Genomic DNA, 221,176 nt, shown 5'->3' with positions numbered 1-221,176 from the left:
CGTTGATACACCGATCCCGGTCCGGCACTATCGATCGGAGCGGTCCCGTCAAAGCGTCGCAGCACGCTTGTGTTGGCAGGGCAAGGGTCTCGTTCTATTGGAAGAGCCATGCTGTTCTGGGTCATAGCCGCAATCCTGACGCTGGGCGCAAGCCTGGCGGTGCTGCTGCCGTTGGCGGGCGAAACAAAGAACACGTCCGCTGCCGGCGATCACGACCTTGAAGTCTATCGCGACCAATTGGCCGAGCTTGACCGCGACGTGGCGCGTGGCCTGATCCGGCCAATGGAGGCCGAAGAGGCGCGCGCCGAGATCGCCCGCCGCATCCTTCGCCTGAGCAATGCCGGCCCGGCCGGCACGACGGCGACACAGCGGTCGACAAGGCTGGTGGCGACCGCTGCCGTGCTGGTGGTTCCGCTGGTTAGCTGGGGCCTTTACGGCCAGCTCGGCTCACCCGACCTGCCGTCGCAGCCGCTCAGCGAACGCCTGGCCAAGAACCCCGCCGACAGCTCGGTGGACGAGCTGGTGGCACGCGCCGAAGCGCACCTTGCGGCCAACCCGTCCGATGGCCGCGGCTGGGACGTGCTGGCGCCGGTCTATCTGCGCATGCAGCGATACGCCGATGCGGTAACCGCCTACCGCAATGCCATTCGCCTTGACGGCGACAGTGCCGCCCGTCAAGCCGGCCTCGGCGAGGCGATCGCCAATGCGGCCGGCGGCATCGTTTCAGCCGACGCCCAGGCTGCTTTCGAGGCGGCGCTGAAGCTCGATCCGGCAAACCCGAAGGCCTCGTTCTATCTCGCCATGGGCTTAGCGCAGGAAGGCCGCACAGCTGAAGCGACGGCGGCTTGGCAAAAGATGCTTGCCGCCTTGCCGCAGGGCTCGCCGTGGCGCGGTGCCGTCGAGCAGGCGCTCGCTGAATCCGCCGCCCGCAACGTCGCTTCGGAGGCGCCCGCGAAAGGGCCGAGCGCCGACGATATCGATGCTGCCTCCTCGATGTCGCCGCAGGACCGGCAAGCCATGATCAGCACCATGGTTGCCGGTCTCGACGAAAAGCTTCGGCAAAATCCGCGCGACGAGGAAGGGTGGATGCAGCTCGTTCGTTCCTATGCCGTGCTGGGCAAGACAGATCAGGCGCGTGACGCACTCAATCGCGGTATCGCCGTCTTTGGCGCGGACAGCGACCAGGCCAGGAAATTCACCGCCTTTGCCGCCTCGCTCGGCGTGACGGCGACGGAGTAGACGATGACGCGCAAGCAGAAACGACTGTCGGTGATCGCTGCGGGGCTGGCCTTCCTCGGGGTTGCCACCGGGCTGACCTTCTATGCGCTCGGCCAGAAGGCCTCCTACTTCTACATGCCGGCCGATCTGGCCACCGCCAGCCTTCAGCCGGGCCAGCGTATCAGGCTCGGCGGCCTCGTCGAAAAAGGCACAGTAGAGCGTAGCCAGGGCGCCACCGTCGCCTTTTCGGTGACCGACAACCAGAAGGACGTCAAGGTTACCTATACCGGCATTCTTCCCGACCTTTTCCGGGAAGGGCAGGGCGTGATCACCGAAGGCTCGTTCGGCCCTGACGGAATCTTTGTCGCCGACAGCGTGCTCGCCAAGCATGATGAGACCTATATGCCCAAGGAAGTGGCCGACGGCCTCAAGGCCAAGGGCGTCTGGCAGGAGAGCAAGAGTGACTAGAGAGGTTCCGCAAAAGTGTTCCACGGTTTTGCGGCAAGAACCTGCGGCAAAACCTGGCGAGCGCGGCGACAATGGTTGAAACCGGACATTTCGCCCTGGTCCTGGCGTTTGCGCTGGCCCTGGTGCAGACGGTGGTGCCGCTGTTCGGTGCGCGCACCGGCAACCACAAGATGATGGCCGTCGGCGCACCCGCCGCGCTGACCGGCTTTGCCTTGACAGCGCTGTCCTTCGTGGCGCTGGCGACCGCGTATGCAGGCTCCGACTTTTCGGTGGAGAGCGTCTGGGAGAACTCGCATTCGCTGCAGCCGCTGATCTACAAGATCACCGGCACTTGGGGCAATCACGAAGGTTCGATGCTGCTCTGGGTGCTGATCCTGACCTTCTTCGGCGCGCTTGTCGCCGTCTTCGGCGGCAATCTTCCGGCGACGCTCCGGGCCAATGTGCTTGCGGTGCAGGGAGCGATCGGCGCTACTTTCTTGCTGTTCATCCTGACGACGTCGAACCCGTTCGTCAGGCTCAATCCGGCGCCCATCGAGGGCCGCGATCTCAATCCGATCCTGCAGGATCTCGGCCTCGCCATCCATCCGCCGCTGCTCTATCTCGGCTATGTCGGCTTTTCGATATGCTTTTCCTTCTCGGTCGCCGCCCTCATCGAGGGCCGCATCGACGCATCGTGGGCGCGCTGGGTGCGGCCGTGGACGCTGGTCGCCTGGATGTTCCTCACCGGCGGCATCGCCATGGGCTCCTACTGGGCCTACTACGAGCTCGGCTGGGGCGGCTTCTGGTTCTGGGATCCGGTCGAGAACGCGTCCTTCATGCCGTGGCTGGCGGGCACGGCGCTGCTGCATTCGGCGATTGTCATGGAAAAGCGCTCGGCGCTGAAGATCTGGACGCTGCTGCTGGCGATCCTGACCTTCTCGCTGTCGCTGCTCGGCACCTTCCTGGTGCGCTCCGGCGTGCTGACCTCAGTCCACGCCTTCGCCACCGATCCGACGCGCGGCGTTTTCATCCTCTGCATCCTGACGCTGTTCATTGGCGGCTCGCTGGCGCTGTTTGCCTTGCGCGCCTCCCGGCTGACGGCCGGCGGCCTGTTTCACCCGATCTCGCGCGAAGGCGCGCTGGTCCTCAACAATCTGTTCCTGACCACCGCCACCGCCACCGTGCTGGTCGGCACGCTCTACCCGCTCGTAGTCGAAGCGCTTTCGGCCGACAAGATTTCTGTCGGCGCGCCGTTCTTCAACCTGACATTCGGCCCGCTGATGGTGCCGCTGCTGGTCGTCGTGCCGTTCGGGCCACTGCTCGCCTGGAAGCGCGGCGACATTTTCGCGGTCGCCCAACGCCTGATGGCGGCTTTCGCGGCGGCGCTGCTCGCCGTGCTGGTGACCGCCCTGTTCATCGATGGCGCTTCGGTGTTGGCGGCACTCGGTGTCGGCCTTGCCTTCTGGCTGATCTGCGGCGCGTTCACCGATCTCGCCGTCAAATCCGGCTTCGGCACCGTCGCGCCCGCCACCGTGCTCAGGCGCTTCGCCGGCCTGCCGCGCTCGGTCTTCGGCACAGCGCTTGCGCATCTCGGCCTCGGCCTGACGACGCTCGGCATTGTCGGCACGCTTTGCTTCGGCACCGAAAAAATCCTGTCGATGCATGCCGGCGATACAGTCGAACTGTCCGGCCACACCCTGCGCTTCGAGGGGCTCTACCCGGCCCAGGGGCCTAACTACAGCGAGGATCGCGGCCGCTTCGCCCTGCTTGGCGCTGACGGCAGCATCGCTGGCGAGATCACCTCAGCCAAGCGCTCATACCCGGTGCGCCAGATGACAACGACCGAATCCGGCATCAGCACGATCGCCTTCAGCCAGCTCTATCTCTCGCTTGGCGACGAGGCCAGCGACGGCTCTGTAGTCGTTCGTCTGTGGTGGAAGCCGCTGGTGACGCTGATCTGGGGTGGCGGCCTGGTGATGATGGCGGGTGCGGCGATGTCGCTGCTCGACCGCCGCCTGCGTGTCGGCGCGCCGTCGTCCCGCAAGCCGGCGGGCGCCGTGCCATCGGCGAGCCCGCCATGAGCCAAAGGGTCACGCTGGCCTCGCTGGTCCTCTTGCTGGCGCTGTTGTTCGCCGGCGCCGCGCAGGCGGTCAAGCCCGACGAGGTGCTCGCCGACCCGGCGCTCGAGGCGAGGGCGCGCGTTTTGTCGGAAGGCTTGCGCTGCATGGTCTGCCAGAATCAGTCGATCGACGAGTCCGATGCCGACCTTGCCCGTGACCTGCGCATCCTTGTGCGCCAGCGCCTGGTCGCCGGCGATACCGATCAGCAGGTGATGGACTATGTCGTTTCGCGCTACGGCGAATTTGTGCTGCTGAAGCCGCGCTTCAATCTGCGCAATGCCTTGCTCTGGGGCACGCCAGTTCTTCTGCTGCTCGTTGGCGGGACGTTCATCCTGCTGGCCGCTCGCTCGCGCCGCTCGACAGCGACCGCTGCCCTGACCTCGGACGAGAAGGCGGCGTTGGACGCGATACTCCGCCGCGATTGATCCTAACATTACGAAAGTTTCATGTACCGGAAATGGCGCCGTAATGTGCGGCTCTCTATTTCCTTTGTCGAGGATGCCAATCAAGGGGCGTCCCTTGAAAAGAGGATACGAGAACCATGAATGTTGCCCCCAATTCATATCTTCGCACCCGCAAACGCCTGCTGGCCGCAGCCGCATCCCTAGCCATTGCCGGCGCGATCGGCTTTGGTGCTGTTGCCACCGGGACAGCCCCGGTTCTGGCCGATGCCGTGCGTGTCGAGGCACCGCAGGTCCCGAGCTTCGCCGATGTGGTCGAGCGCGTTTCGCCGGCGGTCGTCAGCGTGCGCGTCAAGGCCAAGATCCAGTCGACGGCCGATGACGGTTCCGGCCAGATGGACGACGAGGACGGCCTAGGCAATCTTCCCGACAATCCGCAGCTGCGCCGGTTCTTCCGCGAATTCCGCGGCTTTGGCGACCAAGGCGGCGACCAGGGTCCGAACGGAATGCGCCGTTTTGGGCACCGTGACGGCAACAACGACCAGCCGCGGCCGGTGGCGCAAGGGTCGGGCTTCTTCATCTCCGATGACGGCTATCTCGTCACCAACAACCATGTCGTCGAGGAAGGCACCGCCTTCACCGTGGTGACCAATGACGGCAAGGAACTCGACGCCAAGCTGATCGGCACCGATCCGCGCACCGACCTTGCCGTGCTCAAGGTCAATGATGGCAGCAAGTTCACCTATGTCGACTTCGCCGATGATTCCAAGGTTCGCGTCGGCGACTGGGTGGTGGCGGTAGGCAATCCGTTCGGCCTCGGCGGCACGGTTACCGCAGGCATAGTTTCGGCCCGCGGCCGCGATATCGGCGCCGGTCCCTATGACGACTTCATCCAGATCGACGCCTCGGTGAACCGCGGCAATTCGGGCGGCCCGACCTTCAATCTCAACGGCCAGGTCGTCGGCATCAACACCGCGATTTTCTCGCCGTCAGGCGGCAGCGTCGGCATTGCCTTCGATATTCCCGCTTCGACCGCCAAGCAGGTCGTGCAGGATCTGATGAAGAACGGCACAGTCCAGCGCGGCTGGCTCGGCGTCGAAATCCAGCCGGTCACGCCCGAAATCGCCGAGTCGCTTGGCCTTGGGTCCGGCAAGGGCGCGCTCGTTGCCAGCGCGCAGGACAACAGTCCCGGCAAGAAGGCCGGCATCACTGCCGGTGACGTGATCACTCAGGTGGACGGCAAGGACGTTGCTTCGCCGAAGGAACTCGCCCGTCTGATCGGCGCTTACCCGCCCGGCAAATCGGTCGATGTCACGGTGTGGCGCAACGGTAAGAGCGAGGCGGTCAAGGTCGATCTCGGCAAGCTGCCGTCGAGCGACAAGCAGGCCTCGGCCGACCAGCAGCCTGCACCCGCGCCGAAGACCGACACGCTGGCCGATCTCGGCCTGACCGTCACCAAGTCCGACAATGGCAAGGGTCTTGTGGTGACCGATGTCGACCCCGACAGCGATGCCGCCGATCGCGGCATCCAGCCCGGTGACGTCATCACCTCCGTCAATTCGACGGAAGTGACCGGCACCGGCGACATCGACAAGGCGATGGCCGACGCGGTGAAGTCCGGACGCAAGGCGGTGCTGATGCAGATCACCCGCGACGACAGCAACCGCTTCGTCGCGCTGCCTGTCGCCAAGGGCTGACGACCGGCTCGACTTTTCCGATGCGGCGGTTTTCACACCCCCGAGCCGCCGCACGGGAAAGCACGGGGCCTGAATACGTTAGTCAGTCATCGTGTTCCGCCCCAGCGGCAGCGGGCTTCCGATCGCCCGCTGCCGCTCGAACATGCCGCTCAAAGCGTGAAGCGGTTTAGGCTACGGCATGCTAAAACAAAGACTTACCGCGTATCCCTGAATCACCTTGTTCGCGATACGCCATGGAGACGGCCACGATGCATATGCCGGCCACTCAATCTTCCAGCGAAATCGCGTATAACGGTTCTATGAAGATTCTCGTCATAGAAGACGATCGCGAGGCGGCCGACTACCTGCAGAAGGCGTTCGCCGAGGCCGGCCATACCGCCCATGTCGCCGGAGACGGCGAAACCGGCTTCGCACTCGCTGATTCCGGCGACTATGACGTCATGGTCGTCGACCGCATGATGCCGCGCCGCGACGGCCTGTCCGTCATTGCCGGGCTCAGGTCCAGAGGCAATACGACGCCCGTGCTGATCCTGTCGGCGCTCGGCGAAGTCGACGACCGGGTCACCGGTCTGCGTGCCGGCGGCGACGACTATCTGACCAAGCCCTACGCCTTTTCCGAACTGCTCGCCCGCGTCGAGGTGCTGAACCGCCGCGCCAGCGCCAGGGAGGCAGAAACCGTCTACCGGGTCGGTGATCTCGAACTCGACCGGCTGTCGCATTCGGTGCGGCGCGCCGGGCGCGAGATAACGCTACAGCCGCGCGAGTTCCGCCTGCTCGAATATTTGATGCGCCATGCCGGCCAGGTAGTGACGCGCACCATGCTGCTCGAGAACGTCTGGGACTACCATTTCGATCCGCAGACCAACGTCATCGACGTTCATATCTCGCGGCTGCGCGGCAAGATTGAGAAGGGCTTCGACAAGCCGATCCTGCACACGGTTCGCGGCGCCGGCTATATGCTGAAAAGCGGCTAGAACCCCATGGCCCTTTCCGTGCCGGCCATCATGAGGACGACGGCAGCGCGGCTTTCAGCGCTTTATCTTCTGCTTTTTGCGCTGTGCGCTGTGCTGCTGGTCTTGTACATGACCTCGCTCTCGGCGCGCATGCTGACTGCCCAGACGCAGGAGACGATCAACGACGAGGTACTCGGCCTTGCCCGCGCCTATCAGCGCGGCGGCCTGCCGGTGCTGGTCCGCGTCGTCGAGCAGCGCTCCCGCCAGCCCGGCGCCAATCTCTATCTGATCGCCGATGCCAACGGCCAGATCCTGACCGGCAACGTGCAGAGCCTGGAGCCGGGCGTGATCGAGGCCGAGGGCTGGACCACCGAACCGTTCTCCTACCGCCGCTTCGGCGAGGGCGAGCTCGAGCGGCAGCGCAACCCGGTCTCCGACCCGAACGAGCCCGCCCAGAGCGAAGTACAGGCCGAAGGCGAGAAGGGCCATAATGCCATCGCCCTGGTGCTGCGCCTGCCCAACCAGATGATCATGCTGGTTGGCCGCGACCTCGGCGAGCCGGAGCGCTTCCGCGCCGTCATTCGCCGCGCCTTGATGCTGGCGCTCGGCATGATGGGCGTCGGCGGGCTGCTGATCTGGTTCTTCGTCGGGCGCGCGGCGCTGAAGCGCATCGACAGCGTGTCGGAGGCGAGCCGCCGCATCATGGGCGGCGATCTTTCCGGCCGGCTGCCGGTCACCGGCGCCGGCGACGAGTTCGACCGGCTGTCGGAAAACCTCAATTCCATGCTGGCCAGGATCGCCACGTTGAACGAGGGGCTGAAGCAGGTCTCCGACAACATCGCCCACGACCTGAAAACGCCGCTGACCAGGCTGCGCAATCGCGCCGAAGCGACGCTTTCCGGCAAGCACAACACCAGCGACTACCGACAGGCGCTGGAAGGAACGATCGCCGAATCCGATCAGCTGATAAAGACCTTCAACGCCATCCTGATGATCTCACGGCTGGAGGCCGGCTATTCCTCCGAAAGCACCACCAGGGTCGACCTGGCCGCTGCCGTGCACGACGTCGTCGAACTCTACGAGCCTGTGGCGGAAGAGGCGGGTGTGACGCTCGAAACCTCGGTACAGGGTGCCTTCGCCGTCAACGGCAATCGCGAGCTGATCGGCCAGGCGCTGTCCAATATCGTCGACAACGCGATCAAATATTCGACCGACTCGACCTCCAGGCCTACGGTTCGCGTGACGCTGGAGCGTATCGATGGCGAGATCAGGCTTGCTGTTTCCGACAACGGCCAGGGCATTCCCGACGATGTCGACCGCGCCAGGGTGACCGAGCGTTTCGTGCGGCTGGAAAAGAGCCGCTCGCAGCCGGGTTCCGGCCTTGGCTTGAGCCTCGCCAAGGCGATCATGACGTTCCACAATGGACGGCTTGAGCTTCTGCCCGGCAATCCCGGATTGTCCGTCGTCATGAGTTTTCCCGGGCGGGAGGATCGCTGATGGTGGCGAGGATGGCAGCGCGACGCCGCGAGACGGACTGGCTTTTGAAGCCGGCGGTAAAGCTCGTTCCGCTGGATGCAAGCCGCGCCAGGCAGGAATTGGCGGAGATCGCCGACGCCGCGCGGCAGGAAGAACTGCCGCGACTGGCGAAATTTCTCGCCGGCAAGGGGGTCGTCCAGGATTTCCTCGCCGCCGTTTTCGACCTGTCGCCGTTCCTGCGCGATACCGCGCGCCGCCGGCCGCGAATCCTCGATGCGCTTTTTGACGAGACCATCGAGGCGCGGCTGTCATCGATCGGCGCCGCGGTCGACAAGGCAGCGCGCGCAGAGGCCGTCTCCGAAGGCAGCCTGATGATGGAGCTGCGCCGATGCAAGGCGGAGGCGCATTTCCTGATCGCCTTGGCCGATCTCGCCGGCGAGGCCGAGACTTCGCTGACGGTGCGGCGACTGAGCGACCTTGCCGACGCCTGCACGCGTGCAGCCGTCGATTTCCTGCTCCGCGACGCGCATGAGCAAGGCAAGCTCAGTTTGCCGGATCCGAAAAATCCGGCGCAACGCTCGGGCTGGATCCTGCTCGGCATGGGCAAGCTCGGTGCGCATGAGCTGAACTTCTCCTCCGACATCGACCTCGTCGTCTTCTTCGACCCCGATGCGCCTGCCGTCGTCGATCCGCTCGATGCCACCGAGCTGTTTTCGCGCCTGACCCGCCGGCTGGTCCGCATTCTCCAGGACCGCACCGAGCACGGTTACGTCTTCCGCACCGATCTCAGGCTTCGTCCCGACCCCGGCTCGACGCCGCTGGCGATCCCGGTCGAGGCGGCGCTGCGCTACTATGAGGCGCGCGGCCAGAACTGGGAGCGCGCCGCCATGATCAAGGCGCGCCCGGTGGCTGGCGATCTTGCCGCCGGCGCCGCGTTCCTGAAGGAACTGCAGCCCTATATCTGGCGCAAATACATGGACTATGCGGCGATCGCCGACGTCCATTCGATCAAGCGCCAGATCCACGCCCACAAGGGCCATGGCGAGGTCGCGGTCAAGGGCCACAACGTCAAGCTCGGCCGCGGCGGCATCCGCGAGATCGAGTTCTTCGTCCAGACCCAGCAGCTCATCGCCGGCGGTCGCTTTCCCGAACTGCGCGGCCGCGAGACCGTGCCGATGCTTGGCGAACTCTCCGCGCGTGGCTGGATCACTGCGGATGCGCGCGAGGCGCTCACCAGGCAATACTGGTTCCTGCGCCGCGTCGAGCACGCCATCCAGATGGTTGCCGACCAGCAGACGCACATCCTGCCGGAGGACGAAGAGGGGCTGGAGCGCGTCGCCCGCATGCTGGGCTTTGCCGATGCGGCAGGCTTTGCCGAAGCGTTTCGCGCGGCGCTGCACCAGGTCGAGCGCCACTATGCAGCGCTGTTTGAAACCGCGCCGGAGCTTTCGGCAGGCATCGGCAATCTGGTCTTTACCGGCGACGTCGACGATCCCGACACCTTGCAGACCCTGAAGCGGCTCGGCTTCCAGCGGCCGAGCGACATCTGCCGGGTTATCCGCGGCTGGCACTTCGGCCGGTATCGCGTCACCCGGTCGGCGGAAGCGCGCGAGCGGCTGACCGAACTGACGCCGGCGCTGCTGCAAGCCTTCGGCCAGACGCGGCGGGCGGACGAGGCAGTGATCCGCTTCGACGAATTCCTTGCCGGCCTGCCTGCCGGCATCCAGCTGTTTTCGCTGCTGCATTCGAACCCGGCTTTGCTGAAGCTGATGGCGACGATCATGGGCGCGGCACCGCGGCTGGCCGCCATCATCACGCGCCGGCCACATGTCTTCGACGGCCTGCTCGATCCGGCGCTGCTGAGCGAATTGCCCAACCGCGCCTATCTGTCGGCGCGTCTTGCCGCCTTCCTCGAAGGCGACAGGGCCTATGAGGATGTGCTCGACCGACTGCGCATATTTGCTTCGGAGCAAAAGTTCCTGATCGGCGTAAGGCTGCTTGCCGGGTCAATCGATCCGCCGCGCGCCGGCCGCGCTTTTTCCGACCTCGCCGATCTGACCATCGAGGCGGCATTGCAGACGGTGACGGCGGAATTTGTGCTGCGTCATGGCCGTACTGCCGGCGGCAGGGTCGCACTGCTCGGCATGGGCAAGCTCGGCAGCCGCGAACTGACGGCAGGTTCCGACGTCGACCTCATCCTGCTCTACGATCACGACGCCGATGCCGAGGAGTCCGACGGCGACAAGCCGCTTGCCCCGTCGCATTACTACAGCCGGCTGACGCAGCGGCTGATCGCCGCCGTTTCCGCGCCGACCGCCGAGGGCGTGCTCTACGAGCTCGACCTTCGCCTTCGGCCGTCCGGCAATAAGGGGCCGGTGGCCACGCATGTCGACGCCTTCAAGAAGTATCAGCGCCAGGACGCCTGGACATGGGAGCACATGGCGCTGGCGCGAGCCCGCGCGATCGGCGGCGATGCCGAGCTCTGCCGCGAGGTCGAAGGGGAAGTTGCCGCAGTGCTCGCTCTGCCGCGCGATCCAGTCAAGGTGATGGCCGAGGCATCCGAGATGCGCGCCATGGTCGACAAGGAGAAGCCGCCGCGCGATACCTGGGACATCAAGCTGATCCCGGGCGGCCTCATCGATCTCGAATTCATCGCCCAGGTTGCGGTGATTACCGGAAAGATCGAGGCAGGCCGCAGGGCCACCGGCACGGCTGACATCCTGTCGCGCCTGGCGCCGGATTTCGCCAGCGCCCAGGTCAGGCAGGAACTGGTGGATGCCTATTCGCTCTATCTGGCGCTGACCCAGATAATACGGCTTTGCCTTACCGGCGCGTTCGAACGCGACGACGTTCCGCCAGGGCTTTCGGATCTGCTTCTGGCGGTCACCGACCTGCCGGATTTCGGTGTGCTTGAAGCGCACCTCAAGGAGACGTCGCAGAAGGTCAGAAAGGATTTTGACCTTTTGCTTCGTGCGAAACAACCGTGACGGCAATCGGCCGAACGGGCGAGAGCATCGGAGCCAAAAGTGGCGACCTGCTTTGGGAGCTTCCGATGCTCAAACAAGGAGATAGAGCGGGGATTGAAGATCTGCCGCTCTAGCATCGGGGGTGACGATGCAACAGGAGAAGACCATGAGAAAGACGACCAGACTTGCACTCGTTTTCGCAGCCCTGGCCGGCGCCGTCGGCACCGCTGCCTATGCAGACGAGCACTCCGGCGCCGGGCCGCGCGAGGGCATGATGATGCGCCTCGGTAAGGTCATGAAGGACAATGACGGCACCATCACCTTCGACCAGTTCTCCGACGCCATGAACGCGCGGCTGAAGAAGATGGTCGCCGACAATGGCGGCAAGCTGACCGTGGCACAGCTCGCCGACGCGCTGGAGAAGGCACGCTTCGAGCAGATGGCCAGGCGCATCATCGCCCGCTACGACACCAAGGGCGACGGCACGCTGACCGCCGACGACATCACCAGCCGCCAGAAGAAGGTGTTCGCCATGCTCGACCGCGACAATGACGGCAAGATCGAGAAGAACGAACTGCCGAAGGGTCCCGGCCGTCACCACCAATGGGGCGGCGACGGCAATGACGGCATGCAGTGAGAATTAATAACCTCTCCGGCGGCGCGAGCCGCCGGAGACTTATTTTGTCGTTTCAGGCAGCGGCCTTGACCGCCTGCGTGGCTTTCTTGATCGGGATGCGTACCGAGACGATCGTGCCGACGCTTTCGGTCGAGCGGATCTTCAACGCGCCACCCTGAAGCTCGGCCAGCGAGCGCGAGATGGCGAGGCCGAGGCCGGAGCCGGCATGGCTCTTGGAGAACTGGTTTTGCACCTGTTCGAACGGCCGCCCGAGCTTGCTCAGCGCCGCCTTCGGGATGCCGCAGCCATTGTCCTCGATCGTCAGGATCAGCGCGCTGGAAATGCTGCGGGCCCTGACCGAGATGTGGCCGCCTTGCCCGGTGAACTTCACGGCATTCGATAACAAATTGATGAGGATCTGCTTGATCGCCCTGCGGTCGGCGAACAGCGTCAGCGAATCGGCGATGCGGGTTTCGACGGTGATCGATTTTTCCGCCGCCTGCAGCGAAACGACGCGAACCGTTTCCCTGATCAGCGGGCAGAGATCGATTTGTTCCTGATCCAGCGCGAACTGGCCGGCCTCGATCTTCGACATGTCGAGGATATCGTTGATGACGCCGAGAAGATATTTGCCGCTGCCGTTGATGTCGGTGGCATACTCTTCGTAGCGCGGCGAACCCAGCGGCCCGAACAGGCCCCGTTCCATCAGTTCCGAAAAGCCGATGATCGCGTTGAGCGGCGTGCGCAACTCGTGCGACATATTGGCCAGGAATTCAGATTTGGCCCGGTTCGCCGCTTCCGCCCGCTCGGTTTCCTTCATGTATTTGCGATTGAGCTCGACGAGTTCGCGGGCCCGTTCTTCTTCCGCCCGACGGGCAAGGCTGAGGTCGTGGATCGTTGCCATCAAACGGCGCTCGCTGTCGACCAGCTTCTCCTGGTGCAGCTTGATCTGGGTGATGTCGGAGCCGACCGAGACGGTGCCGCCGTCCCTTGTCCGCAATTCGTTCACCTGAAGCCAGCGGCCGTCGGCAAGCTGGCGCTCGAAGGTCACGCCCCCCTGCGGTCCGTTGGTATTGGCAAGCCGCCGCTCCGAGGCGAACGCCAACATGCGTTCATCCAGCACGGCGCGCGGGGCGCCCGGCATCACGTCGCGATCCGACAGGCCGTTATCCTGCTGGTATTTGGAATTGCACATGATCAGGCGCTCGGACGAATCCCACAGCACGAAGGATTCGTTGATGTTTTCGATGGCTGTCCTCAGGCGCAGGTCCGCGGCTTCGGAGCGCAGCGCCAGGTGCCGCTGCTCGGTGACGTCGACGGCGATGCCGATCAGCTGGATCTCCGGGGCTTCCGGGTCGATAACCTGTGCTCTTGCCCGCATCCAGACCCATTGCCCGTCGGCATGACGCATCCGGAACACCTGGTCGATGTGGTCGATCTCGCGCCCGACGATCCTGTTGGCGAGTTCAAACAAATCGCCGTCCTCGGGATGGATGATTTCGTCGACTTCGCCGAACGACAGCATCGTGTCGCAAGGCTCGTAGCCCAGCATGTCGTACATCGAGCGCGACCAGTACATCTTGCCGCGCACCATGTCCCAGTCCCACAGGCCGCAGCGGCCGCGCACCAGCGCCATGTCGATGCGCTGGTGGGCTTCGAGATAGATGCGGTCGGCGGCCTGGGCGCGCGCCGCCTGGCCGAAATAGGCGTAGAGGATGATGATCAGCACGCCGGCCGTCAGCACAAACAGCGTGACGTTGAGCGAGACCGTCTTGCGCCAGGTGTCAAAAACTGCCTCCTGCGGCACAAAGGCTGCCGCGGCACCCCTTCGGCCATTCGCCAGGCTCACCGCCGCGTACCAGTCCTGTCCGCCGATGCTGACCTCCATCACCCCGGCGCGGTCGCCGAACATGAACAGCGGCTGCCCGCCCTGCACGACGCCATCGAGCGATCGCCCCTCCCAGTGCGTCGACTGCGGCGATACGGCAATGATCTTGAAGGCGCTGTCGGTGATCGCCAGTACGTGGCTTCGGCCCATCGCGCCCTGACGGCCGGTTCCCTCCAGCAGGTCCTGGATCGCGCCGGGCGTCGAAACCATGGTCGCGTCGGCAGCGATCGAACTGGCCAGTTGGCCCGCGGCCAGCGCAAGGATCGCCTTGGCGTCGCGCTCGATCTCGTCGCGCTCGTTCATCAGCGACAGAAAGCGCAATACTGCAATGATCAACAGAAAGATGATGATGAGGGCCGGTATCGATCGCCGCAACAGCGGCTCGGCTGCCAGCAGCCGTCGGTAGGCAGGTTCGGCGATGAGCCGCGTATTGCCGGCGAGACCGTCGCTTCGCGCCTCGCGTCGCTCAAAAGCCGTCCCACCGGGCGCGCCCCACGCGTCCGCCTTCGCCATAAATGGCACTCCCCGATTTTCAATCTGCTTGACGATCCGGCAACGCCGCACTTCCGAATCGTCTGTAAAGAATCAAAGGTGATTCGCCTTGTCCAGAGGCGCGGCGAAAAAAGATTAAAAATCGACTAAAATAATGCGGTTTTCGGGCGAGACGCCATTGTGGTGGTGAGCCGGCGCGTTGTCAGGCCAGCGTGCGCTCGACGATGTCTCGCAAATCGGCCGACAGCTTCTCTGCATTGGCGATCGAAAGCAGCGCCTCCCTTGCCTTGGCCTGCCGCACCGGTTCGAGCGACCGCCAAGACCTGAGCGCCGTCGCCAGCCTGGCGGCCACCTGCGGGTTGCGCTTTTCCACCTGCAGCACCGTTTCGACGAAAAGCCGGTAGCCCTCGCCGTCGGCGCTATGGAAGCCGGTCTGGTTGGCGCTGGAAAACGTACCGATGAGTGAGCGCACCCGGTTCGGGTTGGCCATCGAGAACGTCGGGTGGCCGGTCAAAGCGCGCACCGCATCGACGGTTTGCGGGCCGGGCACACTGGCCTGGATCTGGAACCATTTGTCCATGACCAGCGCATCGGTTGCATATCTCGCCTCGAAATCGGCCAGCGCCTTGGTCGCCTCCGGTGAGCCGTGGTGACGGTGCGCAAGCACGGTCAACGCCGCGGCCCGGTCGGTCATGTTGGTCGCCGACTGGAAGTGCCGGGCAGCGAGTTCCGCGCCTCCCGGCAGCAAGCAGAGATAATCCAGCAGGACATTGCGCAGTGCACGCCGCCCGGCACTGGTCGCATCCGGGCTGAACGGACCATTGTCGGCGAGCCGATCGTAAAGTTTGGAGAATATCTCGCTGTTGGTCTCGGCGATCGCAACCACTAGCGCCTCGCGCGCCGCGAAAATGGCGTCGGGGTCGATGTTCTTGCCAATGTCGCGGGCGATATCGGCCTCGCCGGGCAGCGCCAGCGCCAATGCCCGATAGGCGGGTTCGAGTGCTTCGTCGCCGGCTATCTTGCCCGCAAGCTCGGTCAGCCGGGCGCTGAACTCGGGTTGCCTGTGGTCCAGGATCTGACGGAAGGCTGCAATCAGGGCATCGGTCAAAAGCGTGTTGAACGCCTGCCAGCGCGAGAAGGCGTCGCTGTCATGGCCAGCCAGAAAAAACTGGTCGTCGGGCCGTTGCTCGACCGAAAGCGTCACCGGCGCCGAAAAGCCACGGTTGAGCGACATGGCCGGACGCTCGGCAATCCCGGAAAACCTGACGACATGGCGACGTTTGCGGATATGGATGACACTGTCCTCGACGTTCGCCCCTTCGACGCCGCTATGCGCTATCGCCTCGCCACCGGCGCCAACCAGGCCGAAGGCAAGCGGAATGTGCATCAGCCGCTTGCGGCTTTCCGCCGGTGTTGGCGGCACCGACTGCTCGATTTCGAGCGTGAATTCTCGCGCCGCCGGATTATATGCTGAACTGACGGTCAGGTTCGGCGTACCGGCCTGATGGTACCACAGCGAAAACTGCGACAGGTCGCGACCGGAGACGTCTTCGAACACCTTGATGAAGTCTTCGATCGTCGCCGCCTGGCCGTCGTGACGTTCGAAGTACAGGTCCATGCCGGCGCGGAACGTCTCGGCGCCGAGGATGGTATGGATCATGCGCACGACTTCCGAGCCCTTTTCGTAGACCGTCGCCGTGTAGAAATTGTTGATCTCGCGGTAGCGGCGCGGCCGCACGGGATGCGCCAGCGGCCCCTGGTCCTCGGGAAACTGATGGGCGCGCAGCGTACGCACCTCGGCGATGCGCTTGACGGCGCGCGAGCGCTGATCGGCGGAGAATTCGTGGTCGCGGAAAACGGTCAGGCCTTCCTTCAGGCAAAGCTGGAACCAGTCGCGGCAAGTGATTCTGTTACCTGTCCAATTGTGGAAATACTCATGGGCAATGATGGCTTCGATGTTGGCGAAATCGGCGTCCGTCGCGGTTTCCTGGTCGGCCAGCACATACTTGTCGTTGAAGATGTTGAGACCCTTGTTCTCCATCGCGCCCATATTGAAGTCGGATACGGCGACGATGTTGAAGACATCGAGGTCGTATTCGCGGCCGAACGCCTCCTCGTCCCATTTCATCGAGCGTTTCAAGGCATCCATGGCGTAGCCGGCGAGCCTCTCCTTGCCCGGTTCGACATAGATTCCGAGCTCGACGTTGCGGCCAGACAGGGTAACGAAACTGTCCGAGATCTTGCCGAGGTCGCCCGCCACCAGCGCAAACAAATAGGACGGCTTGGGGAACGGGTCGTGCCAGACCGCATAGTGCCTGCCGCCGGCAAGTTCGCCGCTGCCGGCCGGGTTGCCGTTGGACAAAAGCAGCGGCGCCTCACGGCGCTGAGCTTCGATGCGCACCGTATAGACCGACAGGATGTCGGGGCGGTCGAGGAAATAAGTGATGCGGCGAAAGCCTTCGGCCTCGCACTGCGTGCAATAGACGTCGCTGGAGCGATAGAGGCCCATAAGCGCTTCGTTCCGCGCCGGCGCCAGCACGGTTTCGATTCTCAGTTGGAAGCGCCTTGCCGCAGGGGGGCTGACGATTGTCAGTTGATCGGGCGTGGCGAGAAAATCCGCAGGGCTCGTTTCCTGGCCGTCGATGGCGATGCTGCTGAGCGTCAGCCCGTCGCCATCGAGCACCAGCGGCACTGATGCCGCAATCCCGTCGCGGCGTTCGACCGCCAGCACGGCGGTGACATGCGTTGCTTCAGGTGAAAGGCGGAAAGTCAGGCTGGTTTCCGGAATGAGATAATCGCTGGGGCGATAGTCTTCGAGCTTGAAGACCTGGCCGGTATCGGTGCGCATTCCTTGATTTTTCCTGTCGATCCGGGAGTGGCGGGCGGGTCCGCTGGTCCAAATAAATTGAAGTCTGCGCTCTTTACACGAAACACTCCCTCGACAAAACTGCAGCGACGTCTATTTCAGGCGATCATTTCCCAAGCATCATCGCGAGGCTTCCATGACCGTCGTCACGCCGAAATTCGGGATGGGCGCCTCGGTGCTGCGTCGCGAGGCCTTCAAGGGCGCCGGGGAGGCGAGTACGATCGGGTCGACGCGTGCCGCGCTCAATGAGGTGACCGACGCTCTCTATAGCGCCTACGGCATCAGACATATCGACATGCCCGCAACGCCGGCGCGCATCTTGGCGGCGATCCAGGAAGCAAAAGGGGCGTGACAGCCGAACGGGACTTGCCAGTGCTTGCTGCCGGCGACCACGCCGGCGAACACAGCACGCTGACCGGGATCGTGCTCAAGATCGTATCGGTGGCGGTCTTCGTCGGCATGTCGTCCTGCATCAAGGCGGCAGGCACGGTGCCGGCGGGCCAGATCGTCTTTTTCCGCTCCTTCTTTGCCATCTTTCCGATCATCGCCTTCCTCGCCTTCCAGGGGAAACTCGGCACCGCCTTTTCGACAAAGCGCCCGCTCAACCACATTGCGCGCGGTGTTGTCGGGGTTTGCGCCATGGGGCTCGGCTTCTTCGCGCTGACGCGGCTGCCGCTGCCCGAGGCGATTACGCTGAACTACGCGCAGCCGCTGCTGGTCGTGGTGTTCAGTTCGATCTTCCTCGGCGAAGCCATCCGCATCTATCGCTGGAGCGCGGTTGCCGTCGGCCTGGTCGGGGTGCTGATCATCTCGTGGCCGGAACTGACGCTGCTGGGCTCGGGCGCTGCCCTTGGCGACCAGGAGGTGCTCGGCGTCATCGCCGCCCTCATGGCCGCGGCGATCTCGGCCATCGCCATGCTCCTGGTGCGCAACCTCATCCAGAGCGAGCGGACGGCGACCATCGTGCTGTGGTTCTCTGTGACGGCGAGCGTCATGGCGCTGCTTTCGCTGCCATTCGGCTGGCAGGCGCTGACGCCAGTGCAGGCGGGGCTTCTGATTGCCGCGGGTTTTTGCGGCGGGCTCGGCCAGATCCTGATGACCTCGGCCTATCGCCATGCCGAAGCTTCGGTCGTCGCACCGTTCGAATACACCTCGATGATCCTCGGCGTCGTGGTCGGCTATCTGGTCTTTGGCGACGTCGCCACGATCAACATGCTGGTCGGCGGCATTATCGTCGTCGCAGCGGGCATTTTCATCATCTGGCGTGAGCGCCAGCTCGGCCTCGAACGCACCCGCACGCGCAAGGCGATCGCGCCACAGGGGTGATCAGCCTTTCGCCGCGTCGGCCCGCCCTTTCGCCAGCCGCACCAGCACCGCCCGCGTCTGCTCGTCGGCCGGGAAAAAGGATTCGATCGCCAGCTCCGACAACGTCACGTCGAGCGGCGTGCCGAATACGGTGATGGTGCTGATGAACGACAGCATCGCGTCGCCATGGGCAAGCTTGAGCGGATGGACAATCGCATCCGGTTCGACCGGCGCCGGCCGGCTGCCTTTGAGGCCGGACGGATAGGCCCGAAGCTCGCGCTCGAGCTCGACCAGCACCGGATCGGCGGTAGCATCGTTCTGCTGCTTCAGCCGCTCCAGAAGATGCGTCCGCCATTCCGCAAGGTTGACGATGCGCGGCGCGATGCCGCCGGGATGCAGGCTGAGGCGCAGCACGTTGACCGGCGGCGTCAGCAATGAGGCATCGGCGACATTGGCGAGGAACGGGCCTATGGCGGCGTTCGCCGACACCAGGTTCCAGTGCCGGTCGACGGCAAGCGCCGGGAACGGCTCGTGCGCCTTGAGCACGGTCTCGACCGCCGCCATCGCCGGCGCCATCGAGGCATCGTCAAGCGGCCGCTCACTGAAGCTCGGGGCAAAGCCGGCGGCCAGCAGCAGCTGGTTGCGCTGCCTGAGCGGGATCGAAAGCTGCTCGGCCAGATGCAGCACCATATCGCGCGAGGGTGCGGCGCGGCCGCTTTCGACGAAGCTCAGATGCCGCTGCGAGATCTCGGCCTCCATGGCGAGGTCGAGCTGGCTCATGCGCCGGCGTGTACGCCATTCGCGAATGAGACTGCCGGCGGAAATCTGGACTGCTGTCATGACGAGATGACTAGGCCGGTGGGAGAGGGATTTCAATTACCTGGGAAGTCATCGGCACTGCCTTTCCCTTCTCCACCACAGAGAGAAGGAAGAGGCGCGCGAACCTCAACTCAGCGCCCGCAACTTCGCCTTCACTTCGAGGAAATCCCGCCACGCCAGCTTCTTGTGCGCCGGCGTCCTCAGGAGATAGGCCGGATGCAGGGTCGGCATGGCGGAAATTGCGACGCCGGATGGGGTCGTGTGGACGCGCCAGTTGCCGCGCAGCCGCAATATGCCTTCGGAGGTGTTGAGCAGGGTCTTTGCCGACGGGCCGCCGAGATTGACCAGCACTTTCGGAGCAACCAACTCGATCTGCCGTTCGATGAACGGCCGGCATATCTCGGTCTCGTGTGGCGTCGGCGTGCGATTGCCCGGTGGCCGCCAGGGAATGACATTGGCGATGTAGACTGAATTTCGATCAAGACCGATCGCGGCCAGGATGTGGTCGAGCAGCCGGCCAGAGCGGCCGACGAACGGCAGGCCCTCTATGTCCTCGTCGCGGCCCGGCGCTTCGCCGACCAGCATCACCTCGGCAGTCGGATTGCCGTCGGCGAACACCAGGTTCTTGGCCGTGAATTTGAGATTGCAGCCGTCGAATGCCGCCACGTGTTGGCGAAGCTCGTCGAGGTTTGCCGCCGACCTCGCCAGTTGGCGCGCCAACGCCGCCTGCGCCTCGTCGGGCACCGTTGCGGTGGCCGGAGGCGTTCGCACTACCGGTGCCGTGTTCGGTCTCTCGCCCATTTCGGCGCGCGACACGCTCGTCGAGCGTTGCGGCGCCGCATTTTCACCGGCCGGCAGAGCGGCCGCCGCGGGTACCCGCTCCGGCGGCCTGGCTTCTGCAAACCTGTTTACCGGCTGTTCTTCAAGTGCCTCATCGACGCCAGCGCTGGCGTAGAAGGCCAGCAGTTCGGCGAGATCGGCTCGGTTATTGTGGGGGGCGGCAGTCATGGTTTCACATTCGGCCGCGGAGCTTGAATTTGCAAGTTCAGCTCGACGGTATACGCGGATCCTGCACCAGATAGAACGTCCAGCGCGGCGTGTAGTCGGTGATCAGGAAATAGAAGCTGGCGGTCTTCAGCGGGTCGATCTTGCCGTTCTTGAACAGCAGGCGGTCATACGGTTCGAAATTGCGGTCGAAATCGGCGTAGCTGCTCGACCAGATATTTTCGGGCGTTTTGTTGCGCTGGTCGAACGACAGGCCGTCGCCGAACACGCTCGGCTGGTCGAGGATCTCCTGGAGTTCGAACTGGAACTCGACCCAGGCCTGGCCGCTATTGTTGAGCACGTCGATGCGCATGTACATCAGCCCATTGGCGAAGTCTCCAGCCTTGCCGAACGGCTGGATCGGCTTCGTCGTGCGAATGGCCAGCGTTACCGGCGTCGCTGAATTCAGCTCTTCGGTGATGACGAGCGGATCCTCCTTCGTGCCGACGCCCGAAGCCCCGGTGATGCGGAAGCCGCCGCGCTCGTCGGAAAAGGAGTAGGCGCCGGTCGCCCAGACCAGTCGTGGGTCGGCGCGGGCATCGACGGCCGCCAGCGGCAGAAGCGCCAAGAACGCCGCACGGCAAATCCGGCCGGGCGTGAAAAAAAAGCGCGTCGATGAAAAGCCAGCCGGCCCGAATATGCGCATGGCGGGAAGTATGGCCGATAAGTAAGCCGTCGAACAATTAAAAACATCAGTGCGACATATCCTTACAAACGGAATAGGATTGAAGATTGGTGCTCGCCACCGCGAATCTGTGCGGCAGGACGCGACTTTTGACGAAATCGGTATTGTCACGTCCGCGCCGGTTTCCCGTCGCTATTTGATGCGCTATGCAGCGCGTGAGCCAGCAAGATGCTGGGAATAGCGAGCCAGTGAGGGGTCGATGAGCGATATCGAACGCGAAAGCATGGAATTCGACGTGGTCATCGTCGGCGCCGGCCCGGCCGGCCTCGCCGCCGCGATCCGTCTCAAGCAGGTCAATCCCGAGCTTTCCGTCGTCGTGCTGGAAAAGGGCGGCGAAGTCGGCGCGCACATCCTGTCCGGCGCCGTCGTCGATCCGATCGGCATCGACCGGCTGTTGCCCGGCTGGCGCGAAGAGGAGGGTCATCCCTTCAGGACACCGGTCACCGACGACCATTTCTTGGTTCTCGGCGCCGCCGGTTCGTTCCGTCTGCCCAATATCCTGATGCCGCCGCTGATGAACAATCACGGCAACTATGTCGTCTCGCTCGGCAATGTCTGCCGCTGGCTGGCGACAAAGGCCGAGGCGCTGGGCGTCGAGATCTATCCGGGCTTTGCCGCGGTCGGCCTGCTCTACAACGAGGCCGGTGCGGTCACCGGCGTCGTCACCGGCGACATGGGCGTCGAGAAGGACGGCACGCACGGCCCGGGCTTTGCGCCGGGCATGGCGCTGATGGGCAAATATGTCTTGATCGGCGAGGGCGCGCGCGGCTCGCTGGCCAAGCAACTGATCGCCAAATATCAGCTTTCCGACGGTCGTGAGCCCGGAAAATACGGCATCGGCCTCAAGGAACTCTGGCAGGTCAAACCGGAAAACCACCGGCCGGGCCTTGTCCAGCATTCCTTCGGCTGGCCGCTCGATATGAAGACCGGCGGCGGCTCCTTTCTCTACCATCTCGAGGACAATCAGGTGGCAGTCGGCTTCGTCGTTCACCTGAACTACAAGAACCCCTATCTGTCGCCCTTTGACGAGTTCCAACGCTTCAAGACCCATCCGGCGATCCGCGGCACCTTCGAGGGCGCCAAGCGGCTGGGCTATGGTGCCCGCGCCATCACCGAAGGTGGCTGGCAGTCGGTGCCGAAACTGTCCTTCCCCGGCGGTGCGCTGATCGGCTGCGCGGCCGGCTTCGTCAACGTGCCGCGCATCAAGGGCTCGCACAATGCCGTGCTCTCCGGAATGCTGGCCGCCGAGCATGTCTGTGATGCGATAGCCGCCGGCCGCGCCAATGACGAGCTGGCCTCCTACGAGGCCGCCTGGCGCGCCACCGACATCGGCAAGGACCTGAAGAAAGTGCGCAACGTCAAGCCGCTATGGACGCGCTTCGGCACCATTGTCGGCGTCGGCCTTGGCGGGCTCGACATGTGGCTGAACACGCTGTTCGGCTTCTCGCCCTTCGGCACGATGAAGCACGGCAAGGCTGACTACGCCACGCTGGAACCGGCCGCCGCGCACCAGAAGATCGCCTACCCGAAGCCGGACGGGGTGCTGACCTTCGACCGGCTGTCGTCGGTGTTCCTGTCCAACACCAACCACGAGGAAAACGAGCCGGTGCATCTGCTCGTCGCCGACATGGACCTGCAGAAGCGCTCCGAACATGACGTCTATGCCGGGCCCTCGACGCGTTACTGCCCGGCTAGCGTCTACGAATGGGTCGACAAGGACGGCAATGCCGCCGCCGATCCTGCGGCCAAGGATGTGCGCTTCGTCATCAACGCGCAGAACTGTGTGCACTGCAAGACTTGCGATATCAAGGACCCGAACCAGAACATAAATTGGGTGCCGCCACAGGGCGGCGAGGGCCCGGTCTACCAGAACATGTAAGTCACAAGGTTTGCTCCGGACCAAACAAGATGAGGAGCAGCGCAACCATAGGATTGTTGAATAGACCGCCTGCCTGTGTTTCCTTTCTGTGACGACAGGGAGGAAGGAAAATGCGTCTGGCAGTTCTGACGAGCGCTGTGGCGATCGGGGCGTTGTGCACCCCTTTAGCCTTGGCCGACACTAAAGTATTGGTCAAGACACGAACTTATAACATTGCCGGAACCACCGGCGCGGCCCTGATCGAGGCCATGGATCGCAGTGGGCCGAAGCACGGCTTCATGACCCACGCCATCGCGCAGACCGGCTACAGCGTCGATGATTGGACCTTCGACGCCTATACGGAAAACGGCGTCTGCCGCCTGCGCCAGGCCAACGGGACGCTCAATCTCTTCTATACCTATCCCAAACTGGCCTCAGCCACGTCGCCGGCACTGCAGAAGCGGTGGAAGCGGTTCCTCGCTGGCGTCCGCGCCCATGAAGAGACCCATGGCCGCATCGCCAGACAGATGATGCGGGCCACCGAAAAGTCGGTTCGAGGGCTGACAGTCGATGATGACCCGCACTGTTTCGAGGCACGTCGCGAGGCAAAGCGCCGGATCAATGCCATCTATGCCGAATATGAAGCAAAGCAGAAGGCCTTCGATGCGCGCGAGCATCGCGACGGCGGCCCCGTCGAGCACCTCATCCGCGCTTTTGTGGGCCAATAATAAGCCAGGGTAGAGATTGGACTGCGGATTTTTCAGCTTCGGGCCCCGCCAGGCAGCGCCGCAAATGCGGTCGCCGTCTGGTGCTCGTCGAGCGGCTCTTGTCCACCCGAGCGCAGCGAAAATTCCACCAGCACCGGCAGATGGTCTGAGCCGGTGTCCCCAAGGGTCGACGCCGAACGGATGGCGATAGCGCCCTTGCTGAAAACCTGGTCGATCGGCAGTCCGGCGAAGCGCAGGAAATCCGGCAGCTTTCTGTAGAGCCAGGTCGGCCCGACCGATGGCATTACAGTCAGCTTGCCAAGCGATGCGACGCGCCGCACAGCGGCGCTCCATGGCGCTGCGTTGCAGTCGCCCGCCAGGATCGACGTCTCGCCAAGCGAGACGATTTCGTTCGACAGTCCGTCAATCTGCCGTGATTGGTTGTGCGGCCATGGCCAGGTGAGGTGGATGGCGGCGACATCGACGTCGGTTCCGCCGAAATCGACCGTAGCGATTGCCATCGCGCCGCGGCTGTCGCAGTGCGGCTCTGTGCCCGCGGCAAACGGTCGTCTGGACAGCAGCGCAACGCCGAACACGCCATTGGGATACGGGCAGAGGATCCGGTAGGGATAAGCGCCGGACAGCAGCCCAAGCTTTGCCTTCCACATTTCGGACACCTCATCGAGGGTGATCACATCAGGCTGGGTCCGGCCGATCAGCGACAGCACCTTCTCAGGCGTTGGATTGTTGAACCTGAGGTTCATCTGCAGCAGGCGGTAGACCGCCTCGCCGCCGGGCCTGGCGTCGTAGGCGGCCTGCACCTGCCATAGCCGCGAAAGCGGCAAGGCATTCGACGTGGTGGCAAAGGCGGCCACCGCAAACAGCAATCCGGCGGCGGCCTGCAGGCGAAACGAGGTGGCGAGCAGCGGCAGCGCGCAAAGCGCCATCAAGAAGGCAAAATGAACGCGGAAATGAGCAAAAGAATCGAAGGCCGGATGCAGCGATCCGAAGAACCCGGCCACCAGCGCGACCGAGAGTGCAAGCATTGCGACGAACGCCAGCGCAACCGTCATGTCTCGAACACGTGCCATCGCTTTGTCTATCGGCAGAAATGCGGCTCAATCAAGATGACGAAACGTCCTGCCGTGGACCGACACATGCGATCGGCAGCTACTGGAAGGCAGTTTCCGAAAAGCTCCTGAGCTTGCGCGAATGCAGCCGCTCCATCGGCATTTCGGCCAGCTTCTCCATCGCCCTGATGCCGATGGTCAAATGCTGCGCCACTTGCCGCTTGTAGAATTCGGTCGCCATGCCAGGCAGCTTCAATTCGCCATGCAGGGGCTTGTCGGAGACGCAAAGCAGCGTGCCATAGGGCACCCGGAAGCGAAAGCCGTTGGCGGCGATCGTCGCCGATTCCATATCGAGCGCGATCGCCCGCGACTGCGACAGCCGCTGCACCGGCCCGCGCTGGTCGCGCAACTCCCAATTGCGGTTGTCGATGGTGGCGACGGTGCCGGTGCGCATGATGCGCTTGAGGTCGTAGCCGGAAAGCCCGGTGACCTCGGCGACCGCTTCCTGCAGCGCCACCTGGATTTCAGCCAACGGCGGAATCGGCACCCAGACCGGAAGGTCGTCGTCGAGGACATGGTCTTCCCGTACATACGCATGCGCCAGCACATAATCCCCCAGCGCCTGCGTGTTGCGCAGACCGGCGCAATGGCCGAGCATCACCCAGGCATGCGGCCGGAGCACCGCGATATGGTCGGTGATCGTCTTGGCGTTGGAAGGGCCAACGCCAATATTGACCATGGTGATGCCGCCATGGTTCGGCTTCTTCAGATGATAGGCCGGCATCTGCGGCAGGCGAGGCGGCGCGGCACCCTCACCGGGCGCGCTGTCCCCGACTTTGGTCACAATATTGCCCGGCTCGACGAACTCGACGTATCCGTCACCGCCATTGGCCATCAAATCGCGTGCACGGGCGACGAATTCGTCGATATAGAACTGGTAATTGGTGAACAGCACGAAGTTCTGGAAATGCTGGGGACTGGTCGCGGTGTAATGCGACATCCGATGCAGCGAATAGTCGATCCGTTGCGCGGTGAACGGTGCCAGCGGCCGTGCCTCGCCCAATGCCACTTCGAACGTGCCGTTGGCGATCTGGTCGTCGGTGCCGTCGAGATCCGGCACGTCGAACAGGTCACGGATCGGCCGTTTAATGCGCTCGGCAGCAGTGCCGTCGACATGCGTGCCTTCGAGAAAGGCGAAATGCAGCGGGATGGGAGTGGTCGATTCCGAAACCGTGACCGGAACGCCGTGGTTGCGCATGATCAGCCGAAGCTGTTCGGTGAGATAGCTTTCGAAAAGGGCAGGCTGGGTGACGGTGGTCGAGAAATGCCCCGGCGTCGGCATGTGGCCATAGGCCTGCCGCGAGTCGATCTGGGTGAACGAACTCGTGGTGACGCCGATCTCCGGATAGAAGGCCCGGTAGCGTTTGTTGTTGTCGCCGCCCGCGGCGAGCGCGGCAAATGAATCGCGCAGGAACTTGGTATTGCGGTCGTAAAGCACCTGCAGGGCGGCGACCGCCTTCTTGGCGTCGTTGAAGCTCTGTCGGCCAAACGGCTCCGGCGTGACGACCGATTCAATGGCTTGGGGATAGATTCGCTTTTCCATGACCCAATATAGAGAGTTGGGCGCGCGGTTGGGAGGGGGTAAGGCGGTCTCAGAACGCTGTTGGGCGTTTTCTTTCCTGCGATTCAACCGCGCCGCAGGCTGACCAGCAGCACAAAGCCGAGACCGGACTTCCTCAGCGCAGGCGCCTCGATGGTCGAACCGGCATCGGCGCGCATCGTCGGTACGGCCAGAACCGGGGCCGCCAGAAGCATTAGGATGAGCGCCGTCCGCGGCAGAAGCCGAAGGGTCTTGAGGACGTTGGCGGTGAGGTGGGTCATGGCGTGGTTTTCTAGATTCTCGCTGTCGGGTTCAGTGGCGAAGCTGGTTCGGGCAACCGAGCCGGCAGGAAATGGCGACGTCCCAGGCGCGGGCCGGACGGCCGGCTTCGGCGACAAGGACAGCGAACAACATGCCGAACAGGCTCATCAGCAGGCAGACGATGGTGAAGCGGCGGGCAAGCATTGCGCGGTGTCTCCTTCAACACGCATGACAATGCCTTGCCCCGGCTGAACCAGCTCTGATGCCGGCGTTCATCTGGGGTTCAAAATGGTTGATGATCTCTGGACGGGCCGCCTTGAAAGCAGCGACCGGTGGCGACGCCGTGGCTGCGAGACCGATAACATGAAAACGGGGCCAACTGGCCCGCTCATCCCGGCAGGAAGGGCTCGATCAGAGCTTATGCCAGGTCTGGCTCTTGCAGATCAGCCCGCCGAGCACGCAGCCGCTCATCTTGAGCGAACTGCCGGAAAGCGACGCCTTGCCCGAATAGGTCTTGTCGGTTTCCGGGTCGGTTATCGTGCCGGCATATTTGTTGTCGCCGGCCACCTTCAGTGAACCGATGTTCTTGCCGGCAAATTTGCCGGATTTGAGCGTAATCGAAAATGCCCCGCCGCCACCCGAAATGGCGGCAGTCGATCCGGCTTGCGTTTTCCAATTGCCTTCGATCGGATCGGCCCATGCCGCGCCGGTCATCGTTATTGCGGCCGCGAGGGCCAGGCTCACTTGTCGAAACATGTCTCTCCTCCCTCAGGCAAGTCAATCGGGCTCCGCCCCGGCCGTCTGCCCCTTACGCAAACGTAAGCTAGTCCAGCTCTCGGAAAAACAAAAGCGGTGCCGCGACGGAAGGGTTGCGGGTTTTTGCCCGCTCCCGAACGGCCGCGCCGGCGAAAAATGAAACGGGCCGCACACGTCTTTGTGTTCCGTGGTTAGCGGAGTCTTGATCCGCGCCTCGCAAGTTTTCTTCAAATTTTGTGCAAACCGGCGCGATTGCTGGCTTTGTATCCTTAACGAATTTTCGCGTTTACCTCTTGTTTTAGCTTTGTTTTCCTCAAATTAAGCACGCCATTTAACGACGGATTCAAGCCTCCGCGGCATTCTCGAAAGCATCGAAAGAGAGCCGCCCCGAAGGTAGTCAAGGACACCGAGGGACAGACGGAGACACCTCTCGGGAGCCAGAACAGGGGATTTGAAATGGCACGTTTTGAAATGCTTGAAGCCGGCTTCGGCGCCATGGGGGCAACTGCCCAGGCCGATATTCTTTTCGAGTTGGGCATGATGTATGCGACCGGCCGCGATTGCGAGACCGATGTCGTCGCCGCCCACAAATGGTTCAATATCGCCGCGATCAAGGGTTCGGCCCGCGCCGCGGAACTGCGCTCTGAATTGTCGGCCGCCATGTCGAAGGTCGAGATCGCCAAGGCGCTCCGCGAAGCCCGCGAATGGATGACGATGCACTGAATTCGTCAACGTCGACTTCACGGGGGTACTGAGTTCACGACAGGGACGCTTCGGGTCAAAGCCGCGCAGACGGTTAGGCCCGAAAAATCAAGGCCGCGCAAGACGGCAGGGCCAAGAAGATCAAGAACACGGCAGCCGCTGAGCAATAGACAGGGAAGGCGAGCGGGTCCTGGCGCGGCTGCGTTGGGAAGCTCATGACAAAAGCCGCGACCGGCCGGAACAAGGCTGGCGCGGCTTTGTCTTTGGGACCGCGTGTTGCAGGCCCAATCGAGTGCCGACGATGCGCCTAGACAGCTCCGGTGAAGGATGAAATTCTCCCGCCACTCTGGAAGAGGCGCGGCCGGGACGGTCGCGCGAGAGTGGAGGAGTTGTGTCACCATGAAGAAATTCAGTATTTTGAGCGCCGCCATATTTGGCCTGATGATGACCGCGCCGGTCGCCTTCGCCGACGACATCACCTTTTCGGTGGTCGGACCGATGACCGGTCAGCTTGCCACCATCGGCGATCAGTTCAAGCAGGGCGCGCAAGCCGCCGCTGACGCGATCAACGCGGCTGGCGGTGTCGATGGCCGTCAGATCAAGCTCGACATCGAGGATGACCAGTGCGATCCGAAGCAGGCGGTTTCGGTCGCCAACCGCATCATCGCCAATGGTGTCAAGTTCATCGACGGCCACGCCTGCTCGGGCTCCAGCATCCCGGCCTCCGCTGTCTACGCCGAAGCCGGCGCGCTGATGATGAGTCCGGCTTCCTCGAACCCGGTGCTAACCGACGCAGCGGCGAAGGCTGGCTGGCCGACGATCATGCGCCTCTATACGCGCGACGATGCGCAGGGCGCTTTCATCGGTCCATGGATCGCCAAGAAATATGCCGGCAAGAACGTCGTCATCATGCACGACAAGAGCGCCTATGGGCAGGGTGTGGCCGATGCCGTCAAGGCAACGATGAACCAGAACGGTCTCAAGGAGATCCTCTACGAGGGCATCAACGCCGGCGAGAAGGACTACTCCGCGCTTGTTACCAAGCTCAAGGAGCTGAAAGCTGATGTCGTCTATTTCGGCGGCTATCATCCCGAAGCGGGCCTCATCCTGCGCCAGTCGGCGGAGCAGAACCTCAAGTTCCAGCTGATCATGCCGGACTCGATCGCTTCGCCGGAATTCTGGCAGGTTGCCGGTCCGGCCGGTGAAGGCACCATGTTCGTCTTCCCATCGGATCCGCAGGCGAAGCCCGAAGCCAGGGAAGCCATCGCCAAGATCAAGGCCGGCGGCTTCGTGCCGGAGGGCTTCACGCTGTTTTCCTATGCGGTGATCCAGGCCTTCGCCGAAGGCATCAAGCGCGCCGGCAGCGACGACCCGGCCAAGGTCGCTGAAGCGTTGAAGAACGGCCAGCCGATCAGCACGGTTGTCGGTCCGGTCACCTTCGACGAGAAAGGCGACCTCAAGAACGCCAGCTACGACATCAACCAGTGGCACGACGGCAAATACGCCCCGATCCAGCCGTAATGGCCGCGGCGCCGCAAGCTGCGCTGGTGTAATCGAACATGGCCGGGGTCAAACCCGGCCATGTTGTTCTTGGCGATGCCTTTGTGACGCGTTCGAGATCACTTCGTGGATAGGGAAACAGCAGTCAGCTGTGGTTCCTCGGCAAAGCGAACCAGCACGGTTCCGTCGGTGACCTGCGCGCCTTCGGCAGCGATTTCGGCGATTACCCCGTCATGGGGGGCGGCAATGGTGTGCTCCATCTTCATCGCCTCCAGGATCAGCAGCGGCTGCCCCTTGATCACGGCCTCGCCTTTGCCAGCACGAACCAATTTGACCAGTCCCGGCATTGGCGCGCGCAGGCTGCCGGAAGCGGCTGCGGCTTCGTCGGCCCGCGCCAGCGGATCCGGCACGGCAAAACCGTAGCCGATGGCGCCTTCGAAGACCGTGACGTGGCCCGGCCAGCGGGCGAGGCGAGGCGCGGCGCGGAGATCATGCGAATTGGCGCTGTCATAGGGGGCATCCAGCGCCACCTCGAACCGCCCGTCCGGCCGCACCGATACGCGCGCGACGATCCCCTGCTCGCCAAATCTCAGCAGCGTGCGCCGCGCCACCGCGTGGAAATGCGCATAGCCGGCCAGTGACGACCAGGGATCGTCGGAGGACGGCAAGTCGCCCGCACCAGACGCGGCAAGTGCCGCAGCGGCAATCGTCTCACCGCTCGGCGGCGGAACCGCCGTCAGCGCCTGCTGATGCCTGGCGATCAGGTCGGTATCGACATCGCCCGCCGCAAAATCCGCATCAGCGGCCAGCGCGGCAAGAAAGGCGGTGTTGACCGTCGAGCCGGCGATTTCGGTCTGCGACAGCGCCGCGCCGAGTGCCGTGAGCGCCGTCCGCCTGTCCTTGCCATGGATGACCAGCTTGGCGATCATCGGATCGTAAGACGGCGAGATCGCATCGCCGGCGCGCACACCGGTTTCGATGCGCATGCTCGCACCTTCGGGCGCCGGTTGCGGAAATTTTAAATGGTGCAAGGTGCCGGTCGCCGGCAAAAACCCTCTTGCTGCGTCCTCGGCATAGATGCGCGCCTCGAAGGCGTGGCCGGAGAGCGCGACCTCGCTCTGCGTCTTCGGCAGTTTTTCGCCGGAGGCCACCCGCAACTGCCACTCGACCAGGTCGATGCCGGTGACCATTTCGGTGACCGGGTGCTCGACCTGCAGGCGGGTGTTCATTTCCATGAACCAGAAACGGTCGGCCTTCAGACCTTGCGAGGCATCGACGATGAACTCGATGGTGCCGGCGCCGGAATAGTGGATTGCCTTGGCGGCCTTCACCGCCGCCTCGGTCATCGCCTTGCGCAACGCCGGCGTCATGCCGGGGGCAGGCGCCTCCTCGATCACCTTCTGGTGGCGGCGTTGCGCCGAGCAGTCGCGCTCGTAGAGGTGCACGACATTGCCGAAACTGTCGCCGAATATCTGCACTTCGATGTGGCGCGGCTTGTCGACATATTTTTCCACCAAAACGCGGTCGTCACCGAAGGCGGCCTTCGCCTCGCGCCGCGCGCCAGACAGTGCTTCCGAAAAATCATCGGGATGCTCGACGCGCCGCATGCCCTTGCCGCCGCCACCGGCGCGCGCCTTGATCAATACGGGGTAGCCGATCTCGCGCGCCTTGGAGGCGAGCAACACGATCTCCTGCGCCTCGCCATGATAGCCCGGCACCACCGGCACGCCGGCCTTTTCCATCAGCCGCTTAGCCGCGTCCTTCAATCCCATGGCGCGGATCGAGGCCGCCGACGGCCCGATGAAGATCAGCCCCGCCGCGACCACCTGGTCGACGAAGTCGGGATTTTCCGAGAGAAAGCCGTAGCCCGGATGAATGGCCTCGGCACCCGTGGCCAAGGCCGCCGCGATGATCTTGTTACCCCGCAGATAGCTTTCGCCGGCAGGCGAGGGACCGATATGCACCGCCTCGTCCGCCGTCTCGACATGCAAGGCGCGAGCGTCGGCGTCAGAATAGACGGCGACGCTGCGCACACCCATCCTGCGTGCCGTGCGGACCACCCGGCAGGCGATCTCGCCACGGTTGGCGATCAGGATCTTGGCGAACATCGGGCCTCCACAGGCAGAGCTCGCCGCCAACGGCGCGAATTCTCTTCACGCGAGCTGCGGCAATACCCCGCTTTGTAATCTGGCCGTCAAAGGATAGGCAAGCGAGGCCTGCCTACTTGGAGGCCGCGATTTCGCAAGCTCCACCGGTCGTGACCTTGTAATGGCTGCGGGTGGTCTGGCAGGATTTCATAGCCATATCCTCGGCAGCCTTTTGCGAGGGCGCATTCAAGCGCGAGCCGCACATGATGTACAACGAACGCACTCTGGAATACGGAGTGGTCGCATAGGCTGAATGGCCGCTGGCCGCCACATACGCCTTATATGCCTTGGTACACGGCCGATCCGCGGTTGCCGGCAAATACGGGTAGAAACGGACGTCGCCCTTGCTTCCAGCTAGCGATTCGGCGGCGCCAATATTCGGTGCAGAGGCCACGAACAGTGCAAGTACCAATATGGTTGCTCGCCTGATGGATAAAGATTTCATTGCCCAACCCATTTGAAAAACCCAAGACTGGCAGATATTCAGCTATTTGGAGGCGGCTATTTCGCAGCCTCCGCCTGTCGTAACCTTATAACTGTTGCGGGTGGCCTGACAGGATTTTAACGCCAACTCTTCGGCAGCTTGCTGTGATGGTGCATTCAAGCGCGAGCCGCATATGATGTACAGCGAACGCACCCGGGAATACGGAGTGCTTGCATAGGCCGAATGGCCACCGGCCGCTACATAGGCCTTGTAAGCCATGGTGCATGGATCCTTCGGATTCTTCGGCAAATAGGGGTAGAAACGGGTCTCGCCCTTGCTTCCCGCCAGCGATTCCGCCGTTCCTATGCCAGGTGCCGTGAATACAAGAAAGCCGGCAAGTATCGAAGCGATTGTACTTTTGACGTGTCTCGGTGTCATTTTTCCCCCTGGAAGAGCGAACGCCAACAGCATCTCCTACTTGGAGGCAGCGATGCTGCAAGCTCCCGCGGTTGTGACCTTGTAGCTCCTCTTGGCTGACTGGCAGGATTTCAGCGCCTGCGCCTCTGCAGCCTTTTGCGACGTTGCATTTGCACGCGCGCAAATCATGAACTCGGTCGCCCAATTGAATGGAGTCGACGCATAAGCGGAATGGCTGCCGGTCGCCACATAGGCCCTGTATGCCTTCTGACAGCCTCCCGTCGAGCCAGGTGCGAAATAGACGGGATAGCGGCTGTCGCCCTTGCTTCCCGCCAGCGACTCCGCTGCTCCGGTACCGGGCGCCCCCAACACGAGCAACCCTGCAAATATGGATACAGTTGTTTTCTGAAAAAGCTGAAGTCTCATCTTCGCCCTATCCCCCATTGCTATCTGGCGCTTTGATGCCGAAAGCTACTTGGAAGCGACTACGCCGCAGCCGCCGACCATGTCCACTTTGAACTTCTTGCGACCGGATTCGCATGACTTAAGCGCGAGCGCTTCGGCAGCCTTCTGGGACGGTGCGTTAATGTGCACGCCGCAGACGAAATACAGGACCCTTGCTCCGGTGATGGTCGATGCGTAGGCGGAATGACCGGCCGCAGCCACATAGGCGTTGTAGGCCTGCCTGCAATTGCCTTCCGAGCCTTGCTGAGGGAGATACACGAAGGAACGCTTGTCGCCGACTTTCCCAGCCAGCGACGCCGCTGCACTGGCGCCAGGCGTCGCTAATATAAGCAACCCCGCAAGTATAGACGCAGTTGTTTCCTTGAAAAGCCGCCGTTTCATCTTCGCCCAATCCCCATTGGTATTTGAGATGACCAATAGCCGTGATTCTTTCGGCTGGCCAGATGAAGAAGCAAAAAAATTGGTCTGGAGGTGTGGACGGGTTCGTCGCCCGCGCAGGGTCACACCCTGCCGAGTGCAGCAACGACCCGCTGATACAGTTCGGCCGTCGGCTCGTCGAAGCAGCAGAAAATGACAGTTTCCGGAACGATATTCTGGCCGATGAAGGCACTCACGGTACCGACAGCAATTTGCGTCGCCTGATCCTTAGGATAGCGGTAGACACCGGTCGAGATCGCTGGAAACGCCACCGTCCGGCAGTCCTTTGCGGCGGCGATTTCGAGTGACCGGCGATAGCAGGAGGCGAGCAGCTCGGCTTCTCCTTTACCGCCGCCTTACCAGACCGGTCCGACCGTGTGGATGATGTAGCGTGCCGGCAGCCTGTAGCCCTTGGTGAGCTTTGCCTCGCCAACCTTGCAGCCATTCAGCATCCGGCATTCGAACTCAAGCTCGGGGCCGGCCGCGCGGTGAATGGCGCCGTCCACGCCACCGCCGCCGAGAAGCGAGGTGTTGGCGGCATTGACGATGGCATCGACCGCCAGCTTCGTGATGTCGCCGGTGTGAACGCGAATCCTCTGGCCGACTGCGCTCATCTCACATCCTGAACACGCCGAACCGGGTCTCCTCGATTCCGGCGTTCAGCGCGGCCGACAGGCTAAGCGCCAGCACCTCGCGGGTCTTCGCCGGATCGATGATGCCGTCGTCCCAGAGCCTTGCCGACGAATAGAGCGGGTGCCCTTCATGCTCGTACTTCATCAGGATCGGCTTCTTGAATTTGGCTTCCTCTTCGACGCTCCACTCGCCACCCTTGCGCTCGATGCCTTCGCGCTTGACGACGGCCAGCACCGTTGCTGCCTGTTCGCCGCCCATCACCGAGATGCGGGCATTCGGCCACATCCACAGGAAGCGTGGCGAATAGGCGCGTCCGCACATACCGTAATTGCCGGCGCCGAACGAGCCGCCGATGATCACGGTCACCTTCGGCACCTTGGCCGTTGCGACCGCCATGACCAGCTTGGCGCCATCCTTGGCGATGCCGCCGGCCTCGTATTTTCGCCCGACCATGAAACCGGTGATGTTTTGCAGGAAGACCAGCGGGATCTTGCGCTGGCAGCACAGCTCGATGAAGTGCGCGCCCTTCAGCGCGCTTTCCGAAAACAGCACGCCATTGTTGGCGACGATGCCGACCGGCATGCCGCTGAGGTGGGCGAAGCCGGTGATCAGCGTGGTGCCGTAATTCTGCTTGAACTCATCGAACTCGGAGCCGTCGACGATGCGGGCGATCACCTCGCGCACGTCGTAAGGCTGGCGCAAATCCGTCGGTACGATGCCGTAGAGTTCATGTGGATCGTGAAGCGGCGGAATCGATTTCTTCAGGGCCAGGCTTACAGTCTTGTTCCGATTCAGGTTTTTGACGATACGCCGGCATATTGCCAGCGCATGTTCGTCGTCGAGCGCATAGTGATCGGCAACGCCGGAAAGCCTTGTGTGCACGTCGGCACCACCGAGGTCCTCGGCGGTGACGTCCTCGCCGGTGGCCGCCTTCACCAGCGGCGGCCCGCCGAGAAAGATGGTCGCCTGGTTGCGCACCATGATTGTCTCGTCCGACATCGCGGGCACATAGGCGCCGCCGGCCGTGCATGAACCCATGACGCAGGCGATCTGCGGAATGCCGGCGGCCGACATGTTGGCCTGGTTGTAGAAGATGCGGCCGAAATGATCGCGGTCGGGAAACACCTCGTCCTGATTGGGCAGATTGGCGCCGCCGCTGTCGACCAGATAGACGCAAGGCAGATTGTTCTGCAATGCGATCTCCTGTGCACGCAGATGCTTCTTCACCGTCAGTGGATAATAGGTGCCGCCCTTCACCGTGGCGTCATTGACGACGACCATGACTTCGGTGCCTTCGACGCGGCCGACGCCGGCGATGAGGCCGGCCGAGGAGATGTCCTCGCCATACATCGACCACGCCGCGAACTGGCCGATCTCGAGGAAGGGCGAGCCGGTATCGAGCAATTGGGCAAGACGTTGCCGCGGCAGGAGCTTGCCGCGCGAAACATGCCGCTCACGCGCTTCCTCCGAGCCGCCGTGTTCGACCGTAGCAGCCTTTTCCGCAATATCGGCGACCAGCGCCCGCATGCGCTCGGCATTGGCGCGGAAAATATCGGAGACGGGCGAGATCTGCGAGGTGAGGGGGGCCATGGCGCTACCGGATCAGCTCGATCTTGCAGCCGACATCCAGGTCGCCCCAGTCGCGATCGGCGGTGACGGCAATGGCGTTCTCGCGAATCGCCAGCGCCAGGCAGGCCCGATCGCCCAGCGACAAGCCGCGATGCCGCGTCAGTTGGCGAAGCTGGCCGGCGGCGATGCCCATCGCTTGGTCGAAAACGGCGATCGGCATGCCGAGACTTCCGAGGTCGTCGGCAGCCTGTTCCAAGCTGCGTCCCTTGTCGATCAGCTTGGCAATGATCTCGGCCGCATTGACCGAACTGCATTGTGCATCCGGCGCGAACCCCAAAGCATTCTCGGTGCCTTGCTCGTTGAGCAGGATTGCGAGCGCCGCCGAACTGTCCATGACGTAGGGCTTCATTTCACCCGCTTTCCTGTCGTCCCTTCGGCGTGAAGCCGGTCGAGACGCTTGTCGCTTCGACGCTGCTCTTCCCGCCGCTCCTTCAGAAATTCGTCGACGACGCTTTCACCGGGCTGTTTCAGCGCCGACAATTCGGCCTGAACGCGTCGCAGATTCTGCAGCCACGATCTTACCCGCAACTCGCCGTTTTCGACATGAAGGATCATGTCCTCGCCAGGCTTCACGCCCATCTCCTCGCGCATCGCAGCAGGGATGACGAAGCGCCCGCCCTCGCCAAGCTTGACGCGCTCGCGTTTCGCCGGAACCCGAAGCCGCGTTTTGCGGGCGCCAGCATCGAACTGTGCTTGCGGATCTTCATCAAATCCGGACTTTCCCGTTCTGCCCGCCATGGTCCGTCTCGCTTGTATTTATGGCATATGTCCAGAAGTATGCCATATCGTGCGGCTTCTGGCAAATCTCAAAAGAATGCCATTAGGCGCCCTCCGCCATGATTTCCCGCCCGATCAGCCAGCGACGGATTTCGCTGGTGCCGGCGCCGATCTCGTAGAGCTTGGCGTCGCGCAGCAGCCGGCCGGTAGGGTAATCGTTGATGTAGCCGTTGCCGCCCAAAAGCTGGATGGCGTCGAGCGCCATCAGCGTCGCCTTTTCGGCGGCGAACAGCACGCACCCGGCGGCGTCCTTGCGCGTCGTCTCACCGCGATCGCAGGCGGCGGCTACGGCATAGACGTAAGCACGCGCCGCATTCATCGTCGCATACATGTCGGCGAGCTTGCCTTGCACCAGCTGGAACTCGCCGATCGGCTGGCCGAACTGCTTGCGTTCGTGCACGTAAGGGATCGCCACGTCGAGGCACGCAGCCATCAGGCCGATCGGGCCGCCGGCAAGCACGGCGCGTTCGTAGTCGAGGCCTGACATCAGCACCTCGACGCCGCGCCCTTCCTCGTGCAGCACATTGTCGAACGGCACTTCGACATTGTCGAACACCAGCTCGCCGGTGTTCGAGCCGCGCATGCCGAGCTTGTCGAGCTTTTGCGCCACCGAAAAACCGGCAAAGGCCTTTTCGACGATGAAAGCGGTGATGCCGCGCGAATTGAGTTCCGGATCGGTCTTGGCGTAGACGACCAGCGTCTCGGCATCCGGCCCGTTGGTGATCCACATTTTGGTGCCGTTGAGCACGTAGCGATCATTGCGCTTTTCGGCGCGCAGGCGCAGCGACACGACATCTGAGCCGGCACCCGATTCCGACATCGCCAGTGCCCCGACCTTTTCGCCGCTGCAGAGCGAAGGCAGATATTTTTCTTTCTGTGCCTGCGTCGCCCAGCGGTTGATCTGATTGACGCACAGGTTGGAATGGGCGCCGTAAGAGAGGCCGACCGAGGCCGAGGCGCGCGAAATTTCCTCCATCGCCACGACATGGGCGAGGTAGCCCATGCCGCTGCCGCCGAAATCGGGATCGGCGGTGATGCCGAGCAGGCCGAGCCCGCCGAGTTCCACCCACAGATGTGCCGGGAATTCGTTCGAGCGGTCGATCTCGGCGGCTATCGGCGCGATTTTCTCCTGGGCGAAGCGCCGCACCAGATCGCGCAGCGCCTCGATGTCTTCGTCAAGCCCGAAGTTGAGCGTCTGCGTGTACATGCCGTTCCTCCCGGCGCACGACCGCGAAAATCGGGATCATGCGCGAAATCAAAGTGCTACAGCGTCCTTTGCGCGCTCGAATGGACGCACGGTGCCGTGGCTCGTCCTCGCGCCATCGCTCTTTGCTCCAACAAGGCGCATTGTCATTGCTAGATATGTAGCGGTGACTTCGGCGATCGACAGCCGTTCGCCCGGCCGGAACCAGACGATGACGCCGGTCATCATCTGGATCAGCGCCATGGCGGTGAGCCCGGTGTCCTCGACGCTGAACAAGCCCGCTTCGACGCCGTCGCGCAGAATGGCGCGCAGCTCCTTCTCGTAAGCGGTGCGCATGCGCAGGATCTGCGTGAGACTTTCGTGCGACAGGCTGCGCAGCTCCATGTTCGAGACATGGGTGGAATGGCGGCGTTCGACGTGGAAAGCGATGTGGTTTTCAACATAGGCGGCGAGCCGCGCTGCCGGATCGGCGCCGACAGGGCGTGTTGTGCGCCACGCCTCGATCAGGCCTTCCATATGCTCGCGCATCAGCGTGAACAGAAGGTCCTGCTTGGTCGGGAAATAGCGGTAAAGCGCCGCTGCCTGGACGCCGACCTCGGCCGCCAGCTGGCGCATCGACATCGCCTCGTAGCCGAGACGCGCAATCAGGCTGACCGCCGCCTCCCGGACCGCAGCTTCGGTCTTCTCTCCGTCGGAACCGGTCGTACGCGCCATGACAAGCCGCCTTTTCAGAACAATAAAACAAACGTTCAATTAATTCAAGGAGTGTGTTCGGGTAAGGCAATGGCTTCAGGTTTGCTCTATCTGCACCCTGGAGATTTTGTGCGATGGAAGCGAATGAGCAGGATCATGCCTTGCTAGGCAACGATCGTGAAACCCGCGGACATGTTGCGTGCCTCGATCTCCTCGACATCGACCTTCGAAACTGCTGCCCCTGGCGGCCCTTGCCAGAGACGTTCGATCATTGTCGAGACCGCCGCATCGGCACCTGCAATCGAGGCTGTCACCGAGCCGTCAACTTCGTTGCGCACCCAACCGGCAAGGCCAAGTCCAGACGCCTCGCGCCGCGCCCAGACCCGGTAGCTGACGCCTTGCACCTTGCCGTATATGCGTACCTGCACCGTCCGGTCGGCCATCGCGCTCTCCATCTTCTGAGTCGAGTCTGGCGCATCGCTGTGCAAATTCAACCAGGCAACGTGCATCGAAGGTCTCTCTGCCGATCGCTATCCGCCAGCTTCACGTGCGAGATAGGCGGCGTCTCCATCGAATGATTGACTAAGTCAAATAGTAGATCATCATGGTCCTTAGGAGCGATCAGCCCGAAGGAGGTCCACATGCCGGCCGATCGGAATGCCCTTGTCGCGGAGATACGTTGCTTCAATCGCTTCTACACGCGCCTGATCGGGCTGCTCGACCTGACCTTGACGCACAGCGCCTATACGCTGGGCGAGGCGCGGCTGCTGTTCGAATTGGGCGACCGATTCCGCGCTGCCGCCAATAGCGGCGGTGAGGCTGGGTTTCTGGCACGGGCGTTCCACCTCGGTCTCGGACCGGCAGCCTCCGAAATCGCCGCCGAACTCCGGCTCGATCCGGCCTATGTCACACGCATACTGAGGAGATTCGCCGCCGCTGGCCTGACCGAGATACGCACTGACCCAGCCGATCGGCGCAGACGCATCCTGTCGCTAACCGCTCGCGGAAGTGCGGAACTCGCCAGGCTTCAGGCTGCGACGGATCGCGATCTCGCCCGGCTGACGGCCAGCCTCGCCGATGACGCGGCTGCCGAATTATCGGACGCCTTGAAACGGGTCACGCGCCTGCTTGGTGGTGGGGAGAAGTAGCGGCGGTACTGGAGGTCGTGGTGCTCCGTCGCCCCTTTTGGCGCCTCAATTCCCCCGCGCTGCGGCCAGTGCGCCCGGCAGTTCCTCGGCAAAAATGTCGAGCTCGTGATCGAGGCCGACGCTGACCCGGATGCAGCGGTCGAGCACTGGCACCATCGGCTTGCGGATGAACACGTCGCGCGACAACAGCGCCTGCAGCACCTTCAGCGCGAAAGCGCCGTCGCGGCCGCACTCGATGGTGACGAAATTGGTCGCCGAAGCCAGCGGCTTCAGCCCGTTCGCCTCGGCTATTCCGGCGATGCGCCGGCGGCCGGCGGCGACCCGCGCCACCACGCTCTCCAGCCATGCCTGATCGGCAAGCGCCTCGACGCCGGCGATCTGCGCCATGCGGCTGACGCCGTAATGGTTGCGTATCTTCTCAAAGTCGCGAATCACCTGGGCTTCGGCCACCGCGTAGCCGCAGCGTATGCCGGCTAGCCCATAGGCCTTGGAGAAGGTGCGCATGCGGATGACGTTCGGCCGCGCCACATCGATCGGCGGCATCGCTGAGGCTGGCCCTAATTCGCCATACGCCTCGTCGAGCACCAGCATTGTGGTCTCCGGCAAGGCCTCGAGGAAGCGGCTGAGCTCGGCCGCTTCCCACCAACTGCCCATCGGATTGTCCGGGTTGGACAGATAGACCAGCGGCGCCTTGTCCCTGGCCACTGCCGCCAGCAGGCCGTCGAGGTTTTCTCGGTCGTTCTCGTAGGGCACTGCGACCAGCCGGCCGCCGACGCCGGCGACGTGAAAGTTGAAGGTCGGGTAGGCGCCGAGCGAGGTCACCACCGCGTCGCCGGGCGCCACATACATGCGCGCCACCAGGCTGAGCAGCCCGTCTATGCCTTCGCCGACGACGACGTTTTCGGCGCCGACACCGAGATGTCGGGCCACGGCTACCTTCAAATCGTGATTGTCGGGGTCGCAATACATCCACATGTCGCCGGCAATCTCGGCCATGCGGGCAACGACCCGCGGCGAGGGGCCAAAGCTGCTCTCATTGGCGCCGATACGGGCGCGAAAGGCGCGGCCGCGATCACGCTCCTGCGCCTCCGGACCGACAAATGGCACCGTCGAGGGAAGCGCGCTGATGATTGGCGTCAGGGGAGGGCGCATGGCAAAGGCTCGTTCAAAAAGGGCCTTCTTGCTAGCCTGCCGGCTGGGCCTGCGCAAGTTCCACGAACGGCGGCGACGGTCAGGCTGGATTCTCGCGGATCATTTTGCTAGCGAGACATGATGAGCAACCGACTGCCGCCCGCCTGGTCCAAGCATATAAAGTCCCACCCGGCGCCGAAAGTGGAACCGCCGAAGGCGAAACCATTGACGCGCGTGCAGGCCGACGACGCGCTGCTGAAACAGGCGTATGACTTGCAGCAGGCCAAGCGGTTGGCCGAGGCTCAGGAACTGTGCCGCCGCGTGCTGGAGCGCACGCCCAACCATCCCTTGGCATTGTATATCATGGGCACGCTGTTCATCGGGCTCGACGATGAAATGGCCTTGCGCTATTTGGCGCGAGCCGTCGGCGTGGAGCCCCGAAACCCCTATTATCACCTTAGTCTGGGTGAAGCTTATCTGAGGGTAAGCGAATATTTGCCCGCAATCACGCACATCCAGCACGCTCTGGAGTTGAAGCCCGATTTGGTGGAGGCGCTTTGCGCATTGGGGCGCGCCTACGTCGAATTCGACAAGGCTGACATGGCTGTGCCGGTTTACGAGAGAGCGCTCAAGATCAACCGCGATCATCCCCGCGTTCGGACGGGGCTGGCCAGCGCACTCACCGGTCTTGGTCGCATGGATGAAGCCAAAATCTATCTGAAGGAGGCGATCGAACGTCGCATCGCTATGCCCGCCGCCTATAATGAGCTTGTGCGTACGCGCAAATTCACCGAAGAGCCGGCCGAACTTAGGTCCATCCTGCGCGAGCTTGGTGAGCCAAAGCTTGACCCGGACAGTGCGACGACACTTCATCACGCTGCCGGCAAAGTGCTGAACGACCTTGGGCGCTACGAAGACGCGATAGATCATTTCAAGAAAGGCAAGCGGGCCGCCGGCTATAAGTTCGATCTGGAGACCTATCGCCGCTGGATCGACTCCACGATTGAGTTCTTCAACCCGGACATGTTGGCCGCCAAGGCGGGTTATGGAAGCCCGTCGGAAGTGCCCGTGTTTGTATTGGGCATGCCCCGATCGGGCACCACCCTGACCGAGCAGATTTGCGCGAGCCACCCGAATGTTCATGGCGCCGGAGAGCTGAAAAAGATAAGGCGAGCCGCAAATGCTATCGGCCTCACGAAGGTTTCAGCACGGACCTTGGACCAATCGATCGTTCCGATCACCCCCGACCTATCCAAAATGCTGGCCGAGGAGCACCTGTCCTATCTTCGTGAGCGTGCGCCGACCGCGCTTCGCATCGTCGACAAGATGCCCCGGAATTTCGAACTGATCGGTCTCATAGGGCTTCTCTTCCCCAATGTACGGATTATTCACTGTCGTCGCGACGCCATCGACAATTGCCTCTCGTGTTTTTTCCAGAATTTCTCCAAGGGACACAGCTACATCGCCGACCTGCAGACACTCGGGCTGTACTACCGTGAATATGATCGCCTGATGCGACATTGGGACAAGGTTTTTCCCGGACGCATCTTCGAAAGTCGCTACGAGACGCTGGTTGCGGATCAGGAGGCACAATCGCGCCGTCTGATCGATCATCTTGGATTGCCCTGGGACGATACCTGCCTGCGCTTCTTCGACAAGGAGGGATCGGTCAACACGGCCAGTCGCTGGCAGGTTCGGCAACCGATCTACAGTTCATCTGTCAAGCGCTGGAAAAACTATGAGAGCGCAATCCAGCCGCTGATCCAGTCGCTCGGTGATCTCGCCGAGATTTGACTCGGGAATTGCAGTCGGCAATTTGCATTTGTGTGGGCCACGAGATCTGAATCGCCAGGTTTGTGGGCTGGGGCTGCAATTGCGGCGGGGCACCGGTTGCTAGACTAAGCTCCCGGCCTGGCTGCCAAGTTCTGCGGCGGGCGGGCACGTCAGGCTGGATTCTCCCAGATCATTTTGCTAGCGAGACATGATGAGCAACCGACTGCCGCCCGCTTGGTCCAAACACATAAAGTCCCGCCCGGCGCCGAAAGTGCAGCCGCCGAAAGCGAAACCGCCGTCGCGCGCGCAAGCTGACGACATGCTGTTGCGACAGGCGCTCGAACTCCAGCAAGCCAAGCGGCTTCCAGAGGCCGAGGAGTTATGCCATCGCGTTCTCGCCCGCACGCCAAACCACCCGCTTTCGCTGTACATCCTCGGCACGCTGGGGCTCGGTATCGACGATGAGTTGGCTCTCAAATATTTTGCACGAGCAGTAAGCCAGACGCCTCAAAATCCGTATTTCCACCTTAGCCTGGGAGAGGCCGGTCTGAAGCTTGGCGACAGCTTGCTTGCTATCAGGCACCTGCAGCGCGCCTGCGAATTGAAGCCCGATCTGGTGGAAGCGCTTTGCGGACTGGCGCGTGCCTACGTCAACTTCGACAAGGCCGAGATGGCTTTGCCCCTTTACGAGAAGGCACTGAAGATCAACGGCGACCATCCCATGGTCCGAATTGGTCTGGCTGGTGCGCTCGCCAGCCTCGGTCGCATGGACGAAGCCAGAGCCTATCTCAATCAGGCAATAGAACGTCGCGTCGATGTTGGGGCAGCCTACAACTACCTGGTCGACACGCAAAAGTTCACCGAAAAACCTGCCGAGCTCGACTCTATCCTGCGCGAACTCTCCAATCCCAGGCTCGAACCGGTTGCTGCATCCCAGCTCCATCACGCCGCAGGCAAAGTGCTGAACGATCTCGAGCGCTACGATGAGGCGATGGATCACTTCCAGAAGGCAAAAAAGGCCGCTGGTCACGATTTCGACCTGGAGTACTACCGCCGAAGTGTCGATTCCATGATCGAGATATTCAGCCCGTCACTATTGGAAGCCAAGGCTGGCCACGGCAGTCCATCCGAAGTGCCTGTGTTTGTGCTGGGCATGCCCCGGTCGGGGACGACGCTGACCGAGCAGATCTGCGCAAGCCATCCGGATGTCCATGGCGCCGGGGAGCTTACGAAGCTGCGCCGAATCGCGAACTCGATGGGCTTTAGAACACAATCGGATGAGGACCTGCGCAGTTCGATCATGTCGATGACGAGGGATCAGTCGAGGGCGCTGGCCGAAGAATACCTGTCTTATCTGCGCCAGCACGCGCCTGCCGCGCTCCGCATAGTCGACAAGATGCCGCACAACTTCGAGTTTATCGGAGTGATTGGAATTCTTTTTCCCCACGCGCGCATCATTCATTGCCGGCGCGATGCCATCGACAATTGCGTGTCCTGCTTCGTCTTGCATTTCACCAAGGACCACGGCTACAACGCCGACCTTGAGACACTCGGCCTATACTACCGTGAATATGATCGCTTGATGCGGCATTGGAATAAGGTCTTTCCCGGACGTATTTTCGAAAGCCGCTACGAGACGCTGATTGCGGATCAGGAGGCGCAGTCGCGCCGTCTCATCGATCATCTCGGCTTGCCTTGGGACGATTCCTGCCTGCGCTTTTTCGAGAAGGACAGGTCGGTCAATACCCCCAGCCGCTGGCAGGTGCGGCAGCCGATCTATACATCATCGGTCAAGCGCTGGAAAAAATATGAGAGCACAATTCAGCCGCTGATTCACGCCTTGGGAGATCTAGCCGAACTTTGAACGAGTGGGTGGCGTTCGGCAGGCCGAGGTCGACGGTGACTTGCTGTCGAGATCCGTTGATCCTGTAGGCCAGCCCTTCAGATCGTGCCAAGATCTTCATTTTTTGCACGTTCGGACAAGCGGGCGCGGCGAGCATTACAATTGACCAGCTCAGCCCTGCGATAGGTATTCAGTGGCAGCCTGTATTCATGCACCGAGAGTTGTTAGCTGCGTCGCCCGATACGAAAAACCCGGCGGTTGGCCCGCCGGGTTCGATCTCAATCAGGTTCGGATTGTTAGAATGAGCGCTGGAAGCGCAGCATCCCGCCGACGCTGTCCTTGTCGTCGGCATTGGTCCAGTTGCGATCGTAGGCTTTATCAAACTGACCGTCGCGAGCCCAATCGACTTCGGCAGTGATCGTGAAGCCGGGAACGATATCGTAGGCGATGTTCGCGGCGACGCCGTAGTTCTTGTCGTCGTCAACCGATGCTTGGAGGTTGAACGAGGTCTTCTCGTTGATGGTGTAGGTGCCACCACCCCAAACTGCCCAGTTGCCGCCCCACTGCTTATAGAAGTTGCGGTCGATGTTGTCGTCCGAACCGTAACCGGCCATGACGAACAGTGTCAGGTTCTGTATCGGCGTAACGTCGACGCGAACCTTGCCGGCCCACTCTTCCCAAGTGCTGTCATAGGCGGCAACACCGGTGATCGAGCCCCAACCCTGCGTGTATTTAATACCGCCGACCACATACGGAACATAGCTGTCGATCGAATCATTGCCGCTGTTGCTGTCTTGGAAAATGCCAGGATCCGCATCGGCACTGCCCGAACCGGTTTCCAACGAAGCCACGGCCGAGAAGCCGTTGCCGGCGTCGAAGTAGTACTGGACGACATTGGTGTCGAAGCCGCCATAGGGGACTAGCGTATCCTGGATGACGTTGCCGGCGTAGCCGATGAACGTGTCGAAGGCCGATTCGTCTTTGCCGACGCGCAAACCACCGAGTTGGACCCAGGCAAAGTTCAGCGAAACACTCGTACCGCCGTTAAAGTTGTCATCAAGATAATCGTTGTGGTTACCCCAGTTGAAACGGGTCTCGGTGTAGGTCTTCAAGGTGCCGAGCTCGGTTTCCTGGCCGGTCCAGGTCTTCAACGTGAATCGGGCGTGCTTGTAGTAGGTATCCTGCGAGCCGCCGTCCATCTGGTCCGTGGTCTTCGCACCGTCGAAGGAGCCGACGTCGCCGATGCCGATGTCATAGCGGACATAGCCACCGATGCGCAGGCAGGTTTCGGTGCCTGGGATGTAGAAGTAGCCAGCGCCGTAGACGTCGCAAATCTTGACGTATTCAGCGGGTTCCGGCTCGGCGACGACGACGGCGTCGGCGGCGCGCGCACCGGAAACTGCGATCAGTGCCGCAGCGGAGCCGAGAAGAAGGCTCTTGATGTTCATTTTCTGACCTCCAGTCAAAAGTTAAAAAACGGGTCTGGGTATTCTTTGCTGAAGGACAGCGTTCCCTGCCCCATCCCCACTACCGAAAAAGATGCGCACCGCGCCGCTCCTTCAAACCCGACATTACCCATGAGACGGCGGCGTTCAACCACGATCGTACCGGCAAAAGGTTTGTGTTGGCGCTATACCCCGGCGTTGTTGCACAAATGACACGATTTGGCCTCACTCCGAAAGCTCCCGTTAACCAACAGCCCTTCGCAAGCCGTTGCAAACGGCGGATTCCGGCGATGGTCGGCCCGAAATGTGACCATGGCGCGAGTCGCGAACCAGGGAATCGCCGCAGAATCGCCACATCGCTGGGCGGCGCTTTGGCGAAGGGTCGATTTTTCAAGGATAATAGCGCCAGCTTGTTGATTGTGCCGGCGCTTTTCTTTATCCACCGGCGCAACGGAGAGGTGGCCGAGTGGTCGAAGGCGCTCCCCTGCTAAGGGAGTAGAGGTCAAAAGCTTCTCGTGGGTTCGAATCCCATCCTCTCCGCCACCCTACGCCCTGCGGGCTTCGGGTGGCAGGCCACCCGGAACCGCATTTTGGGCGTAGGGTGTCGCCCGAAGCTACGAAGTAGCGTAGGGGGACTATGTGGTACGTCTATTTCCTGCAACTTCGTAACGGCGATGTCTACGTCGGGTCGACCAACGACCTTCGGCGCCGCTTCGAATCGCATCGATCAGGCTATGTGACTTCGACCAAGGCCTATCTGCCTGTAACTTTGAAGTCCTACATCGGGGTTGAAACCGAGGCCAACGCACGGCAACTCGAGCGATATTTCAAGACCGGTTCAGGCAAGGCCTTCGCCAGTAAGCGTTTTTGGCGGACAGGGCCTCACTGACGGCCTTAGGACTTATCTATTTGAAAATATAAATAAAAACAGCCGAACGAGCTGCTTTTTGCCGACCTCCGCCCTCGATTCTGACTGGAGGTCAGAAAATGAACATCAAGAGCCTTCTTCTCGGCTCCGCTGCGGCACTGATCGCAGTTTCCGGTGCGCGCGCCGCCGACGCCGTCGTCGTCGCCGAGCCGGAACCCGCTGAATACGTCAAGATTTGCGACGTCTACGGCGCTGGCTACTTCTACATCCCCGGCACCGAAATCTGCATGCGCATCGGCGGCTACGTCCGCTATGACATCTCCGCCGGCGATGCGGGCGCGTTCACTGGTGCCCGTTACCAAGACCTTTCGGAAGCCTTGGAAGGCAGGGACGATGTCAACGACGGCTATTTCAAGCAGGCTCGCTTCACGCTGAGGACCTATACCGGCCAGGAAACCGAGATGGGCACCTTGAAGACCTACACCGAGACCCGCTTCAACTGGGGAACCGGTTATCACGGGGTCGATCTCGACGGCAACCCGGCCACCCCTGATGCACAATTCTCCAGCTTTGGCAGCAGAGGCGTTTCGCTGAACTTCGCCTGGATCCAGCTCGGTGGTCTCCGCGTCGGTAAGGACGAAACGGCCTTCAATACGTTCACCGGTTACGCCGGCAACGTCATCAACGATACGCTGGTTCCCTACGGCGGCTTCGACACCAACGTCATCCAGTACTACTTCGATGCCGGCAACGGCTTCTCGGCCGTGGCGTCGTTGGAAACCGGTGAAGGCTTTATCCTCAACGACGACAACACCGCGCTCCACCTGGGTCACGATTCGATCGACAGCTATGTTCCATATGTCGTCGGCGGCGTGAAATACACGCAGGGCTGGGGTTCGATCTCGGGCGTCATTGCCTATGACAGCGCAGTGGAAGAATGGACAGGCAAGGCTCGCCTGGACGTGACGCCGATGCAGAACCTGACGCTGTTCCTGATGGCCGGCTACGGTTCGGACGACAATATCCCACGCAACTTCTACAAGCAGTGGAGCGGCAACTGGGCAGTTTGGGGTGGTGGCACTTACACCATCAACGAGAAGACCTCGTTCAACCTTCAGGCGGCGTATGACGAAGGCGAGAACGTCGGCATCGCGGCGAACATTGCCTACGACATCGTTCCCGGCTTCACGATCACGGCCGAAGTCGACTACCTGCACTTCGGTGACAACAATTTCGACAATTGGACCGGTGCTACCGACGAAAACAGCATCGGCGGTGTCCTCCGCTTCCAGCGCTCGTTCTAAGGGCTGGACTTAAGCAACTGAAATCCAGCCCGGGCGCTTCAACGCCCGGGCTGTTTTATTTTCGCGACTGGTAGCAAACAGAAGGAAAAGGGGGTTCGGTAGCTGAACAGGGTTGTGGAACGATGTCGTTGGGATCCACCACTGGTGGATGAAATCGGCCGCAACGCTTAAAACTCTTGAAAGGGCACCGCCAAGCAGGTAGGTCTAGGCCTATCCACTCGGGGGTGTGGCGAATAATGACGAACGATGCGATTCAAGAGGGAGGGACCTCTGATCATTTTTCGATGTTTTCTTCTCAAACTGCAAAGATAAAATACAGTTACAACAAGATACGAGAAGTAAAGTCGCACAGGATCGGAGAACTTTTTTCAGCATACCGGGATATACTTTGGGATGATGGGCGGCATAAGTACAATGTCAGCTCGTTCATCGGCGAAATAGACGAGATTCTCCTTGGGGAGCGTTTCAGCGCCTTTGACCAAAGCACCCTCGACAACCTTATCGGCACCTTGCGCCAGCGCGGCAACAGCAACGCAACCATCAACCGGAAGATGGCTGCCCTCAGCAAACTGCTGCGCAAGGCTCACAAGATGGGGGATATCCACAGCCTGCCCGAGTTCCGCCGCCAGAAAGAGCGGGCGGGACGGATTCGTTTCCTCGAAAGGGACGAGGAGGCTCGGCTGTTTGCCGCCATCAAAAGCCGCAGCGAGGACGCCTATCGGCTTTCCGTCTTTCTCGTCGACACCGGTTGCCGCCTCGGCGAAGCGCTGGGCTTGATCTGGAACGATATCCAGGAGCACCGCGTCAGTTTCTGGATCACCAAGTCCGGCCGCAGCCGCACCATCCCGATGACCGAGCGGGTAAAAGAGGTGATCAAGCTGCCGGCCACCGAGGGCCGCCGGCCTAAAGGCCCGTTCACCAAGCTTAGCCAGGCGCAGTTTCGTGCCATCTGGAACGATGCCAAGGCCGAAGTCGGGCTTGGCGCCGACGATCAGGTCGTGCCGCACATATTGCGCCATACATGCGCCTCGCGTCTCGTCCAGGGCGGCATCGATATCAGGCGTGTGCAGATGTGGCTCGGCCACCAGACGCTGTCCATGACCATGCGCTACGCCCATCTGGCCACCAACGATCTCGACGGTTGCGTCACCGTGCTTGAGACGCCGCGGTACAGTGGTTCGGACGACGGCGGGGCAAGTCCGTTGTCCTCTCCACCTTCGGCAAGGCGGGAACCAAAAGGTGAGCCGGCCGCAAGCAAGGCACCAAAGCCCGCGAAGAGAAGCGCCAAATCCTGACGGTTTGGGTGGATCTGGCGTAAGTCGGTCGATCTGACAACGGATTGCAGGCCAATACATCAAGTCGGCGCTGCCCCTCACCCTTACCCTCTCCCCGTGAAAAAACGGGGAGAGGGGAGTTCGTCAGCGTTGCGGCCGTCTGTCCTTCTCCCGTCACTACACGGGGAGAAGGTGCCAGCAGGCGGATGAGGGGCGGCGCCGACATCCAACAATTATTCTCCGGGACGCCAGCAGAGCTGTTAATCGCTGCCAGAATGCTTCACAGGTACAAGATAAGGCAGAGAGTTACTTAAACTTACCGTGGTTTTACTTCCAACCGCTCCGCCGCTCCACCCGATCGAAAAAACCAGCGATCCTGCCCGGCAGGATCCCGGACTCCAAAAACGGTGCATGCCCCTGGCCGTCAGCGGTGATCGTCTCGATATCGGTATGGCGCGTCCGCATCTGCTCGAGCGTTTCGGCGGACAGCAGCTTCGAGTTGGCGCCGCGTATGACGAGCATTGGGATGGCCGCCAGCGCGTCGAACTGTGGCCAAAGATCGGGCATCGGCCGGCTGGGATCGAGGCCCGCCAGCGTATCGACCAGTTTCGGATCGAAATCGGGCAGAAATCCCTCCTCGGTCTCGCGGTAGAGGGCTGACGCCATCCGCTCCCAATCCGCATCGGTCAGCGCCGCAAAATCGGCGCCATGGGTGCTGCGCAGGCCGCGGACCACCTCTGCGTACGCCTTCGGCCTGGGCGCGGGGTCGAGATAGGAGCGGATATGGGCGAGCCCTTGCGTCTCGATCACCGGGCCGATGTCGTTGAGGACGACGGCCTTCAGCACGGCCGGCCGCATCGCCCCGAGCACATGGATGATCAGTCCGCCGCGCGACGTGCCGATGAAGGCAGCCTCCTCGATGCTCAGCGCCGCCAGCCCGGCGAGAATATCGCCAGCTTCGATGCCGATATTGTAATGGCCGATATCGGCATCGTAGGCGGACTGCCCGCGCCCGCGATAGTCGAAAGCGACGACCTTGCGCTTCGCCTGCGTCGACAGATAAAGCGCCAGCTCGTGAAAATCACGGCAATTGCGGGTCAGGCCGGGCAGGCAAACGACTGGCCAGCGGCCGGAATTCGCTTCGCCGTAGATGCGGGCGTGCAGGGACAGCCCGTCCGGCGCGGCGTAGAAGAAATCGGAGAAACCCTGCTCGGTTGCCATGTGGACTCCGTTCCTCTCGCTGCTGGCTTGTTTCAACTGCTACAGGCGAGGGGCCGGTAGGGTCAAATAGGGGAGGCGCCGAAGTTGCAGGGTCCCTCAAGGGGGAGATTGGCTGTCATCGTCGCTTTCGCCAAGTTTCGTCGGATGCAGAAAGGCACTGTCCACGAAGCTGGGACCCTTGGGGAGATGTCCGGCAGGACAGGGCGGGCCGCTGTCCGCCAACTCGACGTCCGGAACTTTCAAAGCCTGAAACAAAAACCCGCCTCGTTGGGCGGGTCGTCGGTGCGAATCAGCACTATGGTTAAATTAGTAGCATAGCTGCCGGCACAAAGCAAGAACAAAATACGCTGTGACCGGCAAACTTGGCTTGAAGCCCGGTCGTCACCCCCGGCCGTTCACCAGATCCCCGACAATGTCGTACTTGCCGGAGATACGCATCTTGTAGACCTCGTAATTCTCCATCACGCGCTGGACGTAACTTCTTGTTTCCGTATAGGGAATCCGCTCGATCCAGTCGACGACGGCATCGACGTCCTTGCCGCGCGGATCGCCGTATTTCGCCACCCACTGGGCGGCGCGGGCGGGGCCGGCATTGTAGCCGGCGAAGGTCAGCACGTAGGAGCCGTCGAAACGGCCGAGCTGCTCGCCGAGAAAGGCAGCGCCCAGCGTTGCATTGTAGCCGGCATCGGTGGTCAGCCGGGCCTGAGAAAATGTCATGCCGGCCTTCTTCGCCAATTGCTTGGCGGTGCCTGGCATTAGTTGCAGCAGTCCGCGCGCGCCGGCGCTGGAGATTGCGCCGATGTTGAACTCGCTTTCCTGGCGGGCAATCGCATAGGCCAGCGCCTTGCCCGAGCCGGAGATGTTGGCGGTGTCGGGAATGACGCCGAGCGGATGCGACAGCGCGCCGACATCGATGCCGCGGGCGCCGGCGATCTTGCCGATCTTCAGCGCCATGAAATGGTTGCCTTGTCTTTCCGCCAACACCGCAAGCAGCGCCAGTTCGCCGGGGTTGTTCAGCTGCCCGGCGAGGTCGCGGTAGAGCGTCTCGGCATAGCGGTCATAGCCGGCCTCCTGCAGCCGCTTGATGGCGCTGACCGCCTCGCGGGTGGCGAAATTCTGGCGGTCGGCGGCACTTGGCTGGGGGTAGACGATGTTGAGGGTCTGCCGGCCGACGCGCTCGCCGGCGAGCTGGCCGTAAAAGGTCGTGCCGTAGCTTGCGGCGCGGCTGAAATAATCCTTGGCATTGCCGGGGCCGCCGACTTCGGCGGCGCGGCCGAGCCAATAATAGGCGCGCGACAGCGACATTGGCCCTTGGGCGAGCTCCGCGATTCGCGCAAAATGCTTGGCGGCGATGCTCGGGTCCTTGAGGCCGCGCAGCGCGTACCAGCCGGCATGGAATTCCGCCTCGGCAGCATTGGCGGGACTTTCGGCGGCATGCGCGGCGACTATTCTGTAGGCGGTCTTCATGTCGCTCTGGTCGACCAGCTCGCGCGACAGCACCCGGCGCTCGACCCACCAGGCGTCCGGATCGACCAGAGCGTCGCGGTCGCCCGGCGCCTTCATCACCAGCGCGGCGGCGTCGGAAAATTTCTGCTGCTTGCGCAGATATTCGGCTTCGGCAAAGAGATAGCCGGCCGCCCGCTGCGCTGCCGGCACCGCCTTCAGCAGCTTGGCCGCGTTCTTGTCGCCTTTGGTGACCGCCGCCCAGGCATCGGCCAATTGCTGGGCGCCGGCGAGACCGGCGACGCGCAGCGCCGAAGCGACCCGGTCGGCATAAAACATGCGCTCCATGCGGAAGCGATGGTCGGCGGCCGGGATCAGCGCACCGAACTCGCGAATGACCGCCGCCTCGTCCCTGGCTTCGAGCTTTTCGGTGCGCCAGAATGGCGACAGCACCGAGCGCGCCGCCTTGGTATCGCCCAGCGCTACATAGGAGCGGGCCAGGATCAGCACGCCCTCGAAGGTCAGCGGCTGGCTGCCGTCGAACGCCCGCACCACGATCTGCGGCGTGGGGTTCTCGCGATAGAGCGCGCGCTCGCTGTTCCTGCGCAAGGCGATCGTACCCGGCCAGTTCGGCAGCATCTTTGCCGCATCGGCGATGTCGCCGCTCGGCACCTGGTCGCCGCCATAGAGCGCGATCGCCCAGGCAAGGATGTGCCGGTCGAGCGATTTGGCCGGCAGCGCTTCGCGCACCTGGCGCGCGCGCGCAATGTCGTTTGCCGCCAGCGCATCGAGACCGCTCTTCAGCACCGCGACGCTCGCGGACGGGGACTGCTGCACCGCATCGTTCTGCGGCTCGGTCATCGGAATCGCCGACGTAACCTGCACATCGACGCTGCTGCCGATCGCCGCGCCGGGAATCAGGGCGACGATCGCGCCGATAAGCGCGAAAAGATGAGGCCGCCTGATCGGCATGGATTTGGTCATCCCCGTTCTTCGACGCTACAACAGACACAGATGAATTGAAGCTTACTCGTCTGTGATGAAGGGCCCGTAAAGAAAACCTTCTCGAGGTCATTCGAATTGCAATTGCTGGCGCAATGCTTGCCGCGCAACAATGTCGAGACTATGGTGCGCCGCTTCGCTTTCGGCTAGAAGGCGCGCACGACAAACCCGAAAGTCCCCAAGGAGTTGGACGACATGCTGAGAGGCTCGCTGACCGCGCTCGTCACACCGTTCGAAAAGAGCGGCCGTTTCGACGAGAAAGCCTTTCGCGCCTTCATCGCCTGGCAGATCGCCGAAGGCACGACGGGCGTGGTCCCTGTCGGCACCACAGGCGAGTCGCCGACGCTGTCGCATGACGAGCACCGCCAAGTCGTCAAGGTCTGCATCGAGGTCGCCAAGGGCCGGGTTCCTATCGTTGCCGGCGCCGGCTCCAACAACACCGAAGAGGCGGTTGGCCTGGTCCAGTATGCCGAGAAGGCGGGCGCCGACGCGGCCCTTGTCGTCACGCCCTATTACAACAGGCCGACGCAGCGCGGCCTCTACGCGCATTTCGCCGCCGTCGCCAAGGCTACCAGCCTGCCGATCATCATCTACAACATTCCGCCCCGCTCGGTGGTCGACATGAGCCCGGAGACGATGGGGCAATTGGTGCACGACTTCAAGAACATCGTCGGCGTCAAGGATGCCACCGGCAAGGTCGAGCGGGTTTCGGAGCAGCGCGCCACCTGCGGCAAGGATTTCATCCAGCTCTCCGGCGAGGACGCCTCGGCCCTCGGCTTCAACGCGCATGGCGGCGTCGGCTGCATCTCGGTGACGGCAAATGTCGCGCCCAGACTCTGCGCCGAATTCCAGGAGGCGACGCTTTCCGGCGACAGCGCCAAGGCGCTCGACCTGCAGGACCGTCTGTTGCCACTGCACAAGGCGATTTTCCTGGAACCCGGCGTTTCCGGCGCGAAATATGCGCTGTCGAAGCTGGGCAAGGTCGAGAACGTGCTGCGCTCGCCGCTAATGACGGTCGAGCCGTCGACCGCCGAGAAGATCGACGCGGCGATGAAGCACGCCGGCTTGATAAATTAGGGATGAGGCGCCACCTCTCCGCATCATGAATCAAGTCAGAAAAGCCGATCCCAACAACAAGACCGTTGCGGAAAACCGCAAGGCGCGGTTTTCCTATGAGGTGCTCGACACGATCGAGGCCGGCCTGGTGCTGACCGGTACCGAAGTGAAGTCGCTGCGTCAGGGCCAGGCCAACATCCAGGACAGCTATGCCTCGGTCGAGGGCGGCGAGATCTGGCTGATCAACTCCTATTTGCCGGAATATCTGCAGGCCAACCGCTTCAACCACGAGCCGCGCCGACGCCGCAAACTCCTGCTCAACAAGCGCGAGATGGCCAAGCTGTCGCAGAGCGTCGACCGCGAAGGCATGACGCTGGTGCCGCTGAAGATCTATTTCAACGACCAAGGGCGGGCGAAGGTGCTGCTCGCCGTCGGCCGTGGCAAGAAGCTGCACGACAAGCGTGAGACCGAAAAGCAGCGCGACTGGTCGCGCGAGAAGGGCCGGCTGCTGAAAGAGCGAGGGTGAGCAGAGGTCCGCGAAGCGGACGAAAAGCCAGTGATTTGGCTTTTCGAGCGACGAACGCCCGGAGCCATGGCGGAGGGCAGGGCGGACCAATAGGGATAGGTCTCGTTTGAAAAACCGGATCGTCTTGTGGGGCGCGGCCGGTCTGCTCCTGGCGGGCCTCGTCCTGGCCGGCGGCTATGCCTACTTCCAGACGTTTTCTCCGGACCGCGGCAAATATCCGGTCAGGGGCATCGACGTTTCCCATCATCAGCGGCAGATCGACTGGCGGCGTGTTGCCGCCGACGATGTCGCCTTCGCCGTTATCAAGGCAACTGAAGGCGGCGACCATGTCGACGATGCCTTCGCCGCCAATTTGCGTGCGGCCCGCGCCGCCGGCCTTGCCGTCGGCGCCTATCACTTCTTCACCTTCTGCAGGCCGGGTGCCGATCAGGCACGCAACTTCATCTCGGTGGTGCCGCGCGATCAGCCTTTGCTGCCGCCGGTGGTAGACATCGAGTTCGGCGGCAATTGCCCGCAGCGGCCAACTCCCGAACAGTTGAGCGCCGAACTCTCAGCCTTCCTCGGCCCGGTCGAAGCAGCGTTCGGCAAGACGGCGATCCTCTATGTGACCGACGAGGCCGCGCAAGCCTATGCCGGGCAGATAGCCGGCCGCCCGCGTTGGCTGCGTTCGCTGGCGCTGCGGCCAGGCCATAACGACTGGATTTACTGGCAGTACCACAACCGGGGCCGCGTCGACGGCATCAGCGGCGACGTCGACCTGAATGTTCTCCAAGGCGGGCCGGCGACGCTGGCCGCGTTGTTTGCCGCAGCGCCTGAAGCGACGGCGTCGGATTGACGCTATTCCTGTCCAGCGAGAGCACCCTCAGTGGGCGATGACGGGAACGACGAAGCCTTCGCCAAGGTGGCTATTCATATCGCAGGCGGCGCCGTGCTAAGTACATTTGATGCCGGAGCGCCCTTCATCAGCCAATGACAGCAACGCCCCGCCTGCTGCGACGGACGGTGGGGATCCCCGCCTGGCGTTTGTCTATGCGGAGGCGGTGCGTGGCCTCCAACACCAGCAGGGCGTGGTTGAAAGTCTCAATACGCGCGCTGGAAATCTGATTTTTGCAACTGCGTTCGCGAGTTCTCTCCTTGGAGGCAGGGCGCTCCTGGATGGCATAGGACCTTGGGACTGGCTGGCGCTGACATTGCTTTTTCTTATCGGACTGCTGGTCGCGATTATGGTGTGGCCATATTATAACTATACGTTCCGTTTCGATCCCGAGAAGCTGCTCCAGGATTTCGTCGATCAGCATCCTCCCGCAACCATGGATGGGATGCACCGAGCGCTTGCGCTGCGCATCAAATCCGACATGGCCAGCAATTGGCGGATCATCCAACGCCTGCGCGTCGCGCTGCAGCTTGCACTGTTACTATGGTTGCTGGATCTCTTGGCCTGGTTGTTCGCGATCACCCGAATCTAGGGCTTGTGCGCCGGCGGGCGTCGTCCGGCTCTCAGTCTTCAGAAAAGCTTCTATCTGACTGAAAACGTTGACGAACATGGCTTGCGTCAGTACGCCCGTATTGGTGTTGTAGCGCGAGCAATGATAGCTGGAAAACAGCGCGATGCCATTGGCGTGCTGCTGCCCACCATGCTGGAACGGATAGGCGGCGACGCGCTGGCCGAGCGCCCGCACGGTCGACTGGTGCGCGATCGAGCCCAGCGCCAGCACGGCGCGCAGGTTTGGAAATCGGGCGATCGTCGGTACCAGGAACGTCCGGCAGGTGGCTATCTCGGCACCAACCGGCTTGTTCTCCGGCGGCACGCAGCGCACCGCATTGGTAATCGCCGTACCGACAAGCTCCAGCCCGTCATCTGGTCGCGCTTTGAATTCGCCGCGCGCAAAGCCGTGCGCGATCAGCGTATTGTAGAGCAGATCACCGGCAAAATCGCCGGTGAAGGGGCGCCCCGTCCGGTTCGCGCCGCGGAGGCCAGGCGCCAGCCCGACGATCAGCAAGCGCACCGCATCCTCGCCTTCCGGCGGCAAAAAGGTCGGCACTGGCGCGTTGAACCAGGACGGCTCGCGCTGCCGCCACTCGGCGATGAAGTCGTGCAGCCGCGGACAAAGCGGGCAGTCGCGATCGGGTTCGGGAGAGGCGGCCAGGGGCGCGGTCAAGGCAACGACCGTCAATAGTCTTCCTCGTCGACTTCGGCCGGCTCGGACCGGCGTACCGGCCGCTCCGACGGATCGCGGCCGACTTCATTCTTGAGCGCCATCAAGTCGATGAAATGGTCGGCCTGGCGGCGCAGATCGTCGGAGATCATCGGCGGCTGCGATGCCATGGTCGAAACGATCGAGACCTTGCGCCCGCGCCGCTGCAGCGCCTCGACCAGCGTGCGGAAATCGCCGTCACCTGAGAAGATGACATAATGGTCGACGACATCGGCGAGCTCGAGCGCATCGACGGTCAGCTCGATATCCATATTGCCCTTGATCTTGCGGCGGCCGGTCGAGTCGGTGAATTCCTTGGCTGGCTTGGTCACCACCTTGAAGCCGTTATAATCGAGCCAGTCGATCAGCGGCCGAATCGAGGAGTATTCCTGATCCTCGACCAGCGCGGTGTAGTAATAAGCGCGCAGCAGATAGCCGCGTTTCTGGAAGCTCGACAGAAGTTTGCGGTAGTCGATGTCAAAGCCCAGCGCGCGCGAGGTGGCGTAGAGATTGGCACCGTCGATAAAGAGAGCGATTTTTTCACGAGGATCGAACATGGAAAAATGTCCTTTTTCGAAATAAGCGGTCGTCTAAATGCGTGGCGACTATCGGCCGGTCTGATAATAGACCTGTTGGCCTTCATCGTTCGAGATAACGCCAGTTTTACGGCAATCCAAGGCACCATCCGGCACCGCAAGCAATTGTGATCGGCGCTGCGTCGTCGCAGGCGGCCCGCGTCAGAGCTGCGCACCGCCATAAAAGCTTGTATTTTGGCGGCGTTCGGGTTATGGACCGCGCCTGTTTTCCATCAAATCCAGGCATGAAAGGGGCAACTCATGGCCCGCGTAACCGTTGAAGATTGCATCGACAAGGTCGACAACCGCTTCGAGCTGGTGCTCCTGGCCGGCCACCGCGCCCGTCAAATCAGCCAGGGCGCGCAGATTACCGTACCTCGCGACAACGACAAGAATCCGGTCGTTGCGCTCCGCGAAATCGCCGACGAGACGCTATCGCCGGACGACCTCAAGGAAGATCTCATCCATTCGCTGCAGAAGCATGTCGAGGTCGACGAGCCGGAAGCCGATGGCGAGGCGATTGCCGACCAGACCGGCAGCACTGTTGCGGCCACCGATGCCGACGACGCCGAGGACAACGTCACCTTCGATCGCATGACCGAAGAAGACCTGTTGGCCGGCATCGAAGGGCTGGTACCGCCGGAAAAAAGCGACGATTATTGATCTTAGCAACAACTGCCGACACTTTCGCGTCGGCAGTTTCGTGGCTATCTATGACATGCGCCGTACGCCAGTGCGGCGCATGATTCATTTCAGCATTGCGAGATCCCGCCATGATGCGTCAGTATGAGCTTGTCGAGCGCGTCCAGCGCTACAAGCCTGACGTCAACGAGGCGCTGCTCAACAAGGCCTATGTCTACGCCATGCAGAAGCATGGCCACCAGAAGCGCGCCTCCGGCGATCCCTATTTCTCGCATCCGCTCGAAGTCGCCGCCATCCTCACCGAAATGCACATGGACGAGGCGACGATTGCCGTTGCCTTGCTGCACGACACGATCGAGGACACCACGGCGACCAGGGCCGAGATCGACGAATTGTTCGGTCCGGAAATGGGCAAGCTGGTCGAAGGCCTGACCAAGCTGAAGAAGCTCGACCTCGTCTCGAAGAAGGCCGAGCAGGCGGAGAACCTGCGCAAGCTGTTGCTGGCGATCTCGGAAGATGTGCGTGTGCTTCTGGTCAAGCTCGCCGACCGCCTGCACAATATGCGCACCCTCGACCATGTGCCGGAAGCCAAGCGCCTGCGCATTGCCGAAGAGACGATGGACATCTACGCGCCGCTGGCCGGCCGCATGGGCATGCAAGGCATGCGCGAGGAGCTGGAGGAGATCGCCTTCCGCTTCATCAATCCCGAAGCCTACCGCGCCGTCACCGCACGGCTCGCCGAAATCTTCGAGCGCAACAAGGGCGTGCTGTCCGAGATCGAGAAGGCGCTGTCCACGCTGTTCGACAAATATTCGATCAAGGCCGAGGTCAAGAGCCGGCAGAAGAAGCCGTGGTCGGTATTCCGCAAGATGGAAGCCAAGGCGCTGTCGTTCGAACAGCTGTCCGACATTTTCGGCTTCCGCGTCGTTGTCGAGACGGTCGAGGACTGCTACCGCGCGCTCGGCGCCATCCACACCACCTGGTCGATGGTGCCCGGACGCTTCAAGGACTATATCTCGACACCGAAGCAGAACGACTACCGCTCGATCCACACCACCATCGTCGGCCCGTCGCGCCAGCGCGTCGAATTGCAGATCCGCACCTACCAGATGAACAAGATCGCCGAATACGGCGTCGCCGCTCATTCGATCTATAAAGATACCGGCGGCAAGATGAATGGTGCCGCCCATGCGATCTCGAAGGAGACCAATGCCTATGCCTGGCTGCGGCGCACCATCGAGCAGCTTGCCGAAGGCGACAATCCCGAGGACTTTCTCGAAAACACCAAGCTGGAACTGTTCCAGGACCAGGTGTTCTGCTTTACGCCGAAAGGCATGCTGATCGCGCTGCCGCGCGGCGCCACGCCGATCGACTTTGCCTATGCCGTCCACACCGACGTTGGCGACACTTGCGTCGGCGCCAAGGTCAATGGCCGCATCATGCCGCTGATGACGGAGCTGAAGAACGGCGACGAGGTCGAGATCATCCGCTCGAAGGCGCAGGTGCCGCCGGCGGCATGGGAATCGGTGGTCGTTACCGGCAAGGCGCGCTCGGCCATCCGCCGTGCCACCAAGAACGCTATCCGCAAGCAATATTCGGGTCTCGGTATCCGCATTCTGGAGCGCGCCTTCGAACGGTCCGGCAAGACCTTCACCAAGGAAAACCTGAAGCCGGTGCTGCACCGGCTGGCGCGCAAGGACATCGAGGATGTGCTGGCCTCGGTCGGCCGTGGCGAACTCGCCTCCAGCGACGTCATGAAGGCGGTATTTCCTGACTACAAGGACGAGCGCGTCACGCTGGTCGCGCCCAAGCAGCGCGAGGAGGGCTGGTCGAAGATCCGCAACGCCGCCGGCATGCTGTTCCAGATTCCGGGCCGCGCCGCACGCAAGGACAAGAACCAGCCGCGTGACGATGCGGTGCCGATCCGCGGCGTGCGCGGCGATCTGCCGGTGCGCTTCGCGCCGGAGGGGGCAGTGCCCGGCGACCGCATCGTCGGCATCGTGCAGCCGGGAACCGGCATCACCATCTATCCGATCCAGTCGCCGGCGTTGCAGGCCTTTGACGACCAGCCTGAGCGCTGGATCGACGTGCGCTGGGATATTGACGAGCGCACCAAGGAGCGGTTCCCGGCGCGTGTCTCGGTCACCGCCATCAACGCACCGGGTTCGCTGGCCGACATTGCGCAGGTCGTCGCATCCAACGACGCCAACATCCACACCTTGTCGATGGTGCGCACCGCGCCCGATTTCACCGAAATGCTGATTGATCTCGAAGTGTGGGATCTAAAGCACTTGAACCGGCTGCTGTCGCAGCTAAAGGACAATTCGAGCGTCAGCGACGCGCGACGCGTGAATGGGTGAATAGTGAATAGTGAATAGTGAATCGTGAAAGAGGGTGCTCTCACTACTCACTACTCACTACTCACTACTCACTACCATTCACCATTCACCATTCACCATTCACCATGGGCATGGAGCGAACGATGAACACCGATGAAGTGCTGGGCATTTTCCGCGAGGCCGGCGCCGTTCTCGAAGGGCATTTCATCCTGACGTCCGGCCTGCGCAGCCCGGTCTTTTTGCAAAAGGCGCGCGTTTTCATGCATGCCGACAAGACCGAGCGCTTGTGCAAGGCGCTGGCCGAAAAGATCCGCGCTGGCGTTCCCGGCAGGATCGACTATGTCGTCGGCCCAGCGATCGGCGGGCTGATCCCGGCCTATGAGACCTCGCGCCATCTTGGTGCGCCGGCGATCTGGGTCGAGCGGGAAGGGGGCGAATTCAGGCTCCGTCGTTTCGAAATCGCCAAGGGGTCGCGCGTTGTCATTGTCGAGGACATCGTCACCACCGGCCTGTCGATCCGCGAGACCATCGACTGCCTGCGCGGCCTTGGCGCCGAAGTCGTTGCCGCTGCATGCATTATCGACCGCTCGGCCGGCAAGACCGATGTCGGCGTGCCGCTGATCGCGCTCGCCGAATACGAGGTTCCGGCCTATCCGGCCGACAGGCTGCCGCCCGAGCTTGCCGCCATACCGGCGATCAAGCCGGGCAGCCGCAATTTATAACGGAGCCGCCGCCGTGATCACCGGCATCGATCATTTCGTGCTGACAGTTCGTTCGGTAGACGATAGCTGCGCCTTCTATCAGCGCGTGCTTGGCTTCAAGCGCCTCGACGAGCCGGACCGACCAACGGCGCTGCTGTTTGGAACGCAAAAGATCAATGTGCATGAGGTCGGGCGCACCTTCGAGCCGAAGGCCAAGGCGCCGACTCCCGGCTCTGGGGATTTCTGTCTCGTTGCCGCCCGGCCGCTCACCGAGATATGCGCCAGCCTCGCGGCCAACGGCGTAGCCATAGAGGTCGGCCCGGTCGAGCGTATCGGCGCCCGTGGCCCGATGATGTCGGTCTATTTCCGTGACCCGGACGGCAACCTCGTCGAGGTCAGCGAGTATCGTTCCTGAGTGGCGCTCCTCAAATTCGCCGCGATCATGCCCTGTTCAGAATGGCGATACCCAAGGCTGCCGCAAGTGGCGACCGAGCGGATGCCGTCGGCCTCGTTGTTCTTCGGCTAGCACATCGCTATATCAAAGTCGTAGTTGCCTTTCGGTGACCGCAAAGCGCAGCATAGGGCTGTCGCGCCCCGGCTGGGAAAAGCCGGCGCGAAGCCATTGATGGAACTAGGAACAGGAACAGAGTGCTTTTTCGACGGCGCAAGCCTGATGGTTTTTTCGAGCGGGTGCGTACTTATTTGTGGCCGCGCCGCTCGTTCTCGCGCTCGCTGCGGTATTTTTCCAAGCGCATCCTGCGGCTTAGGGCCACGCCGCATGCCGTGGCCGCCGGTGTTGCGGCGGGCGTATTCGCGTCGTTTTTCCCGCTTGGCTTCCACTTCATCATTGCCGCCATGCTGTGCTGGCTGATCGCCGGCAATCTGGTGGCGGCAGCACTCGGCACGGTCTTCGGCAATCCCCTGACCTTTCCGCTGCTATGGGCCGCCTCCTGGGAGGTCGGCAAGCTGATCCTGCATGAACACCTGCCGGCGCATGGCCCACCCGCGCATCTCGGCGACATGCTGCATAATCTTTCCTTTGCGCAGTTGTGGGGACCGGTGCTTAAGCCGATGACCATTGGCGCAATACCGCTTGGCTTGGTTTTCGGCCTGCTGTTTTACGGCATTACCCGCTGGGGTATGGTCACTTTCCACGAGCAGCGCCGCAAGCGTCTGGCCGAAAGAGCCGCAAAGACCGGAAAAACCGGGCCGGAAGTTCCCGCCGAATGATTATCGGTATCGGCAGCGACCTCATCGACATCAGACGCATTGAGAAGTCGCTGGAACGTCATGGCGAGCGCTTCATCCAACGCATCTACACCGAGATCGAACAGGCGCGCTCCGAAAACCGCGCGGCGCGTGCGGCCTCCTATGCCAAGCGTTTCGCTGCCAAGGAGGCCTGCGCCAAGGCATTGGGCACCGGTCTGGCGCAGGGTGTGTTCTGGCGCGACATGGGCGTCGTCAACCTGGCCAGCGGCAAGCCGACCATGGCGCTGACCAACGGGGCGGCAGCGCGGCTGGACGAAATCCTGCCTGAAGGGCACCGCGCCGTGATCCACCTCACCATCACCGATGATTTTCCGCTCGCTCAAGCCTTTGTGATCATTGAAGCGTTGCCGGTCGAAGAAGCGCCACATTGATTGCATCTGACGACCGGCATGACGTTGCCCAGCGCGCGCCGAGACTCTATACCATCCAACGCACAATCGAGGACGACATGAGCGTGGCTGAAAAAACCCAGAAGAAATCCGGCGGACTTGGCGAAACCGTCAGCGTCATCGTCCAGGCCCTGCTGCTTGCGCTGGTCATCCGCACGCTCCTGTTCCAGCCGTTCTCGATCCCGTCCGGTTCGATGCGGCCGACTTTGCTCGAAGGCGACTATCTCTTCGTCACCAAATGGTCTTACGGCTTCTCCCGCTACTCGCTGCCGTTCGGGCCGAACATCTTTTCGGGCCGCATCTGGGGCTCCGAGCCGAAGCGCGGCGACGTGGTGGTGTTCAAGTTTCCGCCGGACCCTTCCGTCGACTACATCAAGCGCGTCGTCGGCCTGCCGGGCGACAAGATCCAGGTCAAGGATGGCCAGCTCTTCATCAACGACGTCGCTGTGCCACGCGTCAAGGTCGGGCAGATCGACAACCACGACATCACCGAGGAGAACGGGCCGGTCGATGTCTATCGCGAGACGCTGCCGAACGGCGTCACCTACGACACGCTCGACCTGACACAGGCTTCGATCGGCGACAACACCAAAGAGTTCAAGGTGCCGCCCGGTCACTATTTCATGATGGGCGACAATCGCGACAACTCGTCCGACAGCCGCTTCACCGTCGGCTTCGTGCCGGAAGAGAATTTGGTCGGCCGCGCCAACCTCATCTTCTTCTCGATCGGCGGCAGCGCCAGCCCGCTCGAAATCTGGAAATGGCCGTCGCAGATGCGCGCCTCGCGCCTGTTCCATTTCGTCAATTAGGACCATGGCGGCGACAAAACGGCTGACCGCTGATGCGCTCGCCGAGGCGCTCAAGGAGCGCACCGGCCACAGTTTTGGCGACCACCAACGCCTGCAGCGGGCGCTGACCCATGCCAGCGCTCGCGGCAGTCATGCCGGCATCGACTACGAACGCTTCGAATTCCTGGGCGACCGCGTTCTCGGCCTTGTCGTTGCCGATATGCTGCTGGCGGCATTTCCCGACGCTGCCGAGGGTGAGCTGTCGCTCAGATTGAACGCCCTGGTCAACGCCGAGGCCCTGGCGGAAATCGCCGAGGAGATCGGCCTGCCGGAACTCATTCGCGCCGGTTCGGACGTACGCGGCCTCGATGGGCGCAAGCGCGTCAATCTGCGCGCCGACGCACTGGAATCGCTCATCGCCGTGCTCTATCTCGACGGCGGGTTGGAAGCGGCCCGTGCCTTCATCCACAGGTACTGGCAACCGCGCTCACAAGCCATCGACGCCGCCCGCCGCGATGCGAAGACCGAACTTCAGGAATGGGCGCATCAGGCGGCAGGCGCGGTGCCGGTTTACATAATCGACAGCCGCGAGGGACCGGACCACGATCCGCTGTTCACCGTCAGCGTCAAGGTCGGCGCCTATCCGCCAGCGACCGGCAGCGGGCGCTCCAAGCGCGAGGCAGAGCAGGCGGCAGCCGCGGCACTTCTGCAGCGGGAAGGCGTCTGGCTCAATCAAGGGAGTGCCGCATGACCGCCACCGAAGCTCCGGCAACAGAAGCTCCCGCTACCCGCTCCGGCTTCGTCGCGCTGATCGGCGCGCCCAATGCCGGGAAATCGACGCTGGTCAACCAATTGGTCGGCGCCAAGGTATCGATCGTGACGCACAAGGTGCAGACCACGCGCGCCATCGTGCGCGGCATTGCCACCCACAACAACGCGCAGATCGTCTTCGTCGACACGCCGGGCATATTCAAGCCGAAGCGCCGGCTGGACACCGCGATGGTGACCACAGCCTGGGGCGGTGCCAAGGACGCCGATATCGTGCTGCTCTTGATCGATGCCGAGCGCGGCATCCGGGGCGATGCCGACGCCATCCTCGAGCGGCTGAAGGATGTCCGGCAGCCGATGGTGTTGATCCTCAACAAGGTCGATCGGGTCAAGCACGAGACGTTGCTGGCATTGTCGGCGGCAGCCAACGAAAGGGTGCCGTTCAAGCGCACCTTCATGGTTTCGGCGCTGACCGGGTCCGGCTGCAAGGACCTGCTCGACTATCTCGCCGAGACCTTGCCGGCCGGACCTTGGTACTACCCGGAAGACCAGATCTCTGACCTGCCGATGCGCCAACTCGCGGCCGAGATCACCCGCGAAAAGCTCTATCTCAGGCTGCATCAGGAACTGCCCTATTCCTCCCACATCGAGACCGAGAAATGGGAAGAGAAGAAGGACGGCTCGGTGCGCATCGACCAGACCATCTATGTCGAGCGCGACAGCCAGAAGAAGATCGTGCTCGGTCATAAGGGCGAGACGATCCGCGCCATCGGCCAGGCCGCGCGCATGGAAATATCAGGCATACTCGAGCAGAAGGTGCACCTCTTCCTGTTCGTCAAAGTGCGCGAGAACTGGGGCGACGATCCCGAGCGCTACCGTGAAATGGGGCTCGAATTTCCGCACTGAGCCTGTTTGGGCGATCCGCCGAGCGGCCTGTTGGCCGCCGCCTCAGGATTACCCAAGTGCCAGCGACACGCCGTCGGCAAGATGTTCGGCATCGGAGGCGTTTTCGAAGGGGATGCCCGTTCTTGCATAGTCGAGCGGCGAGAGATTGGAGCCGTCGGCGCTGATCAGCGCAGCCTGGCGCCTTGCCGCCTGCATCTCGCCCAGCTGAGCGTAACAGGCGGCAAGCCGGGTGCGGATCCATGGCCTCGGTCGCGTCGCCAGCTCCAGCGCCTCGGCAGCCGTGCGGTATTCGCCCAGCATGTATAGCGCGAGCGCGCGATCGTACTGATACCAATGAGGGTCCAGCGGGTTGATGCGGATGGCGCGTGCCAGCCAGGCGAGCGCGTCGAGCGGCCGGCAGCGCATCGTCAACAGATGCCCCCTCTGCTCGATACAGTCCGCGTCGCCCGGATTGAGCTCGAGCGCGATGCGCAAATGTAGCTCGGCCGCCTCGTGCTCACGCATATTGAGCCGTACCAGCGACTGGATGCGGTGTGCCGTTGCCTGGTCCGGCGACAATGCGATGCCCCGGTCGGCCAGGTCGCGGGCCTTCGTCAGAACGGCGTCGCTGGTGGGTCCGAATTCGCTGTTAAGCACATGCGACAGCGCCAGATAGGTGTAAGCGAGGCCATAGGCCGGGTCTCTGACGATCGCCGCTTCGAAAAACGCTGCCGCTTCTTTCAGTTCGCTTTGCGCCGGATCGCGCAGCAAAGCGACGCCGCGCAGCACCAGTTCATGGGCGGCGAGGCTGGCTACCGGCTGCCGCGAGGCACGTTGCAGGCCGGCATTGTTCACCCGAACCACCAGCCGGCCGACGATCTTTTCGACGATCTCCTGCTGGATGGCGGACAGCCCGGCGTAATCGGCCTGGTAGCGATCCCCCCAGAGCTGGGAAGCGCTGGCTGCGTCAACGAGATTGACCGCACAGACGATGCTGTCTGCGTGCCGGCGCACCGAACCCTCGATGAGATAATCGGCGCCGATGCGCGAACGCACGACAGGCCATTCACTGGGCGAATATGAGGCAAACGAGAAGCTCGAATTGCGCGCCAGGACCGTCAGCGTGTCGAAGCGGGCGAGGCCGTTGATAATGTCTTCGGCAATACCGTCGACGATCGCTTCGTCGGCCGGATCGGCGCTGTCATTGCGGAACCTGAGCACCGCCACGATCGGCTGTGCGCCGGGTTCGGGCACCGGTTCGATTTCAGGGATCAGCATGTAGCCGCGCTTCGATATGGTCCGTATCGTTTCCTCGCCGAGCACCTTGCGGATCTCGCGAATCGACTGCGTCAGCGAATCCTCGGTGACGAAAACACCCGGCCAGACCGCGTCCATCAATTCCGACTTCGGCACCACACGGCCGATATGGCGGGCGAGATGCGTCAGCAATGCGTAGGCTTTCGGCCGCAGGAAGGCCGGCTGTTCGGCCCGGCCGAGCGTACCTTTGCCCAGATCGAGGGTGAAACCGCCAAACTGAAAAACCTGGTCAGTGGCCGAACCCGGCATCGAAACGGCCCGCTCCCTGAAGCCGTGCCTGTATTGGCCTACGGCTGGAGGGCTGGGTCAAGGTCTGTCGCCGCCGAAAGCGGCGCTTTGGATTTGCGCGCCGCAAATTAGACGGTGCCAGCGAGGGCGGGCTGCGTTGCCGACCTGCGGACGAAGCTCTCGGTGCCGTAGAGGGCAACGATGGCGATCGCAGCCACCGCCCAGATCGCAACACCGATCCATTGCTGCTGGACATAGTCGGCGTCGATGAACACCTTGCCCAGGAAGCGTACGCTGTTCTGATGAGTGACATGCATGAGAATGGCGAGAAGCACACTGCCGGTGTTCTGATAGAGCCAGGTGAACACCACTGCCGCCAGCACGACGTTGATCGTGCCGTAGACGCTGAGATCGCCGACCAGGCCGAGCGGAAAATGCCAGATTGCCCAGATCGCGCCGAGGATCAGGCTTCCGGCCAGCGCCGAATGGCTGGCTAGCAGACGCGGTGTCGCAAAGCCGCGCCATCCCGGCTCTTCGCCAAGCGGGCCGCTGAAGACCGCATACAGCGCGATGATCGGCAGTATCTCAGTGACAGCAGGAATGTTGCTCCAGACCGGCGTCGCCGAGCCGAACAGCGGATTGACCAGGATCGAGGCAAGCTGCGTGCCGAATGGCAGGCCGAATGCCACCAGATACCACAGCGGAGATACCCGCCACTTCACCACGGAAGCGAGAATGGCCTTGACCGAAGCCCAGCCTCCGGAAAGGGCTGCGACAACGAATCCGGAGACCATCGGGCCGAAGGTAAACCAGGGAATGGTATCGCCATTCGACAGGTAGAACGGGATGAAGGCAAACCAGCTCAGGGCAAGCGCCAACGAAAAGAAGGCAGCCAACTGATGCTGTCGCACCAGGTGCAGGAAAGAAGTCATGTCGGTCCTCTCACGGGCAGATGACAATGAGAGGTCGCCGGGCTGCCCAATCGGTCGACTTGCATCTTGAACAGCCGGCCGAATCATTCCGGGAAGGCTATGCGTGGACCACGTCGGTCGACCCGTTTCTTATTGGCACCGGCGCGACCCGAAATCCTGAGCGGGTTCTGAGAAATTTCCGATATTTCATGCAAAATCGGTCAGTTAGATCGGCTGGAGCACCTGCCGACACTGCGATCGTGCGTGGTTCCCGTTTGTCGTCTCTCCGTCATACACCCTGCCTATAGGCTGTGCGAAAGACCCGCTTCCGAGCAAACCGGAACAGGCGGGCAAACAGCCAGATTAGGACATGACCGGGACTTGGAATCGCATCGACCCCATCCGTCAGATCGAGTTTGCAAACGCCGTCGCTGTTGAGATCGAGCGCGTGCTGGCGCGGCAAGGCAAGGTGACGAACAGCGATGCGGTCGTCGCAGCGGGCAGGGTCGCCGGGGCCGTTGCCGCCGCCGTCGCCCTGCTTGCGCCGACCGACATCAGGGCGATCGACACCATGCAGGAAAGATTGCCCGGCATGGCGTCGCGGTTCGTGCGGATATTGGCGGCCGAAGCGACGGAACGCCGTACCCGGACGCCTCTGTCGACGGCGCACGAAGGCCAAGGGGCAGACATCCAACCCCTGGCCGGAACGGGCGACCTCGACGCGATGCGGGTCGAGGACTGGGCCGGTCGGGTCGCCGGGTCGACCTTCCTGCAGGAAAATCTCGGCATATCGCGCTCGACCCTGCATCGCTGGCAGCGGAGCGGCACGGTCGTTGCGTTGCGCACCGGTGGCCGCAAACATGTATTTCCTCTGGCGCAGTTCGTCGACGGCAGGCCGGCTCCGGGTATCAACGAAGTGTTATCCGCGATGCCCGATCCGCGGCGTGCCTGGTCGTGGCTGGTCGGCCCTGCGCCCGGCCTTGCCGGACGTATTCCCATTGAAATGCTCAAACAGGATCTGGTGGCGGAAGTCGTTCTTGCCGCACAGAACGCAGCGATGGCGAAGTTGGCTTGATTTTCGCCGCCAACGTTAGAAGTCTATTCCAAAAAATAACACGTAAAAGGAATGTCAACCGGACTATGACCGGTTTGCCGGCTAATGGAACAAGTATAGTTTCGTAAAATTGTGAAAATGTCTCGTTTGTGCCGGGAGCAAACGTGAATAAAATATGAAGTGATATTTGTGCAACATGGATTTATTCTGTTATGCAAACATTGATTATTTTTGGAATCGTCATTGAGACTGGAATGCGGATGAGTATGTTCGCCGCCTGAAGAGGGGGTGCGGTGCGCGCCTTTTTCGACGTGGGTGAGGCGTTCAGCCGTTCAACCCATGAATCCAAAGCCATTTTTAACTTTGACTGGAGAGGTCAGAAAATGAATATCAAGAGCCTTCTTCTCGGCTCAGCCGCGGCATTCGTCGCGGTCTCCGGCGCGCGCGCCGCCGACGCTGTTGTGGTCGCCGAGCCGGAACCCGCTGAATACGTCAAGATCTGCGACGTCTACGGCGCCGGCTACTTCTATATCCCCGGCACCGAAACCTGCCTGCGCATCGGCGGCTATGTCCGCTATGACGCCAGCTTCGGCGACGGTGGCCGCGTTTTCGACGGCGCGACGACCCACGACCTTATGGACGGTGACGAACAGCAGACCTGGAACAAGAATGCCCGCTTCAATTTGAAGACGTGGACCGGCCAGGAAACCGAGCTCGGCACGTTGAAGACCTACACCGAGACCCGTTTCAACTTCGGCAATACCAAACACACCGTGAGCGGTGTTGATTTCAGCGTGCAGGACAACAAGGCGGTTACCCTGAACTTCGCCTGGATCCAGCTTGGAGGTTTCCGCGTCGGCAAGGATGAAACTGTCTATGATTCGTTCATCGGCTACGCCGGCAACGTCGTCCAGGACACCATCATCCCGTACGGCACCAAGGACACCAACCTGATCAGTTACTATTTCGACGGCGGTAACGGCTTTACGGCAGTCGCCTCGGTCGAAACAGGCTCCGGCGCTGACCAGTCGATCGACAGCTACGTTCCGTTTGTCGTCGGCGGCGTGAAATACAAGGGTGACTGGGGTGCGATCACCGCCGTCGGCGCCTATAACAGCACGTCGGAAGAATGGGCCGGCAAAGCTCGCCTCGACGTCAAGCCGATTACTGACCTGACCCTGTTCGTGATGGCGGGCTACGGCAGGGACGACAACGTTGCAAAGAACTTCTACAAGCCGTGGACTGGCAACTTTGCCGTCTGGGGCGGCGGCAGCTATGCCGTCAACAAGAAGACCTCTTTGAACGCCCAGGTCTCCTATACCGACGACAAAGATTTCGCCGTTGCGGCCAATGTCGCCTACACCATCGTTCCTGGTTACACGATCACCGCCGAAGTCGATTATTACGACAATTTCGATGCCGACGATGCCGACGCAATCGGCGGCATCTTCCGCTTCCAGCGCTCGTTCTGATCAAACGACGATCTCGCCAAAACGGCCCGTAGCGATACGCTACGGGCCGTTTTGGCTTGCGGCGGATAAGTCGCTCATCTTGATTTCGCCATGCAACCGGTGACAAGCTCTGGTCATGGAATGGCGCGACGAGGGAATCATTCTCGGCACCCGCAAGCATGGCGAAACCAGCGCCATTCTCGAGGTGATGACACGTGCGCATGGCCGCCATCTCGGTCTCGTGCGCGGCGGCCGTTCGCGCAAGCAGCAGCCGGTCTTGCAGCCCGGCAACCGCGTCGACCTGTTGTGGCGGGCGCGGCTCGACGAACATCTCGGCACCTTCCAGGCCGAGGCCATCGAAATGAACGCCGCCCGGCTGATGGACAGCGCCGTTGCCGTTTACGGCTTGCAGACAATGGCCGCGCATTTGCGTCTTCTGCCCGAGCGCGATGCCCATCGCGGTCTCTATGAGACGCTCGCGGTCATGATCGCCCATCTCGACGATGCCGATGCCGCCGGCGAGCTGGTGGCCCGCTTCGAGCTGCTGGTTCTCGACGAACTCGGTTTCGGCCTCGATCTCAGCCAGTGTGCGGCGACCGGCACCAGGCAGGACCTTGCCTACGTCTCGCCGAAATCCGGCCGCGCCGTGTCGCGGGCGGCGGGCGCGCCGTGGCGCGACAAGATGCTGGCGCTGCCTGCCTTCCTGCAGCGCGGTTCGGGCCTGCGCGCCAATCCGGCGGCGATCGACGACGCCTTCCGGCTGACCGGCTTCTTTTTGACCCGCCATGTCTACGAGCCGCGCGGTATCGAACCACCCGGCGCCCGCGCCGGCTTCCTCGCCGCCTTGCGCAAGCATTATGCGGGCGGCAAGGCATTTGCCGGGGAAACCGCCATCGGCGAAGCCATCAGGTGAGCGAAATGGAACTCCTATCCCGGTCGGGTTTCGCTGCTCGGCCTCGACATCATTTGACGCGGCCGATCACCCCAGGGACCGGCGAGGTGGTGTGCGAGGGCAAAGTGGTGCACAAGGGCCGCACGCTGGCGGTTTCGGAAGCGGCGCTGAAGGATGCCAACGGCAAGCTGCTGGCTTTCGGCACCGAAACGTGCTCGATCTTTCCGGCGGCCAATCTGGCGGCACGTTGAATGGACCGGCCGTCTGGCCGCCGCATTTGAATGTCACTGAACATTGAATGTCAGTGACGACTGGCCTGGTTTGGGGGAACCGCCATGTTTGAAAGCCTGATTGGCCTCGTCGCCATCATCGCGCTGTTCGTCATCATTTCACGCCAGCAGAGCCGTATCGGCCTGATCGAGCGCGAGCTTGGCGCGTTGCGCAGCCTCGTGCTTTCGGGCGCGCCTGTCCTGCCGCCGCAAGCCAAGGAACCGGCTGCAAACGACAGCAAACCGGCGGATAGCGCAATCCCGCCGGCGGCGGCAGCCGACATGGCCGCATCGCCAGGGGCCGAGACCGCAGCGGTCGCATCAGCTGCAGAGGCAGAAGCCGATACCGCGGCGCCGTCCGCACCGGAGCCGGCGCAACCGGCGGCAGCGGCGAAAGCCGCCCGCCAATCCGACGTCGAAACGGCGCTCGGTACCCGCTGGGCGGTCTGGGTCGGCGGCATCGCGCTGGCGCTGGGCGGCCTGTTCCTGATCCGCTACACGATCGAGGCCGGCATTTTCGGGCCAGGCGTGCGGCTTTTCATGGCGGCGGCACTTGGGCTGGCGCTGGTCGGCGGCGGCGAGTTCATCCGGCGCACCGGCTTCAGGGTGCCGGTGCAAGGTGCCGCCGGTGCCTATATCCCGGCGATCCTGACAGCGGCCGGCGCCTTCATCCTGTTCGGCACGGTCTACGCCGCGTACAGCATTTACGGTTTCATCGGCCCGGCGCTCGCTTTCACGCTGCTCGGCGCCATCGGCGTGGCGACGATCGCGGCAAGCCTGGTCCACGGTCAGGCGCTGGCCGGCGTCGGCCTGCTCGGCGCCATGGTGACGCCGCTACTCGTCGCCTCGCAGGCGCCCAATCCGTGGGCGCTGTTTGGCTATCTGGCGATCGTGCTCGCCGCCACCGGCGTCATTGCCCGCATCCGCGACTGGAGGCTCTTGATGGCCGCAGCCTTCGTCGCCACGGGCATCTGGACCATCTTCTACATGACCGAAGCGCCGGGGACGAACCTTTCCGTCATCCTCTTTATCGACGTGGTGACACTGGCCGTGCTCGCCTTCGTTTGGCTTGGCCGTCGCAGCGAAGCGGTCGCCGACACCGGCTTCGACTGGCCGTCGATCGCGCCGGGGTTCTTCGTCGCTCTTTCAGCGCTGGCCCTGTTCGTCGATCCGGTCTTTGCCGCCGCCGGCGATGCCTTGCAGGGAGCAGCCCTTATCGTAGCCCTGGTGGCGATAGCGCTCTACCGGCCGCGAGCGCTTGCACTGCTGCACGCCGCCGGGCTGGCGACGGTGCTGGTCTATCTCGGCATCATTCCGCCGACCACGGTCGCCGCCGATTTTTCGGGCGGCGCTCTCGGTGTCGATGGCGTGCCGGTTGTGGGGTCTGATGCCTTGATGCTCAGGATCGGCATCGCGCTGGGCCTGGTCTTCATCGGCGCCGGCTTTTGGGCAGCGCGCCGTTTTGCGGCTCCTGGCTGGCTGCGCGCCGCCACATGGGCGGCCTGGAGCGCTGTCGCGCCACTGGTCATCCTGCTGGCGCTCTGGTTCACCTTCGGCAATCTCGACCGTGACCTTGCTTATGCGGCCGCAGCGGCCGTTTTGGTCGGGATCTTCGTCGCCGGCGGCGAATGGATAGCGCGCGGCGAAGCGCCGCCGCTGACCGGCGGCGCTGCCGTCTCCTTCGCGCTCGCCGGCGCGGCGATCGCCGGCCTGCTGATGCTGCACATGGCCTTTGGCTCCGGCTGGACAACCGTCCTGCTCGGAGCAGCCGCCGTTGTGCCGGCACTGGCGACGCGCTGGCGTAGCTATCCGGTGCTTGGCTGGATTTCGGTCGGTGCGGTGATCGCAGTGCTCGGCCGTGCCGCCTTCGACCCGACCATCGTCGGTGCCGAGTTCCTGTCGAAAACACCCGTGTTCAACTGGCTGCTGCTCGGATATGGCGTGCCGGCGCTCGCCTTCGGCTTTGCCGCCTGGCAACTCGCCCGCACAACCAATGGCCGGCCGCGCCTCGCCATGGAGGCCGGCGCCGCGCTGTTTGCTCTGCTCGCCGTTGCCATGCTGGTGCGTCATGCCATGCATGGTGGCGTCATCGACAGCGGCTCGATGACACTTGCCGAACAGGCGATTTATACGCTGATTGCCATCGGCGCCGGTGCAATCCTGGTCGCCATCGACATGCGCTCGCCAAGCTCTGTGCTGCGTTACGGCTCGATGGCTGCCGGGGTGCTCTCGGTCGCCTTCATCGTCATCCGGCATTTTGTGGTGCTGAACCCGCTGCTGACGGATGAATCGACCGGCGGCATTCCGGTGTTCAACCTTCTGTTCCTGGCCTATCTGTTGCCGGCAGTCGCGACAGGCGCACTGGCGCTCTATACCCGCGACAAGCGGCCGAAATGGTATGCGGCCATGCTTGCGGTTGTGGCGGCGGTGCTCGCCTTCGTCTATGCCACGCTGTCGGTCAGGAGGCTGTTCAAGGGCGAGTTCATCGGCCTGTGGAGCGGCCTCGGTCAGCTCGAGACCTATACCTATTCGGCGCTCTGGTTGGCCATCGGCGTGGTGCTGCTCACCGCCGGTGTCTGGCTGAAGTCGCAGGTGCTGCGCATAGCGTCTGCGGCGCTGATCGCGGTCGCCGTGCTCAAGGTCTTCGTCTTCGATATGTCGGAGCTGGAAGGCGTGTTGCGGGCGCTGTCCTTCATCGGCCTCGGCGCGGTGCTCATCGGCATCGGCTTGTTTTATCAGCGGCTGCTGACAAGGGCGGCGAAAGAAAAGCTCGAGACGAGCAATAGCTGACGATTTCAATTTGGCCGGGAATAAAGCTGGCATCGGCAGCGTTATTCAGTTGCTTGGGTGACCGGGGCGGCGGACCGCTTCGCGCTGGCCGCTTGCGCCGCGCCGCAAAGGCGCGTTCAATCACCACGGACAGGGGCTCCAGAACCAGCGGTCATGGACGAAAAGAAGGCAGCAATCCTTGGTGAAATACCGCGTTTGCGCCGCTATGCACGCTCGCTGTTGCGCGACCGCGATTCCGCCGACGATCTCGTCCAGGATTGTCTCGAGCGGGCGCTTGTGCGGCTCGACAATTGGCAGACAGGAGAAAGCCCCAGGAGGTGGCTGTTTACGATCATGCATCATTTGTTCATCGACCAGATGCGCAAGGTGAACCGGCGCGGCGAGGCGGCGATGCTGCCGCTCGAGGCAAGCGAGGCGCAGGCAGCACCCGCCGAGCAGGTCGAGAGCATCGCCTCGCGCGAGATCGTCGACGCGCTGCAGGCGATCAGCCCTGACCGGCGCGCGGCACTTGTGATGGTCGCCATCGAAGGGTTTTCCTATGCCGAAGCCGCCAACATCCTTGGGGTTCCCGCCGGCACCTTGATGTCCCGCATCGCGCGCGGGCGTGAGGAACTGCGCGCGCTGCTGGATGATACCGCGCGCCGCCGCTCGATAAGGATCGTCGAGAAATGAGCCGGCGCGATTTCTCCGAACGCGACATCCACATGGCTCTCGATGGCGAGTTGCCGGGCGACGAGCGGACGGCCTATGAGGCATGGCTCGAGGCCAATGCCGAGATGAAGGCCAAGAGTGCACGCTACGCCGCCGACCGGGCAGCATTGCGCGCAGCCTTTAACGGCGTGCTGGACGAACCCGTACCGGTGCGGCTGAACAAGGTGGTGCTTGGCGAGGCGTCGGTGGTCAGAGCGGCGCCGTCGCGCTCGCGTTGGTGGCTTGCGGTCGCCGCTGCCGCCATGCTGGTGATTGGCGGTGCTGGCGGCTATCTTGCCGGCATCGGCGGCCTCGGCCTGGAAAATACGGCCGAGGACCAGCTTGCCGAAGAAGCGATCGCCGCCCACGTCATCTATGCCGCCGAAAAGCGGCATGCGGTGGAAGTGCCGGCAAGCGACAAGGATCATTTGCAGAGCTGGTTGTCGAACCAGGTGGGTTTGAAGCTCGTCGCGCCGGATCTGGCAGCGCAGGGATTCCAACTGGTCGGTGGCCGGCTGCTGCCTGCCGGCCAGGGCAAGGCCGCGATGCTGCTTTACGAGGACGACAAGGGCGCGCGCATTTCGCTCTTCGTCACCGCCGAATCGGCTGCCAAGGCCAAGGGCACCTATGGGTCGGAAGAAGATGGTCCTGCGGCTGTCTACTGGCTGGACAAGGGTTATGGCTGCGCCGTCGTCGGCTCGCTGCCGCGCGAGCGGCTGGCCGCGGTGGCCAAGAGCGCCTATGGCCAGCTTCTGGCGGCCTTGCAAAGCTGAGCAGGATCTCATTTTTCCGGAGCCGCGCCGATGCCGAAACACGGAGGTCGCTCAAAGCCTTTGCGCGACCTGCCTGCTGTCAAAACTGTCACAATTCGGCCCTAATCGAGGTGCGATAGCGCTTGCTTAATGCTGGCACTTCGGCTGGTGTGACCGATGTTTAGACTAGGGTCGTTTCCACAACCCAATCGAGGTTTTCTGAGCCCGCATGCCTGCCGAGATTCGCAAGGCCCGCGCGTCCGACGTCGATGACCTCGCCGCCATCGAAAAAGCTGTTTTCTCGAGCGACCGCATTTCTCGCCGTTCCTTTCGCCAACTGATCGAACGCGACACCGCCGAACTGCTGGTTGGCGAAAGCGATGGCCGCGTCGCCGGCTATGCAGTCGTGCTGTTTCGCAAGGGCAGCGGCGTCGCGCGGCTCTATTCGATCGCCGTCGGTCCATTTTTCGGCGGCCGTGGCGTTGGCCGCCTTCTGCTGGAAGAGGCCGAGACCGCTGCTTTCGAGCACGGCCGCATGATGCTTCGTTTGGAAGTCCGCGAGGACAACCCGCGCGCGATCCAGATCTACGAGCGGAGCGGCTACCGCAAGATCGGCCGCGAACCGGACTATTACGAGGATGGCGCCACGGCGCTGCGCTATGAAAAGACCTTGCGTGGCGACATTCCGGTCGCCACCGAAGTGCCGTTTTATCAGCAGACTTGCGAATTCACTTGCGGACCATGCTGCCTGATGATGGCGATGGCTTACTTCGGCCCCGGCTTCGTGCCGGACCCGGTGATGGAAATCCGGCTGTGGCGTGAGGCGACGACCGTTTTCATGATGTCCGGCCCCGGCGGCTGCGAGCCGTTCGGGCTGGCCGTCGCCGGCTATGAGAGCGGGCTTGCTGCTGAGATCTATGTGTCCTTCTATGGCGCGCTTTTCCTGCAATCGGTGCGCAGCGAAGACAAGCGCCGGGTGATGGAGCTGGCGCAGGTCGACTTTCGCCGCCGCGCGGAACTTTACGGCATCCCGGTGAATTACCGTTCATTCGGGCTTGACGACATTCGCACCGCGATCGCAGAGGGAAAACTGGTACTGGTCCTGATCAGCGGCTTCCTGATGTTCGGCAAAAAGGTTCCGCACTGGGTATTGGCCATCGGTGACGACGGCGATCACATCCTGATCCACGACCCTTGGGTCGAGGACGAGCGGCAGGAGACGATCCTCGATGCTGCCAACATTCCCGTGCCTTACGGCATCTTCATGAACATGGCGCAATTCGGCCGCGACGGATTGCGCGCCGCCATCACTCTCGGAAAGCGCGACAGCCAATGACCTGGGTCATCCTTACCGGCCGGCAGAACGATCTCGACCAAGTGGCGACGCCGCACAAGATCATCACCAATCGCGACTACCTTGCCCATCCGGCACTGTTTCGCGGGCAGCGGCCGAAGGTCATCAACCTGTCGAACAATTACGGCTACCAGAGCCGCGGCTATTACGCCTCGCTGCTCGCCGGTTCGCGCGGCCATAAGGTCATCCCGACGGTCGAAACGATGATCGACCTGTCGGAGCGCAAGCTCTATGAGCACGCGTTGCCGGAACTCGAACTCGCACTCAACAAGTGCCGCAAGGACCTGGGCGGCGCTTTCCCGCAGAAGGTCTGCATCTTCTTCGGCATCGGACCGTCCAGGATCTGGGACCGCTTCGCCAAACTGCTGTTCGACTGGTTCCGTGCCCCGGCGCTTGAGGTCCACATCAGGGACAGCGCCGAATGGGCCTCGATCCGCAAGATTGGCTTCCATCCCCTGGCCAGGATGACCGAGGACGAGGAAACGCACTTTCTCCAGTGCCTGGAGACCTACACCAACCGCGAGTGGCGTGACACCAAGGGCCGCACGCCGGCGCGCTACACTTTCGCCACGCTGGTCGATCCGCATGAGGAACTGCCGCCGTCGGAGATTTCGTCGCTGCGCCACTGGGCCAAGATCGCTGAAAAGATGGGCGTCGAAATCGAGCCGATCACCAAGCGGGATCTGGCCAAGCTCGCCAACTACGACGCGCTGTTCATCCGCGAGACCACCTCGATCTCCAACCACACCTACCGCTTTGCCCGCCGCGCCCAGCAGGAAGGCATGCCGGTCATCGACGATCCGCTGTCGATGATCCGCTGCACCAACAAGGTCTATCTCAACGAGCTGATGACCTACAACAAGGTACCGGTGCCGCCGACGGTGATGATAGCCGGCATCTCGGATCTGGAAGTTGCGGCGCAGACGCTGGGCTTCCCCCTGGTGCTGAAGATCCCGGACTCCTCGTTTTCGCGCGGCGTCAAGAAATGCGGCACCTTCGAAGAGTTAAAGACGCTCGCAACCGAATGGCTGGAGGATTCCGACCTCCTGATCGCGCAAAAATTCATTCCGACGGAATATGATTGGCGCGTCGGTGTCCTCGGCGGCCAACCCTTGTTTGCCGTCCATTATCTGATGGCCAAGAAGCATTGGCAGATCGTCAATCATAAGGCCAACGGCAAGCCCGACCAGGGCGGCATCAAGACCTTCACCCTGAAGGAAGCGCCGGCCCATGTCGTCGAGACGGCGGTGAGCGCGGCGCGCTGCATCGGCGACGGCCTCTACGGAGTCGACCTCAAGGAGACCAGGGACGGCGTCTTCGTCATCGAGGTCAACGATAACCCCAACCTCGACCACGGCTGGGAAGACTCCGGCGAAAAAGACGAGGTCTGGGTGCGGCTGACGCAGTGGTTCCTGGAGCGATTGGACCGGCCGGGCCGATGACATCCGAATTGAGGGGAAAAAGATGCTGTTCTTCGTAACCGAGGATTTTCGCGGCTGCGACCGTAAGGAGATCTACCGCCGTTTCCGCGACCAGGGCCGCCTGAAGCCGGACGCGCTGCTCGTGCACCACAGCTGGATCGCAGCGGATATGAGCCGCTGCTTCCTGCTGGTGGAGGCCGATGACGTCACACTCCTGCAGCGGTGGGTCATCGAATGGGCGGATCTGGTCGAATTCGAGATCGTTCCCGTGGCGACGAACAAGGATATGGTGGAGGCGTTGAGCGGACATCTCTGACCTGCGCGCGCTTCGACGAGGTATATCCAGACATTGTATTGATGGCAGATGTCCAGGCTGAGCCGATGACTGGCTCGCCCGGCTGTCGCACTTAGCCGGATTGCCTGATCGTCGCGTTCGACTTCAGCAGCCGGTTGATGTCCGACGCTTTCGATGGCACGCCGATCAAATAGCCCTGGGCCTCGACGCAGCCCTCCTTTTGCAGGAATTCAAGCTGCGCTTCGGTCTCGACACCCTCGGCGGTGACGGTGATGCCCAGCTGTGCGCCAAGCCCGATGATGGTGCGCACGATCGCCGCGGTATCGCGACTGTCGATGTCACGGGTGAAAGAGCGATCGATCTTGATCTTGTCGACGGGAAAGCGCCTGAGGTAGCCGAGCGAGGAATAGCCGGTGCCGAAATCGTCCAGCGCTATGCGGACACCCAGATCGCGCAGCTGCCTCAGTGTCTTGAGCACCAGATCGCTCTCGTCCATCAGCACCGTTTCGGTGATTTCCAGTTCAAGCCGGTTGGCCGGCACGCCCGAGAACGCCAGCGCCGAGATGACGCTGCGGGCAAAGGTGCCGCTTTTGATCTGCACGGCGGAGACATTGACTGCGATGCGCAAAGGCGCCCAGCCTGCCGCGGTCGTGCAGGCTTTCCGCAGCGCCCATTCTCCAAGCGGCACGATCAGCCCGGTCTCCTCGGCGGCCGGAATGAAGTCGTCCGGACGCACCAGGCCGCGCACTGGCGAACGCCAGCGCATCAAGGCTTCGGCACCGACGATTTCGCCGGAGGCGATGTTCATGATCGGCTGGAAATCCAGCTCGAATTCCCGGCGCGACAGCGCCGCCCTGAGATCGATTTCGAGCGCCCGGCGCGCGCGCACCATCGCATCCATGGCTGGTTCGAAGAAACGGTAGAGGTTGCGCCCTTCGCTCTTTGCCCGATAGAGCGCCATATCGGCGTTTTTCAGCAAAGTGTCGGTGTCCTTGCCGTCATTCGGAAACAGCGCGATGCCAACACTGATGCCGACGCGCATGTCGTGTCGCTTGTCGCGAAACGGCTTTCCGATGATCTCGACGATGCGTTTGGCCAGTTTTTCCGCATCGCCCGGGCTTTTGAGATTGAACTGGATTATGACGAATTCGTCGCCGCCGAAGCGAGCGACAACGTCCGTTTCATTGCGCAGGCACCGTTGCAGCCGTTCGGCCACGCATTTCAGCAGCCAGTCGCCGGAAGGGTGGCCCCAAGTATCGTTGACCGCCTTGAAGTGATCGAGGTCGAGCGAGAATATCGCCAGCGATCCGTCTTTCGTCTCGCTAAGGGCTTGGTCGAGCCGTTCGCGAAGCATCGAGCGATTGGGCAGGTTGGTCAGTGTGTCGTGATGCGCAAGGTGGGTCATGCGCTCTTCCACGCGCCTGCGCTCGGTCACGTCGTCGAATGTCGCGACCCAGCCGCCGCCGCTCATCGGCCGGCGTGCAACCAGCAGCGTTCTGCCATCGGCAAGATGGCGATGCGTTACGTGTGTTTTGCCCGCCCGCAGGCAGGCTTCGATTTGCGAAATTTCGCTGTCGGGGTCGAGCTTTGTGTAAATGCCCAGTTCCAGCAGCCGCTTAAAGGCATCACGGTGGCTCATGCCAAGCGGGAGGTCGGCCGGCCTGACATGGTAAAGTTCCAGAAAACGTTCGTTGCGCACGATCAGCTTGCCGTCCGCGTCGTACATCAAAAGTCCTTGCGACATGTTGGCAAGTGCCGCGTCGAAACGGCGGTGCTGCTCCTTCAACTCCTGCTCGGCGCGCCGTTGCTCGGTGATATCCTCGTAGATCGATACCCAACCGCCCGACGCCAGCGGCCGGTGCGAAATGTTGACGATACGCCCGTCTGCAAGCGTTTCCTCATAGGTGGAAGGTTTTGCCTGGTCGATATAGGGCTTGCGAATGGCATAGAGTTGCTCAGCGCTTTGCGAGGCGATGCCGATGTCCACGCTGTGCTGGAGGATGTCGAAAAACCGGATGCCGGGCCGTACCACTTCGGCGTCGAGGCGAAAGATACTGATGTAGTTCCTATTGCAGATGATCATCCGTTCATCGGCATCGAACATGCACAGGCCATGCGACATGTTCTCGACCGCTGCCGAAAAACGCTCGTTCTGTTCGCGCAGTTCGTCTTCAATCCGTTGCGGCAGACCAACGCCTTTGACCCGTCGTCGGCGGACGGACGAACCTGCCTTGATACCGGCAACGGGCATGTAGCGCGCCTATGGACCGTGGTTAACCACGGCACTCTTGTCCTTGCCGGTTAATTTACCGTTTTCAGCCGGCTGGAACGGCAGTCTGGCGTCGCGACTTCTCGATCGCCGCAAACCGTTTGAGAAAGGCATTCTGCGCCCAGGTCACCGAGCGCGGCGTGACATCGAAGCGCTCGGCATTGAAGCCGCGCGGCCGGCCGAAGAACTCCGTCGCCTCTGCCGTTGAAAAACCCGCAAGCAGCGTCGCTTCGAAATAAGCGGCGATCTGATCCGCTCGCTTGATCTCCTTGCGCAGTCCCGCGTCGAGTTCCGCTGGCAGCGAAAAGCGCAGATGGATGGCGCGCTGCAGCCTGATCTCGCAGTCCCTGTAGCTGCCGCCCATCACGGACTTGAACGGCGAGATCATGTCGCCGATGACATATTCCGGCGCGTCGTGCAGCAGCGCCGCCAACCGCGCATCGGCGTCGGCATCCGGCATCAGCTCGCCGACAAGCGTTTCGACGAGCAGCGAATGCTGGGCGACCGAAAAGGCGTGCTCGCCTCTGGTCTGGCCGTTCCAGCGCGCGACGCGGGCAAGGCCGTGAGCGATATCTGAGATCTCGATGTCGAGCGGCGAGGGGTCGAGGAGATCGAGCCGTCGCCCGGACAGCATGCGCTGCCAGGCGCGCGGCGGCGCCCCGGCGCGATCGGCCGCCATCAGGCCTCCTCCGCGCCGACGGCTTCCTGCGGAAAGCTGAATTTCGCCCAGGGCGGGATGGTGAGCGACACGGCGACATCGTCAGCCAGGATCGGCAGGCCGGCGTCGAACGCTGCCTTGACCCGGTCGATGCGGGCAATGGCGAGGCCTGTCGTGCCGGCGGTCGAGCCAAGCGTGCCGACCGGCCGCCCCTCCACGGTCAACTCTGCGCCCGAGGCGGGCAGGGAGCGTTCGGCCGAGACGATCAACACCCGGCGTCTGGCAGTGCCGCGATGCTGCATGCGCGAGACAACCTCCTGGCCGACATAGCAGCCCTTCTTGAAGCCGACGCCGCCGATCTCGTCGAGCAGCACGTCATGCGGAAACGCATCGCCGAGCTGATAGTCGCTGCCGCTTTCGGCAATGCCATGGGCGATGCGAAAGGCTTGCCATGCGGCAAGGTCGCCGCCTTCTGCGGTGCCATCATAGGAGCGCTTGACGATAGCATCGACGAACCGCGCATCGGCAAACGGTGCTGATTCAAATTGCGAGGCAGTTGAAGCGCTTTCCCATAGGACGGTCACAACCGGCTGATCCAGCTTGGAAATTTGGACTTTGGCGCGCAACTTGTAGAGCGTCAGCCGGCGCATGAAATCGTCGGCGGTCTCGGCACGGCACTCGAGGCGGAAAGCATTTTCGCCGGCGCGCGAGATCAGGAAGTCGAAAAGGACCTTGCCTTGCGGCGTCAGCAGGGCGCCGGGCTTTGCTTCGCTGCTGCCGAGCACGTCGAGGTCGGTAGTCAGGATGTTCTGCAAGAAGTGCTCGGCATCCGGCCCGGACACGGAAAGGAGTGCGCGATCTCTGAGCGAGGCAAAGGGCATGGTGGGAAAACGAGCCTGATCTTGCAAAACTGTCGGCCATTACGTAAGCCGCTGGCAGTTCCCCCGCAAGAGACCTGATCCGCATGGCCCCCATCTACGATCTCATCCTGACAGGTGGCACCGTGGTCAACCACGATGGCGAGGGTTTTCGCGACGTCGGCATCAATGGTGGGCGCGTCGCTGCCATCGGCGATCTCCGCCAGGCGTCGGCCGGCGAGACAATCGACTGCCGCGGACTGCATATCCTGCCGGGCGTCGTCGATAGCCAGGTGCATTTCCGCGAGCCGGGACTGGAACACAAGGAAGATTTGGGGACGGGCTCGCGGGCGGCGGTGCTTGGCGGCGTCACCGCCGTCTTCGAGATGCCGAACACCAATCCGCTGACCACCAGCGAGGCGACTCTTGCCGACAAGGTGCGGCGAGCCACCGGCCGCATGCATTGCGACTTTGCCTTCTGGGTCGGCGGGACCCGCGACAATGCAAAAGACGCCGGCGATCTCGAGCGGCTGCCGGGTGCGGCCGGCATAAAAGTGTTCATGGGCTCGTCCACCGGCGACCTGCTGGTCGAGGACGACGAAGGCGTTGCCTCGATCCTGAGGAACACACGCCGCCGCGCCGCCTTTCACTCCGAGGACGAGTTCCGGCTGCGCGAGCGGCTCGGCGAGCGCATCGAGGGCGATCCGTCCTCACATCCGGTGTGGCGCGACGAGATCGCCGCATTGCGCTGCACCGAGCGCCTGGTGCGCATCGCGCGCCAGGTCCGTGCCCGGATCCATGTGCTGCACATCTCGACCGCCGAAGAGATAGGCTTCCTCGAACAGCACAAGGATGTCGCGACTTGCGAGGCGACGCCGCATCATCTGACGCTGAGCGCAGATGACTATGCGCAGTTAGGCACGCTGATCCAGATGAACCCGCCGGTGCGCGCCGCGCGCCATCGCGAGGGGGTCTGGCAGGGCATTGCGCAAGGCGTTGTCGATGTCCTCGGCTCCGACCATGCGCCGCACACGCTGGCCGAGAAGGCAAAACCTTATCCGGCGTCGCCGTCAGGCATGACCGGCGTGCAGACTTTGGTGCCGATCATGCTGGATCATGTCAACGCCGGCCGGCTGACGTTGCAGCGCTTTGTCGACCTGACCAGCCATGGCCCACAACGCATTTTCGGCATCGCCAGGAAAGGCCGTATTGCCGCCGGCTACGATGCCGATCTGACCATCGTCGACCTGAAGCGCCGCGAGATCATCGCCAACGCCCAGCAAGGCTCCAAGGCCGGTTGGACGCCTTATGACGGCAGGCAGGTGACCGGCTGGCCGGTCGGCACTATCGTTCGGGGCCGGCGCGTGATGTGGGAAGGCGAGATCGTCACGCCAGGCCAGGGTAGGGCGGTGGAGTTTTCCGAGGCGCTGGCGGGCTAAGCTCCCTGCCTCGATAAGAGCCAGGCCAGACCACTCAATCCCCGGCGACGAAGAACGTCCATTGCCCGGTCGGCGTGATGCCGACGCGGTAGAAGATGTAGGCGCCGAACTGCTTCATGTTGTCATAGTCGCTGGCGGTGACGATCTTGAATAACTCGACCCGCTGCCTGGCATCGAGCTTGTCCAGCGGCAGGGCGAAAAAATACGGCCAGACGTAGAGATCCTGCGGCGTGCCTGCATCGACATGGACATAGCCGGCATTGAGCACCTCTTCCAGGATGGCGAGGATTTCCTGGCCCTCCGTGTCGCCCGAAAGGCCTTTCAGGAAGGCGATCGGGTCGCCGTCCATGTCGCCCAGCGACAATTGGGTCATCATGTCGCCCGTGCCGATCAGCGGCCGCAGTCTTTCGATGTCGCCGCTTTTGCACGCCTCGACGATCAGATCGTGCATGCGCCTGACCGGTTCCGGTAACTTGGCAAGGTCGTAAACGACTTCGGGCACAGGCGCGTCCGGATCGACATGCGGATTGGCCATGCCGCCATCGTCCGCTGGCCCTTTCGGTTCGGTTTGCCTTGGCTCGTCGGACGGAGTCGGCTGGCTGGCTGCAGGTGGCGTCGTGCCGAGCGGGCCGGGCATCGGCATGGTACTTCCGGGCGGCGACATGTCGCCGTCGGGCGGCGGCGTGACCGGCGAAGGCAGGTCTTCGCGCTTGATCTCGCTGAGGGCGTGAGCGGGACTGCTCGCAAGAAACAGTGCAAGGGGAATCGTGGCGCAGGAGGCGATAAGCCAAATGCTGAGGACCAGGCCGCGCGGCTTGCCTGATATCGAAAAATTCACCGCCTGCTACTCCCTGGTTCCAGGCCCACTCATGTGCCCGGACATGATGTGCCCGGACATGATGTCCGGCGACGCGCCGTCGTCAAAGAACCGGGGTCAGTGCCGCAGCCTTTCGGGCTCGAAGGCCCCGGCAATCACCTTTTCGCGCATGCGATCGAGCAGGGCAAGCGCCGAGGTCTCGCCATTGGTTCGCAGCATCTCGCCGAATGCCGTTTCGAGGGCTGCCTCGGCGATGATTTCCGGCTCGATCCCCGCCGACAATCCTTCCGCCCAGGCTTCGCTGTGGCTTTCCACGGCGGTCAGGCGCTTTTCTTCCCTGACCAGCGCGTCGATGTCGTTGACGCCATGTTCCATTGCGATGTCCACCCTTTCAAGCGGTGATCCGTTGGATAGGGATCAAGCTTGAGTTGTCCCTTTTACACGCAGGCGAAGTAAGTACTTGTAAATGCGACATTTTTTTGGTCGTTTTCTACAAAACCCGTCGCATTAAGCAAACCTGCGTCCGATCCGTTTCAAACTTAGCCGATTAGGCCGGCCAAGGGGACGGAAACCTTCAGTTTGAGTTAATTTCACATCTGCGCGCTAACGTTTCGTTAACATAGTTGCAAAAGTGCAACATCAGGTTTGCACCAAGACCTCACCCGAGGCAAGCGGAGAAGTGTCGAACGCGTCCGCCGCCAACAGCGCCGACGCTTGATTCCGCTTTGCCGGAACGGCAGCTGCCGCCGTCAGTTCCCGTAGCGCGAGGCGATGTCGCGAGACAGCGTCTCGCCTTCCTTCATGTAGCGGCTGATGGCTTCCGTCGCCGAGGCGGTGCATTGCGTATAACTGCCGCCGAAGGATCGGTAGCCGCGGTTGAAGCTGGCGATGAAGCGGGCGCGCCGCTCAGGGTTCGGATTTTCTGATGCGATCAGTTTTTCCATCTCGGCCCGCCACCGGTCGCCCTTCTCGCCGCATAGATTGCGCAGGAAATGCAACGAGCCGAGCACTTCCGCCAGCCGCAACAGCCCGGGCTCGAACGGCGCCTCGGCGGCAATGGCAGGACGCAAGCCGACAACCACACTAACGGCGAGGCAGGCGGCGAGAAACGGTGATGTGCGGTTCATGAGCCCTTGTGCTGAAACAATTTGTTGCCTGCAAGGCGATTCTCAAGCTCAGTTCGCGCCGCCCTTGCTGGTGGCCAGCAGGTCGTCGGCGATATCAAACACTGCATCGGCAAGCTGCATCGCTGTCATTTCGGCCAGTGTATAGAAGGCGGCGGTTTCGGCGTCGTCACTGGCCACCGCCTCGCCGCCGGCATAGTTGGCCCCAAACACCGTCAGCCGGTAGTCGACCGGATGCCCGTCGCCGCTGCCGTCGATGTGGATTTCCCGCAGCGGCCGGTAGTTGCGCGCCTGCAATCCGGTCTCTTCCAGCAATTCGCGCCTTGCTGCCTGTTCCAGCGTCTCGCCGGCTTCGACCTTGCCACCGGGAAAGGCATAAAGGCCCTGCGAGGGCGGTCTGGCCCGCTTGACCAGCAGCACCGTGTTCTCGCGCACGACGCAGACCGAGACTGCCGGAATGATCTTACGTGCTTCCATGGGTTCCCGATCGCTCGATTGGCATAGCCCGTTGTGGACCGGCCGTCGGCGAACAGCTTTAGCGGTTGCGAAAGGCAGGTTCCATGGTCACTTTCACATGTCACCCATTCGAGAGCTGAATTCATGTGCGGACGCTTTGCCTTGACCGCCACTCCGGACCAGACCGCCGCCCTTCTCGGTCTGGCGGAGTTGGAGGAGTTTCCGCCCCGCTACAATATCGCGCCGACGCAGCCGGTGCTGATGGCGCTCGCCGGATTGCCGCAGGCGCCGGGCTCGAACCTGCCCGACCGCCGCTCGATGCTGGTGCGCTGGGGCCTGATCCCGGCCTGGGTCAAGGATACGCGTAACTTCCCGCTGCTGTTCAACGCGCGTTCTGAGGGGGCTTCGGAAAAGCCGTCGTTTCGCGCTGCCATGCGCCATCGCCGCGCCCTGGTACCGGCTTCGGGATTCTACGAATGGCACCAAACCGCTGGCAGAAGAGGGCAGCCCTATTGGATGCGGCCAAAGCATGGAGGGCTTGTCGCCTTCGCCGGGCTGATTGAGACGTATGCCGAGCCGGGTGGCTCGGAAATGGAGACCGGCGCCATTCTGACCGCCCACGCCAATGCCGATACTGCCCATATCCACGACCGCATGCCGGTGGTGATCCATCCCGAGGATTTCGCGCGCTGGCTGGATTGCCGCACGCTCGAGCCGCGTGATGTGGCCGATCTGCTGAGACCCACCCGGCCCGATTTCTTCGAAGCGATCCCGGTTTCCGACCTCGTCAACAAGGTCGCCAATACCGGGCCGGAGATTCAGGAGAAGGGCGTCGTCGAGCCTGAGCCCGAGAAGGTCAAGCGCCAGAAGTCCGGCGCGAACGACAGTCAAATGACATTATTTTAGCGAAAGCTACTATTTCCAGGACACCGTGAGCGCCTCAATCTTCACCCGACGGCATTCTCAGGCAGCGCGTGGCGACACGATCTTCTGTGCCGGCTTCTTCTTCTTCGCGGTGTGCAGAAGAGCTGCGACGATTGCTGCCGGGCCGATCGCCCGGTAATGGCTGGCGAGCGCCGGTTGCTTGGCGCGGGTGGATTCTTGCTTAGGCATTATTCTCTTCCCTGGTAACGTCTTCGTGTCTGCGTTTGCTGGCCGAATCCGACCAAATCGTGACGCTTGCTGATCTAGCCGGCGAATGTTTCATGACAGTGCCGATCTGTTTAATAAAATGTTTCAGTGGCTCATTTCCTGTGAGCCAACGATATTTTTGGCGAAGGTAGCGACTTGACGGCAACACCGGGCAAGGCGATAAAGCCGGCCATGAAAACGTCTTTCGCCATTTGTGGCATTTGCATTATCGACTAGCCTCGCGCTGGTCCTGGACGTTTTCGCCTCATCTCCTCCCAGATTGGACAAACGCCCCGGCCAGCAGGCTGGAGCTCGATTTTGCGCCTCGGCGTGACCGACTCCATCCAGAGCACGATCCCAAAAGATCATGCTCAAACAAAGTAACGCACCGGAACGCACGTATGTCTGAAGCATCGAAGAGCCTGCGCCTCTACAACACGCTAACGCGGAGCAAGGAGGATTTCTTCCCGATCGATCCGCGCAACGTGCGCATGTATGTCTGCGGCCCGACGGTCTACGACTTCGCCCATATCGGCAATGCGCGGCCGGTGATCGTCTTCGACGTGCTGTTCCGTTTGCTGCGCCATCTCTACGGGCAAGCGCATGTCACTTACGTCCGCAACATCACCGACGTCGACGACAAGATCAACGCTCGCGCGCTGCGCGATTTCGGCGGCGAGATTGCCTTGGGCAAGCTGTCGCTGAACGAAGCGATCAGGCGGGTCACCGAAAAGACCGCCGATCAGTTCCACAAGGACGTGGCGGCGCTCGGTTGCCTGGAACCGACGGTCGAGCCGCGCGCCACCGAGTTCGTCGAGCCTAGGCCCGACGGCAAGGTCGACATGATCCTCTTGATTCAACGCTTGATCGAACGCGGCCATGCCTATGTCGCAGCTGGAGAAGTCCTGTTCGACACCGCTTCCATGCCGGACTACGGACAGTTGTCGAAGCGCAATCTCGACGAGCAGCAGGCAGGCGCCCGCGTCGCCGTCGATGCGCACAAGAAGAACCCGCAGGATTTCGTGCTGTGGAAATTGTCTTCGCCCGAGGAACCGGGCTGGGAGAGTCCGTGGGGCAGGGGTCGGCCGGGCTGGCACATCGAGTGCTCGGCGATGTCGGCCGCCTATCTCGGCGAGGTGTTCGACATCCATGGCGGTGGTCTCGACCTGATCTTTCCACACCACGAGAACGAGATCGCCCAGTCACGTTGCGCCCACGGCACCGAAACGATGGCCAAGGTGTGGATGCACAACGGTTTCCTGCAGGTCGAGGGCCAGAAGATGTCCAAGAGCCTGGGCAATTTCTATTCGATCACCGAACTGCTGGAGACGGAGACTTTTGGCGGCCGCAAATGGCCGGGCGAGGTGCTCAGGCTGGCGATGCTGATGACGCATTATCGCGAGCCGATCGACTTTTCCGTACGCAAGCTGGAAGAGGCGGAGAATACGCTGCGCAAATGGAAGCGAGCGGCCGATCTGGCGCCGCCAACGGCAAAATCGGTGCCGGCGGATGTGATCGAAGTGCTGTCGGATGACCTCGCCACCTATCCCGCATTCCAGTTGCTGACCCAGTTGGCTGGCGATGCTGTTGATTTCGACGCTGGTAGCAGCAACGCAGCCGCCGAAGACAACGATGCTGCCACTTTGCTGAAGGCATCGCTGCTGTTCCTCGGCTTCGACGTCGCAACAGCCAAGGTGGATGAAGACGCCATTGCCAAAGCGATCGCCAAACGCCTCGCGCTGATCGCCGCCAAGAACTGGGCCGAGGCCGACCGCATCCGCGACGAGTTGCTGGCGCAAGGCATCCAGTTGAAGGACGGCAAGGACCCTGTCACCGGCGAACGCATCACCACCTGGGAGGTAAAAAGATGATCGATCATCTCGGCATCACCGTTTTGGATTTCGACGTGTCGAAAGCTTTTTACGACAGGGCGATGGCGCCGCTTGGTGCCTCGCTGCTCTACATGGTGCCGCAGGAATATACCGGCGGCGCCAAGGTCGGCGGCTACGGCCGCGACCGGCCAGTGTTTTGGCTGCATGTCGGCAAGGACAAGCCGAAGGGTCATCAACACGTCGCTTTCACGGCGCGCAGCCGTGCCGAGGTCGATGCCTTTCACGCGGCGGCAATCGCCGCCGGCGGCAAGGACAATGGCGGGCCGGGCCTGCGCCCGCACTATCATCCGAACTATTATGGCGCCTTCGTCTTCGATCCCGACGGCAACAATGTCGAGGCGGTCTGCCATGCTCCGGAGTAAAATGCGATGAGCCTTGACAACAGACCGGTGTATACGGGCGGCTGCCAGTGCGGCGCAGTGCGCTTCCGCGTCGAAGGCGCGCTCGGCGATGCCTCCGTCTGCCATTGCCGCATGTGCCAGAAGGCGAGCGGCAATTTTTACCTGCCGCTGGTCTCGGTGCGCGGCGCAGGACTCGACTGGACGCGCAGCGAGCCCAAACGCTTCCGCTCGTCCAATGCGGCGTTGCGCGGTTTCTGCGCCGAATGCGGCACGCCGCTGACCTTCGAAGCGACCGACGGCGTGGCGCTCGCCATCGCCGCATTCGACCACCCCGAGGAGATCGCGCCGACGATCCAATGGGGTGTCGAAGCCAAGCTCCCCTATGTGGATCATGTCCACGAATTGCCCGGTGAGGAAACGATGGCCGACGTCTCGTCTGCCTCCTATCTCGCCGACCTCGTCTCCTACCAACATCCCGACCATGACACCGAACAATGGCCGCCGGAGGAAAGATCATGACCGAAACCGTTCGTACCGGCGGCTGCCAGTGCGGCGCCGTGCGCTTCCGCATCCACGGCGCGCTCGGCCGCCCCTCGATCTGTCATTGCCGCATGTGCCAGAAACAGTTCGGCTCGTTTTTCGGCGCGCTTGTGACAGTGCCGAGCGACGGCGTCGAATGGCTGCGCGAGGAGCCGAGTTACTTTCAGTCGTCGGTCAACATCGATCGCGGCTTCTGCGCCCGCTGCGGCACGCCGCTGACCTACCGCCAGCCCGGCGCGCTCGAGATCGCCATCGGCGCCTTCGACGACCGTTCCGATCTGGCGCCGCAGATCCAGGTCAACTACGCCGCCAGGCTGCCTTGGGTGGAGACGATCTTCGACGCGCCAATCCACGACGATCCGGATTTCTACGCGCGACAGGAGTCAATCATCTCCTTCCAGCATCCCGATCACGAGACGGCCAACTGGCCGCACCAGGGCCTGAAACTATGAGCAGCGAATTCCGCACCCTCTATCCCGAGATCGAGGCTTTCGAGTCCGGCATGCTAGACGTTGGCGATGGCCATCAGGTCTATTGGGAGCGCTCCGGCACCCGCGGTGCCAAGCCGGCGGTATTCCTGCATGGCGGACCGGGCGGCACCATTTCGCCAAAGCACCGGCGGCTGTTCGATCCGACGCTGTACGATGTCATCCTGTTCGACCAGCGTGGCTGTGGAAAATCGACGCCCAATGCCTCGCTCGAAGCCAACACCACCTGGCATCTGGTCGCCGACATAGAGCGGCTGCGCGACATGTGCGGCTTCGACAAATGGCTGGTGTTCGGCGGCTCGTGGGGTTCGACGCTGGCGCTGGCCTATGCCGAGACACACCCCGAGCGGGTCAGCGAACTGGTCGTGCGCGGCATCTACACGCTGACCCGCGCCGAACTCGAATGGTACTACCAGTTCGGCGTCTCGGAGATGTTCCCCGACAAATGGGAGCGGTTTTTGGCGCCCATTCCGGAGGCTGAGCGCGGCGACATGATGGCCGCCTACCGCAAACGGCTGGTCGGTAGCGATCCTGTGGCGCAGGTCGAGGCCGCTCGCGCCTGGAGCCTGTGGGAGGGCGAGACGATCACTTTGCTGCCGGAACCGGAAACCAGCGGTCCCTTCGGCCAGGATGATTATGCCCTGGCCTTCGCCCGCATCGAGAACCACTATTTCGTCCATGCCGGCTGGCTGGAAGAGGGACAGCTGCTGCGTGATGCATGGAAGCTTAAGGATATACCGGGTAGCATCGTTCACGGCCGCTACGACATGCCGTGCCCGGCGCGCTATGCCTGGGCGCTGCACAAGGCGTGGCCGAAAGCGGATTTCCATCTGATCGAAGGTGCCGGCCACGCCTATTCGGAGCCGGGCATCCTCGACAGGCTGATCCGCGCAACGGACGTGTTTGCCGGGAAATGACGATGGCTCGCGAGCGCCTTTATCTGTTCGACACGACGCTGCGCGATGGTCAGCAGACGCCGGGTATCGACTTTTCCGTCGAGGACAAGATCGCCATCGCCAAGCTGCTCGACGAGTTCGGCATCGACTACGTCGAGGGCGGTTACCCTGGCGCCAATCCAACCGACACCGCCTTTTTCGCCGAGCGTCGCACGGCCGATGCCAAGTTCGTCGCCTTCGGCATGACCAAGCGGGCAGGAGTGTCGGCCTCGAACGACCCCGGCCTCACCGCGCTGGTCCAGTCGAAGTCGGATGCCATCTGCTTCGTCGCCAAGAGCTGGGACTACCATGTCCGCGTCGCGCTCGGCTGCACCAATGAGGAGAACCTCGAGGCGATCAAGGCCTCGGTCGAGGCGGCGCTCAGTGCCGGCAAGGAGGCGATGGTCGACTGCGAGCATTTCTTCGATGGCTTCAAGGCCAACCCCGATTATGCGCTGGCCTGCGCCAGGACGGCCTACGATGCCGGCGCGCGCTGGGTGGTTCTATGCGACACCAATGGCGGCACGCAGCCCTCCGAGGTGCGCGCCATCGTCGAAAAGGTGATCGCGGCCGGCATACCGGGCGACCATCTCGGCATCCACGCCCATGACGACACCGGCCAGGCGGTGGCGAATTCGCTTGCCGCCGTGGAGGCCGGCGTGCGCCATATCCAGGGCACGCTGAATGGCATAGGCGAGCGCTGCGGCAACGCCAATCTGATCTCGATCGTGCCGACATTGTCGTTGAAGCCTGCCTTTGCCGGCCGCTTTGCAACAGGCATTTCAGCGGAGGCGTTGACCGGTATATCGCGCTTGTCCCGCGCCTTCGACGAGTTGCTGAACCGTGCGCCGGAAGCGCAGGCCCCCTATGTCGGCGCCTCCGCATTCGCTACCAAGGCCGGCATCCATGCCTCGGCGCTGGCCAAGGAGCCGGCGACCTACGAGCATGTGCCGCCAGAGACTGTCGGCAACCGCCGCCGCGTCATGGTTTCGGACCAAGGCGGCAAGGCGAATTTCATGGCCGAGCTGAAACGGCGCGGCATCGACATGCCCCGGGACGACCATCGCCTCGACGCGCTGATCGCCGTGGTCAAGGAGCGTGAGGCGGAGGGCTACGCTTACGAAGGCGCCGACGCCAGCTTCGAGCTTCTGGCGCGCAAGATGCTGCATGGCGTGCCGGAATTCTTCCGCGTCACTTCATTCCGCTGCATGGTCGAGCGCCGCTTCGACGCCAACGGCCAGCTGAAGACGGTCTCGGAGGCGATTGTGAAAGTGCTGGTCGAGGGCGAGGAGAAGATGTCGGTCGCCGAAGGCCATGGCCCGGTCAACGCGCTCGACATTGCGCTGCGCAAGGATCTCGGCAAATTCCAGAGCGAGATCGCCGATCTCGAGCTGGCCGACTTCAAGGTGCGTATCCTCAATGGTGGCACCGAGGCGATTACCCGCGTGCTGATCGAATCGCATGACGGCACCGGTGCGCGCTGGTGGACGGTCGGCGTCTCCGAAAACATCATCGATGCTTCGTTCCAGGCGCTGATGGATTCGATCGTCTACAAGCTGATGAAGAACCGCGACATGGCCGGGCTGATCGCGGCGGAGTGAGGAAATGGGCTTCACGATAAGCTGGGTCGCATTCAATGGTCTGCCACTCGCGAAGGCAGCGCTGGCTTTCGGTCTGGCTCAGAGCGGACAATCGGACGAGGTTTTTGATTTTGACTACAATGGCGTGACGGTTGGTCAAAATTGGTCTGTCGTCATTTTTAACGACGTGAACATGGACCTGGTGGACGAGAAGCGCCTGGCTAACCTTTCGACGGGCAGGGACATTGTCGTCGTTCACAATATCGATACGGTCATGCTGCAATGGGCCGAACAGTGGCGCGACGGGCACGAAGTCTGGAGCATACGACACACCAGCGCAGACGGTGCGCGCAACCTGGAAGCGACAGGAAACCTTCCATCCTGTTTCGAGGAGATCCGCCGCGAGCGCTTCGCAGATCAGGATCGCGAGGACGCAGGTGCTGCCGCCATAGACTTTATCGCCGATATTCCGATCGAGGTGGCAGAATGCGTGACGGGCTTTCGTCACGACACCGTTGGAGCGGAATTCATGGAATTGGTGCCTGCGCCCGGCGAGACCAAATGACTGCGGGCTTCGCGCATTTCAATGAACTGGTGAAAACTCCGGGTTCTTGAACCATCAGCGAGACTCCATTGATCCATCAGAACTTTGCGATGGTCTTGCCGGGGCCGCTGGCGCATAGCCTTGGGCCATGGCTACCCAAGTACTTCAAATCGAGGCCGATACCAAAGCTCGTCGCGGCTTCTTGCTGGCGCTCGGCGCCTACCTGCTTTGGGGGCTGCTGCCCTTCTACATGAAGGCTGTCGCGCATCTGCCGCTGGCCGAAGTCATCGCCCACCGCATCGTCTGGTCGGTGCCGATCGCGGCCGCCGTCCTGGTCTGGGCGGGCCGCACTGCCGATTTCAAAGCGGCCGTTCGTTCGCCGCGCATCATTTCGATGGCGCTGCTGACGGCGGCGCTGATCTCGGTCAACTGGGGCATCTATGTCTGGGCGATCGCGGTCGACCGCACGATCGAGACCGCGCTTGGCTATTACATCAACCCGCTGGTCAGCGTCGTTGTCGGCGCGCTGCTGCTCGGCGAACGGCTCGACCGCCTGCAGATCGCGGCGGTGGTGCTCGCGGCAATCGCCGTCGCGGTGCTAACCATCGACGCTGGCAAGCTGCCCTGGGTGTCGCTGGTGCTGGCCTTTTCCTTTGCCGCCTATGGCTTCTTCCGCAAGACGCTGCCAATTGGTCCAAGCCAGGGCTTCCTGCTCGAAGTGCTGCTACTGTCGGTGCCGGCGCTCGGCTACATCGTCTTCCTGATCGCCACAGGACAGGATCATTTCGTCTCCAGCTCCTTGAACGACACCGCCTTGCTGGTCGGCTGCGGACCGGTCACCGCCGTGCCGCTGCTGTTGTTTGCGTTCGGCGCCAGGCTGCTGCGCCTCTCCACCATCGGCATCATGCAATATATCGCGCCGACAATCGTCTTTTTGATCGCGGTGCTGATTTTCGGCGAACCCTTCGGCAGCGTTCAGGCCATCGCCTTCGGCCTGATCTGGGCGGCGCTGGCGATGTACTCCTGGTCGATGTTTTCTTCGGCGCGCAAGACCGTCGCCGCATCCGCTCGATCCGCGTAACGAAGAAAGGCGGCTGGCGGGCCTAATGCCGGCAGCCGCCTCTTTCACGGTCGCTCAGCGCTTCGGCCCGAAGCCTGGATAGGGCTGCAGCGGCACGACGGCGGCAATGTCCATCATGCCGGCCTTGACCAGCGGCAAGGTTGCGAGATGGCTGCGCACGTCGGCATCGCTGCCGGCCTCGAACATCATGCCGCTGCCGGGAATGTCGCCTCGATTCCACACCTGACGCACGGCGCCTTCGGCATAGAGCGTGCGGCGCTGCTCGGCCTCGCCGGGCAGCAGAGGCGCGAAATCGGCGTCGGTGAACTTTTCGGTGTTGCGCACAAGAAGGGCAAAGAACTGCATCGGAATCTCCTGATGTTGGCCGTTGGAATGGCGAAAATATTCGCTTCGGCTGGCCAGACAGTCCAAGACTGATTAGGCTAAAGTTGAGACCTCACGGGACTTGAGCATCGGAGCAACAATGTTCGACCTGCGCCAGCTCCGCTATTTCATCACGGTGGCCGAAACCGGCAATGTCGGGCGTGCCGCCGAATTGCTCCACATCTCGCAGTCGCCGCTCAGCCGCCAGATCATGCAGCTGGAGCAGCAACTGGGCATCACATTATTCGAGAGGGCGAGGCAGCGTGTTCATCTCAATCCCGAAGGCCGCGCCTTTCTTACCGAGGCGCGTGCGCTGCTGGCCCATGCAAGACGGCTGGAGGAGCTCGGCCGCAATCTCGCCAGCGGTACGGTCGGCCGTCTCGCCATCGGCTATGTCGAAGGTGCGGTCCATGCCGGGCTTGTCGCTCGGATGCTGCGCCAGTTTCGCCGCGACCGGCCCGAATTTCATCTTCAACTGAAGGGCCAGCGTTCAGCCGCGCAGATCGAAGCGCTGCGCGAACGATCGCTCGATCTGGGCCTCGTCTACACGCCTCCTTCTGCCGACGATCCCGACATCGCCGCCTTGCTCATCATGCGCGAGCCTCTGGTTCTGGCGATGCCGGAAAGCGATCCATTGGCCGAAATCGCGGAGATACTGCCGCAGCAACTGGACGGACGCACCTGGATCACGGTGGTGCGCCAGCCTGACGACACCAACCGCAGCCAATTTCTCGCCGCCTGTGCGAAGGCCGGTTTCCTGCCCGACATAGCCTATGAGACGACCGATCCGTTGACGTCGTTGGGCTTGGTCAGCGCCGGGCTTGGGCTGGCGACGGTGCAGGCCAGCCTGCGGAGTGCCGCGCCGCCTCAGATCGTGTTTCGCGATCTGCCGTGGTTCGAACGCACCGTCTCGATCCATCTCGCCTGGCGACGTCAGGACAAGCGGGCGGTCATCGCGGACTTAAGGAAGGCAGTAGGGAAGGAGTTAATGAAGGAGTTAATAGTGAATAGTGAATAGTAAAGTACAACACCTTCCGAACCGGCGCGCGTGTCTATCCCTACTCCCTACTCCCTACTCCCTACTCCCTACTCCCTACTCACTCTACATTTTATCAATCACCGACTGCACGCCCTCCGTCGGTGCATCGACGGAGGATCCCGCCACCATGATGGCGGCTACGATCGCTTCCGGGTCCTCGACCACCAGCGGCTTGACCCGCTGCGCGGTGTGGATGAAGCCTTCCGTTGCCATGTGGTCGAGCAGCGCCAGCATCGGATCCCAGAACCCTCCGACGTTGCCGAAGACGATCGGCTTACGATGATGTCCGAGCTGCGCCCAAGTCATGATCTCGACGATCTCCTCGACGGTGCCGATGCCGCCGGGCAACGCCACAAAGGCGTCGGATTTCTCGAACATCCTGTGTTTGCGCTCGTGCATGTTGTCGGTGATGACGAGCTCGTCGAGCCGGTCAAGCGCGGTTTCGGTCGCCTCCCGGTTGATCAGAAAACGTGGAATTATGCCCGTTACCTTGCCGCCGGCCTTTAATGCCCCTTCAGCGACGGCACCCATGATACCTTTAGTGCCGCCGCCATAAATCAGACGCAGGCCGGACTTGGCGATCGAGCGGCCAAGCAGGTGTCCGGCCTTGATATAGGTTTCATCTCGGCCCGGGGACGAGCCGCAATAGACGCAGACAGATCGAATCGTGTTCATGTTATGATTGGTGATAGGGACTATTGGCATGGTCAAGCCCCGGAGCGGGCTTTTTCTTGTCGGCTTTGGCAAAACAGGCTAGACCGAAATTAGGTGGCTAAGGGGCAGGGAAACATGGCAATTAATCCGTTGAAGGCGTTTTTGTTCGCGGCTGGCGGCTCCGTCGCTGCGGCGGGAACCGCCTATGTATCGGGCGCACTCGACCCGTATCTCAATTCTACCCCGCCTGCGGAAGTCGCGGCGCTGACGCCGCCGGTTTCGAAACCGGTCGCTCCGGCAACCGAGGGGCGGCTGCCGTCTGCGCCCGCCGCGTCCACCGATGCGGCGACGCCCGCCGCGCCGGCCGCTGCAGGTGCGATCGTGCCGACCTTCGACATCGTGCGCGTCGAAAGCAACGGCTCGATCGTCGTCGCCGGCAATGCAGCGCCCAACGCCAAGGTCGAGATTCTCAACGGTTCGACTGTGCTCGGCTCGACGGTCGCCGGTCCCGACGGCGCCTTTGCCATTATTCTCGACGATCCGCTGAAGCCCGGCGACTATACGATCACGCTTCGCTCTACGGCCGACAATGTCGTGACCGCCTCGGCGCAGACCGCCGTCGTTTCGATTCCCCAGAATTCCACCGGTCAAGTGCTGGCAATGGTCGAGGAGCCGGGAAAGCCGTCCGAACTGCTCACTGTTCCTGCCCCTGAGGCAAAATCTGACGCCTCGCCGCCAACCGGCGAACAGGCGGCCGTTCAGCCACCCGCCACCGGCACCGAATTGCCGGCTGCCGCAGCGCCGGCCGCCGCGGCGGCTGATGTTCCAGCAGCGCCTGCTTCTGCCGCGCCGGCCGCTGTTGAAGCCGCACCGGCTCCGGCAGCGCCCGCCACACCGGCAGCGCCTGCTACTTCCACGGCGGAGCCCAAGGTCGTCGTCGAAGCCGTCGAAATCGACGGCAACAAGATTTTCGTTGCCGGGGTCGCCGATCCCGGCCGCAAGGTGCGCGCCTATGCCAATGATATCCTGCTCGGCGACGCGAAGACCTCGCCCGACCGCCACTTCCTGGTCGAAGCGACACGCGACGTCCCGGTCGGCACCTACACCATCCATGTCGACGCGCTCGACGCCGACGGGGTGACGGTGGTGGCTCGTGCCGCCGTGCCGTTCGAACGCGAGCCGGGCGAGGCGGTTGCCGCCGTCGCACCCGCCGAGCCAAAGCCTGCCGAGGTAAAACCAGCCGAGCCGAACGCTCCGGCCACCGAAGCCGCACCGGCGACAGCCGCCGAAACGCCCGCAACTGCCCCCATTCCTGCCACCGAGGCCCCGGCCGAAATGGCCGTCGCGACGCCTCCGGGCGAAGCTCCCGAGACCGTGGGCCCCAAGCTCGAACATGCCAATGGCGCAGTCATCATCCGCCGCCACGACACGCTGTGGCGGATTTCGCGGCGGGTCTATGGCCAGGGCATGCGCTACTCGACCATCTATCTCGCCAACCAGGACCAGATCAGCAATCCGAACCGCATCTGGCCGGGGCAGGTGTTCAAGGTGCCGGAGAAATCGAAAGAAGGCGAGCCCGCCGATCTCAAGGCAATGGGCGACCAGATGACGACGGCGCCAGTCAAGACTGAGTAGCCGTTCTGCCCATCAGGATAGCTTGCGGCAGGGCCAGTCATCGTTTATCGCCGATGGACGATGACCGAATCCTCTCTCGTAACGGACCGACGCCGCGCGGCAGATGAACACGCGCCGGCCAACTGCACGCCGGCCAACTGTACGCCGGATAGCCGCTCCGTCGCTGTCCGGCTCGCGGCCCTTTCGCATCCGGCGCGGATCGAAATTCTCAAACACCTTTCCGCAAGCCGTTCCTGCTGCTGTCGCGAGGTCGTCGAGCATCTCGACCTGGCGCAGTCCACCGTTTCCCAGCATTTGAAGATTCTGGTCGAAGCCGGGCTTATCCGCTTCGAGCCTGACCGCCAGCGCTCGCGCTATGAGCTCGACCGTGCTGCGCTCGCCGATGTTTCCGCGTCGCTGGCCGCGCTGGTCGATTCCTGCTGCTCCGGCCGCTAAGATATAAAAAGGTAAACAAGAATGGCCGAGAAAACCGTTTCCGCCGATTCCGGCTCGACCTTCAGAACGTTGCGCAATCTCTGGCCCTATATGTGGCCGGCCGACCGCGCCGACCTGAGGGCGCGGGTGGTGTGGGCAACCGTGCTGCTGGTTGCCGCCAAGCTGACCCTGGTGGCCGGACCCTATTTCTTCAAATGGGCGACCGACGCACTGGCCGGCGACGCCAAATCTCCGCCGCCGCTGCCGGCCTTCCTGCTAGCGCCGGTCATGCTGGTCGTCGCCTACAATGCCGTGCGGCTGGTGCAGCTCGGCTTCAACCAGTTGCGCGACGCCCTGTTTGCACGGGTCGGCCAGCATGCCGTGCGCCGGCTCGCCTTCCGCACCTTCGTACACATGCATGAATTGTCACTGCGCTTCCACCTCGAACGGCGCACCGGCGGCCTGTCGCGTGTCATCGAGCGCGGCACCAAGGGCATCGAGACGATCGTCCGCTTCACCATGCTGGCGACGGCGCCGACGATTGTCGAATTCGCGCTCACCGCCGGCATCTTCGCCGTCACCTATGGCTGGCTTTACGTGCTGGTGATCGCGGTCACGGTCTGGCTCTATGTCTGGTTCACCGTCAGGGCGAGCGATTGGCGTATTTCGATCCGCCGAGAGATGAACGACAGCGATAATGAAGCCAGCACGAAGGCGATCGATTCGCTGCTTAACTACGAAACAGTCAAATATTTCAACAACGAAGCCATGGAGGCCGAGCGCTTCGACCGTTCCACGGCGCGCTATGAGGTGGCGGCGACCAGGACCTGGACCTCGCTTGGCTGGCTGAACTTCGGCCAAGGCGTGATCTTCGGCATCGGCATGACCGTCGTCATGGTGCTGTCGGCGCTCGAGGTGAAGGCAGGCACGCAGAGCGTCGGCGATTTCGTCTTCGTCAACGCCATGCTCATGCAGCTTTCGGTGCCGCTGAATTTCATCGGCATGATCTACCGCGAAATTCGCCAGGGCCTGACCGACATCGAAAACATGTTCGATCTGCTCGACGTCAAGCGCGAGATCGTCGATCGGGCGGGCGCCAAGCCACTGGTCGTCGATGCCGGTAAGGTCGAGTTTCGTGACGTGCATTTTTCCTACGACCCCAACCGCAAGATACTGAAGGGCATCAGCTTCGAGGTGCCGGCCGGCAAGACGGTGGCCATCGTCGGCCCCTCCGGAGCCGGAAAGTCGACCATTTCGCGGCTTTTGTTTCGTTTCTACGACATTCAGCGTGGCACGATTCTGATCGACGGCCAGGACATTCGCGACGTCAAGCAGGAGAGCTTGCGCGCCGCCATCGGCATGGTGCCGCAGGACACGGTGCTGTTTAACGACACCATCGCCTACAACATCCGCTACGGCCGCATCGGCGCCAGCGAGGAGGATGTGCGCAAGGCGGCAGAACTGGCCCAGATCGGACCGTTCATCGAGCGGCTGCCCGACGGCTATCGCTCAATGGTGGGCGAGCGCGGGCTGAAACTGTCCGGCGGCGAGAAGCAGCGGGTGGCGATTGCCCGCACCATCTTGAAGGCACCGCCGATCCTGATGCTCGACGAGGCGACCTCGGCGCTGGACAGCCACACCGAGCAGGAGATCCAGGCGGCACTGGACCTGGTCAGCCAGGGCCGCACCACCCTCGTCATCGCCCATCGACTGTCTACAGTGATTTCGGCCGACGAGATCATCGTCCTGCAGGACGGCCAGATCGCCGAGCGCGGCACCCATGCCGCCTTGATGGCCAAGCGCGGCCTATATGCATCGATGTGGGACCGGCAGCGCGAGGCAAGCGAGGCCGAGGAGCGGCTGCGCATTGCCCGCGAAAGCGACGAGTTCGGCGTCGTCGTCCGCCGCCGCACCTCGGAGGTGAGCTGAAATTCGTGCTTGACCTCAACTTAAGTTGAGATCGTAGGCCGTTTTGGATCGTAGCAAGATGCGTCGTTCAAAAACGGAGACAATCGATATGAATGGGATAAATCAGGCAGTTAGTGGCGGCAACGTATTCCGGGTGGACAAGTTTGTCGTTCCGGCCAACGCTCGCGAGGAGATTCTTGCCAAGGTCCGGATGACGCATGAATTGCTGCGCCAGCAGCAAGGGTTCGTCCAGGATTTCCTGCTCGAGCAATTCTCGGGGCCGGGGGAGTTCAACCTCGTGACCATTGTCGAATGGGAAGGGCAGGCCGCTGTCGATAAGGTCGTGCCGATCATCAAGGCCGCGCATGAGCGCATCGGCTTCAATCCTCAGGAGACCATTGCGCGACTTGGCGTCAGGGCCGATATCGCCAATTACCAGCGGATTCCCGCGGTGTAAGCTCTCTATGGCCAGCCTGCTCCCGGCGCGGTAGCCTCGATGCTGAGCACCTGGCCGGTACGGGCATCGCTGATCATATGTTCGAAGCCGCGCCATTCGGCGGCCACGATGAACAGCGTTTTTCCCTCGCTGCCGCCGAGCATGCAGGCAAAACAGCCGCGATCGACGTCGACGCTTTCGAGCATTGTGCCGCCCTCGCGCACCCGCACGCAATGCCTGTTCGGAACGTCGGCGTACCAGGCGGCACCTTCGGCATCGAGGCAGATGCCGTCGGGAAAACCGTTGCCAAGATTGGCCCAGACTCTCCGATTGGAAAGGTGGCCATCGGCAGCGATGTCGAAGGCGGTCAGCCGGTTGGCGTGGGATTCGGCAACGACAAGCGTCTTGTTGTCGGGCGTCACTGCCATGCCATTGGCGAAGGCGAGATTCTCAGCCACCTGCCGAGCCGAGCCGTCAGGTGCAACCAGCACGACGGTGCCGGGGCCGAAATGCTGGCCGGAAGCCGGAGCCGGCCCACCACCATTGACGTAGATGTTGCCGCGCCCGTCGACGACGATCTCGTTCCATGGGCTCTTCGACAGATGTCTCAGATCGGCATGGGTGACCAATGTCCCGTCAGCCTCCTGCCTGAGGATCAGCCCTTCGCGGCCGGACACGACAAGCAGCCGCCCGTCCGGCAGCCAGTCGATGGAGTAGGGCAGGGTGGCCGGCACGATGAGCGCGATCTCGCTGTTGCCTAGGGCGTCAACGGCGATGATCTGGCCTGTGCCCCAGTTGCAGAACCACAGCCGGCCATCGTGCCAGCGAGGCGACTCGCCAAAGGCCAGACCGTTCATCACCACTTGCGCTTGCCTGGCTGCTGATTTCTGCATGGGCCGAGAACCTCCGGGTTTGCGCAAATCGTCACGGCCGAAAGGCCGATGAGAGGCGCTGTCTTGCCAAGGACGGGCGTGGGGGCTTCGTGCCGACAATCGCAATCAACATATTTCCGGTTGACCACTTCGGCAGTCCGGATGCTGCCAAGGACGCCCCTGAGGCGGCACGACCGCCAACACCCGACCGCCTGATTGTCGCGTTGCGGCGAAGGGGTGTTTCCGCTATTGAGGCCGGACTTGGAACCAAGGTTGCCCTCATCCCATGAGCCTCGTTGACACGATCAAAAATGCGTTCGTTCCGATCCATCGCGAGGGTTATCCCTTTATCGCTGCGTTCGGCGCGGCGACGCTTTTTCTTGGCTATTTCTCCTCGACCCTGTTCTGGATCGGTCTCATTCTGACCGCGTGGTGCGCTTATTTCTTCCGCGATCCCGAGCGTGTCACGCCGATCGACGACCGGCTGGTTGTCAGCCCGGCGGACGGCATCGTCTCGGCCGTCGGCCCGGCCGTGCCGCCGCGCGAGCTTGGCCTCGGCGGCGGCGAAATGACCCGCATCTCGGTATTCATGAATGTCTTTTCCTGCCACGTGAACCGCGCCCCGGTGCGTGGCCGCATCTCCAGGATCGAGCATCGGCCAGGAAAATTCCTCAACGCCGAACTCGACAAGGCAAGCACCGAGAACGAACGCAACGGGCTGGTCATAGAGAGCCCCAACGGCACGGTGGCTGCGGTGCAGATCGCCGGCCTGGTGGCGCGGCGGATCGTCTGCTGGGCCGAGACCGGCGGCGCCATCGGCACCGGCGAGCGCTTCGGGCTGATCCGCTTTGGCTCGCGCGTGGACGTATTCCTGCCCTCGACGGCGACGCCGCGCGTTGCCGTCGGCCAGACGGCGGTAGGCGGTGAGACGGTGCTGGCGGAATTCGGCGGCGTTGCCGCAACGCCGCTCGTGCGGATATCCTGACCGGTGGCCCCGCCGTTCAAGAAATTCGAGGCGCATGGCGGCGGCGGCCCGCGCATCCGTGAAATCCCGATGCGCATGGTGCTGCCCAATCTGGTCACCGTGCTTGCCATCTGCGCCGGCCTGTCCGGCATCCGCTTCGGCTTCGAAGGCCGCTTCGAGCCGGCGGTGGTGATGGTACTGCTCGCCGCCTTCCTCGATGGTATCGACGGCCGCCTGGCGCGAATGCTGAAGGCGACCTCCAAATTCGGCGCCCAGATGGATTCGCTGGCCGATATCGTCAATTTCGGCGTGGCACCGGCGCTAGTGCTTTATGCCTTTCTGCTCGACAGGGCAGGTTCGCCGGGTTGGATCGCGGCGCTGCTGTTTACCATCGCCTGTGGGATGAGGCTTGCCCGCTTCAACGTGCTCGACGAAGAGCTCGACCGTCCGCAGTGGCAAACCGAATATTTCGTTGGCGTGCCGGCGCCGGCGGGTGCGGTGCTGGTGATGCTGCCGCTCTATCTGTTCTTCCTCAGGCTTGGCCTTGAACCCAGCCGCCTGGCGGCCTTCATTGCCACCGGCTTTACAATATTGGTGGCGTTCCTGCTGGTCAGCCGACTGCCCGTCTATTCCGGCAAGAGCGTCAGGATACCGGGCGACAGAGTGCTGCCGATCATCCTCGCAGTCGTCCTCTACGTCCTGCTTTTGATGACCTATCCCTGGTATACGCTGACGGCTTCGGTTGCCGGCTATTTGCTGTTTTTGCCATTCAGCGTGCGCGCCTATTCCAGACGCGCCAAGCGCGAAGGCGAGAAGGTACCGTCCTCGGACATCGGCTGACAGATTTGGTGCCAATTTCGCACGCGGCGCTGTGGAACGCCCTTCAAAACCACGTTTTCGGAACTTGCTGGGCGCCTGACCGTTTGTGTCGGTAGGTCCGTTTGAGCGACTGCTCGTGATCGTCAACGTCGCGCAAGCTGCCGCATCGGGCCCAGAATCATCGGAATACGAGAAATGGCTGTCATCCTCATTGGCGCATTACTGACTGTCGCCGGCCTCGTATATATGGCGGTTGCAGCCATCATGCGCGGGCGGCTCAGTGAGCCGGCCGCAGTCTCCACCGCGCCGGATAGCCCGAGGCCCAATCTCGCAACACCAGGTCCGACTCTGGAGCCGCGGCGGCGCGGGCTCCGTTTTCTCGGCTTGTCACAGAATTGGCCGGGCCTGCTGATGATGGCCGTCGGCGTCATTCTGCTGTTATCGGTAGTGGTCCTCTAGAGTTTTGGAAAGGTCTGGAAAACCTCAGGCGGCAGCGCTCAGTCCCAGCCTCTCGAGCGCCAGCTTTCTTGTCGAGACATAGTCGGTCTTGCCCGAGCCCAGCACCGGGATTTCCTCGACCTTGACGATGTCGTTCGGTACCATCAGTTCGGCCGCCCCGGCCTTCTTGCCGAATTCGCGCAATTCGTCGGGATTGGCACTGTCGGCGGTGGTGACCAGGACGAGGCGCTCGCCGCGCCGTCTGTCCGGCACCGCCACCACGGCGTGATGCTCTTCCGGCCACAGCGACTGCACCAGCATCTCGACCGCACCAAGCGATACCATCTCGCCGGCGATCTTGGCGAAGCGCTTGGCGCGGCCGCGAATGGTGATGAAGCCTTCGCGATCGACCGAGACGATATCGCCGGTGTCGTGCCAGCCTTCGAGCGGCTGTAGCTCGCCCGGCCGATCGGCGGTCATGTAGCCCATCATCAGGTTCGGCCCGTCGAGCCACAGCCGGCCGGCGTCGCTAATGCCTTCGACCGGTTCGAGTTTCATGCGCATGGCCGGCAGCAGCCGCCCGACCGTGCCGTCGCGACCGTGGATGGCGGTGTTGACGGCAACCACCGGTGCGGCCTCGGTCAAGCCAAAACCTTCGATGATCTCGGCCTGGAAGCGTTCGCGATAGACCCGGCGCGTCTCCGGCTTCACCGCCTCGGCACCGGCGACGACAAAGCGCAGGCTGGAAAAATCGCCGTCCTTGGCGGTGCGGGCATAGTTGGCGAGGAACGTGTCGGTGCCGAACATCACCGTTGGCCGGACCTTGCGCGCCACCTCCGGAATAAGCTTGTAGTGGAGCGGTGAGGGGTAGAGGAACAGTTTTACGCCGGTGACCAGCGGCAAGATGGTGCCACCGGTCAGGCCGAACGAGTGGAACACCGGCAGCACGTTGAGCAGGATGTCGACCGGCGAGATGGTGATGCGGGCTTCGGCCTGCATGGCATTGGCAAGAAGGTTCCGGTGCGACAGCACAACTGCCTTGGGTGTGCCTTCCGAGCCGGAGGTGAACAGGATCACCGCCGGCTTGGCTGCATCCTGGCGCTGCAACGGCCATCGCCACAGCAAGGCGGCAGCGAGCTTGTCCAGCACGGTCACGCTTGCGCGAACATCCTCCAGCCACAGCAGTTTCGCTCCGCCCTTTTCCACCGCCTCGACTATGTCGGCGAGGTTGGCCTTTTCGACAAAGGCGCGTGAGGAGACCACGGTGCGGATCACCGCCGTGCGGATGGCGGCGGTGACGCTCGCTGTGCCGGCGGTATAGTTGATCATTGCTGCCACTCGCCCAGCCGACAAAACACCGACGAACGCCAGCACGAGGCCATTGGCGTTGGGCAGGAGCAGCCCAACCGCTTCGCTCGGCGCTGTCATTGCCTCGAAGCGGCGGCCCAAAACCCTGGCACCGATAAACATTTTCCGGTAGCTCAGCGCACCGCCGATGATGTCTTCGATAATTAGGTGCGAAGCGCCGACACGGTCGGCGGCATCACGCATGGCAAGGAACAGCCCTCGGTCGAGATCACTGCCAAAAAGCCTGGCCTCGGCGAAGCGATCGAACAGCGCATTGGTATTGGAGGCCTGATTGGGGTTCCGCGCCACCAGCTCGGCGATGGTCATCGGCTCCAGCGCGCTGATCGACAGCTGCGGGAACCAGTGGCGCGGCGCCTTGTCTGCCGGCGTCAGCGACGCCGGCAGGCTGCGCGCGCCGGCAACGAAGATCGGCACGATGCGAGCGTCGGCCTGCATGGCGATACGGGTGATGGCGCGGAACAACCGAAACGACTTGACGTCGGGCTCGACCGCATTCGGCAGGTAAACGGCGAGCCGGCCCTTGCCCTTCAGCACGCGCACCAGTCTGCGGCTGACGAAGACATGCTCGGCGTTGAAAGCGATGGTGCGGCCAAGCTCGCGCCATGGTTCCAGCCAGGGCGATCTGGCCGAAGCCGGGTCGAGAATGTGCAGCGTGTCCTCCGGCAGCAGCGACAGCATCAGCGCCGGCTCGAGGCGCGACTGATGCCAGACGACGTAGATGATCGGGGCTGCCGACTTGCGGGCAATCTTGATGCGCTCGTCGTTGATGCGGTAGGCGAGCTTGAACGGCACGTAGAGCAGCGCCTGGCTCAAGCGCAGGCCGAGGCGGAACTTCTCCACCACGCCGATCAGCAGCCAGGCCGTGACAAGACCCGCAAGCAGCGCCAGTGTCAGGATCATCGCCGCATCTCCCAACAATCTCACGTCGCGGCTCTTCAGTGGCCGCTTCGGGTGAGAACCTAGCCGAAGTTGGATCAACGTCAATGCGGCTTCATTTTTCCGTCTCTCCTGCTATCAGTGGGCTCGGCTGCCTTCTCCACAAATCGCAGCTACGCCGCCTTCATCCTCCCGCTTATGAAGCGGAATTCCTGCGTCTTGCCGCCAAAGCCATACGCGGCCGCTGGCACTTCGTGCACGAGGGCATAGCTTTCCTCATGGATCTTGCCTAGCAGCCGGCCGAATGCGGCAAAAATTGCCTGGAGATAGGCCTCCAGTTCGAGCTTGGTGTTGGTGCCGTCGACGACCTTGATGTCGAGCCAAGCCGTGTTGGCGCCGTGCTGGGCCAGCGACTTGCCGCCGGCGAACCAGTGCTCGGGGTCGAGATAGGAAATCGCGACAGCTGTGATCGTCGCGTCCTTGCGCAGATGCGTGGCCGTCAGTTCGGTCACCTCCTTGGCAATAGCGGCGGACAAAGCGGCATCGGGCTTGCCGGTAACGCTGACATTGATGATCGGCATGTTTCTTCTCCTCGGTTTCAAGCGGCGTCTCTTCGCCGTCGAGAAAATCATGCCATCGTCCTTGCGTCAGAAAAATCGAATTGTTTTTGATAAAAACTTTGATATTGTCGAACTATGCAGGCGCTCGATCCCGACCTCCTCAAAACTTTCCTCGCTTTCGTCGATAGCGGCTCGCTGGCGCAGGCTGCGTCGATCGTCGGCCGCTCGCCGTCGGCGGTGACCGCGCAGATGCAGCGGCTGGAGGATGTAGTCGGCGAACCGCTGCTGGTGCCGCAGGGGCGAGGGCGTGGCCTGACGCCGGCGGGCGAGGATCTGGTCGGCCACGCGCGGCGCATTCTTGCTGCGCACCGCGAGGCGTGGCTGGCCCTCAAAGGGGCGCATGCCGATGGGCGCGTCGCCATCGGCACGACGCAGGATTTCGCCGACAGCGGCTTGCCGCAGCTTCTCAGGGCCTTCGCTGTCAGCCATCCGCGCGTCAGGATCGAATTGCGCGTCGGCCGCTCCGCCGAACTGGCGCAGGCTTTGCAAGCCGGCACCCTTGATCTGGCCATTGCCATGCGACAGGCGCCGACGCGGGACGAAGTCGGCGTGCTCAAAGAGCCAATGATCTGGCTTTGCTCACAAAACGGCTTGGCCACCCGCCAAGAGGAATTGCCCTTGGCGCTGCTCGATCCCCATTGCGGGTTTCGCGATGCAGCGACCAGTGCACTGGATGCGGCCGGCCGCCGCTATCGCATTGCTGCCGGCAGTGCCAGCCTTGCCGGCCTGCGTACGGCGGTACACGCTGGCATCGCTTTGACGTTGAGGACGGCGCGCTTCGCTCATTCCGGCATCGTCGAGGCGCCGCGCGATCTTGATCTGCCGCCGGTGCCGGTCGCGGAATTCGCCATCCGCTTGCGTGAGGATGCCGACCGGCCGGCGCAGGATCTGGCCGCGTTGTTCAGCGGCAACCTGGGCTTGGCCAGTTGAGTCAGCAAAGAAAAAGCCGACCTTGCGGTCGGCTTCTGAGTAGGACGGGCCGAGGGGTTTGGGGGGACTTGGGGGTGGCCCGTCGCAGCCATAATGCCTGAGCCCGATGATGGTTCCATGACGTTTCAAATTTATTTTCAGGCACGGATTTCTCGTGATCGGACCACCAACTCGCCCTCGGGCGTGGCGAGGATTTTGGTCATGCATCCGCTGCGCGCTGCCTGGCCATCAGCCAGTCGCGGCCGGCGTGAGCGAACACGGCGCAAAGCACGATTGCGCCGCCGACCATGCTGGCTGCCGGCGGGATTTCCGCCAGGAACAGGAAGGCGAACAGGATCGCGAATGGCACTTCGGCCGAACCCAGCAGTCCGGACTCGGTCGCCGGAATGAGCCGGGCGCCCTCCGTCCACAGGATCGAGGCAAGCGCGAACGAGGAGCCGAAGGTGGCTAGAAGCAATGCGTCCCTGGCCGAGACGGCCAGCGGATCGGTGACGAACCAGCCGAGCACGAACAAAAGGAATGCCGACACCGCACCCGCCCACACCACCGGCGTATCGCGGAAGGTGCGCACCATGATCATGTAGAGGGCGCTGCCGATCGTCATCAGCAGCGCCAGCCCGTCCCCGAACAGATGGCCGGTGCCGAAGCCCGACCAGACCATGATCGCCACCCCGCATAGTGACACGGCAGCGGCAGCAAGCGTCTGCAGCCGGAACGGTTCGCGGACCAACAGGAGGGCCAGCAGCGCGGTGACGAAAGGGGCGGTGGCGTAGATGATGGCGACATTGGCGACAAAGGTGAACTTGAACGCCGAGATGAAGGCGATGCTGGCGAGCGCGCCCTCAATCGCCAGCAGCCAGCCGCGCCAGCCGAGCCGCAGGCTGCCGCGACCGCCGGAGCGCTGGCGACGCCATAGCACATAGAGGCTGATCAGGATCGAGCCGACGAAGCCGCGCCAGCAGGTAATCGTCAGCGGGTCGGAATGGATCGATTTGGTCAGCACGCCGGTGAGGCCGAAGACGGCCGCCGATGCCGAAACCAGGATGATGCCGAGGGTGCGTTCGCGGGCGCTTTCCACTGTGCCTGGCATATCCAGCGATTCCGTCATCTCACCAGCTTACGCTGCCCCGTCCTGACACCATAGTGTCAGCTTGATCGAGGCGTCATGCATCGAAACAGCAGACCGGCAGCCCCGGTGAACAGGCTGCCGGCGAAGCCCTTTCGCGGATTTCCAGGATGGCGATATCGGCCATATGTCCGGCGGCCTTACGAATGTGTTGCGAGAGAGGGTGTGAAGGCGTTGGATGCTCCCCGTATCGTCAGGCTATACGGGGCGAAGCCCTGCCAAGCGCTACGCCAGCGGGGACTTGCGTTTGGGGCAGCCGACACCGCCGTTAAGCAGCGAAGCCAGGCAACTATGGGAGGGAAATGAAATGGACGCGATCGCATTGAAGGCCATGCAGGTGCCGCTGAAGGAGGCCTATCGCGACGACGCCTCGCGCGCGCTAATTACTCTCCGCGCCAAAGGCTCGATCGACGACCAATCGATCGCCTGCAAGGTCGAGACAGGCAGGGCGATCGCCATTGCCGGGCTGCATCCGGCGACCGGCGGCACCGGGCTCGAACTCTGCTCCGGCGACATGCTGCTGGAGGCGCTGGTGGCTTGCGCCGGCGTCACGCTGAAGGCGGTGGCCACGGCGCTGGAATTCAAGCTTGGGGCCGCCACGGTGGAAGCCGAAGGCGATCTCGACTTTCGCGGCACGCTTGGTGTGGCAAAGGATGCGCCGGTTGGCTTCCGCGCCATCCGGCTGACCTTCGGCCTCGACACAGACGAGCCGCAGGAGCGCGTCGATGCGCTAATCAAGCTGACCGAGCGCTACTGCGTCGTGTTGCAGACCATCAGCCAGAAGCCGGAGCTGACGGTAAGCGCACGACGCTGATGCTGCCAATCTCTCCCCTTGAGGGGGAGATGCACGGCAGGGTAGAGGGGGTTGGTCCGACGGGGCTCGGCCTGCTGCGGCAGATGGAGGCTGGCGCTCCACGCCTGTCGACCCCCTCTGGCCTGCCCTCTTTGCCAAAACTTGGCCAGATGACGCTCCTACTGCGCCGACGGCTCCTCGGCGTCGCCCTCGTCCGCGAACGGCGAGGCACTCGGCACGCACTGCACCGACCAGCCGGCCGGCGTCGGCTGCTTCTGGTATTCGGTGACGGCGGAGGTGCACTGTTCGCGGGTGTCGAAGGTGCTGGGCAGCACGACCATGCCGCCTTGCGGGCCGGCGATCACCAGATACCAGACCAACGCTACGCTCGGTGCCGCCATGAGTATTTCCTCGCTCTGCTTGTTTTGGGAGTCGGTGCGATCCTAGCAACTCCGGCCAAGCGGCGAAAGTTGGGCCGAAGCGCGGCGTTAAGCCACGGCATCACAGCCGCGTGATGTCAGGCCGCTTACTCCGGCTGCCGGTAGGCGACAAAGCGGTTGTGCTTGGCCTGGAAGATCAGCCCCGTCTCCTTGAGCGCAGGGCTGGCCAACGGCACGATACGCTTGGCGATCTCCGAAGGGTGCGGCAGAGTCTCCGGATCCTCGCCGGGTACCGCCTGCGCCCGCATGGCGGTGCGCGTTGCCCCGGGATCGGCGGCGTTGACCCTGAGCGGCAGGTTTTCGGTCTCATGCGCCCACGAACGCGTCATGGCCTCGACCGCCGCCTTCGACGCCGCATAAGGCGCCCAGAAGGCGCGTGCGGAGTGGGCCAGGCTGGAACTCAGTACGATAGCGCGGCCGGCATCGGCGAGTCTCAGCAGCGGGTCGACCGAGCGGATCAGCCGCCATGTTGCGGTGACGTTGATGGTCATCACCTTCTCGAAGGTCTTTGCCTCGACATGGCCGATCGGAGCGATGACGCCGAGCACGGCGGCGTTGGCGACCAGTATGTCGAGCTTGCCCCAGCGCTCGTGGATGGCGCCGCCCAGCCGGTCGATCCCCGTCATGTCGGCAAGATCGAGCGGTACCAGCGTCGCCTGTCCGCCGCCTGCTTTGATCTGGTCGTCGAGTTCTTCCAGCCCTCCGACGGTGCGGGCAACCGCAATCACATGTGCGCCGGCGGCGGCAAGCTCCGTGGCGATGAAATAGCCGATACCGCGCGAGGCGCCGGTGACGACCGCAACGCGGCCGGAGAGATCGAGGGTCATGCTTGAACTTCCATAAGGTCGGCGTGAGGCACCCCCCTCTGCCCTGCCGGGCATCTCCCCCTCAAGGGGGGAGATTGGCCCTCATCAGGCTCAGCGCCTGTTCTGCGACCGTCGCGATTGGCGAAAGTCGACAATTCAGCCGATCTCCCCCCTTGAGGGGGAGATGCCCGGCAGGGCAGAGGGGGTAACCTGGCGAAGACAAATGGCGATCCGGCAACCTTACGACCCGCCTGCCGCCAATAGCGACAGCGTGCGGACATTGTCGGAGCCTTCGAAATCGGCAAGCCGGGTCGGATACTGGCCGGTGAAACAGGCGTCGCAGAATTGCGGCTGTTCGTTGTCGCGGCCGGCTTCGCCAACGGCCCGGTAGAGCCCGTCGATCGAGAGGAAGCCGAGCGAATCGACGCGGATGAACTCGGCCATCTCCTCCACCGACATGCGCGAGGCCAGCAACTTCGACTTTTCCGGTGTGTCGACGCCGTAAAAGCAGGAGGCGCGCGTCGGCGGCGAGGCGATGCGCATATGCACTTCCTTGGCGCCGGCATCGCGCACCATCTGCACGATCTTCTGGCTGGTGGTGCCGCGTACGATCGAATCGTCGACCAGCACCACACGCTTGCCTTCGATCATGCGGCGATTGGCGTTGTGCTTAAGCTTGACGCCCATGTGGCGGATCGAATCGCCGGGCTGGATGAAGGTGCGGCCGACATAGTGATTGCGGATGATGCCGAGCTCGAACGGAATGCCCGCGGCCTGCGAAAAGCCGATCGCCGCCGGTGTGCCCGAATCCGGCACCGGCACGACGATGTCGGCCTCGACCGGGCTCTCCAGTGCCAGCTCGGCGCCGATGCGCTTGCGTACCTCGTAGACATTGCGGCCTTCGACCGAAGAATCCGGCCGGGCGAAGTAGACATATTCGAAAATGCAGAAGCGGGTCTTCTGCGGCTCGAACGGGAACAGGCTCTCGATTCCCTTGCTGGTGACGACGACCATTTCGCCGGGCTTCAGGTCGCGCACGAAACGCGCCCCGATAATGTCGAGCGCGCAGGTTTCGGAGGCGAGAATCCAGGCGCCGTCGAGATCGCCAAGCACCAGCGGCCGGATACCGAGCGGGTCGCGGCAGCCGATCATCTTCTTGGACGTCATTGCCACCAGCGAGAAGGCACCTTCGACCTGGCGCACCGCATCGATGAAGCGCGAATTGAGGTCGCGCTCCTTGCTGGTGGCGACCAGATGCAACAGTGTCTCGGTGTCGGAGGTGGAAGAGAAGATGGCGCCCTGCTTCTGCAGGGCGCGCTGAACGGTCATGGCGTTGGTGAGATTGCCGTTATGGGCGACGGCAAAGCCGCCATCGGCAAGTTCGGCGAAGAAAGGCTGGATGTTGCGCAAGCCAGCGCCACCGGTGGTGGCATAGCGTGTGTGGCCGATGGCACGGTTGCCTTGCAGGCTGTCGATGACACGCTGCTTGGTGAAGGTGTCGCCGATCAGGCCGACATGGCGTTCGACATGGAATTGGGTGCCGTCATAGGAAACGATACCGGCCGCTTCCTGGCCTCGATGCTGCAACGCATGCAGGCCGAGCGTGACGATGGCTGCGGCGTCCTGCCGGCCGAAAATACCGAACACGCCGCATTCGTCGTGGAAATGGTCGTCGGCTTCGGCGGAAAGCACGTCGTCTGCGTCTGCCACTGAGGCTGCCATTGGGGGCTCAAGCTCCGCTAAAGTCGCCATATAAGGTCATAGCGCATCGAAAGCAACGCACGTCGTGCGACGTTCACATGATCGACAGTCTCGAGGCGAGCAAGTCTGCCGAAATCAGTTTGCCGGCGCCGGGTTTGCAGGTGCCGGCGTCGCGGGCGCATTGTCGGCCGGCGGAGCGTCGCTGTCATCGGGTGCCGGAGCAGTGGCGTCGTCGCCGGCGGCAGGTGCTTCCGCTGCAGGCGCGTCGGGGGCCAGAGGCGTCTCGGTGGCCGGCTGATTCGGATTGAGCTTGTTGAGGATGGCGTTTTCCGGGTCCTCGGGCAGCAGGCTTTCGAGCTTGGCACCGATCGATTCGAGCAGCGGCTTTGACTTGGCGTTGGCAATCCAGCCTGGAGCTTTGGCGCCGGCCAGCCAATTGAAAAACAGCAGTGCGACCGCGACCACCAGGATGCCGCGCGCCGCGCCATAGAGGAAGCCAAGTGTGCGATCGAGCGCGCCGATCCTGGAATCGATGATCCAGTCGGCGAGCTTCATGGTGATGACCGAAACGACGATCAGCGCGACAATAAAGACGATACCGGCGGCCGCCGCCATGGCTGCCTTTTCGTTGTCGATATAGGGCTGAATGTAAGGCAGCACCGGCTTGTAGAAGAAGAAGGCCGCCGCAGCGGCAACTGCCCAGGAGATGATCGACAGGATCTCGCGCGAAAAGCCGCGAACCATGGCGAGCATCGCCGAGACCAGGGTGAAGCCGACGAGAATTCCGTCAAGCAGCGTAATCGGCATGTTTTTCGCCCCGCTCCGATCTCTTTTTCACGACTCGACGAGCCGCATCAGTCTTGCTCGTCGGCGCGGCTGCGCCGAGAGCCGGCTATGCGCGCCACGAGATCGGCAAGCTCGGTGGGCTGGAAAGCGCCGGCTCCGATCCCCCCGGCCCCATTACCACCAACAAGTTCCTCGCTGCCCAAGGGCAGAACCGCGCTTCCGAAACCCAGCTTTTCGGCTTCCTTAAGGCGCTGCTGCGCATGCGCAACCGGCCTCACCGCCCCCGAAAGGCTGATTTCGCCGAAATAGACGCAATCGGCGGGAAGGGCAAGACCGGTGAGCGAGGAAACCAGTGCCGCCGCCACAGCCAGGTCGGCCGCCGGCTCCGAAATGCGGTAACCGCCGGCAACGTTGAGATAGACGTCATGCGTGCCGAAGCGAACGCCGCAATGGGCTTCCAGAACCGCCAGGATCATCGACAGCCGGGCGCCGTCCCAGCCGACGACGGCGCGGCGTGGCGTGCCGAGCGTCGAAGGTGCTACCAGCGCCTGGATCTCGACCAGCACCGGCCGTGTGCCTTCCATGCCGGCGAAAACCGCGGCACCCGGCGATTTCGCGTGACGTTCACCGAGGAAAAGCTCGGACGGGTTGGCGACTTCCCGCAAGCCCTTGTCCGACATTTCGAAGACGCCGATCTCGTCGGTTGGCCCGAAGCGGTTCTTGACCGTTCGCAGGATGCGGTAGTGGTGGCCGCCTTCGCCCTCGAAATAGAGCACCGCGTCGACCATGTGCTCGACGACGCGTGGGCCGGCGATCTGGCCCTCCTTGGTGACATGGCCGACCAGAACGATCGCCGCCCCTGTGGATTTTGCATAGCGGATCATCGCTTGGGCGGCGGCACGCACCTGGGTCACCGTGCCGGGCGCTGAATCGGCCATGTCGGTCCATAGCGTCTGGATCGAATCGAGAATGACCAGGTCCGGCCGCTTGCCATCGGCAATGGTGGCGAGGATGTCCTCGACGTTGGTCTCGGCGGCGAGTTCGACCGGGGTGTCGGCGACGCCGAGCCGCTGGGCGCGCAGCCTGATCTGGGCGACCGCTTCTTCACCGGAGACGTAGACGATGCGGTGGCCCTTTGCCGCCAGTGCGGCTGCAGCCTGGGTGAGCAGCGTCGACTTGCCGATGCCGGGATCGCCGCCGACCAAAAGCGCCGATCCGCGCACGAAGCCGCCGCCGGTGGCGCGGTCGAGTTCGCCGATGCCGGAGACGATGCGCGGCGCGTCCTCGATGTCGCCGGAAAGGCTGGTCAGCACCACCGCGCGGCCTTTGCGGGCGTTGCGGGTGTTGGCCGGGCCGGAGCCGATGCCGCCCGACGTGCCTTCCTCGACCAGCGTGTTCCACTCGCCGCAGGCATCACATTTGCCGGCCCAACGCTGATGCACCGAACCGCAATTCTGGCAGATGAACTGGATACGGGATTTGGCCATCAGTTTATTGGTTCCAAGAGGTATTTGGGACGATCCCAGTAAACCGGCAAAGCATCTTCGATCGTATCGAAATGAGTGCGGCGCTGGCCGTTTCTCAGAGCCCAATTGTCGTATGCCGACCAACACGCATATCTGAACAGACCGACCGCGAAGTCGTTCTCTCGCCCGACTTCATCGTGCAACGTCTCCAGCAATCTCATAAGGGCAGTCGAGAGGCGACGATCATTGAGCCGGTGCATCAAAAGGAATGCGCACCCGATCGCCGCCAGAGAGGTGTCGTGCCGAGTTTCGTCCAACGAAAGGGCCAAAAAACTCAGCAGATCGTCGATGTCAGCTGTCGCTCCCAATTTCCAAACTCGATAAAGACCGGTCACTGCCGCGCTTCGCGTATAGTCTTCGACATGCTTGGCAAGGAATTTCCTCACCGATTCAACGTTCTCGGGCGTAGGTTCGCTTGAGTAGCAGAACACCAGCAAACCGGCGTGCGATTCCGTGCGAGAAATTGACCGGGCAGATCTCAAATATTCAGTGAGTTGCGCGCGTTCATCCTCGGAGATGTTATACTCTTCGAATTTTATCCTTTGGTAGATATCGCTAAAGTCCAATCGGCTGCTCCGCGACAATGCCTACTCGAACCGATCCGGCAAATGATGCTCTTCCGCAAGGTCCGAGAAGCGGGTGAATTCGCCCTGGAAGGCGAGGCTGACCGATCCCGTTGGGCCGTGGCGCTGCTTGGCGACGATTACTTCGGCCTTGCCGCGCATCTCGTTCATCTCGTGTTCCCACTTGATGTATTCGTCGGTGCCCGGCTTCGGCTCGCGGTTCTTCAGATAATATTCCTCGCGGTAGACGAACAGCACCACGTCGGCGTCCTGCTCGATGGAGCCCGATTCGCGCAGATCCGAAAGCTGCGGGCGCTTGTCGTCGCGGCTCTCGACCTGGCGCGACAGCTGCGACAGCGCGATGATCGGCACCGCCAACTCCTTGGCCAGTGCCTTGAGCCCGGTGGTGATCTCGGTGATTTCCTGGACGCGGTTTTGCGATGATTTCGCGCTCGATCCCTGCATCAGCTGGATATAGTCGATGACGATGACGTCGAGGCCGCGCTGGCGCTTCAAGCGACGCGCGCGGGCGGACAGCTGAGCGATGGAAATACCGCCGGTCTGGTCGATGAACAGCGGGATTTTCTGCATGGTCTGCGAACAGGCGACGAGCTTTTCGAAATCCATCTCGCTGATCTCGCCGCGGCGGATTTTCGACGACGGGATTTCGGTCTGTTCGGAAATAATGCGGGTGGCGAGCTGTTCGGATGACATTTCGAGCGAAAAGAAGCCGACGACGCCGCCATTGGCCGCCTTGAACGAGCCGTCGGCCTGCTGCGCCGGGACATACGCCTCCGCGATATTGAAGGCGATGTTGGTGGCGAGCGAGGTTTTACCCATGCCGGGGCGGCCGGCAATGATGATCAAGTCGGACGACTGCAGGCCGCCCATGCGACGGTCGAGGTCGCGCAAGCCGGTGGCGACGCCCGACAAATGCCCGTCGCGCATATAGGCGGCATTGGCCATGTCGACCGCCGTCTTGACAGCGTCGGTGAAGCTCTCGAAGCCGCCGTCGTAGCGGCCGGTCTCGGCCAGCTCGAACAGCCGCCGCTCGGCGTCCTCGATCTGGTCGGAGGGCGACATGTCGACCGGCGCGTCATAGGCGATGTTGACCATGTCCTCGCCGACGGTGATCAGCGCGCGGCGCGTGGCCAGATCGTAGATGGCGCGGCCATAGTCGGTGGCGTTGACGACGGTGACGGCCTCGACCGCCAGCCGCACGACATATTGCGCCACCGTCATGTCGCCGACCTTCTCGTCGGCCGGCAGGAAGGTCTTCAGCGTGATCGGCGTCGCGATCTTGCCCATGCGGATGAGCTCGGCCGCGACCTCGAAGATATTCCTGTGCAACGGCTCGTAGAAATGGCCAGGCTTCAGAAAGTCGGAGACGCGATAGAAGGCATCGTTGTTGACCAGGATGGCACCGAGCAGCGCCTGCTCGGCCTCGATGTTGTTCGGCGCCTCGCGATAGAGCGGTGTTTCCGCCACGCCGAATTTTCGTGCTGCCTCTGCCATGATGTCCCCGGTCCTGATCCCGGTCTCTCGATATCAGAACGAGACAAGTCGGTGATGACTTATCTGCATCAGTCCCCAACCAACCAACTTTGATGCCCGCGATTCACAGCCAAGATACTTCGGTGGAAAGAATCTCGATTGACTCGAATCAAGATGGCGAGCCTAACCGTTCTTGGGCGAGAACAAAACAGGAAAATAGCTGCCGATCATTCCGGCAAGGCGTCACCCCAGTCCAGTCGCCGCGCGGCCTTGAACGTCTCGCCGTCGCGCTTCGTGAACAGTCGCTCGGCGGCATGACCATCCTGTTGGCAAAGCTTCAGCAAGACCTTGCCGGAGCCCGATTTCGGTGGTGCGATCACCCGCGCGCGGGGCGGAGCGGCCGGATGACGGGAAGCGGCGACAAAGATGAACTTTTCGTCCTCCCACGGCACCTCGGCATCCTTGGCCAGACGGTGCAGGCGCGAGCGGGCGACGCGGCGGGCGAAATGGCACCAGTCGGGAGCGACAAGTGGGCAGGGCGCCTCATGCGGGCAGGGCGCGAGCACGTGCGCCCCCGCCTCGATCAGCTGCCGCCGCACGGCAAGGATGCGCTGCCAGCCGGCCGGCGTGCCTGGCTCGACGACCAGCAGCGTGTCGGCGGTCAGCTGCCAGAGCCGGTCGATTAGTTTTGCCAGCGATGCCGGCGCGATCTCATCCAGCACATAGGCCGAAGTCACCAGCTCGGCCGGCTCCAGATCGACCAGGTCGATGGTGACGTCGCCGGTCAGCCAGGCGGTCTTGGCATGGATTGTCTCGGCGGCAAGCGCCTCGCCGACCCGCCGCACCGCGGCACCGGCCTCGAGCAGCACTGCCTGTTCGAGATCGGGCCAGAGATCGATTGTGGCCCAAAGCACCGTGCCAGGGCCGGCGCCGACATCGAGCAAGGTCTTCGGAGCATAGTCGGGCCGAGACTCGCCCACCGCATCGAGGCTGGCACGGACGGCCGCATAGGTCGCCGGAAGCCGCGTTGCCAGATAGGCCTTAACCGCCATTTCTTCGGCCATGTGCAGGCGGCCATCGCGCAACTCGGCGCGGTAGCGGTCCGACAGCGTCTTGGCCGCTTGCTTGATCATCGGCAACGGCACCTGTTCGAGAAGGCGGTCGACGCCTTGTCTAAGCGGGGCGGGCAGTTCCATGGCCTACGCAGCCCGAGGTGCGAGCACGATGACCGAGGCGCCAATGATGCACATCGTGGCACCGGCAAGATCCCAACTGTCGGGGTGCACGCCTTCCGCCAACCATAGCCAGACCAGCGAGGCGGCAATGTAGATGCCGCCATAGGCGGCATAGGCCCGGCCCGCCGCACTGGTGTCGACAAGCGCCAGCAGCCACGCGAATAGCACCAGTGAGACGAGACCGGGCGCCAACCACAGCGGCGACTTATCCAGCCGCCACCACGCCCAGAACGAGAAGCAGCCGGCGATCTCGGCAAGTGCGGCGGCGACGTAGAGGAGGTAGGTCATGAAAAAAGGTCCCGCGTTGACGAGACCTTTTTCAGCGTGCCAGCCGGCAATGGCAAGCGGCAATGGCGCGATCGCCGGCAGTCTACTCCGGATCCGCCACCTTGCGGCGGCGAGTGGGCTTGGCGGCAGGAGCCTTTTCACGACGTCCAAGATCGCGCATCTCCAGCGCCTTCTCGCAACTGGCCATGTAGTCGCGCGTCACCGGCAGCGTGTCGTTCTTCTTGGCAATCTGGATCTGGAAGATCACCAGATCCTGCCATCGGAAGGCAGCTTCCGAGGCGGCAAGATAGAACTCCCACATGCGGCAGAAGCGCTCGTCATAGATCGCCTTGGCCTTGTCGCGGTTGGCGGCAAAGCGCTCGCCCCAATGCTTCAGCGTCTCGGCATAATGCAGCCGCAGAACCTCGATGTCGGTGACGACGAGCCCCGACTTTTCGATAGCCGGCATCACTTCGGAGAGCGACGGGATATAGCCGCCCGGGAAGATGTATTTGCGAATGAAGGCGCTGGTCGCCCACGGCACACCGGAACGGCCGATCGTGTGCAGCAGCATGACACCGTCCGGCTTCAGCAGCGTCGCCGACTTGTCGAAGAAGGTACGGAAATGATTGACGCCGACATGCTCGAACATGCCGACCGAGACGATGCGGTCGAAACGCTCATTGAGCTCGCGATAGTCCTTGAGGTCGAAATGCACCCGGTTTTGCAGGCCTTGCGCGTGCGCGCGGTCGGTGGCGACGCCGTGCTGCTCGGTCGACAGCGTCACGCCTTGCACGTCGACGTCGAACGCCTTGGCGAGATAGAGGCCAAGCCCGCCCCAGCCGGAGCCGATGTCGAGTACCGTCTGGCCGGCTTTCAACCTGAGCTTGGCGGCGATGTGGCGCTTCTTGGCTGCCTGGGCCTCATCGAGCGTCATGTCCGGCTGCTCGAAATAGGCGCAGGAATACTGCATGTCCTCATCGAGGAAGAGGCGATAGAGATCGCCCGACAGATCGTAGTGGCGCTGCACGTTGCGGCGCGCCCGCGACGCCGTGTTGATCTGCTGCAGGCGCCGGAAGGCGTGGCGCAGACCCTCGATCGCCTTCGACCAGGTGGCATCGATGCCGCCGCTGCCCATGTTCTGGAACGCAATGCGCATCACCCCCAGCACGCCGCCCTCGATAATGTCGAGTTCACCGTCCATGTAGGCTTCCGGCACCGCCAGCATCGGATCAAAAGTGATGGCGCGCTCGGCATGCCTTGTCTTGATGTGCATGTGCACCGGCTCGCCGCTGCCGTCACCGAAAGTCACCATCGAGCCTTGCGGCCCTGTCACCTTGAGATTGCCTGTGCGGACCAGGCGGTCGAGAACGCGCTTAAGCAGAATATTCATGACCAATTGTCCCCTCTCGGCCAGACATGCTGTCCTATTCTGCATCAAGATATAGGGGTTCGAAAAGTTCCATTTGGCATAAAAATGCCCGGGTGCGAGGCCCGGGCATTGGTCCAGATAGGTATTAGCCGACGAATGCCGGCGAACAACGATCAGCCGTTGTCTTCGCCGCCCTCGAACTCCGCGTTCGGATCGAAGAAATTTTCCGGCCGCGCATTGTCGTTGATGTCTTCGCCGTAGATGGCTTCGGCGGTGGTCAGCGTTTCGCCCTTGGCCTGGCGTTCGGCTTCGTCGGCCGTGCGGGCAATGTTGAGCGTGATGGTGACCTCGACTTCCGGGTGCAGCGCGATCGCCACGTTGGTGACGCCGATGGTTTTGATCGGCTGATTGAGAAGGATCTGGTTGCGGTTCACCGAAAAACCTTCCGCCGTCAACAGCTCGGCGATGTCGCGCGTCGAGACCGAACCATAGAGCTGGCCGGTCTCGCCGGCCGAGCGCACGGCGATGAAGCTCTTGCCGTCGAGCTTTTCAGCAATCTGCGCGGCCTCGGACTTGCGCTCCAGGTTGCGGGCCTCGAGTTGGGCGCGCTGTCCTTCGAACTTCTTCTTGTTACCTTCGTTGGCGCGCAGCGCCTTGCCCTGCGGCAGCAGGAAATTGCGGGCGAACCCGTCCTTGACCTTGACGGTGTCGCCCATCTGGCCGAGCCGGGAAACGCGTTCGAGAAGAATGACTTCCATGGTTTTGTTCCTTCGCTTGGGCACCTATCCTCAGGATCGGCGCCGAATTGTCTGGAACAGGTCAGGAAGCTGGGGCGTCGCCGCCTGTGTCGCTGTCCTGCCTGTCGCGGCAGTTAGGATCTCTTGTCGAAATCCAACCCGGGATTTGGTGTTCGATCCAGCTACGCCCGTCGTGGCCGGTGAAAAAAGCGGGCGGCGAACCGCCCGCTGGCTAGACCATGATCCCGAAAACTGGAAACCGGTTTTCGGATAAGATCATGGTCAACTAATCAGTCTTAGCGGACCACGTAGGGCAGCAGGCCGAGGAAGCGGGCGCGCTTGATCGCCTTGGCGAGTTCGCGCTGCTTCTTCTGGCTGACGGCGGTGATGCGCGACGGCACGATCTTGCCGCGCTCGGAAATGTAGCGCTGCAGAAGCCGCACGTCCTTGTAGTCGATCTTCGGCGCGTTGGCGCCGGAGAACGGGCAAGTCTTGCGGCGACGGTGGAAGGGGCGCCGGGTTGGGATCTGGTTGATGTCGACCATTATTCTGCGGCTCCTTCAAAGCCTTCGCGCGGACGGCGCGGGCCACGATCGGCACCGCCATCGCCGAAGCTGCGCGGCGGACGATCAGCACGGTCACCGCGATCGCGGTCGCCGAATGAGCGCGGGCCACGATCGCCACGGTCGCGGTCGCCGAAGCCGCCGCGTTCCGAGCGCTCTTCGCGCTTCTGCATCATTGCCGACGGGCCTTCCTCATGCGCATCGACCTTGATGGTCAGGAAACGCAGCACGTCCTCGGACAGGCCCATCTGGCGCTCCATCTCATTGAGCGCGGCCGGCGGGCAGGTGATGTCCATGAGTGTATAATATGCCTTCCGGTTCTTGTTGACCCGGTAGGTGAGGGACTTCAGTCCCCAGTTCTCGACCCGGCCGACGGACCCGCCATTCGCGGTGAGGACGCCCTTGTACTGTTCGACAAGCGCATCGACCTGCTGCTGCGAGAGGTCCTGCCGGGCAAGAAACACATGTTCGTATAGAGCCATAGTGTTCGTGCCTTTCTTCGTTTCTCTCCCGGTTCCCGGCGGCAAAAGCCTCTGCAACTTCTCTGACCCGCAATCCTTGCGAAGACGGGGAAGAAAGGAGCATGACGAGACGGTCGAGAGCGGAGACACGGGAGGCGGAAGCGCTTCTGGCTCCACGCGAAGGTTCGAAAACCTCCGGCCCTCCGTTCAGCCCCCAGCAAGGACCGGCAGATTGCGGGCGTCTATACAGGAATTTGACCGCAAAGCAAGGCCAAACGACAGGCCAAACGGCTCGACTAGCGTCCTATCTTCCAGAGCACAACGGACCTCGATGGCAAGGTTTTACGGATTTCCTGAAACCGGACCTTAACCATCATGCGAAGTTCCAGCACCGGCGGGCGTGGCGGCAACCCGCCGTTCATCATGCGAATGCAAAACGAACAGTTCGCGCGCGGCCGCCAGCAAGGCGGTTTTGGGGATAAAATGCTGTTCGACAAATTCTGCCGTTCGAAGAGCGGCAACTTTGCCCTGATGCTGGCGTTCGGGCTGCCTGCGGTTCTGACGGCCGTCGCCTTTGCCGTGGACGTGTCCACCTTGATGAGGGCCAAGGTCAGCTTGCAGAACGCGCTCGATGCCGCGAACCTTGCATCTTCGCATCTCGGCGACATCGAGGCTTCGCGCAAGGACGTCTTCGACCGCTACTTCCAGGCCAATGTCGCCGGCCACAGCGAGTTGAGGAACGCCGAAGCGACGCTTACCGTCGAAAGGGGCCTCAATTACATCCAGACAAAGGCTGTCGCCGCGGCCGATGTCAACTTGAACTTCGCCTTCCTGTTCGGCAACGACAAGCGCATCACCGTCGATGCCGGCGCCGTCGAATCGACCAATCAGCTCGAAGTCGTGCTGGTGCTCGACAATACCGGGTCGATGGCCAGCAACGACCGCATCGGCGCATTGCGGACGGCGGCGACGGGCTTGATCGATATGCTCCAAGCCGCGAAGTCGCCGACGCGCAGCGTACGTGTCGCAGTGGTGCCGTTCGTCACCGCGGTCAATGTCAAGGGCGAGGACTACGATCCGGCCTGGATCGACATGGCCGGCAAATCGCCGAACAATGGCGCCAATTTCCCCTTGGTCGGCGGCAAGCGCGTCAACCATATGGACCTGTTCAAGCAATTGGGCGTCGAATGGAGAGGCTGCGTCGAGGCGCGGCCCGGAATCAACAATGTTTCCGACATTTCGCCCGACCAAAACAAACCGGACACCCTGTTCGTACCCTATTTCGCGCCGGACGATCCAGGTAACGCCAAAAATCCGAACAGCTCCTATGGCAATTCGGCGGCCGGCTACAACAATTCCTATCTCGACGATACGGTTATCACCCTGCTTCCCGGCCTCACCGGCGATATCGCGAAGTACAGTGTTTCGACGATGAGGCTGATCAACGACAAGAAAGGCCCCCTGACCATCGGCCCAAACCGGGCCTGTCCGACGCCGATAGTGCCGCTGACCGACGATTTCGACAAATTGCGTAAGGCCGTCAGTGAGATGATCGAATGGAACGGCTCGGGGACCAATGTTTCGGAAGGGTTGTCATGGGGGATGCGGGTACTCTCGCCGGAACCGCCCTACAGTGACGGCGCGCCGTTCAGGGCGTCAGGCACGACCAAAACGGTGCTGCTGCTCACCGACGGCGAAAATGTTGTCTATGGCGCGAAGGATACGCCACAGAAGTCGGACTATGGTTCTTACGGGTTCCTGGCTTCGGGTCGGTTCGGATCCAGCGACCAGACCGCGGCCGCGCGCAATGTCGACGACTGGACAACCAATGTCTGCAACACGTTGAAGAAACAGGACGTGCAGATCTTCACAGTACTGCTGCAGGCCGACACCGCAGCCAACCGCAAGCTCTACGAGGCCTGCGCGTCGTCGCCGTCGGATTATTACCCGACCAACGACGTCAGTCAGCTCGAAAGCGTCTTCCTGAAAATCGGAAGCTCGATTTCGCAACTGCACTTGACGAACTGAACGACGTCAGTCGCCCAACGGCCGTTCCGCCGCCGTTGCTCAACTCGTGTGCGCAGCCACTTTGCCTGTGGTTTCGGGGAAGAAGTCGGGCGCCGCATGGCGCTTGCCGAACATCATGTCGTACTGCAGCAGACGGAAGTCGCGGATTGCCGGGTCGATCTCTTTCTGACGCGACCAATCGGGGGTGGCGTCGCCCGCCGGTGCCAACAGCAAATTGCGGTCGATGACGCGGTAGTGCTCCCGCAACTGGCCGAGGAAGCCGGTATAATAGGGATGACTGATGCCGGCAGTCTTCAGGATATGGTAGGGCAGGAAGGCTGGGCTGACGGCGCCGAGATCCTCGGCCGGGCCGCTGCGGTTCGACCAGACGATCAGCGGCGTCTGGTGATGCAGCAGCATCTGGTCGGCCGCCTCCTTGCGCGGCGCGACATTGTCCTTCATGAAACCGGTCTCGACGTAGACCGGCCCAAGCGGCGGCAGATGGTCGCCGAAGAAGGCGATGACCGTCGGCCGCTGGCGTTTCTTCGCCCATTCGATCAGCCGCTCGAGGCCGCGGTCCGCGTCGGAAGAGCCTTCGGCGTAGCTCAACAGCGATTCACGCGCCCATTGGCTGATCGGCGCCTGCACCTTATGGGTCGGATTGTTATAGCGATACGGCTCATACGGCCCGTGGTTCTGCAGGCTGACGGCGAAAAAGAACACCGGCTCGGCGCTGGTATCGGCCTCGTGGATGATCTCGTCGGTCATCGCCGCGTCCGACGCGAGCGGTCCGCGTTTTTGCATGGGCGGCAACGTCTCCTCGGACTTGAAGTCGTTGAAGCCGAAATCGGCATAGACGGCTCCCCGGTTCCAGAACCAGTTGGTGCCGGGGTGGATGGCGCGTGCCCGATAGCCCTGACTTTTCAGGAAGGTCGCCAGTGACGGGGTCGGTGTCCGCACATATTGCTGGTAAGGAATACTGCCCGCCGGCAGGAAGGCGTTGGAAAAGCCGGTCAGGGCCTCGAACTCGATGTTGGCCGTCATGCCGCCGAATTCGGGCGAGAACATGTAGCCCGTGCGCAGTGCCCGCACATTGGGGATAGGGTCGGGCGTGATGGTGACGCCGGGCAGCTTGGTCGGATCCCAGAAGGATTCGCTCATGACGACGATGATGTCGGGCTTCTCGGCGGGTACCGAGACCGTCACCTGCGGTTTGCCGATCGCTTCGATCGCCTTGCCGGAATAGCCGGGCGGCGCCGAGACATGGGCCATCGGGACGTTCAGCGCGAATGCGAGCGCAAAACCGTTCGAGGCATAGTTTTCCTTCTGGTCCCACATGATCGGGATGATCTGCAGCCGGTCGCGCGTCCATGAGAAAGTGGCATAGTCCATGATGGAGACGAAGAAGGCGATCAGCGGCACTGTCAGCGTCAGCCGGGCAAGGCGGCCCTTGTGGCTGAGCGCCGGAACGCGGCGGCGCCATAGCCGCCAGCCATAGACGAGAAGCGACAGCCCGCCGACGATGCCGATCGCCAGGGCAATGGCGGTTCCCGGGCGATCGCGTACCAGGAGCGGCATCAGCGCCACGATCTGCCGAGAATAGAGGAAATCGGTCGGATAGAGCGGATCGCCGAGATAGAGCGACTTCTGGTGGCCGACGAACGCCAGCGACAACGTCAGCGGCGCGAGGATCATCAGGCTCTGATGGCTGCGGCCGAGCACGGCGTCGAGCCCTATGAGGATCAACGCAAAAATGATGATTGTGGTCCAGCCGGGTTTGAAGGGCTGCAGAAAGAAGTCGATGGTGCCGGCAAAGTTGCCGCGCACGATCAATTCGATAGCGAACACCAGGATGGCCGCGGCCAACAGGCTGATGAAGCCATAGCGGATGACAGGCCATTTGCGCCCTGGCAGATAGCCGGTGGCCGGATCGCCTTCGAGAAACTGTGGCGCGGCCTCGGCTGCGCTCTTCTTGGTCTTTGCCACTGCAATAGTTCCCCGGCCCGCAACAAAAGCGTCACTCGACTGTCATCGAACTGTCACGCAAAGCTAGCGCCTGTGGCGGAAATAAGAAGAGCCAGCAAACAAATCGTGAGCGGTTTTCATCATGAGTGATCGCCAAAAAGCCTGCCGAAACAGGCACTCGGCCGACGTTGCGCGGTCAAGGTTGGACTTGACTTGGCCGCACGCCTTGCGTCACAGGCAACGAGAACCAGCAGCTGGGAGCCGCCGATGGCCATCGCATTCACCTTTCCGGGGCAGGGCAGCCAGGCTGTCGGCATGGGCAAGGACCTTGCCGATACCTTTGTTGAATCGCGGCGGATCTTCGAGGAAGTCGATGATGCGCTCGGCGAAAATCTATCGAAGCTTATCTGGGAAGGCCCGGAAGAGACGCTGACGCTGACCGCCAATGCCCAGCCGGCGCTGATGGCGGTGTCGCTTGCCGCAATCCGGGCGTTGGAGGCGCGCGGCTTCTCCCTGAAAGGCAAGGTCACCTATGTCGCCGGCCACTCGCTTGGCGAATATTCGGCACTTGCGGCCGCCGGTTTCGTTTCGGTCGCCGACGCCGCCCGGCTGTTGCGCATCCGGGGTAACGCCATGCAGGCGGCGGTACCGGCCGGCGAGGGCGCCATGGCGGCGATCATCGGGCTGGAACAAGCCGACGTCGAAGCCGCCTGCGCAGAGGCTGCCCAAGGCGCGGCCAAAGATCCCGCGCAAGCCTTGGTTTGCCAGATCGCCAATGATAATGGCGGCGGCCAGTTGGTAATCTCCGGCGCCAGGTCGGCGGTCGAACTGGCGGCGAAGCTATGCACGAAGAAGGGCGCCAAGCGGGCGCTCATGCTGCAGGTTTCGGCGCCCTTCCATTCGGCATTGATGAAGCCGGCGGCCGAGATCATGCGGGAGGCACTGGCCGCCGTGACGAAGAGTGCACCGGCCGTGCCGCTGGTCTCCAATGTTACGGTGACCCCGACGAGCGATCCCGACGAGATCGCCCGCCGCCTCGTCGAACAGGTGATCGGGCGCGTGCGCTGGCGCGAAACGGTGGAGTGGTTCGGCGCGAATGGCGTTGCGACGCTATATGAAGTAGGCGCCGGCAAGGTTCTGTCGGGGCTGGCGCGGCGCATTAACCGCGATATTGCCACCAGTGCAATCGGATCCGCGGCGGATGTCGAGGCGGCGCTGGCGGCGCTTGCATAATCAACTGGCGATTTGACCCCGCTCCGTGCGAAGGGTGTTCGCTCAGATCAGGAGACAAAAATGTTCGAATTGACCGGCCGCAAGGCGCTCGTCACCGGCGCATCGGGGGGCATCGGCGAGGCGATCGCCCGCGTGCTGCATGGCCAGGGCGCCATCGTCGGCCTGCACGGCACGCGTATCGAGAAACTGGAGGCGCTGGCCGCCGAACTGGGCGACCGGGTCAAGCTGTTTCCGGCCAATCTTTCCAATCGCGACGAGGTCAAGGCGCTTGGCCAGAAGGCGGAGGCCGATCTCGAAGGCGTCGACATCCTCGTCAACAATGCCGGCATCACGAAGGACGGGTTGTTCGTACGCATGGCTGATGCCGACTGGGATAGCGTGATCGAGGTCAACTTGACCGCCGTGTTCCGGCTGACCCGCGAGCTTACCCATCCGATGATGCGGCGCCGCCATGGCCGCATCATCAACATCACTTCAGTGGTCGGCGTCACCGGCAATCCCGGCCAGGCCAATTATTGCGCCTCCAAAGCCGGTATGATCGGCTTTTCCAAATCGCTGGCGCAGGAGATCGCCACCCGCAATATAACCGTCAACTGCGTCGCCCCGGGCTTCATCGAATCGGCGATGACCGACAAGCTCAACGACAAGCAGAAAGAGGCGATCATGGCGGCGATCCCGACGCGGCGCATGGGCACGGGCGCCGAAGTCGCCTCTGCCGTCGCCTACCTCGCTTCCAATGAGGCGGCCTACGTCACCGGCCAGACCGTTCATGTCAATGGCGGCATGGCAATGATCTAACACTTGGGAAAACGCTTCATTCCGTCTTGGATGCACGGGATTTTTCGTGTAATGCCGCCCGCAACCCGGCGGTTCGGGCAAAAATCGGTCCTGTTCCGCTGCGTTTCCGGCAGGACCATCTTTCAGCTTGATTAGCGGCATTCTGCCCGCTAACGAAGACAGACAACCAAAAGACGAGGATGCCCAAATGAGTGACACCGCAGAGCGCGTCAAGAAGATTGTCATCGAGCACCTTGGCGTCGATGCCGACAAGGTGACGGAGCAGGCGAGCTTCATCGATGATCTGGGCGCGGACAGCCTCGACACGGTCGAACTTGTCATGGCGTTCGAAGAAGAGTTCGGCGTCGAAATCCCCGACGATGCGGCCGAGACCATCCTGACTGTTGGCGATGCGGTGAAATACATCGACAAGGCCTCCGCCTGACGCTATTTGCAGTCATCACCGGGGAGGACCTGCGATGAGGCGTGTCGTCGTCACGGGCCTTGGGCTGCTTTCGCCGTTCGGCATGGGCTTCGAGCACAGCTGGAAGGAGCTTCTGACCGGCCGCAGTGCAGCCAAGCGCATCACCGAATTCGAGGTGGAAGACCTTGCCTGCAAGGTCGCCCACGTCATTCCGCGCGGTGACGGCTCCAATGCCACTTTCAATCCTGAAGCCGTTCTCGAGCCGAAGGAACTGCGCAAGATCGGCGACTTCATCCTGTACGGGATCGCGGCCGCCGACGAGGCGCTCAAGGATTCCGGCTGGCAGCCGAAGACGCATGAGGAACAGTGCGCCACCGGCGTGCTGATCGGTTCCGGCATCGGCGGCATCGAAGGCATCGCCGAGAATGCGATGATCCTCAAGGAACGCGGTCCGCGCCGCATCAGCCCGTTCTTCATCCCCGGCCAAATCATCAACCTCGTGTCCGGTCAGGTCTCGATCCGGCATGGGCTGAAAGGCCCCAACCATGCCGTCGTCACCGCTTGCTCGACCGGTGCGCACGCCATCGGCGATGCCGCCCGGCTGATCATCTGGGGCGATGCCGACGTTATGGTCGCGGGCGGCGCCGAAGCGCCGGTGACGAGGCTTTCGATCGCTGGGTTCGCGGCTTGCCGCGCGCTCTCCACCGACCGCAACGACGCGCCGCAAACGGCCTCGCGCCCCTATGATCGCGATCGCGACGGTTTCGTCATGGGCGAGGGCGCCGGTGTTGTCGTGCTCGAGGAGCTCGAACACGCCAAGGCCCGCGGCGCCAAGATCTATGCCGAGGTCACCGGCTACGGCCTGACCGGTGACGCCTATCACATCACCGCGCCTGCCGAGGACGGCGACGGCGCTTTCCGTTGCATGACGGCGGCGCTGAACCGGGCGAAGCTGACGCCCGCCGATGTCGACTACATCAACGCCCACGGCACCTCGACCATGGCCGATACGATCGAACTCGGCGCCGTCGAGCGGCTGGTCGGCAACGCCGCCTCGAAGATATCGATGTCGTCGACCAAATCGTCGATTGGCCACCTGCTGGGCGCGGCTGGTGCTGCCGAGGCGATCTTTTCGATCCTCGCCATTCGCGACAACATCGCGCCGCCGACCATCAATCTCGACAATCCGGAGCGCGAAACGGCGATTGACCTTGTGCCGCACAAGCCGCGAGCCCGGCAGATCGACGTGGCGCTGTCCAACTCCTTCGGCTTCGGTGGCACCAACGCCTCGCTCGTCTTCCAGCGCTACAATGGCTGACCGCTCCGCCGGTTTGCGTCTGCCGTCAATTTTGCCATATTCGCCCCTACTCTGCCCGAGGGGATTCGTCGCAAGATCAATTGGTAGGGCGCTATGAACACAAATCCGGCCGATAACGGGGAATTCGGGCAACGGGCAGCAACCCCCGGCCCGATCGTGCCGAAGACGGCCAGCGAGGCGTTGCGGCCCGAGGCCGGCACGCCGCCGCCGAAGCGCTCGCGTGCCTCGCGCAGCCAGTTCGTCGTGTTCATGAACTTCGTCATCTCTTCGGTGATGCTGATGGTCCTGGCGGCAGGCGTTGCGCTGTATTTCGGCAAGCAGGAATTCAACGAGCCTGGCCCGTCGGCCAATGGCGACACTTTCCTGGTCAAGCCGAATAGCGGCGTCCAGGAGATCGCCGACCAGCTTGAGCGGCGAGGGCTGATCAGCGACGCCCGCATCTTCCGCCTTGGCGTACGCGCCTTCGGCACTGATTCCGCCCTGAAGGCTGGCGAATACGAGATCAAGCCGCAGGCCTCGATGCACGATATCATGGAACTGCTGAAGAGCGGCAAGTCGGTGATGTATTCGCTGACCATCCCCGAGGGGCTGACGGTCGAGCAGGCACTGCAACGGATCGCCGAGCAGGACGCACTGACCGGCGATATGCCGTCGACCACTCCACCCGAGGGCAGCCTCGCCACCGACACGCTGCGCTTCACCCGCGGCGCAACACGCCAACAGATGGTCGACAAGCTTCTGGCCGACCAGAAAAGGCTGGTCGACGAAGTCTGGCAGCGCCGAGCGCCGGATCTGCCGATCGCCAATATTGAGGATTTTGTCACCCTGGCCTCGATCGTCGAGAAGGAGACAGGTAAGGGCGATGAACGCTCGCGGGTAGCCGCCGTTTTCCTCAACCGGCTGGCCAAGGGTATGCGGCTGCAGTCGGACCCGACCATCATCTACGGCCTGTTCGGCGGCAAGGGCAAACCCATCGACCGCCCGATCTATCAGTCGGACATCCAGAAGCCGACGCCCTACAACACCTATCTGATCAACGGCTTGCCGCCGACGCCGATCGCCAATCCCGGCCGTGCGGCACTGGAGGCAGTCGCCAATCCGTCGAAGACCAGCGATCTTTACTTCGTCGCCGACGGCAGCGGCGGCCACGTCTTTGCCGCGACGCTCGATGAGCATAACGAGAATGTCGCTCGCTACCGGGCACTGCTGAAAAAGCAGGCGCAGGACGCCGCCAAGGCCGGGGCAACCAATACCGGAGCCGACACGCCGGCGGGAGCCATCGTTGACGATGCGGGGGCTACCGCCGCCCAGTAGGGCCAGACGCCATCAGGTCGGCCCTGTGCATGTCCGGGTGGATGTGCAAGGGCTGCTATGGCATTGAAATTCACATGGTCCTGTCCGGAGCAATCGTTCCGGCTTGAGGGGCATTCGGCAAGGGGACGCACGGCAACATGAACTTGCAGAGTATGACCGGTTTTGCGCGCAGTGTCGCCGAACACGAAGGCACTTCGATTGCCTGGGAAGCCAAGTCCGTCAACGGCAAGAGCGTCGAGGTCAGGCTGCGACTGCCGCAAGGTTTCGACCGGCTGGAGCCTGCCGTCAGGCAGACGGTGCAAAAGCGTTTTGGGCGCGGTAATTTCCAGATGACGCTGACCATTGGCCGCGCCGCCGGCGCGCAAGCGCAACCCGTGGTCAACGAGGCTTTCCTGAAGGATCTGGCGGGGTTAGCCAAGCGGCTGCAGGAGCAGTTCGGAGTAGCGCCTGCGGCGGCCGACGGACTGCTTGCGCTGCGCGGCGTGCTCGACATTCCCGAAGCCATCGAAACCGAAGAGGCGCGCAGTGCGCTCGATACCGCGATATTGTCGGCGCTGGAAGCAGCACTGGACGGGCTGCAGCAGGCGCGCCAAGGCGAAGGTGCGGCGCTTCGTTCCCTGCTGTCCGGCCATATCGATGCCATCGAGGCGCTGACACTGCGGGCCGAGGCCGATCCATCACGCGAGCCGGCCACGATCCGCGAAAGGCTTGCAGAGCAGATCCGGCTGCTGATGGACGCATCAGCCAATCTGGATGCCAGCCGGCTGCATATGGAAGCGGCGTTCCTGGCCACCAAGGCCGACATACGCGAGGAGATCGACCGGCTGAAGACGCACGTGGCGTCGGGCCGGGCGCTGCTCGCCGGCGGTGGCGCCGTCGGCCGCAAGCTCGATTTCCTGGCGCAGGAATTCAACCGCGAATCGAATACGCTGTGTTCCAAGTCGAATGCTGCCGCGGTCACCGCCATCGGACTGGAACTGAAGGCGGTCGTCGACCAGTTTCGCGAACAGGTCCAGAATCTGGAATGATCCCGATGCCAAGCCACATGACTGCCAAGCCCCATGACCACTAGGGATGTGGGTTCCCGCATTCGGCGCCGCGGGCTGATGCTGGTGTTGTCGTCGCCCTCAGGCGCCGGCAAGTCGACGATCGCGCGCAACCTGCTGGAGAGCGATTCCAGCCTGGAATTGTCGGTCTCGGTCACCACGCGGCCACGCCGCGGCAGCGAGATCGAGGGTGTCCATTACCACTTCCGCACGATGCGCGAGTTCGAGCGGCTGCGCGATTCCGATGCGCTGCTCGAATGGGCGGAGGTGCACGGCAATTGCTACGCGACGCCGCGCGAGCCGGCCGAACAGGCGCTGGCAGAAGGCCGCGACATGCTGTTCGACATCGATTGGCAAGGCGCTCAGCAGCTCAAGGAGAAGATGCGCGCCGACATCGTCTCGATCTTCATCCTGCCGCCGTCGATGAAGGAATTGAAGGCGCGGCTGAAGCGTCGCGCCGAGGACCAGGAAGCGGTAATCGAGACGCGGCTCAAGAACGCCCGTAATGAGATCGAGCACTGGAAGGAATATGATTTCGTCATCGTCAACGACGATCTTGACCGCGCTTTCGCCGAGGTGCGCGGCATCGTCACGGCCGAACGGCTCAGACGCGATCGCCGGCCGGGCCTGTTCGATTTCGTCTCGGGGCTGCTCGATGAGAAGACGGATTGAGCACCTTTATCGTAAGCGTCCGGCCTGAGGCGTCTTTCGGGATGTGGGAGCACACGAAGATAGTGTCCACTTGTCGGGATAACGGACATTTGCCGATGTTGGTTGACGAGAGAGACGCCCTCGTACCAGCGATCAACGTCGGCATGAAACGCGATAGAGAGTTGGCATGCCGATTGAATTATGGGCTTTTGACACACCGAATGGCCGAAAGATCAGCGTCGCGCTCGAGGAGATGGGGCTGCCCTACACGGTGAAGGTGGTCGACATCACGAAGGGCGAACAGCATGCCTCTGGGTTTCTGCGCATTAGCCCCAACAATCGTATCCCCGCCATCGTCGATCCCGCCGGACCGGACGGTAGACCGATCAGCGTGTTCGAGTCGGGTGCCATCCTAATTTACCTAGGCCAGAAGACCGGCCACTTTTGGCCGTCCAGACTCAGCGCGCAAGTCCCTGTGTTGGAATGGCTAATGTGGCAGGTGGGTGGTTTCGGTCCGATGCCGGGCCAGGTGCACCACTTTCTTGGCGTGACCGACGACCAGGACCGCCGCTACGGACTGGCACGCTATAGCGCAGAGACCCGACGCCTGTACGGAGTCGCCGATCGGAGGCTGGCGGAGGTCGAGTATCTCTCGGGCGAGCTGTCGATCGCCGATTTTGCTCTTCTCGGCTGGGCATGGCGGCACGAGCGGCATCAAGTCGATCTTGCCGAATTTCCGAATGTTGAGCGCTGGTATGGGACTATGATGGCACGGCCGGGGGTTCAACGCGGCTTTGCGGTATCGCTCTCCTGATGGAACGACACGAAGCTCGACGCTTCCGTGAATTCGCTCCTGTCTTCGACAATATTTTCGTCATATTGCGGCAGGTCGTCTGTAATGGTGAACCAAGGTGCCTTGGAGCCGACGAAAATGTGCGCGCTTGGGCGAATGTTTGGGTCGTCGACGAGGGTCCCCATAGCGATGTGGGCGAACGCGCCGTCACGAACAACCGCAAAAAGGAACGACCCGCATAGCTTGCATCGCTCGTCATGCCAGCTATTGCCGTCGACGATCTGGATTTTGTCCTCCCCACTCGGGATGCGCAATTTGACACGCTCTATGCCTGCGAGTGGCTTGAACGCTGCGCCGGTTGCGCGACGGCAGATCGAGCAATGGCAATTCACGGCAAATATGAACTCGTCCGTCACCTTATAGGTGACTGCACCGCACTGGCATGATCCACCTAGCGTGCGGGTGTTGGTCGGCTCCTGCAGCGTCACGACTGGCATTCCTCTGTGCGATCGAAGTTTACCAGATAGCACACTTTTATCGGACTTCAGGCGGGTAGTCGGGGCGACGCTTTGTCTGGGCGGGTGTCAAGTGTTCAATGATCTGTACAATGTCGGTCCGTCCGATCTGCGGATAGTGCTCTCGCATCCCCGTGACCTCTTGGGCCATTCCGATTCTCTCCAAGGAACGCTGCCGCCTCGGACAGGCGCAGATCGGTGCAGCGCGTGACCCACACAATCGCGATCCTGCTGGCATCGCCGTCACAAACATAGCGCATATAGCCCGGCAAAATCGATATTTCGCGCCAGCGTATGGTGGATATTTTCTCGCCTGCCTCGATAAGTGGGAAAAGCCGAGCGACCACTCCAAGTTCCTGCATCACAGCCTCACACCGCATTCGTCAGCCGCACGAATTCCTCGACGCTGAGCGTCTCCGCACGCCTGGTCGGATCGATGCCGGCGCGGGTGAGCAGCGCCTCGCCGCCAAGGCTTTTCACGCTCTGCCGCAGCATTTTCCGGCGCTGGCCGAACGCCGCTTCGGTGACGCGGCTGAGCCGTTTCACCTCTGCCGGCAAGGGGCTGGCGCGTGGCACCAGATGCACAACCGAGGACGTCACCTTGGGTGGCGGCGTGAACGCCTGCGGCGGCACGTCGAAGGCAATCCTCGCCTCCGTCCGCCACCCTGCCAGCACGCCGAGCCGGCCATAGGCCTCGCTGCCGGGGCTGGCTGCAATGCGTTCGGCGACCTCGCGCTGGAACATCAGCGTCATCGATGTGTAGAAAGGCGGCCACTCGGTGACGGTCAGCCAACGGATCAGCAATTCGGTGCCGATATTGTAAGGCAGGTTGGCGACGATTTTCGCCGACCCGCTGCTTCCCGGCACTCCTTTGGCAAGCGCTGCAAAATCAGTTTTCAGCGCATCGCCGGCCACGATCTCGAGCCGACCCGGATAGTGGTTCGCGATCTCGGCCAAGGCCGCCAGGCAGCGCTCGTCGCGCTCGATCGCGACGACCCGCCGGGCGCCGTTGAGGAGCAGGGCCCTAGTCAGCCCGCCCGGACCGGGACCGACCTCGATAACCGTAACGTCGCTCAGGTCGCCGGCGGTCCGCGCAATCTTGCTTGTCAGGTTAAGGTCGAGCAGAAAATTCTGGCCGAGCGCCTTTTTCGCCTGCAGCCCATGGCGCTCGATCACCTCACGCAGCGGCGGCAGCCCGTCTATGCTCATCGGGCTGGGCTCATCGGGCTGGGCTCATTGGGTTAGGATCATCGGATTGGGCTCATTGGCCTGCAGTTTTTGTCCCAGTATCGGCAAGTAGGCGAGCGAGCTTCAGTGCGCCAATCAGACTGTCGGCGCGGGCGATGCCCTTGCCGGCGATGTCGAAGGCGGTGCCATGGTCGGGCGAGGTGCGGATGAAGGGCAGGCCGAGCGTGACGTTGACAGCCTCGTCAAACGCCAGCGCCTTGGCCGGGATCAGCGCCTGGTCGTGATACATGCAGAGCGCCACGTCGTAGCCGGCGCGGGCGCGAGCATGAAACAGCGTGTCGGCGGGCAATGGCCCGAAGGCGTCGATCCCTTCCTGCCTCAGCCTGTCGACCGCCGGGCGTACGATGCGCTCATCTTCGGTGCCCATCGCGCCGCCTTCGCCGGCGTGCGGGTTGAGGCCGGTAATGGCGAGCCGCGGCTTGGCAATTCCGAAGCGGTTTGCAAGGTCGGCGGCGGTGATGCGGCCGGTGGTGACGATCAGGTCGGTCGTAAGCGCCTTCGGCACCTCGGCCAGCGCGATGTGGATGGTGACCGGCACGGTGCGCAGGTCCGGTCCGGCAAGCAGCATCACCGGCGTCACCTCGGTACCGGTATGAAGCGATGCCAGATGCGCCAGATATTCGGTGTGGCCGGGAAAGCGAAAGCCGGCATCGTAGAGCGGCTTCTTGGCAATGGGGCAGGTGACGACCGCGGCAGCGCGGCCGGCCAGGCAGTCGGCGACGGCGCGGTCGATCGCCTCGACGATGCCGGCGGCGTTGGCTGGATCAGGGCGGCCGGGACTGTCGATGAAACGGGCGGCAAGCGCCACCACCGGCAGCGCGCGCGAAAACATCTCCGGCGCTAGCGCCGGCGTTGTCTCGGCCATCGCAATATCGGCGCCGAGCCTGTGCGCCCGCGCGGCAATCAGTGCCGGATCGGCAAGAAGATAGAAAGACGGAACGCCGGCGGTATCGCGGGCCTGCCAAGCGGCGATGGCGATGTCCGGCCCCACACCGGACGGATCGCCGACGCTCAGCGCCAGCGGAAGCTCTGCGTGAGGCACGGCTATCGCGACTTCAGCGCTCGATGATGCGGGCTTTCTTCCGCAACTCCTCGACATATTTCTTCGAGAGCTCGTCGGCGTTCTTGTCGCTCGAACCTTCATTCTGGAACACCATCTGCGCGACTTTGTCGTCTGACACCTCGCGCGACGAGCAGATGCCGATGAATTCGACGCCGCGGTCGGTTTCGCGCGTCGTGGTGGCGCCGCCAACCTTTGTAGCTTTTATCTGCTCGGCCCAGTCCAGCGGCAATTGCGGCGCCAGCACCCGGCCGAGATCGCGAACGGTGACATCCATCAGGCCCTTGGCGAATTCGCGCGTGGTGTTGCAGCCGTTGAAGCGGGCGCGCATGGCGTCGGCTTCGCGTTTGCGCTTGGCCAGCGTCGCGCTTCGCTCGGCGGCCGGCACCACGAAAATGACCTGCTGCAGCATGTACTCGGTGGCACTCGGTTTGCTACCGCCTTTCTCGAGCATGCGCTTGACGAGGTCCTGCTCGCTTATGGCGCCGCCGCCGTCGCTAGAACGGTGACGCGCGGTCAGCGCCTGGTTCCAGGCCATCTGCGCCCGGATAAACTCCTTGAAATGCTCCTTGGAGACGCCGGATTGCGCCATGGCGCCGTCAAGCTGCTTGAGCGGCATCTTGTTGCTCGTGGCGAAACGCTGATAAGCGGCATCGACCTGCGCGTCGCTGATGCGGATGCCGAGCCGCCTGGCTTCGGCCATGCGCAGCGTCTGGTCGATCATTTCCTGGCCGGCATCGCCCTTTTTGTGCTGCAGGCGCAGGAAAGCCGCGCGATGCTGGATGTCGCCGGTGGTGATCGGTATATTGTTGACGACGTATTTGATCTCGCTGGCGAAAACCGGCCGCGTCACTGCGGTGATCGAGACCGCCACCAGCAGCGCGAAGCCTGCCGAAAAGAGGTATTTCCTCATCGAAAGCATCCCAATTCCATCTCGATTCGGCCCAACCTGTCCCAGTTCAGGCCGCGGAAATTCGTGCCTGCTCTATGCGGCGAAACAATGTCGTCCGCCAGCCGCCCCGTTGCCGACTGCTGCTCCCCTTATTGGATGGTGTCGATGGAGCGTTGCGACGAGCCGAAATCGCCGAGCGTGCGGAACGACAGGTTGAAGCCGACGTTCTGCGATACTTCCTTGGTGTTCAGGTCACGTCTTTCCGAAAACGTCATCAAATAGGTAAAGCACGAATCGCTATAGGCAAAGCCGACCCCGTCCTTGACCAGGATGCTCTGCTCCAGATCATACGTGCCGGTGCCAAAGACGCGCCAATTCTCAGCAAGATGCGTCGAGGCGCCGAGCGTGATCTCATGGCGATCCGTGGAGAAGCCATAGAGCGGCTGCGCCTGGATGAAGGCGTATTTGGCGCTCAGCGATACGGGCAGGCCTGAAAAGGCGGCCTTTACCTCAGCGCGGCGGACCTCGAAGCTTTGCTCGTCGAAACGGCCGCTGACCGAGCCGGAAAATCCGCTGGGGCTATTGAAGCCGACAAGGCCGACATAGTCGGAGGTTGCGGTTTCAAGACCCGAATAGGCGCCGACATTGACCAGATCCGGCGTGCCGAACGAGTTCTGGCCGCCGAGTTGGTAGGATTGGCCGAACACCGCATTGGTGCTCCAGCCATTGTCGTACGCGCCGGAATAGCGCAGCCCGACATTGGCGCGCGTGCCGCCTTCCATGCGGTCATAGCCGGAGAATTTGTCGCGCTCGAACAGCGTCGTGGCGTCGAAGACGAAGCTCTGGGCGTCCTCGTTGGGGACCGCCAGCCCGCCGACATATTGCTCGTTCGGACGCATGAACACTTGCGCCATCGGTTCGAAGACATGGCTGGAACTGGTCATCGAGAACAGTACCGGCCAGCGCATCTCAAGGCCGGCGGTCGCCATGTAGCGGGCAAGCGACGAACGCATGTCGTCGTCAACGCCGAGATTGGTCGCCATCTGGTTGACGGCGTCGAGCGAGGCCGAGGAGGCGTTGACATAGCCGGCGTCGCCGCGCAGCGCCAGCAGCGGCGTCAGCAGCAGCCCGCCATCGGTGGTGAAGGTGCGCTTCCATTCGGCCTCAGCGGTAACGCGGCCGGATTGACCGTCGATGCCGCGGACGTTGTTGACGGACGAAGGGATGCCCGAATCTGCAAGAGCCGTATCGAGCCTGTCGCGGTCTATGATCCGCGCGTTGACGTCGAACGACAGCTGCCCGCCGGCCACCGGCATGTCGGGGATATAGGCGTAGTCGAGCGAGGGCAGCACCCAGGGCTGCTTGGCGGCGCGGGCGGTCGGATCGCTAGCGAGGGTGTCTTCTTGAACGTCGAAGTGCATGGCGCGCACATCGAAATAATTGCGATCGTTGAGCCCCGTCAGGTACACCTCGGAGCGGTGTACGCTATCGTTGAAGCCATCGATATCGTAGGTGCGCGAGAAACTCTTGTCGCTCTGCAGCAGGATGTCCCAGCCGAAGTCCCAGCGCGGGTTGATGGCGAACTGGCCTTGGGTGCCCATCATGCCGCGGAACCTGTTCGGATCGCCCTCGGTACCCGAACTGACGTTGTGGCCATTGTCGTCGATGAAGGCATCGGGATTCTCTTGACGGATGCCCGCAATCTTCAGGCTGTACTGACCGTTGTTGAAGCGCTGCCTCCACTCGGCCTCACCGAGGAAACCCTGTCTGGTATAGCCGCTGCCGGTGACAGTTAGATCGTAGGTCGGCGAGAGCGCGAAATAATAGGGAACTCTAACACCGACGCCGAGATCGCTCTTGTAGGCGACGCCGGGGATCAGGAAGCCGCTCTTGCGCTTGACCGTCGGGTCGGCGATCTCGAAAGCCGGCAGATAGGCCAGTGGAAAGCCGAAGAACTCGAAATTCGAATTCTCGAAGCGAACCGTCTTCTTCTCGCCGTTCCAGATGATCTTCCTGGCCTTGATACGCCAGGTCGGCGCTTTGTCGGGCTTGTCCTCGCACGGCTCGCAGGCGGTGTAGACGCCATTGTGGAACGTCGTCAGCACGCCGCCCATGCGCTCCGCGCTTTCGGCGGCGAAATACGCCTTGTCGACGGTCTCGACACGCAGCGCGTTGACGAAGCCGTCGGCGAAATCGTCGGTGATGTCGGCATGCTGCGAATAGATTTTGGTGCCGTCGCTGTTGACGAGCTCGACATTGCCGCTGGCGACGAGGCGTTTGGTGTTGCGGTTGTATTCGACCCGCTGGGCGACGAGACGGTTGCCGCCATAGTCGATCTGGACGCCGCCGACGGCCGTCACAGTCTGCTTGTCGTTGTCGTAGACCAGCGTATCGGCTGCCAGCAGCATCTGCGTGCCGCTCGGAACCTTCGTTGCCAGCTCACTGACGTCCTGGGCGAAAACCGGAGCAACCGGGGCAGCGCCGGCAAGCAGGCATGCCAAGGCGCTCGCCGCAGAGAGGCGTGCCAAACCGGCGTGCCTATGGCTGCGCAAAACCGCCTCCCTCACTAGCCGTCTTCCTTGTATAGCAGGAATGTCACCCCGAAGAACATAGCCACGACAACCGGGACCCAAGCCGCTACGGCAGTGGGTACGAATCCCGCTACGCCGAATGCCTTGACCAGCACCGAAACGACATAAAGCAGAAAGCCGGCCACGATGCCACCCAGAATCATCGTCGCCGACTGCCCCATCCTCGCAAATCGCATTGATACCGTTGCCGCAATCAGCGTCATCGCGACGAGCAGGAAGGGCAGCGCAATCAGGGAATCGAACTGCATGGCGAAGGCATTTGCCTTGAGGCCGAAGGAGCGGGCCACCTCGATCTTGCCGGGCAGATCGTAGAAGGGGATGGTCTCAGGGCGCGCCAACCGCTCTTGCACGAATTCCGGCTTGAGATCGGTCGGCAGCCGATCGCTGGGTAACGACTGGATGGTGCCGTCCCGGAACACCTTGACGTCCCGCAATTCCCAGTAGCCGTCCCGCAAAAAGGCGTGCGCGGCATCCTTGCGCTCGATGATGTCGCCTTGCGGGCTGAAACTGAAGAAGACCGCGTCGGCCATCTCCAGGCCTTGATTGAGAATGGCGCGCGCGCCGATGATGGTATCGCCGGAGCTGGTTTTCTGCCTGATCCAGGGCGCGGCGTCGGCCGAGACGGTGTTCGACTTGCCCGAACGGAGCTGGGTCTCGATCTGCTCGGACCAGGAATAGGCGTGCGCGGCTATCGGATTGATGACGCCAACCGACAAGGCCCCAAACAGCAGCGCCCCGATGCAGCACGGCAGCAGGAACTGCCATGCGGAAACCCCGGCGGAACGGGCGATGACCAATTCATATTTGCGGTTGAGCGACACCAGGGTCGCCATCGCCGAGAACAGGCCGACGAACGGCACCGTCTGCAGCATGATCATCGGCATCCGGAGCCCCGAAATGGCGAACGCAGTTGCGTAGGTGAAGCCCGGCACGCCGGTCGTGCGGCCGGAAAGCTCGGTGAAATCGATCAGGAACACCAGCGCCAAAAGGCCGATGAAGAACCAGATGGTGATCGTCACATAGCGAAAGAAGAAGTACCGACCCAGAGTCCAGCCCATCAGCCGGCTCCCTGTCCGGATGCGCCACGCCGGGCAAAGCGGAGCTTGACGGCGCTCCAGCCGTCATTGAAGCGGCCGGCAAGATTGGTTATCCAATCGGCCCAAGCAACCGGCAGTTCCATCGTCCGGTTGGAAACGATGAACCAGATAGCGATCGCCGATGCCACGATCGGGACGCCGTAGACCATATAGGCATATTGCGGCACCTTGTCGGCCTTGCCGGCGGCAAAGAACCCGAGCCAGCGCACGAACAGCGCGATCGCGATTGCCGTGATCAGCGGGTGCACGCGCGCCTCGCGATGCGAGCGCGCATCTCCGGCGACCGCAAGCGCGATCAGCGCAAAGACGAGCGAATAGGACCACTCGGAAAAACGCTGGTTGAGCTCGGCCAGGTACCTGTTCGGCTTTTGCTGGTACATCTTGTCGTTCGGACTGGGATTGAGCAGGTACTGGGTCGTCCGGTCCTTCGGCAAAAGCAGAATGTCAGATGACGCCGACAAGAAAGCGGACAAGTCGAAGGCGTAGGAGGTGAACCGGATTACCGAGAGGTCGCCGGTCATGGTTTTGCGATGGATGACGCCGTCATTCATCATCAGCACCTTCTCGTCGCCGCGTTCGATGATGCTGCCGGTCTTGGCATAATAGATGAGATTGACGCCTTCTTCGCGCGAGTCGGCGACGAAGATGCCGCCGAGGCGATTGTCGGGAAGCCGTTCGCCAACCTGCAGGAACAGGCCATCATCGATCTTGCGGAAGGTGCCTTCCTGGATGATCAACGACAACAGATCGGCACGCGACGAAGCAATCAACTCGCGGTTCTTCTGGCGTGCGTAAGGGTCGACGCCATTGTCGACAGCAAACGAAAAAACGCTGGCTGCGAGTGCCAGAAGCATGATCGGCCTGACGATGGTCCAGCGTGAAGCGCCGGCGGCATTGATGACGGCCAGCTCCGAATCCGAATTCATCACGCTGAGGATCTGCGCGACCGCGACGACTAGGGCGAACGGCACGACGATCGGAACGATCGACGGGACGATCAGCGCTGCGACTTCGAAGAAGGTGAGGGCCGACTGACCGCTATCGGTGACGAGGTCGATGCGGGCGAGCACCTGAGTCGTCCAGACGATCGCCAGCGTCCAAACGAGCGCCAGCGCGAATACCGCGAAAGCACGGCGCATGATGTAACGTTCAACGACCTTCATGAAGGCTTTTCTCGGCGGTTTCGAACGGCATCATGCCTTGGAATAAGGTAGTCGTCCGGCGCCGGCTGCACAACTGGCTCAGTTTGGCGGTTCGATCTGGGTTCCGTATCGCAAATTCCGCTGGGCCGGAGTGTCGGCGGCAATGGATAAGAAAGGGCGAACATTGTTGGTTAACAACAGGTTGCGGCGGGAAGCGGGGCCGTGCCGCGACGAATCGTGGATGGTTCAATGTCGCATATGGGAGCGATTTCGGCCAAAGTCTTGTCAAATGCGGCAAAACGACCAAATGTCGCGCCGATCGCCGCCGCGGCGGCGTGATAAGACGGGTCAGGATCTGTTGAGCCCCAGCATGGAAGCGGAAAAATTGCGCAGTCAAACCGGTTGGGAAGCGGTCTTTGATGGCGCGATTGTGATCGGCGCCGGCGCGGCCGGCCTTGCCGCCGCCCACGCCCTGATGAAGGCCGGCGTACCGACGCTCGTCCTGGAAAAGGAGAGCCGGCTTGCCGAGCCCTGGCATCGGCGGCACCAACGTCTGCACCTCAACACGCATCGCGATCTCTCGACGCTGCCCGGCATCGGCTATCCCGCAGGCACCCCGGCCTTCCCGCACAGAACCGCCGTCATTCGCCATCTGAACGATTTCAGCCAAGTGCACCGGCTGCCTGTCACATTCGGCGTTGCCGTCGAAGAGATCACGTTCGATGGCGATCACTGGACCGTACAGACCAATTCCGGATCCCGTCCGGCGCGCCATGTCGTCGTCGCCACCGGGCGCGACCGGCAGCCGTTTATTCCCGCATGGAAAGGCATGAAGGATTTTGCCGGCCGGATCGTCCATTCGGCAGATTTTGGCGAGGCGAAAGACTATGCCGGCAAAAAGGTGCTGGTGGTCGGTGCCGGCAATTCGGGTTTCGACGTCCTCAATCATCTTGCGGATGCAGACGCCGAAAGCATCTGGCTGTCGGCCCGCAATGGTCCGTCATTGCTGCCGAAACGCATCTGCAAGATCGCCGTCCACAGGCTTTCGCCTTTCATGGCGCGCTTGCCGGTACGGATTGCCGATGCGGTGATGGCGACAACCCAGCGCCTGGTTTTCGGCGACCTGACGAAATTCGGGCTTCCGCCGGCCTCCATAGGAGGTGCGAGCCGTCTGAGCGCCGACTACACTGCGATTGCAGCCGATGACGGCGCGGTTCGCGCCATCAAGGCAGGCATGATCGTGGTGGTGCCGCCATTGCGAGAATTTACTCGCGACGGCATCATATTGAACGACGGCAGGTTTATCACGCCCGATATCGTCATCTCAGCGACCGGCTACCGGACCGGGCTGGAGCAGATGGTCGGCAAGCTCGGCGTTCTCGACGGCAAGGGCGTTCCGCTTTTCAACGGCGGCGAAGCCGACCCGCGATTGCCCGGTCTGTGGTTTACCGGCATGCGGCCGAGCATTCGCGGTTGTTTCGCCAATGCCCGCATTCAGGCTAGGGCGATAGCGGCGCGGATTGTCAAGCGGCGATAATGAGCAGGACTATGCCGACTGTTCCGCCCGCAATAGACACGCCTTGTTGGAACGTGCTCGAACCGAAAGGTCAATGATCATGACGCCAGTCAGCATTCGCTACATTGTCGATGATGTCGCCGCCTCGATCGACTTCTATTGCGGACATCTGGGCTTCGCCGTCCAACAGGACGCGCGACCGGCTTTTGCCTCCGTCACGCGCGGCGCGTTACGGCTCCTTCTAAGCGGACCCGGCAGTTCGGGTGCTCGGGCGATGCCCGACGGCCGGCAGCCGGTGCCGGGAGGCTGGAACCGCATCCTGCTGGTGGTGCCGGACCTGAAAGAAGAGGTTGCGCGTCTCAAGAGTGCTGGACTTGTCTTTCGCAACGATATCATAACGGGCGTCGGCGGTTCCCAGACCCTGCTCGAAGACCCATCCGGCAATGTCATCGAGCTGTTTCAACCCGCCGCTCACTGACGCAATAACACGGCATCTTAGATCCGATCTGCCCAATCGAACGCCTCTCCCCGATAATCCAACGCATTTCCCCGAAAGCAGGACATGATGAATTCGAGACCCTCGATCGCCTTCGCCAAATTCGCCGCGCCCAAAAAGGGCAGCGTTTTCGTTCTGGCGGCCGACGAGGGCGGCCTCGGTGATGCGGTCAGGGCCTGCGATCCGGCAAAGACCCTCGAGCGGGCCTTTCCCGTCGCCGACTTCACCGGCAAATTCGCCAGCCAGGTCGAAGTGCTGGCACCGGAAGGGACGTCGCTCGAGCGGCTGGTGGCGGTCGGCGCCGGCAAGGGCTCCAATCTCGATGACTACGCCTGGCTGAAGCTCGGCGGCACGATTGCCGCATCCTTTCGCAAGGCAACCGAAGTGGCCGTCGTGCTCGATCTTCCCGGCGCCGCCGTCAGCGGCAGGCAAGCCGTTCAGCTTGCCGCGGGCATCCTGCTGCGCAGCTATTCCTTCGACAAGTACAAGACCAAAAAGGACAATGGTGACGGCAAGCGTGAGCCAAAAAAGCCGGTAAAGGTGACCATTCACACGGCCGATCCGGCGGCCGCAAAGAAGGCCTTTGCCGATGAAGCGGCGGTGATCGACGGCGTCTTGCTGGCGCGCGATTTGGTCAATGAACCGGCCAATGTGTTGGGACCGGTGGAATTCGCCGCCCGCATCGCCCAACTGGAGGCGCTCGGCGTCACGGTCGAGATCCTGGCCGAGAAGGAGATGAAGAAGCTCGGCATGGGTTCGCTGCTGGGCGTAGCGCAGGGCTCGCCGCGTGGCGCCCGCATCGCCGTCATGCGGTGGGACGGCGGCAAGGCCAAGGAAAGCCCGGTCGCCTTCGTCGGCAAGGGAGTCACCTTCGACACCGGCGGCAATTCGATCAAGCCGGCCTCCGGTATGGAGGACATGAAGGGCGACATGGGCGGCGCTGCTGCCGTCACCGGGCTGATGCACGCGCTGGCCGCGCGCAAGGCGAAGGTCAATGTCGTGGGCATTGTCGGGCTGGTCGAAAACGCCGTCGACGGCCACGCTCAACGACCGGGCGACATCGTCACCTCGATGTCTGGCCAGACCATCGAAGTGCTCAACACCGACGCCGAGGGCCGCCTCGTGCTGGCCGATGCGCTGTGGTACTGCAACGACCGCTTCCAGCCGAAATTCATGATCAATCTGGCGACGCTGACCGGCGCCATCATGGTCGCGCTCGGCCAGCATTATGCTGGCCTGTTCTCTAATAATGACGAGCTAGCGGACCGGCTGACGGCGGCCGGTCAGGCGACGCAGGAGCGGTTGTGGCGCATGCCGCTCGGCGCCGAATACGACAAGCTGATCGAGTCCAAGAATGCCGACATGAAGAATATTGGCGGCCGTTATGGCGGCGCCATCATCGCCGCGCAGTTCCTGCAGCGCTTCGTCAAGGACACGCCCTGGGCGCATCTCGACATTGCCGGCACCGCGATGGGCTCGCCCTCCAACGAGATCAACCAGTCATGGGCTTCCGGATTCGGCGTCAGATTGCTCGACCGATTGGTGCGCGATCATTACGAGCAATGAGCGGCGCGCCAAATGATTTAGACTGAAGTCATGGCCGAAATCCTGTTCTATCACCTGACCGAATCGACCCTGGAGGACGCGCTGCCCGGCCTCCTGGAGCGCAGCATCGATCGCGGCTGGCGCGCCGTGGTGCAGACCGGCACCGAGGAACGGCGCGACGCGCTGGACCAGCATCTGTGGACTTTCCGGGACGATTCGTTCCTGGCCCATGCAACGGACCGCGAAGCCCATCCCGCCGAGCAGCCGGTGCTTCTGACCGTCGGACCTGACAATCCGAACCAGGCGCAGATACGCTTCCTGGTCGATGGCGCGGTGCCGCCGGAGCTTGGCGGCTACCAGCGCGCCGTGTTCCTGTTCGACGGCCACGATGCAGCCCAGCTAGAGGCGGCACGCACGCACTGGAAGACAATGAAGGAGGCCGGCCACACCGTGACCTACTGGCAGCAAACACCGGACCGGCGCTGGGAACGCAAGGCTTAGAAGACCTGAGCAAGCCCGATGCCGCCTGATGATCAAACACCAAGCATATCGATAGATGCCGCACTTGTTCGCCGCTTGATTGCCGCGCAGTTCCCTGAATGGGCGGACCTGCCGGTAGAGCCGGTCGAGCCTGGCGGCTGGGACAACCGCACCTTCCGGCTGGGCGATCGAATGTCGGTGCGGCTGCCCAGCGCTGCCGCCTATGTTGCCCAGGTCGAGAAGGAGCATCGCTGGCTGCCTCGCCTCGCGCCTCACTTGCCTCTGCCGATACCGGTGCCACTGGCCAGAGGCGCGCCCGGTGAAGGCTATCCATGGCCTTGGTCCGTCTATCGCTGGCTTCGCGGCCGGCCGGCGGCTGGTGGGCTGATTGCCGATCTCAATGAATTCGCTCGTTCGCTGGCCGGCTTTCTGGTTGCGCTCTACCGGATCGACGCCGCTGGCGGACCACCGGCAGGTCAGCATAATTTCCACCGCGGTGGCCAGCTTTCAGTCTACGACGCCCAGACCCGAGCCGCGCTTTCGGCGCTCGGCGGCCGCATCGACAAGGCAACCGCCGAGGCGGTGTGGGCGACCGCGCTCGGCTCGCGATGGCAAGGGCCGCCGGTCTGGGTCCATGGCGACGTTGCCTCAGGCAATCTGCTCGTCGAAGATGGCAAGCTCTGCGCGGTCGTCGATTTCGGCAGTTCGGCTATCGGCGATCCTGCCTGTGACCTGGTGATCGCATGGACGGAATTTTACGGCGAGAGCCGCCAGGCGTTCCGCGACGCCATTTCCCTTGACGAGCACAGCTGGGCGCGCGCTCGGGGCTGGGCGCTCTGGAAGGCGCTGATCGTCGCTTCGGGACATGACGGCAACCAGCGCGAGGCGGAAAAATCGTGGCGGGTTATCAATGAGGTGCTGGCGGATCACACAAACAGTTAGAGCGGGATGGAGAATTCAGTTTGAACGCATCCCGCTCCAAAAACGAAAGCATTACTGCCCGCCCGTCTCCCTCCTGAACGTATCGAAATCGACCTGCATGCCGTTGAAGATAGAGCTCCAAGCGCCCATGGTCGACTGGATGTCCTTGATGGTTGCGTCATAGTCGTCGGCACGGGCCGGTGCGGAGGCCAGCGTCAGGGTCAGCGCGTGGACCGTGGAGGCGAGCAAGGATGCATGATGAAGCGAAGAGGGCGTGGATGAAAACGATATGGAAGCTGTTCATGGCGTTCTCCTCTGGTTTTTGTTGGCCTTACGATGTAAGGTAATGTCGAAAATTAACCTTACAGCGTAAGTTGTCAAGCGGCACCATGGACATATCAGTCAAAAAAAAGCGAACGCGCGGCCGGCTGTCTCGCGAGATGATCGAGGATGCGGCTTTCGAGGTAATCGAGAGGGAGGGGCTTTCCGGCTTTTCGATGCGCAAGCTGGCGGCAGAACTCGGCTGCGAAGCGATGAGCATCTACCATCATTTCCCCTCCCAGGCGCATCTTTACGAGGCACTGGTCGATCGACAGATCAGCTCGATCAAGATTCCTGACGACGGCATGCCTTGGCGCCAGCGGATCCACGTCGCCGTGAAGGAATACCGCCGGGTCGCCACCGAACATCCCGCCTTTGCGCCGTTCATTGTGGTCTACCGCATGAATTCGCCGGCATGTCTCGCCAAGCTGAACCACGTGATCGGCCTGTTCGAAGCCGGCGGTTTCGGTTTGGAACTCAGCGCCCGGTTGTTCCGAGCCACGAGCTACTATCTGATGGGCGCGATCCTTGACGAGACGGCCGGCTACGCCAAGGGGCCTTCGGCGGTCACCACGGTGAGCGATGAAGCGCTAGCGCGGGATTTCCCCGGCGTCATGGCTGCCGGGGCATATTTCGGCACAGCCGGTTTTGACAAGACCTTCGATATAGGCCTCGACATGTTGCTGGACGAGATGGAGCGTATCCGCGACGGTGCCAATGCGAGGTAGTTGCATCAACGGGGCATTGTCCGCATGCGCTTTTTGTTTCTTCTGATCCTGCTCATCGGTACCGGCATCGGCGTCGTCTATCCCTGGGCGATGACCAATTTCTCCGGCCGTGAGATCGGCACCTGGCGGGTTTACGACCAGGGCCGGTTCAAGCCGGTGACGGTGGCCCTGAGCGCACGCGACGGGCCGCTACGCGTGCTGGTCGATCTTACTGCAAGAGCCGAGCGCATCGTCTCGCAGCAGCGCACCGTGCTGACCCTGACCGCCGCCACCGGCGGCAGGACGGTGCTCGCCTCGACGCTGCAGTTCAATCACTCCGACAATCCGCGCCAGGTCAGCCCACAGCTGCCGGACAGGATCTTTCGCGACGAGGCCGGCCTGATCCCGAGCGTTACCCCCGGTTCCTACATCTTCACCGTCGGTCCGGGCGACGCCGAGGGCATTCCGATGCGGGCCGTCGACCTCGTCCTGCGCTCGGCTGCCGGCGAGGTCGACCGCCGGGCGCGGCCGGTCGGTTTTTCCCTGATGGCGGCCGGCCTGGCCGGGCTGGCGCTGGCATTCCGTTTCGGCGGCCGCCGGCCGGAAAATCCGAACTCGCAGCCGCCACCGCCGCGCTGGGGCAGGGGCTCCAATTGAACTATCGCCACGCCTACCATGCCGGGAACTTCGCCGACGTCGTCAAGCATGCCGTGCTCAGCCGGCTGATCGAATATCTGAAGCAGAAGGACAAGGCGTTTCGGGTCATCGACACCCATGCCGGCATCGGCCGCTACGATCTGTCCTCAACCGAAGCGCAAAAGACGGGCGAATGGCAGGGCGGCCAAGGGCGGCGGGGCGCTGGCGCCCGCGACGCCCCGGCGGCGGCATTGCTGGCACCGTATCTTGGAGCCGTCCGTTCGCTCAATCCGGACGGCGGCGTGAAAAAATACCCGGGTTCGCCGCTGATCGCCCGGCACCTGCTGCGCAAGCAGGACCGGCTGTCGGCGGTCGAGCTGCACCCTAAGGATGCTGCCAGGCTGAAGGCGCTGTTCGACGGTGACTTCCAGACCCGGGTGATCGAGCTCGACGGCTGGCTGGCGCTCGGCGCGCATCTGCCGCCAAAGGAGAAGCGCGGCCTCGTGCTCATCGATCCGCCTTTCGAGGAAGAGGGCGAGTTCGGTCGCTTGGTCGACGCGCTGCAAAGAGCCCATCGGCGCTGGCCAGGCGGCATTTACGCGCTGTGGTATCCGCTCAAGGACCGCAAGGCGGTCGCCGCCTTCCGAAAGGCGCTGAAGCAAACGGGCATTCCCAGGCTGCTCGACGTCGGCTTTGAGATCAGGCCGGCCTCGGTCGAGCCGAGCCTCGACGGCTGCGGCATGGTGATGGTCAATCCGCCCTTCACCCTGGAGGGCGAGTTGCGGACGCTGCTGCCGGCGCTGCACCGGCTGCTTGCTGTCGAGCAGCCATCGCATTGGACGCTGGACTGGCTGGCGGGAGAGTAGTTTGAGGTGCGGTCCTTGCCGTTCCCTCAGCGCAACCTTCGTCACCGTAACCATCGTCACTACAACCGCTTGACCGCGCGTCAGCGAATCCGCACAGTGCGCGCAGTCGACCTTGAGAGGCTGCCATGACTCGCTTCGCCCAATCCGCCCTTGCCGCACTGCTCGCCGTTTGCACGCCGCTGGCTGCGCCTCTCGGCGTTACTCAGGCGGTGCAGGCCGCCGACCTTGCAATCTATACCGATGAGGACAGCGGCGTCTGCGGCGAGGCCTGGGTGCTGAACAAAATCACCGACCGCTTCTCGTATCAGGTGCATCACGTGCCGCATCTGCCGGATGTGCAGATCGTCGATTTCCAGCGCATCCACCAGCATCGCTATCTGCCGGCCGACGACACCTGGCCGATCGGCCGCCGTTATTGCGGCGCCACCGTCAGCCTCTCCGACGGCCACGCCCGCACCATCTGGTATCTGATCGAGGAAGGCCAAGGCTTTGCCTCGATAGGCGACAATGTCGAATTCTGCGTCTCGGGCTTCGACCGCTGGATGGTCTACAACGGCCGCTGCCGCGTCCTGCGCTGAACCAGTGCCTTCCGATTCCCGATGGATTGTTGCGTCACTTAGGTGGTCGAGAAAAGAAACACCTGACGGCCGTCAGGATCGCGGACGATCACACGCCTGCCCATAGCCGTCGCCTTGACATCCGCAATGATTCCAAAACCATTGGCCTTCGCGGCAGAAGCCGCTTCGTCCGCGTCGGTGACCTCGAAGCCGATCATCGTTCCCGCTCCTTCCGCCGTCGTTCCTTCGTTTGCCGGATAGAGTTCGATCGCGAGCCCTTGACCTTGGAACGCGAAATGTATCGGACCGGAGCCGTGCTGCTCTTGCCTGAAGACAATTCCGAAATTCGCATAGAAAGCCGCGGCTGATCTGGGGTCAGCCGAAAACCATGTGACAAATGCCAAGCTCGGCAAGGGGGGCATTCATACCTCTTTGGTGTGTGGACTGTCCGGCGCTCAAGGTCGGACGGAGGTTGCGAAAATCGTAGATTTCCATGCAGGTCAACGCCAACCGGCCACATCGATCACTTTGCGGGGAAACAGCACTACATGGATTCGCTTGTTTATATTGTTGCAATTGGGGCGGTCGTTGCAGGTTTCGTCCAAGGGCTGTCCGGGTTCGCTTTCAGCCTGGTTGCCATGTCGTTTTGGGTTTGGACCGTGGAGCCCCAGCTTGCTGCTGCCATGGCGGTCTTTGGGGCGCTCACCGGCCAAATCATCGCCGCCGTCACCGTCCGCCGGGGTTTCGACCTCAAGCTTCTGCTGCCATTCCTGATCGGCGGGACCATAGGAATTCCGGTCGGTGTCGCCATCCTGCCCCTGCTGGATGTGCACTTGTTCAAGTTGATCTTCGGCGCGCTGCTGGTCGTTTGGTGTCCCTTGATGCTTTTTGCCCGTCGCCTCCCTCCCATCACGTTCGGGGGTCCTGTTGCAGACGGTGCAATAGGTCTGGTTGGCGGCATCATGGGCGGGCTTGGCGGCTTCACCGGCCCGGTTCCAACGTTGTGGTGCGTGCTGCGGCAATGGGAAAAGGACAGGCAGCGCATTGTCATCCAGAATTTCAACCTTGTGACCCTCTCCATGACGATGGCCGCCTATCTTGCGACCGGAAAGATCAAGCTCGAAATGCTGCCGATGTTTGCCATCGTCGCGCCGGCGATGTTGATACCGACACTCCTTGGCGCGAGACTCTACATCGGCATCAGCGAAGCAACGTTTCGAAAGATCGTCCTCACGCTCTTGGCCGCATCAGGTGCGGCATTGCTGGCATCGGCCTTGCCGCATCTCATGAGCCGGGTTTGAATCCGACGTACAGAAATCCCCGACTTCCGCCGTGCCCTGCGCTATCGACCGATGCGGCCCGCGCCCGATAGGTAGGCGCAGATCAGTTCGACGAGTTGCTTTTGCAGCTCCGGCGCGGCGAGCATGTTCCGGCGTGCCGCGTTATGGATCACACCTTCGATCGCCGACGACAGCACGCGCGCGACGGTCTCCATGTCGGCGCCTTTCCTTGGCTTGCGATAGGCGGCGACGGCGGTCGCGTAGTGGTTGAGATATTGTGTCTGGAACGAAGCGTGGGCGGCCCTGGAGCCGCGATCGCCCGGCGCCTCGTCGAGCAGCACCTGATGCAGTGTCGGGTGAATGCTGTGCGCCGCGATCATGCCGCGCACCAGCTCCTGCGCGAATTTCCTGAGCGGCTTTTGGCCTTCCGCCGAATCGCGAATGACCGACAGCACATGATCGAAATGACGGCGCCGGACGGCTTCGAGCAGGGAAAGCTTGTCGGGAAAATACTGGTAGAGCGTGCCGATGCTCACGCCCGCAGTCTCGGCCACCTTGTTGGTGGTGAAGCCGGCCCAGCCCAGCCCGCTCAGAACATGAGCCCCTGCCTCGACGATCGCCTCTACGGTCGCCCTGGAACGCGCCTGGCGCGGCTGCTTGCGCATGCGCGGATACGGTTTTGCAATGCGAGTAGACACGCCCGCCCATTCTCCTGAAAATATGAACAACATACTCGCATTTCCAGAAAAGGACACCGACCATGAGTGCGCACGCCCTGCTTCGCAGCCTGTTTGCCTATCAGGCCTGGGCAAATGACGAACTGCTGGAAAGGCTCGTCAGTCTCGACCCGCCCGTTCACGGCAAGGAACGGCAGGCCGTGATACGGCTCATCGATCACAGCCATGTGGTGTCGCCGATATTCTCAGCCCACCTGGTTGGTGCAAGCCATGGCTACTCCGCCGACGCCAGCGAGGACACGCCGGCCCTCGACGAACTTCGTGCCGCAGTCGCGGCGACCGATCGGTGGTATCTCGATTATCTCGAAACCGTTTCGTCGCAACAGCTCTCCGAGCCCGTCGCATTCGTGTTCACCGACGGGGATAAGGCATTGATGTCGCGACAGGAAATGCTGACCCACGTCGTACTGCACGGCGTCTATCATCGCGGTGAAGCGGGGCGCATCCTGGCGCAGATTTCCGTCACGCCGCCATGGGATACCTTCGCCGTCCATCTCCACAGGGCCGAGCCTTCGCGCCGGCTGCAGAAGCAGCGCGAGCCGCTCGGCGCCTGAACGGCCGAGCGTTTTCGATTAGGAGATCGGCTCGACCGGATCTATCGAGCGATATCCTGTCTTTCAGAAATGCGAGCTATCTGCTTACTTTCATCGCGTCGTGCAAGATAGTGCAGCGGCGTGCTCGTCGCGTTGCTTCGTACTTACCTGTAGTTTATCGTTTCGGACAAGACGAGGCGGGCGACCGCCTTCGCTCTTGACAATGTTCGCGCTGAGCGTCGGACGTTGAAGCGCAGAGCTGGTCGAAAAGGTCCTGAGCTTGACGCGAAGACCGGTCGAGATAGAGCGAGCAGAATTTCTGTCGCAGAACTTCGCTGCGCGACACAAAGATTCGCAGCCGATTTTTGCACCGGTAAAATGGTCGCGCGCTCGCCGTAACCGAAACTTAAGCTGCAGAAATCATTCTAATGCTTCGCTGGCTAGCAAGCCGCGAGTCAGATATGCATTGCGCGCCGGGTCAATAACGGCCGTCGGCACAACGGAAGGGGCATGATATGGCTAAGCAGTCATCCAAAGCGCCGGCATCCAAGGCACCGGCAAAGAAAGCACCAGTAATAGCAGCGGCGGCAAAGGCCGCAACTGCTGTGAAGAAAGCAGCACCCGCTGCCAAAGCGAAGGCCGCCGCGCCTAAGGCAAAAGCAGCGCCGGCGAAAAAGCCGGCCGCCAAGGCGGCGGCAAAACCAGCCGTGAAGAAAGCAGCACCTGCCAAGGCAAAAGCAGCACCGGCCAAGGCCAAGGCTGCACCGGCAAAGAAGGCGGCACCGGCCAAGAAGCCGGCTGCAAAGGCCGCTGCGAAACCCGCTGCGAAGAAGGCAGCACCGGCAAAGGCCGCCGCTGCAAAATCTTCCGCAGCAGTGAAGAAAGCAGCGCCCGCGGCCAAGCCGAAGGCAGCGCCCGCAAAAGCGAAGGCCAAGAAGTAGTCGCCGCTCTCCGATCGCCGGGGACAGTACTCAAGACAGCCAGGGCGGGATGCCGGACAGGCGCCTCGCTTGCTAGCTGACGGTCGGGCAGGACGAGAAAGAGGCGGGAGGAAGATGTCTTTTCGCAGCTCCCAGGACTTCGCCACGCGGCGAAGTCCGGTGGGATTTTCGTGGCTGCCAAAGACCAACCTTCGGTGCAAGGCCGAGTTGGTAGCTGATCGGATTTGGATTGTCCGACCTGCTCGCTTCTGCCGCCGCACCTCCGGCTCATCGCATCCAGATTGAAGTCGAGACAATGGCTGCGCGCTGGCGGCGCGGTTTTCCGCCTCTGGCCGTTGATGAAGCCAGCATGATCGGTCAACAGTGCCCACGCACGAGCCCCAATCGGAATCGATTTTCGGTGAGGGTCATGCGCGAAGTCACAATGCTACCGCGTCCTCTTGCGCGTCCAACAGGACATATGGAGCTGTAGCCGGTAAACAGGAATCGACAATGCCCAGACTGCTCTACGCGTCTACTTCTCCCTACAGTTCCAAGGTGCGCATGGCAGCACTTCATGCCGGCATTGCGGTCGATCTCGTGCCGATAAAGACCGAGGAAAAGCCGGCCGCGCTGATCGGCGCCAATCCGCTCGGCAAGATCCCGGTGCTGGTGCTCGACGACGGCCGCTCGGTCCACGACAGCCGCGCCATCACCCAGCATCTCAACCGGATGTCGAAGAACGCATTGTTTCCGCGCAATCCCGACAAGCGCCTCGAGGCGGAGGTGCTGGAGGCGTTGGCCGACGGCATCTGCGACTGCGCGCTGTCGATGGTCTATGAGCGGCGCACGCGGCCCGAAGAGATGGTCTACCAGCCTTGGCTCGAGCGCCAGTGGAGCAAGATTTCGGCCGCGCTCGATCTGCTCAACGCCAACCCGCCGAAGCTGCCGAAGAAAATCACTGTCGGCCAGATCGCGCTGCGCGCTTGCCTCGGCTATCTCTCGCTGCGCTTCGCCGGAAAATGGGAAAAGGGCCGCGGCCGGCTGACGCGCTGGGCGGCACGCTTCGACGAGAAATTCCCGGAGCTGAAGCCCGGCATCCCGGCTTGAGGGCGGGGATGGCGAAGCTACCGATCTTCCCCTAATGCATGTCGCGCAAAAGTGTGCAGCGGTTTTGTGATAACGACATGCATAAAACAGGAACCTAAAGCGCGTCGCATGCCGCCGGTCGAACGCGACGCGCTTTAGCGGATTCCTGGCGGGGGAGGCGCAACGGCCAATTTCGACATGCTGGGAGTGAGCCGGGCCGGCGAGGCTGGAAGGTTGGTCTTGGGGGCATTTTGGTCGACAGACGTTCCGCCCAGTCTTATCGTCGCTTTCTCAAACGTAAGCCGGTGGGGGAGGGCGATTTTGATACAGCGCTTGTTTGCCCTGATCATTTGTCTATCCGCGTGCACTGGCATTGGCCTTGAACTCAGCACCTTGATCAAGGGCGGTGCATCGATGCTTGGCTCGCTGTGGGTGTTGGTGGGATATTTCACGATCCTGACCAACGGTCTTGTCGCCATTGTATTCGCAGCCATAGCGCTCCTCGGGGAGCGTTTCGACCATCCAACGCTGGTGGCGTGGACGGCTGCCGTGATGGCCCTGGTCGGGGTGATTTTCGCGGTGTTGCTCCAAGGGCTGCGCACTTTGGCTGGCGTGACCGCCGAAGCAAACTTTCTGCTCCACCAACTCAATCCTGTCCTTGTCTTATTGTTCTGGCTTCTATTCACCCGAAAGGGGAGGCTCTCGTGGCGCGATCCGCTTCTATGGGCGCTCTATCCCCTGGCCTATCTCGCTTATGCCCTGGCTCGTGGTGTCGCTGAAGGGAAATACGCTTACCCGTTCATAGATGTGTCCGCCAATGGCTGGGTCGCAGTCATGTCGAATGCCGCCACTATCGCCCTCGGTTTCATCGCAGCAGCCGAAGTTCTGGTCCTGGTCGACCGGATGCTGGCTCAACGCTGACCTCGAGATCACGCGTGCCCATGCCGACAGGATGGGCACCGGGCACAAAAAAAGCCGGGCGCGAGGCCCGGCTTTTTCGTGTCGTGGCTTGGACGACTTAGAACTTCATACCGACGCCGAAAGTGACGCGATTGTCGGTCGACTTGACCTTGCCGATACCGTCGAAGTTCTTGTCGCCGAAATCGGTGTAGCGGTACTCGACACGGCCGAACACATTGTCGGTGATCTTGATGTCAGTGCCGACGCCGGCCGTCCAGCCGAGCATGGTGTTGGTGTCGCTGAAGCCGGCGGCTTCCACCTTCTGGTTCTTCAGCGCGCCACCGGCGGTGCCGTAGAGCAGGATTTCCGGGGTAACAGCGTAGCCGAGGCGAGCGCGCAGCGAGCCTTCGACGCCGCCCTTGGCCTCGATGCCGGCATCGTCGCCCTTGACGCCGTTATAGCCGATATCGGCTTCGGCACCGTAGACGAAGTTCTCCTGCTGCCAGTTGTAGCCGCCGAAGACGCCGCCGACGAAGCCCTTGGTATCGATGTCGACACCAACGGTTTTGGCATCGGCATGGCCGGCGAAGCCGTAGCCGACGCTCACACCGGCATAGGGGCCGGCCCAGGATGCGACCGGAAGTTCGGCGATCGGGGCAGGTGCCGGCGGCTCTTCCTGAACCACGTCCGCGGCATAGGCGGTTCCGCCGAGGGCGAACAGCCCAAACGCCACCGCGAGCGGTCGCGCAAATTTAAGATTGGCTTGCATTGTTCTTTACTCCTTAAGCCACAGGACACAGGCTTGTTTTTTCATGAGCGCCCTCAACCCGTCCGGGGGGTGAAACGGATCCGGCGTTCAACGGTTCCAAATGTCGTGTCGAAATGCGGCTGAAGCGAACCTGAACTTGGGTCATTCCCTGGCACGAATGAGGCAGAACCTTGACGTTGCATCTTCGCAACAGCGAGATGTCAGCAGGTTCGCCGTGCTGCACTGCACACGGCTTGGTGCAAGGGCTCCCGCGCCCTATATTGCGGTCGGGCTGGCCCGGACTCCGGTCGAGCCAGAATGCCGACCGGGCCACTTTGCCACAATCCTGCCCCAGGTGGAAATGGGATTTAACACTTGGCAGGCCATATTTTGCCGGCCCGGTCCCGGCAGGTCGGAATCGGCATCAGATTGAGGATTGACAGATGAGCAAGGTCGCCGCGACGGCACTGGTGACAGGCGGGGCGAAGCGGATCGGCAGGGCGATCGTCGAGGATCTTGCTGCGCACGGTTTTGCCGTCGCCATTCACTGTAATCGCTCGCTGGCCGAGGCGGAGGCACTGGCGGCCGGGATCAACAGTGGTCATTTTGGTCGAGACGGCAGGGCCGCGGTGGTTGCTGCCGACCTGACCGACATGGACGCCGTCGGCAATCTTGTCGGCCGCGCGGCGGCGGCGCTCGGGCCGGTGTCGCTGCTGGTCAACAACGCCTCGCTGTTCGAGCACGACAGTGTTGACGATTTCGACTGGCCGGCCTGGGATCGCCATTTCGCCGTGCATGTCAAGGCGCCGGCTCTGTTGGCGCAGACTTTCGCCCGGGCCTTGCCGCAGGGCAGTGAGGGGTTGATCGTCAACATGATCGACCAGCGCGTCTGGCGGCCGACGCCGCGTTATTTCTCCTATGCGCTGTCGAAGTCGACCTTGTGGGCAGCGACCGAGATGATGGCGCAGGCGCTGGGTCCCCGCATCCGCGTCAACGCCATCGGTCCGGGCCCGACCTTGAAGAACACGCGCCAGCACGACAGCGATTTCGACGCGCAGATTGCCGGCCTGATCCTGAAGCGCGGCCCGGAATTGCCCGAATTCGGTGACACCATCCGTTACCTCTGGGCGGCACGCTCGGTCACCGGCCAGATGATCGCGCTTGACGGCGGCCAGCATCTTGCATGGCAGACGCCCGATGTGACAGGCATGACGGAATGAGCCCCATGGACCAGAAACAAAAAACGCGCGGCGGCGCCGACGACCTGCCGCCCGAAATCGACCTCGAGGACGAGGCAGCCGAGGAGGTCGTCGAGCCTGCAGCCGCTGGTCCGGACGTCACCTTCACCGCCATCGACTGGACGCCGCATGCCGGCGATGCCGACGGCATGGTCGGCGCCGAGGTGATCCAGACGCTGGTCAAGCGGCTGCCCAACGCGCCCGGCGTCTACCGCATGATGAATGCCGCCGGCGACGTGCTCTATGTCGGCAAGGCACGCAGCCTGAAGAAGCGGGTCACCAACTACGCGCAAGGTCGGTTCCACACCAGCCGCATCGGCCGCATGGTGCGCGAGACGTCGACGATGGAGTTCGTCGTCACCCGCACCGAGATCGAAGCGCTGCTGCTTGAAGCCAACCTCATCAAGCGCTTGCGGCCGCGCTTCAACGTGCTGATGCGCGACGACAAGTCGTTTCCCTATATCCTGTTGACCGGCGACCATGTCTCCCCCGGCATCTACAAGCATCGCGGCGCGCGCTCGCGCAAGGGCGACTATTTCGGCCCCTTTGCCTCAGCCGGCGCCGTCGGCCGCACCATCAATTCGCTGCAGCGCGCCTTCCTGCTCAGGAGCTGCACCAACTCCTTCTACGAGAACCGCACCCGGCCTTGCCTTTTGTTCCAGATCAAGCGCTGTGCCGGCCCGTGCACCGGCGAGATCTCGCATGGCGACTATGCAAGGCTTGTCGCCGAGGCGAAGGATTTTCTCTCCGGCCGCAGCCAGAAGGTGAAGACGGAGATCTCCGCCGCCATGCAGCAGGCTTCGGAGAACCTCGATTTCGAACGCGCCGCCATCTATCGCGACCGGCTGGCGGCGCTGTCGCATGTGCAGAGCCATCAAGGCATCAATCCGCAGACTGTCGACGAGGCCGACGTCTTCGCCATTCATCAGGAGGGCGGCCAGGTCTGCATCCAGGTGTTCTTCTTCCGCACCGGCCAGAACTGGGGCAACCGCGCCTATTTTCCCAAGGCCGATCCGGCGCTCGAAGCTGGCGAGGTGCTGGGTTCGTTCCTGGCGCAGTTCTACGACGACAAGCCGACGCCACGCACCATCCTGTTGTCGTATGGCGTCGAGGACCAGGAATTGCTGGCGGAGGCGCTCTCCACGCGCGCCGGCCGCAAGGTGTCGATCTCGGTGCCGCAGCGCGGCGAGAAGAAGGACCTGACCGACAACGCGCTGCAGAACGCGCGCGAAGCGCTCGGCCGACGGCTCGCCGAGACCTCGACCCAGGCGCGGCTGCTCACCGGCTTTGCCGAGACCTTCGGCCTGGAAAAGCCGCCGGTGCGCATCGAGGTCTATGATAACTCGCACATCATGGGCACCAACGCCGTCGGCGCCATGGTCGTCGCCGGGCCGGAAGGGTTTGTGAAGAACCAGTATCGAAAGTTCAACATCCGCTCGACCGAGATCACGCCGGGCGACGATTTCGGCATGATGCGCGAGGTGATGCAGCGGCGCTTCTCGCGGCTGTTGAAGGAACATGGCGATGCCCCGCAAACCGAGAGTGCGGACGAGGCGAGCGCTACCGGACCGGGCGACGATGTCGAGGACGCCGGCGGCTTTCCGGCCTGGCCCGACGTCATCCTCATCGACGGCGGCCAAGGCCAGATGACGGCGGTGCGCAAGATCCTGTCCGATCTCGGCATCGAGAACCGCGTCGTGGCCATCGGCATCGCCAAGGGTCAGGACCGTGACGCCGGCCGCGAACGCTTCTTCGTCAAGGGCAGGGACTCATTCTCGCTGCCCGTACGCGATCCGGTGCTCTATTTCGTCCAGCGGCTGCGCGACGAGGTCCATCGCTTCGCCATCGGTTCGCACCGCGCCCGCCGCAAGAAGGAGATGGTCAAGAGCCCGCTCGACGAGATCAGCGGCATCGGCCCCGGCCGCAAGCGCGCGCTGCTGATGCATTTCGGCACGGCCAAGGCGGTCAGCCGCGCCGCCGTTGAGGATCTGGTCAAGGTTGACGGCATTTCCGAGCAGGTGGCGAAATTGGTCTACAATCATTTTCACGAGAGCTAAGATCTATTGCCGATATTTCGGCTGGCTAATCGATTCTGGCCTGTTGACCCCCCACATTCGCTTCTGATTTGACTAAGCAGGCAGAAAGAGTTCCCAAACATGGCCCAGCGCGCGTTCAACCTGCCTAACATGCTCACCTATGCCCGCATTCTGGCGGTGCCGTTGGTCGTGCTGTGCTTCTTCCTGGAAGGGCATCTGAAATCGAGCGACTTCGCCCGCTGGTCGGCGCTCATCATTTTCCTGCTCGCCTCGATCACCGATTACTTCGACGGCTATCTGGCGCGCGCCTGGCAGCAGACCTCCAATATCGGCAAGATGCTCGACCCGATCGCCGACAAGCTGCTGGTCGCCACTTGCCTGCTGCTGCTCGCCGCCGACACCGACCGCCATGCCGGCATCGCCGGCTGGTCGCTGTGGGCGGCGATCATCATCCTGTGCCGCGAGATCCTGGTCTCGGGTCTGCGCGAATATCTGGCGGCCCTGAAGGTCTCGGTGCCGGTGACGCAACTGGCCAAATGGAAGACCACCATCCAGATGGTCGCCATTGCCTTCCTGCTTGCAGGCCCCGCCGGCGACAAGATCTTTCCACTGACCACCCAGACCGGGCTGGTGCTGCTGTGGATCGCAGCCCTGGTCACGCTCTACACCGGCTACGACTATTTCCGCGCCGGCCTCAAGCACATCATGGACGAGTAACATGTCGACCAAGCTCATCTATTTCGCCTGGGTGCGCGAGCGGATCGGCAGACCGGAGGAAGACGTCGAACTGCCGGACGGCATTGAAACCGTCGCCGACCTGTTGCGCTGGCTGAAATCACGCGGCGAGGAATACGAGAACGCGCTGCAATATCCTGATGTGATCCGCGTCGCCATCAACCAGGAACATGTCGAGCACCGCGAGAAGATCGCCGGCGCGCGCGAGATCGCGCTGTTCCCGCCGATGACCGGTGGCTGAACCATGTCCGCGGTGGTGCCTGTGGTGCGCATCCAGGCGGAGGACTTCGATGTCGCCGCCGAGATCGCCAGGCTGACCCAGGGTCGCAACGACATCGGCGCTGTGGTGACCTTCTCCGGCCTTTGCCGCGACGAGCAAGGCAGGCTCTCCGCGCTTGAGCTCGAACATTATCCCGGTATGGCCGAAGCCGAGATTTCCCGCATCGCCGGCGAGGCAATCGAGCGTTGGCCACTGCAGGGCCTCACTGCCATCCATCGCCACGGCAAGATCGCGCCCGGCGAAAACATCGTGCTGGTGGTGGCGGCTTCCGCCCACCGGCAGGCGGCGTTCGAGGCCGCGAATTTCCTGATGGACTATTTGAAATCACGGGCGCCGTTCTGGAAGAAGGAACACCATAGCGACGGTTCGGAGGGCGGCTGGGTCGACGCCAAGGAGGCCGACGACAAGGCGGCGAGCCGCTGGAAGCAGCCGCCGTCCGAATAAATCCCGACGGCCGTTCCCATACCCTGCCGGCCATTTATTGACCGCAATCCTGCGAGACCCTTGGCCGGAAGGGGAGCAGGATCATGCTGGACAAGATTGCCGAGTTCTTCATCTTCGGGCTGGCGCCGCTGGCCCTCGGCATCCTGGCCGTTCCGGATCATTCCGCGGCTGCCGAAAAGACCCTCAAGGGCGAGGTGATGTATCGCGAGCGCATCGCCCTGCCGCCTAATGCCGTGCTTTCCGTGCAGCTTGCCGACGTGTCGCTGGCCGACGCGCCGGCCGCAATCATCGGTGAGCGCAAGGTGGTGCCGGCCGGCCAGGTGCCGATCAAGTTCGAGATCAGCTTCGATCCGCAGGTGATCCGGCCTGATATGACCTACGCTCTGCAGGCGCGCATCACTGTCGACGACCGGCTGCTGTTCGTCACAGGTGCGCGCCACCAGGTCGACCCGCTCAGCGACGCGCCACAGACCATCATGCTGAAAATGGCGGCGCCGAGCGCCGAGCCGGCGACAGCTTCCGTGTTCGGCCAAAGCTGGCTGGTCGAATATATCGACGGCATCGGCGTGATTGCCGAGCCGCGGGCGACATTCCGGATCAGCGAAGCCGGCAAGGCCGGCGGCAGCGGCCCTTGCAACGTCTATTTCGCTACCGCCAAAGTCGATGGTTCGACGATTACCATCAGTGACATCGGTTCGACCTTCAAGGCCTGCGCGTCCGAGACCATGGCCGAGGAAAAGGCGCTGTTCGAGGCGCTGGCCAAGGCAGCGTCGTACCATATCGACGCCGGCAAGCTCATCATCGCCGACAAGGATGACCGCGTCATCCTGCGGTTCAATGCTGCGAGTTGAGACTTGTCGATATTCAGGTGAGGCCTGCACCGGCTCGGCCTGCCCTGATTCTCAACAGGCCTTGGACCGTTCCGAAACGATCACACCTGTGGTGGCGGCGCAGACGTCAGGCCGAAGCGGCGCGTCAAAGGCTGGCTCGCCGGAAGAGATAGCGACGGTCGTGGCCTTCCTTGCTTCCGATGACGCCTCGTTCGTCTCCGGCCACGGCCTGCTCGCCGATGGCGGCTATTCGGTCGCCTGATCGGCCGCATGTCGATCACGTTGTGTTTCAGCCGGAATAAACCGGACAGAGCGCGCGTTACGTCCTCATACGATGGCGGGTAAGGCAAAAGGGATGTTTGTCCCTTCGTTGATGCCGCCAGAATGGCTGCGGCTCGTTCTGGCCTTAACTCAAAGGAGTCCAGACATGAAAACGCACGCGCTTATCCTTGCCGCCACCGGTGCATCGCTCCTTGCCTTCACCGGCCTTGCCAAGGCGGACGACCATCTGTTCGATGCCCTTCAACATGGTCTCAGTCCTGACAGCCAGCCTTTCCAGACCAACAAGGCTGGTCATAGCGGCGATCTCGCGCCCGGGCAGGGTAGCCCGTTCACAGGTCACGATACACAGACGCCGGCCACCGACACGGAAGCGGCGAACGAACATGCGAACGTGAAGGAACGCCAGGCGAAATAGACTGGCAGAACCCGCCGCTAGGGGGCGGCGGGCGAGATCTATCGGGCGACGACCGCATACACCAGGCATTCTCAATTTGTCGCGAGTTTGAATACCGCGCCGTAGTGGTAGGGCGGTATATCCATCAGTTCGGCGAGCTTGAACCCGCTTGCTTCCGCCGCCGCGGTGGTCTGTCCGGGTGACAGCCTCAGCTCGGTCTTCGGTCCGCGTGGCTCGCCCAGAACCGTGGTCTGCTCGCGCGGCTGCTGGTGCCAGTTGACGATGGCAAAACGACCGGCCCTGCCAAGCGTCGCCCGCACGGCGCGGGCAAGGCGCGGCCGGTCCGGAACGCCATGGAAAGCGTTGGCCATGAAGACGAAGTCGACGGGCCGGGGCACCAGCCTGGCAAGCTCATAGGCGTCGCCCGCCACAAACTCGCAATTGCTCGCGCCTCCGTCGGCCAGCCGCCGCCGGGCGACTTCGAGCAGATCGGCATCGATGTCGATGGCGATGACCTGACGAACGACCCTGGCCATTGGCAGCGTGAACCAGCCGTCGCCGCAGCAGAGATCGACCACATCCATGCCGTGCTTCATTCCCACCGCCGTCAACACCCCGGCAGGGTCGGGCCACAACGCCTCCCACCAGCCGCCGGTCGGCATCTCGGTGCCCTGAAACAAGCCGGGAATGGTGCTGGTCATGGCCTGGTCGGCTCCGTTGTCGCGACCGCGTTTGATCCGTGCCCTCGAGCTTAACGCACCCATGACCCGTCGAGGAGCCTGAACCTGAAATGTCTGCTAACGAAAAAGGCCGGCGTTGCGCCGGCCTCTTTGATGGGTTCGGGATGCCGGCTTAGCCGACGATCTCGGTGTCCGAGAACCAGTATTTGATCTCCTGCGCGGCGGTTTCCGGCGCATCGGAACCATGCACGGAATTCTCGCCGATCGACAGCGCGTGCAGCTTGCGGATGGTGCCTTCGGCGGCGCTTGCCGGATTGGTGGCGCCCATCACTTCGCGGTTCTTGGCAATGGCGTTCTCGCCTTCCAGCACCTGCACGATGGTCGGGCCCGACGACATGGACTCGACCAGCTCGCCGAAGAACGGACGCTCCTTGTGGACGGCATAGAAACCTTCTGCCTCGCGGCGGCTCATCCACACCCGGCGCGAAGCGACGACGCGCAGGCCGGCATCTTCCAGTATCTTGGTGATGGCGCCGGTGAGATTGCGACGGGTCGCGTCCGGCTTGATCATGGAAAAGGTGCGTTCGAGCGCCATGGGATCGTCCTTGTGATGGAGAGTGGAATTGAGGGTGGCGGGCTCTATACAAGCCGCCCGCCGGCTTGCCAAGGGGAGGTGGGCGCACAGCGCGTCGCCGTCAGCCAGACCCAATGTGTCATAGCTCTATCTCGATCGTCAGGTTGGCCGTGTCGCCAGCCCTAAGGCCTTCGCGGACCCGCACCGCCGTCTTGATCGGCAAGAGCAGGCTGCCGGATTTCTTGTCGGGAAACAGCGATGTCCGCCATCTGGTCTGGCCGATGACGGCTTCCACGCCAAGCGAGCCCCAGGGCCTTGCCATCCCCACCATCGCCGTCTTGATCCATGCTCCAGGTTCCGGCGGTAGCGTCACGAAAGGCCAGCCGCCCTTGCCCGGATAGACCCAGATCTCGGCCTGCACCTCGCAGCGAAACATTCTATGCCCTTCCTCAGATCAAGGCCGTCACGACTGGCTTTGCCTTGGTCTCTTGTTGGCGATGCTGACGATCGGCGAAACATCCATGATATCCATTCTGCCCTGCAGCGGAGGAGTCATTCTCCCCTGCAAAGAGAATGGCTTTCCTGCAAAAAGAATGGCAGCGCCGCCGTTGCACTACCGTTTTATCACGATCGAAGCGCGCCGGACTTCCCAACCTTGCCGTTCCAGTTCCGGCACGCTGTGTTCCTCGCTTGGATAGCCGACACAAAAATAGCCGATCAGCGTCCACTCCGCCGGCACGTCCAGGATCGTCGCCACCTCGGCCGGATCGAGGATCGAGACCCAGCCCATGCCTATTCCTTCGGCGCGCGCCGCCAGCCACATCGTGTGGACTGCCATGACAGCGGAATAGTCTATGGTGGCTGGCATGGTCAGGCGGCCGAGCCCATGCCCTTGCTCGGTTGCGCGGTCGGCGAAAACCGCAAGCTGGCAGGGCGCCTCATTCAGGCCGGCAAGCTTCAGGCGCCCATAGAGCGCGGCGCGTTCGCCGCAAAAATTTGCGAGTGCCTCCGCGTTGCAGCGCTCGAAGCAGGCCCTGACGGCAGCGCGGCATGCTTCGCTCTCGACGACGACGAAGCGCCAGGGCTGGCTCAGCCCGACGGAAGGCGCGGCGCTGGCAAGCTCGAGCAGCCGCTCCAGCGCCCCTTCGGGGAGCGGCGTCGGCTTGAACCGCCTGACGTCGCGCCGCCACAGGAAGAGATTGGCGAGCCCGGCGCGAAAGTCGGCCGGGAACTCTGGGTTTGCGGTCATGGCGCGCTGCCTTTGTTGTGATTGCCCGGTTCGCCGGATGTTCGTCTTGTTTGCTTCGATCCAGGCACGGATGAGGCGCTTCGAGCGACACTTCGTCTACCCGCATTGTCGCATTTCGCCGGCTGGCAACTTTCAGTTAAGGCCGGACAACGTCCCTGCCGGCAACGCAGTTGGACCTCGACCGGCAAAACAAAACCCGCCTCGGCAAGCCGGGCGGGTCGTCGGTACGAATCAGCACCATACCCAAATTAGTAGCATAGCTGCCGGCACAAAGCAAGAACAAAATGTGGCGTTGCCGATGAAACTGCCGATTTCAACTATCGAGCGGGGCGATCGCCGCCGCCGCGACCGTGCGGCCGAGGCCGCCATGCAGATCGAGGCATCGTTCGAACCATTGCGCCACGACGTCGCTGTCGTCGAGCAGCCGGTAGGGCGTGGCGATGCGCGCCCATTGCAGCGCGCCGAAAACGATGTAGTCGGCAAATAGCGGCGACGGGCCGCCGATGAAGGGCTGATAGCCAAGCATCGAGCGGAGCGGCTCCAGCGAGGCCCGGAAGCTGGCGAGCCCAGCGTCGCGGGTGGTGTATACCGCCTCCAGGCGCTTGCCGAAGCGCTGCTCGCGGTTCTGCCGGAAATAGGCGGCGTTCGCCTCGTCCTGCATGGCGTGCAGGTCCAATATCGCAGCGGTGGTGACGTAGGGATGGATGGTCAGCTGCGACCAACGTTCGATGAAGCGCGCCGTCGCCTTGCCGCCGTCGCCGGAAAACAATGTCGGCCGCTCGGGATAGGCCTCCTCGAGATAGAGCGCGATAGCGAAGGAATCGGCGACCACCGTCTCGCCGTCGCGGATCACCGGAACGAGCTTCGAGACGCCGCCTTCCACCTTCGGCACTTCGAGAAAACGGGTCGGCACGCTGGTGATGTCGAGCCCTTTGTGGGCCAGCGCCATCGCCGCCTTCCAGCAATGTGGGCTGAATGGGCGGGCGGCGTCGCGTCCGACAAGGTCGTAGAGCAGAATGGTCATTGGCGGCAGCGTCCTTGCAGTCTAACTATGCCCGAAACAGACCCACGCGAAACAGGGTCTCGCAGGTCGAGAGAAGAATGAAACAGCATTTCAGGATGTTTGCGGCCTACAATCAATGGGCCAATGGCCGCATCTACGATGCCGCCGCCGATCTCGACGAGGAAGAGTTCGACCGCAATGTCGGCGTCTTCTTCGGCTCGATGATGGGAACGCTCAACCACCTCCTGGCAGCCGACCGTATCTGGATGAAACGCTTCACCGGCGAGGGCGACGCGCCGGCAAGGCTCGACACGATCCTGCACCGCGCCTTGCCAGGCTTGCGGCTGGCGCGCGAGGCCGAGGACAAACGGATCATCGACTGGGTTGCCGGCTTGAGCGACAAGGCGCTGTCGGGCCGCTTCTCCTACATGACCGTCTCGGATATGCGCACCGTCTCGCAGCGGCTGGCGCCGGCGCTCGACCACTTCTTCAACCACCAGACCCACCACCGCGGCCAGGCGCATGCGATCCTGACCGTTCTGGGCAAGCCAAGCCTCGGACTGGACCTGACGATGTTCCAGCGCAGCGAGGAGGGCAGGGCATTCGCCTGAACCTGGGGCGGCTGGTGAAGCGGATGGTCGATAGCGGACGACCTGCCGAGATTGCAAAAAGCGCCAAAACATTTTATGGAGCGCATGGTCGTGAGGGCGGCCGCTTCAGCAGCAACAGCGAGAATTGGCACGCATGCCCAATGAACCCTTGCGCCTTGTGGCGTTCTTCGCCGTGGTCCTGGCGCTTCTCAACTCCGGCTATTATTTCCACCAGGGCGACATTGTCGCGACCATCTATTTCATGATCGGCGCCATTCTTGTGACTGCGGTGACCCGGATGAGCATCAGAAGGCAGCTGATTTAGGATCTGCCGACCTAAAACCACCGACAACGGACCGCATCTCCGGCCGGCCATGATGACGAAGAGGTTGCGTCAGGCGGCGTAGCCGCCGAGGCCCCGGACGACCGGCTTGACCGAGACTGCCGGCTGGGCGGCCGGCCAGAGGATGCCGGCCGTCACGGCGAAGGTGATCAGGGCGTCGCGTGCCGCTTCGGCCGAGATCTCGCCGGCGCGTGCCGCCTCGCAGCCTTTACCGCGGCGCCATAGCTCAGCCGCCGGCGCGAAGGCGGGAACTCGGTCAGGAACTCGTGCATCTCGGAGAACGAAGCGATCGTCCGCTTGTAGCCGGCGCCAACGGTTAGGGCGACCGGTGTGGAAAACGTCCTGTCGTGCATTCTGGCCTCTCGAATGGGCGGAGGTCACGGCGGACGCCGTTCTCCGGTCTGGGGGTCGGGCAGAAACGCGGATCACGGCGCGAGGTTCCATGTTGCCGTGATTTGTTTTTTTCGCTCGCCCGGGTGAGCAGCGCGCCGAGGCGGGTGCCTATTTCCACATGCCGCGCATGCGGGCGCCGAGATCGACGCGCACCTGCGGCTGGCGGCGCGGATCGTCCCTTGCCTGGACGCTGGCCCACGCCACCTGCTCGAAGGCACCAAGGATCGGGCGCGGGATGAAGCGCGTGCGCGAGGCATAGACATGGCGGTCGCCGCGCGCCGCCTGGCCGTGGACGAAAAAACGCTGCGGCATCACCAAATGCAGGCTATCCTTGGCACGCGTCATGGCCACGTAGAGCAGCCGCCGCTCCTCGTCGACGTCCTCCTTGCTGCCGACCCCTAGGTCGATCGGGATGCAGCCGTCGACGGTGTTGAGCACGAAGACGTTCTTCCACTCCTGGCCCTTGGCCGAATGGATGGTCGACAGGATCAGATAATCCTCGTCGCGGTGCGGAGGTCCGGCTTCGTCGCTGGTCGCGTCCGGCGGATCGAGCGTTAGCTCGGTGAGGAAGCGCTCGCGCGATCCATAGCCGGAGGCGATCTGCTCGAGCTGCAGGAGATCGGCCCGGCGCGTCGTCGCATCCTCGTGGATGCGTTCCAGATGCGGCTCGTACCAGAGCCTGACCTGCTCGATGTCGGCCGGCCATTTCTTTGCGCCGGCGCGCAGGCCGCAATAGAGCGCGACAAAGCCCGGCCAGTCGTCGGCGGCCCGTTGCGGCGGCCGGTAGCGCGCAAGCCCCATCGTCTCGTCGAGCGACGTCGCCATGGTCTCGACGATCGCATTGGCGGCCGAAGGGCCGATGCCGGGCAGAAGTTGCAGCACGCGAAAGCCGGCGACGCGGTCGCGCGGGTTTTCGGCAAAGCGCAGCACGGCCAGCACGTCCTTGACGTGGGCGGCATCGAGGAATTTCAGCCCGCCGAATTTGACGAAGGGGATGTTGCGGCGCGTCAGTTCGATCTCCAGCGGGCCGCTATGGTGCGAGGCGCGAAACAGCACGGCCTGCGCTTTGAGAACGGTACCGGCCTCGCGCTCGGTGAGTATCGCCTGGCAGACATAGCTCGCCTGCTCGATCTCGTCGCGCACGCTCACCAGCTTCGGCTTTTCCGCCGATTTGCGCTCCGACCAGAGATTTTTGGTGAAACGTTCCGACGCTTCGCCGATCACCGCATTGGCCGCCGCCAGGATCGTCTCGGTCGAGCGGTAGTTGCGCTCCAGCATGACGACCTCGGCCGGCTGCGCGAACTGCTTGGGAAAATCCAGGATATTGCGCACTTCCGCGGCGCGGAATGAATAGATCGACTGCGCGTCGTCGCCGACCACCGTCACCCCCGATCCGTCGGGCTTGAGGGCCGTCAGGATCGAGGCCTGCAGCCGGTTGGTGTCCTGGTATTCATCGACCAGCACATGGTCGAAACGTGCACCCAGATGCGCGGCGATTTCCGGCTCGCCGGCCATCTGCGCCCAGTAGAGCAGCAGATCGTCGTAATCGAGCACGTTCTGCGCCTGCTTGGCCTCGACATATCTGGCGAATAATTGTTTCAGCTGTTCGGCCCAGCCGGCGCACCACGGGAACACCGAACCCAGCACCTCGCCGAGCGGCGCCTGTGCATTGACGGCACGCGAATAGATCGCAAGGCAGGTGCCCTTGGTCGGGAAGCGGGCTTCGGTCTTCGAAAACCCAAGCTCGTGGCGGGCGAGGTTCATCAGGTCGGCGGAATCCTCGCGGTCGTGGATGGTGAAGGCGGGATCGAGACCGATCTCCAGCGCATAATCACGCAGCAGCCTGGCGCCAATGCCGTGGAACGTGCCGGCCCAGCTCAGCGCATCGGTGATGACAGAAGCATCGCGGCCCAGCACCTCGCCGGCGATGCGCTCGACCCGCTTGGCCATTTCCGCCGCGGCACGGCGGGAAAATGTCATCAAGAGGATGCGGCGCGGATCGGCACCCCTAACGATCAGATGCGCGACCCGGTGCGCCAGCGTGTTGGTCTTGCCGGAGCCGGCGCCGGCAATCACCAGCAATGGTCCCGCGACCTTGCCATCGCCATGTTCGACGGCAAGCCGCTGCTCGGCGTTGAGCTTTGCCAGATAGGCCGGCTGGAAGGACGAATCACGGGCGGCGAGGTTCATCGCCCATCAAGCATCGTTTCTGCTTTGTTCGCAACGGTTTGTGGAGCCGGGATAGGGCTCGTGAACGAAGAAGCCTTGCGGGCAGGCCTGTTGACTAACGCCCGGGCTCGACGCCCATCCTTGCCGATTGCCGCCGCAGCGCCTCGCGATCGTCTTCTGGTGGCGGCAGCAGCAGCGGATCGAAATCGTCGGGCACCTCGTCGATCACTTTCTTGGCGACGCGATAGGCAACATAGACGATTGCCCCGGCGATAAGCAGACGGATCATGGCTTCCTCCATTGATTCTGGAGCAACCGGAGACGCGGCATTTTGTTCCCCGACTGCTCGGCGAATGCGGGAACGACACCGATCGCGCAACCAAATCGCCGACGCCTCGTTGTCGGGCGAGAGGAGACTGCGATGAAAAAGCGCTCAATCCTGCTGCTTGTGGCAGCGCTGACCGTTGCGGGTTGCGACAACAACATCCAGCCGACCAAGGCCCCTGGCGATACGGTCGAGCAGAATCCGCAGGTCGACAAGAATCCGGTGCCGAAGTCGACGACCGGCGGCGATCAGCCCGGCACGCCGCCGAAACAATGACCGCTTCAAATGGCGTCGGCGCCGGTCAAAAAAGGGTGGCCGGCGCCGCTTGGGAGGAAGCTGATGACGCCGGCCAGGCGGAGATCAGGCCCGCCGCACATCCAAGAATAGCCGAGTCTTTCCGCAGCGTCATGGTCCGATAGCGTACAAACGGCACGCCCTGTGGACAAACCTGCCGCCACGCCGGCGTTTGTTCATCACATGGTTTGTCTATCCCATGGAACAAACCCGGCTGCTGCGTGTTTGGGTGTCGATCGGACGCTCCCAAGGCCGCCGTTCACGAAAGAACCCGCTTTCCTTGTCCCCCCTCAGGATAGCGGGTTCTTTTTGCGTTTTGCGGGAAGTCGCGGTGCGCGGGGGTCGGCGTCACCTGCTTGCCGGTTTTCGCGCCTTATGCGGCGAACCGGGGCTCAAGCCCTTGCGAAGCATGGTTGTCCCGTGCAAAAGCGCGGCCATGCTGATCATCAACGACCTTTCGCTCCGCATGGCCGGACGCCTGCTTCTCGACCATGCCTCGCTGACCTTGCCGGCCGGCAGCAAGGCTGGCCTTGTCGGCCGCAACGGCACCGGCAAGACGACCTTGTTCAAGGCGATCACCGGCGACCTCGCCTCCGAGACCGGCTCGATCAGTCTGCCCAAGAACACACGCATCGGCCAGGTCGCTCAGGAAGCGCCGGGCACCGAGGAGCCGCTGATCGAGATCGTGCTCAAGGCCGACCTTGAACGGAGTGCGCTGCTCGAAGAGGAAAAGACGGCGACCGATCCGCACCGCATCGCCGATATCCATATGCGGCTGGCCGATATCGATGCGCACTCGGCCGAGTCACGCGCCGCCACCATTCTCGCCGGCCTCGGCTTCGACGACGCCGCACAACGGCGCCCGGCCTCGTCCTTCTCCGGCGGCTGGCGCATGCGCGTCGCGCTGGCCGCGGTGCTGTTTGCCGAGCCCGATCTGCTGCTGCTCGACGAGCCGACCAATTATCTCGATCTCGAAGGCACGCTGTGGCTGGAAAACTACGTGTCGAAATACCCGCACACTGTGCTGCTGATTTCGCACGACCGCGACCTGCTCAACCGAGCCGTCAATTCGATCGTCCATCTCGACCAGAAGAAGCTGACGTTCTGGCGCGGCGGCTACGATCAGTTCGAGCGCCAATATACCGAGCAGCGCGAATTGCAGGAGAAGGGCCGCGTGAAGCAGGAAGCCGCGCGCAAGCACATGGAATCCTTCGTCGAGCGCTTCCGCGCCAAGGCGTCGAAGGCGAGGCAGGCGCAGTCGCGCATCAAGGCGCTGGAGAAGATGAAGCCGATCGCCGCGATTGTGAACGACACGGTTCGGCCGTTCTCCTTTCCGGCGCCGGTGAAGACGGTGGCCTCGCCGATCATCGCGCTGAACAACGTCAATGTCGGCTATACCGAGGGTGCGCCGATCCTGAAGAAGATGACGCTGCGCGTCGATGCCGACGACCGCATCGCGCTGCTCGGCGCCAACGGCAACGGCAAGTCGACCTTCGCCAAGCTGTTGGCCGGCCGGCTGAAGCCGGAGACCGGCGGCATGACCGTGGCGCCCGGGCTGAAGGTGGCAATCTTCGCCCAGCACCAGCTCGACGACCTCAGGCCCGACGAAAACGCCTATGAGCATGTCCGCCGGCTGATGCCGGACGCGCCGGAATCCAAGGTGCGCGGCCGCGTCGCGCAGTTCGGCCTGACCACCGAAAAGATGAACACCGCCGCCAAAGACCTGTCCGGCGGCGAAAAGGCGCGGCTCCTGATGGGCCTGTCGGCCTTCGAGGGGCCGAACCTGTTCATCCTCGACGAGCCGACCAACCATCTCGACATCGACAGCCGTGAATCGCTGATCCATGCGCTGAACGATTTTCCCGGCGCCGTCATCCTGATCTCGCACGACCGCCATCTGCTCGAAGCGACCGCCGACCGGCTGTGGCTGGTCAAGGAGGGCGCGGTTAACCCGTATGACGGCGACCTCGAGGACTACAAGACGCTGGTCACCGGCGTCTCCGGCGACCGCCGCGGCAAGCGCGAGGCGGACAAAGCCTCGAAGGCCGACCGCCGCCGCGATGCAGCCGCGCGCCGCGCCGCTTTCGAGCCGCTGGCCAAGGAAATCCGCGCCACCGAAGCGCTGATGGACCGCCTCCGCAAGCGCATCGACCTGATCGAGGACGAACTCGCCAATCCGGCCGTCTACGAAAAGGACCCCTCGACCGCGACAAGGCTGGCCAAGGAACGCTCACAACTCGCGCAACAGCTGGCCGGCCACGAGGAGAAATGGCTGTCGATGTCGGCGGAGTACGAGGAAGGCACGGCGGAGTAGGACGATGTCGGCAAAACTGTGGATCGAAGCTGCCAAGGTTTTGGCCGTCAATTCCGGAGCTGTCGTAAAATGTCCTGAGTGTGGAGACGGCAATCTGCTGGTCATCGACGCCGGAGCCGGATCATCGCATGTCGAGCGCCACATACATTGCCCGAAATGCGGTGCCTACAACGCCTTGTTCAAGCGCATTGATGGCGTGTAACTGGCCCTACACGCCGCTATCACAACCGGCTAGTTTGCTCCCATGAATCAGCACGCCAAGCTCAAAATCGGCCATTCGGCCTGTCCGCATGATTGTCCCTCAACCTGCGCGCTCGAGGTCGAGTTGCTTGACGCCAGGCGTATCGGCCGCGTCCATGGCGCCAAGGGCAACAGCTACACGGCCGGCGTCATCTGCGCCAAGGTCGCCCGCTACGCCGACCGCGTCCATCATCCCGACCGCCTGCTGAAACCGCTGATCCGGGCGGGCGCCAAGGGCGAGGGCGCCTGGAAGGAAGCGAGCTGGGAGGCCGCACTCGACCTTGTCGCCGAAAAGTTCATCGCGGCGGAGGCAAAATTCGGCTCGGAGACGGTCTGGCCCTATTACTATGCCGGCACGATGGGTCTGGTGCAGCGCGACGGCATCGAGCGGCTCAGGCATGCCAAGAAATACTCCGGCTTCTTCGGTTCGATCTGCACCAATCTGGCCTGGACCGGCTGGATGATGGGGGCAGGCGCACTGCGCGGCCCCGATCCGCGCGAGATGGGCAAATCCGACTGCGTGGTGATCTGGGGCACCAACGCCGTGGTCACGCAGGTCAACGTCATGACCCACGCCATCAAGGCGCGCAAGGAACGCGCAGCCAAGATCGTCGTCATCGATGTTTACGAGAACGCGACGATGAAGCAGGCCGATCTCGGCCTAGTGCTGAAGCCCGGCACCGACGGCGCGCTGGCCTGCGCGGTGATGCACGTGCTGTTCCGTGACGGCATGGCCGACCGCGCTTATTTGGAAAAATACACCGACGACCCGCATGGTCTGGAAGCGCATCTTCAAACGAGGACGCCGCAATGGGCCGCTGATATCACCGGGCTTTCTGTCGACGAAATCGAGACCTTCGCCCGTCTCGTCGGCACGACGAACAAGACCTACTTCCGCCTCGGCTACGGGTTTTCGCGCCAGCGCAACGGTTCGGTCAACATGCACGCCGCAGCCTCGATCGCCGCGGTCGCCGGCTGCTGGCAATATGAAGGCGGCGGCGCCTTCCATACCAATTCGGGCATCTTCAAGCTCAATCAGGAACTGCTCGAAGGCACGCGGATGCGCGACCCCGCGATCCGTCATCTCGACCATTCGCGCATCGGCCCGGTGCTGACCGGGGCTGAGGATGCGCTCTATGGCGGCCCGCCGGTGACGGCGCTGCTGATCCAGAACACCAATCCGGTCAATGTCGCGCCGGAGCAGCGGCTGGTGAAGCAGGGTTTTTTGCGCGACGATCTGTTCTCCTGCGTGCACGAGCAGTTCATGACCGACACCGCCAAGCTCGCCGATGTGGTGCTGCCGGCGACGATGTTTCTCGAGCATGACGACGTCTACAAGGGCGGCGGCAACCAGCACATCACGCTCGGGCCGAAGCTGATCGACCCGCCGGAAGGTCCGCGCACCAACCATTTCGTCATCGAGGAACTCGGCAAAAGACTCGGTGTCGCCGATCGCCCGGGCTTCGGCATGACCGAGCAGCAGCATATCGACGTCATTCTGGGCAAGCGCGGGCTGGGCAGCTTTTCGAGCCTGAAAGAGCAGAAATGGGTCGATTTGCAGCCGGATTTCGATGCCGCGCATTACCTCGACGGCTTCGGCCATGCCGACAAGAAGTTTCATTTTCGCGCCGACTGGACGGGCCAGGCGTCGCCCAATCGGCCACCGAAAAGCATGGGCCTGTTCGGGCCGGTGGCGAGCCTGCCGGAATTCCCCGACCATGTCGATCTGATCGAGGTGGCGGACGAGGCGCACCCGTTCCGGCTGACCACCTCGCCGGCGCGCAATTTCCTCAATTCGACCTTCACCGAAACGCCGGTGTCGCAGGCAAAAGAGCGCCGGCCGGAGCTGCTCTTGCATCCCGATGATGCGGCGGCACTCGGCGTCGCCGACGGCGGCCGCATCGAAGTCGGCAACCAGCGTGGCGAGGTGGTGCTGCACGCAAAACTGTTCGACGGCATCAAGCGCGGCGTGGTCGTCGCCGAAGGCATCTGGCCGAACAGCGCCCATGAGCGCGGCGAGGGCATCAACGTGCTGACCGGCGCCGATGCGCCGGCGCCCTATGGCGGCGCCGCCTTCCACGACAACAAGGTCTGGCTGCGCCCGGCGGATTGAGCGTCGGAACGATATCTCCATCCGGCCGTTTTCGCATGGCGGGTGGAGGCATGGTCATGGCAGAAGCGTTGGCGGCGCCGGACCCCATCGGGCGAACGCTTTCGTCCGGCGAACTCGTAACCACGATGTCCCACTTCCATCGCGCCGAGATTGCGCGCATGGCTGGGTGGCGCGACCGCCTGGACCGGACGAGCAATTGGGCGATAACGGTTGTCGCGGCGATGCTGTCCGTCTCGCTTTCGACAGCCAGCGCTCACCATGGCGTGCTGCTGTTTGCCATGCTGCTTGTTCTGCTGCTGCTGTGGATCGAGGCGCGGCGATACCGCTTCTTCGACTTCTATCGGGCTCGCGTGCGCCAGTTCGAACGGCACTATTTCGCACAGGTATTCTCACCGCAGCCGGATTTTGCGTCCGATTGGCTGTTGATCGTCGGCGAGAGCCTGCGCGCACCAAAATTCCTGATTTCGCAACGCGTGGCTTTGGCGCGCCGCCTGCGTCGGAATTACATCTACATGCTGCTGATCCTGCTGCTGGCCTGGATCCTCAAACTGTCGACCCCCAGCCTCTTAAACGAAGGCGTCCGCATCGGCTTCGTCGGGTCGATGCGTGAGGCCGTCGCCAGTGCTGCGCTGGGTCCAGTTCCTGGTGGCGCCATCGTCGTGCTGGTCGCCGTCCTCTATGCCGGCCTGCTGATGGCAGCCTACCTGACGGAGAGCGACGACGGCGAACTCTCCTTCGGTGACGTCCACGTCTAGCAATGCCCTGTCTAGCAACGCAACGGCCTGTCGCGCGTTGTGGGGCAGGTGCATTGGGCGATGGGGGTTTCATGGCTTGGCAGGCTCCGACACGTTCCAGCCTGGCGCTGTTGGTTTGTGCATTCGTCCCCGCAGGAGCGGCCCGGGCGGCGGAGACGCTTGTTGCCGGAACCAAGGCTTCGGGAATGGGCGGTTCGGGCGAAGGCGCTTTCGTTGCCGAGATCGTCCTGCTGCTGCTTGTCGGGCGCGGCCTGGGCGAAGTGCTGCAGCGCTATGGCCAGCCGGCAATCATGGGCCAACTGATCGGCGGCATCCTGCTCGGTCCTTCGCTGTTCGGCTGGCTATGGCCATCGGCTCAGCACCTGATCTTTCCCAGCGATCCTGCGCGAAAGGGCATGATCGACGCCGTCTCACAGCTCGGCATCCTGATGCTGCTTTTGCTGACCGGCATGGAGACGGACCTGCGGCTGGTGCGCCGGGTTGGCGCGGCCTGTTTTTCCATTTCGGCGACCGGCGTCGTGGTGCCCTTCATCTGCGGTTTCGCGCTGGCGCAGTTCCTGCCGGGCGCATTGCTGTCTGACGCCACGCAACGTACCGTCGCCGGGCTGTTCCTGGGCACCGCGCTGTCGATCTCGTCGGTCAAGATCGTCGCCATGGTGGTGCGCGAGATGAACTTCATGCGCCGCAACCTCGGACAGGTGATTATTTCCTCGGCGATCATCGAGGACACGATCGGCTGGCTTATCATCGCCGTAACCTTCGGCATCGCCACCAATGGCAGGCTGCAGTTCGCGCCGCTGGTGACCACCATCGCCGCGGTGGCACTATTCATGGTGTTCTCCTTCACCATTGGCCGCCGTCTTGTCTTCACCTTGATCCGCTGGACCAACGATCAATTCCACAGCGAGTTCGCGGTGATCACCATGATCCTCATCATCATGGGCGTGATGGCGCTGATCACCAATATGATAGGCGTGCATACGGTGCTGGGTGCGTTCGTCGCCGGTATCCTTGTCGGGGAATCGCCCATCCTCTCCAGCCATATCGAAGGCCAGCTGCGCGGCGTCATCACCGCGCTGTTCATGCCGATCTTCTTCGGCATGGCGGGGCTTTCCGCCGATCTCACAGTGCTTGCCGATCCGACGCTTGCCATGCTGACGGGCGCTCTGGTGGTTATCGCCAGCATCGGCAAGTTTGGCGGCGCGTTCATCGGCGCCAGGCTCGCCGCCATGTCGTTCAAGGAAGCAATCGCCGTCGGCAGCGCCATGAACGCGCGCGGCTCGACCGAGGTGATCGTCGCCAGCATCGGCCTGTCGATGAACATCCTGTCGCACAATCTCTTCACCATGATCGTCACCATGGCCGTGATCACCACGCTGGCCATGCCGCCGATGCTGCGCTGGGCGCTCGGCCGGCTGCCAGTTGGGCACGACGAGCAGCAGCGTGTCGAGCGCGAGGCGTTGGACGAATACGGCTTCATTTCCAGGCTGGAGCGGCTGCTGGTGCTGGTCGACGACAGCAGGATTGGCAAGTTCACTGCCCATCTCGCCGGACTGGTCGGCGGAGGCAGCGGCATGCCCACTACCTTGCTTCGCCTGCCCACCACCTTGCTTCAGCCGAAAGACGGCCGAATTGACAGGCCGAGCGACGACAAGGCGATCACTAGGGAGGCGGCCAAAGGCGCGGCGATCGTCGTGATGGGTGTCACCCAACGTCCGGGTGAGGACCTGTTCTTCGGCGAAACCGCCGGCGCTGTTTTAGCCGCCTGCAACTGCCCCGTGGTGCTTCTGGCCAGCGCGCGGCCCAAGCATGACACCGCTGGCGCTGAGCTGGCAGCGTGATTTTTACTGGGCATTGATCGGTCGGCAGGCATGTCGATCGAGGCTCTGAAGTGCAGATCAGTCAAGCGAAAGAAAGAAGTCAAACCGAACGGTTCGGTTCTGTTGACAGAGCATACAGGAGGGGGTGAACGCCGGCTCAAGAATGCTCGCGCCGCAAATCCCGCTTTTCGGCATAACCAATTGAAAATAAACAAGCACATTGTGGCGAAAGGAGCCGCATGCCGGATTTCAAGCGGCCAATTTGGCGCACCGGCACAAAATTTTCGTGATTGGAAACGACAGGTGTGCCGACCCATCTCGGGGTGGTCCGAGCGACGCGAATTCCTCCCAAGGCACGCCACTTGACGGACAGAACAGAGAAATACCGGAGTACCTGAAATGACCAAGATCGCTCTTACCGCCGCCGCCATCCTCGTTGCCACCGGCACCGCTTTTGCGGGCAGCGACCATTATGGCTCGGACAACGTCAACCAGCCGGCCGCTCCTGCTGCCAACGTTGACAACACGTTCACCGGCTCGATCCGCAAGCCGGTTACTTCCGAGCATACCGGTGCCAAGACGACTTCCGAGTCGGTGGCGCCTGAATCCGGCCCAGGCATCTGGGGGCGCTGATTATCACAGCCCCGGAACACAAAGAGCGGCGGGCTCGGCCCGCTACTCTTGCTTTCGCGTATCAGCCGGGACGAGCGCTGGATCGAATCCTGCGCCAATCGAATACTTTGAATTGCAGGTTTCATCTGTAGCCACAATCTCGGTTGCTGAAATCGTCCAGCAACGTGCACGTCGGAAAAAGCCGATGCGTATTCGTCGGCGCGGGCAGCGCTCTCATCTCGAATGCGTCGAAAGCAACGACAACTCACGAATGACCAGCACACTGGAGTACCCGAAATGACCAAGATTGCTCTTACCATCGCCGCTATCGTCCTCACCGCCACGGGCAGCGCCTTTGCCGGCAGCGACCACTATGGTTCGGACGGTGCCAACCAGCCGGCCGCGCCTGTTGGCAATGCGCCTGTCGGCGCTATCGACAGCGGGTTTACCGGTTCCATCCGCAAGCCGCTGGCGGCTGAGCACAACGCCGTCGACACCGGGGCGACGACCCGATTCGGCACGGATCAGCCCGTAGTGCCCCAATCTGGCCGGGGCAACTGGGGCCGCTAGTTCCTCAAACCCCGGGAGCACAAAGAACGGCGGGCTTGGCCCGCCGCTCTTGTTTGTGCGAAGCTCGGTCGGTCGAGGGATCGGCGGTTTTTCCCCCGGCCTGTTGGTAAATCCCTAACGCAGATCCTTCGGCCAAATGCAGTGCGTCAGTCGGGCGCTGCCGAAGGTGAGACCGGCCCAATCGCCATCGACGTCGAACCGAGCCAGGGCCGCGGTCGGGAATTTTTCCGCCAGCTTTTTCAGCGCCGCTTCATCCGATCCAGCCCCGGCAAGCCCGCGCGCGAACTCCTCCAACCCGGGATTGTGGCCAAGCACCAGCAGCGTTCCGGTCTCCGCCTTTACTTGCCGCACCTTGGCGAGGATGTCCGCCGCCGCTGCCTCGTAGAGCGCCTGGGCAAATTTGGCCTGCACCTTCGCCGGCAATTCCGCCGAAACCAGCCGCCATGTGTCGCGGGTGCGCAGCGCCGGCGACACCAGCGCCAGCTCCGGCAGCCAGCCGCGCCGGGTCAGTTCGCGCCCGACCAGCGGCGCTGCTTTCCGCCCGCGCCCGGACAGCGGCCGGTCGAAATCGATGAGGCCAGGATCGTCCCAGCTCGACTTAGCGTGACGCAGGAGCAGCAATTGCATCATGGTTTCAAAATAAGGCCGAAACATCGCGTGCGCCATGCACGACGCGGACAATCTCGACGCATTGTTCGGCCAGTCAATAAAGCACGAGATAATTTGCCGTCAACGATCCGGATGTCAGCCATTCCGCTGGTTTTTGATGGCGTTGCCGAACCTGCTGCGGGCTTTTTGTTTTATATCCTCGATGTCGAACGGGGCGGACGGACCACTCTCCAGCCCCTCCGCCCAGGCTTTCCGTAATCGCTCCGCTTCGGCTATGCGCAAGGGCTGGCCAAGCCCGCATTCGGGTAGCACCTCGCTGACTTTTTCGACGGTCGCCATCAAGCTGTCTCCTATGACTTACCTGTGCTGTCGGCGACGTCGCATCGTCTATGAGCTGCCCTTCCGGGCGCGCACGAAAATGAACGCCGGGAGGCGGCAAAGTCGATCATATCCCTTTGGGTCCTTCAGTCTCAGTTCCTCACTTGGCGTCGGCTCGCACATCCGCTCAATGACAAATCCAGCATCCGCAAGAGGGTCAGTCAGATCGCGTAGCGGCCTTCGATAGTAGCGCATTCTGCCCGAGCCATCCCCATTCCTCCTCGATCAGTTCGGCATTCAAATATCCAGGATCGAGAATGCTGACTTGATCGTGAACTGGGTGATGCGTCGAAAATACCAGCGTGCCAGTTGGTCGAAGCAGCCGCGCATATTCAGAAAAAACGGCTGGTAGGTCCGCTAGGTAATGGAGGACGAGCGAAGATAGCACGAGGTCAAAAGTCTCGTCGCCGAGGATACCTTGCAGATTGCTCACGTCGCCCTGGATCACGCGGGCGCGACCTGCGACGCGCTTTTGCGCGAGAGCAACCATTGCGGCGCTACGGTCGACAGCAACCACGCGAGCACCGTGGCACATCAGCCAATCGGCGTACCAGCCGTGACCGCAACCGGCATCAAGAACATCGATATTGTCGACCGGTGGCAGGAGATGCAAGGTCGTCGGGCGCTCGTAGAGAGCATTCCAGGGCCGCTCATCGATCATCGCCGAGTAACGCCCGGCGATGGTGTCATAGTCTGTCGTTTCGGGCACGGACGTCATACCTCGTTATACCCGAAATCAATATCACTGGCGTCTGCCTTTGGCACATCGCGTCCTTGCGCTGTGCTGCCGAAAATCTGGCCGCTATCGAGACACAGCAGGCTTTCGCAGCCCACCGCACGGCTAATTTGTGGGGTTCACGACCCAGCCGATTGAAAAGCAATCACGGCGTTATCCGCGCCAGGTGCTCAAGATCGGTCTCTTCACGCAGCGGGTCGGGCGCGATCACCACCGACGTGGCGTTGTCGGCATCGTCGGCGAAGCGCGAAAACACCGTGCGGCCGCCTTCCATCCGCGCCTTGCCTTCGGCGACCAGGCCCAGCGCCAGCGGATAGAGCTGGTGCTCGGCCTTGAGCACGCGCGCGGCCAGCGTGTCCTCATTGTCGCCGACCATCACCGGCACTGCGGCCTGGGCGATGATCGGCCCGTCATCCATGTCGAGCGTGACGAAATGCACTGTGCAGCCATGGATGCGCATGCCTGCGCGGATGGCTCGCGCGTGCGTATCCAGCCCCTTGAAGGCAGGCAGCAGGGCAGGGTGGATATTGACCATCCGGCCCTGCCACTTCTCGACGAAACGCGCGCCGAGGATGCGCATATAGCCGGCCAGCGCGACGATTTCGGCGCCGAACGACAAGAGGGCCGCATCGATCGCCCCGTCATGCGCTTCCTTGCTGGCATAGTCGGAGCGCGAAATCACCTTAGTGGCGATGCCGCGAGCCGCGGCGATGCCGAGGCCGGCGGCATTGGCGCGATCGGAGATGACGCCGACGATCTCGGCCGGATAGGCCGGGCTGCCGGCGGCCGCGATCAGCGCCGTCATGTTGGAGCCGCGCCCCGAAATAAGCACTACGGTGCGTTTTCTGGTCATAGGCCGATCGAGCCCCGATAGATGACGCCGGCATCGCGGCGCGGCACGATCTGGCCGATCGGCGTCACCGTCTCGCCGGCCTCCTGCAGAACGGCGGCGACCTGCGCCGCCTGGCCGGAGGCGACGACCAGGATCATGCCGATGCCGCAATTGAAGGTGCGCATCATCTCTTCCGGCGCGACGCCGCCGGTCTTGGCCAGCCACGAAAACACCGGCGGCACTTCGATGGCGCCAAGATCGAGCTCGGCCGAAAAATCCTTGGGCAGAACGCGCGGGATGTTTTCTGGAAAGCCGCCGCCGGTGATATGGGCCAGCGCCTTTATGCCATGCGTGTTGCGGATCGCCTTGAGGATCGACTTGACGTAGATGCGCGTCGGCTCGAGCAGCGCCTCGGCCAGTGTCGCCTCGTCATTGAACGGCGCCGGATCGCCCCAGCCAAGGCCGCTTACCGCGACGATGCGGCGGACCAGCGAAAAGCCGTTCGAATGCAGGCCCGACGAGGCAAGGCCGAGCAGCACGTCGCCCTCGACGATGTCGTCGGTCGGCAGCAGCTGGCCGCGTTCGGCGGCACCGACGGCAAAGCCGGCAAGGTCGTAGTCCTTGTCGTGATACATGCCCGGCATTTCCGCCGTCTCGCCGCCGATCAGCGCGCAACCGGCCTGCCGGCAGCCGGCGGCAATGCCGCCGACGATCGAAGCACCCTGGTCGGGATCGAGCTTGCCGGTGGCGAAATAGTCGAGGAAGAACAGCGGTTCGGCGCCCTGCACGACGATGTCGTTGACGCACATGGCGACGAGGTCGATGCCGATCGTATCGTGCTTGCCGGCGTCGATGGCGATCTTCAGCTTGGTGCCGACGCCGTCATTGGCGGCGACCAGCACCGGATCGGTGAAGCCGGCGGCCTTTAGGTCGAACAGGCCGCCGAAGCCGCCGATCTCGCCATCGGCGCCCGGCCGGCGGGTCGCGCGCACCAGCGGCTTGATCTTCTCGACCATGAGATTGCCGGCATCGATGTCGACGCCCGCTTCGGCATAGGTGAGCCCGTTCTTGCGCTTGCTCATTTCCGGCGCCTGCTCATCTGTTGCGCTTGCCTGTCGCTGGTTTCATTCGCTTGCGGGCTCTTCGCATGAACGGCCGCACCTCGCAAGGATGACGGCGGGATCAGACGGTCTTGGCTCGACAAAAGAGTGGACACTGCCGCCCTTATGGACGCCCCTCTCGTTCCGCCAGAACCATGTCGACGCGGTCGAGTTGTGCCTTGGCGTAGCCGCTCAGCGCTATTCCGCTATTGTTCGTTCGAATCCAGTGCACAGCCTGCCTCACCCGCTCGTAGTGCCCAAGTTCGATTTCGCAGGCAATCAGCGCGAGGATCCGAACTGCGAAGGGCTGTGTGAATTCGTAAGGTTTGTCGAGCAGCTCGCTATGTCCGGCGACGTAACTGGCGAGGTCCGGATTCTGAGCCCTGATCCGTCGCGCCAGCTCGACATATTTCCCCAGCAACCTATCTATGCTCATCTGGTCAAGGTTCTCGAAGTAACGAGCATAAGCTTTCAGCTCATTGTTAAATATCGTTTCGGGATGAAACTGCGACAGTCCGGGCCAGATCCATTTTTTGCCGTACAGCCTTTCAAGCAACGGCCTGACGGTAAGAAAGTCCAGGTAAACGAGCATGTTCACATGAACATCGCCAGAGCTTGCAGTAAAGGCTTCTTCGAGAATCAGGCTGATATCGTCGCTCCGGTCGACTTCGAAGACGCCTTTCCGGATGCGGCGAAAGCCATGTCCCATCATGAACGTATCGAGATACTTACGCGCTTCGCCAACGGCCAAAGACAAGGTTCCACTCCCTCTTTGTTGCGCCATGGTGCCTTGATGGTTGCCGAAGAGTCCAGCCACTGCGCCGCTTGTTCCAAAATAGCTTCGCGGCCAGTGCGCTCTCGACAAACCCGTGCACGGCCCAACTTTTGTCGCTTCTCACTTGCCGTGACCCTCCATCTCCATCATGTATCGACAAACAAGAGCGACGGGATAATGCGTTTGACCATCCCCAACATGATCACGATCATGCGCTTCGTGCTGGTGCCGGCCGTGGTGCTGGCCATGCTGCAGGAACGCTGGGACTGGGCCTTTGCCGGCTTCCTCATTGCCGGCATTTCCGACGGCGTCGACGGCTTCATCGCCCGCCATTTCAATCAGTTTTCCAGGCTCGGCGCCTATCTCGACCCGATGGCCGACAAGCTGCTGCTGGTCTCCGTCTTCGTGGTCATGGGCATCAGCGGCGAGTTGCCGCTATGGCTGGTCATCACCATGGTGTCGCGCGACGCGCTGATCGTCTGCGCCGTGCTTTTGTCCACCGTCATGGCGCATCCGGTTGAGATGAAGCCGCTCCTGGTGTCGAAGGCCAACACCGCGATCCAGATCGTGCTGGCGGCAGTGGTGTTGGGCGAACTCGCCTTTGACATCCGTCTCGATCCGCTGAGGCCGGCCCTCATATTGCTGTCCGGGGTCTTGACCGTGGCTTCGGCCGCGGCCTATCTCGTGGCTTGGCTGAGGCATATGAGCGGCTATGGCGAAGGCTCCACACCCGGCACCTGAACGCGGGGCACCTGAACACCAGGCACCCGACGAACGGTCGATCGACGCCGAGGCCGAAGCCGCGGCAGCGGAGGCTGCGGCATCGGCGTCGTTTCGGCGCCAGATCCGCTTCTGGCTGGTCAGCGCCATCATCCTCGCCGTCTTCCTCTATGTCTTCAGCGGCATCCTTCTGCCCTTCGTCGCCGGCATGGTGCTCGCCTATTTCCTCGACCCTGTCGCTGACCGGCTGGAGCGGCTCGGCCTGTCCAGGCTGATGGCGACGGTGGTCATCCTCATCGCCTTTATCGTCGTCCTGGTGCTGGCCGTCGTCATCCTGGTTCCGGTGCTCGCCTCGCAGATGGCTGATTTCGCCAGCAAGCTGCCGGACTATCTGACCCGGCTGCAGAGCCTGATCACCAGTTTCGACCCGAAATGGCTGGAAGAGAAATTCGGCGTCGACGCCAATGGCCTGCGCGAAGGGCTGAACTCGCTGCTGACCTCCGGCTTCGGTCTCCTGACTACGGTCTTCACCTCGATCTGGAGCTCCGGCGTGGCGCTGGTCTCGGTTGTCAGCCTGTTCGTGGTGACGCCGGTCGTCGCCTTCTACATGCTGCTCGACTGGGACCGCATGGTGGCAATCGTCGACGGCTGGGTGCCGCGCGACTATGTCAAGACGGTCCGGGCGATCGCCAGGGACATCAACACCGCGACCGCCGGCTTCGTGCGCGGCCAGGGTACGCTCTGCCTGGTGCTCGGCGCCATGTATGCCACCGGCCTGACGCTGACGGGCCTGAATTTCGGCATCCTCATCGGCCTGTTCGCCGGGCTGATCTCGTTCATCCCCTATGTCGGCTCGCTGACCGGGCTGGTGCTGGCTGTCGGCGTTGCCTTCGTCCAGTTCTGGCCGGACTGGACCATGATCGCGGCAGTGGCAGGCGTGTTCTTCGTCGGCCAGTTCATCGAGGGCAACATCCTGCAGCCGCGGTTAGTCGGCAAAAGCGTCGGCCTGCATCCGGTATGGCTGATGTTTGCGCTGTTTGCCTTCGGCGCGCTGTTCGGCTTCGTCGGCCTGCTGATCGCCGTTCCGGCTTCCGCCGCCGTTGCCGTTCTGGTGCGTTTCGCCATCGCGCGCTATCTCGAATCGCCGCTCTACAAGGGCCATGCCGACGAGCCGGTGCCGCCGCTGCCGGTTCGGCGCCGCGGGGGCGCGCGCGGTTGAGCCAGATGCCGGACAACAAGATCGATCCGCCGCGCCAATTGCCGCTCGATCTAGGCCACGGCACCGGCTATTCGCGTGACGAGCTCGTCGTCTCCGCCACCAACAGCCAGGCCGCGGCGCTTGTCGACCGCTGGCCGGACTGGCCGTCGCCGGTTGTCGTGCTGGCTGGGCCGGCCGGCTCGGGAAAAACCCATCTGGCCTCGATCTGGCGGACCCGCGCCGACGCGGTGAAAGTGGAGGCCGCCCGCATCGGCGACTGTATCGAAAATCTCGGCGCGCATCCGGCCCTGATCGACGATGTCGACGCCGGCCCGGTCGACGAGCACGGCCTGTTCCACCTGATCAATGCGGTGCGCGGCGCCGGCTCGACCTTACTGTTGACGGCGCGCCGCTTTCCCTCCGCCTGGGGCGTCAGGCTGCCCGACCTGGCGTCGCGGCTCAAGGCGGCGGCTACCGTCGAGATCCACGAGCCCGACGATCTCTTGCTGGCCGGCGTCATCACAAAACTGTTCGCCGACCGCCAGGTCGAGGTCGAGCCGCATGTCGTGCAATACCTGGTGCGCCGCATCGAACGCTCGCTGGCCACCGCCATGCGGGTGGTCGAACGGCTCGACCGCACCGCGCTCGAGCGCAAGACGCCGATAACGCGAGCGCTCGCAGCCGAGACGGTCAGCGCCATGGATGAAGGGCAGGGCGAGTTCGAGATATAGCGGGATGATCTCGTTTGGCGGGTGTGCTAATCAAGTCGATCTTTTTGACAGTAGGTATTGGAATGAGCCCGATCGTCAGACGAATCGCACTGATATGGCTTGTCTCATCGCTGTTCTGGTCGGCGATCGTGGTCCAAGAGATCTTCGATTACGCGGACTTGATGCTCAGGACCTACGGCGAGGAGCCTGCTCATAGCACCTGGCTCAGGCAAGCCTTTTCGGAGTTTTGGCCAGCTATTCCCTGGGGCTCGGCCGTGATCCTGGTCGTGGAAGTCGGAGGCGCATTGCTGCTAATTTCAGGAATTCGACTGATCCGGCACATCAGGCAAAAAGCCTCGGCGTGAACATCAGGGAGCTCATTCCCGTCTGTGTCCCATTTCGAGAAGAAAGACTGGCATCTGTCTTGCAACAAAGAGCTTGCCGGCTGATCCCGGTCCTGATTGCGTATCAATCAGGTAAGTAGGCTCGCCGGGAGATGGGGTGGTTGGGGTTCTCTTCCCGGCGAGCTTGCCTTTGGCAGCATCGAATCGATAGCGCCATTGCGCGGCGGCCGGGCCTCAGCTCTCTCCACCCACAATCACAGCTCATTCCACGCCAAAGCGCCGGCGATAATCGCCGGGCACCAGGCCGGTTATCCTGGCGAATACCTTGCGGAAGGAGCCGGGATCGTCATAGCCGACCTCCCAGGCGATCTGGTCGATCGATCGTATCGTGGTTTCCAGCATCTCGCGCGCCTTGCCGACCCGCAGGTGCTGACAATATTCGGTCGGCCTGAGGCCAGTGGCGTTTCGGAAGCGTCGCAGAAAGGTCCGCTCCTCCAGCCCCGCATGCTCGGCCATGGCGCCGAGCGTCACGTCGCGCGCGCCGTTCGCCTGCAGCCAATGCTGCACCTTGAGGATCGCTTCGTCGTCATGGGTCAATCGCGGCGCAAACGGGCTGTAAAAACGTTGCTCGCGGCCCGGCGGATCGACCAGCATGAAACGCGCCGTGTCCATCATGACGGTTGACCCGAGCACCCTGTCCACGAGCTTGAGGCCGAGGTCGGTCCAGGCCATGTAGCCGCCCGCGGTGATGATGTCGCCATCGTCGATGACCAGCCTGTCGGCGTCGAGCAAGATGTCTGGAAAGCGTAGCGCCAGCGCGTCGCGATAGGCCCAGTGCGTTGTCGCGGCGCGACCGGACAACAGGCCGGTCTCGGCAAGCACGAAGGCGCCGGCACAGACCGAACCGAGCGTCGCGCCTGCCGCATGACGGTCCCTGAGCCAGCCGGCATAGGGCGCGGCCGCCTCGCGAGGGATCGGCTGCAGCAGGGTCGGCGGCAGGATGACCATGGCCGGTTCATTGTCGGCGCCGGGGTCGCTGTCGAAGGTGCGGATTACGGTATTGCCCGCGTCCAATTGCCAATGGCTGACGCGAAGCCTCGCCGCCTCCGGCGACCGCTCGACAGCCAGCCGGTTTGCCAGCATGAAAAGATCGGTCAGGCCGAGCACGGCTGCTTCCTGCACGCCGGGATACAAGACAAGGCCGATTTCGATCAGATCACGCGCAGCCGTCATTTGTCAGTTTTGCCACGTTGAATGTCCGTTTTGCCAATGCTCACCCTGACCGCACTGTTATAATTTGTCCAGCTGAAGGGGCTAAAAGCTTCCCTGTTACCTCCCAGCTTTCCATCAAGGAGTAGGACGATGAGCACATTCACCACCCATGACGGCACCGAGATTTTCTATAAGGATTGGGGCAAGGGCCAGCCGATCGTGTTCCATCACGGCTGGCCGCTGAGCTCAGACGACTGGGACAACCAGATGCTGTTCTTCGTCGAAAAGGGCTACCGCGTCATCGCCCATGACCGCCGCGGCCACGGCCGCTCGTCGCAGACCGCGACCGGCAATGAGATGGACACCTACGCCGCCGATGTTGCGGCGCTCGCGGCGCATCTCGATCTCAGGGATGCGATCCACATCGGCCACTCGACCGGTGGCGGCGAGGTGGCGCGTTACGTCGCGCTTTATGGCGGCGGAGGCCGTGTTGCCAAGGCGGTGCTGATCGGCGCCGTGCCGCCGATTATGGTCAAGACCGACAGCAACCCCGGCGGCTTGCCGATCGAAGTCTTCGACGGCTTTCGCGCGGCTCTGGCCGCTAATCGCGCCCAGTTCTACAGGGATGTGCCGGCCGGCCCGTTCTATGGCTTCAACCGCGACGGCGCCAAGATCTCGCAAGGCGCCGTCGACAATTGGTGGCGCCAGGGCATGATGGGCGGAGCCAAGGCCCATTACGACTGCATCAAGGCATTCTCGGAGACCGATTTCACCGACGATCTCAAAAAGATCGAGGTTCCCGTCCTGATCATGCATGGCGACGACGACCAGATCGTGCCGATCGCCGATTCCGCGCTGCTTGCGGCCAAGCTGGTGAAGCACGGCACGCTCAAGATCTACAAGGGCCTGCCGCACGGCATGTGCACCACCCATCCGGAGATCATCAATCCGGATCTGCTGGCCTTCATCCAGGGCTGACATCTTCCATATCGGACGGGCAGCGCAGGCTCGTGCTGTCCGTCCGTTGCCTGAGCATGATACGGCGACGGATCACGCTCGAGCGTGATCAGCTTGCGCTGCCGACGAGATTTGCTTGATGAATGGTCGGAGTGGAGAGATTCGAACTCCCGACCCTCTGGTCCCAAACCAGATGCGCTACCAGGCTGCGCTACACTCCGAACGGTCTGTTGCCTATTGATTTCGGCCCGCCAAAGCAAGCGTAAAAAGCCATCGGCCTTGCTGCCGGCGCCATTGCGCAGTAATGACGGGCTAGTGCATGGCCAGAGAATAGTAATCTGGTTTCGAGGTCGTGTGCTTGCAACCAGCAATGAGGTGGTCATGTCAGCCCGCATTTTCAGCCCAGCCAAAACCGCGATGCAGTCCGGCAAGGCCAAGACCGGCTATTGGGTGCTGGAATTCGATCCGGAGCAGCGCAAGAAGATCGATCCGCTGATGGGCTACACCACGTCCGGCGACATGCGAAGCCAGATCAGGCTGACCTTTGACACCAGGGAAGAGGCGGTCGCCTATGCCGAGAAGGAAGGGCTGTCTTTCCGCGTCGAGGAGCCGAAGGAAATCAAACGCCGCCAGATTTCCTATGCGGAGAATTTCCGCTATGACCGCAGGACGCCCTGGACGCATTGATCTCATACCGGCCCTGCCGGCGCCAACAATCAGCCGGTCATGCGGCCGGCCAGCGGTCCCGTAGCTCAGCTGGATAGAGCACCGGCCTTCTAAGCCGATGGTCACAGGTTCGAATCCTGTCGGGATCGCCAATATTTCAGCGTCCATTCCGGACAGGTTCACTCGCCAGTCGCGAACAGGATTTCCAACACATGACAGCGATGGGCGCGGCGGCATTGCTGATCCTGGTCCTGACCTATGCCGGCGTCGCCATCGGCACGATACCAGGGCTGCGCCTCGACCGGGCAGGCATCGCGCTGCTCGGCGGTGCGGCGATGATCGCCATCGGCGCGCTCAGCATGGAGGACGCCTACCGCGCCATCAGCTTCGACACCATCACGCTTTTGCTCGGCATGATGATCGTCGTGGCGCATCTGAAAGTGTCCGGCGCTTTTCGCGCGCTCGGCGGGTTCGCCATTGAGCATGCGCATGCGCCATTCATGCTGCTGGTGATGGTGACGCTGTTGACCGGCGTCCTGTCGGCATTCCTGGTCAACGACGCCATCTGCCTGGTCATGGCGCCGATCGTCGTCCATGTCACCCGCGTCATCAACCGCAACCCGGTTCCCTATCTGATCGCCACCGCCACGGCCTCGAATTGCGGCAGTGTCGCCACCATCACCGGCAATCCGCAGAACATGGTCATCGGCGCCCTGTCGGGGATTTCCTATCCGGCCTTCTCGGCGGCACTTGCACCGGTCGCGGCGTTCGGCCTCTTCGCCGTCATCGTCATCATCCGCATCGTCTACCGCGCCGAATTTTCGCGCAAGGCCGAGCTCAGCCCCGAAGTCTATCGCGGCCGCATGCTGCCGGGGCAGGTGCTCAAGGCGGTGGTCGTCTGTATCGGTTTGGCGGTCGCTTTCTTTGCCGGCGTTCCCGTAGCCAAGGCGGCGCTGATTGGCGGTGCGATTCTGTTGCTGACCCGCGCCATCAAGCCTGAGCGCATCTATCGCGAGATCGACGGGCCGCTGCTGTTCATGTTCGCCGGGCTGTTCATCGTCGTCGCCGGTGCCGAAAAGACATTGCTGACGCCCGACATCGTCGCTTCGGCAAAGGACCTTGGGCTGAATGATGTCTGGCGGCTGTCCGGCTTCACCGCAGTGCTGTCCAACATCATGAGCAACGTTCCGGCCGTGCTGGCGCTGCGGCCGTTCATACCCGGCCTGGAGAATCCAGAGCGTGCCTGGCTGGTCGTCGCCATGAGCTCGACCCTGGCCGGCAATTTCACGCTGCTCGGCTCGGTCGCCAATCTGATCGTTGCCGAGCACGCGCGGGTCTCCGGCAAGCCGCTGGGCTTCATCGCCTTCTTCAAGGTTGGCCTGCCATTGACGCTGGTCACGCTTCTTGTCGGGACGGCATGGCTGGCGGCCTAAAAGCACGTCGCGTTCGACCGGCCTCATGCGACGCGCTTTAGGCTCTTGTTTTATGCATGTCGTTATCGCAAAACCGCTGCACACTTTTGCGCGACAGGCATTAGCCAGTCAGGGCGATGTCACCGTCACATGGCCCTTCATATTGGGATGGAAGCGGCAGAAATAATCGACCGATTCGGCCTTCTTCACCATCAGGCTTGCTGCCTGCTTCGGCGGGATCATCACTTCCCAGCCGCCGTTGACGGTTGCCGTGTGGGCGAACACGTCCTTGTTCACCCACTTGATCGTGTCGCCGACCTTCGCCTCGATGTTTCCGGGCGAAAACACAACCTTGTCGATCGTCACCTCAATGGTTTCGGCCTTAGCAGGTGCGGCGCCGATGGTCAGCGCCAGCGCAACCCACAGATGCCGCCTCGACACCATTGGCCCGATCCTCACTTCAGCATACCGGCGACGTGTTCGGCGTGCTGTTCGTGGCCCTGGAATATTTTCAGGCCGGTTTCCAGCAGGCTCTTCAGCTCGGCATTGCCGGCCGACGGGATCAGCAGAGTTTCGAGCGCGCCATTGACCTGCTTGTGGTAGGCCACCTCGCTGGCGACATAGGCCTTGTCGAACGCCGCGCCCTTGAGCTTGGCAAGCTTGGCACGTTCCTCGGCCGCCGCCTTGGTCAGCGCTTTGCTGGTCGGATTGTCCTCAGGCGTGACCTTGAGCTTCTTGACCAGGTCGAGAGCCTGTTTGTTGACGGCCTCGTGATCCCGCACCATGTCCTTGGCGAAATCTACGACCTCTTTGTTTTTCGATTTCTGCAGCGCCTGCTTGGCCGCCTCGACGTCAAGCACGCCCGCTGTGTAGGCGATATGTGCGATCTGCGGATCGGTCGGCTTGTCGGCAGCTTGCGACAAGGGCGCTGCGCTAAGCAGGAAAAATGCGGCCAGTGCCGTGGTCGATCGAATAAACATGATGCTCTCCTTCGCCCCGACGCCGAGCTGCATCGGGCTTCGTTTTCAGTGATGCTCATTGGATGCAGGTCGCCGGAAAACGTTCCCGCGAAAATCGACGCGACCTATCCGGAAAGACCAAGCCGCTGCATCACGGCATTGGTCAGCCGTTCACAGCGCCGGCCCGCGAACGGAAACGCGTCGAGCAGCACCGGGCCGATCTGGTCGTCCAGCGCCTTGCGCACCAGCGCACGAGCGCGGTGCAGCCGGGTCTTGATGGTTTCTGGTCGCACGCCAAGCAGTTCGCCGGTCTCCTCGATGCTCAGCCCCTCGATGACTCGCGCCACGAACACCAGCCGGTAGACATCGGGAAGACTGTCGGTTGCCCGTTCGACAAGCTCAAGGATCTGCCGTTGCGCCATCGTCCGCTCCGGATCGTCGCTCGGGTTGAGGGGAAACCGGATGATTTCGGCTTGCGGATTTTCAGGTATCGCCACCATTCGCCGCCTTTTGCGCAAGCGGCCGAGCGCTTCGTTGATGACGATACGCGACAGCCACGTGGCGAGCGAGGCATCGCCACGAAAGGCCTCGAGGTGGGCAAACGCCCTGACATAGGCCTCCTGGACGATGTCCTCGGCCTCGCTGTCGTTGCGCACAACGCCGCGGGCGATGCGGTAGAGCCTCTGGTTGTGCGTCTTGATGATGGTGCGGAATGCATCGCCATCGCGTGCCAGCGCGCGGCCGACAAGCTGCATGTCGCCGGAAGCGGCGGACGTTGCCGTCAACACAGCCGGCATTGGCGATCTCCTGATAGGCTTCTCATCGGGATATTGGATGCATCGGCCGACAAAAGGTTCCCGACCGATCCGCCGGCCAGCCTCGATCCGCATCAAGCGCCGGCAGAAGCTATTCTATCGCTTCCGCCACGCCGGCGTCTCTATTTTGTAGACGCCGCTTCATCGGCTGATCGGTCGCCATGACACCGCTCAGGATCGCAGTGTTTCCAGGCTGTTACGCCGATTCCTGACTCAGTCTGGCAAGGTGCTGGCTCAGGCCTCTGCGGCCGCCGCCAGCCCGCGCGCCAGGTCGGCCTTCAAATCCTCGACATCCTCGAGCCCGATCTGCAGGCGCACCAGCGGTCCGTCATACGGGCCCTTGGCGACGGTACGGTCGCCCAGGAATACCGGCACGGCAAGGCTCTCATAGCCGCCCCAGGAATAGCCGAGGCCGAAAAACTTCAACGCGTCGAGGAAGGCGTGCTGCTGCTTCTGTCCGCCGCCTGCAAGGACGATAGAGAAGATGCCGCTCGATCCGCAAAAATCGCGCTTCCACAAAACGTGGTCGGGATGGCTGGGCAGCCCCGGATGCAGCACCTGCGCCACGCCCGGCTGGCCCTCCAGCCAGCCGGCGAGGGCAAGCGCGCTCTTTTGATGGTGCTCCAGCCGCACGCCCATTGTGCGCAGGCCGCGCAGCACCTGGTAGACGTCATCCGGCCCGGCGCAGCATCCCATCGTGTTGAACGTCTCGCAAAGCTGCTTCCAGCAGGCTGCGTTGGCCGAGACCGTGCCGAGCAGCACGTCGGAATGGCCGGCCGGGTATTTCGTCGCCGCATGGATCGAGATGTCGACGCCATGGTCGAGCGGGCGGAAGTAGAGCGGCGTCGCCCATGTGTTGTCCATCATGACGATGGCGCCGGCGGCATGCGCTGCCTTGGCGATGGCCGGTATGTCCTGCACCTCGAAAGTGTTGGAGGCCGGCGATTCGGTGAACACCACCCTGGTGTTGGGCTTGATCAGCGCCGCGATGCCGGCGCCGATGCGCGGTTCGTAATACTCGACCTCGATGCCCAGCCGCTTCAGCATCGTGTCGGCGAAATTGCGGGTCGGGTGATAGACGGAATCGACGATCAGCAGATGATCGCCGGCCGACAGGAAGGCGAGCAGCGGCAGCGTCACCGCCGCCAGGCCCGATGGAACCGCGACCGTGCCCGCAGAGCCTTCCAGCGCATCGATCGCGCTGTTCAGCGCATCGGTGGTCGGCGTGCCCCGCGTTCCGTAGGTGTATTTCTGGCTGCGTGAAGCCATCGCCGCCGCGTTGGGATAAAGCACGGTCGAGGCATGCACCACCGGCGGGTTGACGAAGCCGAAATAGTCATGCGGGTTGTTGCCGGAATGGGCGAGCCGCGTGTTGATGCCCATCTCGCTGCCGTCTTTTGCCATTGCATTTCGTCCCGTGAGTAGGTCGTTAGCCATAGTGCGGCGGCATTGGCCGCGCAACCGCACCGCACTCGCCAGGCAAAGGTCTTGAATATGCCAATTCAGCAATGCGCCGTAGATCCGCAGGGCGCCCGGCGCGGTCGGGAAGTCGCGGTCGGGAAGGCGCGATCGGATTTTGCCGGCTTTATCGGCGCGTTGACCGATTTGCGGGCGCGTTTGTCTGCGATTCAGGCATTTCAGCCAGTTGGTTTTCAAAGTCTTTCGGATTTGGTCATTTCCCTTGACCTCACAGGAATAATCGCCTTCGATGTTGTTCGTGAATGGGAGACAGCGCGTCGGTTACGATGCGGGATTCCGGTAATGGGCCGGGATACGAAGCTGCGTTCACACGGGAAAAAGTCAGGTTCGCCTGGAAAAAACAGAAAAGGGTCTGTGGGTCATGAAACACATTGCAATCGGCGTTTTGGGCGCCGCCGCGTTTGGATTCGCGGCTTCGGCCGCATCCGCGAGCACGCTCGACGACGTCAAGGCGAAAGGCTTCATCCAGTGCGGCACCAACACAGGTCTTGCTGGCTTCGCGGCGCCGGACGACAAGGGTGAATGGAAAGGCATCGATGTGGATTTCTGCCGCGCCGTGGCGGCCGCCGTCTTCGGCGATGGCACCAAAGTCAAATTCACGCCGCTCAGCGCCAAGGAGCGGTTCACCGCGCTGCAGTCGGGCGAGGTCGACATCCTGTCGCGCAACACCACCTGGACCATCAACCGCGATACGGCACTTGGCCTGAACTTCGTCGGCGTCACCTATTATGACGGTCAGGGCTTCATGATCAACGCCAAGAAACTGCCGGGCGTCAATTCGGCGCTGCAGCTTTCGGGCGCGGCGGTCTGCGTGCAGAGCGGCACCACGACCGAGCTCAATCTCGCCGACTACTTCAAGGCGAACAAGATGGAATACAACCCCGTCGTCTTCGAAAAGCTGGATGAGGTCAACGCCGCCTATGACGCCGGCCGCTGCGACGTCTACACCACCGACCAGTCGGGTCTCTACGGCATCCGCCTGACGCTCAGCGCGCCGGCCGACCATGTCGTGCTGCCCGAGATCATCTCCAAGGAACCGCTCGGCCCGGCCGTGCGCCAGGGTGACGACCAGTGGTACCACATCGTCAAGTGGACCTACTTTGCGCTGTTGCAGGCCGAGGAACTGGGCATCACCCAGGCTAATGTCGACGAGATGAAGAACTCGGACAATCCTGAGATCAAGCGCGTGCTCGGCCAGGAAGCCGACACCAAGATCGGCACCGATCTCGGCGTCTCCAACGACTGGGTCGTCAACATCGTCAAAGCAGTTGGCAACTACGGCGAAATGTTCGAACGCAATGTCGGTTCGGGCAGCCCGCTGAAGATCGCGCGCGGCATCAACGCGTTGTGGACCAAGGGTGGCCTGCAATACGCTCCGCCGATCCGCTGATCGAAATGTGATCCGGAAGGCAGCTTCCTGCCTTCCGGTTTCTCTTTCCAGGGGATGGTCGCCAGAAGGGTGGTGGTTTAATGGCATCGCAGGAAATTCTTCGCGAGGAGCCAAGCCGCGGTTCCTTCATCAATGATCCTCGCGTCCGCGGCATATTCTTTCAAGCACTGGTCCTCGTCCTGCTGGTAGCGGGTGTCTGGTGGGTCACCCACAACGTCATCGCCAATTTGACGCGGCTGCACATCGCTTCCGGCTTCGGCTTTCTCAAGGGCCGCGCCGGCTTCGACATCAGCGAAAGCGCCATCGCTTATTCATCGGATTCGACCTATTTCCGTGCCATCCTGGTTGGCTTTATCAACACCGTGATCGTTGCTGTCGTCGGCATCATCACCGCCACCATCATCGGTTTCATCGTCGGCATAGGCCGGCTGTCGCATAACTGGCTGATCAGGAAGATCTGCACCGTTTATGTCGAGGTGTTCCGCAACATCCCACCGCTGCTGGTCATCTTCTTCTGGTATTCCGGCGTGCTCGCCGTGCTGCCGCCGCCGCGCGACAGCATCAATTTGCCGTTCGGCTCCTTTCTCAACCAGCGCGGCTTCTATTTTCCCCGCGCTATGTGGGGCGAGGGATCCTGGCTGATCCTGGTCGCACTGCTCCTCGGCATCGCCATGGCCTGGTTCGTCGCCCGCAAGGCGCGACAGCGGCAGATGGCGACGGGGCAGCCATTCCCGGTGTTCTGGACATCCATAGCGTTGATCGTCGGCCTGCCGCTGCTGGCCTACGCGCTGAGCGGCTTTCCGCTGAGCTTTGAATTTCCAAAGCAGTCGACCTTCAATCTCGTCGGTGGCTTTCAGGTCAGGCCCGAGTTCCTGTCACTCTATCTGGCGTTGTCCTGCTATACGGCCGCCTTTATCGCCGAGATCGTGCGCGCCGGCATCAGGGGCGTCAGCGCAGGCCAGACCGAGGCGGCCGCTGCACTCGGGCTGCGTTCGGGATCGATCCTCAGGCTTGTCGTCGTGCCGCAGGCGATGCGCATCGTTATTCCGCCGCTGACCAGCCAGTACCTCAACCTGACCAAGAATTCCTCGCTCGCCATCGCCATCGGCTATCCGGACCTGACGGCGACGGCTGGCACGGTCTTGAACCAGACCGGGCAGGCAGTCGAAGGCGTGGTGATCATGATGGCGGTGTACCTGGCGCTCAGCCTGATCACGTCGGCGGTCATGAACGTGGTGAACGCCAGGATGGCGCTGGTGGAGAGATAAGGCCATGCAAGAGCACGATATGTCCTGGGTGCGGACGGAGATGGCGCTGGCGCAGGCGGCGCCGTCGAGCGAGCGCGGCCTCGGCGCCTGGGTCCGCAAGAATCTGATCGCGTCGACCGGCGACACCATCCTGACCATCATCGGCATCGTGCTGGTTGCCATGATCCTGCCGCAGATCGTCAATTGGGCTTTCATCAACGCCCAGTGGACGGGACCGGACCGCACGGTCTGCGCCACCGTGGCGCAGGGCGGCATCCAGCCGGACGGCTGGACCGGCGCCTGCTGGGCCTTCGTCAACGCCAAGTTCGGCCAGTTCATGTTCGGCCGCTATCCCCTGGAAGAGCGTTGGCGCCCGATCCTGGTCGCCATCCTGTTCGTGGCGCTGCTGGTGCCGCTGCTCATTCCGCGCGTACCGCGCAAGGGGCTGAATGCCATTCTTCTCTTTTTTGCGCTGCCGGTCGTCGCCTTCGTTCTGCTGCTCGGCGGCATGTTCGGCCTGCCCTATGTCGAAACCCCGCTTTGGGGTGGACTGCTGGTGACACTCAGCCTGTCCTTCGTGGGCATCGCTGTGTCGCTGCCGGTCGGCATCGTGCTGGCGCTCGGCCGGCGCTCGAACATGCCGATCGTCAAGCTGCTGTGCGTGATCTTCATCGAGACGGTACGCGGCATCCCGCTGATTACGGTGCTGTTCTTTGCCAGCGTGATGCTACCGCTGTTCCTGCCGGCCGGCGTCAGCTTCGACAAGTTCCTGCGCGCGCTGATCGGCGTGTCGCTGTTTGCCGCCGCCTACATGGCCGAAGTGGTGCGCGGCGGCCTGCAGGCGATCCCCAAAGGCCAGTATGAGGGCGCCGATTCGCTCGGCCTCAGCTACTGGCAGAAGATGGGTCTGGTCGTCATGCCGCAGGCGCTGAAGCTGGTCATTCCCGGCATCGTCAACACCTTCATCGGCATGTTCAAGGACACCAGCCTGGTCATCGTCATCTCGATGTTCGACCTCCTCGGCATCGTCAAGCAGAACTTCTCCGACGCCAGCTGGGCAACGCCGCAGACGGCCAGGTCCGGCCTGGTGTTCGCGGCCTTCATCTTCTGGCTGTTCTGCTTCGGCATGTCGCGCTATTCAATGTACACGGAACGCCGTCTCGACACCGGCCACAAACGCTAAAAAGGGGACCTTGTCATGGCCATAGAAAACGCCGTCAGCGCGGAAGAGATCAAGGTCAATGCCGCCAAGATGCATATTTCCACCACCGATGTCGCCATCGACATCATCGCCATGCACAAATGGTACGGCGAATTCCATGTGCTGAAAGACATCAATCTGAAGGTGATGCGCGGCGAGCGCATCGTCATCTGCGGCCCGTCGGGCTCCGGCAAATCGACGATGATCCGCTGCATCAACCGGCTGGAGGAACACCAGAAGGGCAAGATCATAGTCGACGGCAAGGAACTGACCAACGATCTGAAGAAGATCGACGAGGTGCGCCGCGAAGTCGGCATGGTGTTCCAGCACTTCAACCTGTTTCCGCATCTGACCATCCTCGAGAATTGCACGCTGGCGCCGATCTGGGTGCGCAAGATGCCGCGGAAGCAGGCCGAGGAAATCGCCATGCATTTCCTCACGCGCGTCAAGATCCCGGAACAGGCCAACAAATATCCCGGTCAGCTTTCCGGCGGCCAGCAACAGCGCGTGGCGATCGCCCGCTCGCTGTGCATGAACCCGCGTATCATGCTGTTCGACGAGCCGACCTCGGCGCTCGACCCGGAAATGATCAAGGAAGTGCTGGAGACGATGGTCGGGCTGGCCGAGGAAGGCATGACCATGCTCTGCGTCACCCATGAAATGGGCTTTGCGCGCAAAGTCGCCAACCGGGTGATCTTCATGGACCAAGGCCAGATCGTCGAGCAGAACACGCCGGCCGAGTTCTTCGACCACCCGCGCCACGAACGCACGAAACTGTTCCTGTCGCAGATCCTGCACTGATCCTGTACGCCGGTTCGTGACAAGGCCGGCGGACCGGGCTCGCTGCCTTGCTCAGGGCCTTACGCGTATTCGACGAGCGCTGACCGTGCGCGGCGCGAGAAGATAGCAAGCGTGCTTCAGGCCGCTCGAGTGGTCACCTTGCAACCTGGTAACTAAGGCCGGCACGGATCATAAGCGCGCCGGCTGCGTTCATTGCCATTAGGAGTTGTATAACAAGCCGCGTGGGCGCGTGCGGCGGCAGGTTAAGGGCTCATCCTGATGCTCATCCAACCGATCGACTATTTCCTCGTCGTCTGGTTCGCGCTGGCGCTGGCTTCGACGCTTTATGTCGGCTTCGACCAATATCGCAACAACCCCGAGCCGGTGGTGATGAAATGGGGCTTCATCCTGGTTACCCTCTACATGGGTCCGCTCGGCCTGCTACTCTACGTGCTCGCCGACAAGGAGCCCCGGCCGGGCGAGCATGAACTCTTCACTCAGCCGCTCTGGAAGCAGGGCGTCGGCTCCACCATCCACTGCGTCGCCGGCGATGCCACCGGCATCATTCTTGCCGCCGCCGTCACGGCGGCGCTCGGCCTGCCGATGTGGATCGACCTGATCGTCGAATATCTCGCCGGCTTTGCCTTCGGCCTGTTCATCTTCCAGTCGCTGTTCATGAAATCGATGATGGGCGGCACCTACTGGGAGAACGTGCGCAAGAGCTTCCTGCCCGAATTCATCTCGATGAACTTCATGATGGCCGGCATGGCGCCGGTCATGAGTTTTCTGATGATGGGCCGCGACATGCGCGCAATGGAACCGACGGAGCTCTTATTCTGGGGCGTGATGTCGATCGGCGTCATCGCCGGTTTTGCGCTTGCCTACCCGGCCAACGTCTGGCTGGTCGCCCGGGGGCTGAAGCACGGGTTGATGACGCAGCGCGCGCAGGCAGCCGGCATCAATGGTCGGCAGCAGCCTGCCACGAGGCAACACGCGCAGATGCAAATGCAGCAGGCCGACGCCAGCGGCCATCACAGGCAGCACCACGATATGGCTTCCCACAAAGGCAAAGGCGGCGCCGGTCATCACATGGAGACGGATGCCACGACCCCGCAAGTCGCCGCCCTCAGCATGGTCTCCCTGCTGGCCCTCGCCATCGGCATGATCGCGCCGGCGAACTGGCTGAACCTAACCTTGTCGGCGCGCGATGTCGGCGGGGTGATCATGCCGCAAGGCATGATCATGGACCGCGACACGCCGGCCGACGCGATGCGCGACATGGCCGCCACCGATCCTCGCCTTGTGGCCGCCTCTTATGATCTGACGGCAAAGGGTGACCAGGACCTGCCTTTTCGAATGGAGAACGGCATCAAGGTGTTCGAGCTCAGGCCTTCGGTGGTCCGCTGGCAAATCCTGCCTAACGTTGCGGTCGACGCCTATGCCTATAATGGCCAGATTCCCGGCCCGCGAATTCATATTCGCCAGGGCGACCGGATCAGGATCAACGTCACCAACGGCCTGCCTGAGGAAACGACGGTGCATTGGCATGGCCTGATCCTGCCGAACCAGATGGATGGGCCAGCCGAAATCACGCAGGCGCCGATCGAGCCCGGCCAATCCTATTCATACGAATTCACCGCAACCCAGCACGGAACCTATTTCTACCACCCCCACGCCAAGCCGGACCGGACCCAGGCGCTCGGCCTCTACGGTGCGCTGATCATCGATCCCGCCAATCCCGCCGATGAGGTCGCGGCCGACCATGATTACGTCATCGAGCTTCAGGAATGGCTGGTGCGGGAAGGGCTGACGTACCCGTCGATGCCGATGGACGGCGGCATGCCGAATTTCTTCACCATCAACGGCAAGGCCTATCCCTCGACCGAGACGATCCCGATGAAGGTCGGCGAGACGCTCAAGGTGCGGTTCATCGGCACCAATAACGGCTTCATCCATCCGATGCATATCCATGGCGGACCGTTCGAGGTCGTTGCCCGCGACGGCGAGACGATCCCTGCCTCGGGTCGTTTCCTTGCCGATACGGTCAATGTCGGGCCGGGTCAGCGCTACGACGTGATCTGGAAGGCGCAGCGTCCGGGCAAATGGCTGATCCATTGCCACATCCCGCATCACACCACGAACAACAATGTCGAGGAGAAGGGCGGCGGCGGGCTGATGGTCGTGATCGATGTGACATGACCGGCGTCGGCTTGGCTCGTTCCAACCGCTGCACCGGCCCGGACGCCATGCAGTGGCTGAAACCATGTTTTCTCTTAAGCTGATGTGATCTGCCAGACAGCGACGCCGGCAAGGGCGAGACCGGCAGCGCCCTCGATGGCCCGGGAGATGGTTTCGAACAGCCGTGGCTGGCGCGCGAAAAACTGTACAAGCCGTTCCCGAAACACGATCGACAATACCGCGACGCAGGACAGCGTCAGCGCCACGCCGACCATCACGGTGATGGCAAACAGGACGCCCGCTGCCGGAACACCCCTGGAGATCGCGAAAGTCATCGCGAAAAGCGTCAGCGGGCAGGGGATCAGGCCTGCCATCACGCCGACAGCCTCGCCTTCGTGCCTGTGGTGATGGCTGTGGCTCAAAGCGCGCCAGAGCATCCAGACGCCAATGAGGCCGAGCAGCCCACGACTGATATGCTCCAGGAGCGGAGCGCGGCCAACGCTGCCCAATGCTATGGAGACCAGTGGCAGCGAGAGAGCCGCAATCAGAACGGCAATCGTCACATGCGTGAACGATAGCGTGATAGACACGAGCAGGCCGCGCGAGACCTTCGCATCCGAACCGGCAAGATAGGTCGCCAGGACCGCCTTGCTATGACCCGGCGTCAGCGCATGGGCAGCCCCGAACACGACGCCCATCGGCAGGAAGGCCATGAATGCCAGCCAATTGCCTCCGGCCGCAAGCAGCTTGATCTGCTCGCCGAGCGTCAGATAGATCGTGCGCTGAAATTCGACGAGCGTCTGGAACATCGGACGAGACTAGCAGAAAATCGGCGAGCGTCAGTGCATGTGGCCGTGGTCATGCGTGTGCTCGTGAGGGTGCGGATGGTCGTTCTCTCCACGTTCCGTTGAAAACCGGACATTCGCCTCAGCCAGGGCTGGCATATGCTGGGACAGTTCGTCTTTCAGCGCTGCCGCGATCTTGTTCGCCGCCGACAGCGGTAAGGTTTCGTCCGCGGCAATTGCGATGTCGGCGTGCAATCTATGACCGACCCAGCGCGCCTTAGCATCGACAATATGCGCGCCCGCAACATGCTCGGCGGCATGTCGGATTTCATCCATCACACCGGGTTCGATTCCGTCCAGCATGCGGGTCAGCACCGAACGGGCCGATTGCCACACGATACCGAAGATCGCAATCGTGATCAGCAGGCCGACGATCGGGTCGGCCAAGGAAAAGCCGAGCCAGACGCCGATGGCTCCGATGACCACGGCAAGGCTGGTAAGTCCGTCGGTGCGGGCGTGGTAGCCGTCGGCAATGAGTGCCGCGCTGTTGATTTCGCGGCCGACGCGGATACGGAACACGGCAACCGCCTCGTTGCCGAGGAAGCCGACAATGCCCGCCGCCGTCAGCCAGCCGAGGTGTGTCACTACTTGTGGATTGATCAGCCTGTCGATGGCTTGGTAGGCGGCGACAACAGCGCTGAACAGGATGATGAGCACGATGATGATGCCGGCCAGATCCTCGACCCGGCCCAAGCCATAGGTAAAGGTCCGCGACGGCTTGCGCCGCGCCAGCACGAACGCAATCCATAGCGGGATCGCCGTTGTCGCATCGCCGATGTTATGGATCGTGTCGGCCAGCAATGCCACGCTCCCCGACAGCACAACCACGACCATCTGCAACGCCGCGGTGATGGCCAGGATTACGAACGACCATTTGATTGCCCAGATGCCCCGGTCGGTGGTAGCAATTGTCGCATCGATGACGCCGTGGGTGTGACCGTGCGAACCGTGATCGCCGTGATGATGTGCGGCGTGCGAGCCGAACCCGAGCCAGTCCAGAATGCGGGCTACGATGGCATTCATAGATACTTCGCCAGCTGCTTGAGTTCCGCCAGCGAGTTGCCGCCGGTTTCCACGCTGTCCGTGAGGCAATGCTCGATGTGATCGTTGATCAGCTCGCGCTTGGCGCTGCTGATGGCCCTTTCGACGGCATGAAGCTGCTGCGCCAGATCAACGCAAGGGCGATGCGCCTCGATCATGGCCAGCACCGCCGCAAGGTGGCCTTGCGCGCGCTTCAGGCGCTTTATGATGGAAGGATGTGAGGCGTGGAGGTGATCTGACATGCCTCCAGCATATCCTCCCGGGGAGGATACGGGTCAAGCTCTAAGTCAGCTGTGCAATTTCCGGAGAGGCTTCACCTTGAACATTGCTTGGTCTATGCCTTCCCCATGAAGAAGCTTGCCCGTTTTCTTGGCCTGCTGGTCGTTACAGCAGTCCTTGCGGTGGCGCTGGGCACGCTGCTGCCGCGCCCGCTCTGGCCGGCGGCCGCTGCCGATCCGATCGGCGCAAGCCACCGCATCCTGGTGCTGAAAAACCCGATCCACACCGACATCGCCATCCCGGTCGACGACGACGTGCGCCGGCGCTTCCACTTCCTGGTCGATGCCGGCATTCCGGCCGACATGGCGGAGGTCCGCTACATCGTCTTCGGCTGGGGAGGCCGCGCCTTCTATCTCGAGACGCCGACCTGGTCGGAACTGAAGGCAGTGCCGGTGATGAAGGCGCTGACCGTCGATGCTTCGGTGATGCATGTCGACATTTCAGGCGAAATCGCCGAGCCGCATCCCGACGTCGCCGGCTTCGACGTAAGTGAGGAACGCTTTGCGGCGCTGCTCGATTTCATTGCAGCAAGCTTCCAGCGGGGGCCGAACGGGGCCATTCCGATCGAGAATGCGGCCTATTCCCGCTTCGATCGTTTCTTCGAAGCCAATGGCCATTTCAACGCGCTGATCGGCTGCAACACCTGGACGGCGGCGGCACTGCGCACGGCCGGGCTGCGCACCGGCTGGTGGAACCCGCTGCCAGCCTCGCTCGGCCTGTCGATGCGGCTTCACAATTGAAGAGGGTTCCGGCTGATCAACGCCGCGATCCTTCGAGCCCTCCTTTCGCCAATCTCTAACGTTGCAGGACCTAGCAAGGCGCCGAAACTGCCAATCTCCCTCCTTGTGGGGGAGATGTCCGGCAGGACAGGGGGGGGCGCTGTCCCGCCGGCCTATCGAGCTTTTTATCGCCGATCCCCAGACTCGCGCGCCCGCTAGCCATAAAGCCAATCAAGATCGGCGGCGAGCTTTTCGGGTGAGCGCATCGCCAGGAACAGGTTGCGGGCCATCGCCACCGGCCCGGCCGCGTGCCAGGCGAGGCGGTTGACCGCGCCGCGGCGGGCGACCTGGGCGACGCGCGGCCGCCGCGCCTGTTCCCAAGCGGCAAGCGCGCCGCTGAGATCGGCAGGCGAGGTGGCAACGAAGCCGGCAAGCGTCGCCGCGTCCTCGATCGCCATCGCCGCGCCCTGTGCGGCAAAGGGCGTCATCGCATGCGCCGCATCGCCGATCAGCGCGACGCCTTCCGGTGTCGTCCACCGCCGCTGCTCGACGGTGTGGATCGGCCATGCCGTCCACGGCGCCGCCTCGCTCGCCAGACGGACCAGCGCCGGCGCGGTACCGCGCATGGCGCTGACGAGGATGGCGGGGTTGGCATGCCCCGACCAGCCCTCGGCGATGCGCTCGCCCCTGGTGAAGGCGGCGAGGTTGAAGGCAGTGCCACGGCTGACCGGATAGGCGACCATATGGAAGCCGGGATAGAGGAATGCGGTAACGCAATCGGGCGCACCGATCGCTGCAAAGGCTTGGCCAGCAGGGCTGTCGGCACCGACGGTGGCGCGCCACGCCAGCTCACCTGAAAACCGGCTACTACCGAATTCGGCCGCTTTGCGGGCCAGTTGTTCTCGCACCGACGACCAGACGCCATCCGCGCCGATCAGCAGACAGCCAGCCTCGACCGTTTCGCCATCAGCCGATGCAGTGACGGCAACAGCTTTCGGTCCGGCTGCGATGTCGGTCACCCGCGCGCCAGCGACCAGTTCGATCCCGGGCTGCTCCGAAACCCGCTGCATCAGCGCTGACTGCAGATCGGCGCGGTGGGCGACGAGATAGGGTGCCCCCCAGCGCGTTTCGGCGGCCGGGCCAAGCGGTACGCGCGCCAGCTCGCCCAGCGTGGCGGCATCCTTGAGCACAACCGCCTCCGGCCGCACCGCCGTCGGCAGCAGCCGATCGAGTACGCCGAGTTGTCGAAGAATGCGTGTCGCGTTGGGCGACAACTGGATGCCGGCGCCGGCAGCCTCGAGGTGCTGCGCCTGTTCGAACAGTTTTATCCGATAGCCGCGCTCGGCGAAGGCCAGTGCCGCGGTCAGCCCGGCAACGCCCGCCCCGGCGATGACGACCTGCCGGGACTGCGTTTCCTGCATCAGGCTTGTCGCAGGAGAATCAGGCGGCCTGGTCGATATAAAGGCAGCCCGGCGGCACCGTTTCCAATGCCTTCAGCTTCGGCGAATAGCGATAGAGCGTCGAGCAGTAGGGGCAGACCTTTTCATTGTCGTCGCCCATGTCGAGAAATACATGCGGATGGTCGAAAGGCGGATTGGCGCCGGTGCACATGAATTCCTTGACGCCGATGTCGATTGCCGGATAGCCCGCATCGTTCTGGAAATGGGGAATGGAACCGCCTGCCATCGTCGTCTCCTGATCTTGTCGATTGCATCTGGATCATAACCCGTCTCTTTGCAAGATCGATGAAATGAAACTGTCGCAAAAGCCTGTCAGAGGATAAGTTAAGCCGGTTAACACCGTAATCCGCGGACGGGTGTGAGAAGAGCAGGAACTATGAACGAACTGAAGCCGGTCCAGAACGAATTCATCACCATCGAGGCTGCGAGCCGCGAAGGCGGCAATCCTGACCGCTTCGTCAACCGCGAGTTTTCCTGGCTGCAATTCAATCGGCGCGTGCTCGAGGAATCGCTGAACGCCAATCATCCGCTGCTCGAGCGCGTTCGCTTCCTGTCGATATCGGCGGCCAATCTCGACGAGTTCTTCATGGTCCGCGTCGCCGGTCTTGCCGGCCAGGTGCGCGAGGGCATCGTGCTGAAGAGCCCGGACGGGCGCACCCCCGAGCAGCAGCTCGAACAGCTGTTGCGCGAGGTCGAGCGCCTGCAGGAGGACCAGCAGAACAGCCTTTCGGCGCTGATGCTGCAGCTCAACAAGGAAGGCATCGAGAGCATCACCCGCGATGCGCTGACCAAGGACGAGAAGACCTGGCTCGAGGACCATTTCCAGGAGCAGGTGTTTCCGGTCCTGACGCCGCTGTCGATCGACCCAGCGCATCCGTTTCCGTTCATTCCCAATCTCGGTTTCTCGATGGCGCTGCAATTGCGCCACCGCAAGAACGGCGAGGAAATGAGCGCGCTTTTGCGCCTGCCGGTAGCGCTGAGGCGCTTCATCCGCTTGCCGGATCGCAAGCATCACGTCCGCTTCGTTCCGCTCGAAGAGGCGGTCAGTCTCTACATCGGCAAGCTGTTCCCCGGCTACGAGGTCAAGGGCTCCGGCACGTTCCGCATCATCCGCGACAGCGATATCGAGGTCGAGGAAGAATCCGAAGATCTGGTGCGGCTGTTCGAGACGGCGCTGAAGCGTCGCCGCCGCGGCTCGGTCATCCGGATCGAGTTCGACAGGCTGATGCCGTCCGAATTGCGCGACTTCGTCGCCGGCGAGCTTGGCGTCTCGGCCAGCCGCATCAGCGTGCTTACCGGGCCGCTGGCGCTTAGCCAGATCTCGGAGATCGTCGCCGTCGCTCGCGACGATCTGAAGTTCACGCCCTACAATCCGCGCTTCCCGGAGCGCATCCGCGAGCATGGTGGCGATTGCTTTGCCGCCATCCGCGAGAAGGACATCATCGTCCACCACCCCTACGAATCCTTCGACGTGGTGGTGCAGTTCCTGCGCCAGGCGATGGCCGATCAGGAAGTGGTGGCGATCAAGCAGACGCTCTACCGCACCTCCAACGACAGCCCGATCGTGCGGGCTTTGGTCGACGCCGCCGAGGCCGGCAAGTCGGTGACGGCGCTGGTCGAGCTCAAGGCGCGCTTCGACGAGGAGGCCAACATCCGCTGGGCGCGCGACCTCGAGCGCGCCGGAGTCCAGGTCGTCTTCGGCTTTCTCGAGCTGAAGACCCACGCGAAAATGTCGCTGGTGGTGCGGCGCGAGGATGGCAGGCTACGCAATTACGTGCATCTCGGCACCGGCAATTACCACCCGGTCACCGCGCGCATCTACACCGACCTGTCCTTCTTCACCACCGATCCGACGATCGCGCGCGATGTCGCGCAATTGTTCAATTTCATCACCGGCTATGCCGAGCCGGCCGAGCAGATGCGGCTGGCCATATCGCCGTTCACGCTGCGCAACCGCATCCTCAAGCATATTTCGGACGAGATCGGCCACGCGCTGGATGGCAGGCCGGCTCGCATCTGGATGAAGATGAATGCGCTGGTCGATCCGATCATCATCGATGCGCTCTACGATGCCAGCCGCGCCGGCGTCGAGATCGATCTCGTCGTGCGCGGCATCTGCTGCCTGAGACCGCAGGTGCCGGGCCTGTCGGAGAACATAAGGGTGAAGTCGATCGTCGGCCGCTTCCTCGAGCACAGCCGCATCTATTGCTTCGGCAACGGCCACGGCCTGCCCTCGGACGGGGCGATCGTCTACATCTCCTCGGCCGATTTGATGCCGCGCAATCTCGACCGCCGGGTCGAGACCATGGTGCCGATCACCAATCCAACTGTGCATGAACAGGTGCTCGGCCAGATCATGCTCGGCAACATCATGGACAACCAGCAAAGTTTCGACGTATTGGCTGACGGAACCTCCCGGCGCGTTGTGCTGGAGGAGGGCGAGGAACCGTTCAACGCGCAGGAATATTTCATGACCAATCCGAGCCTGTCCGGACGGGGCGATGCGTTGAAGTCGCATGCGCCCAAGCGCATCGCGCAGTTCAAGCGCCGCAAGAAACAGAACGCAGCGACGGGCTGATGATTTCAGCGTCCCAGGGCCGGCTTCAGGACCGCCGACCGCTGTCCATCATCGATATCGGGTCGAACTCGATCCGTCTTGTCATCTATGAAGGGCTGGCGCGCTCGCCGACCTTGCTGTTCAACGAAAAGATGCTCGCCGGCCTCGGCCGCGGCATCGTTTCGACCGGAAAGCTCGATCCCGAGGCGGTGACGCGCTCGATGGAAGAGTTCCGCCGTTTCCGCGCGCTCTCCGACCAGGCCGGCGCCGAGCGCATGTATGTGTTGGCGACCGCCGCCGCCCGTGAGGCGGTCAACGGCCCCGACTTCATCCACCGCGCCGAGGATGTACTCAAGACCGAGATCCAGGTGCTGAGCGGCCGCGAGGAAGCCCATTATTCGGCGCTCGGCGTCATCTCCGGTTTCCACCCGGCCAACGGCATCGCCGGCGATCTTGGCGGCGGCAGCCTCGAACTGATCGATATCGACGGCGAGGCGATCGGTGACGGCATCACCCTGCCGTTGGGCGGCTTGCGCCTGCAGGACATGGCGAAGAACTCGCTGACCCAGGCGGCAAAGATCACGCGCGAGCAACTGGCGCGGGCGAAATTGCTGAAGGGCGGACAGGGCAGGGCCTTCTACACGGTCGGCGGCACCTGGCGAAACCTCGCCCGTCTGCACATGGAAATGACCAACTACCCGCTCGGCGTCATGCACCATTACGAGATCGGCATCGAAAGCGCCGCGAGCTTCCTCCGGCAGGTCGCCAAAGCCGAGATCGATAAGGTCAAGGGCATCGAGGGCGTCTCCAAGAACCGCCGCTCGCTGCTGCCCTACGGCGCCATCGTGCTGCAGGAGATCATGGCGGCGATGCAGCCGTCGAAGATCATCGTGTCGGCGCTGGGCGTGCGCGAGGGCTTTCTCTATTCGCTGCTCGACAAGGCCGAACAGAAAGCCGATCCGCTGATCTCGGCGGCGGAAGAGCTTGCCCGCCTGCGCTCGCGATCGGTCGACCACGCGCATGAGCTTGTCGAATGGACCGGTAAGGCCTTCGCTGCCTTCGGCATCGACGAAACCAGGGATGAGGCGCGCTACCGCCACGCCGCCTGCCTGCTTGCCGATATCGGCTGGCGCGCCCATCCCGAATATCGCGGCAAGCAATCGCTCAACATCATCGCCCACGCCTCGTTCATCGGCGTCGACCATCCCGGCCGCGCCTTCCTGGCGCTTGTCAGCCTGTTTCGCCACGAGGGCGTATTCAATGAAGCCGCTCCGGAAATCCGCGGGCTGGCGACACCGCGCTATCTCGAACGCGCCCGGGTATTGGCGGCGCTGTTGCGCGTCGTCTATCTGTTGACCGCGGCAATGCCGGGCGTCATGCCGCGGCTGAAATGGGAAAACCGCGGCAATGGCGTGCTGGCGCTGGTGCTGCCGGCAGCGCTGGCCGATCTTTACGGCGAGCGGCCGGCTGGCCGGCTGGCACAGCTGGCAAGAGTCACCAACCGCCGGCTGGTGCTGGCGGTCGAGGGCGGGCCAAGCATGTCTGTGAAGTGAACGGGCGGTCCAAGGCCGGATTTCGGGACGTGGGGTAAACGCAGAGCGAAAAATTCCATGACCATCCCATCGTCATCTCCGTCCGTAGCTGCAGCCGAAGCGCTCGGCTTCGATCCAGCGATCCACCGCAAGCTGCTTGCCGGGCTCGAGTCCGGCCTGTTGCGCGACCTGCACATCGTTCTCGCTGCCCGCTCCGAGAAGGTCTTCCTGGAGCACTATGCCGAGGGCAGGGACGAAGAATGGGGGCGCCCGATCGGGCAGATCGCCTTTGACGCCGGCACGCTGCACGATCTGCGCTCGGTAACGAAGAGCATCGTCAGCCTGCTTTACGGCGTTGCCCTCGACACGGGACTGGTGCCGCCACCCGATGCGCCGCTCTTCGCGCTGTTTCCCGAATACGCCGATCTCGCCGCCGATCCCGCGCGTGAGAAGATCACGATCGGCCATGCGCTGACGATGACGCTCGGCATGGAGTGGGACGAAAACCGTCCCTATTGCGATCCGCAGAACAGCGAGATCGCGATGGAGAACGCGCCCGATCGTTATCGCTTCATCCTTGAGCGGCCGATCATCGCCGACCCTGGGAGCCGCTGGATCTATTCCGGCGGCAGCGTCGCGCTGGTTGGCGCGATCATTGAAAGAGGCTGCGGCAAATCCCTGCCGGATTTCGCGCGCGAGGCGCTTTTCGCGCCGCTTGGAATCGAGCGCTTTCACTGGTCGGCTGGTGGTGACGGCGTCGCCTCCGCAGCGTCCGGCCTCAGGCTGGCGGCCCCTGATCTTTTGAAGATCGGCCAACTCCTTCTTCGCAAGGGTCTATGGAATGGAGAGAGGATCGCGTCGGAAGGCTGGATAAACGCGTCGTTAACAGCCACAATCTCGACGCCGGACGGCCTTGGTTATGGCCGGTTGTGGTTCACCGGCGACGCGCCGGCGCCAGCATTCGCCGCCCCGAAATCATGGTATGGGGGTTTCGGCAATGGCGGACAGCGGCTCTGGCTGATGCCCGAGGCCGACATCGCCGCCGTGATCTATGCAGGCAAGTACAACGCCCAGGATGCCTGGGTGACGCCGACCCGCGTCTGGCGCGAGATCATTCTGGCCAATTTCCTGAACGCCTGATGATCTGTGCTGACGCCAGTCTTTCAGGTCGCTTCGGCACCGACGCCGATGCCACGCCCGTCGGCCGACCAGGCGCCCGCACCAGCCATTGCCAGCGCCAGAAAACCACCTGCTATGGCAATGTCCTTCATCAGCATCTGTGAATGCAGGAAGGTCAGCGTCGGATCGTCGCCGCCTTGGCTGTAATGACCGATGAAGGCGGTCGCGATGCAGAAGGCGGCGAGCAGCAGCGCCACGATCGGCGTCTTGAAGCCGACGAGGATGAGCAGCCCGGCGATCAGCTCGAACAGCCCCGTGCCCCAGGCAGCGAGTGTTGGCAGCGGCAGTCCGAGGCCGGCGAAATAGCTAGATGTGCCGGCGATGTCGGCAAGCGCATGGAAGCCGGACGGCACGAACAGTGCGGCGAGCAGCAGCCGGGACAGCAAGAGCAGCGCATTGCGGGGCATGATTCACCTCCGTTATCAGCGGCCGTTTTGGCCCAGCGCCCGATCTTAGCAGAGTTCCGGCCAGCAGATCGACCGACGCATTCCGACAACGAAAAAGGGGCACGGAAAATTCCGCGCCCCTTTTTTTCTAGGCAATGCTGGGCCGCTTCAGCCGCGCTTGGCGTCGATCGAATACGCGCCGGCACCCGAGGAGGCGAGCACGAGGAAGCCGCCGGCAATGCCGAGGTTCTTCATGAAATTGATCATCTGCATCTGATCGGCCCAGCCGGTGTGGGCGACCAGCGCGGTGGCGACGGTGAAGATCGCCATCACCCAGCCGACGATCCGGGTCTGGAAGCCGACGAGGATGGCGAGGCCGCCAAGCAGTTCGATGAGCCCAACGACAATGGCGGTCACCATCGGCAGCGGCAGGCCAAGGCTGCCGAAATAGCCGGCCGTACCGGCAATCGCCGTCAGCTTGCCGAAGCCGGAAAGCAGGAAGATGACCGAAAGCAGGATGCGGCCGAGCAGGATCGTGCCCGAGGCGCCGGAGGCGGTGCCGGACCCGGCAAACGAAGTGTTGGTGGACGTGTTGGTGGACATGCGTAACTCTCCAGAAGGGTTTGGCCAAACGACTTGGGATAGCCGTCCAGTTAGCGCATGCCGACTGTTCACCAAAGACGTCAGATTGGTTACGGATTGTTCACCGAGGTAACGTTTTCGCGATCAACTTACCCCGGGTGCGTCATGTCCTCCGGCCGCACCAGCCGCTCATAATCGGCTTCGCTGACCAGCCCGGTCGCCAGCGCTTCCTCGCGCAGCGTCGTGCCGTTCTTGTGCGCCGCCTTGGCGATCTTGGCGGCGTTGTCGTAGCCGATCGTCGGCGCCAGCGCCGTCACCAGCATCAGCGAACGGTCGAGCGCTGCCTTGATGTTGTCTTCGCGGGCCTCGATGCCGACGACGCAATTGTCGGTAAACGACACCGAAGCGTCGGCCAGCAGCTGTACCGATTGCAGGAAACAATAGGCCATCAGCGGATTGTAGACGTTGAGCTCGAAATGGCCTTGGCTGCCGGCGAAGCTGATCGCCGCATTGTTGCCGAACACCTGCACGCAAACCTGTGTCATCGCCTCGCATTGTGTCGGATTGACCTTGCCCGGCATGATCGAAGAGCCCGGTTCGTTTTCCGGCAGCGACAATTCGCCGAGGCCCGAACGCGGGCCGGAGCCAAGCAGGCGGATATCGTTGGCGATCTTGAACAGCGCTGCCGCGCAGGCATTGATGGCGCCGTGCGAGAAGACCATGGAATCATGGGCGGCCAGCGCCTCGAACTTGTTCGGCGCCGTGACGAAATCGATGCCGGTGATCGCGGCGATACGTGCCGCCACCTTTTCGGCAAAACCGACCGGCGCGTTGAGGCCGGTGCCGACCGCGGTGCCGCCCTGTGCCAATTCCTGCAGACCTGGCAGGGTCATCTCGATGCGCTTGATCGACGAGGCGACCTGCGCCGCATAGCCGGAGAACTCCTGGCCGAGCGTCAGCGGCGTCGCGTCCTGGGTGTGGGTGCGGCCGATCTTGACGATGTGGGCGAAAGCCCTGGTCTTGGCCTCGAGTGCCGCATGCAAATGTCTCAGCGCCGGCAGCAGGTCGTGGATGATGCGCTCGGCGCAGGCGATGTGCATGGCCGTCGGATAGGTGTCGTTCGACGACTGGCTCATATTGACGTGGTCGTTTGGGTGCACCGGCTTCTTCGAGCCCATGATGCCGCCCAAAAGCTCGATCGCCCGGTTGGAGATCACCTCATTGGCGTTCATGTTGGACTGGGTGCCCGAGCCGGTCTGCCAGACGACCAGCGGGAAATGCTCGTTGAGCTTGCCGTCGATGACCTCCTGGGAGGCTTCGATGATGGCCTTGCCGATCGCCGGATCGAGTCGCTTCAGCTCCATATTGGCTTCGGCGGCGGCCCGCTTGACGATGCCCAGCGCCCGCACGATCGACGCCGGCTGTTTCTCCCAGCCGATCTTGAAATTGGCAAGTGAACGCTGCGCCTGCGCGCCCCAGTAACGGTCGGCGGCGACCTCGATGGGACCGAACGTGTCGGTTTCGGTTCTGGTCTCTGGCGCGCTCACGAAGTCTCTCCGGGTTGCAAATTTGCAAACGGCGTATCGCGTTGCACAAATGCCTTCAAGCGGAGATTGCGGACGATGGGGATGCAAATCGGTTGAAGCAGCGCCTTTTCCTTCTCGCAAGGGGAGAAGGGAGAGCGCGCGCTCCTCACCCCGCCGTGTACCCTCCATCCACTGCAAAGATGCCGCCGCTGGTCCACGCCGCTTCGTCGCTGGCGAGATAGACCGCGATGCCGGCAAGATCGCTGGTTCGGCCGATGCGGCCGAGCGGGTAGCTGCGCTCGACATAGGCCTTGAGCTCGGCCTGCGCGGCTTCCGGCAGGTTTTCGATCGACCTGCGCCGCATTGCGGTGTCGACCGTGCCGGGCGCGATGGCATTGACCCTTATGCCGCGCGGCCCGAGCTCGAAGGCGAGCGACTTGGTCAGCGAATTGAGCGCGCCCTTCGACAGCGAATAGAGGCTGGACGGCCGCTTCGGGATCATCTTGTGCGCAAAATAGGATGAGATGTTGATGACCGATGCCCCGCCCGGCGCGAGATGCGGCAACAGTCGCTGGGTGAGGAAGAATACAGCCGTGACGTTGAGCGCGAACGACTGCTGGAACTGGTCCTCGCTGACGGTCTCGAACGGCGCCAGGAACGCCACGCCGGCATTGTTGACGAGGATGTCGAGAGGTGGGCCGCACCTGGCATGCTCGACCACGGCGTCGATGCCGGCGCTGGCCGACAGGTCTGCCGACAGCGTTTCGACGCCGTCCCCGAGCTGCTTGCGGGCGGCGTCGAGTTTTTTGCCGTCGCGGCCGACGATCAGCACGTCCGCGCCTTCGCGCAAAAACGCCTCGGCGATTGCCAGCCCGATCCCGTCCGAGCCGCCGGTGACCAGTGCCCGTTTGCCGCCCAGTCTCATCCAACACTCCCGCGCAATGCCGTCTTGTCTGACAAGGAGAGCAGCGCCGTTGGCAACTGTGGTCAAGCCGCCAGCCTATCCTACAGTATGAACTTCGGCTGTCGGGCACGATGGTCTATTCGGCAGCGGCTGCATCGCGCCGAACAGCCAGGCGGGTAGCGACAAACTCCTTGACGTGATGAATGGCCTGTTCACGCGTGACGCTGCCGGGCTGCAGGCCAAGCCGCAACCATAGCCCGTCGATCAGGGCGGTGACGCCGAAGGCGATCTCGTCAGCATCGGGCGCCGGCATCAGACCGCGCAGGCCGGACAGCAGGTTGGAGCGCATGCGCGCATGGATCACCTTCTGGATGCGGGCCAGCTTTTCGTCGCGCGGCACCTCCGCGCAAAGCGAAAGCCAGGCATGGCAGAGGGACGGCTGGAAAAGATGCGGCTCGAAATTGCCTTCGATGATGGCATCTATCCGTTGCATTGGGGTGCGCGCCTGCTTCAGCCGCTCGACCACTGCATGACGCAGCACCAGGTTCGACTCGCGCATGGCGTGCTCGAACAGTTCCCGCTTGCTGTTGAAATAATGCAGCACGATGCCCTTCGACGCGCCGGCCTGTGCCGCCACTTTTTCTATGGTGGCGCCAGCTATGCCTTCGCGCTGAAGCACGGCAAAGGCGGCTTGCCGCAGCTCTTTGCGGCGTATGTCGCTGAGGCGCTTGAGTTTCACGGGCCGGATCCATGCATCGAAAACCGACGTTGACATTTTCGTCCGCCGAGATCAAGAATTGACCGGTGGGACAATATAAGGACCGAATGGTCAACACCGTTGGTGAAATGAGGAGAACCGAAATGCTTCGTAGCCTTGGAATAGGCGCCTCGCTCTGGGTCCTGCTGGCGACCCAGCCGGTCTTTGCGGCTGAACCTGAACAATGCAAGGTCGTGCGCATGGCCGAGCCTGGATGGAACGACCTTGCCTTCACCACCGGCGTCACCAGCGTCTTGCTCGATGCGCTCGGCTACAAACCGGCAAGCTCGCTTCTGGGCATCAACGTCATCTATGAATCCTTGAAGAACAATGATTTGGACGTGTTCCTTGGCTATTGGGATCCGGCGATGATCACCTATTACGAGCCCTATAAGAAGGACGGCTCGGTAGACGATGTGCGCGTCAATCTCGTCGGCGCCAAATACACCTTTGCCGTGCCGACTTACGTCTGGGAGGCCGGCGTCAAGGATTTTGCCGACCTGCAAAAGTTCGCCGACAAGTTCGGCAGGAAGATGTATGGCATCGAGCCGGGCTCGAACCAGCTGATGATGGACGCCATCGCCGATAAGTCGCTGGGCCTCGATGGCTGGCAGGTCGTCGAATCGAGTGAAGCCGGCATGCTTTCCGAGGTCGGCTACGAGATCAAGGAAAAGCGCTTCATCGTCTTCCAGGGTTGGGCGCCGCATCCAATGAACACGATGTACGACTTCAAATATCTGAGCGGCGGCGACAAGTTCTATGGCCCGAACTTCGGCGCCGCGACGGTGACGACGCAGGTGCGCAAGGGCTATCTGCAGCAATGCCCGAATGTCGGGCAGTTGCTGAAGAACCTCGCCTTCGACATCGATTTCGAAAATCTCGGCATGGGCTATCTCATCAATGACGGCCTGAAGCCTGAGGAAGCCGGCCTGAAGGCCATCAAAGGGAATCCGGATAGGCTCGGCGCCTGGCTTGCCGGTGTCACCACATTCGATGGCAAGCCCGCGCTCGACGCGGTCAAGCAGCAGCTCGGCCTTTGATATCGGTCGATCAGGCTGGCTGGAACGGCCGCAAGCGCAAGGTCGGTGCCGGCTGCACTGAAACGGCCTGCGTCGAAATCGCCGGGCAGGAGCCCGCGCTGGTGCTGGTGCACGGCTTCTCCGACACGAGCCGCAGCTTCTCCTTGCTGGCGCCGCATCTCGCCGGGCGCCGGCTTATCATCCCAGACCTGCGCGGGCATGGCGCCTCGCCGGCCGGGACACGCGGCTTCGCGTCAGCGGATTTCGCGGAAGATGTGGTGAGTTTGATCGAGCGGTTGCGCCTCGAGCGGCCGGTTCTGGTCGGGCATTCCTTGGGCAGTATGGTGGCGATCGAGGCAGCAGCGCGCTATCCCGAGATGATTGGCGGCCTGGTGCTGATGGCCGGAACGGTGCGGCCGCAGATCGGTGAGGATCACCCGATGACCATTGGTGTGCGGGCACTTCGAGACCCGATATCGCCGGCCGATCCGTTCTATGACTATTGGCATGCCTGCGAGGCCGAGGTTCCAGCGGACTTCCTGACCATGGTTGCAAAGGAGGCGTCAGCCATGCCGGCGGCACTTTGGCGAGCAATCCTGGAGCAGGTTCGGCGCGTCGATCTTACCGACAAGGCGCGTACGCTGCGCCTGCCGGCGCTTGTCATTGCTGGCGGGCGCGACCTGCTCTTCGACGAAACGCACCAACAGCGGCTCCTCGAAGAAATCCCTGCCGCGGAGTTCGTGGGCGCGGCGCGGTGCGGGCATAACCCGCACTGGGAGGATCCGGCATTGGTCGCGGCAGCCATCGCCCGATATTTCAAGGTCCGGAGTAAAGCTGGATCCCAGTCGACGGCCGACGCGACCGGCAGTCCGGGCTGAGAGCAGTCATGAACCTTTCCGAATATGTGGCGTTGGATGCCGTCGCCCTGGCCGGGCACGTTCGTTCGGGCGAACTGTCCGTTGTCGAGGTCGTCGAGGCGGCTATCGAAGCAATCCAAAGCATCAATCCCGCCATCAATGCCGTGACACTGATCGATGCGGACCGGGCGCTTTCCGCGGCGGCAAGCTGCAACCGGCACGCCGCACTCGCCGGCATTCCTTTCCTGGTCAAGGACACCGGCGTGAATGTGCGGGAGTGGCCGACGACGCACTCGTCGCTCTACTTCAAGGATGCCGCGCCGAAACCCGACAGCGAGATCGTCCGGCGATGGCGGGCCGCCGGTCTGATCTTGCTGGGCAAGACAAACACGCCTGAATTCGCCAATGACTTCGTCACCGAACCCAGCTTTCGCGGCCCCACCTTGAACCCTTGGGATCTTTCGCTGACGGCGGGCGGCTCAAGCGGTGGAGCTGCTGCCGCGGTGGCAAGCGGCATGGTGGCGGTCGCCCACGGTTCCGATATCGGCGGCTCGATCCGGGTGCCGGCTGCCTGTTGCGGCGTGTTCGGCATGAAGCCGTCGCGCGGACTCACGCCTGTCGGCCCCTGTCGAGGTCAGGTCGGCGCCGGGCTCTACGCCGACAACGTCCTGTCCCGCACCGTTCGCGACAGCGCCGCCATGCTGGACATAACTGCCGGTCCAGAACAAGGAGCGCCTTACTCCGTGTCAAAATCGGTGCCGTCCTACCTGGACTGGCTGTCTTCGCCCGGCGAGCATCTGCGCGTCGCGTGCCTGGCGCACCGGCCGGATGGCGCGCCGGTCGCGCCCGAGATCGAGGAAAAATTACGTCAAGCCATGGTCCTCCTCGAGGATATGGGGCACGAGGTCACACAGGCGCGTTTCCCGCGGGAAGGCAGCGCCGAAGCGGACTGGAGCATCTTCTGGATGTCGGAGGTCGCGCGGCTGGTTGACGAGCGCGCCGACGAGATCGGGCGGATGCCGGGGGCCGGCGAAATCGAAAGCCTCAGTCGTCACGCGCTCGACTGTTTTCGACGGTCCTCGGCCGCCGACTATCTCAGGGCGCAGGACCATGTGCACAGCGCTTCGCTGGCGATGGCGAGGGCGTTCGATGCGTTCGACCTGATCATGACGCCGACCACGGCCGGCCTGCCGCCCCGGCTTGGCGCCATCCATGGCGATGGTGCTCTCTTTGATTACGAGGCTTGGGCGAGCCGGGCTTACGGCTTTGCGCCTTTCACGGAAATCTTCAACGTCACCGGCCAACCGGCCGCCAGCCTGCCGCTGTTCCAGTCGAAAGGCGGCCTGCCGATTGGCATCCAGCTCATTGGCCGCAAGAACGAGGATCACCGTCTGCTGCGCGTTTCCCTTGACCTGGAGCAGGCAACCGCATGGACGGCGCGTTACCAGGCGATCCATGCCAGACACTTTCAGGCATGAACCAGGAGGCTCCGGCGACGTAGGAGGCGTCGACGATGTTGGTTCATACCGAAATTGGGTGCTGCCCGAGCAGCGATCGCGCCATCGGCAACAGACGCAAAACCTCCGCGGGCCTGGCGAATTCCCGTTGTACGGTCTGCTGAAGCGCCTGCCAGTCTGGGGAGGCGGCCAAGGCCGCCTCGTGGCGGGTATGCGCCTCGGCGCTGTCGAAACCCGTGACGCTGATGAAGACGTTTTCGCTGGCCCGCACCGGCAGCCGCGGAAAGCTGTTTTCGGCATGCTCGGTGACGAAGGCGGCGAGCGGTTGTCCGCCAAGTGCGGCAAGAACCGGAAGAGCCCCGGTCTGGAAATCCCTGGCGAAGCCGGCTTCGAGGCCCGGTCGCAAATGATGAATCCTGATGACAACAATTGCCTGCAAAGCACTGCTTGTGCTTGGTTCTTCGAGATCCGTCTGGGGTACTCGTTGCGATCCCGAGAGGTCGAAGCCGGCGCCCGGCCAAGCCGGTTTCAGCAGCAGCACGTCGTCGGAATCGATCATCGTGGCGTTGGCGGCGTTGCGCCAGGCCGCCCAGACCGGCCCGTCATAGAAGGCGGCCAGCGCATGCTTCCGCGCGATCATGCCGTCGAAGCCGCGCAACCAGACGAACATATCTGGCCGGTCGAGGTCGCGGAACTGGCCGATGATGGTCATCCCCGCGGTTTCCTGGCCCTCGATCAAATGATTGTCGAAGATGCCGATCAGCGTCTCGCGTCGGCCAGGTTTCAGCGTGTATTGCCGAAGTTCGACGACGGGCGAGGCGAGCAGATCGGATTTAGGCGCGGCATTCAAAGGCAGGTTCATCGCTCGATCTCAAAAACAGGACAGTCATCCTGTTTTATAAAACAGACCGGTTGTCCTGTTTTGTCAATCTGCTATCGTGTGGAAATGTCAGCAGAGACCACAGCCCGCCCAAAGGCGCGGGCTAAAAAACGCACCAATGACCCCGAAGGCATGCGCAAAAAGGTGCTCGATGTCGCCGAAGAGGCGTTTCAGGCACGCGGCTATCACGCCTCCAGCATGGGCGACTTGATGGCGACGGCGGGCGTCACCGGCGGCGCGCTGCACCACCATTTCGCGACCAAGAAGGCGCTGGCGCTAGCAGTCATCGAAGAGCGGGTCGCCGCCGCCGTCGAGGAGACCTGGATCGCGCCAGTGCGGAGGGCCGGCTCGGCGCGGGAGGGCGTGCGCGCCGTGTTCGCGGCCGTCGCGGCGGAGCTGGAGCAGCAGGGATTCGTGCGCGGCTGCCCGCTCAACAATCTGGCGCACGAACTGTCGCTTGCCGATCCGGATTTCCGCATTGCCCTTGCCGACATTTTTTCGGCCTGGCGTCAGGCGATTGCCGACAAGATCAGGGCCGACCAGCAGGCGGGCCGGGAGCAGGGCACCGATCCGCAGCGCTTCGCAGCGCTCGCCGTCGCCACCTATTCCGGCGCCATGTCGATGGCCAAGACCGCACAGGACACAAGAGTGCTGCGCGACTGCCTGATGGCCTTGGAACAGGGAGTCACGAGGCGACGTCGCAGGATACTCCACAAAGCCCCTTGACGGGACAGAGGCGCCGCCGTCGCTCACTATGACCGAGGTGGGGAGGCCGAGCTCTTAATTCGGCAGCGGCTTGATCAGCTCGTAGCCGACCACGCTTTCGGCGCTGGTGCCCTCGTCATAGCGCCTGGCCACAACTGCCTGCAAGTCGGGTGCGTAAAGCGCGGTAAACTCGTCCTGCGTCTCGCCGGCCTCGCTCCTGATCGTCTGCTTGACCGCGAGCACGGAGTATTTGCATTCACCCAGGCTGAACGTCTCCTTGCCCTTGACGTTGATCTCCAGCGTCTCGGTGCCCTTCGGCGGCTTGTTCGGTGCGAGGCGGGCAAACACGATCTTGTTCTTAGCCCCCGCCTTCAGCGGGAACACCTTCCTGAGATCGGAAAACGGGATCATCGCCAGCTGCCCCGTGCTGCTGTCGCGAAACACCTCGATCAGTCCGCCGAACAGGTACTGCGACTGCGGCGATTGCGACTGGTATTTGTTGGCAACGGCCACCATTCCGCCCGCTGCCGGTCGAAATTCGCTGTGGATGCCAGGCCTTTCGAGAATGAAGCCGGCCTTGGCCGATTTGACGTCGATGCACTCGGCGCCATGCGCTGCGCTCGTCACCGCCAGAATGGCCATTGTCATGCCGATGGATGCAGTTTTCATGCCGTCCTCCTCTGCCCGCGCAAGTTGAATGCCGAAAGCAATGCCAGACCTGGGAGAACGTGTCGACATACTTTGCGAGCAACTGGACTGCCGATCCGCGTCGTGCTGAATTTTAGCGCATGATGCATCGCATTCCCGCCCTACCGGTTTCTCGGCGCAGCTTCCTGATGCAGGCAGCGGCCGTTGCCGCGGCCGGCGCCGTTTCGCGCCCGGCCTTCGGCCAGACCGGGCAGCGCATCCCGCCGATCGACGCCACCTTCCTGTTTATCGCTGATGTCCATGCCTGCCGAATGGCGAACGGATTGAGCCCGCATTGCGAGCAGGAGGGCAAGACCGACGCTGCCTTGCTGCGCAACGTCGCCGCACTCAACGGCGTCGGTGACAGACAATGGCCGGCTGAAATCGAAGGCGTTGCCACCGGCCTGCGCTCGACGGGCAACATCGGCACGCCGCTCGGCCTCGTCGTCGGCGGCGACATCACCGATGACGGCGGCGGCCAGATCACCCAGCCCAGCGAGGGCACGCAGCTGCTTCAGTTCAGCCAGCGCTACCAGCAGGGCGTCGGCCCCGACCGTGTGCACATGCCCGTCTATGTCGGCCTCGGCAACCACGACCTCGACCAGAACGGCCCGCGCTCGCATGTCGACTGGTACCGCCGCGAAATGCGCGACTATGTCGAGGTCAACCACCGCCCCGGCGTGTTCTTCAAGCCGCCTGCGCCGGCGACCGACTACGACGTCGAGACCGACTGCTATTCATGGGATTGGGGCGGTCTGCATCTTGTCCAGACGCACCGTTTTGCCGGCGATACCGGCCACGGCGCCGCCAACAGCCTGCCATGGCTGAAGCAGGATCTGGCGACCTATGCCGGCGACGGCCGCCCGGTCATCCTGTTCCAGCATTATGGCTGGGATACTTTTTCGATCGAAAGATGGGACGCCGCCGAGAGAACCTTCGACGACAGCGGCACGGGTCCGCCGCATTGGTGGAGCGAAGTCGACAGGCAGGCGCTGCTGGCCGTGCTGAAAGGCTACAATGTCGTCGGCATCTTCCATGGCCACCAGCACGCAACGCCGATGATCTACCGCCGTGACGGGCTCGACTTGTTCAAACCGAAGGCCGCCTTCATGGGCGGCTTTGCCTTGGCGCGGGTGACCGGAAACAGCATGGATGTGGTGCTGGGCGAAGCCGCCGGAAATCATGGCGAGGTCACCTTCACCAATGCATACAGCAAAAGCCTGACTTTCTTACGGTAAGAGAGGGCGCAAAAAAGGCGGCCGAGCCGCCTTTTTCCTGGTTCGCGAAGGGGGCCAGTGTCAAAGCGCCTTCTTCACCTTGTCCTTCACGTCGCCGTAAGCCTTCTGCATCTTGCCGGTCGCCTTGTCGACGTCGCCTTCGGCCTCGGTGCGCCTGTTGCCGGTGGCCTTGCCGGCGGCCTGCTTGACCGAGCCCTTGGCTTGCTTGGCGACGCCTGCCACCTGATCCTTGTTCACCATCGCGCATCTCCTGGAGTTCGGGAGTTTTATTTGCGAGGCAAACGGTCAGGCACCGCTTCGGTTCCATGCATCGCCGGACAACCGGTTGCACCCGGCGCGGTAATGCGGCTAGGCTCTGCCCGGGGGGATTTCGATGCGTTTTCGCCTTGCCTGTGCCGTTGCGACGTCCATGCTTTTGGCAGGCTGCGTCGCCGATGATGTCGGGCCGATCAACGTCTTTACGCCCGAAGCCGGCAGGCCGTCGCCGGCTTTCATTCCAGATCCGGGCGACGACGGCTCGACTGTGCTCGGCCTCGCCTTCTCCGGTGGCGGCACCCGGGCCGCGGCCTTCTCCTACGGCGTTCTGCGGGCGCTGGACGACATCGTCATCGACGAGCAGCCGCGGCGGCGCACGCTGGTC

Annotated in this window: 225 protein-coding genes, 3 tRNA genes and 3 pseudogenes (1 of these 231 cut by a window edge); 128 read left to right on the top strand and 103 right to left on the bottom strand. The window is 62.7% G+C overall.

The annotated features are described in order from the left end of the window. The first annotated feature begins 108 nt into the window (after window positions 1-108). The 9 genes from ccmI to NKJ09_RS12605 all read left to right on the top strand — a co-directional run bounded on the left by ccmI (window position 109) and on the right by NKJ09_RS12605 (window position 11,915). A complete protein-coding gene (gene ccmI, locus NKJ09_RS12645) occupies window positions 109-1,239 on the top strand; it encodes a c-type cytochrome biogenesis protein CcmI (RefSeq protein WP_023718387.1) in 1,131 nt (376 codons plus the stop codon). A gap of 3 nt (window positions 1,240-1,242) precedes the next feature. Then, window positions 1,243-1,686: a cytochrome c maturation protein CcmE gene (ccmE, locus tag NKJ09_RS12640; RefSeq protein WP_023718386.1), complete on the top strand. Its 444-nt coding sequence runs from the start codon at window positions 1,243-1,245 to the stop codon at window positions 1,684-1,686. Window positions 1,687-1,757: 71 nt separating this feature from the next. Beyond that, a complete protein-coding gene (locus tag NKJ09_RS12635) occupies window positions 1,758-3,746 on the top strand; it encodes a heme lyase CcmF/NrfE family subunit (RefSeq protein WP_352494823.1) in 1,989 nt (662 codons plus the stop codon). Continuing rightward, the gene (locus NKJ09_RS12630) at window positions 3,743-4,210 is read left to right on the top strand and encodes a cytochrome c-type biogenesis protein (protein WP_352481894.1); all 468 of its coding nucleotides are present in this window, start codon (window positions 3,743-3,745) and stop codon (window positions 4,208-4,210) included. The genes NKJ09_RS12635 and NKJ09_RS12630 overlap by 4 nt, the downstream gene beginning before the upstream one ends. Before the next feature lie 116 nt (window positions 4,211-4,326). Then, complete coding sequence (locus NKJ09_RS12625) at window positions 4,327-5,883, top strand: Do family serine endopeptidase (RefSeq protein WP_352494824.1); 1,557 nt, start codon at window positions 4,327-4,329, stop codon at window positions 5,881-5,883. Between the two features lie 299 nt (window positions 5,884-6,182). Beyond that, on the top strand, window positions 6,183-6,857 hold the full coding sequence (locus NKJ09_RS12620; protein WP_254819962.1) for a response regulator transcription factor: 675 nt from the start codon (window positions 6,183-6,185) through the stop codon (window positions 6,855-6,857). A gap of 6 nt (window positions 6,858-6,863) precedes the next feature. Continuing rightward, window positions 6,864-8,333: a sensor histidine kinase gene (locus NKJ09_RS12615; protein WP_352481892.1), complete on the top strand. Its 1,470-nt coding sequence runs from the start codon at window positions 6,864-6,866 to the stop codon at window positions 8,331-8,333. Then, on the top strand, window positions 8,333-11,299 hold the full coding sequence (locus NKJ09_RS12610) for a bifunctional [glutamine synthetase] adenylyltransferase/[glutamine synthetase]-adenylyl-L-tyrosine phosphorylase (protein WP_352515682.1): 2,967 nt from the start codon (window positions 8,333-8,335) through the stop codon (window positions 11,297-11,299). The genes NKJ09_RS12615 and NKJ09_RS12610 overlap by 1 nt, the downstream gene beginning before the upstream one ends. A gap of 145 nt (window positions 11,300-11,444) precedes the next feature. Further along, on the top strand, window positions 11,445-11,915 hold the full coding sequence (locus tag NKJ09_RS12605; protein WP_352481890.1) for an EF-hand domain-containing protein: 471 nt from the start codon (window positions 11,445-11,447) through the stop codon (window positions 11,913-11,915). Window positions 11,916-11,967: 52 nt separating this feature from the next. Here NKJ09_RS12605 and NKJ09_RS12600 read toward each other — a convergent pair whose 3' ends face one another. Continuing rightward, window positions 11,968-14,295, bottom strand: coding sequence for a PAS domain-containing sensor histidine kinase (locus NKJ09_RS12600; protein WP_023718378.1), 2,328 nt, complete (start codon window positions 14,293-14,295; stop codon window positions 11,968-11,970). 181 nt (window positions 14,296-14,476) lie between these two features. Continuing rightward, a complete protein-coding gene (pepN, locus tag NKJ09_RS12595) occupies window positions 14,477-17,122 on the bottom strand; it encodes an aminopeptidase N (RefSeq protein ID WP_352481888.1) in 2,646 nt (881 codons plus the stop codon). 154 nt (window positions 17,123-17,276) lie between these two features. On the opposite strand from pepN, the gene NKJ09_RS12590 reads away from it, so the two are divergent. Both NKJ09_RS12590 and NKJ09_RS12585 read left to right on the top strand, forming a co-directional pair. Continuing rightward, complete coding sequence (locus tag NKJ09_RS12590; protein ID WP_023718376.1) at window positions 17,277-17,492, top strand: hypothetical protein; 216 nt, start codon at window positions 17,277-17,279, stop codon at window positions 17,490-17,492. Then, window positions 17,489-18,466 (top strand): DMT family transporter, encoded by a 978-nt coding sequence (locus tag NKJ09_RS12585; RefSeq protein WP_502895883.1) that lies wholly within the window; start codon window positions 17,489-17,491, stop codon window positions 18,464-18,466. The genes NKJ09_RS12590 and NKJ09_RS12585 overlap by 4 nt, the downstream gene beginning before the upstream one ends. Here the strand turns inward: NKJ09_RS12585 and NKJ09_RS12580 are convergent, their stop codons facing one another. From NKJ09_RS12580 to NKJ09_RS12570, 3 genes are all read right to left on the bottom strand, one after another. Beyond that, window positions 18,467-19,285 carry a helix-turn-helix domain-containing protein gene (locus NKJ09_RS12580; RefSeq protein ID WP_352494827.1) on the bottom strand — a complete coding sequence of 273 codons (819 nt, stop codon included), beginning with the start codon at window positions 19,283-19,285 and terminating at the stop codon, window positions 18,467-18,469. A 105-nt stretch (window positions 19,286-19,390) separates the two neighbouring features. Continuing rightward, on the bottom strand, window positions 19,391-20,272 hold the full coding sequence (locus NKJ09_RS12575; RefSeq protein ID WP_352494828.1) for a uracil-DNA glycosylase: 882 nt from the start codon (window positions 20,270-20,272) through the stop codon (window positions 19,391-19,393). 37 nt (window positions 20,273-20,309) lie between these two features. Then, complete coding sequence (locus tag NKJ09_RS12570; RefSeq protein WP_023718372.1) at window positions 20,310-20,954, bottom strand: hypothetical protein; 645 nt, start codon at window positions 20,952-20,954, stop codon at window positions 20,310-20,312. A gap of 238 nt (window positions 20,955-21,192) precedes the next feature. Between NKJ09_RS12570 and NKJ09_RS12565 the strand changes: the two genes are divergently transcribed. Continuing rightward, window positions 21,193-22,872, top strand: coding sequence for an electron transfer flavoprotein-ubiquinone oxidoreductase (locus NKJ09_RS12565; RefSeq protein ID WP_352494829.1), 1,680 nt, complete (start codon window positions 21,193-21,195; stop codon window positions 22,870-22,872). A 110-nt stretch (window positions 22,873-22,982) separates the two neighbouring features. Beyond that, a complete protein-coding gene (locus tag NKJ09_RS12560; protein ID WP_352494830.1) occupies window positions 22,983-23,579 on the top strand; it encodes a DUF922 domain-containing protein in 597 nt (198 codons plus the stop codon). Between the two features lie 32 nt (window positions 23,580-23,611). On the opposite strand, the gene NKJ09_RS12555 is transcribed toward NKJ09_RS12560, so the two are convergent. The 5 genes from NKJ09_RS12555 to NKJ09_RS12535 form a co-directional block, all read right to left on the bottom strand. Continuing rightward, window positions 23,612-24,649: an endonuclease/exonuclease/phosphatase family protein gene (locus NKJ09_RS12555; protein ID WP_352494831.1), complete on the bottom strand. Its 1,038-nt coding sequence runs from the start codon at window positions 24,647-24,649 to the stop codon at window positions 23,612-23,614. 79 nt (window positions 24,650-24,728) lie between these two features. Further along, complete coding sequence (locus NKJ09_RS12550) at window positions 24,729-26,231, bottom strand: AMP nucleosidase (RefSeq protein WP_352494832.1); 1,503 nt, start codon at window positions 26,229-26,231, stop codon at window positions 24,729-24,731. Window positions 26,232-26,314: 83 nt separating this feature from the next. After that, window positions 26,315-26,509, bottom strand: coding sequence for a hypothetical protein (locus tag NKJ09_RS12545; RefSeq protein WP_352494833.1), 195 nt, complete (start codon window positions 26,507-26,509; stop codon window positions 26,315-26,317). A gap of 31 nt (window positions 26,510-26,540) precedes the next feature. Beyond that, window positions 26,541-26,693: a hypothetical protein gene (locus tag NKJ09_RS12540; protein ID WP_023718367.1), complete on the bottom strand. Its 153-nt coding sequence runs from the start codon at window positions 26,691-26,693 to the stop codon at window positions 26,541-26,543. Window positions 26,694-26,900: 207 nt separating this feature from the next. After that, window positions 26,901-27,245 (bottom strand): DUF2147 domain-containing protein, encoded by a 345-nt coding sequence (locus tag NKJ09_RS12535; RefSeq protein ID WP_023718366.1) that lies wholly within the window; start codon window positions 27,243-27,245, stop codon window positions 26,901-26,903. Between the two features lie 456 nt (window positions 27,246-27,701). Between NKJ09_RS12535 and NKJ09_RS12530 the strand changes: the two genes are divergently transcribed. After that, window positions 27,702-27,968 carry an SEL1-like repeat protein gene (locus NKJ09_RS12530; RefSeq protein ID WP_010915070.1) on the top strand — a complete coding sequence of 89 codons (267 nt, stop codon included), beginning with the start codon at window positions 27,702-27,704 and terminating at the stop codon, window positions 27,966-27,968. Between the two features lie 378 nt (window positions 27,969-28,346). Then, the gene (locus NKJ09_RS12525; protein WP_352494834.1) at window positions 28,347-29,468 is read left to right on the top strand and encodes a branched-chain amino acid ABC transporter substrate-binding protein; all 1,122 of its coding nucleotides are present in this window, start codon (window positions 28,347-28,349) and stop codon (window positions 29,466-29,468) included. A gap of 98 nt (window positions 29,469-29,566) precedes the next feature. On the opposite strand, the gene NKJ09_RS12520 is transcribed toward NKJ09_RS12525, so the two are convergent. From NKJ09_RS12520 to NKJ09_RS12465, 12 genes and pseudogenes are all read right to left on the bottom strand, one after another. Further along, window positions 29,567-31,555: an acetyl/propionyl/methylcrotonyl-CoA carboxylase subunit alpha gene (locus NKJ09_RS12520; protein ID WP_352494835.1), complete on the bottom strand. Its 1,989-nt coding sequence runs from the start codon at window positions 31,553-31,555 to the stop codon at window positions 29,567-29,569. Between the two features lie 112 nt (window positions 31,556-31,667). Further along, complete coding sequence (locus tag NKJ09_RS12515) at window positions 31,668-32,039, bottom strand: hypothetical protein (RefSeq protein ID WP_352494836.1); 372 nt, start codon at window positions 32,037-32,039, stop codon at window positions 31,668-31,670. Window positions 32,040-32,081: 42 nt separating this feature from the next. Beyond that, window positions 32,082-32,456, bottom strand: a complete 375-nt coding sequence (locus NKJ09_RS12510; RefSeq protein WP_023718362.1) for a hypothetical protein — start codon at window positions 32,454-32,456, stop codon at window positions 32,082-32,084. 36 nt (window positions 32,457-32,492) lie between these two features. Then, complete coding sequence (locus tag NKJ09_RS12505; protein ID WP_352762819.1) at window positions 32,493-32,861, bottom strand: hypothetical protein; 369 nt, start codon at window positions 32,859-32,861, stop codon at window positions 32,493-32,495. Window positions 32,862-32,906: 45 nt separating this feature from the next. Continuing rightward, entirely contained in the window at window positions 32,907-33,281 is a 375-nt protein-coding gene (locus NKJ09_RS12500; RefSeq protein WP_352494837.1) for a hypothetical protein, read from the bottom strand. A 119-nt stretch (window positions 33,282-33,400) separates the two neighbouring features. After that, a pseudogene (locus NKJ09_RS12495) lies at window positions 33,401-33,931 on the bottom strand (O-acetyl-ADP-ribose deacetylase). 1 nt (window position 33,932) lies between these two features. After that, window positions 33,933-35,540: a carboxyl transferase domain-containing protein gene (locus NKJ09_RS12490; protein ID WP_352494838.1), complete on the bottom strand. Its 1,608-nt coding sequence runs from the start codon at window positions 35,538-35,540 to the stop codon at window positions 33,933-33,935. Between the two features lie 4 nt (window positions 35,541-35,544). Further along, window positions 35,545-35,928: a type II toxin-antitoxin system VapC family toxin gene (locus tag NKJ09_RS12485; RefSeq protein WP_023718357.1), complete on the bottom strand. Its 384-nt coding sequence runs from the start codon at window positions 35,926-35,928 to the stop codon at window positions 35,545-35,547. Next, a complete protein-coding gene (locus tag NKJ09_RS12480; RefSeq protein ID WP_023718356.1) occupies window positions 35,925-36,317 on the bottom strand; it encodes an AbrB/MazE/SpoVT family DNA-binding domain-containing protein in 393 nt (130 codons plus the stop codon). Before NKJ09_RS12480 ends, NKJ09_RS12485 begins: the two co-directional genes overlap by 4 nt. A gap of 82 nt (window positions 36,318-36,399) precedes the next feature. Beyond that, window positions 36,400-37,563, bottom strand: coding sequence for an isovaleryl-CoA dehydrogenase (locus tag NKJ09_RS12475; protein WP_352494839.1), 1,164 nt, complete (start codon window positions 37,561-37,563; stop codon window positions 36,400-36,402). A gap of 48 nt (window positions 37,564-37,611) precedes the next feature. Continuing rightward, entirely contained in the window at window positions 37,612-38,274 is a 663-nt protein-coding gene (locus tag NKJ09_RS12470; protein WP_352494840.1) for a TetR/AcrR family transcriptional regulator, read from the bottom strand. A 143-nt stretch (window positions 38,275-38,417) separates the two neighbouring features. Continuing rightward, window positions 38,418-38,696, bottom strand: a complete 279-nt coding sequence (locus NKJ09_RS12465; RefSeq protein WP_352494841.1) for an acylphosphatase — start codon at window positions 38,694-38,696, stop codon at window positions 38,418-38,420. A 198-nt stretch (window positions 38,697-38,894) separates the two neighbouring features. Here NKJ09_RS12465 and NKJ09_RS12460 point away from each other — a divergent pair, with 198 nt between their 5' ends. Next, window positions 38,895-39,401, top strand: a complete 507-nt coding sequence (locus NKJ09_RS12460) for a MarR family winged helix-turn-helix transcriptional regulator (RefSeq protein WP_023718352.1) — start codon at window positions 38,895-38,897, stop codon at window positions 39,399-39,401. A 45-nt stretch (window positions 39,402-39,446) separates the two neighbouring features. Here the strand turns inward: NKJ09_RS12460 and NKJ09_RS12455 are convergent, their stop codons facing one another. Next, window positions 39,447-40,553, bottom strand: coding sequence for a pyridoxal phosphate-dependent aminotransferase (locus tag NKJ09_RS12455; protein WP_352494842.1), 1,107 nt, complete (start codon window positions 40,551-40,553; stop codon window positions 39,447-39,449). A gap of 120 nt (window positions 40,554-40,673) precedes the next feature. Between NKJ09_RS12455 and NKJ09_RS12450 the strand changes: the two genes are divergently transcribed. After that, window positions 40,674-42,326 carry a tetratricopeptide repeat-containing sulfotransferase family protein gene (locus NKJ09_RS12450; RefSeq protein ID WP_352762814.1) on the top strand — a complete coding sequence of 551 codons (1,653 nt, stop codon included), beginning with the start codon at window positions 40,674-40,676 and terminating at the stop codon, window positions 42,324-42,326. A 190-nt stretch (window positions 42,327-42,516) separates the two neighbouring features. Beyond that, a complete protein-coding gene (locus NKJ09_RS12445; RefSeq protein WP_023718349.1) occupies window positions 42,517-44,169 on the top strand; it encodes a tetratricopeptide repeat-containing sulfotransferase family protein in 1,653 nt (550 codons plus the stop codon). A 275-nt stretch (window positions 44,170-44,444) separates the two neighbouring features. Here the strand turns inward: NKJ09_RS12445 and NKJ09_RS12440 are convergent, their stop codons facing one another. Further along, window positions 44,445-45,596, bottom strand: coding sequence for a porin (locus tag NKJ09_RS12440; protein ID WP_352481864.1), 1,152 nt, complete (start codon window positions 45,594-45,596; stop codon window positions 44,445-44,447). A gap of 449 nt (window positions 45,597-46,045) precedes the next feature. On the opposite strand from NKJ09_RS12440, the gene NKJ09_RS12435 reads away from it, so the two are divergent. From NKJ09_RS12435 to NKJ09_RS12420, 4 genes are all read left to right on the top strand, one after another. After that, window positions 46,046-46,136 (top strand) — tRNA-Ser (locus NKJ09_RS12435). A gap of 94 nt (window positions 46,137-46,230) precedes the next feature. Continuing rightward, a complete protein-coding gene (locus tag NKJ09_RS12430) occupies window positions 46,231-46,482 on the top strand; it encodes a GIY-YIG nuclease family protein (protein ID WP_023721031.1) in 252 nt (83 codons plus the stop codon). Window positions 46,483-46,580: 98 nt separating this feature from the next. Continuing rightward, complete coding sequence (locus tag NKJ09_RS12425) at window positions 46,581-47,765, top strand: porin (protein WP_023719899.1); 1,185 nt, start codon at window positions 46,581-46,583, stop codon at window positions 47,763-47,765. Window positions 47,766-48,001: 236 nt separating this feature from the next. After that, a complete protein-coding gene (locus tag NKJ09_RS12420; RefSeq protein ID WP_198030509.1) occupies window positions 48,002-49,060 on the top strand; it encodes a site-specific integrase in 1,059 nt (352 codons plus the stop codon). A gap of 306 nt (window positions 49,061-49,366) precedes the next feature. On the opposite strand, the gene NKJ09_RS12415 is transcribed toward NKJ09_RS12420, so the two are convergent. Both NKJ09_RS12415 and NKJ09_RS12410 read right to left on the bottom strand, forming a co-directional pair. After that, window positions 49,367-50,260 (bottom strand): alpha/beta fold hydrolase, encoded by an 894-nt coding sequence (locus NKJ09_RS12415; protein WP_023719897.1) that lies wholly within the window; start codon window positions 50,258-50,260, stop codon window positions 49,367-49,369. Window positions 50,261-50,641: 381 nt separating this feature from the next. Next, on the bottom strand, window positions 50,642-52,675 hold the full coding sequence (locus tag NKJ09_RS12410; RefSeq protein ID WP_352494886.1) for a lytic transglycosylase domain-containing protein: 2,034 nt from the start codon (window positions 52,673-52,675) through the stop codon (window positions 50,642-50,644). A 225-nt stretch (window positions 52,676-52,900) separates the two neighbouring features. On the opposite strand from NKJ09_RS12410, the gene dapA reads away from it, so the two are divergent. The 4 genes from dapA to NKJ09_RS12390 all read left to right on the top strand — a co-directional run bounded on the left by dapA (window position 52,901) and on the right by NKJ09_RS12390 (window position 55,753). Next, window positions 52,901-53,782: a 4-hydroxy-tetrahydrodipicolinate synthase gene (dapA, locus tag NKJ09_RS12405; RefSeq protein ID WP_023719896.1), complete on the top strand. Its 882-nt coding sequence runs from the start codon at window positions 52,901-52,903 to the stop codon at window positions 53,780-53,782. 25 nt (window positions 53,783-53,807) lie between these two features. Further along, complete coding sequence (gene smpB, locus NKJ09_RS12400) at window positions 53,808-54,287, top strand: SsrA-binding protein SmpB (protein WP_023719895.1); 480 nt, start codon at window positions 53,808-53,810, stop codon at window positions 54,285-54,287. Window positions 54,288-54,393: 106 nt separating this feature from the next. Further along, entirely contained in the window at window positions 54,394-55,122 is a 729-nt protein-coding gene (locus tag NKJ09_RS12395) for a GH25 family lysozyme (protein WP_023719894.1), read from the top strand. Between the two features lie 109 nt (window positions 55,123-55,231). Beyond that, window positions 55,232-55,753 (top strand): hypothetical protein, encoded by a 522-nt coding sequence (locus NKJ09_RS12390; RefSeq protein ID WP_352494844.1) that lies wholly within the window; start codon window positions 55,232-55,234, stop codon window positions 55,751-55,753. On the opposite strand, the gene NKJ09_RS12385 is transcribed toward NKJ09_RS12390, so the two are convergent. Together NKJ09_RS12385 and NKJ09_RS12380 are read right to left on the bottom strand one after the other, a co-directional pair. Then, on the bottom strand, window positions 55,703-56,461 hold the full coding sequence (locus tag NKJ09_RS12385; protein WP_352494845.1) for a uracil-DNA glycosylase: 759 nt from the start codon (window positions 56,459-56,461) through the stop codon (window positions 55,703-55,705). The genes NKJ09_RS12390 and NKJ09_RS12385 overlap by 51 nt on opposite strands. Beyond that, window positions 56,458-57,039 (bottom strand): LabA-like NYN domain-containing protein, encoded by a 582-nt coding sequence (locus tag NKJ09_RS12380; protein ID WP_023719891.1) that lies wholly within the window; start codon window positions 57,037-57,039, stop codon window positions 56,458-56,460. Before NKJ09_RS12380 ends, NKJ09_RS12385 begins: the two co-directional genes overlap by 4 nt. A 279-nt stretch (window positions 57,040-57,318) precedes the next feature. Between NKJ09_RS12380 and rpoZ the strand changes: the two genes are divergently transcribed. The 9 genes from rpoZ to era all read left to right on the top strand — a co-directional run bounded on the left by rpoZ (window position 57,319) and on the right by era (window position 64,859). Continuing rightward, a complete protein-coding gene (gene rpoZ, locus NKJ09_RS12375; RefSeq protein WP_352481861.1) occupies window positions 57,319-57,720 on the top strand; it encodes a DNA-directed RNA polymerase subunit omega in 402 nt (133 codons plus the stop codon). Between the two features lie 110 nt (window positions 57,721-57,830). Further along, window positions 57,831-60,059 (top strand): RelA/SpoT family protein, encoded by a 2,229-nt coding sequence (locus tag NKJ09_RS12370; protein WP_352494846.1) that lies wholly within the window; start codon window positions 57,831-57,833, stop codon window positions 60,057-60,059. A gap of 122 nt (window positions 60,060-60,181) precedes the next feature. Continuing rightward, a complete protein-coding gene (gene pyrE / locus NKJ09_RS12365) occupies window positions 60,182-60,760 on the top strand; it encodes an orotate phosphoribosyltransferase (protein ID WP_023719888.1) in 579 nt (192 codons plus the stop codon). Between the two features lie 13 nt (window positions 60,761-60,773). Beyond that, window positions 60,774-61,154, top strand: coding sequence for a VOC family protein (locus NKJ09_RS12360; protein ID WP_352481860.1), 381 nt, complete (start codon window positions 60,774-60,776; stop codon window positions 61,152-61,154). Between the two features lie 233 nt (window positions 61,155-61,387). After that, entirely contained in the window at window positions 61,388-61,969 is a 582-nt protein-coding gene (locus NKJ09_RS12355) for a DUF2062 domain-containing protein (RefSeq protein WP_352494847.1), read from the top strand. Further along, window positions 61,966-62,379: a holo-ACP synthase gene (gene acpS / locus NKJ09_RS12350; RefSeq protein ID WP_352762808.1), complete on the top strand. Its 414-nt coding sequence runs from the start codon at window positions 61,966-61,968 to the stop codon at window positions 62,377-62,379. The genes NKJ09_RS12355 and acpS overlap by 4 nt, the downstream gene beginning before the upstream one ends. A 77-nt stretch (window positions 62,380-62,456) precedes the next feature. Then, on the top strand, window positions 62,457-63,206 hold the full coding sequence (gene lepB, locus NKJ09_RS12345) for a signal peptidase I (protein WP_023719884.1): 750 nt from the start codon (window positions 62,457-62,459) through the stop codon (window positions 63,204-63,206). A gap of 4 nt (window positions 63,207-63,210) precedes the next feature. After that, window positions 63,211-63,936, top strand: coding sequence for a ribonuclease III (gene rnc, locus NKJ09_RS12340; RefSeq protein ID WP_031194250.1), 726 nt, complete (start codon window positions 63,211-63,213; stop codon window positions 63,934-63,936). After that, window positions 63,933-64,859: a GTPase Era gene (gene era / locus NKJ09_RS12335; protein ID WP_023719882.1), complete on the top strand. Its 927-nt coding sequence runs from the start codon at window positions 63,933-63,935 to the stop codon at window positions 64,857-64,859. Before rnc ends, era begins: the two co-directional genes overlap by 4 nt. A 48-nt stretch (window positions 64,860-64,907) precedes the next feature. On the opposite strand, the gene NKJ09_RS12330 is transcribed toward era, so the two are convergent. Together NKJ09_RS12330 and NKJ09_RS12325 are read right to left on the bottom strand one after the other, a co-directional pair. After that, complete coding sequence (locus tag NKJ09_RS12330; RefSeq protein WP_352481857.1) at window positions 64,908-66,404, bottom strand: winged helix-turn-helix domain-containing tetratricopeptide repeat protein; 1,497 nt, start codon at window positions 66,402-66,404, stop codon at window positions 64,908-64,910. Window positions 66,405-66,511: 107 nt separating this feature from the next. Further along, on the bottom strand, window positions 66,512-67,315 hold the full coding sequence (locus NKJ09_RS12325) for a CPBP family intramembrane glutamic endopeptidase (RefSeq protein WP_352481856.1): 804 nt from the start codon (window positions 67,313-67,315) through the stop codon (window positions 66,512-66,514). Between the two features lie 349 nt (window positions 67,316-67,664). Here NKJ09_RS12325 and NKJ09_RS12320 point away from each other — a divergent pair, with 349 nt between their 5' ends. The 10 genes from NKJ09_RS12320 (at window position 67,665) to NKJ09_RS12275 (ending at window position 78,283) form a co-directional block, all read left to right on the top strand. Next, complete coding sequence (locus NKJ09_RS12320; RefSeq protein WP_352494848.1) at window positions 67,665-68,369, top strand: antitoxin Xre/MbcA/ParS-like domain-containing protein; 705 nt, start codon at window positions 67,665-67,667, stop codon at window positions 68,367-68,369. A 362-nt stretch (window positions 68,370-68,731) separates the two neighbouring features. Continuing rightward, window positions 68,732-69,820, top strand: coding sequence for a porin (locus NKJ09_RS12315; protein ID WP_352494849.1), 1,089 nt, complete (start codon window positions 68,732-68,734; stop codon window positions 69,818-69,820). A 115-nt stretch (window positions 69,821-69,935) separates the two neighbouring features. Beyond that, window positions 69,936-70,712: a DNA repair protein RecO gene (gene recO / locus NKJ09_RS12310; protein WP_352494850.1), complete on the top strand. Its 777-nt coding sequence runs from the start codon at window positions 69,936-69,938 to the stop codon at window positions 70,710-70,712. 5 nt (window positions 70,713-70,717) lie between these two features. After that, complete coding sequence (locus NKJ09_RS12305) at window positions 70,718-70,942, top strand: PaaI family thioesterase (RefSeq protein WP_352494851.1); 225 nt, start codon at window positions 70,718-70,720, stop codon at window positions 70,940-70,942. An 84-nt stretch (window positions 70,943-71,026) separates the two neighbouring features. After that, on the top strand, window positions 71,027-73,750 hold the full coding sequence (locus tag NKJ09_RS12300) for a DUF2339 domain-containing protein (RefSeq protein WP_352494852.1): 2,724 nt from the start codon (window positions 71,027-71,029) through the stop codon (window positions 73,748-73,750). Window positions 73,751-73,903: 153 nt separating this feature from the next. Continuing rightward, entirely contained in the window at window positions 73,904-74,422 is a 519-nt protein-coding gene (locus NKJ09_RS12295; RefSeq protein ID WP_023719875.1) for a sigma-70 family RNA polymerase sigma factor, read from the top strand. Further along, window positions 74,419-75,213 (top strand): anti-sigma factor family protein, encoded by a 795-nt coding sequence (locus NKJ09_RS12290; RefSeq protein ID WP_352481851.1) that lies wholly within the window; start codon window positions 74,419-74,421, stop codon window positions 75,211-75,213. Before NKJ09_RS12295 ends, NKJ09_RS12290 begins: the two co-directional genes overlap by 4 nt. Window positions 75,214-75,421: 208 nt before the next feature. Then, on the top strand, window positions 75,422-76,528 hold the full coding sequence (locus tag NKJ09_RS12285) for a peptidase C39 family protein (protein ID WP_023719873.1): 1,107 nt from the start codon (window positions 75,422-75,424) through the stop codon (window positions 76,526-76,528). Continuing rightward, complete coding sequence (locus NKJ09_RS12280; RefSeq protein WP_023719872.1) at window positions 76,525-77,988, top strand: RimK family ATP-grasp domain-containing protein; 1,464 nt, start codon at window positions 76,525-76,527, stop codon at window positions 77,986-77,988. Before NKJ09_RS12285 ends, NKJ09_RS12280 begins: the two co-directional genes overlap by 4 nt. A 22-nt stretch (window positions 77,989-78,010) precedes the next feature. After that, window positions 78,011-78,283 carry a DUF3303 domain-containing protein gene (locus tag NKJ09_RS12275; protein WP_023719871.1) on the top strand — a complete coding sequence of 91 codons (273 nt, stop codon included), beginning with the start codon at window positions 78,011-78,013 and terminating at the stop codon, window positions 78,281-78,283. Between the two features lie 91 nt (window positions 78,284-78,374). Here the strand turns inward: NKJ09_RS12275 and NKJ09_RS12270 are convergent, their stop codons facing one another. The 3 genes from NKJ09_RS12270 to ygfZ form a co-directional block, all read right to left on the bottom strand. Next, window positions 78,375-80,513 carry a putative bifunctional diguanylate cyclase/phosphodiesterase gene (locus NKJ09_RS12270; RefSeq protein WP_352481847.1) on the bottom strand — a complete coding sequence of 713 codons (2,139 nt, stop codon included), beginning with the start codon at window positions 80,511-80,513 and terminating at the stop codon, window positions 78,375-78,377. Window positions 80,514-80,577: 64 nt separating this feature from the next. Further along, window positions 80,578-81,210, bottom strand: a complete 633-nt coding sequence (locus NKJ09_RS12265) for a YfbR-like 5'-deoxynucleotidase (protein ID WP_023719870.1) — start codon at window positions 81,208-81,210, stop codon at window positions 80,578-80,580. Then, complete coding sequence (gene ygfZ, locus NKJ09_RS12260) at window positions 81,210-82,070, bottom strand: CAF17-like 4Fe-4S cluster assembly/insertion protein YgfZ (protein WP_352494853.1); 861 nt, start codon at window positions 82,068-82,070, stop codon at window positions 81,210-81,212. The genes NKJ09_RS12265 and ygfZ overlap by 1 nt, the downstream gene beginning before the upstream one ends. An 83-nt stretch (window positions 82,071-82,153) precedes the next feature. Here ygfZ and NKJ09_RS12255 point away from each other — a divergent pair, with 83 nt between their 5' ends. Next, a complete protein-coding gene (locus NKJ09_RS12255) occupies window positions 82,154-83,485 on the top strand; it encodes a dihydroorotase (RefSeq protein WP_352494854.1) in 1,332 nt (443 codons plus the stop codon). Window positions 83,486-83,519: 34 nt separating this feature from the next. On the opposite strand, the gene NKJ09_RS12250 is transcribed toward NKJ09_RS12255, so the two are convergent. From NKJ09_RS12250 to NKJ09_RS12235, 4 genes are all read right to left on the bottom strand, one after another. Then, entirely contained in the window at window positions 83,520-84,323 is an 804-nt protein-coding gene (locus NKJ09_RS12250) for a hypothetical protein (RefSeq protein WP_352494855.1), read from the bottom strand. 96 nt (window positions 84,324-84,419) lie between these two features. Beyond that, complete coding sequence (locus NKJ09_RS12245) at window positions 84,420-84,677, bottom strand: hypothetical protein (RefSeq protein ID WP_023677749.1); 258 nt, start codon at window positions 84,675-84,677, stop codon at window positions 84,420-84,422. A gap of 374 nt (window positions 84,678-85,051) precedes the next feature. Continuing rightward, complete coding sequence (locus tag NKJ09_RS12240) at window positions 85,052-85,429, bottom strand: TIGR02301 family protein (protein WP_023719865.1); 378 nt, start codon at window positions 85,427-85,429, stop codon at window positions 85,052-85,054. 48 nt (window positions 85,430-85,477) lie between these two features. After that, window positions 85,478-85,903 carry an NUDIX hydrolase gene (locus NKJ09_RS12235; protein ID WP_352481843.1) on the bottom strand — a complete coding sequence of 142 codons (426 nt, stop codon included), beginning with the start codon at window positions 85,901-85,903 and terminating at the stop codon, window positions 85,478-85,480. Window positions 85,904-86,026: 123 nt separating this feature from the next. On the opposite strand from NKJ09_RS12235, the gene NKJ09_RS12230 reads away from it, so the two are divergent. Continuing rightward, the gene (locus NKJ09_RS12230) at window positions 86,027-86,788 is read left to right on the top strand and encodes an SOS response-associated peptidase (RefSeq protein ID WP_352494856.1); all 762 of its coding nucleotides are present in this window, start codon (window positions 86,027-86,029) and stop codon (window positions 86,786-86,788) included. Between the two features lie 57 nt (window positions 86,789-86,845). Here NKJ09_RS12230 and NKJ09_RS12225 read toward each other — a convergent pair whose 3' ends face one another. After that, complete coding sequence (locus tag NKJ09_RS12225; RefSeq protein WP_352494857.1) at window positions 86,846-86,995, bottom strand: hypothetical protein; 150 nt, start codon at window positions 86,993-86,995, stop codon at window positions 86,846-86,848. Window positions 86,996-87,414: 419 nt separating this feature from the next. Here NKJ09_RS12225 and cysS point away from each other — a divergent pair, with 419 nt between their 5' ends. The 8 genes from cysS (at window position 87,415) to rarD (ending at window position 94,414) form a co-directional block, all read left to right on the top strand. Further along, a complete protein-coding gene (gene cysS / locus NKJ09_RS12220; RefSeq protein WP_352494858.1) occupies window positions 87,415-88,884 on the top strand; it encodes a cysteine--tRNA ligase in 1,470 nt (489 codons plus the stop codon). Beyond that, window positions 88,881-89,267, top strand: coding sequence for a VOC family protein (locus NKJ09_RS12215; RefSeq protein WP_352515679.1), 387 nt, complete (start codon window positions 88,881-88,883; stop codon window positions 89,265-89,267). Before cysS ends, NKJ09_RS12215 begins: the two co-directional genes overlap by 4 nt. Window positions 89,268-89,273: 6 nt before the next feature. Beyond that, window positions 89,274-89,765 carry a GFA family protein gene (locus NKJ09_RS12210; protein ID WP_352494860.1) on the top strand — a complete coding sequence of 164 codons (492 nt, stop codon included), beginning with the start codon at window positions 89,274-89,276 and terminating at the stop codon, window positions 89,763-89,765. Beyond that, window positions 89,762-90,238: a GFA family protein gene (locus NKJ09_RS12205; RefSeq protein ID WP_023719860.1), complete on the top strand. Its 477-nt coding sequence runs from the start codon at window positions 89,762-89,764 to the stop codon at window positions 90,236-90,238. Before NKJ09_RS12210 ends, NKJ09_RS12205 begins: the two co-directional genes overlap by 4 nt. After that, window positions 90,235-91,191: a prolyl aminopeptidase gene (pip, locus tag NKJ09_RS12200; protein ID WP_023719859.1), complete on the top strand. Its 957-nt coding sequence runs from the start codon at window positions 90,235-90,237 to the stop codon at window positions 91,189-91,191. The genes NKJ09_RS12205 and pip overlap by 4 nt, the downstream gene beginning before the upstream one ends. Further along, on the top strand, window positions 91,188-92,810 hold the full coding sequence (gene cimA, locus NKJ09_RS12195; RefSeq protein WP_198030508.1) for a citramalate synthase: 1,623 nt from the start codon (window positions 91,188-91,190) through the stop codon (window positions 92,808-92,810). Before pip ends, cimA begins: the two co-directional genes overlap by 4 nt. A 4-nt stretch (window positions 92,811-92,814) precedes the next feature. Beyond that, window positions 92,815-93,354: a hypothetical protein gene (locus NKJ09_RS12190; protein WP_051409686.1), complete on the top strand. Its 540-nt coding sequence runs from the start codon at window positions 92,815-92,817 to the stop codon at window positions 93,352-93,354. A gap of 127 nt (window positions 93,355-93,481) precedes the next feature. After that, window positions 93,482-94,414, top strand: a complete 933-nt coding sequence (gene rarD / locus NKJ09_RS12185; protein WP_352481840.1) for an EamA family transporter RarD — start codon at window positions 93,482-93,484, stop codon at window positions 94,412-94,414. Between the two features lie 54 nt (window positions 94,415-94,468). On the opposite strand, the gene NKJ09_RS12180 is transcribed toward rarD, so the two are convergent. Further along, window positions 94,469-94,759, bottom strand: coding sequence for a muconolactone Delta-isomerase family protein (locus tag NKJ09_RS12180; RefSeq protein ID WP_023719855.1), 291 nt, complete (start codon window positions 94,757-94,759; stop codon window positions 94,469-94,471). A 118-nt stretch (window positions 94,760-94,877) separates the two neighbouring features. On the opposite strand from NKJ09_RS12180, the gene NKJ09_RS12175 reads away from it, so the two are divergent. Then, the gene (locus NKJ09_RS12175; RefSeq protein WP_352481839.1) at window positions 94,878-95,795 is read left to right on the top strand and encodes a LysR family transcriptional regulator; all 918 of its coding nucleotides are present in this window, start codon (window positions 94,878-94,880) and stop codon (window positions 95,793-95,795) included. 84 nt (window positions 95,796-95,879) lie between these two features. On the opposite strand, the gene NKJ09_RS12170 is transcribed toward NKJ09_RS12175, so the two are convergent. Continuing rightward, the gene (locus NKJ09_RS12170; protein WP_023719853.1) at window positions 95,880-96,491 is read right to left on the bottom strand and encodes an LOG family protein; all 612 of its coding nucleotides are present in this window, start codon (window positions 96,489-96,491) and stop codon (window positions 95,880-95,882) included. Window positions 96,492-96,605: 114 nt separating this feature from the next. On the opposite strand from NKJ09_RS12170, the gene NKJ09_RS12165 reads away from it, so the two are divergent. The 4 genes from NKJ09_RS12165 (at window position 96,606) to NKJ09_RS12150 (ending at window position 100,884) form a co-directional block, all read left to right on the top strand. Continuing rightward, the gene (locus NKJ09_RS12165) at window positions 96,606-98,105 is read left to right on the top strand and encodes a LysM peptidoglycan-binding domain-containing protein (RefSeq protein WP_352494861.1); all 1,500 of its coding nucleotides are present in this window, start codon (window positions 96,606-96,608) and stop codon (window positions 98,103-98,105) included. Window positions 98,106-98,165: 60 nt separating this feature from the next. Beyond that, window positions 98,166-98,540 (top strand): ArsR/SmtB family transcription factor, encoded by a 375-nt coding sequence (locus NKJ09_RS12160; protein ID WP_352494862.1) that lies wholly within the window; start codon window positions 98,166-98,168, stop codon window positions 98,538-98,540. Between the two features lie 21 nt (window positions 98,541-98,561). Continuing rightward, entirely contained in the window at window positions 98,562-100,448 is a 1,887-nt protein-coding gene (locus tag NKJ09_RS12155) for an ABCB family ABC transporter ATP-binding protein/permease (protein ID WP_023719850.1), read from the top strand. An 88-nt stretch (window positions 100,449-100,536) separates the two neighbouring features. Further along, the gene (locus NKJ09_RS12150) at window positions 100,537-100,884 is read left to right on the top strand and encodes an antibiotic biosynthesis monooxygenase (RefSeq protein ID WP_352762796.1); all 348 of its coding nucleotides are present in this window, start codon (window positions 100,537-100,539) and stop codon (window positions 100,882-100,884) included. A gap of 5 nt (window positions 100,885-100,889) precedes the next feature. On the opposite strand, the gene NKJ09_RS12145 is transcribed toward NKJ09_RS12150, so the two are convergent. After that, window positions 100,890-101,756, bottom strand: coding sequence for an SMP-30/gluconolactonase/LRE family protein (locus tag NKJ09_RS12145; RefSeq protein ID WP_023719848.1), 867 nt, complete (start codon window positions 101,754-101,756; stop codon window positions 100,890-100,892). A 265-nt stretch (window positions 101,757-102,021) separates the two neighbouring features. Here NKJ09_RS12145 and NKJ09_RS12140 point away from each other — a divergent pair, with 265 nt between their 5' ends. From NKJ09_RS12140 to NKJ09_RS12130, 3 genes are all read left to right on the top strand, one after another. Beyond that, on the top strand, window positions 102,022-102,720 hold the full coding sequence (locus NKJ09_RS12140; RefSeq protein WP_023719847.1) for a phosphatidylserine decarboxylase: 699 nt from the start codon (window positions 102,022-102,024) through the stop codon (window positions 102,718-102,720). A 3-nt stretch (window positions 102,721-102,723) separates the two neighbouring features. Then, window positions 102,724-103,539, top strand: coding sequence for a CDP-alcohol phosphatidyltransferase family protein (locus NKJ09_RS12135; protein WP_023719846.1), 816 nt, complete (start codon window positions 102,724-102,726; stop codon window positions 103,537-103,539). Window positions 103,540-103,713: 174 nt separating this feature from the next. Then, window positions 103,714-103,977 (top strand): hypothetical protein, encoded by a 264-nt coding sequence (locus NKJ09_RS12130; RefSeq protein WP_023719845.1) that lies wholly within the window; start codon window positions 103,714-103,716, stop codon window positions 103,975-103,977. Window positions 103,978-104,001: 24 nt separating this feature from the next. On the opposite strand, the gene NKJ09_RS12125 is transcribed toward NKJ09_RS12130, so the two are convergent. Both NKJ09_RS12125 and NKJ09_RS12120 read right to left on the bottom strand, forming a co-directional pair. Continuing rightward, entirely contained in the window at window positions 104,002-106,224 is a 2,223-nt protein-coding gene (locus NKJ09_RS12125; RefSeq protein ID WP_352515678.1) for an AMP-binding protein, read from the bottom strand. A 149-nt stretch (window positions 106,225-106,373) separates the two neighbouring features. After that, a complete protein-coding gene (locus NKJ09_RS12120; protein ID WP_352481829.1) occupies window positions 106,374-106,781 on the bottom strand; it encodes a tautomerase family protein in 408 nt (135 codons plus the stop codon). 114 nt (window positions 106,782-106,895) lie between these two features. On the opposite strand from NKJ09_RS12120, the gene NKJ09_RS12115 reads away from it, so the two are divergent. Continuing rightward, a complete protein-coding gene (locus tag NKJ09_RS12115) occupies window positions 106,896-107,750 on the top strand; it encodes a LysR substrate-binding domain-containing protein (protein ID WP_352494864.1) in 855 nt (284 codons plus the stop codon). Window positions 107,751-107,949: 199 nt separating this feature from the next. Here the strand turns inward: NKJ09_RS12115 and NKJ09_RS12110 are convergent, their stop codons facing one another. Further along, on the bottom strand, window positions 107,950-108,840 hold the full coding sequence (locus NKJ09_RS12110; protein ID WP_352515691.1) for a DMT family transporter: 891 nt from the start codon (window positions 108,838-108,840) through the stop codon (window positions 107,950-107,952). A gap of 343 nt (window positions 108,841-109,183) precedes the next feature. Here NKJ09_RS12110 and NKJ09_RS12105 point away from each other — a divergent pair, with 343 nt between their 5' ends. Further along, window positions 109,184-109,690, top strand: coding sequence for an OsmC family protein (locus NKJ09_RS12105; RefSeq protein ID WP_352494865.1), 507 nt, complete (start codon window positions 109,184-109,186; stop codon window positions 109,688-109,690). Window positions 109,691-109,848: 158 nt separating this feature from the next. On the opposite strand, the gene NKJ09_RS12100 is transcribed toward NKJ09_RS12105, so the two are convergent. From NKJ09_RS12100 to rpsF, 13 genes are all read right to left on the bottom strand, one after another. After that, on the bottom strand, window positions 109,849-110,070 hold the full coding sequence (locus NKJ09_RS12100) for a hypothetical protein (RefSeq protein WP_023719840.1): 222 nt from the start codon (window positions 110,068-110,070) through the stop codon (window positions 109,849-109,851). Window positions 110,071-110,195: 125 nt separating this feature from the next. After that, window positions 110,196-110,936: an SDR family NAD(P)-dependent oxidoreductase gene (locus tag NKJ09_RS12095; protein WP_352494866.1), complete on the bottom strand. Its 741-nt coding sequence runs from the start codon at window positions 110,934-110,936 to the stop codon at window positions 110,196-110,198. Between the two features lie 219 nt (window positions 110,937-111,155). Further along, window positions 111,156-112,637 (bottom strand): amidophosphoribosyltransferase, encoded by a 1,482-nt coding sequence (gene purF, locus NKJ09_RS12090; RefSeq protein WP_036244955.1) that lies wholly within the window; start codon window positions 112,635-112,637, stop codon window positions 111,156-111,158. A gap of 114 nt (window positions 112,638-112,751) precedes the next feature. Next, on the bottom strand, window positions 112,752-113,423 hold the full coding sequence (locus NKJ09_RS12085) for a CvpA family protein (RefSeq protein WP_023719837.1): 672 nt from the start codon (window positions 113,421-113,423) through the stop codon (window positions 112,752-112,754). Between the two features lie 47 nt (window positions 113,424-113,470). Beyond that, window positions 113,471-114,889 (bottom strand): DNA repair protein RadA, encoded by a 1,419-nt coding sequence (gene radA, locus NKJ09_RS12080; RefSeq protein ID WP_023719836.1) that lies wholly within the window; start codon window positions 114,887-114,889, stop codon window positions 113,471-113,473. Then, window positions 114,889-115,494, bottom strand: a complete 606-nt coding sequence (locus NKJ09_RS12075; protein ID WP_352494867.1) for a hypothetical protein — start codon at window positions 115,492-115,494, stop codon at window positions 114,889-114,891. Before NKJ09_RS12075 ends, radA begins: the two co-directional genes overlap by 1 nt. Window positions 115,495-115,515: 21 nt before the next feature. Next, entirely contained in the window at window positions 115,516-117,006 is a 1,491-nt protein-coding gene (locus NKJ09_RS12070) for a replicative DNA helicase (protein ID WP_352481818.1), read from the bottom strand. A gap of 206 nt (window positions 117,007-117,212) precedes the next feature. Further along, on the bottom strand, window positions 117,213-118,181 hold the full coding sequence (locus NKJ09_RS12065) for a small ribosomal subunit Rsm22 family protein (protein WP_023719834.1): 969 nt from the start codon (window positions 118,179-118,181) through the stop codon (window positions 117,213-117,215). A gap of 3 nt (window positions 118,182-118,184) precedes the next feature. Next, window positions 118,185-118,508, bottom strand: coding sequence for a YnfA family protein (locus NKJ09_RS12060; RefSeq protein WP_023719833.1), 324 nt, complete (start codon window positions 118,506-118,508; stop codon window positions 118,185-118,187). A gap of 82 nt (window positions 118,509-118,590) precedes the next feature. Then, window positions 118,591-119,880: a cyclopropane fatty acid synthase gene (locus tag NKJ09_RS12055; protein WP_023719832.1), complete on the bottom strand. Its 1,290-nt coding sequence runs from the start codon at window positions 119,878-119,880 to the stop codon at window positions 118,591-118,593. 152 nt (window positions 119,881-120,032) lie between these two features. After that, window positions 120,033-120,617: a 50S ribosomal protein L9 gene (rplI, locus tag NKJ09_RS12050; RefSeq protein ID WP_023719831.1), complete on the bottom strand. Its 585-nt coding sequence runs from the start codon at window positions 120,615-120,617 to the stop codon at window positions 120,033-120,035. 275 nt (window positions 120,618-120,892) lie between these two features. Beyond that, window positions 120,893-121,141, bottom strand: a complete 249-nt coding sequence (gene rpsR, locus NKJ09_RS12045) for a 30S ribosomal protein S18 (protein ID WP_006203718.1) — start codon at window positions 121,139-121,141, stop codon at window positions 120,893-120,895. Continuing rightward, on the bottom strand, window positions 121,141-121,641 hold the full coding sequence (gene rpsF, locus NKJ09_RS12040; protein ID WP_023719830.1) for a 30S ribosomal protein S6: 501 nt from the start codon (window positions 121,639-121,641) through the stop codon (window positions 121,141-121,143). The genes rpsR and rpsF overlap by 1 nt, the downstream gene beginning before the upstream one ends. Before the next feature lie 354 nt (window positions 121,642-121,995). Between rpsF and NKJ09_RS12035 the strand changes: the two genes are divergently transcribed. Further along, entirely contained in the window at window positions 121,996-123,648 is a 1,653-nt protein-coding gene (locus NKJ09_RS12035; protein ID WP_352494868.1) for a pilus assembly protein TadG-related protein, read from the top strand. A gap of 39 nt (window positions 123,649-123,687) precedes the next feature. On the opposite strand, the gene NKJ09_RS12030 is transcribed toward NKJ09_RS12035, so the two are convergent. After that, on the bottom strand, window positions 123,688-125,613 hold the full coding sequence (locus NKJ09_RS12030) for an LTA synthase family protein (protein ID WP_352494869.1): 1,926 nt from the start codon (window positions 125,611-125,613) through the stop codon (window positions 123,688-123,690). 246 nt (window positions 125,614-125,859) lie between these two features. Here NKJ09_RS12030 and fabD point away from each other — a divergent pair, with 246 nt between their 5' ends. From fabD to NKJ09_RS11990, 8 genes are all read left to right on the top strand, one after another. After that, window positions 125,860-126,825 carry an ACP S-malonyltransferase gene (fabD, locus tag NKJ09_RS12025; RefSeq protein WP_352494870.1) on the top strand — a complete coding sequence of 322 codons (966 nt, stop codon included), beginning with the start codon at window positions 125,860-125,862 and terminating at the stop codon, window positions 126,823-126,825. A 60-nt stretch (window positions 126,826-126,885) separates the two neighbouring features. Beyond that, window positions 126,886-127,623, top strand: coding sequence for a 3-oxoacyl-[acyl-carrier-protein] reductase (gene fabG, locus NKJ09_RS12020; protein WP_023719826.1), 738 nt, complete (start codon window positions 126,886-126,888; stop codon window positions 127,621-127,623). Between the two features lie 187 nt (window positions 127,624-127,810). After that, entirely contained in the window at window positions 127,811-128,047 is a 237-nt protein-coding gene (locus NKJ09_RS12015; RefSeq protein WP_006203723.1) for an acyl carrier protein, read from the top strand. Between the two features lie 34 nt (window positions 128,048-128,081). Further along, the gene (gene fabF / locus NKJ09_RS12010) at window positions 128,082-129,344 is read left to right on the top strand and encodes a beta-ketoacyl-ACP synthase II (RefSeq protein WP_352494871.1); all 1,263 of its coding nucleotides are present in this window, start codon (window positions 128,082-128,084) and stop codon (window positions 129,342-129,344) included. A gap of 93 nt (window positions 129,345-129,437) precedes the next feature. After that, complete coding sequence (gene mltG, locus NKJ09_RS12005; protein WP_352494872.1) at window positions 129,438-130,658, top strand: endolytic transglycosylase MltG; 1,221 nt, start codon at window positions 129,438-129,440, stop codon at window positions 130,656-130,658. Window positions 130,659-130,795: 137 nt separating this feature from the next. Continuing rightward, window positions 130,796-131,686, top strand: coding sequence for a YicC/YloC family endoribonuclease (locus tag NKJ09_RS12000; protein WP_023719823.1), 891 nt, complete (start codon window positions 130,796-130,798; stop codon window positions 131,684-131,686). 33 nt (window positions 131,687-131,719) lie between these two features. Further along, complete coding sequence (gmk, locus tag NKJ09_RS11995; protein ID WP_023719822.1) at window positions 131,720-132,376, top strand: guanylate kinase; 657 nt, start codon at window positions 131,720-131,722, stop codon at window positions 132,374-132,376. Between the two features lie 166 nt (window positions 132,377-132,542). Then, window positions 132,543-133,169 (top strand): glutathione S-transferase family protein, encoded by a 627-nt coding sequence (locus NKJ09_RS11990; protein WP_352494873.1) that lies wholly within the window; start codon window positions 132,543-132,545, stop codon window positions 133,167-133,169. Here the strand turns inward: NKJ09_RS11990 and NKJ09_RS11985 are convergent. From NKJ09_RS11985 to lptF, 7 genes are all read right to left on the bottom strand, one after another. Continuing rightward, the gene (locus NKJ09_RS11985) at window positions 133,139-133,636 is read right to left on the bottom strand and encodes a GFA family protein (RefSeq protein ID WP_352494874.1); all 498 of its coding nucleotides are present in this window, start codon (window positions 133,634-133,636) and stop codon (window positions 133,139-133,141) included. The two genes, NKJ09_RS11990 and NKJ09_RS11985, sit on opposite strands and share 31 nt — an antisense overlap. A 396-nt stretch (window positions 133,637-134,032) precedes the next feature. Further along, window positions 134,033-134,872, bottom strand: coding sequence for a 16S rRNA (adenine(1518)-N(6)/adenine(1519)-N(6))-dimethyltransferase RsmA (rsmA, locus tag NKJ09_RS11980; RefSeq protein ID WP_023719819.1), 840 nt, complete (start codon window positions 134,870-134,872; stop codon window positions 134,033-134,035). 52 nt (window positions 134,873-134,924) lie between these two features. Further along, window positions 134,925-135,953 (bottom strand): 4-hydroxythreonine-4-phosphate dehydrogenase PdxA, encoded by a 1,029-nt coding sequence (gene pdxA, locus NKJ09_RS11975; protein ID WP_352494875.1) that lies wholly within the window; start codon window positions 135,951-135,953, stop codon window positions 134,925-134,927. Window positions 135,954-135,966: 13 nt separating this feature from the next. Then, complete coding sequence (locus tag NKJ09_RS11970; RefSeq protein WP_023719817.1) at window positions 135,967-136,893, bottom strand: peptidylprolyl isomerase; 927 nt, start codon at window positions 136,891-136,893, stop codon at window positions 135,967-135,969. Between the two features lie 119 nt (window positions 136,894-137,012). After that, window positions 137,013-139,430, bottom strand: a complete 2,418-nt coding sequence (locus NKJ09_RS11965; RefSeq protein ID WP_352494876.1) for an LPS-assembly protein LptD — start codon at window positions 139,428-139,430, stop codon at window positions 137,013-137,015. After that, window positions 139,430-140,515, bottom strand: coding sequence for an LPS export ABC transporter permease LptG (gene lptG / locus NKJ09_RS11960; RefSeq protein WP_023719815.1), 1,086 nt, complete (start codon window positions 140,513-140,515; stop codon window positions 139,430-139,432). Before lptG ends, NKJ09_RS11965 begins: the two co-directional genes overlap by 1 nt. Beyond that, on the bottom strand, window positions 140,512-141,714 hold the full coding sequence (gene lptF / locus NKJ09_RS11955) for an LPS export ABC transporter permease LptF (RefSeq protein WP_352494877.1): 1,203 nt from the start codon (window positions 141,712-141,714) through the stop codon (window positions 140,512-140,514). Before lptF ends, lptG begins: the two co-directional genes overlap by 4 nt. A 349-nt stretch (window positions 141,715-142,063) precedes the next feature. Between lptF and NKJ09_RS11950 the strand changes: the two genes are divergently transcribed. From NKJ09_RS11950 to NKJ09_RS11930, 5 genes are all read left to right on the top strand, one after another. Next, entirely contained in the window at window positions 142,064-143,230 is a 1,167-nt protein-coding gene (locus tag NKJ09_RS11950; protein ID WP_352481799.1) for a flavin-containing monooxygenase, read from the top strand. 73 nt (window positions 143,231-143,303) lie between these two features. Beyond that, window positions 143,304-143,687 carry a VOC family protein gene (locus NKJ09_RS11945; RefSeq protein ID WP_352494878.1) on the top strand — a complete coding sequence of 128 codons (384 nt, stop codon included), beginning with the start codon at window positions 143,304-143,306 and terminating at the stop codon, window positions 143,685-143,687. 87 nt (window positions 143,688-143,774) lie between these two features. Continuing rightward, the gene (locus NKJ09_RS11940) at window positions 143,775-145,271 is read left to right on the top strand and encodes a leucyl aminopeptidase (protein ID WP_023719811.1); all 1,497 of its coding nucleotides are present in this window, start codon (window positions 143,775-143,777) and stop codon (window positions 145,269-145,271) included. A gap of 30 nt (window positions 145,272-145,301) precedes the next feature. Continuing rightward, window positions 145,302-145,751 (top strand): DNA polymerase III subunit chi, encoded by a 450-nt coding sequence (locus NKJ09_RS11935; protein WP_023719810.1) that lies wholly within the window; start codon window positions 145,302-145,304, stop codon window positions 145,749-145,751. A gap of 18 nt (window positions 145,752-145,769) precedes the next feature. Further along, window positions 145,770-146,672 (top strand): aminoglycoside phosphotransferase family protein, encoded by a 903-nt coding sequence (locus NKJ09_RS11930; RefSeq protein ID WP_352515674.1) that lies wholly within the window; start codon window positions 145,770-145,772, stop codon window positions 146,670-146,672. A 51-nt stretch (window positions 146,673-146,723) separates the two neighbouring features. Here the strand turns inward: NKJ09_RS11930 and NKJ09_RS11925 are convergent, their stop codons facing one another. Continuing rightward, window positions 146,724-146,900, bottom strand: coding sequence for a hypothetical protein (locus tag NKJ09_RS11925; RefSeq protein WP_352481796.1), 177 nt, complete (start codon window positions 146,898-146,900; stop codon window positions 146,724-146,726). Window positions 146,901-147,040: 140 nt separating this feature from the next. On the opposite strand from NKJ09_RS11925, the gene NKJ09_RS11920 reads away from it, so the two are divergent. The 4 genes from NKJ09_RS11920 to NKJ09_RS11905 all read left to right on the top strand — a co-directional run bounded on the left by NKJ09_RS11920 (window position 147,041) and on the right by NKJ09_RS11905 (window position 149,759). After that, complete coding sequence (locus NKJ09_RS11920) at window positions 147,041-147,700, top strand: TetR/AcrR family transcriptional regulator (protein ID WP_352481795.1); 660 nt, start codon at window positions 147,041-147,043, stop codon at window positions 147,698-147,700. Window positions 147,701-147,724: 24 nt separating this feature from the next. Continuing rightward, window positions 147,725-148,336: a hypothetical protein gene (locus NKJ09_RS11915; RefSeq protein WP_023719807.1), complete on the top strand. Its 612-nt coding sequence runs from the start codon at window positions 147,725-147,727 to the stop codon at window positions 148,334-148,336. Further along, a complete protein-coding gene (locus NKJ09_RS11910) occupies window positions 148,333-149,181 on the top strand; it encodes a 23S rRNA (adenine(2030)-N(6))-methyltransferase RlmJ (protein WP_352762782.1) in 849 nt (282 codons plus the stop codon). Before NKJ09_RS11915 ends, NKJ09_RS11910 begins: the two co-directional genes overlap by 4 nt. Before the next feature lie 125 nt (window positions 149,182-149,306). After that, window positions 149,307-149,759 (top strand): hypothetical protein, encoded by a 453-nt coding sequence (locus tag NKJ09_RS11905; RefSeq protein ID WP_352515785.1) that lies wholly within the window; start codon window positions 149,307-149,309, stop codon window positions 149,757-149,759. Window positions 149,760-149,797: 38 nt separating this feature from the next. Here the strand turns inward: NKJ09_RS11905 and NKJ09_RS11900 are convergent, their stop codons facing one another. Continuing rightward, complete coding sequence (locus NKJ09_RS11900) at window positions 149,798-150,160, bottom strand: VOC family protein (RefSeq protein ID WP_352481792.1); 363 nt, start codon at window positions 150,158-150,160, stop codon at window positions 149,798-149,800. 126 nt (window positions 150,161-150,286) lie between these two features. On the opposite strand from NKJ09_RS11900, the gene NKJ09_RS11895 reads away from it, so the two are divergent. Continuing rightward, window positions 150,287-151,039 carry a sulfite exporter TauE/SafE family protein gene (locus NKJ09_RS11895; RefSeq protein WP_023719803.1) on the top strand — a complete coding sequence of 251 codons (753 nt, stop codon included), beginning with the start codon at window positions 150,287-150,289 and terminating at the stop codon, window positions 151,037-151,039. 41 nt (window positions 151,040-151,080) lie between these two features. Here NKJ09_RS11895 and NKJ09_RS11890 read toward each other — a convergent pair whose 3' ends face one another. Beyond that, window positions 151,081-151,716, bottom strand: a complete 636-nt coding sequence (locus NKJ09_RS11890) for a TetR/AcrR family transcriptional regulator (RefSeq protein WP_502895886.1) — start codon at window positions 151,714-151,716, stop codon at window positions 151,081-151,083. 62 nt (window positions 151,717-151,778) lie between these two features. On the opposite strand from NKJ09_RS11890, the gene NKJ09_RS11885 reads away from it, so the two are divergent. Then, window positions 151,779-152,309, top strand: a complete 531-nt coding sequence (locus NKJ09_RS11885; RefSeq protein ID WP_031194232.1) for a DinB family protein — start codon at window positions 151,779-151,781, stop codon at window positions 152,307-152,309. A 457-nt stretch (window positions 152,310-152,766) separates the two neighbouring features. Here the strand turns inward: NKJ09_RS11885 and NKJ09_RS11880 are convergent, their stop codons facing one another. Further along, window positions 152,767-153,375, bottom strand: coding sequence for a hypothetical protein (locus NKJ09_RS11880; RefSeq protein ID WP_352495593.1), 609 nt, complete (start codon window positions 153,373-153,375; stop codon window positions 152,767-152,769). A 346-nt stretch (window positions 153,376-153,721) separates the two neighbouring features. On the opposite strand from NKJ09_RS11880, the gene NKJ09_RS11875 reads away from it, so the two are divergent. Then, the gene (locus tag NKJ09_RS11875) at window positions 153,722-154,318 is read left to right on the top strand and encodes a glutathione S-transferase family protein (RefSeq protein ID WP_023719799.1); all 597 of its coding nucleotides are present in this window, start codon (window positions 153,722-153,724) and stop codon (window positions 154,316-154,318) included. A 300-nt stretch (window positions 154,319-154,618) separates the two neighbouring features. Then, window positions 154,619-155,218 carry a Pr6Pr family membrane protein gene (locus NKJ09_RS11870; RefSeq protein ID WP_352495592.1) on the top strand — a complete coding sequence of 200 codons (600 nt, stop codon included), beginning with the start codon at window positions 154,619-154,621 and terminating at the stop codon, window positions 155,216-155,218. Window positions 155,219-155,315: 97 nt separating this feature from the next. Here NKJ09_RS11870 and NKJ09_RS11865 read toward each other — a convergent pair whose 3' ends face one another. Then, window positions 155,316-155,966, bottom strand: a complete 651-nt coding sequence (locus NKJ09_RS11865; RefSeq protein ID WP_023719797.1) for an outer membrane protein — start codon at window positions 155,964-155,966, stop codon at window positions 155,316-155,318. Between the two features lie 422 nt (window positions 155,967-156,388). Here NKJ09_RS11865 and NKJ09_RS11860 point away from each other — a divergent pair, with 422 nt between their 5' ends. The 8 genes from NKJ09_RS11860 (at window position 156,389) to NKJ09_RS11825 (ending at window position 162,205) form a co-directional block, all read left to right on the top strand. After that, on the top strand, window positions 156,389-157,165 hold the full coding sequence (locus tag NKJ09_RS11860; protein WP_352495591.1) for an SDR family oxidoreductase: 777 nt from the start codon (window positions 156,389-156,391) through the stop codon (window positions 157,163-157,165). Further along, the gene (uvrC, locus tag NKJ09_RS11855) at window positions 157,162-159,240 is read left to right on the top strand and encodes an excinuclease ABC subunit UvrC (protein WP_352495590.1); all 2,079 of its coding nucleotides are present in this window, start codon (window positions 157,162-157,164) and stop codon (window positions 159,238-159,240) included. The genes NKJ09_RS11860 and uvrC overlap by 4 nt, the downstream gene beginning before the upstream one ends. Before the next feature lie 99 nt (window positions 159,241-159,339). Continuing rightward, complete coding sequence (gene pgsA / locus NKJ09_RS11850) at window positions 159,340-159,936, top strand: CDP-diacylglycerol--glycerol-3-phosphate 3-phosphatidyltransferase (protein WP_127316551.1); 597 nt, start codon at window positions 159,340-159,342, stop codon at window positions 159,934-159,936. Between the two features lies 1 nt (window position 159,937). Then, the gene (moaD, locus tag NKJ09_RS11845; RefSeq protein ID WP_352495589.1) at window positions 159,938-160,195 is read left to right on the top strand and encodes a molybdopterin converting factor subunit 1; all 258 of its coding nucleotides are present in this window, start codon (window positions 159,938-159,940) and stop codon (window positions 160,193-160,195) included. 3 nt (window positions 160,196-160,198) lie between these two features. Then, entirely contained in the window at window positions 160,199-160,678 is a 480-nt protein-coding gene (locus tag NKJ09_RS11840) for a molybdenum cofactor biosynthesis protein MoaE (RefSeq protein ID WP_352495588.1), read from the top strand. 83 nt (window positions 160,679-160,761) lie between these two features. Beyond that, window positions 160,762-161,529: a YbaY family lipoprotein gene (locus tag NKJ09_RS11835; protein ID WP_352495587.1), complete on the top strand. Its 768-nt coding sequence runs from the start codon at window positions 160,762-160,764 to the stop codon at window positions 161,527-161,529. A 61-nt stretch (window positions 161,530-161,590) separates the two neighbouring features. Beyond that, window positions 161,591-161,770, top strand: coding sequence for an SDR family oxidoreductase (locus NKJ09_RS11830; protein WP_023719786.1), 180 nt, complete (start codon window positions 161,591-161,593; stop codon window positions 161,768-161,770). Between the two features lie 165 nt (window positions 161,771-161,935). Then, complete coding sequence (locus tag NKJ09_RS11825) at window positions 161,936-162,205, top strand: hypothetical protein (protein WP_023719785.1); 270 nt, start codon at window positions 161,936-161,938, stop codon at window positions 162,203-162,205. 71 nt (window positions 162,206-162,276) lie between these two features. Here the strand turns inward: NKJ09_RS11825 and NKJ09_RS11820 are convergent, their stop codons facing one another. The 5 genes from NKJ09_RS11820 to NKJ09_RS11800 all read right to left on the bottom strand — a co-directional run bounded on the left by NKJ09_RS11820 (window position 162,277) and on the right by NKJ09_RS11800 (window position 165,711). Then, window positions 162,277-162,885 carry a class I SAM-dependent methyltransferase gene (locus NKJ09_RS11820; RefSeq protein WP_352495586.1) on the bottom strand — a complete coding sequence of 203 codons (609 nt, stop codon included), beginning with the start codon at window positions 162,883-162,885 and terminating at the stop codon, window positions 162,277-162,279. Between the two features lie 151 nt (window positions 162,886-163,036). Next, window positions 163,037-163,459 (bottom strand): nucleoside-diphosphate kinase, encoded by a 423-nt coding sequence (gene ndk / locus NKJ09_RS11815; protein WP_023719783.1) that lies wholly within the window; start codon window positions 163,457-163,459, stop codon window positions 163,037-163,039. A 118-nt stretch (window positions 163,460-163,577) separates the two neighbouring features. Beyond that, window positions 163,578-163,874, bottom strand: a complete 297-nt coding sequence (locus tag NKJ09_RS11810) for a DUF1905 domain-containing protein (protein ID WP_352495585.1) — start codon at window positions 163,872-163,874, stop codon at window positions 163,578-163,580. A gap of 177 nt (window positions 163,875-164,051) precedes the next feature. Next, on the bottom strand, window positions 164,052-164,687 hold the full coding sequence (gene bluB / locus NKJ09_RS11805) for a 5,6-dimethylbenzimidazole synthase (RefSeq protein WP_352495584.1): 636 nt from the start codon (window positions 164,685-164,687) through the stop codon (window positions 164,052-164,054). Between the two features lie 313 nt (window positions 164,688-165,000). Continuing rightward, window positions 165,001-165,711, bottom strand: coding sequence for a glutathione S-transferase family protein (locus NKJ09_RS11800; protein WP_352495583.1), 711 nt, complete (start codon window positions 165,709-165,711; stop codon window positions 165,001-165,003). 77 nt (window positions 165,712-165,788) lie between these two features. Here NKJ09_RS11800 and NKJ09_RS11795 point away from each other — a divergent pair, with 77 nt between their 5' ends. Further along, a complete protein-coding gene (locus NKJ09_RS11795) occupies window positions 165,789-166,301 on the top strand; it encodes a DinB family protein (protein WP_352495582.1) in 513 nt (170 codons plus the stop codon). Between the two features lie 133 nt (window positions 166,302-166,434). Further along, a complete protein-coding gene (locus NKJ09_RS11790) occupies window positions 166,435-166,605 on the top strand; it encodes a hypothetical protein (RefSeq protein ID WP_023677663.1) in 171 nt (56 codons plus the stop codon). 69 nt (window positions 166,606-166,674) lie between these two features. On the opposite strand, the gene NKJ09_RS11785 is transcribed toward NKJ09_RS11790, so the two are convergent. From NKJ09_RS11785 to NKJ09_RS11775, 3 genes are all read right to left on the bottom strand, one after another. Continuing rightward, window positions 166,675-167,004 (bottom strand): hypothetical protein, encoded by a 330-nt coding sequence (locus tag NKJ09_RS11785; protein WP_352495581.1) that lies wholly within the window; start codon window positions 167,002-167,004, stop codon window positions 166,675-166,677. A gap of 120 nt (window positions 167,005-167,124) precedes the next feature. Next, the gene (locus NKJ09_RS11780) at window positions 167,125-169,206 is read right to left on the bottom strand and encodes an ATP-dependent helicase (protein ID WP_352495580.1); all 2,082 of its coding nucleotides are present in this window, start codon (window positions 169,204-169,206) and stop codon (window positions 167,125-167,127) included. A gap of 94 nt (window positions 169,207-169,300) precedes the next feature. Continuing rightward, window positions 169,301-169,474 (bottom strand): hypothetical protein, encoded by a 174-nt coding sequence (locus tag NKJ09_RS11775; RefSeq protein WP_023719776.1) that lies wholly within the window; start codon window positions 169,472-169,474, stop codon window positions 169,301-169,303. Window positions 169,475-169,606: 132 nt separating this feature from the next. Here NKJ09_RS11775 and NKJ09_RS11770 point away from each other — a divergent pair, with 132 nt between their 5' ends. The 8 genes and pseudogenes from NKJ09_RS11770 to NKJ09_RS11735 all read left to right on the top strand — a co-directional run bounded on the left by NKJ09_RS11770 (window position 169,607) and on the right by NKJ09_RS11735 (window position 178,228). Further along, entirely contained in the window at window positions 169,607-169,786 is a 180-nt protein-coding gene (locus NKJ09_RS11770; protein WP_023719775.1) for a membrane lipoprotein lipid attachment site-containing protein, read from the top strand. A 454-nt stretch (window positions 169,787-170,240) separates the two neighbouring features. Beyond that, window positions 170,241-172,118 (top strand): ABC-F family ATP-binding cassette domain-containing protein, encoded by a 1,878-nt coding sequence (locus tag NKJ09_RS11765; RefSeq protein WP_352495579.1) that lies wholly within the window; start codon window positions 170,241-170,243, stop codon window positions 172,116-172,118. Window positions 172,119-172,122: 4 nt separating this feature from the next. Further along, complete coding sequence (locus NKJ09_RS11760) at window positions 172,123-172,320, top strand: hypothetical protein (protein WP_023719772.1); 198 nt, start codon at window positions 172,123-172,125, stop codon at window positions 172,318-172,320. Window positions 172,321-172,362: 42 nt separating this feature from the next. Beyond that, window positions 172,363-174,471, top strand: coding sequence for a molybdopterin-containing oxidoreductase family protein (locus NKJ09_RS11755; RefSeq protein WP_352495578.1), 2,109 nt, complete (start codon window positions 172,363-172,365; stop codon window positions 174,469-174,471). Between the two features lie 56 nt (window positions 174,472-174,527). Beyond that, entirely contained in the window at window positions 174,528-175,226 is a 699-nt protein-coding gene (locus tag NKJ09_RS11750; RefSeq protein ID WP_023719770.1) for a DUF2270 domain-containing protein, read from the top strand. Window positions 175,227-175,411: 185 nt separating this feature from the next. Next, window positions 175,412-176,824 (top strand): annotated as a pseudogene (locus NKJ09_RS11745) (cation:proton antiporter); the annotation flags it as partial. A 621-nt stretch (window positions 176,825-177,445) separates the two neighbouring features. After that, on the top strand, window positions 177,446-177,679 hold the full coding sequence (locus NKJ09_RS11740) for a DUF680 domain-containing protein (RefSeq protein ID WP_023719768.1): 234 nt from the start codon (window positions 177,446-177,448) through the stop codon (window positions 177,677-177,679). 276 nt (window positions 177,680-177,955) lie between these two features. Further along, window positions 177,956-178,228: a DUF680 domain-containing protein gene (locus tag NKJ09_RS11735; protein WP_023719767.1), complete on the top strand. Its 273-nt coding sequence runs from the start codon at window positions 177,956-177,958 to the stop codon at window positions 178,226-178,228. Between the two features lie 114 nt (window positions 178,229-178,342). Here NKJ09_RS11735 and NKJ09_RS11730 read toward each other — a convergent pair whose 3' ends face one another. From NKJ09_RS11730 to NKJ09_RS11705, 6 genes are all read right to left on the bottom strand, one after another. Then, window positions 178,343-178,858, bottom strand: a complete 516-nt coding sequence (locus NKJ09_RS11730; RefSeq protein ID WP_023719766.1) for a SixA phosphatase family protein — start codon at window positions 178,856-178,858, stop codon at window positions 178,343-178,345. A gap of 114 nt (window positions 178,859-178,972) precedes the next feature. Beyond that, entirely contained in the window at window positions 178,973-179,176 is a 204-nt protein-coding gene (locus NKJ09_RS11725; RefSeq protein ID WP_352495577.1) for a hypothetical protein, read from the bottom strand. Window positions 179,177-179,372: 196 nt separating this feature from the next. After that, window positions 179,373-179,924, bottom strand: a complete 552-nt coding sequence (locus NKJ09_RS11720; protein ID WP_352495576.1) for a class I SAM-dependent methyltransferase — start codon at window positions 179,922-179,924, stop codon at window positions 179,373-179,375. 172 nt (window positions 179,925-180,096) lie between these two features. After that, complete coding sequence (purN, locus tag NKJ09_RS11715; RefSeq protein WP_023719764.1) at window positions 180,097-180,804, bottom strand: phosphoribosylglycinamide formyltransferase; 708 nt, start codon at window positions 180,802-180,804, stop codon at window positions 180,097-180,099. Beyond that, window positions 180,801-181,865, bottom strand: a complete 1,065-nt coding sequence (purM, locus tag NKJ09_RS11710) for a phosphoribosylformylglycinamidine cyclo-ligase (RefSeq protein WP_352472623.1) — start codon at window positions 181,863-181,865, stop codon at window positions 180,801-180,803. Before purM ends, purN begins: the two co-directional genes overlap by 4 nt. Before the next feature lie 142 nt (window positions 181,866-182,007). Continuing rightward, the gene (locus tag NKJ09_RS11705) at window positions 182,008-182,700 is read right to left on the bottom strand and encodes a hypothetical protein (protein WP_352495575.1); all 693 of its coding nucleotides are present in this window, start codon (window positions 182,698-182,700) and stop codon (window positions 182,008-182,010) included. Window positions 182,701-182,841: 141 nt separating this feature from the next. Between NKJ09_RS11705 and NKJ09_RS11700 the strand changes: the two genes are divergently transcribed. From NKJ09_RS11700 to NKJ09_RS11685, 4 genes are all read left to right on the top strand, one after another. Continuing rightward, on the top strand, window positions 182,842-183,399 hold the full coding sequence (locus NKJ09_RS11700; protein ID WP_023719760.1) for a CDP-alcohol phosphatidyltransferase family protein: 558 nt from the start codon (window positions 182,842-182,844) through the stop codon (window positions 183,397-183,399). Next, entirely contained in the window at window positions 183,371-184,597 is a 1,227-nt protein-coding gene (locus NKJ09_RS11695; RefSeq protein WP_352481773.1) for an AI-2E family transporter, read from the top strand. The genes NKJ09_RS11700 and NKJ09_RS11695 overlap by 29 nt, the downstream gene beginning before the upstream one ends. Before the next feature lie 5 nt (window positions 184,598-184,602). Further along, a complete protein-coding gene (hdaA, locus tag NKJ09_RS11690; RefSeq protein ID WP_023719758.1) occupies window positions 184,603-185,307 on the top strand; it encodes a DnaA regulatory inactivator HdaA in 705 nt (234 codons plus the stop codon). Window positions 185,308-185,369: 62 nt separating this feature from the next. Then, window positions 185,370-185,651, top strand: a complete 282-nt coding sequence (locus tag NKJ09_RS11685; protein ID WP_352495574.1) for a hypothetical protein — start codon at window positions 185,370-185,372, stop codon at window positions 185,649-185,651. 240 nt (window positions 185,652-185,891) lie between these two features. Here NKJ09_RS11685 and NKJ09_RS11680 read toward each other — a convergent pair whose 3' ends face one another. Beyond that, on the bottom strand, window positions 185,892-186,863 hold the full coding sequence (locus NKJ09_RS11680) for a GlxA family transcriptional regulator (RefSeq protein WP_352495573.1): 972 nt from the start codon (window positions 186,861-186,863) through the stop codon (window positions 185,892-185,894). A gap of 129 nt (window positions 186,864-186,992) precedes the next feature. Between NKJ09_RS11680 and NKJ09_RS11675 the strand changes: the two genes are divergently transcribed. After that, window positions 186,993-187,820 (top strand): alpha/beta fold hydrolase, encoded by an 828-nt coding sequence (locus tag NKJ09_RS11675; RefSeq protein ID WP_352495572.1) that lies wholly within the window; start codon window positions 186,993-186,995, stop codon window positions 187,818-187,820. Between the two features lie 123 nt (window positions 187,821-187,943). On the opposite strand, the gene NKJ09_RS11670 is transcribed toward NKJ09_RS11675, so the two are convergent. Then, window positions 187,944-188,020, bottom strand: a tRNA-Pro gene (locus NKJ09_RS11670). A 160-nt stretch (window positions 188,021-188,180) separates the two neighbouring features. On the opposite strand from NKJ09_RS11670, the gene NKJ09_RS11665 reads away from it, so the two are divergent. The 3 genes from NKJ09_RS11665 (at window position 188,181) to NKJ09_RS11655 (ending at window position 189,898) form a co-directional block, all read left to right on the top strand. Beyond that, window positions 188,181-188,486: an ETC complex I subunit gene (locus tag NKJ09_RS11665; RefSeq protein WP_352515784.1), complete on the top strand. Its 306-nt coding sequence runs from the start codon at window positions 188,181-188,183 to the stop codon at window positions 188,484-188,486. A gap of 54 nt (window positions 188,487-188,540) precedes the next feature. Further along, window positions 188,541-188,617: transfer RNA gene (locus NKJ09_RS11660), tRNA-Arg, on the top strand. A 60-nt stretch (window positions 188,618-188,677) separates the two neighbouring features. After that, a complete protein-coding gene (locus NKJ09_RS11655; RefSeq protein ID WP_352495570.1) occupies window positions 188,678-189,898 on the top strand; it encodes an anion transporter in 1,221 nt (406 codons plus the stop codon). Window positions 189,899-190,006: 108 nt separating this feature from the next. Here the strand turns inward: NKJ09_RS11655 and NKJ09_RS11650 are convergent, their stop codons facing one another. The 4 genes from NKJ09_RS11650 to NKJ09_RS11635 form a co-directional block, all read right to left on the bottom strand. Continuing rightward, complete coding sequence (locus NKJ09_RS11650; RefSeq protein WP_352481771.1) at window positions 190,007-190,321, bottom strand: cupredoxin domain-containing protein; 315 nt, start codon at window positions 190,319-190,321, stop codon at window positions 190,007-190,009. A gap of 11 nt (window positions 190,322-190,332) precedes the next feature. Then, the gene (locus NKJ09_RS11645) at window positions 190,333-190,857 is read right to left on the bottom strand and encodes a DUF4142 domain-containing protein (protein WP_023719753.1); all 525 of its coding nucleotides are present in this window, start codon (window positions 190,855-190,857) and stop codon (window positions 190,333-190,335) included. A 104-nt stretch (window positions 190,858-190,961) separates the two neighbouring features. Further along, window positions 190,962-191,633, bottom strand: coding sequence for an RNA polymerase sigma factor (locus NKJ09_RS11640; RefSeq protein WP_023719752.1), 672 nt, complete (start codon window positions 191,631-191,633; stop codon window positions 190,962-190,964). 252 nt (window positions 191,634-191,885) lie between these two features. Then, the gene (locus tag NKJ09_RS11635) at window positions 191,886-193,055 is read right to left on the bottom strand and encodes a cystathionine beta-lyase (RefSeq protein WP_352481770.1); all 1,170 of its coding nucleotides are present in this window, start codon (window positions 193,053-193,055) and stop codon (window positions 191,886-191,888) included. Window positions 193,056-193,491: 436 nt separating this feature from the next. Here NKJ09_RS11635 and NKJ09_RS11630 point away from each other — a divergent pair, with 436 nt between their 5' ends. The 5 genes from NKJ09_RS11630 to NKJ09_RS11610 all read left to right on the top strand — a co-directional run bounded on the left by NKJ09_RS11630 (window position 193,492) and on the right by NKJ09_RS11610 (window position 199,947). Then, complete coding sequence (locus tag NKJ09_RS11630) at window positions 193,492-194,520, top strand: amino acid ABC transporter substrate-binding protein (RefSeq protein ID WP_023719749.1); 1,029 nt, start codon at window positions 193,492-193,494, stop codon at window positions 194,518-194,520. An 80-nt stretch (window positions 194,521-194,600) separates the two neighbouring features. Next, entirely contained in the window at window positions 194,601-195,788 is a 1,188-nt protein-coding gene (locus tag NKJ09_RS11625; RefSeq protein WP_023719748.1) for an amino acid ABC transporter permease, read from the top strand. A 4-nt stretch (window positions 195,789-195,792) separates the two neighbouring features. Further along, window positions 195,793-196,950, top strand: a complete 1,158-nt coding sequence (locus NKJ09_RS11620; protein WP_023719747.1) for an amino acid ABC transporter permease — start codon at window positions 195,793-195,795, stop codon at window positions 196,948-196,950. 69 nt (window positions 196,951-197,019) lie between these two features. Beyond that, complete coding sequence (locus NKJ09_RS11615) at window positions 197,020-197,769, top strand: amino acid ABC transporter ATP-binding protein (RefSeq protein ID WP_031194215.1); 750 nt, start codon at window positions 197,020-197,022, stop codon at window positions 197,767-197,769. 258 nt (window positions 197,770-198,027) lie between these two features. After that, complete coding sequence (locus NKJ09_RS11610) at window positions 198,028-199,947, top strand: multicopper oxidase domain-containing protein (protein ID WP_352495569.1); 1,920 nt, start codon at window positions 198,028-198,030, stop codon at window positions 199,945-199,947. A gap of 74 nt (window positions 199,948-200,021) precedes the next feature. Here the strand turns inward: NKJ09_RS11610 and NKJ09_RS11605 are convergent, their stop codons facing one another. The 3 genes from NKJ09_RS11605 to NKJ09_RS11595 are packed head-to-tail and all read right to left on the bottom strand — an operon-like array spanning window position 200,022 to window position 202,054. Then, the gene (locus NKJ09_RS11605; protein ID WP_352481766.1) at window positions 200,022-200,735 is read right to left on the bottom strand and encodes a HoxN/HupN/NixA family nickel/cobalt transporter; all 714 of its coding nucleotides are present in this window, start codon (window positions 200,733-200,735) and stop codon (window positions 200,022-200,024) included. A gap of 30 nt (window positions 200,736-200,765) precedes the next feature. Continuing rightward, window positions 200,766-201,794 carry a cation diffusion facilitator family transporter gene (locus tag NKJ09_RS11600; RefSeq protein ID WP_502895887.1) on the bottom strand — a complete coding sequence of 343 codons (1,029 nt, stop codon included), beginning with the start codon at window positions 201,792-201,794 and terminating at the stop codon, window positions 200,766-200,768. Further along, window positions 201,791-202,054 carry a metal-sensing transcriptional repressor gene (locus NKJ09_RS11595; RefSeq protein ID WP_023719742.1) on the bottom strand — a complete coding sequence of 88 codons (264 nt, stop codon included), beginning with the start codon at window positions 202,052-202,054 and terminating at the stop codon, window positions 201,791-201,793. The genes NKJ09_RS11600 and NKJ09_RS11595 overlap by 4 nt, the downstream gene beginning before the upstream one ends. Window positions 202,055-202,159: 105 nt before the next feature. Between NKJ09_RS11595 and NKJ09_RS11590 the strand changes: the two genes are divergently transcribed. Beyond that, window positions 202,160-202,831, top strand: coding sequence for a TIGR02117 family protein (locus NKJ09_RS11590; RefSeq protein ID WP_352495568.1), 672 nt, complete (start codon window positions 202,160-202,162; stop codon window positions 202,829-202,831). 194 nt (window positions 202,832-203,025) lie between these two features. Here the strand turns inward: NKJ09_RS11590 and NKJ09_RS11585 are convergent, their stop codons facing one another. Continuing rightward, a complete protein-coding gene (locus NKJ09_RS11585; RefSeq protein WP_352495567.1) occupies window positions 203,026-204,231 on the bottom strand; it encodes an FAD-dependent monooxygenase in 1,206 nt (401 codons plus the stop codon). A 19-nt stretch (window positions 204,232-204,250) separates the two neighbouring features. Further along, a complete protein-coding gene (locus NKJ09_RS11580; RefSeq protein WP_023722726.1) occupies window positions 204,251-204,496 on the bottom strand; it encodes a zinc-finger domain-containing protein in 246 nt (81 codons plus the stop codon). Between the two features lie 150 nt (window positions 204,497-204,646). Here NKJ09_RS11580 and NKJ09_RS11575 point away from each other — a divergent pair, with 150 nt between their 5' ends. Genes NKJ09_RS11575 through NKJ09_RS11565 form a run of 3 tightly spaced genes read left to right on the top strand, consistent with a single transcriptional unit; the run spans window position 204,647 to window position 209,499 of the window. Further along, the gene (locus NKJ09_RS11575) at window positions 204,647-206,848 is read left to right on the top strand and encodes an RNA degradosome polyphosphate kinase (RefSeq protein ID WP_352495566.1); all 2,202 of its coding nucleotides are present in this window, start codon (window positions 204,647-204,649) and stop codon (window positions 206,846-206,848) included. Continuing rightward, window positions 206,848-208,380: an exopolyphosphatase gene (gene ppx, locus NKJ09_RS11570; RefSeq protein WP_023722728.1), complete on the top strand. Its 1,533-nt coding sequence runs from the start codon at window positions 206,848-206,850 to the stop codon at window positions 208,378-208,380. Before NKJ09_RS11575 ends, ppx begins: the two co-directional genes overlap by 1 nt. 57 nt (window positions 208,381-208,437) lie before the next feature. After that, a complete protein-coding gene (locus tag NKJ09_RS11565) occupies window positions 208,438-209,499 on the top strand; it encodes a serine hydrolase domain-containing protein (protein WP_352495565.1) in 1,062 nt (353 codons plus the stop codon). 23 nt (window positions 209,500-209,522) lie between these two features. On the opposite strand, the gene NKJ09_RS11560 is transcribed toward NKJ09_RS11565, so the two are convergent. The 5 genes from NKJ09_RS11560 to betI all read right to left on the bottom strand — a co-directional run bounded on the left by NKJ09_RS11560 (window position 209,523) and on the right by betI (window position 213,675). Beyond that, the gene (locus tag NKJ09_RS11560; RefSeq protein ID WP_352495564.1) at window positions 209,523-209,945 is read right to left on the bottom strand and encodes a DoxX family protein; all 423 of its coding nucleotides are present in this window, start codon (window positions 209,943-209,945) and stop codon (window positions 209,523-209,525) included. 147 nt (window positions 209,946-210,092) lie between these two features. Beyond that, entirely contained in the window at window positions 210,093-210,527 is a 435-nt protein-coding gene (locus NKJ09_RS11555) for a DoxX family protein (RefSeq protein WP_023722731.1), read from the bottom strand. Between the two features lie 128 nt (window positions 210,528-210,655). Then, on the bottom strand, window positions 210,656-212,053 hold the full coding sequence (gene fumC / locus NKJ09_RS11550) for a class II fumarate hydratase (RefSeq protein ID WP_023722732.1): 1,398 nt from the start codon (window positions 212,051-212,053) through the stop codon (window positions 210,656-210,658). Window positions 212,054-212,198: 145 nt separating this feature from the next. Beyond that, a complete protein-coding gene (locus tag NKJ09_RS11545; RefSeq protein ID WP_352481760.1) occupies window positions 212,199-212,957 on the bottom strand; it encodes an SDR family NAD(P)-dependent oxidoreductase in 759 nt (252 codons plus the stop codon). 115 nt (window positions 212,958-213,072) lie between these two features. Further along, window positions 213,073-213,675: a choline-binding transcriptional repressor BetI gene (betI, locus tag NKJ09_RS11540; protein ID WP_031195249.1), complete on the bottom strand. Its 603-nt coding sequence runs from the start codon at window positions 213,673-213,675 to the stop codon at window positions 213,073-213,075. A 122-nt stretch (window positions 213,676-213,797) separates the two neighbouring features. Here betI and choX point away from each other — a divergent pair, with 122 nt between their 5' ends. The 3 genes from choX to NKJ09_RS11525 are packed head-to-tail and all read left to right on the top strand — an operon-like array spanning window position 213,798 to window position 217,047. Further along, window positions 213,798-214,733: a choline ABC transporter substrate-binding protein gene (choX, locus tag NKJ09_RS11535; protein ID WP_031195251.1), complete on the top strand. Its 936-nt coding sequence runs from the start codon at window positions 213,798-213,800 to the stop codon at window positions 214,731-214,733. After that, a complete protein-coding gene (locus NKJ09_RS11530; protein WP_023722736.1) occupies window positions 214,730-215,590 on the top strand; it encodes an alpha/beta fold hydrolase in 861 nt (286 codons plus the stop codon). Before choX ends, NKJ09_RS11530 begins: the two co-directional genes overlap by 4 nt. 8 nt (window positions 215,591-215,598) lie before the next feature. Beyond that, window positions 215,599-217,047: an amidase gene (locus NKJ09_RS11525; protein ID WP_352481758.1), complete on the top strand. Its 1,449-nt coding sequence runs from the start codon at window positions 215,599-215,601 to the stop codon at window positions 217,045-217,047. Window positions 217,048-217,090: 43 nt separating this feature from the next. Here NKJ09_RS11525 and NKJ09_RS11520 read toward each other — a convergent pair whose 3' ends face one another. After that, complete coding sequence (locus NKJ09_RS11520; protein WP_352495563.1) at window positions 217,091-217,888, bottom strand: NIPSNAP family protein; 798 nt, start codon at window positions 217,886-217,888, stop codon at window positions 217,091-217,093. Between the two features lie 150 nt (window positions 217,889-218,038). On the opposite strand from NKJ09_RS11520, the gene NKJ09_RS11515 reads away from it, so the two are divergent. Continuing rightward, window positions 218,039-218,632: an LmrA/YxaF family transcription factor gene (locus NKJ09_RS11515; protein WP_023722739.1), complete on the top strand. Its 594-nt coding sequence runs from the start codon at window positions 218,039-218,041 to the stop codon at window positions 218,630-218,632. A gap of 54 nt (window positions 218,633-218,686) precedes the next feature. On the opposite strand, the gene NKJ09_RS11510 is transcribed toward NKJ09_RS11515, so the two are convergent. After that, window positions 218,687-219,280, bottom strand: a complete 594-nt coding sequence (locus NKJ09_RS11510; RefSeq protein ID WP_352762767.1) for a hypothetical protein — start codon at window positions 219,278-219,280, stop codon at window positions 218,687-218,689. 119 nt (window positions 219,281-219,399) lie between these two features. Here NKJ09_RS11510 and NKJ09_RS11505 point away from each other — a divergent pair, with 119 nt between their 5' ends. Then, window positions 219,400-220,536, top strand: a complete 1,137-nt coding sequence (locus tag NKJ09_RS11505) for a metallophosphoesterase (protein ID WP_352481755.1) — start codon at window positions 219,400-219,402, stop codon at window positions 220,534-220,536. Window positions 220,537-220,596: 60 nt separating this feature from the next. Here the strand turns inward: NKJ09_RS11505 and NKJ09_RS11500 are convergent, their stop codons facing one another. Then, the gene (locus tag NKJ09_RS11500; RefSeq protein WP_352481754.1) at window positions 220,597-220,776 is read right to left on the bottom strand and encodes a CsbD family protein; all 180 of its coding nucleotides are present in this window, start codon (window positions 220,774-220,776) and stop codon (window positions 220,597-220,599) included. 133 nt (window positions 220,777-220,909) lie between these two features. Between NKJ09_RS11500 and NKJ09_RS11495 the strand changes: the two are divergent. Beyond that, window positions 220,910-221,176, top strand: a pseudogene (locus tag NKJ09_RS11495) (patatin-like phospholipase family protein) (it continues 1,175 nt past the right edge of the window).

The organism is Mesorhizobium sp. M0189, assembly GCF_040322135.1.
GTDB lineage: Bacteria > Pseudomonadota > Alphaproteobacteria > Rhizobiales > Rhizobiaceae > Mesorhizobium.
The sequence above is the reverse complement of the archived record's forward strand: the minus strand, read 5'-3'. Positions and strand labels throughout refer to the sequence as shown.

What these genes read in the sequence shown, in the direction of transcription:
- NKJ09_RS12295 (WP_023719875.1), top strand. Translation starts at nt 73,904, where the DNA reads ATGGACGAAAAGAAGGCAGCAATCCTTGGTGAAATACCGCGTTTGCGC.
- NKJ09_RS11590 (WP_352495568.1), top strand. Translation starts at nt 202,160, where the DNA reads ATGAAGAAGCTTGCCCGTTTTCTTGGCCTGCTGGTCGTTACAGCAGTC.
- fabD (WP_352494870.1), top strand. Translation starts at nt 125,860, where the DNA reads ATGGCCATCGCATTCACCTTTCCGGGGCAGGGCAGCCAGGCTGTCGGC.
- NKJ09_RS12570 (WP_023718372.1), bottom strand. Translation starts at nt 20,954, where the DNA reads ATGCGCATATTCGGGCCGGCTGGCTTTTCATCGACGCGCTTTTTTTTC.
- NKJ09_RS12620 (WP_254819962.1), top strand. Translation starts at nt 6,183, where the DNA reads ATGAAGATTCTCGTCATAGAAGACGATCGCGAGGCGGCCGACTACCTG.
- NKJ09_RS12630 (WP_352481894.1), top strand. Translation starts at nt 3,743, where the DNA reads ATGAGCCAAAGGGTCACGCTGGCCTCGCTGGTCCTCTTGCTGGCGCTG.
- moaD (WP_352495589.1), top strand. Translation starts at nt 159,938, where the DNA reads ATGTCGACCAAGCTCATCTATTTCGCCTGGGTGCGCGAGCGGATCGGC.
- pepN (WP_352481888.1), bottom strand. Translation starts at nt 17,122, where the DNA reads ATGCGCACCGATACCGGCCAGGTCTTCAAGCTCGAAGACTATCGCCCC.
- NKJ09_RS12235 (WP_352481843.1), bottom strand. Translation starts at nt 85,903, where the DNA reads ATGGAAGCACGTAAGATCATTCCGGCAGTCTCGGTCTGCGTCGTGCGC.
- NKJ09_RS12145 (WP_023719848.1), bottom strand. Translation starts at nt 101,756, where the DNA reads ATGCAGAAATCAGCAGCCAGGCAAGCGCAAGTGGTGATGAACGGTCTG.
- NKJ09_RS12085 (WP_023719837.1), bottom strand. Translation starts at nt 113,423, where the DNA reads ATGCCGATTACGCTGCTTGACGGAATTCTCGTCGGCTTCACCCTGGTC.
- NKJ09_RS11895 (WP_023719803.1), top strand. Translation starts at nt 150,287, where the DNA reads ATGGATTCGCTTGTTTATATTGTTGCAATTGGGGCGGTCGTTGCAGGT.
- NKJ09_RS12060 (WP_023719833.1), bottom strand. Translation starts at nt 118,508, where the DNA reads ATGACCTACCTCCTCTACGTCGCCGCCGCACTTGCCGAGATCGCCGGC.
- NKJ09_RS11810 (WP_352495585.1), bottom strand. Translation starts at nt 163,874, where the DNA reads ATGTTTCGCTGCGAGGTGCAGGCCGAGATCTGGGTCTATCCGGGCAAG.
- NKJ09_RS12510 (WP_023718362.1), bottom strand. Translation starts at nt 32,456, where the DNA reads ATGACACCGAGACACGTCAAAAGTACAATCGCTTCGATACTTGCCGGC.
- NKJ09_RS11795 (WP_352495582.1), top strand. Translation starts at nt 165,789, where the DNA reads ATGAAACAGCATTTCAGGATGTTTGCGGCCTACAATCAATGGGCCAAT.
- NKJ09_RS12000 (WP_023719823.1), top strand. Translation starts at nt 130,796, where the DNA reads ATGAACTTGCAGAGTATGACCGGTTTTGCGCGCAGTGTCGCCGAACAC.
- NKJ09_RS12105 (WP_352494865.1), top strand. Translation starts at nt 109,184, where the DNA reads ATGGACGCGATCGCATTGAAGGCCATGCAGGTGCCGCTGAAGGAGGCC.
- NKJ09_RS11645 (WP_023719753.1), bottom strand. Translation starts at nt 190,857, where the DNA reads ATGTTTATTCGATCGACCACGGCACTGGCCGCATTTTTCCTGCTTAGC.
- rplI (WP_023719831.1), bottom strand. Translation starts at nt 120,617, where the DNA reads ATGGAAGTCATTCTTCTCGAACGCGTTTCCCGGCTCGGCCAGATGGGC.
- purM (WP_352472623.1), bottom strand. Translation starts at nt 181,865, where the DNA reads ATGAGCAAGCGCAAGAACGGGCTCACCTATGCCGAAGCGGGCGTCGAC.
- pgsA (WP_127316551.1), top strand. Translation starts at nt 159,340, where the DNA reads ATGGCCCAGCGCGCGTTCAACCTGCCTAACATGCTCACCTATGCCCGC.
- ccmE (WP_023718386.1), top strand. Translation starts at nt 1,243, where the DNA reads ATGACGCGCAAGCAGAAACGACTGTCGGTGATCGCTGCGGGGCTGGCC.
- NKJ09_RS11825 (WP_023719785.1), top strand. Translation starts at nt 161,936, where the DNA reads ATGAAAACGCACGCGCTTATCCTTGCCGCCACCGGTGCATCGCTCCTT.
- NKJ09_RS12635 (WP_352494823.1), top strand. Translation starts at nt 1,758, where the DNA reads ATGGTTGAAACCGGACATTTCGCCCTGGTCCTGGCGTTTGCGCTGGCC.
- NKJ09_RS12160 (WP_352494862.1), top strand. Translation starts at nt 98,166, where the DNA reads ATGACCGAATCCTCTCTCGTAACGGACCGACGCCGCGCGGCAGATGAA.
- NKJ09_RS11920 (WP_352481795.1), top strand. Translation starts at nt 147,041, where the DNA reads ATGGACATATCAGTCAAAAAAAAGCGAACGCGCGGCCGGCTGTCTCGC.
- NKJ09_RS11555 (WP_023722731.1), bottom strand. Translation starts at nt 210,527, where the DNA reads ATGTCCACCAACACGTCCACCAACACTTCGTTTGCCGGGTCCGGCACC.
- NKJ09_RS12605 (WP_352481890.1), top strand. Translation starts at nt 11,445, where the DNA reads ATGAGAAAGACGACCAGACTTGCACTCGTTTTCGCAGCCCTGGCCGGC.
- NKJ09_RS12215 (WP_352515679.1), top strand. Translation starts at nt 88,881, where the DNA reads ATGATCGATCATCTCGGCATCACCGTTTTGGATTTCGACGTGTCGAAA.
- NKJ09_RS12170 (WP_023719853.1), bottom strand. Translation starts at nt 96,491, where the DNA reads ATGAACACGATTCGATCTGTCTGCGTCTATTGCGGCTCGTCCCCGGGC.
- NKJ09_RS11580 (WP_023722726.1), bottom strand. Translation starts at nt 204,496, where the DNA reads ATGGCAGGCGGTTCCATTCCCCATTTCCAGAACGATGCGGGCTATCCG.
- NKJ09_RS11600 (WP_502895887.1), bottom strand. Translation starts at nt 201,794, where the DNA reads ATGAATGCCATCGTAGCCCGCATTCTGGACTGGCTCGGGTTCGGCTCG.
- NKJ09_RS11520 (WP_352495563.1), bottom strand. Translation starts at nt 217,888, where the DNA reads ATGAACCTGCCTTTGAATGCCGCGCCTAAATCCGATCTGCTCGCCTCG.
- NKJ09_RS11515 (WP_023722739.1), top strand. Translation starts at nt 218,039, where the DNA reads ATGCGCAAAAAGGTGCTCGATGTCGCCGAAGAGGCGTTTCAGGCACGC.
- NKJ09_RS12580 (WP_352494827.1), bottom strand. Translation starts at nt 19,285, where the DNA reads ATGACAGCAGTCCAGATTTCCGCCGGCAGTCTCATTCGCGAATGGCGT.
- NKJ09_RS12425 (WP_023719899.1), top strand. Translation starts at nt 46,581, where the DNA reads ATGAACATCAAGAGCCTTCTTCTCGGCTCCGCTGCGGCACTGATCGCA.
- NKJ09_RS12610 (WP_352515682.1), top strand. Translation starts at nt 8,333, where the DNA reads ATGGTGGCGAGGATGGCAGCGCGACGCCGCGAGACGGACTGGCTTTTG.
- NKJ09_RS11790 (WP_023677663.1), top strand. Translation starts at nt 166,435, where the DNA reads ATGCCCAATGAACCCTTGCGCCTTGTGGCGTTCTTCGCCGTGGTCCTG.
- era (WP_023719882.1), top strand. Translation starts at nt 63,933, where the DNA reads ATGACCGCCACCGAAGCTCCGGCAACAGAAGCTCCCGCTACCCGCTCC.
- NKJ09_RS12120 (WP_352481829.1), bottom strand. Translation starts at nt 106,781, where the DNA reads ATGCCGATCATCAATGTCAGCGTTACCGGCAAGCCCGATGCCGCTTTG.
- NKJ09_RS12525 (WP_352494834.1), top strand. Translation starts at nt 28,347, where the DNA reads ATGAAGAAATTCAGTATTTTGAGCGCCGCCATATTTGGCCTGATGATG.
- NKJ09_RS12490 (WP_352494838.1), bottom strand. Translation starts at nt 35,540, where the DNA reads ATGGCCCCCCTCACCTCGCAGATCTCGCCCGTCTCCGATATTTTCCGC.
- pip (WP_023719859.1), top strand. Translation starts at nt 90,235, where the DNA reads ATGAGCAGCGAATTCCGCACCCTCTATCCCGAGATCGAGGCTTTCGAG.
- NKJ09_RS12095 (WP_352494866.1), bottom strand. Translation starts at nt 110,936, where the DNA reads ATGACCCTCGATCTCTCCGGCCGCGTTGCGGTCGTCACCGGCGCCTCG.
- NKJ09_RS12530 (WP_010915070.1), top strand. Translation starts at nt 27,702, where the DNA reads ATGGCACGTTTTGAAATGCTTGAAGCCGGCTTCGGCGCCATGGGGGCA.
- NKJ09_RS12565 (WP_352494829.1), top strand. Translation starts at nt 21,193, where the DNA reads ATGAGCGATATCGAACGCGAAAGCATGGAATTCGACGTGGTCATCGTC.
- choX (WP_031195251.1), top strand. Translation starts at nt 213,798, where the DNA reads ATGCTTCGTAGCCTTGGAATAGGCGCCTCGCTCTGGGTCCTGCTGGCG.
- NKJ09_RS12460 (WP_023718352.1), top strand. Translation starts at nt 38,895, where the DNA reads ATGCCGGCCGATCGGAATGCCCTTGTCGCGGAGATACGTTGCTTCAAT.
- fabF (WP_352494871.1), top strand. Translation starts at nt 128,082, where the DNA reads ATGAGGCGTGTCGTCGTCACGGGCCTTGGGCTGCTTTCGCCGTTCGGC.
- NKJ09_RS12420 (WP_198030509.1), top strand. Translation starts at nt 48,002, where the DNA reads ATGACGAACGATGCGATTCAAGAGGGAGGGACCTCTGATCATTTTTCG.
- NKJ09_RS12280 (WP_023719872.1), top strand. Translation starts at nt 76,525, where the DNA reads ATGACCTGGGTCATCCTTACCGGCCGGCAGAACGATCTCGACCAAGTG.
- radA (WP_023719836.1), bottom strand. Translation starts at nt 114,889, where the DNA reads ATGGCCAAATCCCGTATCCAGTTCATCTGCCAGAATTGCGGTTCGGTG.
- NKJ09_RS12155 (WP_023719850.1), top strand. Translation starts at nt 98,562, where the DNA reads ATGGCCGAGAAAACCGTTTCCGCCGATTCCGGCTCGACCTTCAGAACG.
- NKJ09_RS12560 (WP_352494830.1), top strand. Translation starts at nt 22,983, where the DNA reads ATGCGTCTGGCAGTTCTGACGAGCGCTGTGGCGATCGGGGCGTTGTGC.
- NKJ09_RS11755 (WP_352495578.1), top strand. Translation starts at nt 172,363, where the DNA reads ATGAATCAGCACGCCAAGCTCAAAATCGGCCATTCGGCCTGTCCGCAT.
- NKJ09_RS12165 (WP_352494861.1), top strand. Translation starts at nt 96,606, where the DNA reads ATGGCAATTAATCCGTTGAAGGCGTTTTTGTTCGCGGCTGGCGGCTCC.
- ccmI (WP_023718387.1), top strand. Translation starts at nt 109, where the DNA reads ATGCTGTTCTGGGTCATAGCCGCAATCCTGACGCTGGGCGCAAGCCTG.
- NKJ09_RS11800 (WP_352495583.1), bottom strand. Translation starts at nt 165,711, where the DNA reads ATGACCATTCTGCTCTACGACCTTGTCGGACGCGACGCCGCCCGCCCA.
- NKJ09_RS12065 (WP_023719834.1), bottom strand. Translation starts at nt 118,181, where the DNA reads ATGGAACTGCCCGCCCCGCTTAGACAAGGCGTCGACCGCCTTCTCGAA.
- NKJ09_RS11500 (WP_352481754.1), bottom strand. Translation starts at nt 220,776, where the DNA reads ATGGTGAACAAGGATCAGGTGGCAGGCGTCGCCAAGCAAGCCAAGGGC.
- NKJ09_RS12550 (WP_352494832.1), bottom strand. Translation starts at nt 26,231, where the DNA reads ATGGAAAAGCGAATCTATCCCCAAGCCATTGAATCGGTCGTCACGCCG.
- NKJ09_RS11680 (WP_352495573.1), bottom strand. Translation starts at nt 186,863, where the DNA reads ATGACGGCTGCGCGTGATCTGATCGAAATCGGCCTTGTCTTGTATCCC.
- NKJ09_RS12225 (WP_352494857.1), bottom strand. Translation starts at nt 86,995, where the DNA reads ATGCCTAAGCAAGAATCCACCCGCGCCAAGCAACCGGCGCTCGCCAGC.
- NKJ09_RS11565 (WP_352495565.1), top strand. Translation starts at nt 208,438, where the DNA reads ATGACCATCCCATCGTCATCTCCGTCCGTAGCTGCAGCCGAAGCGCTC.
- NKJ09_RS12470 (WP_352494840.1), bottom strand. Translation starts at nt 38,274, where the DNA reads ATGGCGCGTACGACCGGTTCCGACGGAGAGAAGACCGAAGCTGCGGTC.
- NKJ09_RS12480 (WP_023718356.1), bottom strand. Translation starts at nt 36,317, where the DNA reads ATGGCGGGCAGAACGGGAAAGTCCGGATTTGATGAAGATCCGCAAGCA.
- NKJ09_RS11835 (WP_352495587.1), top strand. Translation starts at nt 160,762, where the DNA reads ATGCTGGACAAGATTGCCGAGTTCTTCATCTTCGGGCTGGCGCCGCTG.
- NKJ09_RS12615 (WP_352481892.1), top strand. Translation starts at nt 6,864, where the DNA reads ATGGCCCTTTCCGTGCCGGCCATCATGAGGACGACGGCAGCGCGGCTT.
- NKJ09_RS12450 (WP_352762814.1), top strand. Translation starts at nt 40,674, where the DNA reads ATGAGCAACCGACTGCCGCCCGCCTGGTCCAAGCATATAAAGTCCCAC.
- NKJ09_RS11685 (WP_352495574.1), top strand. Translation starts at nt 185,370, where the DNA reads ATGAGCCCGATCGTCAGACGAATCGCACTGATATGGCTTGTCTCATCG.
- NKJ09_RS12455 (WP_352494842.1), bottom strand. Translation starts at nt 40,553, where the DNA reads ATGCGCCCTCCCCTGACGCCAATCATCAGCGCGCTTCCCTCGACGGTG.
- NKJ09_RS12330 (WP_352481857.1), bottom strand. Translation starts at nt 66,404, where the DNA reads ATGCCGGGTTCGGCCACTGACCAGGTTTTTCAGTTTGGCGGTTTCACC.
- pyrE (WP_023719888.1), top strand. Translation starts at nt 60,182, where the DNA reads ATGAACACCGATGAAGTGCTGGGCATTTTCCGCGAGGCCGGCGCCGTT.
- NKJ09_RS12285 (WP_023719873.1), top strand. Translation starts at nt 75,422, where the DNA reads ATGCCTGCCGAGATTCGCAAGGCCCGCGCGTCCGACGTCGATGACCTC.
- NKJ09_RS12555 (WP_352494831.1), bottom strand. Translation starts at nt 24,649, where the DNA reads ATGGCACGTGTTCGAGACATGACGGTTGCGCTGGCGTTCGTCGCAATG.
- NKJ09_RS11595 (WP_023719742.1), bottom strand. Translation starts at nt 202,054, where the DNA reads ATGTCAGATCACCTCCACGCCTCACATCCTTCCATCATAAAGCGCCTG.
- NKJ09_RS11735 (WP_023719767.1), top strand. Translation starts at nt 177,956, where the DNA reads ATGACCAAGATTGCTCTTACCATCGCCGCTATCGTCCTCACCGCCACG.
- NKJ09_RS12255 (WP_352494854.1), top strand. Translation starts at nt 82,154, where the DNA reads ATGGCCCCCATCTACGATCTCATCCTGACAGGTGGCACCGTGGTCAAC.
- NKJ09_RS12545 (WP_352494833.1), bottom strand. Translation starts at nt 26,509, where the DNA reads ATGACCCACCTCACCGCCAACGTCCTCAAGACCCTTCGGCTTCTGCCG.
- NKJ09_RS12055 (WP_023719832.1), bottom strand. Translation starts at nt 119,880, where the DNA reads ATGAATATTCTGCTTAAGCGCGTTCTCGACCGCCTGGTCCGCACAGGC.
- NKJ09_RS11945 (WP_352494878.1), top strand. Translation starts at nt 143,304, where the DNA reads ATGATCATGACGCCAGTCAGCATTCGCTACATTGTCGATGATGTCGCC.
- NKJ09_RS12370 (WP_352494846.1), top strand. Translation starts at nt 57,831, where the DNA reads ATGATGCGTCAGTATGAGCTTGTCGAGCGCGTCCAGCGCTACAAGCCT.
- fabG (WP_023719826.1), top strand. Translation starts at nt 126,886, where the DNA reads ATGTTCGAATTGACCGGCCGCAAGGCGCTCGTCACCGGCGCATCGGGG.
- NKJ09_RS12625 (WP_352494824.1), top strand. Translation starts at nt 4,327, where the DNA reads ATGAATGTTGCCCCCAATTCATATCTTCGCACCCGCAAACGCCTGCTG.
- NKJ09_RS11760 (WP_023719772.1), top strand. Translation starts at nt 172,123, where the DNA reads ATGTCGGCAAAACTGTGGATCGAAGCTGCCAAGGTTTTGGCCGTCAAT.
- NKJ09_RS12485 (WP_023718357.1), bottom strand. Translation starts at nt 35,928, where the DNA reads ATGAAGCCCTACGTCATGGACAGTTCGGCGGCGCTCGCAATCCTGCTC.
- NKJ09_RS11740 (WP_023719768.1), top strand. Translation starts at nt 177,446, where the DNA reads ATGACCAAGATCGCTCTTACCGCCGCCGCCATCCTCGTTGCCACCGGC.
- NKJ09_RS12150 (WP_352762796.1), top strand. Translation starts at nt 100,537, where the DNA reads ATGAATGGGATAAATCAGGCAGTTAGTGGCGGCAACGTATTCCGGGTG.
- NKJ09_RS12110 (WP_352515691.1), bottom strand. Translation starts at nt 108,840, where the DNA reads ATGCCAGGCACAGTGGAAAGCGCCCGCGAACGCACCCTCGGCATCATC.
- NKJ09_RS11630 (WP_023719749.1), top strand. Translation starts at nt 193,492, where the DNA reads ATGAAACACATTGCAATCGGCGTTTTGGGCGCCGCCGCGTTTGGATTC.
- NKJ09_RS11750 (WP_023719770.1), top strand. Translation starts at nt 174,528, where the DNA reads ATGGCAGAAGCGTTGGCGGCGCCGGACCCCATCGGGCGAACGCTTTCG.
- NKJ09_RS11675 (WP_352495572.1), top strand. Translation starts at nt 186,993, where the DNA reads ATGAGCACATTCACCACCCATGACGGCACCGAGATTTTCTATAAGGAT.
- NKJ09_RS12440 (WP_352481864.1), bottom strand. Translation starts at nt 45,596, where the DNA reads ATGAACATCAAGAGCCTTCTTCTCGGCTCCGCTGCGGCACTGATCGCA.
- NKJ09_RS11915 (WP_023719807.1), top strand. Translation starts at nt 147,725, where the DNA reads ATGCGCTTTTTGTTTCTTCTGATCCTGCTCATCGGTACCGGCATCGGC.
- NKJ09_RS11840 (WP_352495588.1), top strand. Translation starts at nt 160,199, where the DNA reads ATGTCCGCGGTGGTGCCTGTGGTGCGCATCCAGGCGGAGGACTTCGAT.
- NKJ09_RS11990 (WP_352494873.1), top strand. Translation starts at nt 132,543, where the DNA reads ATGCCGATTGAATTATGGGCTTTTGACACACCGAATGGCCGAAAGATC.
- NKJ09_RS11655 (WP_352495570.1), top strand. Translation starts at nt 188,678, where the DNA reads ATGACAGCGATGGGCGCGGCGGCATTGCTGATCCTGGTCCTGACCTAT.
- NKJ09_RS12270 (WP_352481847.1), bottom strand. Translation starts at nt 80,513, where the DNA reads ATGCCCGTTGCCGGTATCAAGGCAGGTTCGTCCGTCCGCCGACGACGG.
- NKJ09_RS11650 (WP_352481771.1), bottom strand. Translation starts at nt 190,321, where the DNA reads ATGGTGTCGAGGCGGCATCTGTGGGTTGCGCTGGCGCTGACCATCGGC.
- NKJ09_RS12070 (WP_352481818.1), bottom strand. Translation starts at nt 117,006, where the DNA reads ATGGCAGAGGCAGCACGAAAATTCGGCGTGGCGGAAACACCGCTCTAT.
- NKJ09_RS12180 (WP_023719855.1), bottom strand. Translation starts at nt 94,759, where the DNA reads ATGCAGTTCTTTGCCCTTCTTGTGCGCAACACCGAAAAGTTCACCGAC.
- NKJ09_RS12210 (WP_352494860.1), top strand. Translation starts at nt 89,274, where the DNA reads ATGAGCCTTGACAACAGACCGGTGTATACGGGCGGCTGCCAGTGCGGC.
- NKJ09_RS12380 (WP_023719891.1), bottom strand. Translation starts at nt 57,039, where the DNA reads ATGTTCGATCCTCGTGAAAAAATCGCTCTCTTTATCGACGGTGCCAAT.
- lptF (WP_352494877.1), bottom strand. Translation starts at nt 141,714, where the DNA reads ATGAAGGTCGTTGAACGTTACATCATGCGCCGTGCTTTCGCGGTATTC.
- rpoZ (WP_352481861.1), top strand. Translation starts at nt 57,319, where the DNA reads ATGGCCCGCGTAACCGTTGAAGATTGCATCGACAAGGTCGACAACCGC.
- NKJ09_RS12590 (WP_023718376.1), top strand. Translation starts at nt 17,277, where the DNA reads ATGACCGTCGTCACGCCGAAATTCGGGATGGGCGCCTCGGTGCTGCGT.
- gmk (WP_023719822.1), top strand. Translation starts at nt 131,720, where the DNA reads ATGACCACTAGGGATGTGGGTTCCCGCATTCGGCGCCGCGGGCTGATG.
- NKJ09_RS12300 (WP_352494852.1), top strand. Translation starts at nt 71,027, where the DNA reads ATGTTTGAAAGCCTGATTGGCCTCGTCGCCATCATCGCGCTGTTCGTC.
- cysS (WP_352494858.1), top strand. Translation starts at nt 87,415, where the DNA reads ATGTCTGAAGCATCGAAGAGCCTGCGCCTCTACAACACGCTAACGCGG.
- mltG (WP_352494872.1), top strand. Translation starts at nt 129,438, where the DNA reads ATGAACACAAATCCGGCCGATAACGGGGAATTCGGGCAACGGGCAGCA.
- NKJ09_RS12315 (WP_352494849.1), top strand. Translation starts at nt 68,732, where the DNA reads ATGAATATCAAGAGCCTTCTTCTCGGCTCAGCCGCGGCATTCGTCGCG.
- bluB (WP_352495584.1), bottom strand. Translation starts at nt 164,687, where the DNA reads ATGACCGCAAACCCAGAGTTCCCGGCCGACTTTCGCGCCGGGCTCGCC.
- NKJ09_RS12125 (WP_352515678.1), bottom strand. Translation starts at nt 106,224, where the DNA reads ATGATCCTGACACTGGCGCTGCTTGCGGGTCTTGTCACGGCCTGGCTG.
- NKJ09_RS12305 (WP_352494851.1), top strand. Translation starts at nt 70,718, where the DNA reads ATGGAACTCCTATCCCGGTCGGGTTTCGCTGCTCGGCCTCGACATCAT.
- NKJ09_RS11765 (WP_352495579.1), top strand. Translation starts at nt 170,241, where the DNA reads ATGCTGATCATCAACGACCTTTCGCTCCGCATGGCCGGACGCCTGCTT.
- NKJ09_RS11610 (WP_352495569.1), top strand. Translation starts at nt 198,028, where the DNA reads ATGCTCATCCAACCGATCGACTATTTCCTCGTCGTCTGGTTCGCGCTG.
- NKJ09_RS12320 (WP_352494848.1), top strand. Translation starts at nt 67,665, where the DNA reads ATGACCGGGACTTGGAATCGCATCGACCCCATCCGTCAGATCGAGTTT.
- NKJ09_RS12575 (WP_352494828.1), bottom strand. Translation starts at nt 20,272, where the DNA reads ATGACTGCCGCCCCCCACAATAACCGAGCCGATCTCGCCGAACTGCTG.
- lepB (WP_023719884.1), top strand. Translation starts at nt 62,457, where the DNA reads ATGAGCGTGGCTGAAAAAACCCAGAAGAAATCCGGCGGACTTGGCGAA.
- NKJ09_RS11930 (WP_352515674.1), top strand. Translation starts at nt 145,770, where the DNA reads ATGCCGCCTGATGATCAAACACCAAGCATATCGATAGATGCCGCACTT.
- NKJ09_RS12415 (WP_023719897.1), bottom strand. Translation starts at nt 50,260, where the DNA reads ATGGCAACCGAGCAGGGTTTCTCCGATTTCTTCTACGCCGCGCCGGAC.
- NKJ09_RS11545 (WP_352481760.1), bottom strand. Translation starts at nt 212,957, where the DNA reads ATGAGACTGGGCGGCAAACGGGCACTGGTCACCGGCGGCTCGGACGGG.
- purN (WP_023719764.1), bottom strand. Translation starts at nt 180,804, where the DNA reads ATGACCAGAAAACGCACCGTAGTGCTTATTTCGGGGCGCGGCTCCAAC.
- NKJ09_RS12275 (WP_023719871.1), top strand. Translation starts at nt 78,011, where the DNA reads ATGCTGTTCTTCGTAACCGAGGATTTTCGCGGCTGCGACCGTAAGGAG.
- NKJ09_RS11780 (WP_352495580.1), bottom strand. Translation starts at nt 169,206, where the DNA reads ATGAACCTCGCCGCCCGTGATTCGTCCTTCCAGCCGGCCTATCTGGCA.
- NKJ09_RS11620 (WP_023719747.1), top strand. Translation starts at nt 195,793, where the DNA reads ATGCAAGAGCACGATATGTCCTGGGTGCGGACGGAGATGGCGCTGGCG.
- NKJ09_RS12520 (WP_352494835.1), bottom strand. Translation starts at nt 31,555, where the DNA reads ATGTTCGCCAAGATCCTGATCGCCAACCGTGGCGAGATCGCCTGCCGG.
- NKJ09_RS12205 (WP_023719860.1), top strand. Translation starts at nt 89,762, where the DNA reads ATGACCGAAACCGTTCGTACCGGCGGCTGCCAGTGCGGCGCCGTGCGC.
- NKJ09_RS12445 (WP_023718349.1), top strand. Translation starts at nt 42,517, where the DNA reads ATGAGCAACCGACTGCCGCCCGCTTGGTCCAAACACATAAAGTCCCGC.
- NKJ09_RS12600 (WP_023718378.1), bottom strand. Translation starts at nt 14,295, where the DNA reads ATGGCGAAGGCGGACGCGTGGGGCGCGCCCGGTGGGACGGCTTTTGAG.
- NKJ09_RS12430 (WP_023721031.1), top strand. Translation starts at nt 46,231, where the DNA reads ATGTGGTACGTCTATTTCCTGCAACTTCGTAACGGCGATGTCTACGTC.
- NKJ09_RS11940 (WP_023719811.1), top strand. Translation starts at nt 143,775, where the DNA reads ATGAATTCGAGACCCTCGATCGCCTTCGCCAAATTCGCCGCGCCCAAA.
- ygfZ (WP_352494853.1), bottom strand. Translation starts at nt 82,070, where the DNA reads ATGCCCTTTGCCTCGCTCAGAGATCGCGCACTCCTTTCCGTGTCCGGG.
- rpsR (WP_006203718.1), bottom strand. Translation starts at nt 121,141, where the DNA reads ATGGTCGACATCAACCAGATCCCAACCCGGCGCCCCTTCCACCGTCGC.
- NKJ09_RS12465 (WP_352494841.1), bottom strand. Translation starts at nt 38,696, where the DNA reads ATGGCCGACCGGACGGTGCAGGTACGCATATACGGCAAGGTGCAAGGC.
- NKJ09_RS11970 (WP_023719817.1), bottom strand. Translation starts at nt 136,893, where the DNA reads ATGCTTTCGATGAGGAAATACCTCTTTTCGGCAGGCTTCGCGCTGCTG.
- NKJ09_RS11725 (WP_352495577.1), bottom strand. Translation starts at nt 179,176, where the DNA reads ATGGCGACCGTCGAAAAAGTCAGCGAGGTGCTACCCGAATGCGGGCTT.
- NKJ09_RS12475 (WP_352494839.1), bottom strand. Translation starts at nt 37,563, where the DNA reads ATGTACACGCAGACGCTCAACTTCGGGCTTGACGAAGACATCGAGGCG.
- NKJ09_RS12035 (WP_352494868.1), top strand. Translation starts at nt 121,996, where the DNA reads ATGCGAAGTTCCAGCACCGGCGGGCGTGGCGGCAACCCGCCGTTCATC.
- NKJ09_RS12130 (WP_023719845.1), top strand. Translation starts at nt 103,714, where the DNA reads ATGGCTGTCATCCTCATTGGCGCATTACTGACTGTCGCCGGCCTCGTA.
- recO (WP_352494850.1), top strand. Translation starts at nt 69,936, where the DNA reads ATGGAATGGCGCGACGAGGGAATCATTCTCGGCACCCGCAAGCATGGC.
- NKJ09_RS11605 (WP_352481766.1), bottom strand. Translation starts at nt 200,735, where the DNA reads ATGTTCCAGACGCTCGTCGAATTTCAGCGCACGATCTATCTGACGCTC.
- rsmA (WP_023719819.1), bottom strand. Translation starts at nt 134,872, where the DNA reads ATGAGCATAGACGGGCTGCCGCCGCTGCGTGAGGTGATCGAGCGCCAT.
- NKJ09_RS11560 (WP_352495564.1), bottom strand. Translation starts at nt 209,945, where the DNA reads ATGCCCCGCAATGCGCTGCTCTTGCTGTCCCGGCTGCTGCTCGCCGCA.
- NKJ09_RS11770 (WP_023719775.1), top strand. Translation starts at nt 169,607, where the DNA reads ATGAAAAAGCGCTCAATCCTGCTGCTTGTGGCAGCGCTGACCGTTGCG.
- NKJ09_RS12240 (WP_023719865.1), bottom strand. Translation starts at nt 85,429, where the DNA reads ATGAACCGCACATCACCGTTTCTCGCCGCCTGCCTCGCCGTTAGTGTG.
- acpS (WP_352762808.1), top strand. Translation starts at nt 61,966, where the DNA reads ATGATTATCGGTATCGGCAGCGACCTCATCGACATCAGACGCATTGAG.
- NKJ09_RS12140 (WP_023719847.1), top strand. Translation starts at nt 102,022, where the DNA reads ATGAGCCTCGTTGACACGATCAAAAATGCGTTCGTTCCGATCCATCGC.
- NKJ09_RS11615 (WP_031194215.1), top strand. Translation starts at nt 197,020, where the DNA reads ATGCATATTTCCACCACCGATGTCGCCATCGACATCATCGCCATGCAC.
- cimA (WP_198030508.1), top strand. Translation starts at nt 91,188, where the DNA reads ATGACGATGGCTCGCGAGCGCCTTTATCTGTTCGACACGACGCTGCGC.
- NKJ09_RS11635 (WP_352481770.1), bottom strand. Translation starts at nt 193,055, where the DNA reads ATGGCAAAAGACGGCAGCGAGATGGGCATCAACACGCGGCTCGCCCAT.
- NKJ09_RS12515 (WP_352494836.1), bottom strand. Translation starts at nt 32,039, where the DNA reads ATGAAATCTTTATCCATCAGGCGAGCAACCATATTGGTACTTGCACTG.
- purF (WP_036244955.1), bottom strand. Translation starts at nt 112,637, where the DNA reads ATGGCAGCCTCAGTGGCAGACGCAGACGACGTGCTTTCCGCCGAAGCC.
- NKJ09_RS11950 (WP_352481799.1), top strand. Translation starts at nt 142,064, where the DNA reads ATGGAAGCGGAAAAATTGCGCAGTCAAACCGGTTGGGAAGCGGTCTTT.
- NKJ09_RS12100 (WP_023719840.1), bottom strand. Translation starts at nt 110,070, where the DNA reads ATGGCGGCACCGAGCGTAGCGTTGGTCTGGTATCTGGTGATCGCCGGC.
- NKJ09_RS11865 (WP_023719797.1), bottom strand. Translation starts at nt 155,966, where the DNA reads ATGCAAGCCAATCTTAAATTTGCGCGACCGCTCGCGGTGGCGTTTGGG.
- rarD (WP_352481840.1), top strand. Translation starts at nt 93,482, where the DNA reads ATGGCTACCCAAGTACTTCAAATCGAGGCCGATACCAAAGCTCGTCGC.
- NKJ09_RS12190 (WP_051409686.1), top strand. Translation starts at nt 92,815, where the DNA reads ATGGGCTTCACGATAAGCTGGGTCGCATTCAATGGTCTGCCACTCGCG.
- NKJ09_RS11900 (WP_352481792.1), bottom strand. Translation starts at nt 150,160, where the DNA reads ATGCCCCCCTTGCCGAGCTTGGCATTTGTCACATGGTTTTCGGCTGAC.
- NKJ09_RS12535 (WP_023718366.1), bottom strand. Translation starts at nt 27,245, where the DNA reads ATGTTTCGACAAGTGAGCCTGGCCCTCGCGGCCGCAATAACGATGACC.
- rnc (WP_031194250.1), top strand. Translation starts at nt 63,211, where the DNA reads ATGGCGGCGACAAAACGGCTGACCGCTGATGCGCTCGCCGAGGCGCTC.
- NKJ09_RS12325 (WP_352481856.1), bottom strand. Translation starts at nt 67,315, where the DNA reads ATGACTTCTTTCCTGCACCTGGTGCGACAGCATCAGTTGGCTGCCTTC.
- NKJ09_RS12115 (WP_352494864.1), top strand. Translation starts at nt 106,896, where the DNA reads ATGCAGGCGCTCGATCCCGACCTCCTCAAAACTTTCCTCGCTTTCGTC.
- NKJ09_RS11505 (WP_352481755.1), top strand. Translation starts at nt 219,400, where the DNA reads ATGATGCATCGCATTCCCGCCCTACCGGTTTCTCGGCGCAGCTTCCTG.
- NKJ09_RS11885 (WP_031194232.1), top strand. Translation starts at nt 151,779, where the DNA reads ATGAGTGCGCACGCCCTGCTTCGCAGCCTGTTTGCCTATCAGGCCTGG.
- NKJ09_RS11730 (WP_023719766.1), bottom strand. Translation starts at nt 178,858, where the DNA reads ATGATGCAATTGCTGCTCCTGCGTCACGCTAAGTCGAGCTGGGACGAT.
- NKJ09_RS11640 (WP_023719752.1), bottom strand. Translation starts at nt 191,633, where the DNA reads ATGCCGGCTGTGTTGACGGCAACGTCCGCCGCTTCCGGCGACATGCAG.
- NKJ09_RS11665 (WP_352515784.1), top strand. Translation starts at nt 188,181, where the DNA reads ATGTCAGCCCGCATTTTCAGCCCAGCCAAAACCGCGATGCAGTCCGGC.
- dapA (WP_023719896.1), top strand. Translation starts at nt 52,901, where the DNA reads ATGCTGAGAGGCTCGCTGACCGCGCTCGTCACACCGTTCGAAAAGAGC.
- NKJ09_RS12505 (WP_352762819.1), bottom strand. Translation starts at nt 32,861, where the DNA reads ATGAGACTTCAGCTTTTTCAGAAAACAACTGTATCCATATTTGCAGGG.
- NKJ09_RS12500 (WP_352494837.1), bottom strand. Translation starts at nt 33,281, where the DNA reads ATGAAACGGCGGCTTTTCAAGGAAACAACTGCGTCTATACTTGCGGGG.
- ppx (WP_023722728.1), top strand. Translation starts at nt 206,848, where the DNA reads ATGATTTCAGCGTCCCAGGGCCGGCTTCAGGACCGCCGACCGCTGTCC.
- hdaA (WP_023719758.1), top strand. Translation starts at nt 184,603, where the DNA reads ATGCCGGACAACAAGATCGATCCGCCGCGCCAATTGCCGCTCGATCTA.
- ndk (WP_023719783.1), bottom strand. Translation starts at nt 163,459, where the DNA reads ATGGCGCTCGAACGCACCTTTTCCATGATCAAGCCGGACGCGACCCGT.
- NKJ09_RS11905 (WP_352515785.1), top strand. Translation starts at nt 149,307, where the DNA reads ATGACTCGCTTCGCCCAATCCGCCCTTGCCGCACTGCTCGCCGTTTGC.
- NKJ09_RS11935 (WP_023719810.1), top strand. Translation starts at nt 145,302, where the DNA reads ATGGCCGAAATCCTGTTCTATCACCTGACCGAATCGACCCTGGAGGAC.
- NKJ09_RS12015 (WP_006203723.1), top strand. Translation starts at nt 127,811, where the DNA reads ATGAGTGACACCGCAGAGCGCGTCAAGAAGATTGTCATCGAGCACCTT.
- NKJ09_RS12410 (WP_352494886.1), bottom strand. Translation starts at nt 52,675, where the DNA reads ATGCCGATCAGGCGGCCTCATCTTTTCGCGCTTATCGGCGCGATCGTC.
- NKJ09_RS11625 (WP_023719748.1), top strand. Translation starts at nt 194,601, where the DNA reads ATGGCATCGCAGGAAATTCTTCGCGAGGAGCCAAGCCGCGGTTCCTTC.
- NKJ09_RS11875 (WP_023719799.1), top strand. Translation starts at nt 153,722, where the DNA reads ATGCCCAGACTGCTCTACGCGTCTACTTCTCCCTACAGTTCCAAGGTG.
- NKJ09_RS11575 (WP_352495566.1), top strand. Translation starts at nt 204,647, where the DNA reads ATGAACGAACTGAAGCCGGTCCAGAACGAATTCATCACCATCGAGGCT.
- NKJ09_RS12540 (WP_023718367.1), bottom strand. Translation starts at nt 26,693, where the DNA reads ATGCTTGCCCGCCGCTTCACCATCGTCTGCCTGCTGATGAGCCTGTTC.
- NKJ09_RS11695 (WP_352481773.1), top strand. Translation starts at nt 183,371, where the DNA reads ATGGCGAAGGCTCCACACCCGGCACCTGAACGCGGGGCACCTGAACAC.
- NKJ09_RS11510 (WP_352762767.1), bottom strand. Translation starts at nt 219,280, where the DNA reads ATGAAAACTGCATCCATCGGCATGACAATGGCCATTCTGGCGGTGACG.
- NKJ09_RS11775 (WP_023719776.1), bottom strand. Translation starts at nt 169,474, where the DNA reads ATGATCCGTCTGCTTATCGCCGGGGCAATCGTCTATGTTGCCTATCGC.
- uvrC (WP_352495590.1), top strand. Translation starts at nt 157,162, where the DNA reads ATGAGCCCCATGGACCAGAAACAAAAAACGCGCGGCGGCGCCGACGAC.
- NKJ09_RS12390 (WP_352494844.1), top strand. Translation starts at nt 55,232, where the DNA reads ATGCCGGAGCGCCCTTCATCAGCCAATGACAGCAACGCCCCGCCTGCT.
- NKJ09_RS12245 (WP_023677749.1), bottom strand. Translation starts at nt 84,677, where the DNA reads ATGGAACATGGCGTCAACGACATCGACGCGCTGGTCAGGGAAGAAAAG.
- NKJ09_RS11585 (WP_352495567.1), bottom strand. Translation starts at nt 204,231, where the DNA reads ATGCAGGAAACGCAGTCCCGGCAGGTCGTCATCGCCGGGGCGGGCGTT.
- NKJ09_RS12175 (WP_352481839.1), top strand. Translation starts at nt 94,878, where the DNA reads ATGTTCGACCTGCGCCAGCTCCGCTATTTCATCACGGTGGCCGAAACC.
- NKJ09_RS11860 (WP_352495591.1), top strand. Translation starts at nt 156,389, where the DNA reads ATGAGCAAGGTCGCCGCGACGGCACTGGTGACAGGCGGGGCGAAGCGG.
- rpsF (WP_023719830.1), bottom strand. Translation starts at nt 121,641, where the DNA reads ATGGCTCTATACGAACATGTGTTTCTTGCCCGGCAGGACCTCTCGCAG.
- NKJ09_RS12265 (WP_023719870.1), bottom strand. Translation starts at nt 81,210, where the DNA reads ATGGCGGCCGATCGCGCCGGGGCGCCGCCGCGCGCCTGGCAGCGCATG.
- smpB (WP_023719895.1), top strand. Translation starts at nt 53,808, where the DNA reads ATGAATCAAGTCAGAAAAGCCGATCCCAACAACAAGACCGTTGCGGAA.
- NKJ09_RS11525 (WP_352481758.1), top strand. Translation starts at nt 215,599, where the DNA reads ATGAACCTTTCCGAATATGTGGCGTTGGATGCCGTCGCCCTGGCCGGG.
- NKJ09_RS11820 (WP_352495586.1), bottom strand. Translation starts at nt 162,885, where the DNA reads ATGACCAGCACCATTCCCGGCTTGTTTCAGGGCACCGAGATGCCGACC.
- NKJ09_RS12230 (WP_352494856.1), top strand. Translation starts at nt 86,027, where the DNA reads ATGTGCGGACGCTTTGCCTTGACCGCCACTCCGGACCAGACCGCCGCC.
- NKJ09_RS12290 (WP_352481851.1), top strand. Translation starts at nt 74,419, where the DNA reads ATGAGCCGGCGCGATTTCTCCGAACGCGACATCCACATGGCTCTCGAT.